Here is a 168,269-nt window from a genome sequence, read left to right on the forward strand (position 1 = left end):
TCTTTCCCGCCTTGACAAGCACCCCCGAACCGTCAGCACAATCAGCTTCGGGGTGCCCCCAACCCACCGGCTGCAATGTCGCCGCCAGGCGACGAGCCGCCCCCGCCCCAAGAAACACATGAAAACAATTCACCCCACCCCGCCAAACCCCCAGTGACATCCACCCGCGATATCACCCCTTATGGGGTATTCCTCCCCAACCGGATCTAGCTAACGCGCGCAAACGCTCCTAGCATGCCGACCATGGGGACCTTGCCGCCAAGGCGGGTAAATTGATTTCGCTGACCTTCCGGATCCTGGGGCCGCTGGAGGTCATCGCCGAGGGCAGGGCCGTACCGCTGGGCGGCCCGAAGCCCCGGCTGCTGCTGGCCGCACTGGCCCTCCAGCCGAACATCGTCGTCTCCACCGAAGCGCTGGTCGAAGTCCTCTGGCCGACCACCGCCCCGCGCTCCGCGGCCGCCAACATCCGCACCTACGTCCACTCCCTCCGCAGACGTCTGGCCGAAATCTCCCCGGACCTGGCCGACCGCATCACCAGCCGCGCCTCGGGCTACCTCCTCACCGTCCCGGAAGACGAACTGGACCATCTGGTCTTCACCCGCCTCGCCACCCAAGCCTGGGAAACCCAGGACGACCCCGAAACCGCACTGACCCTGCTGGACGAAGCCCACGCCCTCTGGCGCGGCGAAGTCCTCGAAGGCCTCCCCCACGACCCGACCTGGGGCCCCACAGTCGCCCGTCTCGACGAACTACGCCTGGCAGTACAAGAACAACGCCTACGCGCGCGGCTAACCCTGGGCCGCCACAACGAGGTCATCGCCGAACTTCGCGCTCTGGTCACCGAACACCCGTTGCGTGAAGAACTCTGGCACCACCTCATCACCGCGCTCCGCGACGCGGGCCGCACCACCGAAGCCGCGGAAGCCTACGAACTCGTCGAACAAACCCTCGCCGACGAACTTTCCGCTCGCCCCGGCGCAGCACTCCGCGAACTCCGCACCACCCTCGAAGTCCCCTGCGCCAAAGTCCCGCCCATCTGCCAGCTCCCCCTCGACCTGCCGGATTTCACCGGCCGCAGCGAGGTAATCAAGCGTCTGGTCACCAAGCTCCGCCAGCACGCTGAAGCAGAACGCCCGACGGTCGCCGTCCTGTCCGGCGCACCCGGCATCGGCAAATCCTCAATCGCCGTACGGGTAGCGCACGCAGTCCGCACCGTTTTCCCAGACGGACAGTTGCATGTGGACTTGGCCGGAACCTCGTCGTCCCCGCGCTCGCCCATGAGCGTCCTGGCCGAACTCCTGCGCGCCTTGGGCATTCCGGATTCCGGCCTCCCCCGGGACCTGGCAGAACGCGCCGCACTGCTGCGTTCCCAACTCGCCGAACGCCGGATGTGCGTCGTCCTCGACGATGCGGGCAGCGCCGCCCAAGTACGCCCGCTTCTCCCCGGTGCGGGCGCGTGCGCGGTGCTGGTCACCAGCCGGATCCGCCTGCCAGACCTGGCCGGCGCGGTCCCGGTGGACGTCGACCTGCTGCCCGAGCCGGAAGCCGCCCGGCTGCTGGAAGGAATCGTCGGCTACGAGCGAGTGGCCGCCGAACCCGAGGACGCCGCGGCGATCCTGCGCCAGTGCGGCCATCTGCCGCTGGCGATCCGCGTAGCCGGAGCCAAGCTCACCCACCGGCCGACCTGGTCGCTGCGCATCCTCGCCGACCGTCTCCACGACGAGCACCGCCGGCTGGACGAGCTGCGCGTCGGCGACCTGGCCGTCCGCGCGAGCGTGACCCTGAGCTACGACCTCCTGCCCATGTCCGCCGCCGCGGCCTTCCGCCGGCTGGGCACGCTGGGTCCGGTGCAGTTCCCGGCCTGGGCGGTCGCCGCCGTCCTTGGCCGCGCCTCCGCCGAAGACGTCCTTGACGTGCTCGTAGACGCACACCTGGTGGAACTAGTCGCCACCGACGTCGCGGGTCAACCGCGCTACCGCCTGCACGACCTCCTGCGCGTGTACGCCGCCGAACTGGCCGAGCCCGAAGAAACCCGCGCCGCGATCAGCCACGTCCTAGAGGGATATCTGGCGCTGGCGGTAGAAGCCGCCGAACGAATGCCGATCCACTTCTTCGGCCAGCACCACGACGACACCGGCCTGCCCCTGCCAGCGGAAGCGGACCGCCTGCTGACCGACCCGGCCGCCTGGTTCGCCGCCGAACGCGCCACCTGCGTCGCCGCTGTCGGGCTGGCCGCCGAACGCGGGTTCGACGACCTGACCTGGCGGCTCACCGTGGCCCTCACCCCGTACTTCGACCTCCGCGGCCACCAAGACGACTGGCACGCCACCCACTTGATCGCCCTGGAAGCAGCGCGCCGCGCAGGGGCGATCCGCGGCGAGGCGGTCGTCCAGCGCAACCTCGGCCAAGTCCTGCTGTACCAGGACAACGACGCGGACGCGATGGTCGCCTTCGAGGCCGCGCGGGAGCTGTACCAGCGCATCGGCGACCAGCAAGGCCTCGGCGAAGCACACGCCGGCCTCGGCACCGTGCTGCGGATGCAAGGCCAAACCGATCGCGCCCTCGAACCTTGCCACGAAGCACTACGGCTGTTCGGCGAAGCAGGCGACCCGCACGGCGAAGCGGTAATCCGGATCGCCATCGGCTCGATCTGGGTCGCGCGCAAGTGTTACGCGACGGCCCGCCGCTGGTACACCGACGCGCTGGAGCTGTCCTGCGAAATCGGCGACCGGCATCGGGAAGCCCATGCGCTGCAACGACTCGGACTCCTGCACCAGCGCGAGGGCAACCTCGCCGAAGCCCGCGAACACGTCACGCGCGCCATCGGCGTGTTCACCGATCTCGGAGACGACCACTGCGTCGGCTATGCGAACCAGAATCTCGGCGAGCTGTGCCTGGACAGCGGCGATCTCGCGCACGCGCAGCTGCTGCTGGTCAACTCGCTGAGCGTGCACCGCCGCAACGGCGACCGCCGTTCCGAAGCCCATGTCTCCCAGCTGCTCGGCGAACTGCACTCCGCGCTCAGCCAGCCCGAACGGTCCCGCAGCTACGTCGAGCGCGCCAGGGCCATCCGCCGGGAGCTGTCCGTTGACGCCCCGGTCGACGCCCGGCCGCGCAAAACCGGACCGCACCGGATCGTGTCCGCCTGACGCGCGGGCCCGGTTGCGCGGCCAATCCCGCGCGCCGGGCCACGATGCGCTGATGAACACCAGGAAAGCGGCTGGTCACGTCCTTCTGACCCTGGCAGTTATCGCTTTGTCGACTCCAATGCCCGCCTCGGCCACACCGATGCACGGCAGAAGAGTCCTGGAAAGACCGCTGACCTACCGCGTCTACGCGACCCGCGAAGGGCTCGTCGGAGGCACCACCTCGAGCGGGCACCGGATCACCGAACGAGACCACTTCGTGGCGCTCCCCTCCACGAAAACGGTTTCCTCTAAGGGAAAAGGGACCTTCACGGTCCGGGTGTGCCGCACCGACGGCACGCGCTGCGAGTACGCGCCAGTGTGGGATGTCGGGCCGTGGAACGAACACGACGACTACTGGAACCCCGCCGACCGTCGCGCGAAGTTCGGTTCGCTGCCGCAAGGCGTGCCGGAAGCGCAAGCGGCGTACCAAAACGGCTTCAACGGCGGCAAGGACGAGCGCGGCCGCACCGTGCGCAACCCCGCCGGTCTCGACCTGGCTGACGGCACGTTCTGGGACGGTCTCGGCCTTAAAGGCAACAGCTATGTGGACGTCACTTTTCTCTGGACCGGCAGCGCCCCGGCCAGCGGCATCGTGACCGGCGAGGCCCCGCTGGTGGTGCGCACGTCCGCGGACAACGACGCGCCGCCAGCCGGATTGGCCGCCGAGTCCGCTCAGGTGCCGATCGAGTGTTCCTTGCTGGGCGAACCGGTGGACGGCACCACGCGCTGGAACCGGATCGGCCCCGGACACTATGTGTCCGAGGCCTACCTCCGAGCCGATGCGGCCGTGCCGTCCTGCTGAACCTCAGTGCTGGTGGTGGGCATGCACCACGGCGTGCCCGCGACCGCGGCCGATCATCCACTTGTTGACCGGAACCGTGACCACGAAAGCGATCGCGAGCGACAACGCCAGCGACAGCCAGAACAAGCCGCTCGACAATCCGGCGTCCATCGCGCCCGGAATGGCCACGACGACAGTGTTGTCGATGATCTCCATGACCGCGATCGACACCGTGTCGGCGGCGAGCGCGACCTTGAAGGCGGCACCGAGCGCGAGGCCTGACTTGAGTACGCCGCGCATGGTGAGGGCGTAGCCGAAAACGAACGCCAGCGCGATGGACAGCACCACAGTGGCCGCGTTGTGCAGGCCGAGCGCGGTGCCGAGAACCATGCCGAGCACTTCGCCGATGGCACACCCGGTGAGGCAGTGCAGCGTCGCCTGGGCGGCGGTGGACCAAGACGCTCCGTGCTGGTGTTCGTTCATGCCGGCGACTATACCCCCAAGGGGTATAAATCGCGCAAGGTCGCCCGATGTGATGACGGTCGCCCGGAGCGCCCGGCGAATCGGTATAACCGGAAGGGTGGTGATCAACTCGGCGCGCCGGTGCGCCGCCGCCTTCGTCCTCGTTCTTCTCCTCGCAAGCTTTCTCAGCGCTCCAGCAGCCAGCGCGCAATCGTCGCCGCTCAAGTGGGCCGAATGCCCGGCCGGAACGCCGCGGCAGGTGTCGTGCGCGAGCCTGCGGGTGCCGCTCGACTACGCGAAACCGGACGGCGAGCAGATCACCCTCACCGTCTCCGGCATGGGCAGTCTCAGCTCGCCGCGCTTCCTGCTGGTGAACCCCGGCGGGCCGGGCGCGTCCGGACTCGGTACCGAGAAGCTCGTGTTCAGCCAGCTGCCGCAGGACGTCGCTCAGCAGTACGCGGTGTTCAGCTTCGATCCGCGCGGAATCGGTGCGAGCACACCGGTTTCGTGCGGCGACACCTCGAAACTCGCGCCGCATCCGGCGTCGCCGTACCACCCGGCCGACCGCCCGCAGGAGCGAAACCGCGAAGACCTGGCCCGGCAGATCGCGTCGCAGTGCGCGGCGAACGGGAAGGACCTGCTTCCGCACCTCACCACCGAGAACGCGGCGCGCGACATGGACCGCATCCGCGCAGCGCTCGGCAAAGACAAGATCGATTACCTCGGCTACTCCTACGGCACCAAACTCGGCGCGACATACGCGACGCTGTTCCCGGCGCACACCGGCCGGATGATCCTGGACAGCGTCGTCGACCCCACGGTCACCACGTATCAAACGCAGTTCCAGCAAAACGCCGCCCTGCAGGCGCGCGCCGAACAGCTCTTCGCCTGGACCGCGGAGCGCGACAGCACGTATCACCTCGGCACCACCGCGGCGGCAGTGAAAACTTCGTGGAACGAACTGCGCGAGAAGCTCGCGGCACAACCAGCGGGCGGCAAGACCGGAGTGTCCGAATTGGACGATCTGCTGGCGTCCGCGATGTACGGCGACTGGGCCTGGCCGTCGCTGATGCAGGCGGTCGCGAGCCACCTCGGCGGGGATTCCGCCGGGCTGAACGTCGCGGCCGGACAGGCCCAGTACGCGGTCGATCCGGGCCAGCTGGCCTACAACTGCGCCGACACCGGCTGGCCGCGCGACTGGGCGGCCTGGCACGCGGACACCGCGAAGTCGGCCACCGCCGCGCCGCTGTTCGCCTGGCTCAACAGCTGGTACAGCGCGCCGTGCGCGTTCTGGCGGGTCCCGCCGTCGCCGGAGGTCCGGATCGGCTCGGGTCCCGTGCCGCCGATCCTGCTGCTGCAAGGGAAAGACGACCCGGCGACGCCGCTGGCCGGCGCGCAGCGGATGCGCCGGGTGCTGCGCGGTTCGAGCCTGCTCGTCGACGGCGGCGGCAACCACGCCGCCTACCTCAACGAGCCCAACCCGTGCATCGACGACAAGGCCGCGCACTACCTGCTGACCGGCGAACTTCCGCCGGACGGAACGTGCCCAGCGGGCGGAAAGGGGACTGCGCCGTCCGGTGGTTGAACTCGCTTGCGTAACCGTTTGGTCGCGTTCGGTTGACCCCCTGCCGCCACTGGCCCTACCTTCGGCTGCCAGGTCACATAGCCGGGGAACGGTGGGGGATGCGAGGGCGGACCAAAACGCTCGTGCTGGGTGCGGCGCTCGTGGCGACCGCGGCGGCAGTGGCGGCCAGTTGCTCGCCAGTCCTGTCGGACTCGGCTCCGGAGCCGGCGAAGATCGCCTTCGTGCCGAAAATCGGCGGCATCCCGTACTTCGACGCGATGAACGCCGGCGGCATGCAGGCCGCCGAACGGCTCGGCGCGAAATGGTCCACCCGCGCCCCGGCGACGGTCGACCCAGCCGCGCAGACCGCGATCCTGCGCCAGCTCATCGCCGAACGCGTGGACGTCATCGCGGTGGCCCCGAACGATCCGGCGGAGCTGGCCCCGACGATCGCGGAGGCGCGGGCGAAGGGCATCCACGTGCTCACCACGGACACCGACGCCGCGGATTCGCAGCGCGAGGTCTTCGTCAACCAGACGACGGCCGACGGCATCGGCACCGCGCTGGTCGACTCGCTGATGAAGAAAACCGGCGGGGCCGGCGAGTACGCGATCGTCTCGTGCGGGCGCGCGGCGGCGAACCTCAACTCGTGGATCGAGGCCGAGAAAGCGTATGCGGCACAACGCTATCCACGAGCGAAGCTGGTCGAGACGGTGTACGCCGACGAGGACACCACCACCGCCACGAAGCTGGCGAAGGAGATCCTCAACCGGCATCCGAAGCTCACCGGGCTGATCGGCCAGTGCACGACGGCGACGCCGGGCATCGCCCGGGCGGTGCGTGATCAGCAGAAGATCGGCCAGGTCTTCACCGTCGGCACCGGCACGCCGCAGACGATGAAGCCGTACCTGGTCGACGGTTCCTGCTCCATGACGGTGCTGTGGAACGTCGAATCCCTCGGCTACCTCACCGCCTGGACCGCCGAGCAGCTCGCCACCGGCACCCCCCTGCGGCCCAGCAACAACGTGAGCCCGGAGCTTCCCGCGGTGCGCTACGACGCGGCCACCCAGACAGTGCTGCTCGGCGATCCCCTGCTGATCACGCAGAACAACGTGGATCAGTTCAAGTACTGACGGCCTCAGCGCACGTCAGCGCACATCAATGGTCACCGTCAGCGTGCGCGTCCGCGCCGGCAGCTTGGTCATGTCCACCTGCAGGTACTCGCCGTCGTCCTGACGACCGTTCGGCTGTGTCTTAGCGTGCAAGGTGTACGGAGCCGTCGAGTTCGCGACGCCGTCGATGCCGAAGTCGCTGTCGTTGCTGATCACGACGGTACGGCCGCCGTCGGTCGTCGCGACGCCCTCAACCTTGTCGTGGCCGAAGAAGCCACCGCTCGGGTCCAGTCCGGTCACCAGCCCGCCGACGTCGAGGAACAGCTTCTTAGACGCCGGCGTCACGCCGACCTTCGCCAGAGCAGCGGCAGCCTCCGCAGTGGTGGCCTTGCCGACGTACGCCTCGATGCTCTTCCCGCCGTCGACGAGCAGCCCGCCCTTGGCCGCGTCGTAGGTCGCGCCCGGCACCTTCGCCGCCGGGCCGAGGTCGGTCGCCTTGCTCAGGTCGACCTCGAACAGCTTCTTGTACGCGCCAGGCTCGGCCTTGCCGTCGCGCTCGTCCACGAGGAACCGGGTGGCCGACAGCGCGGTGATCTCGGAGACCGCGGTGCTGGTCTCGTCCGGGTTGTCGAGCAGGTAGGCGTACTCGTGCGTGGCGCGGGTCTTCAGGTCAACCGTCACGATCCGCAGCGCGGGGACCTTGCTGGGCTTCTTCGTGAGATCCGGCTGCTGCAACGCGGACTGCATGATGCCGACGAGCGTCCGGCCGTCCGGCGTGACCGCGAGTCCCTCCATGCCCTTGTTCGGCACGCGGTTCTTCAGCTCCTTCGGCAGCGAACCGTCGAACGGAGAGAGCCGCTCGATCGCGCGGCCGTCGGCGCGGAAGTGCGTGATGAACGGGCCGTACTCGTCCGACACCCAGAACGTCCCGTCGCGCTGGGCGACCAGCCCTTCGGAGTCGTAGCCGTTCGGCGACGCGGGCAGTTTCGCACCGCCCAGGTCCACAATGGTCTCGCCGGTGTCCGCCAAGGTGCTGACCTGGCCGTTGTACGGCGAACCGTCGCTGGCGCGCAGCGGAATGTTCCGCTCCAGCACGGCTTTCCCGCCCTTGAGCCGGAACTTGCCGATGGCGGGCGTGAACGACGGGATCGGCTCCGCTTTGGCCCCGTCCGGCGTGTCGACGTTCGGGCCGCGGTCGGTTAGGCCGTAGAACTCGTCGCGCGAACCCGGCACCGGAGTCAGCGCGGAACCGTAGGCGCCGCCGGTGATCTTGACGCCGCCGATGGTGTCGAGCGGCGGCAAATCCGTCGGGTACAGCCGGACGGCGTCGCTGACGGTGTAGGTGAACGTGTCGCGCCCGGTGAACCCGGCGGACGGCGTGTAGCGGAACGATCCGTCCGGGCCGATGGTCAGCGCGCCGTGCCCGGGGTCGGTGTGCCGCACCACCGCGCCGTTGCGCTGAGCGTCGCCGCGCACCTGCAGCGTGTGCCCGGCCCGCACCCGGTAATGGTCGTCCGGGCGCTGTCCCTTGGCCTCGGCCGGGCCCGCGGCGGCCAGCGGCAGCACTAGCGCCCCGGCGACCAGCCCGATCTTCACGCGTTTCATCGGCTTCTCCTCCTCTGGCGTCTCTCCGACGCCCGGGGGAGTCTCGACGGCCGAGTTGGACAACGTCCGTCATCGAGACGACTGCCGCGTTAACGAGCGCGCCGTGCACGAGCCGCTACAGCGCCTCCTCCGACGATCAGCAGGATCGCCGCGACGCCCCAGCGCCGCTGCTTTTTGACGTTGGTGCGCGCTCTGGTCCCATGTTTCTGGGGCGGCTTTTTGATTGCCTTCACCGGGGCGGCCCGCGATGGAGGCGGGGGTTGAGGCATCGGGATGGGCTGGATGATCTCGTCGCGTGGTTGAGACGGTGACGACGGGGGCGGAGTGGGCAGGACCGGATTCGGCTGGGTCGACGACGGCGTGGGCGACGGTGGCGTCGAGGACGGGGACGGCTGGGTTGAAGACGGCGTGGGGCCAGGGCTCGCCGAGGACGACGGCGTCGGGGAATGCGTCGGGGAGGGAGTGGGAGAAGGAGTGGGAGAAGGCGTCGGGGAAGCCGAGGACGACGGCGGTGCCGAAGTCGACGGCGGTGCCGAAGTCGACGGAGGCGGCGGGGGTGGAGGTGGAGGTGGCGGAGGGGGTTCCGCCAAACACCCCGCACCGTCGGACATCGCCAGCGGAGGCCCGGTGCTCACCTCGACCGCGGTCCCGCCGTCCAGCCGGTACGTCACGCTTCGCCCGTCGATCCAATTCGCTGTCGCGTAGAGCTTGTGGTCCGGCCCGAACACGACCGAACCGTAGGTCGCCTCCGGGAACTGCTCCCCCGGCACCCTCGCGACCTTGCCGCTCACCGGGTTCACCGTGACCACAGCACCCTCGCCAGTGGACGAAACCCCATACAGCAGACCGTCTTCCGGGTTGTACGCGAAATCGTCGACCCCCGAAGCGAGCCACCACGGGTGCAGCAGCACCGGCCCGGTCGCGGTGAGATAGCCGGAGCTGCGCGGGTCGACGTCCACTGTGTACAGACTGGTTCCCCGCTTCACGTACCAGGAATCGCCGGACATCGCCCCGGCCGTCGCGCCGGTCACCCAGCTCCACACGCCGTGGTGGGTGTCGCGGCCGACCGGGCCGAGGTCGGTCAGTTCGCCGTCTGAGTCGATCCGCACCGTGTGCCAGCCGTCGTGGAAGCGGCCGTCGGCGACGCCGTACGTCACGTCCTGGGCGGCCGAGTACGCGATGGCGTTCAGCGCGAAAGTACTGTGGTGCAACAGATGTCGCGCGCCGGAGGGCAAGGTCAACCGCACGATGTCGGACGACCACCCGTGGCGGCTTTCGACCTGCAGCACCCGGCAGGACGTCGCGGCCGCGCGCTGCCGGGCGGGGGCCAGCCAGCCGGTCGCGACGAGCAGCCCGGCGACCGCGGCCGCGGTCGCCGCCACAGTCAGGTACCGGGAACCTCGCACCGGTCAGCCGAGCCGCGAGATCGCCGTGGTGAACGCGTCCGGACGCACGTTCGCGCCTCCGGCATAAGGGTTCTGCAACTGGTAAATCGCATAGAGCAGCAGGACGATCGTGCCGGCCAGCGTCGACACGAGCACCAGGTGCGCGGCCATCCTGGTGCCGCCGAAGAGGTTCGGCAGCAGAATCGAGATCACGCTGCCGAGGATGAGCGCGAACCACATGACCGAGCCGATGCCGTCGGTTTCCGCGCCGGTGAGCCGGGTCTGGCGGGCCTGGTAGACCTGCCAGAGCTGGGCGGCGGCGTCTTTTTTCCGGTCGTTCGTCCAGTCGTCGATGGCCTGCGCGTCGGCGACCACTCGGCGCATCTGGTCGAGCTGGGTCCAGCCGGTGTCCGGCACCGGTCCGTCGTCGACGAGCCGGGGCCACTCCTGTTTCGACACCGTCGTCGCGTACGCGACGGCGAGCCGGCGCACCTGATCGCCGGTGTCCCCGGGCAGCGCCTGAGCCGACCAGGTGGCCGCGACCAGACCTTCGGCCTCGGTGTAGGAACCCTCGCGCGTGGCCGTGACGGCGTCGAAGAGCGAGATCAGCACGAACGCGACCAGCACCGCGTGCAGCCCGCCGACGATGGTGAACACCTGGCCCGCGGCGTCGTTGTTGTCGCGGCGGCCCTCGTCCCAGCCGAAGCGCCGGACGAGATAGCCGATCACCGCGGCCGCGATCGCCGCGCCGACGACCCAGAACACCCCGGTCACGTAGACGTTCATCCGGTTCCTTTCGCGCGGATAAATACGCTGGCCGACGCTATCCAGCCGATTCCGGAACGGACAACGGCAGAACGCGCGATTCAGCCGGGTGGCCGTCCGGCGCCGCCGCGGTTCGCCGGATCGGAGCAGCGGGCCAGATACGCGTTCCCCCTTTTGCCCTTGCTCCGCACAGTAAATGGCTCGGATATCGGTCACGCGCGCACGACCGGGTTACGACAGCAGACCCACGGTGACGCGTTCCTGGTTGTCGATCCGACAACAGCCCCGGCGGGGTCCACAAAGGATCTTCGGCAAACAGGTGAACCGGATTTCGGCTACCCGATCGAGTGATTGTCGGAGTGATCACACTTGCTATGTTGATGCGCGGCGCCGCTTTTCGATTCGCATTCCTTGCCCACTCCCGGAAAAACACTGTCTCTTCGTGTTCCCGGGTGTTTTCGACGTTAGGTGGTTTCGCAGTGACCGTCACCGACCCCGCCGCACTGTCCACTTCGGCCGCCGCGCCGCACCGGGAAGCGGTGGGACGATGACGACGGTCGACGCGCGCACCGGGCCCCGCTCCGTGGCCGAGGTGCTGGACTGGAGCCGGAGCCGGTGGGAGCCGGCGATGCGGGCGGCGGTGGACCGGCTGCCGGTGTCGATGCGCCGGATCGCCGGCTACCACCTCGGCTGGTGGGACGAGACGGGCGCGGCGACGAGCGCGTCCGGCGGCAAAGCGCTGCGCCCGGCGCTGGTGCTGCTGTGCGCGGAAGCCTGCGGCGGCGATCCGGAGGACGCGGTCCCGGCCGCGGTGGCCGTCGAACTGGCGCACAACTTCTCGCTGCTGCACGACGACGTGATGGACGGCGACCGCACTCGGCGGCACCGCCCCACCGCGTGGACCGTATTCGGCACCGGGCAAGCGGTGCTGGCCGGGGACTCCCTGCTGGCCCTCGCCTTCGACGTGCTGTCCGCGGACGGCCCGTCCGCGGCGCGACTGCTGAGCACCGCGGTGCTGGACCTGCTGCACGGCCAGCACGAGGACCTGGCGTTCGAACAGCGGACGAACGTCGAGGTGGCGGAATGCGTGCGGATGGCGCAAGGCAAAACGGCGGCGCTGCTGAGCGCGGCCTGCACGCTCGGAGTGCTGGTGGTCGGAGGCCGCGGCGAGCACGTCGAACGCTTCGGCCGCTTCGGCCGCTCACTGGGCTTGGCCTTCCAGCACGTCGACGACCTGCTCGGCATCTGGGGCGACCCGGCGGTCACCGGGAAGCCGGTGTACTCGGACCTGCGCAGCCGCAAGAAGTCGCTGCCGGTGGTCGCGGCGCTCACCTCAGGCACGTCGGCCGGACAGGAGCTGGCGATGCTGTACCGGCAAGCACTGCCGGACGACTGTCTCGCCAAAGCCGCGTCGCTGGTCGACGAAGCCGGTGGCCGGGCCTGGAGTCACGCCCAGGCGGACGAACTGCTCACCGACGCGTTGACCACGTTGACCGCCGCCAACCCCGCCCCGCGTCCGACGGCCGAGCTGACCGCACTGGCCCAGCTCATCACCCGCCGGGACCACTGACCACTGCCCCGGGCGATCGCCCTGGTACCGGTTTAAGACAGCTCCAGCCCCGGCCATCTCAGCGATCCGGGCAATCGCCCTGACACCGCACCGAACCTCCGCGGCATCCCGGGCGATCGCCCCAGACACCGTGCCGAACACACCGTCACCGCCCCGGACGACTCAGCCCTTCGTCCCCAGCCCCACGAGAAAGCACCACCTCGTCGGTATTCGCGAGCGCTTCCTTCCCGCGCTGCGTAGGCGATCCGGTCGTGAGGTCGCGCAACCGGATCGGCGGCCCGAGGTCGATCAGCGTCGGCACATACTCGGCCTTGTCCACCGCCCACTTCCTGCCAGCCCGGCTGAACCGGAACCGGGCCGCGACTCCTTCCTCAGTGGACCCGCGAGGTTCGTCGTGCCGCGCGACCTCATTGCCGAGCCCGAACGCGACCCACTTCCCGCCGACCTTCTGGAACGGCTGCACGACGTGCGCGTGATGCCCGACGATCAGGTCGAGATCCGGCGACGCCGTCAGCTTCTGCGCCAGCTGCTTCTGCTCAGCCGTCACGTCGTGCTTGTACTCGACGCCCCAGTGGAGGCTCGCGATCACGACCTCCGCCCCGGCCGCCTTCGCCGCGCGCGCCGCGGAGAGGATCTCGTCCGGGTCGATTTCGTTGGCCAGCCAAGGTTTCCCGGCCGGACGCTTGATCCCGTTGAACCCGAACGCGTACGACAGCTGCGCGACCTTCACCCCGTGCACGTCCAGGATCAGCGGTTTCCCCGCCTCCTCGGCCGAACGCGCGGAGCCGGTGTGCTTCAACCCGGTCTGATCGAGCTTGTCCAGCGTGCGCTGGACGCCCGCCGCGCCCTGGTCGAGCGTGTGGTTCGACGCGGTGGAGCAGGTGTCGTAACCGGTGTCCTTCAACGCGTCCGCGATCTCCGGCGGCGCGCTGAACGACGGATACCCGCTGTAGGGCCCGCCTTCCGGCGCGAGCGGCGTTTCGAGATGGCAGATCCCCAGATCCGCGCCGGACACGAGCGGTTTGACCCCGGCGAACAGCTGCCGGTAGTCGATCTTCCCGCCGCCGTCCGCCTCGGCCTGTTCGGTGAGCCGCGGGTGGATCAGCACGTCCCCGGTCGCCACCACGGTGAACGAATCCGGCGAAGCGGCCGCCGCTGACGACGACGGCCCGGCCGAGGACCGTTGCGGGGCGGCTTCGCTCCCACACGCCGTCAACATCAACGCGACCCCGGCGAGGGCGGCGGCGCGGCGCATGTTCGTCATCATCATCCCCTTTGCCCGACTGCCCGGCACATCCTTCCGCATCACTCTTGTGGGTTAACACCCGGTCGTGACCAGGCGAAATGCTCAGGCTAGGCAGTCGGCGGGCTGTCCGCGCGTCAGCGCCGGATCGGTCTGGTCGAACGTCCGTGCGACGCCTGGCCCCGACGTGCGCGTCTCGAACCGCACTGTCACCCGGCCGTGTCCCGCGCCCTGCACCCAGCCCGTGCCGTACTCGGCATGCACCACGTCATCGCCCGGACGCCATCCAGACGACGACACCGGTGCGCTCCCGCCCGGCGACGGCGCCGACGTGACCACCGGCTCCTCCGTCACCGCAGGCACGGTCAGGCTGAACAACGCGTCCTGATGCGGTACCGAAAGCCCGCTGAACGCAACGCCTGCCAGCCGTACCCCGCCGAACTCTTGCGGGTCGAGCAGCAGCCGTTCTGCCGTAGCCGCAAGCTGTTCGAGGTCATCGGTGGGCGACGCGGTGGTCTCAGAACGAGTCACCGTGCTCATGTCCGTATGCCGCAGCTTGATCACCACCGTGCGCGCGACGCGACCCGCTTTCACGAGCCGAGCATGCGCACTAGCCGCGATTTTCCTTACCTCCGCGCGCAACCGGACGAGATCGACCACATCGATGTCGAAGGTCGTCTCCGCGCTCACTTGCTTGGCTTCACCCCGTTCCGCGACCGGACGGTCGTCGAAACCGCTCGCCAGCCGTCGCAGGTCGCGGCCGACCACTCCGCCGAGCGTCGACACCGCGTCCGGTTCCGGCAACGCCGCCAGTTGCCCCAAGGTGAGAACGCCGATCGTGCGCAGTTTCGCTTCCGCCACCGGCCCGATCCCCCACAACGCGCGCACCGGCAGCGGGGCCAGGAATTCGCGTTCGGTCCCCGGCGGCACGACCAGCAAACCGTCCGGCTTCGCCCGGTCCGAACCGATTTTCGCGACCTGCTTGCCCGTCCCCGCACCGATCGACGCGGTCAGCCCGGTCTCTTCCCGGATCCGTGTCCTCAGTTTCTCGGCCCATCCGGTCACCTGCTCCACCGACGCACCCGCGAGCGCGGGCGGTTCGGCGAACGCTTCGTCGAGCGAAATCCGTTCCAGCACCGGCGCGACCTCGCTGACGACGTCGAAGACCTGCTTGCTCAGGATTTCGTACAACCGGAACCGCGGCGGCAGCACGACGCCGCCGGCCGGGAGCAGCCGGCGCGCCTGGGACATCGGCATCGCCGAACGCACGCCGTACTCGCGGGATTCGTAACTCGCCCCGGCGACGACGCCGCGGTGCCCGGTGCCGCCGACCACCACCGCGCGTCCGCGAAGCGTCGGCCGGGTGAGCTGTTCGGCAGAGGCGTAGAACGCGTCGAGGTCCAAGTGCACGACCCAGCGGGACATGTCAGGTTCCAGCGTCCAGGAGCCGTTGCAGCGCCTTGGTATAGGTCTCGAACGCCGCCCGGCCCTTGCTCGTGAGCCGCACCAGCGTGACCGGCGTGCGGTGCTCGTAGGCCTTGGTGATCTCGACGTACTCGGCGTCCTCGAGTTTGCGCAGATGCGTCGAGAGGTTGCCCGCGGTCATCTCCAGCAGCTGCTGGAGCCGGGGGAAGGTGATCTGGTCGTCCGAACGCAGCCCGGCGAGCGCGACCGTGACGCGCAGCCGCGCCTGGGCGTGGATGACGGGGTCGAGCTCCGGCAGCTCAGTCACGGGGCCGCACCACGTAGATCAGCGCCGCGACCGCGAATCCGCCGCCGCCCGCGAGCGAGAGGACGAGGAAGTTGCCCGGCACGCCGACCAGGACGCTCGCCCCGCTGCACACGATGATCCAGCCGCCGAGGAAATACTGCCTCAGGTCCTGCCACAGAGTCCCGCCGGCAAGGTAGAGCGCGCCGGTCAGCAGCAGCGACGTGCCAGTCCACAGCAGCGGCACGAGGTCCGAGCCCTCAGGGAGGAGCTTGGTGAACCTGATGTCGATCAGGCTCATCCCGGCGAACGAGATCATCCACGCCCAGCCGTACATCGCGCCGATCCGCTGTGACGGACCGCGGATTCCCCGGCCGCCTTTGCTGCCGTGCCAAGCGGAGTAAACGATCGCGCCCACCATGAGCACCGCGACGACGATTCCCGCGACCCAGCCGGGCAGCAGTGCCACCGACCGTTCATCGGAGAGGTAGACGAGCCCCCACCCGACCAGCCAGGCGAAGGCCCAGACGGCGAACAGCCGCGCCGGGCTGACTCGCAGTTCCCGGCGCGTCCGCTCGTTCTGCCGGGCGATGAGCTCAAGCGATTCCGCCACCGACAGCGGCTCGCCTTCGTCCTCGACGGGGTCCCCCGCGTCGTTGTTCACCCCGGACCGCCCTTCCCCCGTACTGACCCCGCATGCAGCACGGAAGCTAACACGTCACGCGACCTTCACCGGGCCCAGCCGGAACCGCCGCACCACCACGAGCGCGGGCACGATCAGCCACGCAGCCAGCACACCGACCGCGAGACCGAGGCCACCGGCGTGATCCACCGGAAGCGTGCCGACGCGGCCGAGCCAGTACGTCGGGAAGAAGTGCGCCAGCGTCGCCATCCATTCCGGCAAGATCGACAGCGGCAGCCACAACCCGCCGAACACACCGAGCGGCAGCATCAACGCACCGGTCATCGCCCCGACCGTGTCCCCCTTGCCGAACAACCCGAGCAGCAGCCCGAGCACCGCGAACGGCAGCGCGCCCAGCCACAACGCGAACCCGCTGAGCAGCCACTGCGCCGCGGTGAGCTGCACACCACGCAACGCACCGCCGATGAAGATCACCAGAACGACCGGAAGTGCCATCGCCATCGAGGATGCGATCTTGACCGCGAGGTAGCCGGGCCCGCGCATCGGTGTGAGCCGAAGCTGCCGCTGCCAGCCGTCAGTCCGCTCAGTCGCGACGCGGGTGCCGGTGAACAACGCGCCGCTCATCGCGCCGTACGCGCCCATGTTGATCATCGTCGTGACACTCGCCCGAATGCCGTTCGCACCGACCTGGTCGCCGTACAACCCGCCGAACAGCAGGAACATCCCGAGCGGGACCACGATGGTGAACAACGCGAACTGCGGGCTGCGCACGATGCGCAGGATCTCCAGCCGGAGGTAGACGAGGTTCATCGGAGCGCTCCCTGCGGCTCGTCGGAGGTGAGGGCAAGGAAGGCTTCCTCCAGCCCCGCGGAGGTGATCTCGATCGAGCTGGACTGTGGAAACGCCGTGAGCAACGCCCGGATCGCCAGGTCGGAGTCAGTACAGCCAAGTTCCGTACGATCGCCCTGTACGACTGCCCTGGCGACCCCGTCCAGCGCCGCCAGCGCTTCCTCCTGGGCGCCCTGTACGACTGCCCTGATCACTCGCCCGGACACATTCGCGCGCACCTCGTCGACTGCCCCGTCCGCGACGACCTTCCCGTGCCGCATCAACACGACGCGGTCCGCGTACTCCTCCGCCTCAGCGAGGTAATGCGTCGCGAAGAGGACAGTCCGGCCCGCCGCCGTGAACTCACGCATCGACGCCCAGAACTCACGCCGGGCGTCGACGTCCAGCGCCGCCGTCGGCTCGTCGAGGATCAGCAACTCCGGGTCGCCAGTCAGCGCGAGCGCGTACCGAACCCGCTGAAGCTGCCCGCCGGACAACTTGCCGCACCGCCGCTTCGCGAATTCCCCGATGCCAGCCCGGTCGTAAACCTCCTTGGCGGACAACGGATCCCGGAACATCGACCGATGCAACTCGACCAGCTCGGCCGGCGTGACGTCCCGCAGGAGGAACCCGTTCTGCACCATCGCCGCGAGCCGTCCGGAGTCGAGCGCCGCCCGAGGAGTCCCGCCGAACACCCGCACGCTCCCCTCATCCGGCGAGGTCAGCCCGAGCAGCATGTCGATCGTGGTCGATTTGCCCGCGCCGTTCGGCCCCAGCAGCGCGACGACCTCGCCGCGCCGCACAGTCACGGACACCCCGTCGACCGCGCGGACCTGCTTGAACTGCTTCACCAGGCTGGTCAGCCTGAACGCTTCTGTCATCTCGTCCCCCAGTGCTTCGCTGTCCTGAACTTTGTAACACAAAGTCCACTGGGATGGAAAGTAGTGGGCAATGCGGAGTTGTTCACTGCGGCAAGCAGCCCGGCCTAATCCGGTTGCTCCCCTCGACCAGCCGCACTACCGTCCCGTCCCATGACGATCTTCGCCCGCTGCCGCCTGTCCTGATCCCGGCACGACTTTCCGGGCCGCCCGCCACCGGGCGGCCCCGCTCCGCGTGCCGGACCGCTTCTCGTCCGGAAAGGACACTTCCGCCTCATGGGCAAGCACATCGTCATGGTCGGCTGTTCCGCGCCGAGCCACATCTATCCTTCGCTGGGGATCATCCGCGAACTGGTGCGCCGCGGGCACCGGGTCAGCTACGTCGTGGGCGAACCGCTCGCCGAGCTGGTCGAAGCGACCGGCGCGGACGTCGTCGCGCATCCGACGATCTTCCCGCTCGGCCCGGACGCCGAATGGCCGGAGGACCCGGCCGAAGCGATGCGCGTCTTCCTCGACGAAGCCGTCGCGATCCACCCGCGGCTGATCGAAACCTTCGACCAGGACCGGCCGGACCTGCTGCTTTACGACATCGGCGGGTTCAGCGCCCCGCTGCTCGGCCTCCGCTACGACGTGCCGGCGGTGCAGTTGTCCCCCACCTACGTCGCCTGGGACGGCTACGAGGAGGAACTCGCCGAGGTCCTCAAACCGATCCGCACCTCACCGTCCGGAGTGGACTACAACCGGGCGTTTACCGAGTGGCTGACGGAAAACGGCGTCGACGATGACGCCTGGACGTGGCTCGCGCGACCGGTGCCGACCCTGTCGCTGATCCCGCGCGCGATGCAGCCGAACGCCGACCGCGTGCCGGAGCGCGTGCAGTTCGTCGGCCCGTGCCTCGACCCAGCGCGCGAGGCCGAGCACTGGACTCCGCCGTCCGACGGAAAACCTGTGCTGCTCGTGTCGTTCGGCACGGCGTACAACGACCAGCTGGACGTCTACCGGTACTGCAGCACCGAATTCGAGGACTGGCACGTCGTGCTCTCGATCGGCAAGCACGTCTCGAAGGACGACCTCGGCCCGCTGCCGGAGTCGGTCGAGGCGCACGAAACAGTGCCGCAGCTGGCGATCCTCGACGTCGCGTCCGCCTTCATCACGCACGCCGGCATGGGCGGCTGCACGGAATCCCTCTGGTACGGCGTCCCGACGGTCTCCATTCCGCAGGCTGTCGACCAGTTCGGCAACGCCGCGCAGCTGGAAGCGTTGGGGGTGGGCAAGCATCTGCCCGCGGATCAGGTGACCGCCAAGTCGCTCCGCGAAGCCGTCGTGGAGGTCAGCAGTTCGCCGGACGTCGCGGCACGCCTCGCTGAGCTGCGCGCGGAAATCCGCGCCAACGGCGGGATTACCGCGGCCACGGACGCGGTGGAACGGTTCCTGAAATAAGCACGCGGCACCGCCCGGGCCTGGCAGCACCAAGCCCGGGCGGTACGGCTATCCGGCCCGGATCTCGTTGAGGTAGTTGTAAATCGTGTACCGGGTCACCTCGAGCTGCCCGGCCAGATGATCCACCGCGTCCTTGATCAGGAAGTATCCGGCCTCGTCCAGCTCCCGGACCACCGCCGACTTGTGCCGCTTCTTCATCAGCTCCACCGGAATCCCGGACTTCCCGATCGCCCGTCCGACGAGGAACCGCTGCAGGCTGTCGACGTCCGGCAGGAACGTTTCCTCCCGCCGTTCCTCAGACGTCTGCGCCGCCGCGGGCAGTTCGCTGTTCACGCACAGACACCCGATCGCCGTGCCCTCGGCGTCCCGCAGGAACAGCGTGGACGACCGGATCTCGCGGCCGTCCGGGCTGTGCGTGCGGTAGTTGGTCAGGTCCTGTGTCGTGCCGCGGCGGACGAGTCCGAGCAGCAGGTCCGTCATCGGCCCGCCGACCGAGCGGCCGGTGAGTTTCCCCGCGATCGCGACGATCGAGTCCGGCAGCCGCGAAAGGTCGTGCAGCAACACCTCGTTGCCCGGCCCGAGCATCGCCGCCAGCCCGTCCACCGCCGGAACCAGCGCGTTGAGCAGCTCATGCGTCGCGGTGCCCGAAGCCGACGCGACCGGCACCACCCGGCGAGGCCGCAGCAGCGTTTCCAACGCATCCCGCACCAGGTCCGCGGCCGCCGCCGGAGTCGACGCGTGCGGCGACAATCGGACATGTTCCGGACGCACTGTCGCCGCGATACCCGCCGCGGTCAACGCCGCCCCGACCTGCTCCGCCGGCTTGTCCGGCAACGAAAACGCGAGAATCCCCGCCCGCCGCTCAGTCGCCGACACGATCTCCGCGCCGAACGAGCGCAGCACTTCCTCCAGCTCGCCGACGCGTTCGCCGATCCGGCCCGCGATCGCCGCGACGCCGGTTTCCTCGACCAGTTCGAGCGCCGCCGCGAACGCACCGGACGTGACCGGGCTGAGGTTCGAGAGCGACCAGCTCGCCGCGGTCGGGTCGGCCGGGTGGATCTCGTTGTCGAACAGACCGGGGTCGCGCGCGCCGGTCCAGCCGGACAGGATCGGGTCCATCCGCGCCAGCGCCCGGTCGGACAGCACCGCGAACCCGGTGCCCCAGCCCGCCCGCAGCCACTTCTGCCCGCCGACCACGAGCACGTCGGCGACCTCCCACGGCGCTTCGACGACCCCGAAACCCTGGATCCCGTCGACCACCAGCAACCGGTCGCCCACCACCTCGCGCAACGCGGCGAGATCGGCCCGGTAACCAGTGCGGAAATCGACCGCGCTCACCGAAACGACAGCGGTTTCCGGCGTGAGCGCTTCGGCGAGCCGATCGGCGGTGACGTAACCGCCCTCCAGCCGCCGCATCCGCACCCTTCCGGCCTGTTCGGCGCGCGCCCACGGGTAGGTGTTGGCCGGGAACTCCGCGGCCGAAACGAGCACTTCGCCGTGGCTGTTGAACGCCGCCTGGAACAGGCCGAGACTGGTGTGCGGGAGCAGCACGGTGTGGTCGGTGTCGCTGCCGCAGAGCCGCGCGGCCGCCGCCTTCGCCCGGATCTCCTGCCGCATCAGCTCGTCCACAGTGGACGGACCGGCCTTGGTCGTCGCCTCCAGCAGCCGGGCGGTGGTGTCGAGCACGGCGTGCGACGGAGGCCCGAACCGCGCGAAGTCCAGGTAGCCCGCGGGCTCGTCGAACTGGAGCAGGTACCGGGGCGGGATCCGGGTCACGAGAGGACCCGCGCGAGGAACTGCCGCGTCCGCTCGTGTTCCGGAGTTTTCAGCACGCGTTCCGGCGGCCCGGTTTCGACCACCGCGCCGTCGGCGAGGAACACCACCTCGTCGGCGGCCTCCGCGGCGAAGGCCATCTCGTGCGTCACGACCACCATCGTCATCCCCTCCCGAGCCAACGTACCCATCACCGCGAGCACCTCCCCGACCAGTTCCGGGTCCAGCGCGGACGTCGGTTCGTCGAACAGCATGAGCTTCGGCTTCATCGCCAGCGACCGGGCGATCGCGACGCGCTGCTGCTGCCCGCCGGACAGTTGCCCTGGGTATGCGCCCGCCCGGTCCGCGAGCCCGACCCGGTCGAGCAGGTCCAGCGCCTCTTTCCGGGCTTTCGCCGGGTCGACGCCGAGCACCCGCACCGGCCCCTCGACCACGTTTTCCAGCGCGGTCCGGTGCCCGAACAGATTGAACCGCTGGAACACCATGCCGATGTCCCGGCGCTGCCGCGCGACGTCCTTCTCCCGCAGCTCGTAGAGCTTGCCGCCGCGAAGCTTGAACCCGATCGGCTCGCCGTCCACCCAGACCTGGCCGCCGTCGATCGTCTCGAGGTGGTTGAGGCAGCGCAGAAACGTGCTCTTCCCCGCCCCGGACGGCCCGAGCAGGCACACCACCTGTCCTTTGTGGACTTCCAGATCGATGCCCTTGAGCACCTCGGTGTGCCCGTAGTTCTTGCGGACCCCGACGGCTTTCAGCAACGGTTCAGACACGCGCACCCCTCACCAGCGGCATCCCCTTGAGCGCCTTCCCGACCCGCGCGGCCGGGCTCCGGTCGGCTGCCCCGAACGATCGTTCAAGGTAATGCTGGCCGACACCGGCCACGGTGACCACGACCATGTACCAGATCGCCGCTGCGATCAGCGTCTCCATCACCAGCAGGTTGTTGGACGAGATGTTGTTGGCCGCGTGGATCAGCTCGGTCACGCCGATCACCGACGCCATCGACGTGCCCTTGAGCATGTTGATGAAGTCGTTGCCGGTCGGCGGGATGATCACGCGCATCGCCTGCGGCAGCACGACCCGGCGCAGCGTCGCACCAGGCGTCATGCCGATGGATTTCGCGGCCTCGGTCTGCCCGGAGTCGACGCTCGTCAGCCCGGCGCGCACGATCTCCGCCATGTACGCGCTCTCGTTCAGCGCCAGCCCGAGCAGCGCCGCGGTGAACGCGCTGATCAGCACGTTCGTCGGCTCGTGCACGAGGTAGCCGCCGAAGGGCAGCGGGATCGAGACGGTCGGGAAGATCAGCGCCAGGTTGTACCAGATCAGGATCTGCAACAGCACCGGAAGCCCGCGGAACAGCCAGATGTAGGCCGCCGCGAACCATTTCGCGACCGGATTGGCGCTGAGCCGCAGCAACGCGATCAGGATGCCGAGCACGATCGCGATCGCCTGCGCGATCACCGCCAGCACGACGGTGTTGAGCAGCCCGAGCGCCATCACGCGGTAGAAGACGAAGTCGGGTACTGAGCCCCACTCGATCTGCGCCTGCGCGAGCGCGAAACCCAGCAGTACCAGCAGCGCGACGATCACCGCCGCGCTGACCCAGCGGCCCCAATGCCGCAACCGGACGATCGGCAGCGGTTCAGCTTCCGCCATTGACAGCCGCCTCCTTGATCGCGCCCTGCTCGACGCCCCAGGACTGCAGGATCTTGCCGTACGTCCCGTCGGCGACGAGCGACTGCAGCGCCTGCTTGACCGCGTCGCGCAGCTTCGAGTTGTTCTTCGCGAAACCCATCCCGTACGGCCCGCCCTCGATCGGCTGGCCGGGCACGACCTCGAAGAACTTGCCGTCGCCCGCGGTGCGCGAGATGTAGACCGCGCTCGGCAGGTCGTTGAGAATCGCCGCGACGCGACCGGTGCGCAGCTGATTCTGGTTCTGGTTGTCGCTGTCGGTCGCGGTGACCGTGATCGCCGGCTTGCCGGCCTGCGTGCACTTCGTGCTCTGCGCGGTCGCGAACTTCTGGTGACTGGTGCCCTGTACGACTGCCACGTTCTTGCCGCACAACGTGTCCGGCCCGGTGATGCCGTCCGGGTTGCCCTTGCGGATCATGATCGTGATGCCGGACGAGAAGTAGTCGACGAAGTCGATCTGCTGCTGGCGTTCCTTGGTGTCGTTCATCGCGGCCATGGTCAGATCGACGCGGCCGGACTGCAGGCTCGTGATCAGCGAACCGAACGCGAGATCCTGGTACGCGACGGTCACCCCGAGCTTCGCCCCGACCGCCTTGGCCAGATCGACCTCGTAGCCGATCGGCGTCTTGCCGTCCGCGGCGTAGAAATTGTTCGGCGCGGATTGAATGTTGGACGCCAGCCGCAACGTCTTGGCCTGCACGACAGCCGGCGGCAACGCTCCGGCGAGCTGCGGGTCGGCCTTGATCGCGCCGAGCAGCGCAGTGTTGTCCGGAATAGCGCTCGGCTTCTGCTGTTGCCCACCGCCGGCCCCGTCGGGACCTCCTCCGCAGGCGGTGGCGAACGCGAGCAGGCTGCCCAGCAGCACGGCCTGCCAGGCACGGGAACGAAGCGACGACATGCGGATCCTCCAGGACGTCGTTGGTTCCGCGGGACGCTACAACTGGTTGTTAAAGAGGTCAACAAGCAGTTGAATTTTTGTCTCGTCTAGCGTGCGGACATGACACTCGACGAGGGCTTCCGCCAGTTCTGGACCGAACGGCGGCTCGCGTCGCTCACGACGGTGCGCCCGAACGGAACGCCGCACGTGGTCGCGGTAGGCGTGACGGTCGACTTCGAACAGGGCATCGCCCGCGTGATCGCCTCCGGGACCTCGTACAAGGCCCGCCTCATCCGCGCAGCGGGAGACACCGGCCTAGCCGCCGCGGTGTGCCAGTTCGAGGGCCGGACCTGGTCCACGTTGGAAGGCAGAATCCGCCTCCTCGACGACGCCGCTTCAGTCCGCGACGCCGAAGAGCGCTACGCCCAGCGGTACCGGCAACCTCGGGAAAACCCGCAGCGAGTCGTCCTGGAACTCACTATCGGACGGGTGCTGGGCAACGCCTGAGGTTCCTGCTTGCGTCCCTGCCTGGATGGTTCTCAGTACGTCCGGATCTTCCCGATCACGTTATGGCAGCAGTGCTTCTCGCGGGCGGACGCTGCGCGGACGGCGGCCTATCGCTAGCACGTACCTGCCCGGTCCGACGCTCCACCGCAGCGCCCCTCCGCTCCGGCCTGCGCCGCACCCCGCGCCAAGCAGTGATCCTGACCGGCCGCCCTGATCAGTCGCCCCAGGCACACGCCCAGCCATCGTCTCGGTCGACTGCCCTGATCATCCGCCCCAGGCGATCGCCCTGGTCGCCCACCCCAACCGTCCCCGGTCGACTGTCCTAGACACCCGCCCCGGTCGATCGCCCCAGTCATCCGTCCCGGCCAATCGTCTCGGTCACCTGCCTCGGTCAGCCGCCCCGGTCGGGCACCCCGGCCACTAGCCACAGTCGGCTAACTTGGGCAGACGTCCCGGGCGATCGCCCGAACCAGAAGCCCGGTCAACCACCCACCTAGGCCGCTCGCCCAGCCCTCTCAGCCACTAGTCCCAGGCGCTCGCCCGGGCCATAGCCCCAGGCGGTAGTCCCGGCGTCTGCCCCAGACAGTCACCCCAGCCGACTGCCCTGGGCAGTCGCCCCGGCCACCTGACCTGGGCAATCGCCCCAGTCACACGAACTGCGCCAGCAACCCTTCCGCACTGCGGACCACAACCTGCGCCGCCGCCCGCTCCGCCAGCGCCCGGTCCGGCCGTTCCGCCTCATGCCGCCACCGCATCACCGCGTCAAGACCGGCCTCATACATCTCGCGCGGATCCGTACCCACCGCGAGCCCCAGCCGTTCCTCCGGCGCTGTCCCTTCCGCCCCCAGCAACTGCACAGCTTCCTCCGCCGCTTCCCCCGCCAACGCGGTACGTCCGCCGCGAATGTCCGCGATCAGCCGCAACTCGCGGAAGTCATGCGCACTGGCCGAAAATCGCTCAACCCGCGCCGCAAGCCGATCACTGTGCGGCCGAGGCTCCGCGTTTAACACGGTCTCCAACCGAATCAACGCCGTCCGCGCACGCAACGCGTCCGCACGCGCAGCGAAACAACCCGCGATAGTGTCGCGAAGCTCGCCAAGACCACTACGCCGCACCAGTTCCGTCGACAGCTTCACTCGGTCGTCACAGCCCGTACGGATCAACGTCAGCGCAAGCTTCACCCCGAACAACCCGAAGCGAACCACCAACGACCGTCGCGTCTCGACCGAAACTGGCCCCGGAAACGCCGGATCAGTAAATGAATCCACCGACAGCAGATACCGCTCCAACTCCTCACGAGGCACCGCTGCGAAGGCGGCAAGAAGCTCGAACTCGTCGTCGGTGAACGCGCGCGCCCCGTACGCAAGCTGCGCCGCCACGGCGATCACGCCTTGGAACCCGCTGCACAGCGGATCTTCGCGCCACGCGCGTCGCGCAATCTGCTTCGCGGTGAGCAGTGCGTCAATCCGTCCCGCGCCCGTCTCGTCCGCGCGCGCAAGCACAAGGATCGTGTCGACGGCCGTCTGCCGCGCGAACGCAGACGGAGAGGTCGGACGCAACGTCGCCAACTGGTCTGGCTCAAGATGACGCAAAAGCCGCACAGAGGCGTCAGTAAGCGTCGAGGGATGCGGCGCATCGAGAAACTCCAGATCGCGCAACGCCCGCGTCGGCCAATCCCCCAACGCCGCGGTCAACGTGGTCTTCCCAGTCCCCGCAGCTCCGCCGATGCTGACCCGAAGCGGCTCGTCGAGGTGGTCAAGCGCTTCCCTCAGCAACGCCGACGCCCTCGGACTGTCGCGGTAGTACGCACAAGCATCCGCCAGAAGAGCCCGAACGTCCTCAACCACGCGCGACACCACTCCTCACTCGACGCACACCACCCGGCACAACCCCGAACATCCTCGACTACCCGGCACTGCCCCGCTCACCGAATACCGAAGCCGACCCCCATCAACCCAGGCGACAGCTCTCCGGAACACCCTCAACCGCCCAAGAACGCCACATTCCCGACAACCGAACCTCCACGACGCAGCCGCATCTCCCGCTCAGCTCGCGCGACCGGAGAGATTCAACCCCGACGAACCACACCGCAACTCATCACCGACGCGGCTCTGCCAGGCAAACTCGTCCCAGCTCGCCAAACTGCCTGCGCCGCAGCAAAACGTCTCAACGCACCACAGGCCAACTCACTCCCACGATGCGGAACCCACTCCACAACCCCTGACGACGCACAGGCGTCCAGAAGCCGCGCCGCATCCCGTCAACACCCGCCCCACCGAAGGCTCAGCCAGTCCCGAAGAAAACCACCAGCACAACCAAGACGCTCCGCCGTCCCCAAAGAAGTCGCGCAAGCAATTCGTCGGGCGGCCGACCGACGTCCCCAGTGGTCCGCCTCGCCCGGCGAGCCAGCCAAAGTCGCGCAAGCAGTTACTCCGACCGCCGACCGGCCGACGTCCTCAACCCGCGGAAAGCCCGCAGTACCAGCAAAGTCCGCCGCTCAGCGAGTCTCAGCCAACGTCACGCAGGCAACTCCTTAGGCACCCGATTAGCCAGCATCCCCAGCTCCCCAGCCCGCTTGTGCAACCCCGCGAGCCGGTCGATCTCCCGCCGCAACGCTGCGCTGCGCCGCTCCCGCTCGGCCGACCCGGCGATGATCATCTCGCGTTCCCGCGTCAATTCGTCGGCAAGGCTGTCCGCGAGCTCAGTGAAGTGGTCCCGCAATCGTCGCTGCACATGACGGATCGCGTCGCGGCATTCCTTGCTGAACCGCAGGAACACGTCGTCGACATGCCGTTGCGCGGTCATCTTGGCCACCGCCTGCCGACGTTGCAGCCGCATGCCGCCCTCGTCGGCGATCGTCTTCGCCGCGAACGCGACGCCCGCCCCGATCGACACCGGGTTGATCAACGGCAACCCCGCCAATCCGGTCACCAGGCCGAACATCAGCACACCGCCGTACGAACCGCGCAACCCGGTGAACGCTTTCTGGCCGATCTTGAACCGCTCGATCCGCGGCTGCCGCACCTCGGCGATCCGGTCCGCACCGGAGTCGGTCAAGGCCAGTTCCGGCAGTTCGTACTGCGCGCCGAAACTCACCGCCACCGCTTGCGCGATCCACTCCGCGCGCTCGGCCGCGAACGTGTAGGTCGTCTCGACCGCTTCCGCGAGCGTGCTGTCCAGCCACGGTCCGAACTCGTCCCACACCTTCACCGGATCACCGCGGTCGAAGGTCTCATCGATCGTCTCGACGATCTTCCGGGTGCGTTCGCGCAGGTCGTACTCGGCATCGGACTGAAGGTCGGCGATCTCGTCCGACAGCAGGTTCTGCCACCGGCTGTTGCGGCGGCGCAGTTCCTCGGCGCGACGTTGGGAGCGTTGCAGCAACGTCGCCTGGTCGATGCCTGCTTCCTGCCCCGCTGCTTCGGCCCGCGCGCGCAAGGTCTCGACCAGCTCCGCTGCCGCCGCGCGCACGCTCACCGCGGCGAGCAACGCGGCCGTGCTCTCCGCCGGCCGCGAAACCTGCGTCGCGATCCAGGAAAGCAGCTCGGGGAATCCGGACCGCGCGTTGAGGTCTTGGTCTCCGCCCTTGGCCGCGGCGAAACGAACCGTCGCCGACACCGGCAGCACCGGCGAGTCGATCCCAGCCGCCGACAACGCGGTCCGGTTCTGCTCAGCAACCGTGCGCCATCCGGCGCTGACATCGATCTTGGTCAGCGCGACAACCACGTGCGGACACCACGTGCGGATGTGATGTGCCAGCGCCAGCTCGGCCTGGTCCAGCGGAGCGGCGGCGTCGGAAACAAGAATGACCGCGTCAGCGTCCGCGAGGACATCAAGAGCGGCAGCCGTGCGAGGCGACCTCGGATCGCCGATCGCCGGGGTGTCGATGAGTACCAAACCCGCGGACAGCAGATCGCGCGGGACCCCGACCTCGACCCGCCGCAGCGAGCCGGCCGGCCGGGCACCGACCTCGCCGGTCAGCTTCTCGATCTCGACCGGGACGCGTTCGTCAGCGCGCCCGACGAGCGTCGCACCGGGTTCGGCCGCGTACTTGACTTCGATCGGCACCGCGGGGGTCGCCGCGTCGCCGACCGGGCAGACCGGCGCGTTCAGCACCGCGTTGACCAGGTAACCCTTGCCTTGCTTAGGGAATCCGAGCACAGCGACCCGCGTGCCTCCCGGTGGCCGGTCCCGACGCCGGCGAAGGCGCTGGGCCAGATCCTCGCGGCCGTGCGTCCGGCAGGCATCCGAGGTCTCAGCGAGCACTTCGAGCCAAGCTGGAGCCGTCACGGCGAACAAGTGTCCCCCGTGTACGGGGAGTATCCGAACCGGGTGGTGGCTCCGCGGTCGCACCCAGACCGCAGAGCCACTCCCGGACTACCCTTGCTCAGAGGGAAATGTGCAGCTCACCGCCGCCGTGCGAGGTCTCCGCACCGGCGTGCAGGTCAAGGCCGAGGCCCTGGTGCCCGAGGTCGGAGACCGTCGAGACGGTGTCGTGCACCATGCCCACGCCAGCGTCGGTCCCGGTGTGCGCCTCGGTGGCGGCGTCGGAACGCTCCGTCTCGCCGTGCGAGATGAGCGAGTGCGCCTGCTGGGTCACGCCGTTCACAGCGTGGTTCAGGCCGTCGGCGCTGAGCGCGCTGCTCAGGCTGCCGACGTGCTCGGTGACGGACCCGACAGCGTCGCTGACGTGCCCGGCAACCCCGCCGCCGGCTTCGGTCGCGTGGGCAGCGACCTGTCCAGCGGAGTTCGCGACCGGCAGGTCGCTGACGTTGACCGGCGAAGCGGCCGCGAGCTCGCCGCCGACGTGCTGCACCTGCGAGATGGCACCGTCGGCCGCGGCGGCCGCCTGCCCGCTCGCCTGCGCGACGGCGCTGGAGTCCAGCCCGCTGGCCAGGTCGTTGCCCAGGGCGAGTGCACTGGTCGGGTTCTGCACCAGCGCGGTGACGGAGGCGGCAGCGTTCTGCACGTCGCCGACTCCCGGAACCGAGGGCAGCCCCGGAACGGCCGGGACAGCCGGAACCGACGGCAGCTCGCCGGCCGCCGGCAGCGCCGGAACCGCGCTGGCGACGTCACCGAGACCAGGCAGCGCGCCGACGCCCGGGAGAGCACCGGCACCCGGCAGCTCGCCGAGGCCGGGCACCGTCGGAAGGTCGCTGAGGCCCGGGAGCTCGCCGGCTGCCGGCAGCGCCGAAGCACCGGCCACGTCGCTGACGACGGGCAGTTCGCCGAGGCCAGGCAGGTCGCCGACGGCCGGAAGCGCGTCCGCGCCCGGCAGCTCGCCGAGACCGGGCAGGTCGCCCACGCCCGGCACCGCCGGCAGCTCGCCGAGGCCCGGAAGCTCCGGCGCGCCTGCGGACGCCGCCGCACCGCCGGCCGGAAGGCCGAGCGAGGCGGTGAGCGCCTGCAGCTGCTCGATCGCGCCCTGCGGGCCGTCGCTGAGCGCAGTGGTCAGGTCGCCCGCCTGGGGCAGGTGCCCAAGCGAGGCCAGGTGGTCCACCGGGACGTAGTCGAGCACCAGCGGCGCGACCTCGTTCACGTCGGCGGCGCTGATGTCGCCCAGCCCGGCAGCGGCCAGCGCGGCCTGCGGGTCCTGGCCGAAAGCGGCGAGCGCGGACGGGTCTTGGAGCAAGGTGAGCGTGAAGTCGTGCAGAGTCTGCACCGGGTCCATCGGGGATCTCCACTTGTCGTGATTACGGGGGATGCCCGGCCCTCCCCGGCCGGGCGTGGCGCTCAAGGTAGGGACGGGGCACCCCCGCTCACATCGGGGTTTACACCCAGTCGCGCCTCGCTCAGCCGTTAGGGGGTCGATATGAGATCGTTAGGGAGTTAGGGGATCGGACACGCGGAACCCGGTTGGGTTAAATCCCACCCCACTCTTGCCCGTCTGACCCGAACGGGTGAGGATGCGTATCCGTTCAGTAAGTTGCGCCCCTTGGCCGAACCCTGACTGCGACGAAGGGAGGAAGCGGCGGTGCCCTACGTGCTCGGCATCGACCTCGGCACTGTCCGGACCCACGCCGCGCTCCGTCTCGGGCAAGGCGACCGGTGGGACGATCCTGAGCCGTTGTGGCTGGGCGAGACCTCGCCGGCGACCGCGACCGCACTCTTCCTCGACGACGAGGGTTACCTGCTCACCGGCGACGCGGCCACCCAAGCCGGTGTCGCCGAACCGTCCCGGCTGGTCACCGGTTTTCACCGCCGCATCGGCGACGACGTGCCGGTCTTCATCGGCAGCGAACCCTTCACCCCGGAATCCCTGACGACAGTCTTCATCGAAGGCATCGCCGACGTCGCGGCCAGTCAGACCGGCGGACCACCACGCCAGCTCGTTGTCACCCACCCCGGCGACTGGGGCGGCTACCGACGCGAACTGCTGCGCCAGGCACTGGCGGAATCCGGTTTCACCGCGGTCACCCTCGTTCCTAGCGCAGTCGCCGCTCTCTACGCCCATCTCCCGGAGCCCGGTGCGGGAGACCGGACAGCCGCAGTATGCGAGTTCGGCCCGGACGGTGTCGCCGTCACTTTGGCGACCGCTTCCGGAGCCAGCGGCTGGATCGCCCGCAACAGCACCGAAGGCGTCGCCCCGGGTTCCGCGGTCAGCACCGCGTTCGGGCTCGCGCAGGCGGCCAACGTCGCCCCCGAGTCGCTGGCCGGCATCGTGTTCTGCGGCGACCCCGGGCCAGGCGCCCTGCCCGGACGTCTGCCCTGCCCGTTTTTCACCGGCCCGCAACCCGCGCACACGGCCGCCGTCGGTGCCGGGATTCTCGCCAGTCAGCGGACGAGGCCTCTCGCGCGACGGGAAGCCCCCGCCCCCGAAACCACCTTGCTGCCGAGAGTCGACCGCGAACCCGAACTTCCGGAGAGACCCGAGCGGCCGCCGGTGGAAATCACTCCATTCACGCTGCCGGAGCCCGAGGGCGCTGCCAAACTGTTGCGTCGATGGCGACCACTCGCCGCCGCGGCGGCAGTGCTGGCGATCAGCTCCTCGATCCTGATCGCGGTCCTCACGTCACACGAAGCGACCGCGGACAAGGAACCTGTTTCTCCCCGTCCCCCTGTCCTGAGCTCGTGCGCCCACCCAGCCACAGCTCCCTCCGGTGAAGGTCACTGTTGAACGCACTGCTGGCGAAAACCGGCAACGACGCCGTCCACCCCGCAGCCCGCCGCCTCCTCGAAGAACTCGCCGACAGCCCCGCAGCCCCGGTCCGGCTCGTCGTCGTAGCACCAGGCGGCTACGGCAAGACTGCATTGCTGGGCGCCCTCGACCGCAGCTACCGCGAAGCGGGAGTCGAGGCCACCGTCATCGACGACGCCGACCAGCTCGACGACGAAGACCTGACCAGGCTCACCATGCTCGCTGCCGCCAAAGAGGGACCGCTCGTGGTGGCACACCGCCCGCACCCTCGCGCGCAAGCATTGCGGACCCTCGGCGAAACACTGCTGCTGCCGCCGCTGACTGTCGAAGAAGTCGGCAAGCTCGCGAAACAACTCACCGGCCGCACTGCGGACGCCTCCGCTCTGCACGCCAGCACCGGCGGTGTTCCCCGTCTCGTGGAACGTGTCGTCACCGCCCGCCTCGCCGACTTCCGCGCCGAGCTAGCCGCACTCGACGACGACGTTCTCCGCTACCTCATCGCTGCCGAGGCCGGCGCGGCCCGCAACCTCGACTTGCTCTGCTCCTTGCTGGAGCGCACACCAGACGAACTGCCCGAAGTCGTCGACGGTGCCCGCGCTACCGGTCTCCTCGACGCTGAAGACGTTCTTCTTCCTGCCGCCGCCGAAGCAGTGCGCGCTTACGGGCCGCCCGCCCGCCGTCTGGCGGTGTTGCAACAACTCGTGGAAGCACAGCTGACCCGCGGTCTGCCCGTACTTGACCTCGCGACCTCTCTGCTCGATGCCGGCAGCTCCGGTGCCTCCGCAGCAACCGCATTCGCAACCGCAGCAAGCGAAGCACTCCCCACCGATCCGAAACACGCCGCTCGCCTCTTCGAAGCCGCGGCCGAAGCCGGGGCTCGCGACGCCGCAACCATTACTGGCTGGGCCCGCGCCGCCGCACTGTCCGGCGACCTGGACACCGCCCTCCGCCTAGGCGACGGCATGCTGTCCGGCGAAGACCCCGAAGCTCGAGCCGCTGGCGCCGAGATCGCCGCGACAGTCCTGGCCCACCGCGGCGAACTGGCCCGAACCGCAGAGCTGTACCGCTGGGCCGCAGCCACGGACAGCTGGTCCCGCCAGCACGCAGTCACTCCGGCGCCCGACGCCGGTGGACATGGTTCCACTACAGCAGGCAACGAAAGTCTCGCCGCCGCTGCAACGAGCCGCCAAGCCGCGATCCACCCCACGCCAGCCAGCTCGACAAGCTCTCAGGCTTCCCCGAACGCTGCCGGATCCCCCAGCGATCCTGCTACTGCGTACGTCTCCAACGGCAATCCCTCGTTCCCAACGTCGCCCCAACCAAATGGCGAAAGCTATCGCTGGGTAGGCCCGGGCGCGGTGGATGCGTTCGCCACGATCGCCCTCGTCGGAACCGGCCAGACCACCGACGGTCAAGTTGTCGCCACGGTCCCGATGCCGGGAGCCGCTCCAACGTTGTTCACCGGTGCCGCAGCGCGAACAGCGAACGGAATCGTGGAATCGGTCGTCGGTTGCGGAACAGAAGCGTTGCCGACGCTGGTAGGCGCCGCAGCAATGCTCGAACCAGCGGTCGGCGGCGCACCGCTTCCGGACAGTCCAGCCGCGCTCGCCGCACTTGCCGGGCTGCACGCTGGTGAACTGGCGCTCGCAGAATCGGTGCTGGAACGAGCACTGGCCAGCAGCGTCGGCGGCGACCTGCTCGCCACCCGGCACCGACTGCTGCTCGGCTGGGTCGCGATGACCGGCGGCCACCTCGCCGCCGCGACTGAGCATCGGGATGCCGTCGCTGGCACCAAACTCGAAGCCCGCGACGAGCTGTTCTTCGCGACACTAGAACTCGGCCTAGCGCGGCGGGCCAGCGATCTGGTCGGGCTGCAGCAGTCGTGGGAGCGGGCATATCAGGCGTCCATGCGCCAGCAAGTGGACTTGTTCACGCTGTTGCCGCTGGGCGAACTGGCAATCGCCGCCGCCCGGACCGGTGCGCACGCCAAGTTGTCCCGTCGGCTAGAGCGCGCCCACGCCATGCTCGACCGTCTCGGTAACCCTCCTTTGTGGACGGTCTCACTGTGCTGGCACGAACTGCACGCCGCGATCACCACGGAAGACCGCGCCACTGCCGAACGGCAACTGGCAGCACTCAACCGCTTCGCGGACTGCGGCCGTTATCCGGCCGCGCTCGCCCGCGCCGCTGGCTGCTGGCTCGCCGTGCTCAGCGGCACGTTCTATCCGGGCGAAATCTCCGCAGCAGCCGCGGAACTTCACGAACTGGACTTGTGCTGGGACGCTGCCCGGCTGGCTGGCCAAGCCGCGATCCGCACCTCGGACCGCAAGGCGATGGTCCAGCTCCTCGAGGCGGCTCGCCAGTTCCAAGGCACGACTGGACGTCTTGAGTCCGCCACACCGGCACCAGGCGCGACGACCGGTTTGAGCGCACTGAGCGAACGCGAACTGGAGGTCGCCCGCTTGGTTGTCGACGGCCTGACTTACAAACAAGCTGGCAGCAAGCTCTTCATCTCCGGCAAGACTGTCGAACACCACATGGCCCGCATCCGCGGCAAGCTCGGTGCCGCAGACCGCCGTGAACTGCTCGCGACGCTGCGCGAACTGCTCGCCAAACCGACCGTGCACTGAGTCGTGAACGACCTCAGTCCCGGCTGGGGCCAAAACGCTCGGTCCGGATCGACTGCGGCGAGTGTCCCAGCGCGAGCATGATGTCCGCGGCTGTTTCGACGAACCCGGTCGGCCCGCAAATGTACGTGGTGGCACCGAACTCAGCGGGCCACGCAGCGGTGTTCAACGTGCCGACGTCGATGCGCCGCGGAATGCCGGATCGCCCTTCTGGTAACTCTCGCGTGTAAACGTAGGTGATGTCCAAGCCCGCGTACGGCCGGCGAAGCTCCTCGGCGTAGTACAGCTCCGCCGGGGTACGCAGCGAATAGACAAGCCGGAACAAAACTTTGCTGCCAGCTTCGCGACGAGCCCGGATCATCGACATCAGCGGAACGATGCCTGCACCACCGGCGACGAGCAACACTGGGGCCGAATCGGTGGGACGCCATACGAACCAGCCGCCGATCGGGCCGCGGATCTCGACCGGGTCGCCGATCGCGTAAGGGCCAGTGAGGTGTTCGGACACTTCGCCGTCGGCTACCCGTTGCACGGTCAGTTCGATTCGGTCGCCGTTCGTCGGCGCGGCGAGCGAGTAGCTGCGTTGTGCGGTGTAGCCGTCAGCTGCAGTGAGGCGAACGTCGACGTGCTGCCCCGTGAGATGGCCCGGCCACCCTGGGATGTCGAAGACTAGCGTGCGCGCGGTCGGAGTTTCCTGCCGGATCTCCGCGAGCCGGGCGACGCGCCACGCTAGTCGCCCTGATACCGCTGTTCCCGCCATGGATCTCCGTAGTCGTGGTAGCCGGCCGTTTCCCAGAATCCCGGATCGTCCTTCGTGGAGAGCCGCAGTTCGCGCACCCACTTAGCGGACTTCCAGAGGTAGAGGTGCGGCACCAGCAGCCGGGCGGGGCCGCCGTGTTCCGGGGTGAGTGGTTTGCCGCCGTACTCGTAGGCGATCCACGCCTGCCCGCCGAGGAGGTCCGCGAGCGTAAGATTTGTGGTGTAGCCGCCATAGGAGTGCGCCATAACGTAATCAGCGGCTGTATCGAGATCTCCGACGAGTGCTTCTACGGGCACGCCGCGCCAACGAGTGTCCAGTTTGGACCATTGAGTGACGCAGTGGATGTCGACTGTGATCTTCTCGCTCGGCAAAGCCATCAGCTCCGGCCACGACCACGAGCGACGTTCGCCGCTCTCGGTCACCACCGCGAACTCCCATCGCTCGGTGCTCACCCGAGGGGTGGGCCCGGCCGAGAGGACCGGGAAATCCTCGGCGAGGTACTGCCCTGGCGGCAGCCGCGGGTCGGCACCACGGGCGCGTCCCGTGAAGCCAGGTGTGACGACTCCCATCGCGCTCCCTTCGGACGTATCCGACAGCTCAGGCTCTGGACGCGAGACTACCCGCGCACGTGCAACCCGAGCGACGTGACGAGTACCGCCGCCTGCTCCGGGGACACGATCGCGCCGGTCAGCGACGCACGAGTCAGATCGAGCGACGACAGGTCGCTTCCCCGCAGCTCAGCGCGCGTCACGTCGATGTCCTGCAGCTCCGCCCCGGACAGATCCACGTCGCTGAACACGGCTCCCGAGCACTTCGCCTTGGTGAGGTCCGCTTCCCGCATCCGGACCCCTTGGAACGTGACTCCACGCAGGTCGGCGCCGTTCAAGCCGACGAAAGACCAATCTCCGCCGGTCACGCGCAACGGTCGCAGGCCGCAGTCCTGGAATCGGCTGCCGACCAGCTTGCACCCGGTGAATTCGGCGTCGAAGAGGTTGCACCCCTTGAACACGCATCCGGTGAACGCCGAGTCTGTGTGCCAGGAAGCGTTGAACTGGACGTTTCCGAACACACAGTCCAGGAAGGTGACACCGCGCGTGACCGCCTCGGTGAGGTCGACCTGGTGGAACTCACAGCGCACGTATTGCCGCGCTGTGAACTCCTCCGCGTACCAGTCTTCCCGCCGGTAGACGCGGTCTTCGACCGTCTCGATGACCGGCGGCTCCTGGTCGTGTTCAGGCATTCGCCAAGCCTAGTTCGCTCCCCCGCCGACCGGGCACCGGAGCGACGTCAAGCGCCGCACGGGCTACGGGACTCTACCTGGAGGTGGCCAGGGTCACCGGGGACCGCCGCACGTGCCGCGCCGCCTGTTGCTCGTCGACTTGCGTGGTCGTCCTCTTCCGCTCCGTTACGCGGCTCATGCCATAGCGAGGAGCGGTCTCCTCAGGACAGCCATACGATGGCCGGATGAGCGATGGCCGATGGTTCGATGCCTGGGTGCCCTGGCCCGAACTATCGGGCTTGGCCGCCGCGGGCCGGGCACTGCTGCCCGCAGTGCCCGCGACCCCGGCCGCGCTCGCCCGGACCGTCACCGAGCAACTGGTGGGCCGTCGCCTTACGACAACGGTGCAAGGCCACGAAGTTGGCCTGACCCTCACTGAACTCGATTACCCGGCCGACTCATTGCGTCTGGCCACCGGTCGGGTGGGAGACGTCCGCATTGTCGCCGAAGATGTCGACTGGCCCGTTCCGAACAGTTCGGCGGCCCCCGCTCAGCACGACGCTGACAGCCCTGCCGACACTGCTGGTTCGTCTCGAAACGGAGCGGCCGCAACAGCGTCGAACGCGCGTGGCGAAACGAAGGACCCGACCACCTTGGGCCCATCCGACATGCCTGCGGAGAAGGGCACGCGACCTCCCGCCGACAAGATGAGCGAGACTGACCGTCCGCCGGACACGGCCGGTCTTGCGGCCGGCCGCATCGAGCAGTCCTCCGGCGGCCGAACTGACGCACCCCCGCTCGGTCCACAAGAGAACAAGGCATCGTCGGATTCTTTTCAGCCGCAACGTGATCGACGAAGCGCGGAAGCCGCACCAGGTGTCGCAGCCCGGCGACCGACCTCGACACCTGACGCAGCAAGCGCGGAACCGCACGAAGCTGAACGGCCGACTTCTCGACGCGACTCCGGACGGCCCTCGACCGGGCGCGAAGCCGGCTCTGCAACCCGGCCATCCGCCGAGACGCCTCCACAGCCAGACGTCGACCGCATTCCGCTGCGGCGCGTAACCGTGCTCGCCAAGGACGTACGGCTTCGAGGATTGCCTTCACCAGCGGTGCTTCCCGGATCTGTCGAACTCGAGATAGAAGTGAGCGGGACAGTGGTGCGGGATCGGGTCGCCGCGGCACGTCCGGACATGATCGCGACTCCGCACGCGGAGGGGTTCCGGGTGCGCTGGCGGAAGCATCCTCACTGGGGACATTTGACCCTCGTCGCGGACATCGAAGACGAAGCAATAGTGCTGACCCCGACCGCATTGCGCCTCGGACGGTGGACGAGACGTCCGCCGAAGCGGATCCGGCCGATCGCGCTTCCCCTCCCGGATCTGCCGAAAGGGATGCGCCTGACCGGAATCCGGCCGGGCGAAGACGAGCTCGCGCTGACGATCGCAGCCGACGAATGGCCCGGACGGCTCGCCCGGATTCCGTTGCCGGACATGCTGACCTGGCTGACGACAGCGGCAATGACACTGACACTTCCCGGATTCGGATCACGGTCCCTCCCCTGAACCGGCGGCGGCGCCCACCGGACCCCTTGTGGGCCCGAGCAATGGACGCGGTGCCGCCGTGATCCAGAGTGCTCGAACAATCGTTCGAAATCATCACTCGTTCGGGGATAGATCGAAAACCGTTGGCGCACAAGGAAAACTCGAAAACAGCCCAAAATCCTGTCGGTGCGGTCGGCTAACCTCGGAATCGAGCCGTCAGTTCGCTCCGAGGGGATACCGCCGATGACAGCCACCGCAGAACTTGCCCGAAGACCTCGGCCCCATGCCGGGTCTCCGCAGGCAAACGCACGTTCAGAGCGACGCTTGTTCCTCCACCGGGAGGCAGACTTCGAACCGGGTGTCGCCCGGCTTGGACGTCACCTTGATGTCGCCCGAGTGCCGTTCCACTACGATCCGCCACGAGATGTCCAGCCCGAGACCGGTCCCTTCGCCCACACCCTTGGTGGTGAAGAACGGCTCGAAGATGCGCTGGCGCACCTCTTCCGGGATTCCCGGCCCGGTATCGCCGATCTCGACGCGCACCTGCTTGCCGACCTGCCAGGTGCGCAAGGTCAGCGTTCCCTCGCCGCCCATGGCGCCGACGGCGTTGTCGATGATATTGGTCCACACCTGGTTCAGTTCCGCAGCGTAGGCAGGGACCCGGTCGATCGAGCAGTCGTATTCCTTGACCACACGGATTCCCTCGCCGAGCTTGCCCGACATCATCACCAGCGTGGAGTTGAGTCCTTCGTGGACGTCGATGAACTGGTGCGGGGCGCGATCCATTTGCGAGTACTGCTTCGCCGCGCCCACGAGCGTGGAAACCCGGCTGGTCGAGTCTTCGATCTCGCCCATCAGCATCTCGGTTTCGAGTGCGTACGCGAGCCAGCGGATCGCGCCGTCGAGCAGGCCTTCGCCCACCGACTCGAGTACGTGGTCGAGGTTCGTCGGGGTGAGCCCGGCAGCGACGAAAATGCTGGCGAGATCCCAGCCCTGGTCGATGCCGTGGTCGTCCAGCCAATCGCCGATCTCGTCCTCGCGATCGGCCTGTTGCATCGCGGAGAGCTTGGGCGCGTCGCCGACCTGCTTCACCAAGCGTTCCTGCACGTCGAGCAGCAACTCGAGCAGGTTCGGGTCGATGTCTTTCTTCGCCAGGATCGCCAGCTTGTGCCGCATGCCGGCAACTCGCTCCCGCAACGCGGCGGTGGCCCGCACCGCGGCCGCGGCCGGATTGTTGAGTTCGTGCATGAGCCCGGCGGACAGCTCGCCAAGGGCGACGAGCCTGCGGCGCGACGACACCAGCGCGTCGGTGTTGCGCCAGCCGAGATACATCCCTTCCAGCAGGTGCGCGGCCATCGGGAACCACTGCCGGAATTCGACGGCGAACTCCGCGGCGGGAAGCGTGAGGAAGGTCAGGTCGCTAACGGCGTAGATCGTCGCGCCGTAGGTGGCTTCGCTGTCCTGATAGGCGAGGAATTGCGTTGCGCCGCAATAGGAACCGCGCTGATCGGACCGCTTCATCTCGACCTCGGCACCGGCCACCACGCGGGTCATCCGCAGCGCACCGTTGAGCAGGACGTAGAAGCAGGTGGCCGGGTCGCCCTCGCGGATCACCACGGAGTCAGCCTTGAACTCCTCGCGCACCGCGTTCTGCTCGATCCAATCGAGCTGCGCGTCAGAGAGATGTTCGAACAAGAACAGACCGCGCAATTCCTCGCGCGACAAGGCGGGCTGAGTCACTGTTCCTCCAAGTAACGGTGGACCAGGGTCACGGCCATGGCGCCCTCGCCGACGGCGGACGCTACGCGTTTCACCGACTGCGAGCGCACGTCTCCGGCCACGAACACGCCGGGCACTGACGACTCCAGGTAATGCGGATCGCGGTCAAGGGTCCATCCCGGCGGCCTGCGCCCGTCCTCTACGAGGTCCGGGCCGGTCCGGACGAATCCGTGGGCGTCCCGGAGGACGCTCTTCCCCAGCCACTCCGTACGCGGAGCGGCTCCGATGAAGATGAAGAGGTGTTCCGTGTCGAGTTTCTCGGTCACGCCGTCTTTGCAGACCGTGATGGACTCGAGGTGATCGTCCCCATGAGCCTTCACCACCGTCGTATGCGTACGGACGTGGATGTTCTCGATCGCGGCGATCTGCTCGATGAGGTAGTGCGACATCGACGATTCCAGCGACGCGCCGCGCACCAGCAGCGTCACGTCAGTGGCGTGCTGAGCGAAGAACACCGCCGCCTGACCCGCGGAGTTCGCGCCGCCGACGATGTACACGTGGTCGTTCGAGCACTCAGGTGCTTCCGTCGCGGCGGAGCCGTAGTAGACGCCGCGGCCGGTCAGCTCCTCGATTCCCTCGGCTTCCAGCGCTCGGTAATTGACGCCGCTGGAAAGGATCACCGAGTGCGCCGCGATCTCGGATCCGTCGCCGAAGATCACGACCCGGCTGGACCCACGCGCTTCCAGACCCACGACGTCGCGTGCCGTAAGCACCTCGGCGCCAAACTTCTGCGCCTGGCGACGGGCTCTGTCCGTGAGCTGCGCGCCGGACACTCCGTCCGGGAAGCCCAGGTAGTTCTCGATCCGCGAACTGGTTCCGGCTTGCCCGCCAGTGGCCTTGCGCTCGACCAGCACGGTCCGCAGCCCCTCGGAAGCGCCGTACACCGCGGCACCCAGTCCGGCCGGGCCGCCACCGATCACCACCAGGTCGTAAAACTCCTGCGCGGGCTGGGTAGAAAGGCCCACCGCATCGGCGATCTCGCTTCCCGATGGCTGTTTCAGGACCGTGCCGCCCGGCGTCACGACGACCGGGATGTCGGTCTCACACGCGTCCGCGGCTTGGAGAATGCGGCCGGCTTCTTCGTCGTCGACCGAGTACCACCGGTACGGGACAGCGTTGCGAGCGAGGAAGTCACGCACCCGGAACGAAGGTGCGGAGTACCGGTGTCCGATCAGCTTCGTTTCTTCCACCGGACGATCGCCGACCGCGAGCCACGTCTCGACGAGCGAGTCGATGACCGGGTACAGCTTCTCCTCGGGCGGGTCCCATGGCTTGAGCAAGTAGTGGTCGACGTCGACCACGTTGATCGCCTGGATCGCGGCGTCGGTGTCGGCGTAGGCCGTGAGCAGCGCGCGCCGGGCGTTGGGGAAGAGATCCATCGCCTTCTCGAGGAAGACGATGCCGTCCATGTGCGGCATGCGGTAGTCGGCGAGGATCGCCGCGACGGCGTCGCCGCGCAGTTTGATCTCGCGAAGTGCGTCGAGGGCGTCGGCACCCGAATCGGCGCGGATGACGCGATAGTCCTTGCCGTAGCGGCGACGCAGGTCACGCGCCACCGACCGCGAAACGGCAGGGTCGTCGTCGACGGTCATCAGGATCGGCTGGCTCACACGGCACAGCCTACGGTGTTCCACCAGCCGCCGTGGCAAGCAACAGAACCAGGGACCGGGGCCCGTCGCGGCCGCCACCGCGGCGGGCACCGGTTGTCCAGGTGGCGGCTACGGGTAGCGCACCAAGTTCACCGGTTTCGTGCCCTCCGGGGTCGTCGCGCCGACGTCGTTGATCACGTGGGTGATCGTTCCCTGATGGTTGAGCGAAACCGTCACCATGTCGTGGAACCGCACGTCCGGCCCGACCGGGGCGGCGAAGGCGTGCGAGCAGGCCACCGAGGGGTTCGTGTTGAAGAAGCAGTAGCTGCCCAGACCCCAGGCTTCGTGGCTGGCCACGTCCGAGGCGACCTGGTAGGCGGGGTAGCCCGTCGTCTCGCCGTTCATCCAGCTGGCCTGGTCGGGGACGTCGTAGGGCATCTCGTTCTGGAAGAAGTAGGTGCGCCCGCCGTTCCCGTTCCAGACCACCTGCGTCTTCTGGAAGTGCTCGACGAACAACCCGTAGACGGTCACGTCGTTGCCGTTCACTACCAGGCCGGTGTCGGCGGTGTTGGCGCTCCAGCCGACCTGACTGTCGTCGGCTCCGTGGTCCGCCCGCCAGAGCCAAAGGTGGTCGCCGATCACGTCGTTGCTGTTGACGACGAGGCTGGTGCGTGCTTTGCCCGCGACGGCCCCGCCGACGCGGAAGAACACGTCGTGCAGCGACGTCGGGTTCGCCGAGTGGTCGGCATCCGCCTCTGGAGCACCGACTTGCATGAGCACGGGCGACGAGGTCGTTCCGGCGTCGATCAGCAGGCCGGCGATCTTCACCCCGTCCACGTCGTCGACATTGATCGCGGTGATCCCGCCGTCCGGCACCAAGGTCGCGATGCCAAGGCCGAGGACGACAGTGTCCGGACGGGACACGTGGAGCGACTGCTCAAGCTGGTACACGCCCGGGGTGATCAGGAGGTTCTTGCCCGCCGTCAGCGCCGCGTTCATCTCGGCCGCGGTAGCGCCGGGCTTCGCGACGAAGAACTGGTCGATCGGCAGCGAAACGCCTGGCGCGCTGTCGTGTTCCCAGGTGACTCCAGATGTCTGGGTTCGGAGCGCGGGCACGAAGACCCGGTAATGCCCGGCCTCGTCGATCTGGAGGCACGGCTTTTCGCGCACGAGCGGGGTCTGGTCGATCGTTGTGTAGGGTGGGTCGGGGAAAGTTCCGGCAGGCGCACCGTCCACTCCGACGAACACCATGTTCCAAGTGGACCCGTACCAGCTGCCGAACTGCGAATCGCGCGAGATCCATTGCTGCTGCGACCCGGAACGGACCTGGCCGTCGATCTTCGTGTCCGAGATCCAGCCGCCGCTCGACCAGCCGCCGCCGTCGTCGAGGCGGAGATCGCCGCGGACGTGCATCCGCCGGTACGGGCTCGCTTGCGAAACGGCCCACTGATCCGCGCCCCCGGCCGGGTTCACCGACAGGTTCTCCGCGCCGCGCCAGAAGTTCTGGGTCGCGTTGTTCGGGGGGAACCAGTCCGCCTCTACGTGCACCGCGCCGTTGATCGTCACCGCGTCGGGAGTGCTGCCCAGTCCGAGGATTTGGGTGTAGAAGCCGACGTTCACGTCGTTGGAGTACGTGCCCGGCTTGAACAGCACCGCATAGCGCTCGCTGCCGAACTGGTTCTTCTCCTGCTCCGCGAAGATCGCGTCCAGCTTGCGCTGGATGCGCGCGCTCGGCATCGACGGATCGAAAATGACGACGTTCGGCCCCAGGTCCACTTGTCCCGGCGGCGGAGAAGTAGTGCCACCCACGGAGATCAGTGTGAACGACTGGCCGGTGGCGGCCTGACGGCCGTGCTGCTGCGGCTTCGCGCGGTCGGCAGACAGCCCGGGCGAGCACGGTTCACCTTCTCGGCCGGCATCAAGATCGACAACCGCATCAGCCGGATGCGCTGGCCATTGCGGGTCAAGCTCGGCGGACGGGTGTCGCGGCGGGGCCGCGGCGCAGTGCGCTTCCGAGACTTCTTTGTGTTTCGGGAGAGGAGGCCAGGAGGGGCGGGTGGCCGTCTCCGCATCGCCCTCGTGGGTGAGTTGAAAGTGCCAATCGTGCGCGTTTGTTCCGGTGCTGATGTACGAGCGGGCCAGCGAGACGGATCTGGCGGGCCGATGAGCAGTGGTTTGCTGAGCGTTCGCCGCGATAGCTTCGCCGGGCCACGTTTCGGCGTTCGCTTCAGGGGAGTGATCGAGCGGCGCTCCGCCGTGCCGGGCCGGGAGGTGGCCAGCCGGGTTCGGAAGTGTCAGAGCCAGGGCAGCCACTCTCTGTGATTCGGGACCCATTGCCACCTCCTCGCCGAGACGGGACCGCCGGGGCGACCTCGGCCCGGGAGGCGGTCCGCCGCATCCAGGGGTCGGCTCGAAGTCGCGACTGCGGGAAAATGTAACCGCGGGCACATCGACACTCAACGCAAACCTGAAGAAAAGTCAGGAAGGGCAGTCGACCTGCACAAACATGCCAGAGCGGCCGGCAGTTGCCTGGGCCAGACCAGCTTGACCTGGCATCCGGGAGCGCCTGCGGCGCATAACCGACCCCCTGACGCGAGCCCTGAAGCCGGGGTGTACTGTATGTCCATACGAGATGCGGAGTTCACCTCTGCTTCGGGGCTATGGCGCAGCTGGTAGCGCACCTCACTGGCAGTGAGGGGGTCAGGGGTTCGAGTCCCCTTAGCTCCACCGTGACGAAACACCGCCCACCGGATCTAAAGGTCCAGGCAGGGCGGTTTTTTCGTATAGCAGCATCCTGAGATTTGCGATGCCGAACTCCAGCTACCGTTCAGTAGCTGGAGCAATCCTGGAGCAGGCCGCGACCCCGTTTGAATGTGGGCACCGGCGCTGCTCCAGAACAGCCGACCTATTGGGCGATATCGCAAAGGTTCTTCGGCGTATGAAGTCGCGGACGCTCAACTGAGCGAAAGCGATCTGCCGGGCCGCAGCACAGCGTTTCTGGGAGGGTAATGGGCTTCGACAGCCCTGTTCGACTCACCAATGATCATTTGGCTGACGCGCGGAGAGACACTGGCTGGCTGCCTGCAATTCTGGAATCTGCGCGCGCTCCGCCCCCTCCGTATGGCCTCGATGGTCGTGTAGTAGTCGATCAGGTTGCGGCTGGCCGGGTCGGCGGCGACCCAGTCCGCGGCTAGCGGGCTGCGGACCGCGGTGACGCGGCCGCCTTCGTCGTAGAGGTAGTCGTTGTTCTCCGCCCCGGGGTCTTCGATCCGGGCGAGCCGACCCTGGACGTACCATAATGCGGTGTCGGTGCCGTCCCAGTAGCTGATCCGGCAGAGCATCTGCGACGGCGGCAGCGCATCGGCTCCGGCCGGGACTTTGATGCTGCCGTAGCAGTCGTCGCCGGCGCGGTTGTAGTGCAGCGTGTGCGCGCGACCCCGACACCGGATCCTTGATCTGCACCAGCCGCGACGGGGCGCCGTTGTAGACGTTCTGCAGCGCAGCGGGTTTGCGCGAATCCAGCGCCGAGGCTTGAGTGTCGAGCTTGCCGTCGGCGCGGAAGGTGAACACGGTGCCACCCTCGTGCAGCGTGACCCGCCCGCCGGTGTCGAGTGCGAGGACGCCGTCTTCGCCCTCGGGCGGGGTGTAGCCGCCGGTGCTCTTCTTGGTCCAGGCGTGCTTGGCACCGGTGGCGTCGGTGAGGACGATGTTCTGGTCGGTGATCTTGGCCTCGGTGTAGCTGGCACCGTCGCCGTCCAGGTCGGCCGAAAGCGTCCAGCCCTGCGGCAGGGCTGGCAGGTCGTTGGTGAACAGCCAGTCCGCCGGGACGATCTGCGGCGCGACGGTCGTGTTGTCGGTGGTGCGGACGAACAGCCGCATCTTCGCCGCGCCGGTGGCTTCGGCGTTCTCGACCTTGATCGGCACCCGCTGCCCGGCGGTCAGCGTCACGTTGGTCGATTCGGTCCAGTTGACGTCGCTGGGGACGCCGACGTCGTAGACCTTCGCGCCGTTGACCCACACGACCGCGCCGTCGTCGTGCACCCCGGCGAACTGGTACGTGCCGGCGACCGGGGCCTGGAAGAAGCCTTCCCAGCGGGTGACGAACCAGTCCGCGGGCAATGCGGGCGGGAACGGCGACGCGGTGCCCCAGTCGACGTTGACCTGCGGTTCGGTCCGCACCAGCACCGGCTGCTGGGCGTCGCTGATCAGGCCGTTGTGCGAGAGGTCGACGAAGTAGGAAGCCTTGAGGCCCTTGGGTTCCCGCTGCTGGGAGTTGAAGGTGAAGCTCAGTCCGGCGTTGCCGCCGACGGTGGTGAATGTCGGGGTCTGCTGCGACAGCGACGCGTTGCCGTTGGCCAGGTTCACCGTCACCGGGCCCGCGTCGTCGGTCGGGGACGGACCGCGGTCGCCGATCCGCTGGTCGGCTTTCAGGTGCCCGACCCAGGTCGAGGTGATCGTGGTGGAGCCGCTGAACGTCATCGCCTGCCAGGTGTAGGCGACGCCGTCCTGCAGGACGCCGGGCGGGATCGTCCAGGTCGGGGCGGGCAGGCAGCCGGACGCGACGATTACGCCGGACTTCGCGTCCGAGCCGGTAGCGACGCGGAAGCAGTACTTCACCGCGTCGCCGTCCGGGTCGGTGACGGGCTTGACCGACAGGGTCGGGGTCAGCGTGGTGACCACCGAGTTGTCCGCCGGGGCGACCAAAGTGGTCGCTGAAGCGGGGCTTCCGGTGTCGACGGTGAGGGTGGCGTTGAGGTTCTTGTACGTCCAGGTGCCCGGGTTTTCCGCGCCGAGCATCATGAAGAACACCGAGCCGTCGCGGGCGTTGACGCGGTCGCGGATGAAGCTCGTGAGGCCTTCGCCGACGAAGCTGCCGACGTCGCCGACGAGTGCGCTGGTCATGTACCCGCCGACGCCGTTGAAGTTGAATCCCGAGGCGTGGTAAAGGTTCGCGTTCCAGGTCTTGAGCGACCCGACGACGCTGGTGTTGCGGGTCAGGTCCATCCGCGCACCGACGACGGTCTTGCCGAACAGCGGCGCGTAGTCCATGTGGAACACGCTGCGGTTGTAGGTGTCGCCCTTGGCCTGGCTGTTGCCGATCCGCAGCCCGCACGCGTCGCAGTTCGTCCCATCGGAACGATACGAGTGCGATTCGGTGACGCCGTAGGTGAACGTCGGGTCGATCGACACCGGGTAGACCCGCTTCGGGTCCTTCAACCAGTTCGCGTCGACCGAGACGGTCAGCCACCACTCGTCACCGGCCTGCTCGAGACCGTAGGCGCCGCCGGTCATCGCGGGCGCGGTCTCACCCTTGCCCGCCGAATCCCAGGTCTCCACCGGCGGCAGCACGATCTTCGCCCTGCCGTCCTTGTCCAGCAGCGAGACCGATCCGGCCTTGGCATCGAGTTTCGGCGTCAGGCCGCCGGTGGCAAGCTTGAACCGCCAGCTCGACCGGCCGTCCGCGGGCGGGCGCTTGAGCTTGATGGTCTCCTTCACCGCGCCCGGCGTGATCTCGTACGCCAGATCCGTGCTCGCAGCGACCTCGGGATAGGTCACCGAATCGCCCTTCACCGCAGCCTGCGCGGGAGCGGCCTGATCCAGCGCGAGACTCGCGGTGTGCCCGGCCGATTCCACCTGCAGCACCGCCGCATCATCCGCCTTGCCCGCCAAGGACGGGCTCAGCGGGTGCTGGTCGGCATCGGACCGCTTGGTCGCCGGGTCGGCTTTCAACGTGGTGTCGACCGGCTGCCACGCGCCCTTGTCGTCCTGGAAGTTCTGCGGCTGGTTCGACTGCCGCACCGAACGGGTGCCGTCCGGGTTCTCGTACTCCGTCGTGAACATCGACCGCGACACCGGCTTCGAGCGCTGCGGGTCGAAATGCGTCCCCGCGCCGCCGTCCAACCGGGACAGCCCGGAGAAATCCGCGCTCGACGGCTTCGCAAGCTGGGGCGTACTCGGCGGTGGCGACGGCAGGAACGGGACGTCGTGCGGATCGACCCTCGCCGGTGTCTCTGCCGGTCGTGCCGGAGCGGCGACCGCTTCGAATGTCCCTCCCCGCGACGCGAACTCCAGCTCGCGCCAACCCGAAAGCACGGCACCGGCAGCTCCGCACAACACCGGCCCGACGCGCTCATACCCGCTGGCCAGGGCACCCGGAAGATCTCGTTCCTCCAGGCTGCGAACCAGTAATCGCTTTGTCCGTATTGTTCCGTTACATCCAGAACAGAGAGCAAGGACACTCTTGTCCAGACCACCCCGGACGCGGTAAAAGCAGCAGGTCACACCGCAAAAACTCCGCCGTACGCGGCGGATGGGTTCGGCAAGCGGCCGACCGGGTGACGATCACTTCGCTAGGAGAGACCTTGACCGCGCTCGCTTCACCGCCCGCCGCGCTTCCTGCTGTCCGGAGATTCCGCGCCGGGGTCGTCGCGCTGGCTGTCTTCGCCGCCGTGCCCGCCGCGCTGGCGTTGTGGACCGCCTTGCGCGCGCCGCGCGGTCACGTCCTGCTCGACTACTGGCACGTGCTCGCGAAAATCACCGACGACCGCGGACATCTCTTGCTGGACCAGGTGTTCACCTACCACCTCGACCAGCCCTTCGTGATCCCCTCGCTGCTGTTCTACGCCGACGCCGCCTGGTTCGGCGGCGACAACCGCGTCCTCACCGTCCTCACCGTCGTCCTCGTCGGCGGGATCGGCGCGTGCCTGTACTCGATGCTGCCGGGTTCCCTTTCCCCGCAACGGAAAGCAGCACTGGCCGCTGGGATGTCGTGGCTGCTGTTCACCTCGCACCTGGCCGAGATCTGGCTGCAAGGCACCAACGGCATCAGCTGGATCCCCGCCGTCTTCTTCACCGTCCTCGCCGCCGCCCAAGCCCACCGCGGCCGCACCTGGACCGCCGCCGCAGCCGCCCTGCTGGCCAGTCTCAGCTTCGGAGCCGGACTCCCTGCCTTCTTCATCGTCGCCGCGATCTTCTTTCTCCGCAAAGAGAACCGGGGCAAAACGTTCGCGATGGCGGCCGCAGGAATGGTCGTCCTCGCCGGCTGGCTGCTCACCAAACCCAGCGGCGCCCAATCTCTGGCCACCACGGCGCTCGACCCCGACGGCCGCCTCTCCGTCGCCGCCGCCGCGCTCGGCAGCCTGTGGTCCGGCGACCAAGCCGTCATCGCAGTCCTCGCCGGAGCCCTCACCGCCGCACTTCTCGTCGCCTGCACCATCGCGGCGAAAAACGATGGGCGCGCCGCGGGATGGATCGGGATCGCCGGATACGCCGCCGCGCTAGCCGTGCTCGTCGCCCTCGGCCGCACCAGCAACCTCGCTCCCGGCGGGAACATCGGCCTCATCAGCCGTTACGCCATCGTCAGCACCCTCGCGCTCATCGCACTCCTCGCCCTCGCGACCATTGTCCGTCCACAGTGGCCGCTCACCGCCGTCGTCATCGGCATCTGCGCCATCTCACTGACCACCCACGCCCTCGGCGGCACCAAAGCCGACCTCACCCGCCGCGGCTACGCCCCGCTCGCCCTCGCCCCCATCGCCCTGCGCACCCAAGCCACCGACGTCCTCGACCAGCTCCACATCCAACGCCAAGTCATCCCCGCCGCCACCGCCCTCGGCGCCTATCCCTTCAACCCCCACTTCACCCTCGGCTGCCACGGCCCCGAACTCGGCACCACCATCAACCCCAACACCGCCACCGATCTGCCCGCCGCCCACGGGGTCGTCACCACCCCGCACCCCACCGGCGGCACCCTCATCACCGGATGGACCGATCTCCACCCCGACTGCGTCCTCGTCACCGACCCCACCGGTACCGTCACCGGCGGAGGCATCACCGGCCTGCCCTCCCCCGCCCCCGGCATCCCCGACGGCAACGCCTGGCAAGCAACCGCACGCCCCGGTGCCGAGCCAGTCACCGTCTACGCCGTAACCGGCGGCCGCCCCTATCGCCTCCACGAATCCGCCTCTAGTCCGAACTGAACATGAAAGCGATATCTTCTCGCCAGCGACGGCCAGCGACTGGCGCTGAAGCCCCATGGGTACAGCAGTCGACCATGGACACCGGTAGCCTGGCGCTCGCTTCAGCCGTAGCTGCGCAATTATTACTGGCTTGGTGTCCTTCTTGGACAGTCCAGAAGCAAGGGCTGCAGCGAACCAGCCCCAGTTCCCCCGTCTCGTGCCCAGTCGGGACAGGGGCACGCATGCGCGCATCGACGGTGGAGGGGTGCGGACGTATTCCTCTTCCGTCGAAGAGTGCCAGTCGAGGGGCCCAACGTCCGACGAACCAGTCCTGTGCCAGCACGGGCGCGAAGATCCGAGCACTACCCCCAGTCGTTGTTGACCTGCGGCTCGTTGCGCACCAGCACAGGATTCGTCCGGGGAGTCGGAGCGAGTCGAGTCGTTGAAGCACGACGCGCGCAGACCGGACGGGTCGGATTGCTGGGAGTTCCAAGCAAAAGTCAGCCCAACCGTGCCGCCGACGCCGCTTGTGTGAGTGAGCAGGCGGCGGGGGGCGGAGCTTCGGTGACGGCCGGAGCGCTCAGCCAGAACCCGGGCATATAGTCGCGGACGCGGCGATCAAGATCCATCTTGCCATCGGTCGCCAGCTGCTGGATCATCTAGCCGATCTTGAATACCGAGTCGGTGGTGGCCTCGACCCAAGTGCGCAGGCTCAGCACGCCGCAGCTTCGTTCTTGACCTTCTTGCAGGCCACTTCCCCGTACGTCGTGCTTCGCGATGAGCTCGCTCAGGCTCCATCCCACTCCGGCAGCCCAATGGCGAGCCCTTCCTTCACTCCGGGGACGGAGAAGACAGCTCGACGGGTTCACAACCAGCTTGCACAGTGCAGGACGAGGCATCGAGGGTGACGTCTGATCGCCGCCCAGGCGGACCACCGCCGATCACAAACGTGGCCAGTCCTCCACTCTCAACCGGGCACGGCCGTCGACGAACGAGAACTCGCTCCGCGCCGAACCCGGCAGACACGACTGTCGCAGTCCGGGCTTCATTCCGGCACCGGCACACCCTCATCCGTTCTCCGGCGGCCACGGTTTGCCACCTGGCGTCAGCACCCTGAGGCAACGCAACGGCCGGTGAGCCCGCAGCGCGAACTCGATAGCCTCTTCAACCGATTGTCCCAGTTCCCAAATCCACCCCAAGCCAGTCGCGACGACGTGCCCCGACTCGCCGACGAAGACGCTCGAGGAACTCAACCACTCGCCGAGCGGGTACCACACGTCGCCAAGCTCTCGGCTGAGTTCCTCAGCAAGAGCAAAGTGCCCGAAGCCCGCGAGAACAGGGTCAACGGTCAACGGCTCGTCGTTGCTGAAGTTCGGCCCGTCCACATTGATCGGGCCGAGAGTCAAACCGCCGAATGAACGGAGAACCTCAGCCGCGACATCGCTCACGCGATATCCCTCCGGCGCGAGCGCTGTCACCCAGGAAGAAATATCAACGTCCCGGCCGGGCGTCCAGCCTGAGGCGCGAAGTTCTTCAAGAACCTCGTGAGAAAACATCTTGCGAATCCTCAACTATTCCGATCCGATTCCGAGCCCGTCGAGCAACCGCCTGCATCTTCCGCAGGGATAGGCGGGTGTTCCCTGCTCCGCGGCTCGAGGAGACCGTGGATTTCGAACGTTGACTGTGCGCATGTCTCCACCAGAAATCGCACCTGGGCCCTCTGCTGCGTATGCCTGGATAAGGCAACCGACCTCAGCGCAGCCACCGTGATGTCCAGCTGAAGAAGCGGCGTCCTGAAGCTCGGGCATTTCTTGCAAATCGCCGTTCGTACCGTGCCGGTTCGTGCTGTAGTACCGATGTCCCGAAGGCGAGGTGTACTCCGATGCGAACTTTGTGCCCGGCACCTCCCGTTGGCTGGCAGCGTAGGTTTCGAGAGCATCGCCGCAGTTGTGGACGAGGACCGGAGTGTCCCCAGCGTAGACATAATACGCGTGCAGCTCATCGATCGTCAGGTCATACGTGACCTCCGTCGAGTGGTACGGCGTCACCTCCTCGACAGTCGCCTCGCCGCCGTCGGCCGTCTGCAAGCGGTCCCCCGCCTGCAGATCCACCGCCTCGACAAACGCGCCGCGCGTGACGTCGTAGAACGGGTGGTGATACGTCGTCGTCAACGTCGCCGGAGCCGCCGAAGCCGGAACCCCGCCGCCGGTCACCACGGCCGCCGCCAGCGCCAGGCCCGCTGCCGCACGGCTCACCGCGCGGCGGAGGCGGCTCGGTTTCACCTTCAGGTCCACGAAATCGTGATCCGTCTCCGTCACGATCACCCGGTCGACCGGGTGCGTCTCCAAGCCCGCCTTGCCCGGCTTCGAGTTCGCGATCCGATCCCCGACCTTAAGCGACGAAATCGGCTTGCTCGAACCGTCCGCCAGCAACACCTTCGTGCCGGCCAGGAAGCTGTGGCACTCCGCTGGCGCTTCCGCGGAACTGCGCCCGCGAGCCCGCAGACCGCCTGCCGCCCCGAACGCCGCGCCGCCAGCACCGCCTGCCAGCGCGCCGGAGCCGGCGGCCGCGAGCGCACCGCTCACCGAGCAGTTGCGACCGCAGTTCAATCCGTAACCGGCCAACGCCGTCACACCGCCGCTGACCGCACCGGAACCCGCGCCCACCAGGCCTTGCGTCGCGGCCTCCGGAAGGACACCGTTCAGCGCCTCCGACACCAGCTTGCCGCCCAGCGGGCCTGCCAGCCCGGCACCCAGCGCACCGCCCAGCGCACCGAGGCCGACCGCTTCGACCGCACCGCCGACCGAGCAGTTGTGTGCTTTCGAGCAGTCCATTCCGTACGACACCGCACCGCCGACCGCGCCGCCGATGGCCGCACAGCCAACCGCGCCGATGCCCAATGTCGCCGCCGTGCACGCTGCACCGACCACGACGCCCGCTGCTATGCCCGCGATCGTCGACGCGTGTTCCTTGACGAATGTGGCCACGTGCGAAGCCGCTGATGCTGCTGCGTGGCCTACTGCCACCGCCGCTTTCGCTACCGCGTGGCCGACCGTTTTCGCTGCCGACACCGCGGCATGCGCGACTGCTCTCGCCGCGTGCGCCACCGCGTGTGCCGCGGTTTTCACGACTTTCGCGACCGCGTGATAAGCGGTTTTCACCACGTGCACCGCCGCCCGATACACCTTCCGCACGACGCGCACCACGTGGTGGTAGACGGTCCGCACCACCCGCGCCGCGGCGTGGTAGACGTCCCGGACGGCGTGGTAGGTCGCCACCGCCGCGTGCACGACCGGCTGGACCACATACGTGTTCACGAAATGCGCGACCGGCTGGACGACGTTGTGGTAGACGAACGACGCGGCCGGTTTGACGAAGGTGTTGTTGAACCAGTCGAACAGCCCGTGCCCGGACGGGTCCGTGCCGGTCATCGGGTTGTCGTCGACGTAGGCGAACTTGTTGGCCTCCATCGGGTTCGGCACCGGGTTGTTGGACACCGTGTCGCGGTTCATGAACTGCCCGACCGCCGGGTTGTACCAGCGGGCCGCCATGTTCACGTTGCCGGTGGAGCGATCGGTCCAGCCCGATTGGTAACCCAGCTGTCCCTTCGGGTTCTGGGAAGCCAGCACGTTTCCGAACGGGTCGTAAGACGTCGAACCGTCCAGTGCGGACCCGTTGGCCGTGAACGTCCCGACGACGTCGGTGTGCTGGTCGACGAACGCGAACGCCCCGGTGCCGCCGGTGGCGACGCCGACGAGGCCGCCGCCAGGATCGCGGCTGTAGGTCGACGTGCCGTCCGACGCGACCGCGTTCCCCAGCCCCGAGAAGGAGAACGTCGCGACGGTTGCACCGGTGTCGGTCGTCGTGTCGGTCAGGTTCCGCGCCAGCGCGTCGTAGCCGAAGGACTGCGTCCCCTGCTCGGCCATCTGCCCGAACGCGTCCGAACGAGACATCAGCGTGCCGGTCGACGAGGCGCGCTCCTGCAGCGTTCCCCTTGCGCTGTAACGATAGGTGTTCGAACCGTCGGACGTCAGCTCGTCGCGCTCGTTGTAGGTGTAGGTCGAAGAGCCGACCTTCGTGCGGTTGCCCGCGGCGTCATAGCCGTAGTCCACCGTGCTCGTGCCGTTGTTCCACGACGCGAGCCGGTTGGCCAGGTCGTAGGTGTAGGTGTTGGCCGCCGACGCCGCGAAGCCCGCGGTGGTCTTCGAGGTGAGGTTGTCGTCGGCGTCGTACCCATAGGTCACCGAGGCGATAGCCGCTCCGCCGGCCGTCTTGAGTGCGTCGCCGGTCAGCCGGTGCAGGCCGTCGTAGCTGTAGGTCCGGGTGTTCCCGGTGCCGTATTTGACCCCGCTGATCTGGTTGAGCGCGTTGTAGCTCAATGTCTGGGCGCCGCCGGTGGCCGCGTCGCTGATGCTGGAAAGCCGGTCGGCGCTGTCGTAGCCGTACGACGTCGTGCCCGCAGCGTCCGTGCGGGCGCTCATCAGCCCGTCGGCGGTATAGGCGAACGACGACGAGCCTGCCGAACCGTTCGCGGTGAGCAGTGCGCCGCGGTCGTTGTAGGTGAAGGTTTCGCTGGTGGCCGCCTGGTGATCCGCGTGGCCGGCGGTGCCCGCTTCGGTGGTGGCCGCCGAAGTCATCCGCCCGGCCGGGTCGTACCCGAACGTCCGCGTCGCCGTGGCGGCGTCGGCTCCGCTGCCGGACTGGCTGGTGAGGTTGCCGTCGTCGTCGTAGCCCGCCGACACGATCACCCCACCCGGCTGCTTCTGCTGGACCTGGCGGCCCGCGGCGTCGTAGACCGCGGTGAAGGTCCGGTCCGCGTCGGCGGTGTAGATCGCCGTGGCCGGAACGAGCTGGGCCTCCGGGAGGTTCCACGGGTTGTAGCGGGTGATGGTCGCGTTGCCGCGGCCGTCGGTGAACCGGGTCCGGTTGCCCGCCGCGTCGTAGCCGAACGCGGTGGTGATCGACGAGGTCGCCGACACCGGCTGGATTTCGCTCGCCAGCCGGTTCGCCGCGTCGTAGGTGAACGTCCGCGACGTGCCGCGTCCGTCCACACTGGACGTCATCCGGCCGCCCGCGTCGTAGGCCGCGGACGTCTGCTGCAGCACCGCGCCGCTGGCGTCCTTGCGGGTCACCTGCACCGGACGGCTCGACTGGTCGTAGGCCGTCGCCGTCGAGGTGCCGTCAGCGGCGGTGACCGACGCCTTCTCGCCCAGATAGCTGTAGCCGTAGCGGGTGGTGTTCCCCGCGGCGTCGGTGATCGACGTCGTTTCGCCGAGCGCGTTGTAGCCGTAGGACGTCACCGCGCCCGCCGGCGTCGTGGTCGAAGCGAGGTTCGCGCCGCCCGGATTGCTGCCAGAGGCGGCGTAGGAGTTGGTCGTCGTGGCGGTCAACGTGCTCGGGTAGCGCTCGAGGACGGTGGCCGTCAGCGGCCGGGACAGGAAGTCGTACGTCGCCTCGGTACGGGCACCGTTCGCGTCGGTGATCGAGAGCCGTTCTCCGTTGGTGTCGAAAGTCGACACGGTCTTCGCACCGGATGGTTTGGTGACCTGGACGACATTGCCGAGCTGGTCGTAGTCCGCCTTCGTGACGTGGCCGAGCGGGTCCTTGTCGGAGACGACCTGCCCGAGTTTGTCGTAGGTGCGCACGGTGGTCGCCGTGATCGGCGCGCCGCCGCCGGGCGGGGTGTAGTTCGGGTTGGTGACCGAGACGGGCCGTCCCGACGCGTCATAGACGGTCGTGACCTGGTTCCCGTTGGGGTCGACGGCTTCAACCGGCTCGCCGAAGGTGTTGTAACCGGTCGTCGTGACCGGGTGCACCGCCGCCGGTGCTCCGCCGTTCGTTTCGGCGTTGACCGTCGGCGCTGTGGTGACGGCGGGCTTTCCGGCCTCATCGTAGGCGTAGGAAGTAGTGCTGCCGTTGGCGTCGGTCATCGAGGTCGGCAGACCCCGCTGGTCGACCGTCCACTTGGTCGTTTCAGCAGGCGACGACGCGACGGTCCCGCCGCTGCGCCCGCCGTTGTAGACGGTCGAGACCTCGGCCGCCGAGAGCGCCCGCGAGTAGGCCTGGACTCCGCTGACCTGGCCGGTGGCGTAGTTGCCGTTGGCGCCGTTGTACCAGCCGTGGCCGATCACCAGCGGCCCGTTGGCGGCGGCCGGCGTCGGGTCGGTAGCGCTGCCTGCCGCCGACCCGTTGACGTAGAGCGTCATCGCGCCGGTGCCGGAGTCGTAGACCCCGGTGAGCTGAGTCCACACGCCTGCTTGTGCGTCGGCGGCCGACTCGGCCCGGTAAAGCGTGGCGTTCGACGCGTCCGTGCCGAACCTCGAGAAGGACCACTTGTGCGTGCTCGGGTCGTATTCGAGGTAGAGGCCGCTCATCACGTTGGCCTTCTGGACCACGTAGGTCTGGAACCCCGCGCCGAACGCCGCCGGTTTGACCCAAGCGGACACGGTGTAACTCGCCGCGGTGTTCAGCACCGGCCCGCCGGTGGCGATCTGGGAGGTTGCTCCGTCGAGGTTCGCGGCGTCGCCGGACCACGTGACAGCCGTGGCGGTGGCAGTGTTGCCGCTCCCGGAAGAATCGACGACAGCGGTGCCCGAGGCTTGGTTCAGCTTCCACCAGCCGACCGGGTGCCCGGTGCCGTCCGCGGAGATCGAACGCGAGGTGAGCACGCCCATCGGGTCGTAAGTCGTGCTGACCGTGCGGCTGCGGCCCGATGGATCGGACTGCATGGTCGTCGCGACCTTGTCGTCCGGGGTGTAGGAGACCGACGTCGCGCGCGCGGCTCCGCCCGGGTCGTCGACGGTCCGCTCGACACGTCCCGCGGCGTCCACTGTGGACGCCGCGGTGTTCGCGCCGTTGCCGGTGACCTTGCCGACCAGATTGCCCGCGGCGTCATAGGTGTTGGATTCGGTGACGAACGACTGCTGCCCGCTCGGGTCCTTGCGCGTGACTGTCGCGGTGAGCCCGTTGTCGGTGTAGGTGTAGGCGGTGACGTTGCCCATCGAGTCCGTTTCCGACGCCAGGCGCCCGGCCGGGTCGTAGGCATTGGACTTCTGGGTCAGGAACGTCGCGGCCTTGGGGTCGACGGGGCTGCCGGTGTACCAGACGCCCTGGGACAGCAGGCGTCCTTCGCCGTCGTAGGCCCAGTCGGTTTCGGTGCCGTTGGCGTCGGTTTCGCTCTTCTTGTTGCCGTAGGCGTCGTAGGTGTAGGAGGTGACCGCGCCGTTCGCGTCCGTAGTGGACACGACCTGGTCTTTGTCGTTGTAGGTCGAGCTGGTGGTGCGGGCCGAGTCGGCGCCGGTGCTGTCGGAGACCGTCTGGGACACGAGGCTGCCGTCGGCGTTGTACACGCTGGAGGTGACGGCGGTGTGCACCGCGCCGGTGACCCGGTCGGTCACCGCCGGGTCGGTCTGCGAGACGACTTGGTCGTTTCCGTCGTAGGTGTAGGACGTGACCAGCCCCGCCGGGAAACTGTCGGAGACCGCTGTCTTCGTCAGCATCCGCCCGAGCGGATCGTAGGTGAAGCGGGTCACCAGGCCGTCGGCGTTGGTCGTGCTCGCGACGTCGCCGTTGCGCAGGTAAGCGATCTGGTTGACCGCCCCGCCGGGAGAGACGGTTTTCACCGGCAGGCCCGCGGGCACCGTGCCGGAATCGGCCGCCGGGAAGGCGGAGGTGCCGTCGCTGTAGGTGATCTTGGTGGTGCGCCCGTTCGGGAAGCCGGGCACCGGCGGCGTGGTGACCGTGGTGCGGTTGCCCGCCGTGTCGTAACCGAATGTCGTCAGATACGCGGGATCGGTCGCGTTCGCCGAACGCGGATCTCGCGAAGTCAGCATCAGGTCGTTGCGCGCGTCGGCCGTGGTCAGCTGCGGGGTGGTGTCGTCGGGGAAATAGGTCGAGTACGAGGTGGAGCACTTCTCCGCGGCCTGGTTCTGGCACGTGGTCTGCGAGACGACGTTGCCGCGCACGTCGTGGCCGACGGTGACGACGTTGCCGTTCGGGTCCGTGGTCGTGTGCAGAAAGCCCGAGGTGTCGTAGCCGTAGCTGGTGCGCTTGCCTCCGGTGTCGGTCTCGGAAACCTTGTGGTTGCCCGCGCCCGGGTCGTACTGCTGCACCGCGGTCTTGCCGCCGGGATCGGTGATCGTCGCCGTGGTGAGCGGCGCAAGCCCCTGGGAGTTGCCCGCGGCGAGGAAGTGCTGGGCGACTTCGGACGCGGACAGTGCCGACCGGTAGTAGGCGACCTCGCCGATCGAACCGGCGAAGTAGTTCCAGGTGTTCCCGGACGGCGCGGCGGGCCAGCCGTTGCTGTTGAAGACAGCGGCTCCGACGAAGTTCAGCGGGTCGTAGTTGCCGATCTGGCCGGACAGCGTGCCGATCTGTTTGCCGTCGAGGTAAAGCGCCTGAGAGGTGTTCGCTCCGGTCAGCACGACGTGATGCCACTTGCCGTCGTTGACCTTGGCGGCCGAGGCCATGCCTGCCACGGTGGTGTCCCAGAAGTGGCCGTGCAGTTTCCCGTCGGTTCCGACGTACAGCACCGGCATGGCTCCGCCGGACGGATTCGCTGTGCCGAGCGCGGAACTGCCGGTCGAGAAAAGCGCTCCGGCGGCGGTGGACGTCGTCGAGAACCACAACTCGACCGACGACGTGCTCGACGCGCTCACCAGGTGGTCCGGCAGCGTGACGCCGCCGACGGTGCCGGGGAACCTCGCCGCGGTCGAGTCGGTGAACCGGCCGGGGACGCCGAGGGTCGCGTTGGTGTAGACCGAAGGCCGGTAATTGACCTCGCCCGCGGGTGCCGCGGCACCCGGTGCGTCCGCCAGTCGCTGGTACAGCTCAGGTTGCGAACCGAGGACGGCGCCGCGGTAGACCTGGCTCGAACCGGTCGCGGTCAGCGGGGCGTACTTCCAGGTTCCGCCGTTTTCGTCGCCGATCTGAGCGACCGCTTGGGAAACCGGGTCGTAGGAGACGGTCGTGTGCACCGCTCCGGTGGGCCGGGTGATCGACGTGAGCAGGCTCTCCTGCTGTTTGCCCGACTGGTAGAGCGGCAGTTCCCGGGGTCCGGGGACAGACTTGTCCCAGATGCCGACGTCGGCGATCTGGCCGTTGAAGAACGTCGCGGTGCCCGGCTGGCCGGCGTGGGACTGGTCGGGCCATGCGTTGCCGAGGAACCCGGCGCCGATGTAGCGGTTCTGCGGGCCCATCGGCACGATCGCGCCGATCGACGAGCCGACGAACTGGCCGTCGAGGTACATGCCCTGGCTGGTCGAGGAATGCGTGAAAACGACGTGGTGCCAGGCGTTGTCGTTGACCGGATTGGCGGTGGCGATCGTCTTGGTCGTGTCTCCGGTCCAGTACTCGCCGATCAGCTTGCCGTCATTGCCGACGTAGAGCGCCGGGGTGTACTGCGAGGCCGGGCTCGTGGCCTCGGTCAGCGGCATGGTGCTGTAGGAGAACAAGACGCCGTTGGTGGCCGCGGTCTTGAACCACATCGAAACCGACATCGTGTTCGGTGCGTCCGCGTCCGCGCGCGGGAGCTGCAGGTACGACGAGGTGCCGTTGAACCCGGCGGCCGTCGCGCCGGATCCGGCGAGCGGACCGGGCTGTCCGAGAGCGACGTCGTGATAGGTGCCGGCGTCAGTGCCCTCGTTGGTCAGAACCGCGCTCGCGGCGGTGGTGCCGGTTGTCTCGGCCAGCGGCCAGAACGAATGGGGGCCGAGGTCGAGCACGCTGGTGCGGTAGGGCGAACCCGAGGTGTAGCCGTAGCGGGTGCAGCCGGTCGTCGTACCCGGCGGGCAGACGCTGGCGAGCTGGTCGCCGGTGTAGTTGTAGGTCCAGGTGAGCGGTTGGCCCGCGGTGAGGTCGTCGGTCGAAACCGCCGCCACGTGCGGGCTCGTCGCACCGGTCGGCGTGGTCCAGCTCAAGTGCAGCGCACGGCCGGAAACCGCGGACGTCAACGCCGTGACTTGGCCGCCCGACACCGTCAGGTTCACGGTGCGTCCGCTCGCGTCCGCGATCGACGAGAGCCGGTAGACGCCGGACCCGAGCGACTGCGTGAAGGTGTAGACGGTGTCGTTCTTGTCGGTGAGGCTGTACCCGCCGGTGATCGCCTTGAACGTGGCGAATCGGCCTGCTGGCGGGGAAAACGTGCCGTCGGCGTTCTTGCCGTACCCGACTTCGGATCCGTCGGGATAGGTCACGAGAACGCTCACGACCGCGCCGGAACCGTCAAAGTCGTACTGCTCGGCCGCGCGGGCGTCGAACACGCTCGACCAGCCCGCGCCGAACGCGCCGGTCGACCGCGGATCGCGGGAGTTGTAGTCGCGCACCACCGACAGCGCCGGGCCGACCGTGCGCACCTCGGCATCGGTCGCCGAAGTCGTGTAGTTGCCGATGCTCGGTTCGACGCCGTGCACGCCGGTGTTCTGCGACAGCGACGACGTCACCAGCGGCTGGTCCACCTGGACGGTGAGCGGGTTCCACGGCGGATCGGCCGAATAGGACGCGCCGTCGTAGGCCTGCACTGCCCAGTAGTAAGTCTGGTTGTACTTCAGCTTTCCGGCAGGCACCCGCCAGGTGCCTTCGTTGACCAGACCGGAATCGGCGATCGTCGCGCCCGTCGAATCCGCCACCTGGTAGCGGTACTTCACCGCGCCGGGAGAGGCGTCGATGTCGTGGGCGGTGGCGAACAGGAACGGCACCAGGCTGGTCGTCGTCCCGCCGGAACCCGGGTAGGCCGAGTCGACGACCGGCGGCACGTTCCCGCTCGTCGTCAGCGACAGCACCGGCTGATAACCGGCGTTCATCAGCCAGGAGTCGAACTGCTTCCAGTGCGACGCGTCATTGGTCGCCGCGTAGACCGCGAGTCCGTTGTCCGCAACGGATCCGTTGGCCCAGCCGGTGAACGTCGCCGTGGACAGCGGCACGCTGACCCAGTCGCCCTTGGTCCGGTCTGCCGCGCGGTTGGCGCACGCGGTGGGCACCGTCGGGGTGGCGTTGCCGATGCTCGCGCCGTAAGAAGGCCCGGGGTAGGCGGTCACGGTCGATGGCGTCCACGCCTGCGTCACTGGCGCTACGTCGAAGCGCGTGGGGGTGCACGTCGAAGCCCACGTGTCGAACAGCTTCAGAGTTGCCGCGCTGACCGTGACTTGCGAGCCGTCAAGGTCTTTGGGGAATTGCAGGAACGTGTTCGCCGAGTCGGGACCGGAGTTGTACGACCCGATCTTGACGACCTTCTCCATCGAGTGGTCCCCGGGCGCGCCGATCTCGGCGTAGGTCGACGCCGGTGCGTCGGTGAAGGTCGGGTCGACGGTCACCGGGAACACTCGCGCCGGATCGGCCAGCCACTTCGGGTCAAGCGTGACCTTCAGGGCGGGCTTGCCCGCGGCGGTCGTCAGCTCGTAGCCGACGGCATACGTTGTGGCAGGCTCGCCGGAAACCGGGTCGACGTGCGAGTCGAAGGCATAGCCGCGCGGGATTCGCTGCCGGATCGCCCCGGCGCCGTCGAGCAAACTCACCGAGCCGTCGGCTTCCAGCCGTGGCGTCAATCCGCCGAGCGTCAACGGGAACACCCACGTGTTCGCCGCGGTCGCCGAGTGCAGGACCAGCGATTCCTTCAGGCCAGTAGTGGTGGGTTCGAGCGCGAGGTCGGTTCCGGGCAACGCATCCGGATACGTCGCGGCGCGGCCATCGACGCGCGGTGCCACGGAACGGGCGCCGTCGAGGCCGTAGGAAATCGTGTGCCCGGAGTCGACCGTCAGCTTCGCCAGCGCCGGATCCGCTGCGTTGCCTGCGAAATCGACCGACAACGAGTTCGCGGCTTCGTGCCAGCGGCCGTCCTGGGCGCCGTGAACCGTCGTGTCGATCGGCTTCCATCCCCAGGGGCCGTCGGCGAAGTTGACCGGGCTGCGCGTGTAATCCCGCGTGACCGAACCGTCAGCGTTGACGAAGTAGTTCATCGTGGCGCTCGACTTCAGCGCGTCGCGCCGGCTCGTCGCCGCGTCGAATCCGCGGGTGGCGACACCGCTCGGCCCGGGCTTCACCTTCCGCGAATGGCCGCGATCCTCTGGCAGCTCACCGGGTCCGGTGCCGGGAGCGTCGCCCGTGCCGCCGCTCGCGCGGGTCGACGCCGTGCTCGCGTCGTGCGACTTGCCTTCGGCCGTACCGCCCGCTTGCCGCGGTGTCGCACCCCAGTGCGGGGAGCCGGACGGCGCGGAACCGGAGAACAGCGAACCGAGCCACGAGCCCAGTTCCGTGATCGGCCGCTGCCCCGCGGCCAGCTGGGCCCCGTCTGCCTGCCCGGTGCCCAGAGAAAGACCCAGGCCCAGAAGTATTGCGGCAGCACAGGATCTCGCGACGCCTCGGCGCACTGGTTCCCCCTCGATGAGGCCCGTCTCCGCGGGCGGCGAGAAAGTTCACCACACGGGCGACTGTCCAGAAAAGACTCCTAAACGACTAATCCTCGCGATACGCACCACTCGAAAAAACGGACAAATAATCCATAAATTGGATGAACGGGCACTAATTCCTCAGTGCCCGGCGGCGCGCGCCGCTGCCCGGACGGTTTCGGCCACGTCGCCGCGAACGTGATCGGTTGCCGGCACAACGGAAACATTGGCGCTCTCGCGACCGGAGCCGCCGACCGTGACGAAGCGGATGGCGGGACGCGCAGCGGCCTGCGCGAGCGCCGCCGACGTGCCCGGCTCCCCCACCGTGAGGACGACGTCGCATCGCCGTTGTGCCAGGGAATTCAGATATGGCAGGTAATTCGCTTCAGTAGCCGGCCCGGACGCGGCGAGGTAGGAGACCTTGATCCGGGTGTCACCCGAGACGTCCTGCAAGCCAGCCCAGACCGGACCGGCACCGGGACTCGCGAGACCTTGCCCGCCGGTCAGCAAGCAGGCCGAGAAGTCGGCATAGACCCGCGCCCGCGCGGGCGGCAGGTCCGGATCCTCGACGGAAGGCCACCACACCACCACGGCCACCGCACCGGCGACGACAATTCCCGCCGCCGCGACCAAACCCCAACGCCGCACGAGTCCCCCTCGTTCCGCGCCCGTCGCCGGACGTACTCGCGGTAGTGAGCCCTACCGCTTCGGGGACAGTACGGCGCCGCTTCGCTCCACGACAGTTCCCGGCGAGCGGCAGCTCGCACGGGCGGCCGGCATGCTGCCGACCGCGCGGATTCGGCTGGGGCACGCGTTCCGGATCCGGCTCACGACGCTCATCCGTTTCCCGCTCTTCTCGCGACGGCACCTCAGAGACCTCGACGGTCCAGGGTTTCCCCGCTCCGCTCCGGACTCCCGGCGACAGCGGTGTGGACAGATACCGGGTGGAGGTTCGCAGTGGGATGGTTTCGTACTGCGGTGAGCGCAGGCGCGGTCTCCGTTTTGCTCACGTGCGGATTGGCCGGGACACCGGCCACCGCGTCCGGAAGCCCGGCGGTCCCGAGCACGCCGAAGGCAAGCACACCCCCGCATCCGGGCTCGGACTACCTGGGCTCCACGATCGGCAAGGAGCCTGCCGCGACACCGAAAGCCACCCCGCGCACTGCCATGGCCGCGGGCGTCTCGACGCCAGGCATGGACGGTCCCACTACCAAGGCACAGTCGGCTGGGGCGCGGCAGCGGGCAACTGCGCGAAGTTCGCGTACATGAAAGCTACCGAGAGCACGACCTGCCCGACACCTCGAGCGGCGCGGCACAGGCGCAGTTCTTCCTCAACCACGGCGGCGAGCAGGTCGCCGACGGCAAAACCCTCCCGCCCGTGCTCGACATCGAGTACAACCCCTACAGCACTGCAGATTGGGCGGGGTGGTGCTACACCATGACCCCCGCCCAGATCCGCGTGGATCACCGACTTCACCACCACCGTCCACGACCGCACCAACCGGTGGCCGGTCATCTACACCACCAACGGCTGGTGGAACCACTGCACCGGCAACAACCTCGGCTTCGCCCACGATCCATTGTGGATCGCCAGCACCATCACCAGGCCCGCCAGCTGGACCGGCTACACCTTCGCCCAGACCGCGACCTCCGGCACCTGCCCCGGCGACCAAGACGTCTTCAACGGCAGCCTCACCGATCTGCAAACCCTCGCCGCCGGCACCGAACCGGACAAGATCAGCGAGCATTACATCGCCCTCGGCGGCGCGACGTCCTACCTCGGCACCCCGACCGGCAACCGCTATCCGGCCGCGGGCGGCTGGGCGCAGAACTACCAGTACGGGTCAGGGACGTGCCCCGGCCATACTGGCAGTGAGGGGGTCAGGGGTTCGAGTCCCTTTAGCTCCACAAGTTCACAAGAACCCTTCGATCGCACAGTTGTGCGGGTCGGAGGGTTCTTTGTATTTGTGCCATGAACCGGTGTGATCAGCCCGTCGGCGGCTGGGCGGCTTGAGCAGGTGCTTCCGGTTCGCGCCTGGCGACAGGGCTGGGTGGAGCCGTTGGCAGGGGTTTCAGCTAGCCGGGGCGTGGTCGTCGTCGAGTGGGCTGGCATCGGTCGCTGATGTGGTTCATGCGTCCACTCCTAGCGCAGTGGTGCCGCTTCACGGCGTCGTTCCGAAGTGGACGGCTGAAGCGCATGGACGCAGCTCTCGAACCGGCTACCTCACCCAACCGCCGTCCGGGGATTGGCTGACGACGGCTACTTGGGTGGTCTAGTCGGCAGCTCCCGTCATTCGCCGGGAAGGGAGAGCGGTCACTGACTGCGGAGATCAGGGGACGACGCGCGCAGGTCGCTGTTGTCCTGAAACGTCGTCGCGCGAGCGCTGAAGAGCGGGGGCGGCGAGTCCAGAGCGAACGACGGCCCTGGACGCCGAGGAGGGGCGGCTCCGCCGAAAGTACGGAAGTTCGCAAAATGCCGTTGTTACGGCGCGGCCGGGCAAAGCGGCGGATTGCACGCCGATGCAATAGAGGGATTCTGTCCCAGCAAGCGAGAAGCCAAGCGGGTCGTTCACGATGTCGAATGCCGCGGACAACTCTGGGGAACAACAGAAACACCCTGCGTCGCCAGCCCGCTAATAAATAACCATTCGCCGACCCTGCAGCAACGGGCAGAAATGTTGCCCGGAACTGCAAATAGAACTCGCCGCATGCCGGAAAATGCGGCACCGCCCGGCCGCGATAATTGATTCAACACCGTACCGGCGAGTACGACAAGGTATTCGCCGGAGAAGCGGCTCCTGGTGGAGGTAGCACCACTGTCCCTACTGGTGTCAGCACCACCATCGGGAGGTCGGGAGCAACAAATGGGGAACGGCCTTCCTATTGCCAGCGGGAAACTGTCGCGCATGACGCCAACTCATTACCCCAATCGGAGGTAGACCGACTTTTCAATGTCTGACATGCTCGGCTCGGCCGACAGCTCGGTGCGTGGGGTCACTTGAGACGGGCTATTTTTCCTCAGGGGTAGATATGGAAATTGAGCTATTGGGATCGGTGACCCTCAGGCAGGCCGGCCGGAGGCACGGAGTCGCTTCGCGAAAGGTGCGGACTGTGCTCGCGTTGCTGGCCTTGTCGCCGGGGGTGCCGTTGTCCTTGGACACGCTCGCGGACGAGCTGTGGGCCGACAAACCGGTCTCCAACGTGCGCAACGCCTTGCAGGCCAACATCGCGCGGTTGCGGAAACTCGTGTTCAACGTGACCGGCGAGCGCGAGGTGGTCCGCACGGTCAGCAGCGGCTACCTGATGACCGTGCCCGCCGAAGCGGTGGACGCGCATCGGTTCTCCGCTCTGGCACAGCGCGGCGGCGCGCTGCTCGGGCAGGATCCGCGCGCTGCCATCGCGGTTTTCGAGCAGGCGCTGCGGCTCTGGCGCGGGCCGGCGTTGCTCGACGTGGCCGATTGCACCCGTTGCCGGATGGCGGCCGAGCAGCTCAACGAGCATCGGCTGTCCGTACAGGAGGATCTGATCTCCGCGCGGCTTCAGGTCGGGGAGCATCACGGGCTTTCCCATGACTTGAAACAGCTTGTCGCGGAGAATCCTGCTCGTGAGCGGCTCAGCGAGTACCTGATGATCTCGCTTTACCGCGACGGCAGGCAGGGCGAGGCGGTGTCGGTGTTCCACAGCACCCGGCAGTGGCTGAGCGCCGAACTCGGGCTGGAGCCCGGGCCGGGGCTGCGCCGGTTGTACCAGTCCATCCTGATGCAGGACCGGGTTCTCGACTGAGCCGTCGTTCTCACTTCCACCGCGTCAGCTTGGCAGTCCGCGATGACTGCCTGCTGACACCGCACCGACAGGGCCGTCGCGTCAGGGCGCTGTCAGAAGGGTGTCACTGCTCGCCGCTAGTTTCGGGCCGATCCCCAGAAACGGTCCCTGACTACCGGGAGTACCCCATGACGACAGCCGTCTCCGAACGCATGCAGCAGATCCGCGAGATCGTCTGCACGCACCTCGAACTCGACGACGCGGAGCTCACCGAAACCAGCGATTTCGCCGACGACCACGAGGCCGATTCGCTGTCGCTGATGGACGTGCTGGCCGCACTGGAGAAGAAGTTCGGCGTCACGATCGACCAGGCCCAGTTCGCCAGGATGACCAACCTCCGCGCGGTGTACGAGGTCGTCTCGGAATCCGCGAGCTGGTAGAGACCATGTCTTCGCAGCCGACGAGTATCGGTGCCCGGGTGGTCATCACCGGATGCGGTGTCGTGTCGAGCATCGGCATCGGGGTCCGGGAGTTCACCGCCGCACTGCGGGCCGGGCGCAGCAACGTCCGGCCGATCTCGGTGTTCGACACCACCGGGTTCGCCCACGACAACGGCTGCGAGGTCACCGACTTCGAGCCGGAGCGGTGGATCCGCACGCTCGATCCCGGCGACCTCGGCCGGGCGAGCCGGTTCTCCACCGCGGCCGCTCGCCTCGCCGTCGAGGATTCGGGGCTGCCGCTGGAAACCTTGCGCGCCGCGCGCACGCTCGTCTCGGTGGGCAGCACCGACGGCGAGGCGCACGAACTCGACGGGCTGGTGACGCAGGAGCTGTCCGCGGGGCTGGCCGGTCTCGACCCGGGACTGGTGCGCCGCACCTCCGCGGGCCGGCTGGCGACGTCGATCGCGCGGGAGCTGGAGCTGACCGATGTCGAGACCGGGACCATCGCGACGGCCTGCTCCGCGGGCAACTACGCCATCGGCAACTCGCTCGACGCGATCCGGTGCGGGGACGCCGAGTTCGCGCTGTGCGGCGGCGCGGACGCGTTGTGCCGCAAGACCTTCACCTCGTTCTACCGGTTGCGCAGCATCGCCCCGGACTGCTGTCGTCCGTTCGATCGCAACCGGATGGGCATCCTCACCGGCGAGGGCGCGGGCATTCTCCTGCTGGAGAGCCTCGACTCCGCGCTCGCTCGCGGCGCCCGGATCTACGCGGAAGTGCTCGGATACGGCATGTCGTGCGACGCGCATCATCCGGTGGCTCCGCATCAGGCCGGGATCGCCCGCTGCATGGAGCTGGCGCTGGCCGACGCCGGGGTCAAACCCGCCGAGATCGACCTGATCTCCGCGCACGGCACCGGGACCAAAGCCAACGACATGACCGAATCCGCGGCGATCCGCGACCTCTTCGGGCCGAAGCCGCCGCGCACCGTGTCGATGAAATCGATGCTGGGGCACTCGATGGGCGCGGCCAGCGCACTGGCCGCGATCGGCTGTTCGATCGCGCTCACCGAGCAGTTCATCCCTCCCACCATCAACCACCGCGACACCGACCCGGACTGCCCGGTGGACTGCGTGCCCAACGAATCCGTCGACGCCGACCTCGACATCGTGCAGAACAACGGCTGGGCCTTCGGCGGCAACAACGCCGTGGTCCTGCTCGGCCGGTACGAGCGGCAACCCCGAGAAGAGGCCGTGCGATGACCGCACCTGCCCGCCGCCGTCCGGTCATCTCGGCCTGGACGGCCATCTCCCCCTTCGGCTACGGCCGGGAAGCGTTCGCCGACGGCGTTCGCGCCCGGCGCGAGCCGGCCATTGATCCTGGCGGCGAAGGTGATCCGGCGGCCGTCGTACCCGACTTCGACGTGCGTGAGCTGTTCGGCCGCAAGAAAACCCGGGCGATGAACCGGGTCAGCGGGCTCACCGTCGCGGCCGCGCAGCAGCTGCTCGCCGACATGGAACTGGCTCCGGACGGCGACCGCGAGCACATCGGTTTCGTGCTCGGCACCACGACCGGCAGCGCGCAGAGCATGATGGACCTGACCCGCGCGTCGATCACCGGCGAACAGCCGGACCACGTCGAGCCCGCGGCCGTTCCCGGCACGGTGATGAACTGCGCGGCCGGGCAGGCCGCGATCTGGCACGGTCTCAAGGGGCCGAACGCGACGATCGCGGCCGGGCGCACCACCGGGTTGCAGGCGTTGAACTACGCCCGCCGCCTGCTGATGACCGACCGCGCGGCGCAGGTCCTGTGCGGGGCGGCCGAGGAGCATTCCGACGCCCGGTCCTGGCTTGAGCACCATCGGCGCGGCGGGGCGGCGACGCTCGGCGAAGGCTGTGCGATGTTCCTGCTCGAACCGGCGGATTCGGCTGATCCGCGCAGCGTGCTGGCGACGTTGACCGGCATCGACTCGCGGATCTGTCTCGACGGCGACCTGGCCGGAACGTTGCACGCCACGGTGTCCTCGCTGCTGAAGCGGTCTGGCGTCGCGGCGGAACGGGTGTGGGCGGCTGTCGGCAGTGGCTTCCCCGCCGGGTCGGACCGCCCCGAGGACAGCACGCTGCGGCAGTTGTTCGGCGACGAAGTGACGGAGCGCGTGCCGCCAGTGGATCTCATCGGCGACACCTCGGCGGCGACCGCGCTGTTCGGTTTGGCGTCGGTGCTCAGCATCGCCGATGGGGTCGACCACGGCGAACAAGACCACATCGTCGTTACCGCTTGCGATGACGACGGTTCGGTGGCCTGTGCGCTGCTGCGGCTCGGCGGTGAGCCGCGATGAGCAGGACAGCGCTCGTCACCGGTGGTTCTCGCGGGATCGGCCGGGCGGTCGTACTTCGCCTGGCGCAGGACGGGTTCGACGTCGCCTTCTGTTATCACAGCAACCAAACCGCGGCCGACGTCCTCGTCAAGGAAGTCCTCGACCTGGGAGTGCGGGTCGAGGCCACACAGGTCGATGTGGCGGACGGCGAGGCGGTCACGGCGTGGGTGGAGCGCACGGCCGACGAGTTCGGTCCGCCGGACGCTCTGGTCACTTCGGCCGGGATCACCCGGGACGGTTCGCTCGCGCTGATGTCCGAACCGGACTGGTCGAGTGTGCTGCGCACGAACCTCGACGGCGTCTTCCACGCGTGCCGTCCCGCCGTGTTCCGGATGATCAAACGTCGTTCCGGAAGCGTGGTGACGCTTTCGTCGGTGTCCGGCGTGCACGGCAATCCGACCCAGACTAACTACTCCGCGGCTAAGAGCGGCGTCCTCGGCTTTACGAAAGCGCTGGCCAAGGAGGTCGGCCGATACGGGGTGCGGGTCAACTCCGTCGCGCCGGGCCTGATCGAGACCGACATGCTCGGCAAGCTGAGCGAGGCGACCCGCGAGAAGATGCTGCGGGCCGTCCCGCTGCGCCGGTTCGGCAGGCCGGAAGAGGTCGCGGACCTGGTGTCCTTCCTGGTTTCCGAACGCGCCTCCTACATCACCGGCAGCGTCTTCGAGGTGGACGGCGGCTTCGTCGTCTAGCCGGTCCTCCCCTTTCCCCGCGGCAGCGCAGGCAGCGCGTGCCGCGTCCTATCCGTGCGCTGGCGAAAGGACGTCATGAGCGCCGACAACGGTTTCATCCCGCGGCTCAAGACCGCGATCATGGGCACGGCCGAGCACCCGCTGGTATTCCTCGGCAATTTCGAGGTCGAAGAGCAGTGGGCGGTCGACGAACAGGGACTGCCCCGGGTTTCCGCCCCGGGCGGCATGGCGGTCGTCAACAGCATGGACGAGTTCGCGTTGCTGCTGGGCGGGAAGCGGGACCACGTCGTGCTCAAGCACGCGCCGGACCCCGGCTACCGCAGCTATCTGGAGGGGCTCGGTCTCGATCTGCCGCAGATCCACGTGGTCGCGGACCCGGATCCGGCGCGCACGGTCAGCCAGGACGCACTGCACGATCCGTGGCTGATCGCCGCGCTTTCCGCGTTGCGCACTGACGAAGCGCATCTGCTCGCCCACGGCGTCTCCGCGGTGGAGGAAGAGCTGTCCGCCGCGACCGGACTGCCGTTGGCCGCCCCGGACGCGGCCAGGTGCAAGGCGGTGAACAGCAAGATCTACAGCCGGCGCGTCGCGACTCAGCTCGGGTTGCGGCAGCCGAACGGCTGGGCGTGCGACACGCTCGAGCTGCTCGACGAGGCCGTCACCGCCGCTGGCGCCGTGCTCGCGACCGGCCGGAAGGTCGTCGTCAAGGAGGCGTTCGGGGTGTCCGGGAAGGGGATCTCGGTCGTCTCCGACGAACGCAGGCTCGACCGGTTGCGCCGGATGATCTCCGCGACCGCGCGCCGGAGGGGCCGGGACCGGATCGCGTTCGTCATCGAGGAGTGGGTCGACAAGCGAGCCGACCTCAACTACCAGTTCACCGTGAGCCGGGACGGTTCGGTGCGCTTCGACTTCGTCAAGGAGCTGATCACCGAGCACGGCGTCCACAAAGGACACCGAATCCCGCCGCGGCTGGACGATGCGCAGATCGAGAGCATCCGGTCCGCCGCGCAGGCGCTCGGCGGGCAGCTCGCCGCCGACGGCTACTACGGCGTCGTCGGGGTGGACGCGATCGTCGAACCGGACGGCGGGATCTTCCCCGTGCTGGAAATCAACGCCCGCAACAACATGTCCACCTATCAGGTGCCGATCCAGGAACGCTTCGTCACCGCGGGCGAGACCGCGATGGCCCGGCACTACTCGCTGCGGCTCGGCGCCAGCGTCGGTTTCGACCGGGTCCGCGACGTCCTCGGCGACCTGCTGTTCGACGGCGCGGGCAGCGGCCTGCTGGTGAACAACTTCGCCACCGTCAACGCCGGTGCGCAGACCGCCGCCGGTGCGCCGTTCGCCGGCCGCCTCTACGGCGTGCTCATCGGGGACTCGGTCGCCGAGGTCGACCGGATCGACGCGCGAGTCGAACGCGCGCTGGCCGTCTTGCAGCAGGACTGAGCACCAGTTTCCGCCCAGCCGAAGAATAAGGAAGTTCTGTGACCGAAACCGCTACCGTCCCGGAGTTCGCCGTCGTCTCCGGAGCGCAGGTGCACCACGTGCTCGACGGCGCCGAGAAGCAGCTCGTCGAACTGATCGAGGCGGCCTACCGGCTGCACGGGCAGCAGGCGACCGTCAACCCGCCCTCCTACTTCCTCCGGTTCCCGGACCGGCCGACCGCGCGCATCATCGCGCTGCCCGCCTCGGTCGGCGGGGAGGTCGCGGTCGACGGGGTCAAGTGGATCTCCAGCTTCCCGGAAAACGTCCGCACCGGGCTGCCGCGAGCCTCAGCCGTGTTGATCCTCAACGACCAGAAGACCGGGTACCCGCTGGCCTGCATGGAAAGCTCGATCATCAGCGCCACTCGCACCGCGGCGTCGGCGGCGCTCGCGGCCGACTGGCTCACCCGCCGCGGCGAACGGCCCCGCCGGATCGGGTTCGTCGGCACCGGGCTCATCGCGCGCTACGTGCACCGGTTCCTCGTCGGCACCGGCTGGGACTTCGACGAGACCGCGGTGTTCGACCTCTCCGCCGAGCACGCCGCGGGCTTCCGCGGCTACCTGGAGAGCACGGGAGCGAGCGGGATCTCCGTGCGCGAGAGCGCCGAGGAACTGATCCGCGGCAGCGACCTGGTCGTGTTCGCGACCGTGGCCGGCGAGCCGCACGTCCACGATCCGGCCTGGTTCGGCCACCGCCCGCTGGTGCTGAACGTTTCCCTGCGCGACCTGTCCACCGAGGTGATCCTGGCCTCGGCCAACGTGGTCGACGACGTCGAGCACTGCCTGAAGGCCAACACCTCGGTGCACCTCGCCGAAGAGGCCACCGGCGGACGCGATTTCCTCGACGGCACCCTCTTCGACGTGATGACCGGGGCACTCGCCCTGGACGCCGGCCGGCCGGTGGTGTTCTCGCCGTTCGGGCTCGGGGTACTGGACCTCGCGGTCGGCAAGCACGTCCTGGACGAACTGCGCCGCCGCGGCGAACTGCATTCGGTCGGCGACTTCTTCTTCGAACTCGACCGCTACGGCCAACGCTGATGCCGATCATCACCAGCCCGCACGAGTTCAACGTCGACGACCTGTTCGTCGACCTGAACGGGTGTACAGGGCGATCGCTCTACCTCAAATGCGAGGGCTTCAACTTCGCCGGTTCGATCAAGATCAAGGCCGCGACCGAGATGATCGACGCGGCCGAACTGGACGGCACGCTGACGCCCGGCGCGACGCTCGTGGAGAGTTCGTCGGGCAACCTCGGGGTGGCGTTGAGCCTGGTCGCCACCAGCCGGGGCTACCGGTTCATCTGCGTCACCGACTCACGCTGCACCCTCGGCGCCCGGCAGCTGATGCAGACGCTCGGCGCCGAGGTGCACGTGATCACCGAACCGCATCCGGAAGACGGGCTGCTCGGTGCGCGGATCGCGCACGTGCGGCGGTTGTGCGCCGAGGGCACCGACCGGGTGTGGCTCAACCAGTACGCGAACGCGGGCAACTGGCAGGCGCACTACCGCACCACCGGACCGCAGATCGCGAGTTCCTTCCCTGGCGCCGACGTGGCGTTCATCGGAGCGGGCACGACCGGCACGCTGATGGGGTGCGCGCGGTACCTGCGCGAACACTGTCCCGGAATGCGCGTGGTGGCCATCGACACCGTGGGTTCGGTGACCTTCGGAACCCCAGCGGCCCCGCGGATGATCCCCGGCCTGGGCACCGGGGTCCGGCCCGCGCTGCTGGACGAGTCCTATGTGGACGATGTGGTGCATGTGCCGGAACTCGACACCGTGCGCATGTGCCGCCGGCTCGTCCGGGCGGGCTTCCTGTTCGGCGGTTCGACCGGCACCGTCGTCGCCGGGGCGTTGAACTGGCTCGACCGGCACGCGCGCGGCCGGAGCTTCACCGCGGTGGCGGTGGCCCCCGATCTCGGCGACCGCTACCTGGACACGGTTTACCACGACCAGTGGGTGGCCGACCTCTACGGAGACGCGGCGCTCGCCCCGCCCGCCGCGCTCGGGAGCTAGTACCACTCGAAATCGAGGTGCCACGCCCAGTGTGCGCACGAACACGAGGAGCCATCCTTAGACCGTCCGGCTTGCCGCCTGCGCGGCGGGAGGCCTGAAGCGGCCCAAGGAGTGCGGCTTTGCGAACGCTACCTCTGCTCCGTCTCGCACGCTGGTGTGCCGGAGCACCCGGCCCGGTCGTGTCCGCGTGGCTGCTGTTCCTGTTCGTCGCGGCGAGCGAGGGCCTCGCCGCGGCGACCAGCGGCTCCGCGAAGGCGGGGTTCGTGTCGGCCCCGTCCGCGGGTTCCGTCCTCGCGGTCGGCTGCCTGCTCACCGCGCTGCTGTTGTTGCTGGTGCTGGGTTCGCTGCGGCTGGCCGCGATCGCGTTCGGGTATCTCGCGACGGTCGGGGTCAGCGCGCTCGGAGTGCTGATGGCGATCGCCGGGGCCGGTGCGGGTTCGTTCGGCAGCTGGAACCTCGTTCTGCTGCCGGGCATCACGAGCGCGGCCAACCATCTGCTGTTCGCGGTCCGCAGGCAGCAGGAGATGCCGCCGGGAAAGCACGACCCGTCCGACACCGCACAGATCGTCGCTTCGACGGCCGGGCGGACCGCGCTCGTCACCGGGCTGGCGATGCTCTCGGCGATGACCGGGCTCTATCTGACCGGCGAACCGCAAGTCATGCGGCTGGCCGCGGCCGTGGTCCTGATCGTGCTCGTCGAAGCCGCCGCGGCGCTGACTCTGCTCCCGGTCCTGCTGACCCGTATCGCGCTCCCGGTGCGGAGGTCGTTCCAATGGCACTGGCTGCCCCGGTTCGTTGCCCGCCTGCCAGCGACGTGGCGTTACCGCAGCGCAGCGGGACTCATCGGGGCGCTGGTGTGCACGGCAGCCGCTCTGGGTTACGTCGTCTACCGCTACCTCGAATCGCCGACCCTGCCGCCGTTGCCCTTGGCGCTGCTGATCGGACTGACTTCGCTCGCGGTGATTACGGCTTTCCGGCCGATGGTGGTCGCGTTGACGACTGCGGTGCTTTCGGTGCTGTCCGCGCTTTTCGCGCTGACCATGCTCACCTGCATGGCCCCGCCGACCCCGACGTGGCTGCCGGTGGCGTTGGTGGCCGTGCTCGCCGCGCCCACCACCGACATGCATGTCTGCCTGCTGCACCACTTCCGCGTCGAAGCGCTGACCGGGATGTCGCCCCAGCACGTGCTGGCGGAAGGCCTGCGTCGCGGCACCGTGGCGATCTCCAGCGCGAGCGTGGTGTCGATCGGCGTCTTCAGCGCTCTCGGGATCGCCGGCACCGGCGCGTTGAGCGAGTTCGGCTGGGCGGCCGCGGCGGCGCTGGCGGTGGACGTGCTGGTGATCCGGCTGGTGCTGCTGCCCTTGCTGCTCTCGCTAGCGGGCCCGGTCCGCTGGTGGCGGCGGACCGGGCCGGGGGCTGCGCGAAAGTGAACTTCGGGGTCACCCCGTGGTCGGGTGCCCGGTGAGGTCGAGGAAGGCTTCGTCAAGGGTCGGCCTGCGCAGCGCGAAGTCCGCCAGGGCGACGCCGCGTTCGTGCAACGCGTTCGCCGCCGCGGCGATGCCGCCGCTCTCGTCGAGCAGTTCGAGGGAGATGCTGCACCGTCGTTCGTCGACAACCGGGACGCCTACCGCGACCGGCGTCAGGGCCGCGACGGCGTCCGCGAGACCGTCGGGGTGCGCGACAGCGACCTCCAGCCGTTCCCGGCCGACCTTGCGCTTGAGTTCGTCCGCGGTCCCCTCGGCGACGCTGCGGCCCTTGTCGATGACCACGATCCGGTCGGCGAGGTAGTCGGCTTCCTCGAGGTACTGCGTGGTGAGCAGGACTGTGGCGCCTTCGCTGACCAGTTCGCGGACCATCGTCCACAACCCCATCCGGCTCGCCGGGTCCAAGCCGGTGGTCGGTTCGTCGAGGAACAGCACCGAGGGTCGCGCCACGAGGCAGGTCGCGAGGTCGAGGCGGCGACGCATCCCGCCCGAATATGTGCCGACCGAGCGGTCCGCCGCCTCGACCAGGTTGAACCGCTCCAGCAGTTCTCCCGCGCGGGCGCGCGCTCCTCGACGGCCGAGATGCAGAAGACGACCCAGCAGCACCAGGTTCTGCCTGCCGGTCAGCAGTTCGTCCACCGCCGCGTACTGGCCCGCGAGCGCGATGTGCCGCTGGACCTGCTTGCGTTCCCGCACGATGTCGTGCCCGGCGACCAGCGCGCGGCCGCCGTCCGGCGGGAGCAGCGTCGCGAGCATCCGGACGGTGGTGGTTTTGCCCGCGCCGTTCGGGCCGAGCAAGCCCAGCACCGTGCCCGGCGGCACGGCGAGGTCGACGCCGGCGAGCGCTTCGTGGTCGCCGTAGCGTTTGCGGAGCCCTTCGGCTTCGATCGCGAGTTCTCCGTGCGCGGTCATGTCAGCCTGCTTCCCGGACGTTATCGGGGGACAAATCGGTCCAGTGGCCGGAAATGTGCGCGAGGGCTTCTTCCCGGCTGGTCTCGCCGAGCGAAACCAGCCAGCCTGGCGGGATTTCCGCGAACGAGGGCCACAGGCTGTACTGCTGTGCCTCGTTGACCAGCACCAGGAACGAGCCGTTCTGGTCGTCGAAAGGGTTTGTCATCTCGTACTCCGGATCGGTTAGGCGAGGCGGTAACGGCGGAAGCTCAGCAGGGTCGCCGCGGCGAAGAGCACGACCAGCGTCACCGCGACGACGACGCCGGGATGCTGGGCGGGGAACGAACTGTCCTCGGGCACCGGCACGCCCCACAACTGGCGGCACAGCGTGGTGACGGAGCTGACCGGGTTCCATTCGGCGATCGGCCGGACCCAGGACGGCAGCTGGCTGACCGCCATGAAAGCGTTGGACAGGAAGGAAAGCCCGAGCGTCAGCACCGCGCCGACGCCGTCGATGGATTCGGGATTGCCCATCGACAGCCCGAGCAGGACGCCGACCCAGACCATCACGTAGAGGAAAAGGGCGAGCACGGTCAATCCGGCGAGCAGCGCGGGGAACCCGGCGTGCACGCGGCCGCCGACCGCCAGCCCGATCCCGGCGACGATCGCCAGCGCCACGAAGCCCACCAGCGCGTCGCCGATGGTGTGGCCGAACAGCACGGCGGGACGGGAGATCGGCAGCGAGCGGAACCGGTCGGTCAGGCCGCCTTTGAGGTCCATCGCCACCGCGATCGCGGTCGGCGCGATCCCGGCGAGGCCGACCTGCATCAGCGCGGCCGGGAACAGGAACTCCGGATAGCTGCCGCCGCCTTCCACGCTCACCGCGCCCTTGAACACGTAGCCGATCGCCAGCATGGTGATCAGCGAGTTCAGCGTGATGGCCAGCAGCCGTCCCGGGACTTTGCGGAGGTGGGTCAATCGGCGGCCGGCCAGTGCGAAGGTTTCGACGGCCGCTGCCATCGCCCGCGGCGGATCCGCGGGGGTAGTCATCGTGGTCATCGCGACTCCTCGTTGCTCGCCAGTGTTTCGGCCACCGCGGCGCCGATCTCCGCTTGCGGCCGCGGGTCCATCAGGTATTCGTGGCCGCAGTCGATCCGGTGCGCGCGCACCGGTCCGGCCACGTGCGGCACCCATCGGCCCGCTCGTTCGGCCACCTCCGCGTCGGTCAATCCCTCGGCGGCGACGAACAACTCGACCACGCCGGTGAACCTGGCCGGGCGGTACCGGTGGGCCAGGGACGCGTTGTTGTCCATCACCGCGAGGACCCGCGTCATGCGTTCCTCGCCGATGTCGGCCAGCCTGCTGTCCCCGCGCCGCAGCACGGCCACGACGTCGGCTGGGGTCAGCTCGCGGCTGGCGTCGGTGTCGTGGAAGCCCACGTGCTCCAGGAAATCGACGAGCAGTTCGTGCCGGGACGGCGCGGTTTCGGTGCCGTCCTGCGGGTAGCTGTCCAAGATGGACAGTGAGCCGACCGTTTCGCCTTGGGCTTCGAGGAGTACGGCGAGTTCGAAGGCCAGCAGACCGCCGTAGGACCAGCCGAGCAGGTGGTACGGGCCGCGCGGCTGGATCCGGCGGATGTGTTTCAGATAGTCCTCGGCGACTTGCTCGACGGAATCCGGGAACTGTTCCGTGCCGCTGATGCCCGGCGACTGCAGACCGTAGATCGGGCGGTCCGGCAGATGGGCCGCGAGGCCGAGGTACGGCAGGCTCAGGCCGAGTCCGGCGTGCAGGCAGAACAGCGGCGGTTTCGTCCCGGTCGGGCGGATCGGCAGCACCGGCGCGAACGGGTCCGGCAGGTCGGCGAGGTCGGGTTCGGCTCGTTCGGCGAGTGCGGCCAGGCGTTCGACGCTGCCGTGGGTCAGGACGTCGGCCACCGTCAGCCGCAGTCCGGCGCGCCGGGCGAGCGCGACCAGGCGGACGGACTGGAGGCTGTTGCCGCCCAGTTCGAAGAACCCGGTCTGGACGTCGATGTCGGCAAGGCCCAGGGTTTCCGCGAACGCGGTTCGCAGCAGTTCGACAGTTTCGCTGGTGTCCTGGCTGGTTTGTGCGGTGGGAGCGGGCAAAGCCGAGCGGTCCAGCGTGCCGTCCGGCGCGACGGGGATGGCGTCCAGTTCCGTGAACGCGGTCGGGATCAGGTAGTCGGGAAGTTCGGCGGCCAGTGCTTCCCGCAGGGTTAGCGGGTCGACGCCGCGTTCCCATTGCGGGACAACGTAGGCGAGCAGGACGTCGTCCTCGGCGATCACGGCGGCTGCCGCGACCGAGGGCTGGCGGTGCAGAGCCGCTTCGATCTGCCCGAGCGGGACCGCGAAGCCGCGTACCTGGACCTCGCGGATCACCTCCACGGTTCCGTCCAAGCGGAGGCGGGCGGGAAGGCCGGTGGGTGCGCCGGCCAAGTACAGCTCTCCTCGGCCACCGCGAGGCACTGGCTGCCCACTCTGGTCGAGGACATCGGCGCGGCTGTGCGCGAACGGGCGTCCGTTGACCAGCGAGAGCCAGCCGGACTCCGCGGTGCCCTCGCAGTTGAGTGCTCCGTCGAGAAATTCTTCGCCGAAGTTCAGCGACCGGGTACCCGGTCGCAACGCCAGCATCTTCGCGATGCTCGGGGTCAGTACCACGACGCTCGGGTCCACCGACGAGGCGAGTTCCGCGATCTCGGCGGCGGGCGCGACAGTCACCACCGCGCCGGCGTGCAACGCGGCGAGCACGACCGGCAAGGCGAACTCGGTGTCCGGCGCAAGAAGACGGTCGCTGGGCGTGAGCGGCAATTCGGTCAGCAAGGCGGCGATTGTCGCGGCAAGGGCATCTCGGCTGAAGACCGCGTCGCCGCGATACGCCAGCTCCGACCCCGACAGCGGCACCTTCAGGTCGGTGTCAGGGAATCCGGAGACGTCCGCGGGGATTGTGCAGCGAGACGGTCCGCTCGACGTCCAGGCCGCGCCGATGGCGAGGACGGCGAAGATCGCTGCCCAGCGGTCGCGGCCCGGTGGCAGGTCGGCGGTCACCGTCTCCCCCGGACCCGCGCCCTGGGCCTGCAAAGCCCGGGCCAGCCGGTTGGCTTGCTCGCGCAGACCGATGTCCCCCGGTACCAGCAAGCCATCGGGAGCCTCGGGAACCTCGGCAGCCGGGACGGCTGAGGGGGCTCGCTCGGCGGAAGTGCGCAGGTCGATCCGGCTCAGCGGCTGCCCGGGGTCCTCGGCGGCGGCGGTCAGGAGGAGCGTCAGCCGGTCGACGAGCAGCTGCGCGGTTTCGGCGGTGAACGCTTCGGCGTTGTATTCGAGCGTGCCTTCCAGTCCGCGCTCCCCCTTGTGCTGGCCCAGCTGGAAGGTCAGGTCGAACTTGAACTTCTTGTGCGTCGGGGCCAGCATTTCGGGACGCGCGGTCAGACTGCCGAGGCTGACTTCGTCGGGCGGGACGTCGTAGAAGGACAGCAGCACCCCGAACAACGGCTGCCGTGACATCGAACGGGCCGGTTGCGTCGCCTCCAACAGCCGTTCGAAGGGCAGCTCTTGGTGGGCGTAGGCGGTGAGGTCGGCGTCGCGGACTCGCGCGACCAGCTCGGCGAACTGCGGGTCGCCGCTGGTGTCGGTGCGCAGGACCAGCGTGTTGACGAAGAAGCCGACGAGGTCGTGCACGGCTTCGTCCGGTCGTCCGGCGACCAGGCTGCCGAGCGGGATGTCGGTTCCCGCGCCGAGCCGGGTGAGCAGCGTCGCCAGTGCGGCTTGGACGACCATGAACAGGCTCGCGCCTTGTTCGTGCGCGAGCCGCGCGAGGCTGCGGTGCACAGTGGACGGTACGGCGAATTCGATGGTCCCGCCGCAATATCCGGCTGAGGCTCGGCGCGGCAGATCGACCGGCAACGCCAGCTCGCCGGGCATTCCGGCGAGTGCATCACGCCAGTGTTTCAGCAGGCGGGCGGATTCGCCGTCCTTGGTGTCGTCCAGCAGGGAGTGTTGCCAGACTGAGTAATCCGCGTACTGCGCAGGCAGTTCAGTCCACTCTGGACTCTTTCCGGACAGCCGGGCTTCGTAGGCGGTGGCGAGGTCGCGGGCGAGCACATCGACCGACCAGGCGTCTCCGGCGATGTGGTGCAACACCAACAGCAGGACGTGGTCTCCGTTGTCATCAGGGCCGAACAGCTTGCTGCGCAACGGAAGATCTGCGGACAGATCGAAACCGCGAGCGATCTCCTCCTCCAGGGCCGCGGCAAGATTCCCGGGCATCGGTGCGGTGCGCAACGATTCGCCTGCAGCGAGAACGCGCTGGTACGGCACGCCATCGGTGTCAGGGAACACCGTACGCAGGATTTCGTGGCGCGCGGTCAGATCGTCGACAGCCGCGGCGAGTGCTGCTTGGTCCAGCTCTCCGGACAGCCGCACGGCGAGAGGGATGGTGTATCCGCCGTGTTCGCCTTCGAGCCGGTTGAGGAACCACATCCGCTGCTGGGCGAACGACAACGGCAGCGGGTCGGGGCGCTCCAGTTTGCGGAAGGCCGCGCGTGCCTGGCCGGCGGACGCGAGCCGTCCGGCCAGCGCGGCGACGGTGCGGGCCTCGAACAAGTCCCGCAGCGGCAGTTCGACGTTCAGTTCCGACCGGATCCGGCTGACCAGCGCGGTGGCCAGGAGGGAATGGCCGCCGAGTTCGAAGAAGTCGTCGTCGATCCCGGTTTCGGGGACGGCCAGCACCTCGGCGTAGAGACGGGTCAGTTGTTCCTCGACCGGGGTGCGGGGAGCGCGTTTTTCCTGCCCAGAAAGGTTCTCTGGCGCGGGAAGCGCTTTGCGGTCCACCTTGCCGTGCGCGGTCAGCGGGAGCCGGTCGAGTACGACGATCGCGCTGGGCACCATGTACGCGGGCAGCAGTTCGCCGAGCTGAGCCTGCAGGTCCTCGGGCCGGGCGGTTCCCGCGACGTAGCCGACCAGGTGCCGGTTGGCCGCGTCGGAGCCCTGCACGACAACCACCGCGTCGGTGACGGATTCCTGAGCGAGGAGACCGGCCTCGATCTCGCCGAGTTCGATGCGGTGACCGCGGATCTTGACCTGGAAGTCGCGGCGCTCCACGAACTCCAGTGCACCGTCGGCCCGGCGCACCACGCGGTCGCCAGTCCGGTACATCCGGGTGCCCGGTTCGCCGAACGGGTCCGCGACGAACACCGTACCCGTCTTGACTGGATCGCCGACGTAACCGCGGCCGACGACCAATCCGCCGACGTACAGCTCCCCTGGCGCGCCCGCCGGAACCGGACGCAGCTCATCGCTCAGCACATACAGCCGGGTGTTCCGCACCGGGAGGCCGATCGGCACCCGCAATCCCTGCGCATCGTCCACACTGGACAGAACCGCGTGGGTCACGTCGTCCGAACACTCTGTCGGGCCATAGGCGTTCACCAACGGGATGTCCGGGAAGTACCCGAACCACCGCACGCAGAGGTCCGGCGGCAATGCCTCGCCGGTGACTACCAGCCAGCGCAGGCCGTCCAGGTTCGGCGGGCTGCCCGCGTCCCAGAAGTCCAAAGCCGCCCGCAGCAACGACGGCACGACCTCCAACACCGACATGCCCAAGCCGAACAGCGCGTCCGGATCGGCCGCCGTTTCGCGGCTCACCGCCCGGACTTGGGCGCCGACCATCAGCGGGGCGAGCATCTGCCACACCGATACGTCGAACGTCAGCGGGGCGTTCTGCACCAGCACATCCGACGGTTTGAGGTCCAGATCCTCCACCTTCGCCAGCAGGTGGTTGACCATTCCCCGGCGGGAAACCATCGCTCCCTTGGGACGGCCGGTGGAACCCGACGTGAAGATCAGATACGCCACGTCGTCGTCCGCGCCGGTCACTGGCGCCAGCTCAGTGTCGACGGCGTCGTCGAGTTCGACGACCTCCACCGGCAGACTGGCTGCGATCTCCCGGAACTCCGGGGCCGCGATCACGCACGCCGCACCGCTGTCCTCCACCAGACCTCGCAGCCGGGCGAGTGGCACCGCCGGATCCAACGGCACGTAAGCACCACCTGCGCCGAGGACGCCGAGCACCGCCGAAACAAAGCCGATGCCGGGCCCGGCGAGCACGCCCGCTACCCGTCCGGGCGGCAACCGCCGAGACAGCGCCGAAGCCAAGCCCGCCAGCTCCGCATAACTCACCGACCCGGTGTCATCGACCACCGCGACCGCGTCCGGTGCCTGCGCGCGCACCCTCTCGACCACGCCCGCGCCAACCGGCCCGGTCTTGCCCAGCAGGAATTCCTGCTCCGGTTCGGCCACTACGTCGATCCGGCCGAGCAGGCGGTCCGGATCGCCGAGCACCGTGTCGAGCAAGGCCCGGAACTGCTGCGCCAATCCGCGGACGCGGTCGTCGCCGAACGCCTCGCGGAGGTAGTCGAAGCGGAAGACGAGAGAGCCACGCGGTTCGACCACGAGGCTGAGCGGGTAGTGCCGCGAATCGAGCGTCACCGCGTCGACCACGCGCACGTCCTCGCCGAGTTTCACCAGCGGGCCGCCGTCGCCGGCGGGCACGTTCTCGAACACCACCGCGGTGTCGAAGAGTTCCCCGCTGTCCGGGATGGCTCCGCTCAGCTGTGCTTGCCCGATGTGCTGGTAAGACACCATCGCGGCTTGCTGAGATCCCAGTTCGGCGAGCAGTTCGCGCACCGGTCGGGCCGGGTCGAGCCGGGCCCGGACCGGCACGGTGTTCACGAACATGCCGACCATCGTTTCGACGCCCGGAAGCTCCGCCGGACGCCCGGAAGCCACCGCGCCGAAGACGACGTCCTGCTGTCCGGCGAGCCTCCCGACCAGAATCGCCCAGCAAGCTTGCACAATCGTGCTGACTGTCAGCTCGTGTTCTCGTGCCCACGCGTAAAGATTCGCAGTGTCGCTTTCGGACAGTGCTAATTCGACAGTCGCGGGAAGGGACGCGGCGGCGGGCAGATCCGGCGCTACGCGGGTCGGGCCGGCCAGGCCGTCGAGCAGGTCCTGCCAGGCTTTCCGCCCGGCTTCCTGATCCTGCCGGGACAGCCAGGCGAGGTAGTCGCGGATGTGCGGCACGGCGGGCAGTTCGGTCGTCGCGCCGCCTGCGTAGAGCTGCGCCAGCTCGTCGATGAGGATGGGCACCGACCAGCCATCGGTGGTGATGTGGTGCGCGCTCCACAGGAACCGGTACCGCTCGGCGGCGACCCGGATCAGCGTGAAGCGGACCAGTGGCGGGCGGGCGAGATTGAAGCGGCGCAACCGGTCCTGCTCGACCAGCCGTTGCAGCTCCGCCTCACGACGGTCCTCCGGAAGCACGGTGAGATCGACCTCGGTCCACGGCAGCTCGACCGATTCCGCGACCAGCTGCACCGGTTCTCCGTTGCGGCGTCGCCGGAAGTATCCGCGCAGAGCGGCGTGCCGGGTCAGCAGTGTGGCGCAGGCATCCCGGACCGCGCCGGTGTCCAGCGGTCCTTCGAGGTCCGCGATCGCTTGCACGGCATAGAAATCCACGCCTTCGGCATCCAGTTCGGCGTGGAAGAGCATGCCCTGCTGCAACGGAGCCAGCGGAAGCACCTCCTCGACCGGCCCGTCCCGCAGCTCGTCGAGTTCTCCCGGTTCGAGTTCGACCAGCGCGGTGGCAGGCTCGGGTTCGGCCTCGTGCCCGACGGGTACCGCGTTCTCCGCGATCGCCGCCGGTGTCCGGGCTTCCAGCAGGTCGCGCGGGGTGATGATCAGCCCGGCCTTGCGCGCACGGCTGACCACCTGAATCGAGCTGACGCTGTCGCCGCCAAGGGCGAAGAAGTTGTCGTCGATGTAGACCTTCGGCACGGTCAGCACTTCGGCCAGGACATCGCACAGGATCGCCTCGACGGGATTGCGCGGGGCCCGGCCGACCGTCTCGGCGGCGAAATCGGGCTCGGGCAACGCGTCCCGGTCGACCTTGCCGTGCACGGTCAACGGCAGCGCGTCTAGCACGACCATCGCGGGCGGCACCAGGTAATCCGGCAGCCGCTGCTGCAGTTCGCTGCGCACCGACGGGACGTCGACCGGCTCCGTGCCGACCAGGTACGCGGCGAGCCGTTTGGTCCCGCCGTCGTCGCGCACCACCACGACGGCGTCCGCGATCTCGGGCAGCTCGCGCAGGGTGGCCTCGATCTCGCCGAGTTCGATGCGGTGGCCGCGGATCTTGACCTGGAAATCGCGCCGCTCGATGAACTCCAGCGCACCGTCCTCCCGGCGCACCACGCGGTCCCCGGTGCGGTACATCCGGGTCCCTGGCTCGCCGAACGGGTCCGCGACGAACACCGAACCCGTCTTGGCCGGGTCGCCCACATAACCGCGGCCGACAACCAAGCCACCGACGTACAGTTCTCCGGCCGCACCAGCCGGAACCGGGCGCAACTCGTCGCTCAACACGTACAGCCGGGTGTTCCGCACCGGGAGCCCGATCGGAGTCCGCAGCCCGCGCACATCGTCCACACTGGACAGAACCGCGTGCGTGACGTCGTCCGAGCATTCCGTCGGCCCGTAAGCGTTCACCAGCGGAATCTCCGGGAAATACCCGAACCACCGCACGCACAGGTCCGGCGGCAACGCCTCGCCGGTCACCACCAGCCAGCGCAACCCGGTCAGCTCCGGCGGACCACCGGCGTCCCAGAAATCCACCGCCGCCCGCAGCAACGACGGCACCACTTCCAGCACCGACATGCCCAAACCGAACAACGCGTCCGGATCACCCGCCGTCTCCCGGCTCACCGCCCGGACCTGACCGCCGACCACCAGCGGGGCGAGCATCTGCCACACCGACACGTCGAATGTCAGCGGCGCGTTCTGCACCACCACATCCGACGACGTGAGGGACAGGTCCGCCACCTTCGCCAGCAGATGGTTCATCATCCCGAGCCGGGAAACCATCGCGCCCTTCGGACGACCGGTCGAACCCGACGTGAAGATCACGTACGCCACATCGTCGTCCGCGCCGACGACCGGTGCCAGCTCGGTGTCGACCGCGCCGTCCAGCTCCACGACGTCCACCGGCAGCTCCGCGGCGACCTCCCGGAACTCCGGTGCCGCAAGCACACAAGCCGCGCCGCTGTCCGCCACCAAGTCGCGCAACCGCGCCAGGGGAAGCGTCGGATCAAGCGGCACGTAAGCGCCACCCGCGCCCAGCACGCCGAGAACCGCTGAAATAAAGCCACTCCCCGGCCCGGCGAGCACCCCGGCTACGCGCCCCGCAGGCAACCGCCGAGACAACGCCGAAGCCATCCCCACCAGGTCCGCGTAACTCACCGACCCGGCAGCATCGACCACGGCGACCGCATCCGGATCCTGCGCGCGCACCCGCTCCACCACGCCCGCACCCACCGGGCCGGTCTCGCCCAACCCGGCCGCGAGCAGCGCCGCTCGCTCGCGTTCATCGGCGACGTCCACGTGCGCGAGCGGCGCGTCAGGTTCGGCGCGCGCGAAGCGGTCCAGGAACCCGGCGAACCGGTGCAGGTGAGTGTCCACTCCGGACTCGTCGTAGAGGTCGGGGTTCCCGTTGAGGTGCAGTTCGATCCCGCCGTCGGGCTCGTCGAGGACGGTGATCGACAGGTCGTTGGTGATCCCGGTGGACAGGTTCCGCACTCGCGTCACGCAGTCGCCCAGCCGCAGCCCGGGGTCCGCGGGCAGCACGTTGACGAACGGACCGCCGAACGGCCGCCGCTCGTCGCTGCGCACACCGATGTCGCGCCGGATCTGGTTGACGTGGTACCGCTGGTGCTTGAGCGTGCGGGCGAGTTCCCGTGAAGCCTGCTTCAGCAGCAGTCGCGGGGTCATCGCGGGCGTCACCTGCATTTTCAACGGCAGGTAGTTCGCCATCATCCCCGGGATCGTCCGGGTCCGGACGCCGGCGCGGGCCGCCACCGGGACGGTCAGCATCAGGTCTTGGATGCCGGAAAGGCGTTCGGTGTAGGCGGCCATCGCGGCGAGCAGGAAGGTCGGCAGGGTCACCCCGGCTTGCGCCACCGCCTTCCGTGCCGCGGCGGCCGCGTCGGCGGGGAGGGCGAGCGTACGGCGGAGGAACCCGCGAGCCGGGGCGGGTTCCTTGCCGGACAGGCTGATCAGGTCCGGGACCGTGCTGAAGTGGCTGCTCCAGAACTCGCGGTCGCGGCCGAGGTGGGACGAGCTGTGGTAGGCGAGTTCGGACTCCAGCAGGTCCCGGAACGGCGGCAGCGGACGGCCCTCGGGCTCCGCGCCGGTCAGCACGGCCGTGTACAGCTCGCCCATCCGGCGGTGGCAGATCGCCGCGCTGAACCCGTCGCCCACCAGATGGTGGGTGGTGAGATACCAGAAGCGCCGGCGCGGTCCGAGGGTGAGCAGCGCGCAGCGGAACAGCGGGAAATCGGCGACGGAGAAGGGCCGGGCCAAGTCCTCGTGCATCCAGCCGAGCGCGGCCGCCTCGGGATCCGGTTCGCCGGAGAAGTCCAGGAAGCTGACCGGCAGCTCGGTCAGCGGCTCGACCACCTGGCGCGGTTCGCCGTCGACCTCGAAGAAGCGGGCGCGGAAGCATTCGGCCTCGTCGGTGAGCAGGCGGAACGCCTCGAGGAAGACCGGCACGTCGAGGTCGCCGGAGATGTCCAGGTAGTCGGCCATCGCGTAGGCCAGCCCGCCTCCGGACAGCTGCTCGTCGAACCAGACGTCGGTCTGGGCGGTGGACAGGGGCAGGCTGGTCTCGACAGCGGTCATCGCGGCACCTCGGAAAGTCGGTCGGTGGTCTGCGGCCCGGGCACCCGGCCGAACGCGTCGGCGGCCCATTGGTCCCGGTAGACCGTCTCCAGGTAGTGGTCGCCCAGATCCGGGGAGATGGCCACGGCGGTCAGTTCGCGGTCCTCGCGGGCGAGCCACGACAGCGCGCCGGCGACGACGGTGCCGGTCGAGCCGCCGAACAGGAATCCGTGCCGCACCAGCGTCCGGCACATCTCCACGGTTTCGGTTTCCTCGACGTGCACCACATCGTCCACTAAGGACTCGTCGAGCAGGGCAGGGCGGATCGCGGAGCCGAGCCCGGGAATGCGCCTCGGCCCTGGCGCGCCGCCGAAGCTCACCGAGCCGACGCTGTCCACCGCGACCACGCGGATCGACCGGCGCGCCTCGCGCAGGTACCGCGCGCAGCCCATCAGCGTCCCGGCCGTGCCGGTGCCGACGAACAGCACGTCGAGACCGGGGAACATGCGCAGGATCTCCGGGCCGGTGCTCCGGTAGTGCGCGGTCCAGTTGCCCGGGTTGGTGTGCTGGTCGAGCCACACGTAGTGCTCGTTCTCCGCGCAGAGGCGCTCCACCAGCCGCTGCCGCGCGCCGACCAGGCCGTCCACCGGATGCGGTTCGGTCAGCACCCGGACCTCGGCGCCGTAGTTCTGCATCAGCTGCCGCGCGGACAGCGTGCAGTGGTCGTCGGTGACGCAGATGAACCGGTAGCCCCGGCTGGCCGCGACCATCGCCAGCGCGACGCCGATGTTCCCGGACGAACTCTCGACGATCGTGTGGCCGGGGCGCAGCCTGCCGTCCCGCTCGGCCTGTTCGACGATCTCCAGCGCGGCCTTGAGCTTGATCGACCCGGCGAAGTTGAACCCCTCGCATTTGACGAACAGGTCGCGGCCGACGAACCGGCGCAGGTCGACGTAAAGATCCGGGACGGTGAACTCCTGAGGGGCGGATATCACCCGCACGGCAAACCTCCGGTGCGCGAAGGGGCGCTCAGCACCGGGAACGACTCGCCCCGGCCGACTTTTCCGGCGAGCAGCCCGGTGAAGACGATGAGTTTCTGGATGTTCGCGGCGCCCTCCATGAATTCGACGCCGCGCGCGTCGCGAATCAGCTTGTCCAGCAACGGATGCGCCCAGCGCGCGCCCGGCCCGAAGAACCGGCAGGCCGCTCTGGTCGCGTCCTCGGCGAGCCGGCTCGCCTCGGCTTTCGCGGACGAGGCGAGGTGTCCGCCCCGGCTCCCGCCCGCGTCCACCTCCATCGCCGCGAGGTGCACCAGGTTCCGGACGCTCTCGATCCGGTATCCCAGCTGGTCCCATTCCGCCGCCGCACCGCCGGTGAGCAGGCCGCCCTCGGCGCGGACGTACTCGTGCGCGGCCCGCGCGATGCCGACCGCGATGGCCGCGACGCCGGGCCGGAGCCGGTTGAACGTCAGCGTGGCGGCCCACATCCCGCGCCGGGCCGGGGAAAGATGGCAGCCCAGCACGCGGTTCGCGGGAATCCGCACATTGTCGAACTCCAGGGCGCAGAACCGCGCGCCGCGCAACCCGAGCATTCCCAAGGGTTCGGCGCGGAAACCGGGGGAAGCGGTGTCCAGCAACACTGCTCGCACGCCGAGCGGGCCGGGTGCGGTGCGGGCGAAGACCACTCCCATGCCAGCGCGGGAAGCGTTGCCGACGTACCGTTTCCGGCCGTTGAGCACGAAATCGCCGTCCGGCCCCGGCGTCAGTCTGGTGGTCAGCGCGTTCGCGTCGGAGCCCGCGCCGGGTTCGGTGAGCGCGAAGAATGTCCAAGTAGGACGGTCGAGCAACCTGCCGTAGAACCAGGCTTTCTGTTCGTCATCCCCGAGCACGTCGAGCAGGACACCGGACATCGACGCGCCCGGTGCGGCGAGCGTCGCGCCCGCGTCGCCCTGGGCGAACTCCTCCAGCAGCACCGTCCGTTCCAGCGCGGTCATCCCGTGGAACCGGTGTTCCCCGACCCTGATGCCTTCCGCGCCGTACTCCGCCGGGACGAGCAACTGCGCCATACAGCGCATCGCGGGCAGATCGGCGAACTGGTCGGTTGCTTCGGGATCGCGGTCGAGCACAGCACCGGCGGTGCGGAGGCCGGTCGCCCATTCCGCGGCGAGATCGCGCAGGGCCAGCAGCGGTTCGGTCAGCACAGTGCCCGTCACGTCATCCCCTCGGCCATTTCGTGCACACTCCCGAGCAACTCCGAGACGTCGGCGACCTCGCCCGGCCCGCCGGACAGGAACCCGTGAGCCCCTAATAATCCGAGCAGCTTCCGGTCCACATCGGACAACTGACGGTGCAGATACCGCATCCGCGCTGGAGCCACCGCACCGTCGCTCGCGAGCAAATCGGCTTCGACAGCCAGCTGCCCGTTGAGTGCGGTCGCGAGGCAATCCTGGATCATCTGCTTGCGCAGCAACGATTCCTCCCCCGAACGCCGCTCTCCCAGATACCGGAGGCATTCGTCGAGCAGCCACTGCGAAAGCCCCAGCCGCACCCACAACAGGTCCGGCCCCGCGGGTGCGTCCGGCAGACCCCGGGCGAACACGACAGCGCCGCCGGGAAGGTCGGCTTCCCGCAAGATCTTCGCCCCGGCAGGCAGTTCTCCCGCCGGGACAGCCACGATCGCGCCGTCCCGCGAGACCCGGCACCTCGCGCTCAGCAGTTTGAGCGCGGGCGCGACGCCCTGCTCCCGGGCGACGCGCCGGCACTCCTGCCGCCGCGCCGGGTCAAGCACGGATTTCCGCGATGACGAACGCGGCGAGCGAACGCACCGATTCGAAATGCTGCATCTCCAGGTTCTCGGTGTCGAACTCGATGCCGAACGTGTCCTCGAGCTGCATCAGCAGTTCCAGCACGCCGGTCGAGTCGAGGCCGGCGTCGGACAGCCGGGTGTCCTCGGACAGGTCGGCGACGTCCCGTTCGAGCACCGTGCCCAGCGCGCCGGTGATGCCTTCGACGACCCGGTCCTCGGTCAGGGTCTGCGTTGTCTCAGTCATGGCTCTCCTTCTCCTTACACAGGGTTCAGCGCGCCATCGGAGCGAATCCGCGGGCGTCGCGGCGGGCCTGGCCGCGGGAGATCCGCAGCGGATCCCAGTCGTGGCCGCGTTCGGGCAACAGGGCGCGGTCGGCGAAGACCGCGCCGTCATACGCTTCGGCCAGTACCGGCCGGTCGAGAATCGCCTCGGCGCACTGCGCACCGCCGACCGCGGCGCCGACGACTCCCCCGCCGTGGATGTCCTGTCCGGCGACGAACAGTCCTTCGACCTCGGTGCGCACGTCCGGCCGCCGTCCGTGCGGGCCCCAGGACTGCAGTCCGTACGCGGCTCCGCCGGTGGCCAGGGTGTAGCGCTCCTGCGTGAGCGGGGTGGCCGATTCGAGGTGGACGATGCGGTCCCGGAACGGACCCAGCACCTCTTCGGCCCGGTCGAGCAGGCAGGCGGCGAGTTTTTCCTTGGCCGCGCGGTATTCGGCCACGCGCCGGTACCGGAGCCCGGACGCCGGCCCGTCGGCCACGCCCCACTGCGCGTAGCCGGGCGGGCACGCGGTCATGATCTGGAGGTTCGTGTAACCGGGCGGGCAGACCGCGGGGTTCCCGGGGTCCTTGTGCGAGGCGGACGAGATAAACACGAACGGCACCTCGTCGAACTGGCCCGCTTCCGTTCGGGCGTAAGCACTTTCGACGTCGCCGCTTGGCCAGTACCAGATGTTGGCGTCGGACGCTTCGGACAGCTCGGTGTCCACCACTGCATAGCTGGTGACCAGCGGCAGCCGCATGACCGCGTCTTCAGTACGCCGGACCACACCCTCAGGGAGATTTTCCCGCCCACCGCAGAGTTCCAGGACCGTACGCCGATAGTCCGCATTGGACACCACCAGCGGCGCGCGCAGCACGGCGCCGTCGGTCAACTCGACTCCGACCACGCGTGCGTGCTCGATCAGGACCCGGGCGGCGCGCGCCTTGGTGCGCAGCTGACCGCCGTGCGTTTCAAGCTGCTCGACCAGTGCTGCGGCCAGCATCTGGCCGCCGCCCTCCGGGTAGTACGCGCCGCCGGTCAGATAGTCGTCAAGCATGCGAATGTGCGCTGCGACAACAGTGTTCGCTGGCGAGGACGCGTAGTTCCCGGACTGCGCGGCCAGCACGGTACGAGCGACCGTCGACAGTCCACAATGGTCAAACAGACGGCTCAGGCTGCGTCGGCTCCAGCGCACCACAGCGGCCGAACTGCCCAGCACGGACCGAGGCTGGCTGCTCGCCGAATACCGCGCCGACGCGGCGATCTCGCCGCAGATCGCGAGATACTCCCGGAGTCCCGCAGCCTCCGCCGGGAAGGTTTCGAGAAGCCGGTCCCCGTACCGGGACCAGCTCTCCGGGACGTCGAAGCGCACGCCCGGCAGCACGATCCGGTCGAAGCCGTCCGGGTCGAGGCGGCGGAACCGCACCCGGTCGCCGACGCCGAGCCCGGCCAGCAGCGACGGCAGCAGCCCGCCGGGCCCGCAGTCGCCGAGGTAGTGCACACCGATGTCGAACTCGTACGCCCGCCGCCGCCGGAACATATGGCAGTTGCCGCCCGCCACGTCGTGCTGTTCCAGCACCAGCACCCGGCGGCCGAAGGCGGCGAGGTACCCGGCGCAGACGAGGCCGCCGATCCCGGACCCGATCACGATCGCGTCCCAGGAAGGGCTTCCCGCCTCGTTCGGACTCATGCCGCTGACGCTACGGCGGGGCGGTGACCCCGGGCTGACCGCGCGCTGACAGCTGGGGGCAGTCAGCAGCTGGCGGAGCCCAGGGTCACCTATTCAGGAGAGAGCATGGCGATCGAGGTCTTGCCGCGGACCGCGAGCCACGTCGGGAAGAGCGTGGCGACCATGCTTACCACGACCGCGAGCAGGACCACCACCGCATAAATCCACAATGGACCGTAAGGCAGCCAGCTGTCCGACACCGCCTGGCTGAACGGAACCAGCATCGCGAGCGCGACCGCGGTGCCGAGGACCACTCCGATGACCGCGACGACCATCCCCTCCACGGCCATCACTCCCAGCACCTGGCCCCGGCTGGACCCGGCGAGCCGCTGCAGGCCGAACTCTCGCCGCCGGTGCGCGGTCGAGAGCACGAGGGTGTTGACCACCGAGATCGCCGCGTAGAGCAGGATCATGCCGACGACGAGGTAGTTCACCCAGGCGTTCGCTTCCTGTTCCTGCACGAACTTGGCGGTGAGCGTGTCCCGGTTCGCGACCTGCACTCCGGGCGCGGACTGCGCCAGGCCGTCGAGCGTGCTCATCAGCTGCGGCACGCTCGTGCCCGCCGCCGCGGTGACGAGCACCTGCGACGAAATGCCGCCGGTGGTGTGCGGAGCCAGCGTGCCCGCGGGCATCAGCGCGGTCGCGAAAGCCGGCGCGGACCGCAGCGTCGCCACTACCCGCAGACGCACCTGCGCACCGTCGCCGAGCCGCAGCCCGATCTCGTCGCCTACCTTGGCGTGCAGCCGGTCCGCATGGTCGAGCGGAAGGGCGATGGTGTTGCCCTGCAACGCCTCCAGCGAGCCGGACGCGACCTCCGCGGCCCGGGTTTTCGCGACCGCGTCGCCAGTGACCCCGGTCAGCGCGAGCCCGTCCTCGTCCTGGCCCGGGTCCGACGGCTTCTCGTTGTACCCCTTGCTCGTCACGTAAGCCGAAGCGGTGCCGACGCCGGGCAGCGACCGGACCCGGTCCAGCAACCCCGTGCCGACGTCGCCGGTGGACGAAGTGACCACCGCGTCCGCCGACAGGTTCGACGCGTACTTCTGCTTGGCCGATTCCACCTGCGTGGTCTGGAAGTAGAGCATGAACACGGCCAGCGTCGTGGCGAGCATGACCGGTACGACGGCACCGGACATCGGCAGCCAGCGCACCCGGGCGTTGGCCATCGCGAGATAGCCGGACAGCCCGCTCACCGCCCGCACCGGAACCCGCAGCACCGCGACCATCGCGCGGGTGATCCCCGGCGCGAAAAGCGCGACCGCGGCCGCGACGAGCGTGACCGCCGGACCCGCCGTGCTGGCCGCGAGCGGTCCGTCCATCACCGTGATCGTCAGGTAGGCCAGCGCCACGCCGCCGATCAGGCTGCCGATGCCCCACCAGAGCCGGAACGACGTCAGCCAGCGCTTCGGCGAGACCAGTTCCTGCATCGCCTCCACCGGACGGGTCCGCCCGGCGTACCGCGCCGCGACGAACCCCGCGCCCCACGCCGACAGCAGGCCGACGAGAACGCCCGCGGCGGTCGGAATCCAGTCCTGGTGATAGGCCAGCACCGGTTCGAACACCCCGAACCCGGACAGCCGGTCGAACAGCCAGTTCCCCAGCAACTCCCCGGGGAACGCGGCCAGCACCGTCGCGAGCACGCCGATCACCATCGACTCCGCGGTGATCATGCGGCTGACCTGCTTCGGCGTCGCGCCGACCGCGCGCAGCAGCGCGACCTCGCGCCGACGCTGCTGTACCGACAGCCCCAGCGTGCTGGCCACCACGAACAACGCGACCTGCACAGCCAGCCCGCCGAACACCGCGGCCAGGATCACCAGGATTTCCCCGCCGTCGCTCGCCTGCGCGAACTCGGCCGACCCGCGCGCCACTCCGGTCAACGCGACCGCGTGCTGGTCCCGCACCGCGTTCGCGATCTGGGTGCTCAGCGCGGCCGGATCCGTGCCGGGAGCGGGAAGCACGCCGAACGCGTCGACCTGCCCGGGCGCGGGCGTCAGCGCGAGAGCGTCTTCGTGGGAGAAGAACACCGCGTCGGAGGCCATTTTTCCGCTCGCCACAGCAACACCGACGACCTGGAAGGACCGGACCCCGCCGCGCACGGCGATCGGCACCGAACTACCCGGGGCCGCTCCGGTGGCGGCCGCCGTCGACTGGTCGAGCACGACCTCGCCGCTGCGCTGCGGAGCCCGTCCTCCGGTGAGCGAGTACGGGGCCAGCTCAGCCGTCGCCCAGTCGTGCCCCAACGCGGTGCCGCGCACCAGTTTCACGTCGGGGTCCGCGGGCAGGCTCGCGGGGATCGGCACGTCGGGCACGACCTTCGCGACGCCGGGGACGGCCGCGATCGCGGCGCCGAGCGACGCGTCCAGCCGCACCCGCTCGGGCAGCGTCGCGGATTCGTGGTCCTCGTCCTCGGTGCCCGGATTCGTCGGCGGCAGGTTGTAGTGCTGATCGCCCGCGACCACGATCGGAGCTTCGGCCAGCCGCTGCGGCGGCACCCGGGGCGAGATCCCGGTCTGCATGAGCCCGCCGCACGCCATCACGATCGCGGTGCCGACGAGCAAGGCGACGAACGTCGCGGTGAATCCGGCTTTGCGGAACCGGAGGGTGCTCAGTGCAAGGCGAAGCATCAGCGCACCGTCCCGACCGCGTTCCGGCCGTCACGGCCGAGCCGCGTCGTACGCGCGCTCAACGCGGTCAGCCCGCGTGCGACCTCGTCCACGGTCGGTTCGTGCAACTCGCCGGCGAACTGCCCGTCGGCGAGGAACAACACCCGGTCGGCGTAGGATGCGGCGACCGGATCGTGCGTCACCATCACGATGGTCTGCCGTTCGGACCGCACCGCGGTGCGCAGCAAATCGAGGATCTCGCTCGCCGAGGTGGTGTCCAGCGCGCCGGTCGGCTCGTCGGCGAAGGTCACGTGCGGACGGCTGACCAGCGCGCGGGCGATCGCCACGCGCTGCTGTTGGCCGCCAGACAATTCACCGGGGCGGTGCCCGCGCCGCCCGCCGAGCCCGACCTGCTCGATGATCCGGTTCACCAGCGCCGGATCGGCCCGTTTGCCCGCCAGCCGCAGCGGCAGCGTGACGTTGTCGACCACGTCCAGCGACGGCAGCAGGTTGAACTGCTGGAAGATGAATCCGATGTGGTCGCGGCGCATCCGGGTCAGCTGCGTTTCGTCGAGCCTGCCGAGGTCCTGTCCGGCCAGCACGACCGTGCCCGAATCCGGCTGGTCGAGCCCCGCCGCGCAGTGCAGCAGCGTGCTCTTGCCCGAACCGGACGGCCCCATCACCGCGGTGAAACTGCCGCGGGCGAACGAAACGGAGATCCCGTCGAGTGCGACGACGCGGGCCCGGTTCCCTCCGTAGAATTTGGTGACGGACCGGAGCGTCACCGCTTCCGTGTCTGACTGTCCGGACTGGTACATCGGTCACTCTCCCAGGCGCGTCGGGCTACAGGACGAACCTACGAGCGGCGGGACCGGATTCCGATGGTGCTAACTCTTCGATCCGGACTGGTCCTAGCACCCCTGCCGGGAAAGCCCGGAACAGCACATAATCGGGATATGCCCTCCACCGATGCCCGCGAGCCGGCGGCGCCGAAGCCCTGGTTCGCGCGGGGCGGTCTCGCCGTGCTGCACAGCACCGCGCTGGGCCTGCTCGCTCCGGTCGAAGTGGTGCTTTTCGCGCTGCTGGCCTGCGCCGCTTCGCTGCTGGGCGTGGGCGTCGGGGTGTTCCTGATCCCGCCGGTGGTCTACGCCGTCCGCGCGGTGGCCAATCTGCAGCGGAAACTGCACGGCTCCTGGACCGGACGCCCGGTGCCGGAACCGTATCTCCCGTTGCCCGAGGGCACGCGTTTCTTCCAGGTGTTCGCGCGGTTGCTGGCCGACCGTGCCACCTGGCGGGACACCGCCTGGCTGCTGGTCGACTGCACCATCGGCTGCCTGCTCACCCTCGCACCGCTGGCCATCGTGGTCGACGGCGTGCGCGGGTTGCTGATGCCGCTGCTCTATCCGGTTCTGGACGATCTGTGGCTCGGCGACTGGTATGTCGCGCTGCCGGTGGAAAACCCGGCTGTCGCCTGGATCGCCGTCGTGCTCGGCCTGCTGCATTTCCCGCTCGCGCTCTGGGCCGCCCCGCATCTGCTGAAGCTGCACGCGGCGCTGGCGGCCAAATTCCTTTCCCCGTCCGAAAGCACTGTCCTCGCCCAGCGCGTCCAGCACCTCACCACCACCCGCGACGACGCCGTGGGCCACCAAGCCCTCGAGCTGCGCCGGATCGAACGCAATCTGCACGACGGCGCGCAAGCCCGGCTGGTAGCGATGGGAATGACGCTCGACGCGGCGGCCAAACTCGCCGAACGACAGCCGGAAGCCGCGAAGAGCCTGCTGGAAGAGGCCAAGGCGAGTTCGGTGAAAGCACTGCAGGAACTGCGTGATCTGGTCCGCGGGATCCAGCCGCCGGTGCTGGTCGACCGCGGTCTGGCCGACGCGGTCCGCGAACTCGGGATGGAAGCGACGCTGGAGATGGAAACCACCGTCGACCTTCCCTATCGGTTCGCCCCGGCCGTCGAGACCGCCGCGTACTTCACCGTTTCCGAGGTGCTCAACAACGCGATGAAGCATTCCGGCGCGGATTCCGGGAAAATCGACGTGCACCATTCCGGCGGACGGCTGTCCATCACGGTCACCGACTACGGCAAGGGCGGCGCGGACCCGGCCAAGGGCACCGGCCTGCGGGAACTGGAACGCAGGCTCGCCCCGCTGGACGGGTTCCTCACCGTGCTCAGCCCGCTCGGCGGGCCGACCTCGGTGGTCATCGAAATCCCCTGCCAGCCGCTGGGCAGTTGTCCGTGAAGGGCTCCTTGAGGGAATCTGATTCCCTCAAGGAGCCCTTCACGGACTTGAGCCGGCCGGGACGAAGCCTCAGCGGCGCAGGTAGGCCAGCACCGCCTGCACCCGGCGGTTGCTGTCCTCGGACACCGGCAGCTGCAGTTTCGCCAGGATGTTGTTGATGTGCTTGGACACCGCCTTTTCGGTGACGAACAGCTCGGCGGCGATGTTGCTGTTGGACCGGCCCTCGGCGATCAGCCGGAGCACGTCGTTCTCCCTCGGGGTGAGGCTTTCCAGCGCGACGTCGCGCGTGTTGTGCGTGAACAGCCTCGACACCACTTCGGGGTCCATCATCGTGTTGCCCGCCGCGACCCCGCGCAGCACGTCGACGAAATGGTCGCCGTCGAGCACCCGGTCCTTGAGCTGGTAGCCGACCGCGCCCGCGCCGTCGGCCAGCAATTCGTTGACGTACAAGCGTTCGACGTACTGCGACAGCACCAGTACCGGAAGCCCCGGCACCTGGCGGCGCGCCTCGATCGCCGCGCGCAGACCCTCGTCGGTGAACGACGGCGGCAGCCGGATGTCGACCACGCCGATGTCCGGTTTCTCCTTGACCAGCGCGTTCAGCAGATCCGGCCCGTTGTCCAGCGCCGCGACGATCGTCATCCCGTGCGCTTCGAGCAACCGGACCAGCCCGTCGCGGAGCAGGAACTGGTCTTCGCCGATGACCACGCGCACAGAGCTTCACCTTTTCTTCGCCGCGGCAGTTCCGCGCCCATTATAGGGGCGCGGACGGCTCTCTTTCCCGGGCGAAGGCGCAAATTCCCAGAGTTCCGCGAATCGGGTCGTAATCGGCGAGCACCTTGGGCGGCGCTGTCGGCTCGGCCCACAAGGCGGTGGCGGAGCGTCCCGCGACGACCGGTTCGCCGGCCAGTCCTGGTCCGTAGCGGTCCGCTGGGGCGAGCCGATCGGTCTCGGCCCTGGCGTCGGCTGGGTCGATCCCGGGCAGCACCGCGACCCGGGTGCTGCCCGTTCCGGCTTCGAACAGCAGCGCGGCCGCCGCGTCCACTGGCGGGCGCTCCCCGGCGTACGGCATTCCCCGCTGCTCCATGACGAGGATCAGGACGCGGTGCATCGGCTTGCGCCGCACGTATCCGGCGGCTACGCGCAAGGCAAGGAAACCGGCGAGGGGACCTTGTCCGGAAACCGAGTACGTCATCGGACCGCCTGGCAGCACCGCGGTCAGGTTGACCGGAGCCGACAACCGAGGGTCGAAATCGGGAGCGTCGTGCGCGACGACGGCCAGGTCGATCGGCTGGTCCTCGCTGAGCTGGCCGTCGAGCACTTCCCTGGCCAGCGAGATGAACGTGTTTCCTTGCGCGTTGGCGACCAGCTCCGGCGAGTAGCCGACCTCGTGTCCGGCGGCCAGATCGGTGAAGTACCGCGCCATGATCGGACCGTCGAGCCGATCAGAACCGGACTCGAAACGCCGGTACAGCAAGGTTTTCAACCCCATTGGCAGCACGGCGAACGGCGAGGTGCGCGTGGCCGCTTCGGGAGCACCAGCACTGAACACGTGCTCAGCCCTCCACAGCGGGAACCGGCAGCCGGTGCAAATGCTGACGTCGCAGCAGGTCCTCCGGCTGGTCTCGCTCACTGATCACATAGGACTGTCCATCATGGACCAACACCTCGGCGGGATAGCCGTGGCTGAGGAACAGCACCGGCGACGCGCTCGGGCCGTAAGCACCGGAGCGTTCCACGCCGATCAGGTCGCCCGGACGGACCGGCGGCAGCGGGATCTTCTTGCCCAGCACGTCGTTCGGCGTGCACAGCGGACCGGTGATCTGCCAGGTTTCGGTGGCCGGTTCGTCGATCCGGTTGAGCAGCCGCATCGGGAAATCGCGTTTGACGTAGGAGCCGATCCCGACCGCGGCCATATGGTGGTTGGTGCCGCCGTCGGCGACCGCGAAGTTCTGCCCCAGCGAGGTTTTGACGTAGCGGACGCGCACGACGTAGGTGCCGCTCATCGCGGTGAGGTAGCGGCCCAGTTCCATCACCAGCCGGGTGTCCGGATGCCGGGTGGCGAATTCGTCGATCACCGGGTTGAGCCGCGAGGTCAGCAGATCGAGGTCGAGGTCTTGTTCCCCGCCGAAATAGGCCACGCCCAATCCGCCGCCGACGTCGACCAGGTCGAGCCCGAATCCCAGCCGCGCGGACAGCTGCTCGGCCAGCGCGAAGATGCGCGTGGTGTTCTCCACCACCGATTCCTCGCTGAGAATGCGCGTGCCCATGTACACCTGGACGCCCATGATCTTCACGTTCGCGTGCCGGGAGACGAGGTCCTCGGCGGCGAACAGCTGTTCCTCGTCGATGCCGAACTGACGGGGTTTTCCGCCCATCGTCAGCCCGGAACCCTTGACCGCGAAGCTCGGATTGACCCGCAACGCCACCCGCGCCCGCACCCCGCGCTCGGCGGCGAGCCGGTCGATCAACGCCAGCTCCCCGAAGGATTCGCAGACGATCGCCGCGATGTCCTCGTCCAGACAGGCTTCCAGTTCCGCCTGGCTCTTGCCCGGGCCGAGGAAAATGATGTCGCGCGGCTCGACCCCGGCGCGACGCGCGGTGCGCAGTTCGGCGAGACTCGACACCTCGGCGCGGGCCCCGTTGTCGTGCAGCACAGCGAGAATCGACACGTTCGGATTCGACTTCAGCGAGAAGAAGACCTCCATGCTCTCGTGCAACCCTCGCCGCAGCCGGGACATCCGGCCGGCCAGCTCGCCGCCGTCGTAAACGAAAAGCGGGGTGCCGTAGCGGTCCGCCAGCTCGCTGATTCCGACGCCCTCGATTTCGAGTTCCGTACTCATCAGGTTCTGCTCCTAGTGTTCGAAGACCATCGCGGAAAACGTCGAGCCGAGGCCGACCGAAACCATCAGGTAGCGCTCGCCCGGGTTCAACAGCCCGAGCCGGGTCGCGGTGTGGTAGTTGAGAAACGGGTCCGCGCAGAAGCAATGCCCGGTGCGCGGGACATTGCCGAGGAAGATCCGTTTCCGCGGCACGTCCATCGCCTCCGCCGCGCGGATCCAGGAAACTTTGTTGACGTTGTGCGGCAAAACGAGCGCGAGATCGCTCGCCGAGCACCCGGCGGCTTCGAGCGCGGCGCGGGTGACGTCGCCCAGCGCGTCCGGATAAATCTGCCGGAAAACCTTGTTCTGCTCCTCGTTCGTGATGACTTCGCCGCCGGGACCGCCGAGCGTCGTCGTCGCGTAGCCGAGCAGCCGGTCGCGCCGCCCGCCCGGTGCGACCAGCACCGCGGCGGTCCCCTCGCCCATCACCGCGACGTCCGGGATGATCTGCGCGGCCGGGGTAAACGCCTTCTCCCCAGCGAGAATCAACGCCAGCGCGTCCGGGTCGCCGTCCTGTTCGAGCAGCGCCCCAGCGAGGTCGAGGGCGAGCAGCCCGGACGCGCACGCGTGGTCGGTGACGGTGAAACACAGCGCGTTCCGCAGTCCCAGCCGCTGCTGCACTTCGGCCAGCGGATCGAACGGATACGGCGACGCCGCGGGCACTGTCTTCGGCCGCAGCACGTAGCGGACGCGCTCCTCCACCCCGGCGAACCCGTCGAGTTTCGCGACCGCGCCGAGCAGCATCTCGGCCTCGGACTCGGGCGACCGGCAGACCTCGGACAGCCCGTAGATGCGGTGCAGCCTGCGCAACTGGGCGTCGGTGAGGTCGAGGTCGTCCTGCAGCGTCGCGATCGGCACCGCGGCGGGCAGGTAACTGGACACTGACATCAGGCACGTCACCCCGACAGCGTCCCAACCAGCGCTGACGTGACGCTGACGCGCGGCTTTCCGGCGAGGAGCCCAGCCAGCCTCACCACAGCGCGACAGCGGTCGCGACATGAACTGCGGCCACCACGGAACTGCCCGCGATCATCCCCGGTTCCCGGCGAAACACGCCAATGGCAACGTCGGCCACCTGCGCGACCGCAGCCGCGATCAGCACCACCGCACAGACTGGTCCAGACCACAGCAGCGGCACGATCGCGGCGGCACCGCCCAGCGGCACCGCTCTGGCCGCGTACATCAAGCTGTAGAACTTCTCCCCGCTCGCCGGATTCTCGCTGTGGCTCAACGCAGCCGGTCGCACCGCCGCCACCACAGCGAACACGACACTCACAACCGCGACCACGGCGTTCGCCGCCACCAAGACAGTCATCTCATCTCCAACCGTGAACTGTTTACAAGTTGAACTGTTCACGGATGGTACACTCGAAAAGTGAACACCGACGGCGGCCGCCCGTTACACGAGACCTCGGCTTTCAAGCTCATGGTGCTCGGCACCGACCTGGCAGCAGATTTCGCCGAGCACTTCCGCGAAGCGGAGCTGACCCCGAAGCATCTCGGGACGCTCGCCATGGTCGACCAGGGACTGGCGCGGACCCAGGACGACATCGCGAGGCTCATGCGGGTGAGCCCCAGCCTGGTCGTCCGGATGGCGGACCACCTGGAGCAGCGCGGTCTCCTCGAACGGAGCCGCGATCCGGCCAACCGGCGCAAGCACATCTTGTCCGTCACCGCGGCCGGGAAGTCGGTGCTCGGCGAGGCCGCTTCGTACGCGTCCGCCGTCGACAACGAACTGGAACCCCGGCTCGGCCGTCAGCTGAACAAGATCCTCACGCACCTGATGGGCAAGCTCGTGAAGAGCCGTCAGCAGCCATAGCGAGCCGATTTCGCCTTGTTCACCTTGCCGAGGCGGAGGTTCTGCGGATCACCGCCCGCCCGGCTACCGTCGAAACCATGCGCGTACTGGTCGCCGGAGCCTCCGGGTTCGTCGGCAGGCGGTTGTGCCCGGCACTGGAAGAGGCCGGGCACGACGTGCTCGCCATGACCCGCCGTCCCGCGGAATACCGCGGCGCGGGCGAACCGGTCCACGGCGACGTCGCCGACGTCGGTTCCCTGCGGGACGCGCTCAAGAACGTCGAAGCCGCCTACTACCTGGTGCATTCCCTCGACAGCACCGATTTCCAGCAGCTCGACGCCGACGCCGCCCGCGCGTTCGCCCGCGCCGCCGCGGAGGCGGGGGTGCGCCGGATCGTCTACCTCGGCGGGCTCGGGGACGACGGCGACTCGCTGTCGGAGCATCTGGCCAGCAGGCGCGAGGTCGAACGGCTGCTGGCGGAGACCGGGGTGCCGGTCACCGTGCTCCGCGCGGGCATCGTGATCGGGCACGGCGGCACGTCGTGGGAGCTGACCCGCCAGCTCGTCGAGCACCTGCCGGCGATGATCACCCCGCGCTGGGTCGGCACGCGCACCCAGCCGATCGCGCTCGCCGACGTCGTCCGCTACCTGACCGGGGTGCTGGAGCATCCGGAGACCGAAGGCCGGACGTTCGACATCGGCGGCCCGGAAGTGCTGACCTACCGGGAGATGTTGCAGCGCGTCGCGACGATCGAGGGCAGGATGCTGGTGATCGTGCCGGTTCCGCTCCTCTCGCCCCGGCTATCGTCCTACTGGCTTTCGCTGGTCACCGACATCGACGCCACGACCGGACGCGCGCTGATCGACTCGATGGGCAACGAGGTGGTCGTCCGCGACGACGCGATCCGCCGGATCGTCGAGTTCGAGCCGATGAGCTACGACGACGCCGTGCTGCAAGCGCTGGGCGAACGAGCGAGACAACGGCGGACCAGGTGAAGGCGTTCCTGACGGCGGTGACCGCGGCCGGTTCCGGGCTGCTGGGCGCGTCGCTGGCCAGCAAACCGGGGTCGCGGCGGTTCCACGTGCTGACCGCGTCGGTCGCGGCGACCTGGTTCGCCGGTGCGCGGGCGGCCGGACCGGTGCCACGGGGCCGTCCGGAGGTCGTGCAGCCGGTGCTGGCCGGCGCGGGCGCGTTCGGCGTCTTTTACGGCTGTGCGCTGGTCGCCCGCCGGATTCCGTTGCTGCGCCGCGCGATCACCGGCGTGCTCGGCCACGCCCACCACGGCTCGACGCCGACCGTGGTGACGACTGCCCTGGTAACCGGTGCCGCGGAAGAGGTTTTCTTCCGCGGCGCGCTCTACGACGCGTTCGGCGCGCGAGGCTCGACAGCGGTGTACGTGCTGTCGACGACGGCGACGCGAAATCCGGCGTTGGTCCTGGCGTCGGCGGTCATGGGGACGCTTTTCACCCTGGAACGCCGCTGGGGCGGCGGAGTGCGGGCACCGGTGCTGACGCACGTGACCTGGTCCGCTCTGATGATCGGCTTCCTGCCCAGGCTTTTCCCGCCTCAGGATTCCAGCACCGCCGAGTCCAGCCGGGGCGGAGTGGGTCCGTAGGCGTTGGAGCGGGCGGCGCGAGCCCGAGCACCGGGGATAGCGGTGAGCAGGCGCAGCAGCCGATACGGCGGAGCGGCAGGACGACCGCGCTCCCGAGCACGAGCCGCACGCTGTTCGAGCCGGACTTGCTGTGCCTGCACCTGCTGGATCGCGGGCTCGCGTTCGGCTTGAATCCGTGCGAGGGCACTGTCCGGGTCGGGCCAATTCCGCACGAGGTGATTGGCCGCGGCGACGGCGTCCTGTACCGCCATGAGGATTCCGTTGCCGCCGACCGGCGAGATGACGTGCGCGGCGTCCCCGATGAGCAGCAGACCCGGCCGCCACCAGCGCTCCACCCGGGAGATGTCGACCGACAGCAGCGTCGTCTGACCGAAGTCGGCGAGCTGATCGGCACGGTCGGCCAGCCACGGGACGTGGTCGGCGAGGAACGTCCGGATCGGGCCGACCCCGCGTTCGCGGGCCTCGGCGTAGCCGCCTTTGGGCAGGCTGTAGCCCACCTGCCAGCCGCTTGTCCCGGCGAGCAGGCCGACGTAATGGTGCTTCCCGAAGAAGAGGTCCACGTCGGCGTCCGGCGGGTCCTCGGGACGGTGCGGAAGCCGGAACCACAGCAGGTCGGTCGTGGCGCCGAGGGAACGAGCCGGAGCGTCGGCCAGGCGGCGGATCCGGGAAAACCGGCCGTCCGCGCCGACCACCAGCGCGGCGGGCAGGTCGTGGGTTCCGGTGTCGTCGCGGTAGCGGACGCCGGTGATCCGGCCGTCGTCGCGGTTCAGCTCGACGACCTTGGCTCCGGTGCGCACGCTCGCGCTGGGCAGCGCGGCGGTTTCGGCGGCGAGGAAGTCGAGGAACTGCGCCTGCGGCATCAGGGCGACGTAGTTGTACGGCGAGGAGAGCTTGCCGTAGTCGGCGGTGGTGATCGAGCCGGCCGGGGTGTGGAAACGGAAGAAGCGGGCTTTGTGGTGCGGCAGGGCGAGGAGCCGGTCGGCCAGGCCGAGGCTGTCGAGCAGTTCGAGGGTGTAGGGGTGCAGCGAATCGCCGCGGAAGTCGCGGTCGAAGTCGCGGTGCGCTTCCAGCAGCGTGACGGGGATTCCGGCCCGGCCGAGCAAGTAGGCGAGCACCATCCCGCCGGGGCCGCCGCCGACGATGACCACAGGCAGCTGGGTCATGCCGAACCCGCTTCCGGCACGAGACGGAACACGGCGAGGGTGTCCAGGTGCGCGGCGATCTCGGTCTCAGCCGCGTCCGGACCGACCGGAAACGCCGCGAGCGCCCAGGGAGCCTGCACTGCGGCTAAATAGGCCGAGATCACCGGAACAGCCTCGGCACCGTCCGCTGGCCGCGCGTGGACGCTTTCCTCGACCGATCCCGCACGGACACGGCAGGCCGGGTTCGCGCGGAGATTGCGCACCCAGTCGCGATTCGCGTCCGGCGACACCAGGTAGCGGTCGCCGTGGAGCAGGAGCACCCCCAGCGGCGTTTGGCGGGTCCGGCCGCTGCGGCGTCCGGTCGTCTCGAGCACGCGCAGCCCGTAGCCGCCCTCCGGCAGCGGGCCCGGGTCGGTGTCGAGCAGCTTCCGCACCATTTCGGCATTGATCTCGGCAACTTCGCTAGATTTTCTAGCCATACCGGACACTGTACCTCGTCGCTAGAAGTTCTAGCTACTATTCCGGCGTGGCGGACAAGCGAGCGGCGCGAGACGTTTCCCTGGCGGTGCGGCGGCTCCTGCAAGCGGGCCGGGGCATGCAGGCGGCTCTGGCGCGCAGGTTGTCGCTGCGAGTGACCGACGTGCAAGCCCTCGACCACGTGGTCTCCAGCTCAGAGCCGATCGGGCCGGGCGAACTGGGCGCCCGGCTCGGCATCACCTCGGCGTCGGCGACAGTGCTGGTCGACCGGCTCGCCGCGGCGGGGCATCTGGCCCGCCACGCCGATCCGGCCGACCGGCGGCGCGTCCACCTCCAGGCCACCGAGCACGCCCGCGCGGACGTCCGGACCGCGCTTGACCCGTTGCTCGCCGAGATCGAGGCCATCACGGACCGGCTCGAACCGGAGCACGTCTCGGTCGTCCTGTCCTTCCTGGACGACGTCGCGGCGGCGATGCGCGCCTACGACCGCAAGCCCTGAGCAGTCTTTTCGCCCCGCCGCTTGGTCAGCAGAGTCCACCCGATGAGGCCAGCGAACGCGACGATCATCAACGCCTGCGAGAAAGCCGCCGCTGTGTCGAACGGCAGCGTGTACACACCGACAATGCGAAGCACGGAATCGGCGATCAGCCCGACGCCCCACACCAGCGAGATCTGGTACCAGCGCCGCCGCAGCGTCGTGTCGTGCGCGGTGGCCTCGAATTCACGCTGCTGGTCGCCGCCCGCTGACTGCGCGAAGCGTCGTGCCGCGTAGTACGCCAGAGGACGGTTGAGCACGCAGCTGCCGACTAGGGCCACGCCAGCGCAGAAGGTGGTCACCGACTCCTTCGCCAGCAGCAGACGCGGGTCGCCGGTCAAGAAGCTCAACCCGAGCCCTAGTCCGAATAGCAGCATGAGGAACGACGAGAACAGGTCGATCCGGCGCTTCGACACCGCGACCCAGACGGTCCGCAACCCCGCGGCGACCGTGCCGGCCAGCAGCGACACGTAAGCACTCGCGCCAAGCAGGTTGGCCCCGTAGTAGACGACGACCGGCAAGCCGACGTCCAGGAACATCGTGGTGATCATCGTGCGGGCGATCGCAGGCATGCCGTACTCCCCGATTTTGGCTTGGCTGATGGGATTTCGGGAAGAACGCTACGGCCGCGGCACGCCGCCGTCTTGCCTCTCCGGCGGTATCCCGGGTGGAGAAATACCAGGCCCGGGTGGAGGGATTTCTCCACCCGGGGATACCCCGCGCACCGCACGACTTCGAGGCCGTTCCTCCGTAGTTTTCTCGGCATCGGAACGAATTCGGAAGGCAGGAACAACTCATGAGCGGACCCGTGGAGATCGTCCTGATCGTGGCGGCGGTCGGCTATCTGATGGTGCGGCGGATGATCGGCGAACCCGCGCAGGCCAAGCAGATGCTCATCCTGCCCGCGGTGCTGTCCGTCGTCGGCCTCAGCACGCTGTCGGGCGAGGTGAAGACCCCGGCCTCGCTGGTCTTCCTCGCCGGGACCGCGGTGATCAGCGTCGTCCTCGGCGTCCTGCGCGGAGCGACGGTGCGGATTTCCCGGCGCGACGGCGTCGCCTTCGTCCGCTACACCGGGGTGACCGTCGGGCTGTGGGTGGCGAACATCGTGGTCAAGGTCGGCGTGAACCTGGCGCTCGACGCGTTCGACCCGCAGGACTCCGGCGGCGTCTCCAACAGCCTGCTGTTCACCCTCGGCGTCGGCATCCTCGCCGAAGGACTGGTCGTGCTCTACCGCGCGCTGCGCGCCGGGCACCAGGTCATGTGGGCCCAGGGCAAGGACGGCGCGCCCGCGCAGAGCTCGCCGCTGCTGGACAACATCCAGCGCAATCTCAGCAGCCGTCCGGCCGAGTGGAACACTCAGTCGTCGCACGACGCCGGGACGACGAGGAGGAACCTGGTCCGATGAGGACGCTGGAGCGGGCGCCCGCCCTTCTCGGGCAGTACCGGGACGAGCTGATCCAGCCCGCCCTTGTCCTCACCTCGATCGCCTGCACCGCGGTTCAGTGGCCGGACGCGCAGATCGCGTACCGGCCATTGGCCTTGCCGCTGTTCATTCTCACCTCGATCGCCGCGCTCGTCTCGCTGCTGCCGTGGCCCCGGTATGCCGGGAAATGGCAAATCGCATTGATGGCCGTCTACATGGTGTTCGGTGCGGTGCTCATGCCGCTGGCGCACTCGACGTTCGCGCCGATGTTCCCGTTCGTCGCCGCGTCCGCGTCGGGGATCAAGCTCGCGTCCCGCCGGGCCGCGGTGGCCATCGCGTGCTCCGGAGCCGTGGTCGCGGCGGGGGCGACCTGGGTGGTCAGCCTGCTGTCGCCGGACCTCGTGCAGTGGCCGGTGTGGCTGACGCTGACGGTGCCCCTGCCGGTCGCTCTCGGCATCTCGCACCGCGACCGGCTCGACTCCATCCGCAACGCGCACCTCGCCGCCGAGTCGGCCCAGCGCGCCCGTGAGTCCGAGGCTCGCGAGGCCGCGCTCGTCGAACGAGGACGGATCGCGCGCGAGATCCACGACGTACTCGGTCATTCGCTCTCCGGGATCGCGCTGCAACTCGACATGGCCGATGCCCTGCGCGACAGCGGCCGCGACGACGAAGCAGCCGCCGCGGTGCGCAAAGCACGCGCCATCGCTGTCGACTCGATCAGCGAGACCCGCCGTGCGGTGCACGCACTGCGCGAGGACACCTTGCCGCTGTCTGAGACGTTGTGCCACCTTGCCGAGCAGTCCTCGGCCGAGTTCTCGATCGAAGGCGAGGCCGGGACGGTCGGCCCGGAGACCACGCACACCATGGTCCGGGCGGCGCAGGAGGCGATGACGAACGCGGCCAAATACGCGCCGGGCTCGACCCGCGACCTCCGGCTGGCCTTCACCGCCGATCGTGTCAGGCTGACCGTGCACAACGGGCCCGCGACCGAACCGCTCCGCGCCGAACTGGCCGGCGGCTCCGGGGTCGGGCTCGTCGGCATGCACGAACGGGCCGCCCTGCTCGGCGGCACCCTGCGAGCAGGCCCGGCCGACGGCGGCTGGACCGTGGAACTGGAGCTGCCTCGATGACCGACCGCCCGATCAGCCTCCTTGTCGTCGACGACCAGGCGACTGTCCGCGAAGCGCTCGCGGTGATGCTCGACCTCGCCGAGGACGTCAATGTCGTCGCGACCGCGACCAACGGAGCCGAAGCCGTCGAGGCGGCGCAGCAGCACCGCCCGGACGTCGTCCTCATGGACCTCAACATGCCGGTGCTCGACGGGGTCGGGGCCACCGGGCGCATCCGCGAAACCCAGCCGGGCACCACGGTTCTCGTGCTCACCACGTTCGACGACGACGAATCGATCCTGGCCGCGCTGCAGGCGGGTGCGAGCGGCTATCTGACCAAAGAGGCCGACCGCACCACGATCCTGCACGCCGTGCGCACCGCGGCGCAGGGCCAGACCGTGCTGTCGCCCGAGGTGCAGCGGCGGTTGCTCGCGCTGGCCGCCAAACCGGCCCCGCCCGCGGAACCGGATCTCTCGCTGACCGCGCGCGAACAGGAAATCCTGGGCCTGATCGGCGACGGTCTGCGCAATCCGGAAATCGCGGCCAAATTAGTCATCAGCGAAGCCACCGTGAAAACTCACATCAACAACTTGTTCGCCAAAGCGGGATTCCACTCGCGTGCCGACGCGGTCCGCTACGCACTCAAGCACCAGAACGGCCAGCGCTAGCAATAACTCAATAACGGCAGGCGTTTTTCGCGGTTTCCGCGATGACGCATCGATGCCGCATCCGCGACGCCGCGACCGGACAGCATGGTTCGCGAGGCGCACCGTCCGAGGTGCCGCCCAGGCGCAAAGGAATATTCACCATGGTTCGATTCACCGGCCCGGGTTCTCTTTCCGAAAGAGCGGCGAAGCCGTTCATCGCGATCGCCTTGACGATCGCCGCCTTGTTCGCGGGCGCGAGCGTCGCCGCCGCGGACCCGGCTGCCGCACCGCAAACCGGAATTCTCAGCTCAGCGGGCGCGGTCGCCGCGCCGAACACCACTCCTCCGGTGTTCAACTGCAGCTATTTCTCCCGCATCCCGTTCCACGACGTCGCCGTCAGCTGCGCGGTCCACGTCGGCGTGATGCGGGTTTACCTCATCTGCTCGAACAATGCCCGGATCAACGGCCCTGTCATGTTCGCGGGCACCACTTACCGTTTCATCCTCTCGTGCCCCGGCGTCCCATTGCGGTCGATTAACTGGGAAGCGCTGTCCTGACCCGGAGATCCGGCTCGGGGCGGCCATCCGGCGGGCCGTCCCGGGCCGGTTTCCCGGTCCGCTTGGCCGAAACTGCTCGGCCGTAGCGCCGCAGATCCGCCTCGGCGGTTGCCCGCCGCGCGCAAAGGCCGCTAGACACGACACGTCTTGGTCCGGCGACCGGCTGACGGGTGGTCACGATGACGGTACGATTCCGTCTGCTCGGCCCTGTTGGCGTGACGGTGGACGACCGCGCGATCGCCATGGGCCATCAGCAATTGCGTTGTATGGCGGCGGTTTTGCTGATCGAGGCCAACCAGACGGTCGCGATGGACGAACTCATCGACCGGGTCTGGCCGGAAGGCGCGCTGCCCCGGCAGCCGCGCCGGGCGGTGCAGCACAACATTCCGTTGCTGCGCAAGGCTCTCGCTCCGGTTCCGGAGGTCGACCTCACCCGCAGCGGCTGCGGTTACCGGCTTTCGGTCGCACCGGACGCGATCGATCTGCATCGTTTCCACGCCCTGCTCGCCGAGGCCCGGACCGCGCAGCACCGAGAGCCGGACGCCCGCGCCGCGATCGCACTGGAAGAGGCGTTGTCCCTGTGGCAGGGCAAGCCTTTCTCCGATCTCGCCGCCGCGGCCGACATCCCCTGGCTGTGCGCGCTGCGCGCCGCGCTGACCGCCCGGCAGCGGACCGCCCGCCTCGACCTGACCGACATCCGGCTGCGCCAGGGCAGACACGCCGAACTGCTCGCCGAACTGGCCGCCGACACCGCGAGCCACCCGTTCGACGAACGCTTGGCCGGGCAGTATCTGCTGGCGCTCTACCGAAGCCGTCGCCAGGCCGAGGCCTTGCAGCATTACCATCGCCTGCAACGGGTTCTGGCCGACGAACTCGGCACCGACCCCAGCCCGTCGCTCCAGCGGCTGCACGAGCAGATCCTGGCCGCCGACCCCGCGCTGGCCGCGCCCGCCCCGGAACCCGCGACCCGGCCCCCGGTCCCGCGCCAGCTGCCGTGCCCGCCCCGGCTTTTCACCGGCCGCGGCGCCGAACTCGCCCTGCTGGACCGGCACCTGGACGTGGCGGGCGCGGTGGCGATCGGCGGCACCGGCGGGATCGGCAAAACCTGGCTGGCGCTGCACTGGGCGCACCGGCGGCTCCACCGGTACCCCGACGGCCAGCTGCACGTCGACCTGCACGGTTTCGATCCCACCGGACAGCCGGTGGCCGCCGCCGAGGCGGTGCGCGGATTCCTGGACGCCCTCGGCGTGGCCCCCTCCGCCGTCCCGGTCAGCCCGGAAGCGCGCATCGGGCTGTACCGCAGCCTGCTCGCCGGGAAGCGGACGCTGATCGTGCTGGACAACGCCCGCGACATCGACCAGGTCGCGCCCCTGCTGCCGGGCAACCCCGCCTGCCCGGTCCTGATCACCAGCCGCCGCCAGCTGGTCGGCCTCGCCGCGCTGTACGGCGTCCGCCTGCTCGACCTGGACGTGCTCCCCGACTCCGCCGCCCGGGAACTTCTCGCCGGGCACCTCGGCCCGGGCCGGCTGGCCGCCGAACCCCGCACGGTCGACGACCTGCTCGCCCTGTGCGCCGGGTTGCCGCTGGCAGTGCGGATCGTCGCCGCGCGCGCCCAGCACCATCCGACGTTCCCGTTGGCAGCACTCGCCGAGGAACTGCACGACGCCTCCGCCCGGCTGGACGGGTTGAACGCCGGGGGCCGGCGAGTGAATCTGCGAGCGGTGCTGTCCTGGTCGGTCTGCGCACTCAGCCAGCGGGCGGCGCGGCTGTTCGGCCTGCTGGGCGTCGCGCCCGGCCCGGACATCAGCCTGGCCGCCGCCGAGGCGCTGGCGGCACTCCCGGCCGCCCAGCTGCGCACAGTGTTGCGAGAGCTGGAGATCGCCTCCCTGATCCAGCAACACGTGCCGGGCCGGTACCGGATGCACGACCTGATCCGGCTGTACGCCAGCGACCTCGCCCTGCACACCCTCACCGAAGACGCCCGGGACGCGGCGCTGCGGCGGATCCTGCACTTCTACACGCACACCGCCCACGCCGCCGACCGGCTCCTGAACCCGCGGCAGGACTCGGTCCCGCTCGATCCGCCCGCACCGGACGTCCTCCCCCATCCGCTTCCGGACGCGCTGGCAGCGCTGGCCTGGTGCAACACCGAGCACGCTTGCCTGATCGCCGCGCAGGACACCGCGTCGACGCTCGGGAAGAATCCCGCCGGATGGCAGCTGGCCCGTGCGCTGGAGACCTTCCACGCCCGGCTGTCGCGGCTCTACGACCGGCTCGCCCGATGGCAGGCTCCGGCGGATCCTCGCTACGGCTCCTCGCCGAGGTAGCGCGTCTGATCCTTCTGCCGGTTGACCTCCGTCGCGTAGTACTCGTCCGCCAGCTGATGCGCGCGACGCTCGATGAGGTTCAGCTGGGTCGCCAGCTCCTGCCCCGCCTCGGCCCGGTGCGCGGCGAACCACCGCGGCAGATTGAGATACGTCTGGACCGACAACGGCAGATCCGTCCGTGCCAGCACCAGCACCCGGTGCTGCAGATCCGGGTTCGCCGCCAGCCGGCGAGGGTCGGAGAGCAGATCGGACAGCATCTCCGCCACCCGGCGCACAGCGTCCACAGTGTCCACAGCGGACTCCGGAAGCCGGCCGGACGCTGTGCGCACCAAAGCGTCCAGTGACGAACGCACCTCGGCCGCTTCCACCGACGGGTCCACGACCAGCCGTACTTTCTCCGGCGGGCCGAGCAGCGCGCCCGCGGCGTAAAGCACGGCAAGGACCACGAACATCAGCCACAGCGGGCCGATCACGCCCACCGCGTACAACAGCAGTCCGGCCAGTGCGCCGACGCAGCCGAAGATGTTCTTGGTGGAACCGAACCAGCGCCTCATTGGTACCCGCGGATCTCCTGGAACACGCTGGCGAGCCGCACGTTCCTTGCGTCGAAGACCTTGCCGCCGGTCAGCGCGGCGACCTGGCCGAGTTCGTCGCCGCTGCCCTCGCCGAACAGGACCGTGAACACCGGGATCTGCCGCATCGCGGGCGGCAGCGATCCGAACGCTGCCTTGAACGCGCCGAGGTCCGAACCGCTCTCGTTCTCGCCGTCGGTCATCAGCACGATCGAGTTGAAGCGGTCCGGGTCCTTCGCCACCAACGGCTCAAGCACCTGGTACCCGTGCTGAAGGGTGTCGTAGATGGCGGTGCCGCCGCCCGCGGTCAAGCCGCCGACGTAATCCTTGATCTTCGCCAGCTCCGGTTGCGGGTTCTGTTCGGGCACGGTGAACGTCGCCGGCATCCCGGGCTGGGTGTTGAACGGCAGCATGGTGACCTCTTCCCGGCTGCGGAACTGCCGGTAGCGGCCGACCAGCGAACTGTCCGCGCCGGTGAGGCCGGACAACGCCGAACGCAGCGCCTCGATCCGGCCGTCCCGCATCGAGCCCGACGTGTCCAGCAGGTACAGCGTCCGCGACGGACGGCGGATCTTGCTGAAGTACGCCGAAAGCAACGCGTCCACCGCTTGCTGCGTCGCCGGGAACGGCAGCTCCACCAAGTCGTGCGAAGCGAACTGCTGGCCGAGCTGCACTCCGGGGATGGCCGGTCGACGTTGCGTAGCGGTCATGATCCGGCGCTGCACATCAGGTGTGCGCAGGTAGTCCGAAAGCTTCTGGTGCGCCGTGCGGGCGGCGTCGCTCGCGCCGGTAAGCAAGGTGAGCGGGTAATCGGCGGTGACAACGCCGTCCGCCGGATAGATCAGCGTCAACGGCTGCGGCAGCTTGCCCGAGGCGTTCAACGACAGCAGAACCGACTCGTAGTTGACCAGCCCGTCGACTTTCTGCCCCGGGTCCTGGCCGGTCGCCCGCCGTTGGAAGGCTTCGGACAGCCAGCCCGACGAACCCGCCGACATCTGCTGCGCGCTGAAGAACTGCGTAAGCTGCGGCGTGACCGCTCCGATCTGCTTCGCGTCGATCGCCGCCCCCGCCCCGGCGAGCGCCGACGCGACCCCGACGAGCGCGGAGAACCCGGAGTTCGACGCCGACGGGTCGGTCATCCCGTAGCTGAACTCCTTTTTCCCCGCCGCCACCGCGATGTCGCCCCACGTCGGGGCTTTCTTGTCCCAGCCCAGCCGCTGCGCGACCGGAGCCGAGAGCCCCAGCACCACTGGCGAACGCATGATCTTCGCCTGATTGCCCAGGCGTTTGCTCGCCTCGGGAATGCCTGCCGGATAACGGTTCGAGGAGAACCACACCGCGTCGTACTTCCCGTCGACGCCGCCCTTCGCGAGCGCCTCCGCTCCCTCCAGCGTGCCGGTGAAGGTGAACTTGACCCGCACCCCGGTCGCCTTCGCGGCCTCGTCGAGCACCGGTTGCAGGTCAGCCAGCTCGCTGCCCGCGAACACCCGCAACGTGTCCGCCGAGGGCTGGTCCGGATCGGTCGATTCCGCTGTCGAACAACCAGTCGCCAGCAGCGCGGCGGCCAGCGCCAGTACGCCGAGTTTCCTCACAGCTCCCCCTCGTGCGAACGACGCAGCCGGTCTTCCGCGCGCCGCAGCTCCCCGGACAGAGATTCCACAGTGGACGCCATGCGCGAAACAGCCTCGGCCTTGAACCCGTCGATCGCGTCGAACGCCGCGTAGATCCGGTCGAACGACTCGCGCACCGTGTCGACCGCGATGGCCGGATCGCTCGAAGCCTTCCGGATTTCCTCGCTCTGCGACTGCAACAGCTCCGCATTCGCCCGCAGCAAACCGTTCGTGGTCGCCTGCAACGCGTTGATCTCGTCGAGCACGTCTCGCTGGTTGGCCAGCGCGGCACTCACCAGCATCGCCACGCGCAGCGCGGAAACCGTCGTGGTCGCCGCCCGTTCCACGCCGCGGATCAGCTCGTCATTGGTCCGCCGCACCAGATCCAGCGCGAGATACCCCTGCGCGCTCACCGCCAGCTGAGTCAGCACATCCTGATGCCGCTGGCGGATCGGGTACAGCAGATCGGCACGCAAGGCATTGGCGTGCGAGGGATCCGTGAGGTCGAAGACGCCCGCCTGCCGATCTATCGCCGCGTCGACCGCCTCGGCGAACGCGGCGGCTTCGGCCAGTTTGCCGAGCGTCGCCCAGAGCCGCTCTCGTTCGCCCTTGATCGCCGCGTTGTCTCGCCGAAGGACGTCTTGGCGCATCCGAAGCTCGCGGACCAGCGCGTTCACCGGCTCATTCGCCGCCCGGTAGCGATCGAGCGCGCGCTTCGCGCTGGCCGCGGCGGGGAAGATCCCCAGCAGTTTGCGTCCGGTGATCGGCAGCTTCGCCGGATCGAGTTCCGCGACCGTGCGCCGCAACTCGGTCAGGCTCGTCGTCACTTCCTGCTGTGGCGACCGTGCGGCGTCGAGCGCGGTGGCCGACCGGTCGAGCATGGTCCCCGCGACCGTCGCCGCCGTGCGCATATCCGCTTCGCCGATCGCGAGGATTTCGTCGAGAAGCGCCGTGAACTCGGGCGATTTCACGTCGAGTGCTTCCAGCCGCGCGGCGAATTCGTCGGCCCGCTGGGAGATCTCGGCCCGGGTGTCGCCGCCCAGCGTGACAAACCCGGCCGCGCGTTCCGCGGGGAACGCCGCCACCGGCTCCGGCGGGGTGAGGGTGAAGTCGTCCATCAGTACTGTTTCTGGATCGAGTCGAGCATTCGTTCCAGAGTTTCGAAACTCGGCGGCTCGACGGCGTCGACAACGTCACCGGGAACCTTGGCCTGCGCGGCGACCTCACGGAACAACTGCGGATTCGTCGTACGGAACCCGAAGGCGGCGGCGAGCCTGCCCAGTTCCGGATCCGTCGACAGCAACTGGCCGACCTTGTTTCCGTTGGCGGAGAAGGGAACCAGCGTATGCTTCGAATACACCGTCGGCGCCGGGTACAGCATCCGCATGTCCGGGCGGATCGAGCCGTCCTTCCGCACCAGCCGGTCGACGTACTGCGACTCGTAGATCAGCGCGAGCGGCGTCTTGCCCATCCCCGCCGACAGATAGTCCTCGAACGGGCCCTCGGTGCTGTTCTGCGTGTACCCCTGGTCCAGGAACAGCTTCGCGACCCGCGGCAGGACTTTCCCTTCCTGGTCCGGACCGGAAACGACGTTGTTGCCGTTGGCCACGAACGAAACGATCGACAGGTACATCGCCGCGGAATTGGACTCGCGCGGGTCGGTCGTGGTCACGAGGACGTTCTTGCGCACCGGATAGACCGTGTTGTTCGGCAGCTGATCCCACCGGGTGCCCGCGAGCTGCAAGTACTTCGCGATGTCGAGCACCTGGTAGTCGCCCGCGCCCTTGTGCACCACGCCGGTGCCGCTCAGCAGCTGCACGATCGGCTCGAACGTCGCGACCGCCATCGGCGACTGGAACGGCGTATAGACTCCGGTGATCTTCTTGTCGCGTTGGATCTTCTGCGCCGCCGGCGAGGACGACGGGAAGGCGAACTCGTACTTCGCGAGGTCGACCGCAGTCGCGATCTGCCGCGATCCCGCGGTGTCGACCTCGACCTTCAAGCCCTGCCTGGCAAACGCGTCCACCACGCGCTGATCGGTGAAAAAGGCCTGCTTCTCCGATCCGATCACCCCGCGGACGACAGTCAGCCCGCCGCCGTCCGCGCGGTCGTCGCCGGACTTCCCCCAGAGGACCACGCCCACCACCGCGAGCACCAGAACCACAGCCAGCCCGATCGACAACCGGCGCTTCACGAACCCACCCTCCGCACGTCCCCCGACGCGTCACCTCGAATCCTTCATCTTTTGACGCCCGGCACGGGAGTTTCGGCGTGAACGGTCGATGAACAACCGGGGTTCCGGTGGCGTGCTGGCGGAATCACTGCGGTGGCGGGGATTTTCTTACGCGGGAAGGTCGTCCGGGCTGAGCCGGGGCCAGTCGTCCAGGTCCCGTTGTGCCCCCTCCGGCCACACCGCCGGGTAATGCCATTCCTCCGTCAGGCCAGCCGAAAATTGGACCAGCCCGTTCCAGCCCACTGGAGCCGCGCCGCCGTCACGGCACCGGAGACGGCTGGCGTATCCGACGGTGCAGCCGCCGCCGGACGTCGCGTGCTGGTTGGTGGTCGGCGGGCGGGGCGAATGGCGGCCGAAAGGGCTGGCCCGCAACAGCCGACCACACCGCGACAAGCTCCCCGAGCAGCCCCGATCGACTCCGAAATCCGTACCTCACCCCGCTGCGGCGGCCCGATTCGCGCGCGATGCCGCACGCGCACCGTCGGCAGCGCCAAAACCGTCTCCTAGCATGCCGCGCTCCTCCGCTCCCACTCGCCCGCCGGGGCCGACGTCCGCCCGCTCCCCCGCTTTTCCCCGATCGGAACCCCCGGCCGGATCGCAGACCACCACCATCCCGGCCTGCCGCGAATCCAGCACCACCGCACCCGCCGAGGTCTCCGCGCACACCCGCCGGTCCGCCGCCGCGGCCAGCCGGACCTCCGCCCCCGGCACCAGCCCCGCGACCCGCAGCGCACGAAGAAACCCGACGTCGTCCTGGATCCGCTCGCTGATCCGATACACCCGGGCCGAAGACTGCCCCGCCCGTATCGCCTCGGTCAGCACCCTCGTCCCGCCCGGAACCGGGACCGGCTCGGCGGCGATCCCGAATTCGGCGAGACCGGGAATCGGCGTCCCGTACGGGCAAAGCCGCGGGCCGCCGCACACCTCGAACACGCGCCGGGCCACGGTCTCCGACATCACGTGCTCCCACCGGCAAGCTTCGGCGTGCACCTGTTCCCAGTCCAGCCCGATCACCTGATACAGCAGCACTTCCGCGAGCCGGTGCTTGCACATCACCCGGACCGCGAGCCGCCGGCCTTCCGGGGACAGCACGAGCTGCCGGTCCTCGTTGACCTCGAGGAATCCGTCCCGCTCCAGCCGCGCGACCGTCTGGCTCACCGTGGGCGCGGTCTGCCCCAGCCGGTCCGCGATCCGCGCCCGCCGCGGGACGACGCCGTCCTCTTCCAGCTCGTACGCCGCCTTGAGGTACATCTCAGTGGTGTTGATCAGGCCCTGGGCAGTCACGCGAACCAGCCTGACAGCTCAACTCGGGTTGAGGTCAAGGAGAACGGCTCGAGACTGGAGATAAGCCGGAGATATCGTCCGTGTATCGGAAACCGCATACGTGCTGGCAACATCCGCCTGCCTTGACTGGCAGGCATGACCTACCGCGAACCGGCACGCGCCACCTCGCTGGTCTCCTCGCCGGTCGCGGCAACCGGGATCACGATCTACGGCTGCGGGCCCGACGAAGCCGCCTTGGTCCGGGAGGCGGTGTCCCGTTTGGGGGTGACACCGACTGTCACCTCGGCGGCGCTTTCCGAAGCCAACGCCGGACTCGCCGCCGGGAACCGGTGCGTCAGCGTCAGCCATAAAACCCGCGTCACCAACGCCGCTTTGCGCGCGCTCAGCGACGTCGGCGTCCGGTATCTCTCCACGCGAAGCATCGGGTGCAATCATCTCGACCTCGCCTACGCCGAGAAAATCGGGATCTCGGTGGAAAACGTCGCGTACTCGCCCGACAGCGTCGCCGACTACACGCTGATGTTGATGCTGATGGCGATTCGCAACGCGAAAGCCCTCGTCCGCCGGACGGATGCGCACGATTACCGGTTGAGCGATCTGCCGGGCAAAGAACTGCGCGACCTGACCGTGGGCGTCATCGGAACCGGGCGGATCGGCGCGGCGGTGATCGACCGGCTGTGGGGGTTCGGCGGACAGAAACTGGCTTACGACCTTCGTCCCCAAACCTCGGCCGATTACGTTTCCCTCGACGATTTGCTGCGGCAGAGCGACATCGTCACCCTGCACACCCCGCTCACCCCGGAAACCCGCCATTTGCTGGACCGGCACCGGATCGAGCAGATGAAGCCCGGCGCGATCGTCGTCAACACCGGCCGCGGCGGGCTGATCGACACCGAAGCTCTCCTGTCCGCGGTGGAAAGCGGCAGGCTGGGCGGCGCGGCATTGGACGTCCTCGAAGGGGAAGAGGGGATGTTCTATGCCGACTGCCGCCGCAAACCGATCGAAAACACGCTTTTGGCGCGCCTGCAGAAGCTGCCGAACGTGCTGATCAGCCCGCACACCGCCTATTACACCGACCACGCACTGCGCGACGCGGTGGAAAACAGTCTCCTCAACTGCCTGAATTTCGAAAGCTGGACAAACCATGGCTAAGCTCAAGATCGGCATCCTCTTCGGAGGCATCTCCGAGGAACATCCCGTCTCGGTCAAATCCGCGCGCGAGGTCGAGAAGAACCTCGATCCGGAGAAGTACGAACCGTACTGGATCGGGATCACCAAGAGCGGTGCGTGGAAGCTGTGCGACGGCCCGGGCCGAGCGTGGGAGGACGGCCGCCCGGCGATGCTCTCGCCGGACCGGAGCGTCCACGGGCTGCTGGTCGAGGAACAGGGCAAGTACGAACCGGTCCGGCTGGACGTGGTGCTGCCGGTGCTGCACGGCAAACTCGGCGAGGACGGCGCGATGCAGGGCCTCCTGGAGCTGTCCGGAATCCCGTACGCGGGCTGTGACGTGCAGAGTTCCGCTCTGTGCATGGACAAATCCCTGGCCTATCTGGTCGTCGGCAACGCGGGCGTCGCCACGCCGAATTTCTGGGCCGGCACCGCGGGCGAAGACGTCGACGCGAGCAAATTCGCCTACCCCGTCTTCGTGAAACCGGCCCGGTCCGGTTCTTCGTTCGGCGTCACCAAGGTTTCGCGCGAGGAGGATCTGCCAGGAGCGATCGCGGAGGCGGCGCGATTCGATTCCAAGGTGCTGATCGAAGAGGCGGTCGAAGGCAGCGAGGTGGGGTGCGCGGTCTTGGGCAACGGCGCGGAGCTGGTCGTCGGCGAACCGGACCAGATCCGGCTGTCGCACGGTTTCTTCAAGATCCACCAGGAGGACAACCCGGAAAGCGGCTCGGAGAACTCGACCATCCTCGTTCCCGCCGACATTTCGGCGGAGTCGCGCGCACGCGTCCAGGCGACCGCGCAGACGATCTACCGCGCGCTGGGCTGCAAGGGGCTCGCCCGGGTAGACCTCTTCCTGCTGGAAGACGGCACCGCCATGCTCAACGAGGTCAACACCTTCCCTGGCCTCACTTCCTACAGCCGGTACCCGCGGATGATGGCGGCGGCCGGGCTGCCGTTCTCCGAAATGCTCGACCGGATGGTGTCGCTCGCGTTGGCCGGGACGCCCCGATGAAGCACGGTTTCGCCTTCCTGGACGAGGCCGCCCCCGGGATCCGCTGGGACGCCAAGTACGCCACCTGGGACAACTTCACCGGCAAACCGGTCGACGGTTACCTGGCGAACCGCATCGTCGGCACCCACGCCCTGTGCACCGCATTGCAAAGCGCGCAAGACAAAGCCGCGACGCTGGGGTTCGGCCTGCTGATCTGGGACGGCTACCGGCCGCAGCGCGCCGTCGACTGCTTCCTGCGCTGGGCGAAGCAGCCGGAAGACGGCTGCAAGAAACTCCAGCACTACCCCAACATCAGCCGCGCGGAAATGTTCGAGAACGGCTATGTGGCAACGAAATCCGGCCACACCCGGGGCAGCACAGTGGATTTGACGCTGTATCGCCTGGACACCGGCGAGCTTCTTCCCATGGGCGGGGGCTTCGACCTGATGGACGTCGTCTCGCACCACGGCGCGCCGGGGATCACCGCGACCGAGGCAGCGAACCGGCAGCACCTCCGTTCCGTCATGGAGGACTGCGGTTTCGCCGCCTATGAAGCCGAGTGGTGGCACTACACGCTGAAGGACGAGCCTTACCCCGACACGTACTTCGATTTCCTCGTCGCCTAGATGAACACCACAGGACCACGCGTCGTGGTCGCCGGAGGCCATTCGGCCGGGCACATCGAACCCGCGATGAACTTCGCCGACGCGCTACTGCGGCTGGCGCCCGCCGCCGAGGTCACCGCGCTCGGCACCGTCCGCGGCCTCGACACGACGCTCATCCCCGCTCGCGGCTACCCGCTGGAACTCATCCCGCCGGTCCCGCTGCCTCGCAAGATGTCCCGGGCCGTGCTGCGGACGCCGTCCCGGCTGCGCGATTCGGTCCGGGCCGCCGGGACGGTGCTGGACCAGGTCCGGGCAGACGTGGTGGTGGGCTTCGGCGGCTACGTCGCCGCCCCGGCCTACCTCGCCGCGCGCCAGCGGCGGCTGCCCATCGTCATCCACGAGGCGAACGTCCGGCCAGGCGCGGCGAACCGGCTGGCCGCCCGGCTGACAACGCACGTCTACACCGCCTCCCCCGATGTCCGGCTGAAATACGGCACCGCGATCGGCATCCCGCTGCGTCCGGCGATCACCGGACTCGACCGTCTCGCGACCCGCGAAGCAGCTCGCCGACGATTCGGCCTGTACCCCGACGGCCCGGTGCTGCTGGTCACCGGCGGCTCGCAGGGCGCCAAGACGATCAACGCCGCCGTATCCGGTGCAGCTGAGCGATTGAGCGCGGCCGGAGTACAAGTCCTGCACATCACCGGCCCGCAGCACGCCGTCGAGGTCCCCGCGGGCGACCCGCCGTATGTCGTCCTGCCGTTTGTCGACGAAATGCAGTACGCCTACGCCGCAGCCGATTTCGCGATCTGCCGCTCAGGCGCGATGACCTGCGCCGAGTTAGCCGCCGTCGGACTGCCGGCCGCGTTCGCCCCGCTGCCGGAACGCGGCGGCGAGCAACGCCTGAACGCCGGACCGGTCGTCGCGGCCGGTGGCGCACTGCTCGTCAACGACGCCGAACTCACCCCAGCCTGGATCGAAACCGCCCTTCTCCCGATCCTCACCGACCCAGCGCGAATCGCCGCAATGTCCGCCCACGCCACCGCAACCGGAACACCCAACGCCGACACCGTCCTAGCGCGACACGTCCTGACGATCGCCGAGCGACATCGACCCGCCAGGTAACCGCACCGTCACCCGAAGCCCGCCAGCAGCACCCGGCGCCAGGGAAAGAGCCCCGTCGTGCGCTTGCGTAATGCTCTTCACGATCGCCAACCCAAGCCCAACCCCGACGTGATCACGACGGACCCGCTCAGTACCACGCTGGAACGGCTCGGTGAACGTCCAGATCCGCTCCGGGCTGACTTCTTCCCCGGTGTTTTCCACCGTGAGCGTGCTCGACGTCGCGGACGCAGTGGCACGAAGCTGCACGGTCCCGCCTTCCGGCAGGTTGTGGACGATGGCGTTGTGCAGCAGGTTCGTCGTCAACTGCAGCAGCAGCGCCCGAGACCCGCGCACAGCCGTGATGTCGCCCGTGGTCTCGATGGTCACGCCGTGCTTCTCGGCCAGCGGGAGAAGCGTCTCGGCGGCTTCCTCCGCGAGCAGGGACAGGTCGACGGGTTCCCGCGTGAACGAACGCTGATCCGCGCGGCTGAGCAGCAGCAAGGCTTCGGTGAGTTCGATCGCCCGGCCGTTGACGACGCGGAGGCGTTCGTGGAGTTCGCCGCGGTCGTGGTCCGGGTCGTTGCGGGCGACTTCCAGCAGGCTCTGCGTGATCGCCAGCGGAGTGCGCAGCTCGTGGGAGGCGTTCGCGGCGAATCTCCGTTGTTCTGCGACGTGCGCGTCGAGGCGGGCGAGCATGGCGTCGAAGCTGTCGGCGAGTTCGCGGAACTCGTCGTCGCGGCCCTCCAGTTCGATCCGGTGCGCGAGCGAGCCGGTCGAAGCCTGCCGGGTCGCGGCGGTGATCCGGGTCAGCGGGGCGAGCATGCGGCCGGCCAGCACCCAGCCGCCCAGCAGGCCGAAGATCAGCAGGAGCAGCATCACGACGGCCGCGTAGGGCGCGAAATCCTTGATCAGGTCGCGGCCGGACGGAGCCATCACCACCGGCATGATCTCCAGTGCCCGGTCCTGGTAGTTCAGCAGGAACGCCCCCACCGCGCCGAGCAGCAGCGTCCCGGCCAGCATGAGGAATCCGGCGTAGCTGAGGGTCAGTTTGAGCCGGACGCTCATCCCCGGCTCCCGGATCACCCGCGGTCCGATCCGTCGTCGATCCGGTAGCCGACCCCGGGAACGGTCGCGACCAGCCACGGTTCGCCGAGCCGTTTGCGCAGCGCCGAGACGGTGATGCGCACGGCGTTGGTGAACGGGTCCGCGTTCTCGTCCCAGGCCCGTTCGAGAAGTTCTTCGGCGCTGACCACCCCGCCCTCGGCCGCGACGAGCACCTCGAGGACGGCGAACTGCTTCCGGGTGAGCGCGACGTACCGGCCGTCCCGGTAGACCTCGCGGCGGAACGGGTCCAGCCGCAGCCCCGCGATTTCCCGCACCGGCGGCCGGTTGTGCGCGCGCCTGCGGTCGAGCGCGCGCAGCCGCAGCACGAGTTCGCGCAGCTCGAACGGCTTGGTGAGGTAATCGTCGGCGCCGAGTTCGAAACCGGAGACCTTGTCGTCGAGCCGGTCGGCGGCGGTGAGCATCAGGATCGGCATGCCGCTGCCGGACGCGACGACGCGTTTCGCGATCTCGTCGCCCGACGGGCCGGGGATGTCCCGGTCGAGCACCGCCATGTCGTACGCGTTGACGCTCAGCATTTCCAGCGCGGTGTCCCCGTCCCCGGCGAGGTCGGCGGCGATCGCTTCCAGGCGCAGCCCGTCCCGGATGGCCTCGGCCAGGTAGGGCTCGTCCTCGACGATCAGCACACGCATGTCCTCGATGCTACGAGCAGGCGCGTATCGCTGGCATATCCGAAACCGCGTACGTGCTGGCAACACCGTTTCGCCTTGGCTGACCGCTATGACCCGCAGCGAATCAGCACGACGCCCGGCTCTCGCTGTTTTCCGGAGAACCGTCCGCCGGGTGCTTCGCCGTCGCGGCGCGCTCACCGAGGCCGACGGAATCGTCCCGCACGGCACGACGGTGTTCGCCGAAATCCCGGCCGTGGCCAATCTCGACCCGGCTTTCCTCGACGCGCTGCGCCGAGCGGCGAAGGACGCCGCGAACGACGGCGTCGAGTTTCGCGTCAACAGCGGCTGGCGTTCCCCGGCGTACCAGAATCAGCTTCGGCGCAGGGCGATCGCCAAATACGGTTCGGAGGAGGAAGCCGCCCGCTGGGTAGCCACCGCCGACCGGTCCGCGCACGTACTGGGGAACGCGATCGACCTCGGCCCTTTCGAAGCCACGGCCTGGCTGTCGGAAAACGGTGCCGCGTATGGACTTTGCCAGATTTACCGCAATGAACCGTGGCACTACGAACTTCGCCCCGAAGCCATCCTCCATGGCTGCCCGCCGATGTACGCGGACCCGTCGCAGGATCCGCGGTTGCGACGTTAAGCCGGAAAATCCCGTGCCATTCGTGATCGTCTTCGTGACAATCGCTGGTCATGGAGGAAGTCGAAGTCGTCGTCGCCCACCACGAACGCGCGACCCTGCGCGTCGGCGACGTGTTCCTGAAGGTCGACACCGACCAGGCGCGCGCCGACGCCGAGGTCTCCGCGATGGCGCTGGCCCCGATCCCGACGCCGGAGATCCTGTGGCGGAAACCGCCGGTGCTCGCGCTCGCCGCCCTGCCCGGACGGGAACTCGGCCGCCCCGGCAAACCGTCGACCGCGTCGCCGGCAGCCTGGGCCGCCGCGGGTGCCGCCGCCCGGAAACTGCACGACGCGCCGCTGCCGCCTTCTCCCGGTTTACACCCCGACGAACTCGCCGAGGACCTCGACCGGGAATGCGCGGAGCTGATCGCGAATGATGTCCTCCCCGCCGACCTGGTCACCCGCAACCACCAGATCGCCAAGGCGGCACTCCGGCCGTGGACCCCGGTGTTCACGCACGGCGATTTGCAGGTCGCGCACATCTTCGTCGAGGGCGACGAGGTCACCGGCGTCCTCGACTGGTCCGAAGCGGCGCAGGGCGACGCCCTGTTCGACCTCGCCGCCTTGACGCTCGCCCACCAGGAACACCTGGCCGACGTCGTGGCCGGTTACGGAGGCGATGTCGACCTCGACGCACTCCGCGCGTGGTGGTCGCTGCGCAGCCTGCGGGTGGTCCACTGGCTGATCGGACACGGCTTCGACCCGGCACCGGAGGTCGCGGTCTTGGAAGCCCAGCTATTCTAGTACTAGAATAGCTGGCGTGCCCGCACTCACCGACGCCGAACTGACCGTCCTCGGCCTGCTCGTCGAGCAACCCCGGCACGGCTACGACCTGGAGCGGGTGATCGAGGAGCGTGGCATCCGCGCCTGGACCGCGCTCGGTTTCTCGTCGATCTATTACGTCCTCGACAAACTGGCCAAGCGCGGCCTGATCGAAGCCACCGGCGCTCCGCGCTCCGGGAAATCGCGCGCGACCTTCCAAGCCACCCCGTCCGGCGTCGAACTGTGCGCGGACGCCACCCGCGAAGCCCTCACCACCCTCACCCCGGTCCACGCTCGCGTCCTCATCGCGATGGCCAACAGCCCCGGCCTGCCGGACGCCGACGTTCGTTCCGGATTGACCGCACGAGTCACCGCTGTACGCGAACAACTCGCCGAAGTCCGGGCGACGCGCGCCCGGCAAGAACCACTACCGGACGCCGCGGCGGCGATCTTCGACTACAGCGAAGCGATGCTCGCAGCCGACCTCGCCTGGACCGAGAGCGTCCTCACCAAGGAGACCGCGATGGAGAAGTACGACATCAAGAAGGCCCACCGTGCGTTGTATTCGCCGTCGGCCAAAGACTTCACCGTCGTGGAGGTGCCCGCGCTCCAGTACCTCGCCGCGGACGGCCACGGCGACCCGAACACCGCGCCGGAGTACACGAACGCTGTCGAAGCGCTGTACGGAATCGCGTACTCGGTGAAGTTCGCCAGCAAGAAAACCCTCGGCCGAGACTTCGTCGTCGGACCTCTCGAGGGCCTGTGGCAAGCCGACGACCCCAGCGTTTTCCTGACGCGGGACAAGGAAAAGTGGGACTGGACGATGCTGATCAGCCTGCCGGACTGGATCACCGAGGAGATGGTGCGGGAAGCCGCCGAAAGCGTCGCGAAGAAGAAGGACAACCCCGCGGTCGCCGGAGTTCAGCTACGCACGTTGAATGAAGGCACGAGCGTCCAGATCCTGCACATCGGCTCGTACGACGACGAAACGCCCACGCTGCACCGGCTCCACGAGGAATACCTGCCCGAGCACGGCCTGACATTCAACGGCGACCACCACGAGGTCTACCTGAGCGACCCGCGCCGCACCGAACCCGGCAAGCTCAAGACGGTGCTGCGCCAGCCGGTCAAGCCTCTTGGAACACGATCTGCTCCGGCGGAGTCGTGAGCATCAACGTCTGCCGCCGGACGGACAGGAGCGTGCTGAGTTCTGTCGCGTGGCCGTCGGGAATGGTGAAAAGCCGGTCGTTCCGGGTGTCGACGTAGTCCGCGAACCCGGCGAGCGAGACACCGCCAGTTTCGTCCAAGCTCAAATAATCAGCCAAACGGCGGAACAGTTTCGGCAAAAGGACCACATTGTCGCGCAATTGGGTGCGACTGGTCAGCCGGAACCCGCTGGTGGTCACGTCGTGTTCCCACACGCCCTTGCCCGCGGTGCGCGCCGCTACGGACGCGTCCGCCATCGCCTGCCGGAGATCGGGGTACAGCTTGGAGTAGAACGTCGGGTACGCCAGCCCGGTTTCGAGCAGATGGAAATTCGCCGACGCTTTCAGTGTTTTCGGGTCGAGGTGCACGCTTCCGCCGTCCGTGGAGCGCCCCGCGCGCTGGCCGGGAAACGCGAACGCGACCGCACGGCCGTACTTGTCGGCGAACCGGGTCAGGATGTGCCCGCTCGTCTCCCCCGGCGTACTGGTGGAAACGCGACCGCCTTCGTCGCGCTCGACCTTCGTGAAACCGAGGTAGCGCAACAGTTCCGCCCCGGCCGCGTCAGCCAGCTCTTTCGGCTGGTACCACATCTCGGCCCCGGCGACCCTCGGGCGGTAATGCGTCTCGAGCGCGTCGATCCCGTCGAGGCGCAACTGCACCCCGCCCCGGGAATTGGTCCGCACTTTGAGACCGGCGGCGGAAAATGCATCGGCCCGATCGGGATAGAACCGGACGGAATCCCCGTCCGGGGAGGCCCCGACGACCCGGAACTGACCTTTGATCAATGTCAACGGCACGAGAACGACGGTAACTGCCGGACCGGCCGGCAGTTACCGTGTTTCCCGAGCCGTCACCTACCAGCCACTCGGGTTGTTACCAGTTGTCACGCAACGGATTCTTCCGTGCGTGCGGAGTTACTGGCAGGCTTCGCAATCCGGGTCGTCGATCCGGCAGGCGGCTCCGTCGACGAGCGGAAAATCGAAGTCGTCCAGAACGGGGACGGCCGGTGCGGTTTCTTCGGGCGTGGTGGGAGCAGACATATCCGTTGTAGCGCTCAAGATCGCCGAACATTCCGTGACGCCCGCCACAGCTCAGGCCACCCAGTCCGGAAGAATCTTGTCCCCGTCGGCCGTCGCGCAGGCGGGCACTACGCCGGTCCGATACACCCGCGTGCCGCCCGGCGCGCACACGATCGCCGTCATGCCGCTCCGCGCGTCGGCCCGCACCTGCCTCTCCTCGTCCGCAGGCAGCACCACCGTCTCCCCCTTGGCGAGGGACTCGACGACGCCGCCCAGCGTGACCTCCGCCCCGCCGTCGAGAATCGTCCACACCTGCTCCGTGTCGAACGCGTGCACCGGCCCGGCCGCGCCGGGCGCCATCTCCACTCTCCACACCGCCTGCTGACTGCCGCCTTGAGTCGGCGACGCCAGCGTCGTCATCACCGCGTTCGGAGTTTCCGTCCGGCGGCTCTCCCGGATGACTGTCATGCGCTCATCTCCTTGGGTTAAAGTAGACAACCAGGTTGCCCATATAGTCAATGAGGTTGTCTACCTATGTCAAGCGATCCGCCCGGATACGAGCTGCCGCTGCGCCTGTTGTTCGGCTTCCGCAGCCTGATCGACGCCCTGCACGCCGAACTGGCGAAGCAGGGCCACCCCGACGTACGGCCGATGCACGGCTTCGTCTTCCAGGCGATCGGCCCCGCGGGTACGACCGCCGTCGAACTGGGCCGCACGCTCGGGGTGACCAAGCAGGCCGCGGGCAAAACGATCGACAGCCTGGAACGGCTCGGCTACGTCCACCGGGAACGCGACCCCGGCGACGGTCGCCGAATGCTGGTGCGGCTGACCGACCGGGGGCTCGACTGCCTGGCCAAGTCAGCGCGGATCTTCGACCGGCTGCGCTCGGAGTGGTCGGAGACCTTGGGCCCCGACCGGCTGCGCGCGCTGGAGGAGGATCTGCGGAAGGTCGCTTCGCCGGAGTCCGCGCGGCTGGATTTGCCGGGGTGGTTCTCCGGCCACTGAGCGGCCGATCAGGCGTCGCAGGTATCGAGAGCCAGCTTCTCCAGGGGCGAGACGTAGATGCCGTGCTCCGCGAGGGCCGTTTGGTCCGGCGGCGCTCCGGCCCCGAGGCTGGTTAACTTCCGCTGAATCGACGGGTGCGCCTGCTCAGCGACCTGCCGACGTTCACCGCTGGTCCGGCACGCGATGATCCGGCCGGTACCGCTCGACGGCTTCCAGACCGACCAAAATGGACAGTTCGCGCGCCGCGCTGACCGGGTCGTCCGGACTGTGCAGCGCGAACGTCCACACCTCCGTCATCAACGAAGGCTGATCGGCGGAACCGTCGCCCCTCGCAACGCCAGCGCGTCGATCGTCACCGGCCGGTACCGCAGCGCCGACAGCCGCTCCACCATCGTCTCCAACGGCGCTTCCACATCCGTACCGAAGAAAAACGCCCACTCATGCTCCGGCGAGCCGAAGTAAACCGGCGTCGGGAAGACTTCCTCGAACCGGTGCCAGCACTTCACCAACGTCGAGTTCCGCCACAACGTCGGGCACCCGCCCTGGTACGCCACCACCCCGCCCGGCGTCAGCAACGACCGGCACTTCGCCAAGAATTCCTTGCCGTACAACCGGTTGTGCTGAGCGTCCGTATCGTCCTGCTCGTCCGGAAGATCCACCAGCACCACGTCGTACTTCTCCGCGCAAGTGTGGACGTACTCCCACCCGTCGGCGTAATGCACCCGAACCGGCCCCTCGCCGCGCTCCGCCCGGGCCAGCTCAGCCGACGAGTACCCGTACGGAAGATGCTCCGCGCACAACCGAACCGCCTCGGCGTCGATGTCCACGTGATCGACCGAAGCCCCCGCCTCGGCCGCGATCTGGCACACCACGCCTTCGCTGGAACCGACCACCAGCACCCGGTCCACAGTGGACGCCAGCAGCAGTGCCGGAACCAGCAACGCCTCGTGGTACACGAGCTGGCTGAACTCGGTGCTCTGCCGCTCGTCGTCGCAGAACAGCGAAATCCCCTGCGCCGTTTTGCCGATCACCAGGTGCTGGTAGGCGGTCCGCGTGTCGACCAGCACGTCCGAAACGTGCCACTGCCTGGTCAATCCCGCACCGACCGGTTCCTCGATGTTCAACTGTCTTCCTGTCCTCTGTGGATAGTGGTGACCCGCGAAACGCTCGCGCCGAGCAAGTCCCGCAGCAACTGAACGGCCAGTTCCGGATCCGCCTTGCGCCCGCACGTGAACACATCCACGAACGCCGAGCCGCGCTCCGGGTACGTGTGGATCGAGGCGTGCGACTCCGACAGCAACGCCATCGCCGTCACCCCGTGCGGTTCGAACTGTTTGTGCGTCACTTCGCACACTGTCGCGCCGGCCTTGTCCAGCGCACGTTCCAAGCTCTCGCACAGAAACGCCGGGTCGTCGAGCAATTCCGCGGACACCCCGGAAAACTCGGCCAGCACATGCCGTCCGGCGAACTCCCCCACCCCACCGGATTCCCCGCCGATGAAGTACGACCGCAGCGGGGGGAAACCGTTGAACGACACCGAAGAGTAGCTTTGCGTGTACGCCCCTGCTCCCGGAATGTCGACGTGATCCCCGGCCCGCAACGCCATCGGGAGCCGATACGGCGTGCGCTGATAAAGCACGTCGTCCCCGTCGCAAGTCGGCCCGGCAACAACGACCGGCCCGTCCGGACCGCCGTCGTGCGCAGTGACCAATCGGTACGCGATCGCCTCGTTCTCCGTCTCGGCGAGCCCGCCGTACCGGCCGATGTCGAGGTACACCCAACGCCGCTCGTCCGCCGAGGACTTGCGCGACACCAGCACCACCTCGCTGCGAATCACCCCCGCCGAGGCCACCACCGCCCGCCCCGGTTCGAACGACAACACTGGCGCTACCGCGAAATGCCGCCCCACCGCCTCGCGAATAACCGCCGCGTACTCCGCCAACGGCGGCGGCTCAGTCAGATAACCGACCGGAAACCCGCCGCCGATGTTCAATCCCCGCAACGAAACCCCGCGCTCCGCGACCGCGCGAGTCACCTCGGCCGCAGCAGCGATCCCGGCTTCCCAAGCCCGCGGATCGACATGCTGAGACCCGACGTGGAACGCGACCCCCTCCGGATCGAGCCCCAGCTCAGCCGCCCGAACCAGCAGGTCGGCCGCCATCTCGGCACTGCACCCGAACTTCCGCCCGAACGGCGTCAACGCCCCGGGACTGTCCACCAGAATCCGGCACGAAACCGTCGCCCCCGGCGCGAACTCGGCGAGATTTTCAAGATCCGCAAGGCTGTCAAAGGTAAACCGCCGCACCCCCACGCGGTGCGCGAACGCGATGTCGCGCGCTTTCTTCACCGTGTTGCCATAGGACAACGACTCAGGCCGCACCCCTTGCGCGAGACACAGTTCGATCTCCTCGCGCCCAGCAACGTCAAACCCCGCCCCCGCTTGCCGAAGGACCCGCAGCACCTCCGGAGCCGGATTCGCCTTGACCGCGTAGTACATCCGCGCTTCCGGCAGCACCTGCTGGAGCCGCTCGCAGTTCCCGCGCACCACGTCAAGGTCCATCACCAGACACGGCGTCGGCGGCTGCCGTTCCTCCAGGAACGCCTGGCAACGCTCCAGCACCTGCGAGAACCCTTCAGTCACAACGCCCGAGTATAGGTTCCGCCAGCTCCGTCAGCCGCACCGCAGCAACTCCCCGAGCCTCCGCCGGGCAAACCCTACGAACGGTACACAGTCCATTACTTGACAGTCCGCAGCGCCGATCTTCCCCCGCCGCACGCCGCCGGTCTCCTCGAATTCCGCCCCGACCTGAGGAAAGAAGCGCCCGTTGTCGCCGGTCCGCACCCACACCCGCTCCCCGTCCACAAGGTACGGAAACCGCCGAACCTTACGCCGATGACGCGGCACCAGAGATTCCGCGTAGTGCAAGAACGAGTTCCGATCATGCCCTACGCCGAGCAGCAAGATCTGTGCCCGCTCCCGATACAGCCACTCGAACGGCGACCCCGGCCCCACCGCATACGCGAGCGGCTGCCGACGCGTCCCCCGCACCCACGTACTCCACTTTCCCCAACGCAGACAACGACGAATGCACAATCACCGCCCCGCCACTCGCCACCCCCAGCTCCCGCACCCCCGCACACACCACATCCGCGTCCACCACAACCGCCACACTCCCTCCCAACCCACCCAAGACGACCACCCCGCCCCAGCCCCTAGCCCCCCGCCGCAGTTAGCAATGGCTCGGCGCTGTCGAGAGCGCCGAGCCAGTGCTAAACAATCAACCGCGAGGGAGTCACCCCACTTCACCAAGCAACGGGAAGCTTCTGCACCCCATAAATATTCTGAAACTCAGGCCGCAGCGAAACCTCGCCCGCCACCCGCAACCCCGGAAACCGCCGCGCCAGCGCGGGCAGCGCCACAGTCATCTCCACCCGAGCCAGCTGCTGCCCCAGGCACTGGTGAATCCCGTGCCCGAACCCCACGTGCCCGGTCGCGACCCGCCGCACGTCCAGCTCGTCCGGCCGCTCGAACTTCACCGGATCCCGGTTGGCCGCCTGCACCGACACCACCACAGACTCCCCGGCCCGGATCACCTGCCCGCCGATCTCCACGTCCTCCAGCGCGGCCCGCACCCCGGTGTGCGCGATCGACAGATACCGCATCAGCTCCTCGACCGCCGCGCCCGCGGCCTCCGGCTCGTCCCGGACCACCGCCCACTGCTCCGGATTGCTCAGCAGCGCGTACGTCCCCAGCGCCAGCATGTTCGCCGTGGTGTCCAGCCCAGCGGCCAGCAGGAACGTCCCCAGTCCCGCCAGTTCTTCGTCCGTCAGATCGCTGCTGGTCAAATCGCTGAACAAATCGTCGGTCGGAGAAGCCCGCTTCGCCGGGACCAGCGAGCCGACGTACTCCTGCAGCCCGGCGTAAGCCGCCATCCGCTCTTCCTCGGCGAGCTCCACATCGTTGATCGCCGCGGCGTCCCCCAGGAACGACGCCCGATCCGAATAAGGCACCCCGAGCAATTCGCAAATCATCACCGCGGGCACCGGATGCGCGTAGGCCTCGAGCAGATCGACCCCGGGCCCGGCCTGCTCCATCGCATCCAGGTACTCGCCGGAGACCTCGGCGACCCGGTCGCTGAGCAACCGCATCCGCCGGACGGTGAACTTCCCCGTCAGCAGCTTCCGGAACCGGGTGTGCTCCGGAGCGTCGATCCCGGTCATGTCCCCGACCGGAGCCGGCGGCAATTCGGTGAACTGCTCCATGCCGGGAAACGGGTAGTGCCACAATTCGTACCGGTTGCTGAACCGCTGGTCCCCCAGAATCGCCCGGACCTCCGCGTGCCCGGTGGCCAGCCATCCGAGGTGCCCGTCCGGGAACGCCATCCGCGTCAGCGGAGCCCGGTCCCGCACCGCGGTCAGCGACGGCGGCGGATCGAACGGGCATCCCTTCGCCCGCCCCATCGGAACCCCTTGCACGATCTCTTCGCCGGTCATCCCCCATACCCCTTTCAGTGGGCGTATTCGCGATTGAAAAGCTTCTTGGACCAGAGATAGCCGCCGATGCCCATCACGGCGCACCAGCCGAGGGCGAACCACAGGTGGTTGCCGAGCGGTTTGTCGAGCAGCAGCGCGCGCAGGGTCTCGATGATCGGGGTGAACGGCTGGTATTCGGCGAACCACCGCAGCGCGCCGGGCATCGAATCGGTCGGCACGAACCCGCTGCCGAGGAAAGGCAGGAGCAGCAACGGCATCGGCGTGTTGCTGGCCGATTCGACGCTCTTGCTCACCTGTCCGAGCGCGACGCACAGCCACACCAGCGCGAGCGCCACCACCACGAGGAACCCGACCGCGGCGAGCCACGAACCGACCCCGGCGGCGGGCCGGAACCCGACCAGCAACGCGACCCCGGTGACCACCACGAGCCCGAACAACGCTTGCAGCACACTGCCGAGCACGTGCCCGGTCAGCACCGAAACCCGGGCGATGTGCATGGTCCGGAACCGGGCGATGACGCCTTCGGTCAGGTCCATCGCCACCGAAATCGCCGTTCCCTGCACCGTGGCGGTGATGGTCATCAGCAAGATCGTCGGCGCCACGAAGTTGGCGTATTCGGCTCTGCCGCCCGAAGGCCCGCCGAGCCCGGCGCCGAGCGTCCCGCCGAAGACGTAAACGAACAGCAGCAGGAACACGACCGGCATGCCGACGAGCATGATCGTCAGCGACGGATAGCGGAGCATGTGCTTGAGGTTCCGGCGCAGCATGGTCATCGAGTCGCGCACCGGATGGAACCGCAGGTCCGGTCCGGCGAGAACGGGCGCAGTCATCGGGAAGTCACCTTTTCGTCAGTGGGATTGCCGGTGAGGGCAAGGAAAACGTCATCGAGATCGGGCGTGTGCACGGAAAGTTCGTCGACCTTCACCGACAAGGCGTCGAGCCGGTCGATCAACGCCTTGAGCGAGTGCAGGCTGCCGTCGCTGGGCACGCGCAGTATCAGCGCGTCGTTCTGCCGCGACGCCTCGCTCAGCGCGCGCTGCGCGTGCTCGAGGTCGGCTTCTTCTTCGAAGCGCAGCTGGACGTGCCCGCCGGGGATCTGGCGCTTCAGCTCTTCCGCGGTGCCCTCGGCGACAATCCGCCCGCGGTCGAGCACCGCGATCCGGTCGGCCAGCTCGTCGGCCTCGTCGAGGTATTGCGTGGTAAGGAAAATCGTGACGCCGCCGGCCACCAGTTTGCGCACGATCTCCCACATCGCCCGGCGGCTGCGCGGGTCCAAGCCGGTGGTCGGCTCGTCCAGGAAGATCACCTGCGGGCTGCCGACGAGCGTCAGCGCCAGGTCGAGCCTGCGCCGCATGCCGCCGGAGTAGGTCGACACCGGTTTCTTGGCCGCTTCGACCAGGTCGAACTGTTCGAGCAGCTCGGCCGTGCGCTGACGGCGCGCGGCCCGGTCGAGGTGGTTCAGATCCGCCATCAGCAGCAGGTTTTCCTCGCCGGTGAGCAGATTGTCGACCGCCGAGAACTGCCCGGTGACGCCGATCGAGGCGCGCACCCCGTCCGCTTCCGAGGCGAGGTCGTACCCGGCGATCTGCGCCGCACCGGCATCGGCGTTGATCAAAGTGGACAGAATTTTCACCGTGGTGGTCTTGCCCGCGCCGTTGGCGCCGAGCAGCGAGAAGACCGTGCCGCGGGCGACGGTGAGGTCGATGCCGTCGAGCACGACGTGGTCGCCGAAGGACTTGCGCAGTCCGGTGGCGGCGATCGCCGGCCGGGAATGATTGCTGGGCATAGCTTTTTCTCCAAAGCTGGGATCAGGAACGGTGGATGACGATCTCGCCGAACGCGGTGTGCCCGCGGACCTCGACGGTCTCCTTGGACTCGCCCGCGCTGGCCGAGGTCTCCAGCTGGTTGCGCACCTGGCCGAAGTTGGTCTTCACGTCGAGCCAGGCCGCGGTGCCCTCGGCGATGCCGATCCGCAGATCGCCGATCGCGCTTTCGAGCACGACCGAACCGCGGACGACCTCGCCCAGCCGGATGGCCCCGTTGGACGTTTTCGCGTCGACCCCCGCACCGGCGTGCTCGAGCACGATGTCGCCGTTGGCCGCGCGCACCCGGACGTCTCCGCCTGCGGACTCGATCGCGGTGTCGCCGTTGGAGTTCTTGACCACCACGGTCCCGTCGACCGGGCCGAGCCGGATCTTCCCGGACGCGGTGGAAACCTCGGCGTCGCCCGCGACGCCTTCGACCGTGACGTGGCCGACCGAGGTGTCGAGCCGCAGCGGGCCGGTGCGGTCGAGGCTGACGTTCCCGGCGGCGGTCTTGAGCCGGGCCTGCCCGAGCTGCCCGGTCCCGTGGAAGGCTCCTGCCTGCACCTCGGCGGAAACCCGCGAGCCAGTGGGCAGTTCGACCGTCACGTCGACCGAACGGGTCTTGCGGGAGAAGTCGAACGCCCGCATTTTCGGGCCGGTGATGTGCAGCGTGCCGTTGCTGTACTCGACGCGGATCTGCTTCGCGGTCTTGACGTCGGAGTCGTCCATCTCGTCGGACGGACGGACCTCGACGACCGTGTCGGTGCGGTCGCTCGCGGCGAACCGGACGTGGCCGACGCCGAGGTCGACGGTGACGGAAATCGGTTCGGGAGTGTCGAATTTAGGCATGGTTGTCCCCACATTTCGGATAGGTGTGCCGTCTCCGCAGGTCAGAGACGGGTGAAGGGTGTGGTGAAGAAGAGAGCTAGCGGACCCAGCCGGTGAAGCTCTGCTTGGAGAAACCGCCGCCGGGCGGCTCGAACCGCTGTTCGCGCTCGGGTCGCTGCTGCAGCGCGGCGGTCGCGGCCCGGACGAGCCAGGCGTTCACCGAACGGCCTTCCTTGGCGGCGGCCTCTTCGACCGCGGCCTTGAGCTGTTCGGGCAGCCGCACGTTGATCCGCGCGGACGGGCCGTCCTCGGAGAACAGCGGTTCGGCCTCCGGCACCGGATCGGCCGCGGCCGCGGGTGCGGCGGGCTGAGCGGGTTCGGCGGGCGGCGCGGTCACGACGAAGTTCGGGTCGCGGCCGCGCAGGCGCAGTTCGACCGAGCCGGGCGCGAGGTCCCGGGTGATCTCGTCGACGGCGCCGGACAGGGTGTCCAGGAGGGTCATCCGGATCGCCGATTCGAGCGATCCGGTCAGCCGCTCGACCAGCGCGCGTCCCTCTTCGCCGCCGGCCTCGGCCAGCGTCGCGAATTCCCGCCCGAGGTTGCTTACGTACGTGGTCAAGTCCATGGCACCACTATGGCACACGCTTGGCACCACCACAAGCCATCGTGGCTCAGTTTGGCACCACTTCGGCACACGAGATGGCAAAAGACCAGGTCAACACGTGGTGCCACGCAGAAAAATTCAGCTACCTGGCCGCCTTCGCGACCGGCAGATCGATCCCAGCGCGGAAGGTAGGGCACTCGTCCAGGGCACCGTCGTGCCCGCAGGTCATGAGGTGATGCAGGTACGCCTGAGCGTCGAGCAGCCGTGTCACCTGCTCCTGGATCGCCTCGATCCGGGCGGTGACCGTGCTCCGCCAGTCGTCAGGTTTGCCGTCGACGCCGAGCAGCGCCGCGATGTCGTCCAGGCTGAGGTGGCCGGTTTCCCGCCAGATGCGGATCAGCGCGATCCGGTAGAGCTGGTCCTGGTCGTAGAACCGCCAGCCGGAGCGGCGGTGCGGCTCGATCAGTCCGCAGCTCTCCCAGTAGTGCAGCGTCGACACCGGCACGTCGAAGCGCGCCGACACCTCGCCGATCGAGTACAGGTCCATGCCCTATTGCACCGCACTGAGCCACTCGGAAGCAAGGTTAGGCTAAGCAAACATTTCACTGGCCCCGCGGACTCGGAGCCAGGATTCCGGCCGGGAGGCCCCTAGTCAGCGGCCACGATCCGCTCGACCGCGGCGGCGATCAATTGCTCCCGCTCCGCTTCGGAGAAGACGTCCGGCAACGTCAACTGTTCGACGATCAGCCAGTTCAACGCGAGAATCAGCAGTTTGACCGCCGTGGCGTCACCAGGCAGCCCGGACGCTTCGTGGTGCGCGACGTTCGCCTCGACATCAGCCCGGACGCGCTCCGTCAGCACCCGGCGCAACTCCGGCCGTCGAGTGGCTTCGAGCCGCAGTTCCAGCAACGCGAGATACCCGGGGCGGAACGCGGCGATCCGGCTGACCAGTTCCCGCATCAACTGGGCATACGACTCCCGGTCCGCGCGCCCGGGCGGGATCGAGTCGTCGTCCGGCTGCAGCCGTTCGTACACCCGAGCCCCGGCCTGCGTGAAAAGCTCGTCCCGATTGGCGAAGTAGTTCGACGCGGTCCCCGCGGGAACGCCGGCCTCCCCGTCGACCGCCCGGAACGTCAGCCCGCGCGCCCCCTCCCGCGCCAGCACCTCGATCGCCGCGTCGACGAGAGCGGCCCGTCGCTGGTCGTTCCTCCGCACCATTTGACACCACTCCAGTTGTAGTTGTACGGTTCAAACCACTTCAACCATAGTACTACAGATGGAGTTACCAGATGCGAAAGCTCGTGTACTACATCGCGGTCACCCTCGACGGCCGCATCGCCGGACCCGGAGGCGAATTCGACTTCTTCCCGCAAGGCGATGTACAGCAGACCGCCGCCTACATGGGGTTCATGACCACGCTGTACCCGGAAACCGTCCCGACCGCCTTCCGCGCCGGCGCCGGAGTCGAGGACGTCCCGAACCGCCGGTTCGACACCGTCCTGATGGGCCGCGCGACGCACCAGCTCGACCCGGCCGTCCCGAGCCCCTACGCACACCTGCGGCAATACGTCGTGTCGAGCACCCTGAAACCGGACGTCGACCCAGCCGTGACTGTGGTTCCCGGCGATCCGGTCGGCCTGGTGAGAGACCTGAAGAAGGAGGAAACCGGAAAGGACATCTGGCTGTGCGGCGGCGGCAAGCTGGCCGGGGCGCTGCTGCCGGAGATCGACGAGATCGTGCTGAAGAGCTACCCCGTGGTGGCCGGTGCGGGCATCCCGATGGTGGACGGCGGGTTCGACCCGACGGTGTTTTCCGTGGCCGAACGGACAGCCTTCCCGAACGGGGTCACGGCTACCCGGCTGGTGCGGAGCTAGGGGCGCGAAAGCCGCGTTGAGTGCCCGCATAGCACCCAACGCGACGAACGGTGACGGCCCGGTTTCCGTTGCGCGGCAACGATTACTCAGTTGAGCTGATCCGGGTCAGGACCGGTGCGCAGGCCGCGGTCGGCGGCGGCGATCGCGGCGAGGTCGCCGTCGGTCAGCTCGAAGTCGAAGACGTCGAGGTTCTGCCGGATCCGGGCGGGCGTCACCGATTTCGGGATCACGATGTTGCCCAGCTGCAGATGCCAGCGCAGCACCACCTGTGCCGCGGATTTCCCGGTGCGCTCGGCGATTTCGGTGATCGCCGGGTCGGTCAGGACCGCGCCCTGGGCGAGCGGGCTCCACGCCTCGGTCGCGATGCCGTGCTCGGCGTGGAAGGCGCGCAGCCCGGCCTGCTGGAGGCCGGGGTGCAATTCGATCTGGTTGACCGCGGGCACCAGGTCGCTGTTGTCGAGCAGGCGGCGCAGGTGCGCGGGCTGGAAGTTGGACACGCCGACGGCGCGGATCCGGCCGTCCTTGGCGAGGTGTTCGAGGGCGCGCCAGGTGTCGAGGTAGCGGTCGCGGGCGGGGGTCGGCCAGTGGATCAGGTACAGGTCGGCGTAGTCGAGACCGAGTTTGGCGAGGCTGGCGTCGAAAGCGCGCAGGGTGGAGTCGTAGCCCTGGTCGTCGTTCCACAGTTTGGTGGTGACGAAGAGGTCTTCGCGCGAGATCCCGGACTCGGCGATGGCGCGGCCGACGCCTGCTTCGTTGCCGTAGATCGCGGCGGTGTCGATGCTGCGGTAACCGGCTTCGAGAGCGCTGGTCACCGCGGCGGCGGTCTGGTCGTCCGGGACCTGGAAGACGCCGAAGCCGAGCTGCGGGATTTCGACGCCGTTGTTGAGACGTACCTTCATCGGAATTGCCTTTCTCAGTGCTGGACAAGGGGTTCGGCCACCGCGGCGCGCGGACGGCGCTCGAGAGCGGCCGACCAGATCGCGAGGCCGAGCGCGGAAGCGGCGAGCGCGGCCCCGACCCAGTTCGGCGCGGTGTAGCCGAATCCGGCGGAAATCACGATGCCGCCGAGCCACGCGGACAGCGCGTTGCCGAGGTTGAACGCGCCGATGTTGACGACGGAGGCGAGCGTCGGCGCCCCGTGCGCCTGGTCGAGAACGCGCTTCTGCAGCGGCGGCACGGTGGCGAACCCGAGCGCGCCGATCAGCAGAATCGTTGCCGCGGCGAGGATTTTGCTGTGCGCGGTGACGGTGAACAGCGCCAGGACGATCGCAAGACCGCTGAGGCTGATGTACAGCAACGGCATGAGCTTGCGGTCGGCGAACCGGCCGCCGGTCAGGTTGCCGAGGAACATGCCGATGCCGAACAGCACCATCAGCCAGGTCACCGCGCCTGCCGGATACCCGGCGACCTCGGTCACCATCGGGGCGATGTAGGTGATCGCGGCGAAGACGCCGCCGAAGCCGAGAACCGTCATCGCCATCGCGAGGACCACCTGGATGTTCCGGAACGCGGCCAGCTCCTTGCGCAGCCGCGCCCCTTCCGGCCGGGGCAGGTCCGGCACCAGCTTCGCGACCCCGGCCAGCCCGACGACGCCAAGCGCCGCGACGATCCCGAAAGTGACCCGCCAGCCGGCCGCCTGCCCGACGAACGTGCCGAGCGGCACGCCGACGATGTTGGCGACAGTGAGCCCGGTGAACATGAGCGCGATCGCGCCCGCCCGCTTGTCCGGTGCGACCAGCTCCGCCGCGACGACCGAGCCGATCCCGAAGAACGCCCCGTGCGCGAGCGCCGCGACAATCCGCCCGGCGAGCATGACCCCGAACACCGGCGCGACCGCCGACAGCAGGTTCCCGGCGATGAACAGGCCCATCAGCAGCATGAGCATGGTTTTGCGGTTGATCTTCGTGCCGAGCATCGTCATCACCGGGGCACCGGCGACGACCCCGAGCGCATACCCGGTCACGAGGAAGCCCGCGGACGGGATGGACACCCCGAAGGCGGCGGCGATCTCGGGGAGCAGGCCCATGACCACGAACTCGGTCGTGCCGATTCCGAAGGCCCCGATGGCCAGCGCTACCAGTGCTAATGGCATGAGCCCGCGCCTCCTTGGTCTGCGTGTTGGTGCCGCTTGTCGGCTTCAGCAATAGTTGCATACGCGTCTTGTTGTTGGCGCTTGTTGTTGATGAGGGTCACAGTTGGGGCGGGTTGGGGCCGAGCTGGGGCGGGATGGTGCGCCGCGAACCCAGGCCGGGATGGACCGGGCGGGCCGGGGCGGACCAAGCCGGGCCGGAGCAAGGCAAGGCAGGCAGCAAGACCAGGCCAGACTTGAACGGGGCGGGTCAGCCCGGGACAGGGCGCGGCGGGCTGGGCACGGCGGGGCGAGCCGAGTGGGGCGCGGCGGGCGGGCCGGGCGGGGCAAAGCCGGAGCAGGTCAGGCCGGACCGGGGCAGGTCAGCAAGCCAGGCGGGCCAGGGCAGGGCGGGGCAGGCCGGGGACGGCCCCGACCGGCAGAGGAAACCTCGGCAGCGATCCACGCACGGGCGGTATCCGCGGGGTTTGTCGACTGCTCGCAGACAGCAAGTCGACGGCATGCAATCGACCGGCATACCTGCGGCAAGTCGACCAGCGGACGGGATCCCGGCGACTGCTTCCAGGACACCGCCCGGCGGGAGCCATCGGGCCGAGCCGACAGGTGGTGCCAATGAACGAGAGCAGCAGCCGAAGTCAATGAGCAGAGGCCAGCCAGTCGGGTGCCGAGCACACCTCGACGCTCTCGGCACCACGCCAGCGATATCAATCAGCGCGCGGAGTCCGTCTACTGTGGACGCATCTCGGCCCGCGCACCACAGGCAACCGGCGTTCCATCCGGATGGAACAGACCAATCCCGCGGGACTCAGTCCGCCAGATGGTCGAGCGCTTGCTTGAGCTGCGGAACCCACCCTTCATGCTCCGGCTTCATCAACACCGACCGGAGAATCGTGACCGTCTCGGCATCGCGTTCGACCTCCGGGTGCAGCGCGGCGAAAGCATCCCCATCAACCCGCAAAGTCGACAGATACAGCGGATTCTCCTTGTCCGCCATACCCTTCTGAAGGATGACATTGGCAGCTTCGGTGATCTCGCTCATCCGGGCCCGCCGGGGCCAGTACGTGACAATGTCCAAAGCAGGCTCAAGATGCAACGAGAACCGGTCAGATTCCTTGAGCATCCCGGCAAAATCGTTCGCCGCCCTCCGGCAAGCAGCCAGCAGCCTTCCCAACCCCCGGTCTCGCTCCAGCGGAAATGCCTGCAAGGTAAGCCAAAGCGCACCAGCAGCGGCACCCGCGCGGGAGCATTCCAGAGAGATCTCACCGAGGTGCAACTCGTCGGAAGTGAAGTAAGTATAGGGAGAATCGTGTTTATAGAACCGGCCGACCGCCGGATCGGCGAACAGCACTGCACCGCAGCCGTACGGTTGAAGCCCGTGCTTGTGCGGGTCAACGACGACGGAATCGCACGAGCCGATCGCCCGATACGCCTCGTATTCGTCAAGCAGGGTGTAGAACCCGCCGTACGCGCCGTCGACATGCAGGCGGACGCCGTAACGTTCCTTCAGCGCAAGGGCTTGCTGGATGTCGTCGACCGCTCCCAGCCCAGTAGTTCCAGGAGTCAGGACTACCGTGCCAACCCCGCCCCCGCGGACTTCAGCTTCGACAGCTGACATATCAACGCGTCCGTCTGGAAGTGCCTGCACCGCACGGGATTCCACGCCGAGGACCTGGCACATGCGTCCGTGCGTGTAGTGCGCGTCCCGCGAATGGACGACCGCCTTGCCCGGGGCCAGTTCGCGGGCGACCCACAGGGCTTCGAGGTTCGCGATCGTCCCGCTGGAGGTGAGGTGGCCGAGCGACGGTTCGGCGAACCCGAACATCCGCGCCAGATCCGCGATGACCTCGACCTCCATCGGCGAGGTGGCCTGCGAGGCGTCGAGCGCGTGGTTGTTCGGGTTGACCACCATCGCGGCGAGATAGGCCGCGACCGCGACCGGATGCGGCGGTTTGAGCATCTGGCCTGCGTAGCGAGGATGGAAGAAAGGGAAGGACGCGTCCATCCGGGCGGCGTAGGAGTCGAGCAGCGCGGGAAGGTCGACGTCCGGCTGGCTGGCCGGGGACGGGGTGAAGGGACCCCATTTCCGTTCCCAGGCCTCGACTCCACGGAGAGCCTGGTCGATCAGTTCGCGCCGGTCCATGCGTCACCTCGTCGGTCGCTTGTGGCTGCCTCGTGCGCACCCTACCGACCAGCGGGCAATGGATTGGGCTTCTCGCGCTGGCGATCTAAGGTGTGACGACGTTTCGTTCGCGCGGTGAGGAGCTTTCCGATGACTGACGGCCCGGCGTCCGAATCCACTCCGCAGGGAGCGCCGATGCCCGGTCCTGCGCAGCAATCAGCACCGTGGGCACCGGGCGCAGCGCAGCCAGGACCGGCGACCGGACAACCGCCGCACTGGCCGCAACAGCCGAACGTCCAGCAGTACCCGGGCTACTCGCCCTATCCCCAGCCGTGGGCCGCGCCTGCTCCGGCGAACGGCGTCTGGCTGGGAGTGGCGGCGCTGGTCCTGGGCGTCCTCGGCTGTGTGGTCCCGCTGCTGCCGATCGACCTGAGTGGCATCCGCGCGTACCTCGCGCTCCCCTTCGGGGTCGCCGGGCTGACCTTCGGACTCGTCGGCGTCATCGGGCGGCGGACGGGAAAGCCGGTGTCGGTGGTCGGCATCGCGGTGTCGGCGATCGCGCTGGTGCTCGGCGTGATCATGCTCGCCAATCAAGTCGCGGGATGACCGCCGGCGTTCTGCCCTGAGCGGAACCGCTGTCCCTCCGGGCCCGGCGGATGCCAGGCTGGGCCTATGGCGGACATCCTTCCTTTCCACCAGCGCCGCGCCCCCGCCCGGGACGACGAGGCGGAACCGCTGTGGCGCGAGGTCCTCGGCCGCAGCCTCCGCGCCGCCCGGGAAGAACAGGGCGAGCGGCTCGTCGACGTCGCCGAGCGGGCCGGGATCTCGCCGCAGTACCTGTCCGAGATCGAGCGCGGCCGGAAGGAACCGTCGAGCGAGATGATCGCCGCGGTGACGGGTGCGCTCGGGGTGAACCTGACGGGTCTGCTGAGCGGGATCCTCGGCGACATCCGGCAGATCAGCGTGGTGGGACCGCGGCCGGCTCGCCGTCCGGCCGGGCCCGTGCTGATGGCTGCCTGAACCAGGCACGCCGCAGGCCGGAACCCCAGGCCGGCCTGCGAGCGCCGCCTCACGGACGAGCCGCGATCACCTGGTCGGCCAGCCCGTACTCCACCGCCCCGGCCGCGTCGAACACCCGGTCCCGGTCGGTGTCGTGCCGCAGTTCCGCCACGTCGTGCCCGGTGTGTTTCGAGACGATCTCCTCCAGCTGCGTCCGCACCCGGATCACCTCGTCCGCCTGCAGGATCAGGTCCGGGATCGTCCCCCGCCCCTGCGCGGCGGGCTGGTGCAGCACCACCCGCGCGTGCGGCAGCACCGACCTCCGGCCGGCCGCGCCAGCGGCGAGCAGGACCGCACCAGTCGCCACGGCCTGGCCGACGCAGGTCGTCGCCACCGGGGCCTTGATGAAGCGCATCGTGTCGTACAGCGCCAGCATCGCGGCCGGGTCGCCGCCCTCGGAATTGATGTACAGGTTGATTTCCTGCTCCGGGTTGTCCGACTCCAGGAACAGCAGCTGCGCGATCAGCGCGTTCGCGACGCCCGAGTCGATCGCCGTGCCCAGGTACACGATCCGTTCGGACAGCAGATGCGAGTAGACGTCCATGATCCGCTCGCCGCCGGGACTGCGGGTCACGACGTTCGGGATGGTGTAGGTGCTCATGCGCGTACCCCCAGGCCCATCGCGTGCGTGCGCACCGGCACGACCTGCTCCAGGCGGTCGACGATCTGGTCGATGAAGCCGTAGTCCTTCGCCTCCGGCGCGGTGTACCACCGGTCGTGCAGCGAATCGGCGAAAATGCGGTCGAAGGGCTGTCCGGTGTCCTGCGCGGTGAGCCCCAGGACGGTGTCGCGGGTGTAGCGCAGGTCGTCGGCCTGTACCTCGACCTCCACGGCCGAGCCGCCGATTCCCGCGGATCCTTGGTGCATCAGGATTCGCGCGTGCGGCAAGGCGAATCGTTTCCCGGGAGTGCCCGCGGACAGCAGGAACTGCCCGGCGCTGCACGCCAGCCCGAGAGCGAGCGTCGACACGTCGCACGGCACCAGCCGCATCACGTCGCGGATCGCGAGCATCGACGGGACCGAACCGCCGGGCGAGTGGATCCACAGCGCGATGTCCTTGACCGGGTCTTCGCCGGCGAGGGACAGCATCTGGGTCGCGAGGACCGTCCCGTTGTCGTCGTCGAGAACGCCGTCCAGTACGAGGACCCGCTGGCTCAGGAACCGTTCCCGAAGCCGCTGGTCGAACATCGGCGGAGTCGATTCGTTGGTCATGCCCCGACTGTGCCGTCGCGGACCCCGCCGCGTCCTCCTTCTCTGCTCCCGGCAGATCTGCTGTGAGCAGCGCGGAAACTCAGCCGGTCTTGCGGACCAGATTCGTATACCCCGCCAACGCCAACGTCGCCAACCCCCACACCGCCACCTGCACCCCCCAAATCGCCGCCGTGAACACCTGCCCCGGCACACTGGCCGTATCCAGATCACACCGGCTCCGCAAACCAGTCGGCGCGATCGGCAGCCCACGATCAAGCCCCAGCCCGATCAACTCCACCGGCGAACACGCAGCGCCATTCGCCACCCGCTCCGCCGCGTGATGCCCAGGCCGGGTTTCCGTTGCCCCAGCCCACAAACCGAGCACGCCCGCGGCGACGAGTGCGAGCAGCAACGCCGCCGCGGTGCGCCGCGCGCGGTAGCCGTATCCGGCCAGTGCGCCCCAGATCCAGTGGAACAGCCGCGACATTCGCCCGCCGAGGGCTTCCGGCGAGCGGCGGCGCAGGTCGTCCTGCTGCGCGATCAGGATGGCGCGCGCGTTGCCGTCGTGGCCCGCGGTCCGTTCGACCGCCGCCAGCTTTTGGTAGCCGGTGGCGTCGTAGTACTCGGTGTGGCAGCGGAGCAGATGCAGCCACCGCCGCCAGCCGAAAGCCGGATCGATTGCGGCGTAAGTGAATCCGTCCAGCCACGCCAGTTCGGAATGACGGCATTCGGAACCCGTGCTGCCGTCGGGGCACACGAGATCGCTTCGCATGAAGACCGTGGTGGCTTTCGCGTCGGAGAGGCCGAGCAGCCGATGCTCAGGCGAGGTGACGCGTGTGGTCGCGGAGAATTCGAGCTGGCCGCCGATCTGCGCGCCCTGCAACCGCACCGCGCCGAGTTCGCCGCTGCCGTTCAGTTCCGAATCCCGGATCAGCATGCTGCGGCCGACCGTCAGGGTGTCCGCCTCGATGGCCGGTCCGGTGTCGTTGGAGACCTGGATGCTTTGACACTCCAGCGGGCCGCCGATGCGCGCGCCATTGAGGTGGATCGCGCCGTCGGCCGACGAGCCGGTGATCCGGGTTCCCTGGTGCAGGTACAGGCCGCTGCCGAGCTCCGCGGAACTCGCTTCCAGCGCGAGCCCGTTCGGATTCGAGATCTCCGCTTCCCGGCACAGCAGGCTCCCGCTGATGCGCGCGCCGATCAGCCGGATCGCTCCCTCCGAGCCCGACCCGGTGATCTGCACGCCGTCGGACAGGTGCAGGTCGCCCTCGATCCGCACGCGCGACGCTTGAAGGCCGGGCATGCGCCCGCCGATCAGGTACAGATGCGGCAGCGTCGCCTGGCGCGCGAGCACCGGATGGTCGAAGACGCAGGTCATCAGCATCAGCCCGGCGGTCGCGGTGGCGCCGTCGAGATTCAGTTCGCCGGTGACGCGGACGCGAACCAGGACTACCCCGCGCGGGTCGAGGTCGCCGTGCCTGCCGAGCAGCAGATCGCGCAGCACCTCGGCGCGCACGAGATGGTCCGGGTTTTCGGTTTCGGCGAGATCGTTAACGTCGATCTGCTCGCCGCCGAACAGCGTGCCTTCCCTCGCCGCGTTGACCACAAGACGTTCGAAGTCGCTGAGATCGGTCACCCGGGGCGCAGTCACGCCCGAGATCATGCCTGGTCCGGCGCTCAGCCGCGACGAGGCACGCGCGCGAGCTGGTCGGCGAGGTCCGCGAGTCCGTCTGCCTGCAGGTCGAAGCGATCAGCGGGACCCGGCGGGTCACCGACCGGACGGCCTACGTACGCGGTCCGGAACCCGGCTGCCTGCGCGCCGCGAAGGTCCCAAGCGTGCGCCGCGACCATCAGCAGCCGTTCCGGTGCGCGGCCCGCGACGTCGATGGCGAGCCGGTAGACGTCCGGAGCTGGCTTGTAGGTGCGGGCGTTCTCGGCGGAAAGCACGGTGTGCCAGCGCAGTCCGGCGTGCGCGCACAGGTCGAACAGCGACGTCCGGCTCGCGTTGGACAGTCCGATCAGCGGGAAACGCTCGGCAAGGCGGGCGAGCCCGGCGACAGTGTCCGGCCACGGCGGCAGTTGCCTTGCCGCGAGCGCCAAATCGGCCGCGTCGCCAGCGCCGACCGCGTCGGCGACGGCTTGCGCGGCTTCCCGGTCGATGACGTCGCTCGCGGCGTACGGCCGTTCCCCGGCGACAATGCGAGCCTGCTCCCGCTCAACATGCTTCTGCCACACCGAAAGCAGCTGTCCAACTTCCGGCTCGGCGAGCGACGGCGCGAATTTCCGGATCCCCGCGCGGATTCCGGCCGGTTCGTCGACAAGGGTGCCGAGCACGTCGAACACGAGCACATCGATGTCCATGATCGCAACCTAGCCGGACGCCCGCTCCCGGGGCAACGTCCGCAACGCCTCGCGCAGCCAACGTCCGTATTCCGCCGCGGACCAGCCGTGGACCCGGCGCAGATGCACCATCGTGTCCGCACACAGCAACGCATCCATGGTGCACGCGAGCTGCACGACGTCCACAGTGGACTCAAGCAGGCCGTCGTCCGCCGCGCGGGACCAGAATTCCTTGCACAGTCGCGCCGTTTCCCGCCGCCCCGATTGGGCTGCCTCGGCGATTTCCGGCTCCGCCCCCTCGGCTTGCGCCGCCACCTCAAGCAAGGCTCCCGCGCGATCCGCGATTCCTACCGTGACGTCAGCGAGTGCGTTCAGCCGTTCGGCCAAGGTTCCAGCGGTCATCGCGTCCTGCGCCCGCGGCCTGTGCGCGACATCGACCGGCTCCGCGTCCCCCACGAGCGCTTCGTCGATGACCCGCCGGAACAACGCGGCTTTGGTGCCGAAGCGGACGTACACAGTCCTCGGCGCGACCCCGGCTCGGCGCGCGACCTGCGTGAGCGCGGTGGCCGCGTAGCCGTGTTCCAGGAACAGCTCCCGCGCCGCAGCGACGACGAGCGCCTCGGTCCGCGCGATCCGTGCGGCCCCGAACTCGGCCCGAGCATCAGCCTTGACCTGGTCGTTCATCAGATGCATCATAACTGCATTGCAGTCTTACTGCATCAGTGGAGGTCAACGATGATTCCCACCCTCGACGGAGTGCATCATCTGAAGCTGCCGGTGGCCGATCTGGACCGGTCGTCGGCCTGGTACGCCGACCGGCTCGGCTACGCGGTCGCCCTCGAATTCCGGCAGCACGGCCGCCGGACCGGCGTCACGATGACGCATCCGCGCGGTGGTCCGGACCTCGGCCTCGTGCTCAACCCCGAGTTAGCGCGCTCTGCGGCCGGGTTCGACTACTTCTCCATCGGCGTCCCGGACCGGGCCAGCATCACCGAACTCGCCGACGACCTCACGCGCCGCGGCGAACAGCACGCCGGCGTCCATTTCGCGACTCTCGGCTGGATCCTGCCCGGACTGCACGACCCGGACGGCCACGAAGTCCGCTTCTACACCACCGAATCCCACACCACGCTCGACCCGGCAGCACCGCTCGTGGTCAACGACGCGATCGCGTCCTCCCAAGCTGCCGAAAAAGCCTGGCTGAGCCAGCATTAGTCCACTGTGGAGGCTTTCCGCAGCGCGAAGAACGCCGCCACCACCACCGCGAGCCCGATCACGTACGCGAGCACCAGCAACCCGACGCGCCCGCTGAAATTGCCACCGACCGGCGGAAGCACGACAGAAAACACCGCGACGAGAGTGATCATCACCGACCGCAAACGTCCGGCGGGCAACGACGCGGCCAGCGGGACCACGGCCCACAGCAGGTACCACGGCTGCACGACGGGCCCGAAAATCACGACCACGCTCAACATCAGCCCGAGCGAGCGGACCGCGTCGATCCGGCCGGTCCACTGACGCTGCAGCACGACGACGATCCCGGCCGCGGTGAGCACGTAGCCGATGATCTTCCCGACGCCGATCATCGTCTGCGTGATGTGCGCGCCGAACAGCGAACCGACGCCGCCGACGAGGAAGCCGAACCAGTTCGTGGGCGCCATCCAGCTGTTGACCTCCCCCGAGGTCGTCAGCGCCGAGACCCAGCTGAAGCCGATCCCCGTCGCCAGCGAAACCGCCGCGGACACCGCCACGAAAACGACGACCATCGCGGCCCCAGCGAGCAGGAACTCGCCGATCCGCCCGCGGCGACGGGCGATGGCCGTCCCGACCGCGGCCAATGCGACCAGCGCGGGCACCTTCACCTCCGCGCCGAACGCGATGAGCAGCACCCCGCAGGCGAGCGGCCACCAGCGGATCCGGTCGCCCACCGCTTCCAGCGCGACCGCCGCGCCCGCGACCATCAGGCCGACCATCAGGGAATCGTTGTGCATCCCGGCGACCACGTGCCACAGCACGAGCGGGTTCAGCACACCCAGCCATAGCGCGACCCGCGGCGACACTCCCGCCGCGGCCGCCAGTCGCGGAACCGCCCACGCGATCAGCACAAGCCCGGCCACCTCGATCAGCCGGTGCAGCGCGACACCGACGATCGGATTCCCGCCGGACACCTGCGCGATGATCCTCTCGACCGCGCCGAACAACGGCCCGTACGGCGAAGGCGTCTCTCGCCAGTAAACGCTGACCCGGCCGACGATGTCCGACGCCGTCCCCAGCGCCTGCTGCGGCCCGACGACGTTGAGGTCGAACCCGTGCGCGGCGACCGCGCCCTGCGCGAGATAGCTGAAGACGTCCCCGCTGAACAACGGCGGCACGACGAGCAACGGCCCGCACCACAACGCGAGCGTCCACTTCAGCCAGCGCGCGCCGGGGGCGTCCGAGGCGAGGACGCGTCCGCCGAGCAGCGCCCACGCGAGCACCACCAGCCCGACCCCGGCGATCCCGCCCGCGAACGGCAGGACTCCGGACATCCCGGCGGCCCCGGCGTACACCGAGGCGGCCAGCAGCAGCACCCCGCCGAAGCCGGTCCAGCGAAGACTTGCCGCGGACGCGAAACCGAAGAACCGCACGGGCCGCGAGAGCGTGACCGGCTGACTACTCATCGAAGACCTGCACACGACATGCGGAGATCGTAGTAGCCGCCGACTCCGCCGAGCCCCGCGCCACCGCCACCGGTCCGTGAGGGGAACCCTGAGGGAATCTGATTCCCTCAGGGTTCCCCTCACGGACTACAGCCGGGGTGGAGTCCACAAAGGACGCGACGCCGGGTCAGTTCTGGTCGCGCTCGATCACACCGCAGGCGAACCGGGAACCAGCGTCGCCGGTCGCCTTGGTTTTCTCGTCCGGCACCGGCGCGTTGGGGTCGTTGCGAACGCTGTAGCGGTCGGCCGGGATGTTCGCGAAATTGTCGGACTTAGCATGCACGATCAGCGAGGTCCCGTTAGGACCGAACAGCTGGTCCAAGGTGAAGGTGTCCAGCACGAACTTCGTGTACCCGCGGCCGTTGGACTGCACGAGCACCGAGGGCAGCTGCCCGATCGGCAGTCCGGTGTGGTGGTCCATCGGCATCAGATGTCCGCCTGCCGCGGTGAACGGGTTTTTCGGGTCGCCGACAGTGCAGTTTCCCTTTTCGTGGACGTGCATGCCGTGGAAACCGGGCGTGAACTGACTCGTCAGGTACACCTCGACCCACACGTTGTGCGACCGGCTGTCGGCGGTGAACCACGCTGAGCCGACCTTGTTGCCCTTAGCGTCCTTAAGCGTGGCGGAGGCGGAGTCGCCGTCGCGGTAAGCCGCACCGGCCGGCTGCCGGGCGGTGTCCGGCAACTGCTGGCCGACGTAGCTGCTGGCCGCTGGCGCTACGCCAATGACCAGTGCGCAGGCACCCAACGCGCCTGCCACCAACTTCTTTCTGCGCACGGTATCTCCCTGAGGGCACTGGTGATCTATGACTGGTCCAGAATCGGGCCTCGCCTTCCCCGTGGCCAGGGGCCAGATGGAACTAAAAGGGTCCTGCGCGCGGCGGAACGTCCACCTTTCGCGACAGCGAAGTCAGGACGCGTATTCGGCGACCAGCTGTTTTACCGTCGCATACACCGGTTTCGGGGAATAGTCGTCCCGCAGCAGCCCGAACCGATTCTCCCGCGGACCGCTCGACAACCCGTCCCGCAGCCCGAAAATCTCATAGGTGTCCAACCCGACCTCGTCGGCCAGCCCGAACACTGTGCGTGCGACGGATTCCATCACCAGCACCTGTTGTTCCTCCGAATTCTCCGGTCCGGTCGGCCAGCCCGTTTCGGTAATGTGGATCGGCACGCTGTCCGGAATTCCGATCTCGGCCGCGGATTCGCGAAACGACCGCACGACGTAGGTCACCGCATCCGCCAGATCGCCGAAGGGCACCGGACGGAAGACGTCCGGAAAGAAGTCCAAGCCGAGGAAGTCGACCCCGGCCAGCACCTCCGGATCCACTGCCGAGCGCACCGCGGCCCAGAACGGATCGCCGGGCAGCGCGACCGCGGCGTTGAACCCGATCGCCACGTCGACCCCCAGCCGCGTCCGCTCGTCCAGTGCCGCGGCCAATCCGGCGGCGAGTGCGTCGTAACAGCCGGGACTGCCGCCGTCGAGCGGCGCGGCCACGTTGACCTCCTCGCAGACCTGCAGTTTCCCTCCGCCCAGCTCGGCCACCTCGCGAACCGCGGCACGCACCGCGTCCGCGAACCCGTCCGGATCCGCCTCCGGACTGCTGTAGCCGAGCACGTAGTCGACCACTCGCCCGTCGCCGAGGTACGGCACCGGGTCCGGCGGCGTCGGCTGGTGCGGGCCCCGGTAGCCGCGATAGCACCGCACGTAGAACCGTTCCGTGCCCTTCGCGAAGTCCCGCAACGCTTCCGCGGTCCGCTCGACGTCTTCCGGCGGCGCGTCCACGAAGGTTTCCAGCCGCACCAGATCCGTGCTGACCACGCCGGGCCACACGCCAAAGGTGATCATGACCATCCCTCTCCAGTAGTCGTATACGAGCAATGTACTCGTATACGACTAGCGTGCGCTACCCTGGTCCGGTGCCGACGAACGCTCTCGACAACCCGCTCGTGCTGCCGATGCTCGGCCTGCTCGTGGAAACCCCGCGCCACCAGTACGCGCTCCTGCGCGAACTCCGCACGCGCTACCCGTTCCTGAACCCGAAGACGTCGACCGTGTACACGCTGGTCGGCACGCTGACCCGGCACGGGCTCGTCGCGCCGGACGGCGAGGGCGACCCGCAGCCGGTGCGGCTGACCGAGGCGGGTCTCGCCGATTTCCGCGAACGCATCGAACGGCAGCTGCGCGACGCCGACCCCAACCTCGACTCCCGGTTCCTGATCGCGCTGGCCTACGTCGGCGCGCTGCCGCCGGCGCGCGCGGTGACCCTGCTGCGGGACCGGGCGGACCGGGTCCGCGGCCAGCACCGCGAGCTGTCCGCCACGCTCGGCCACGTCGATGTGCCGGAAATGCAGATGATCGAGGTGCATTTCCTGGTTTCCCGGCTCCAGCACGACGCCGCGTGGCTCGACCGCACCGCCGCCCGGATCGAAAGCGGAGACCTCGTCCCGCCCCGGTGATCACAGTTTTCATCGTGATTTCATCGCCGCCCCTTACCGTGCGCGAGTGCCTGGCGACAGCTGGCCGGGCAGAGGCGAAGGTGGGGGGGCATGACCGGCGAATCCGGATCAGTGATCGACGCCGCGTCGGCCGGGGTGGAGAACCTGGCGGACTCGGCACTCGCGGGACTCGACAAGGCGGGACCGGTCGGCGACCTGGTCCGGCCGGTGGTGTCCGCGCTGCGCAACGTGTGGGAGGGCTACTTCGGAGCCCCGGTCCCGCCCGGCAGCACCAACTGGAACGCCTACACGCACCAGCAGCTGTACCAGATGCTGTGGGAGAAGGCCGACGTCGGCGACGTCAGCACGGTCGCGGCGGAATGGCAGCGGCACGGCTCGGAAATGCGTTCGCACGCCGACTCGCTCAAAACGCAGCAGGGGACGCTGCACGAGAACTGGAGCGGAGAGGCCGCCGAACGCGCGTCCGGACGGCTGGGTTCGCTGGGCGAGCGCGCGTCCGGGATCGGCGATCGCGCCGGGACCGTCGGCGGCGCGGCCCAGAACGCGGGCGATTCGCTCGCCGTCGCGCGCAACACCATGCCGAAGCCGCCAGGCGACCCGACTGGGGGCGCAGTCGCCGCCGCGGCGGCCGGAGCGGGTGCGGGCGCGGTCATCGGCGGGATTCTCGGAGCGGGCGCGGGCGGCATCGGAGCCGGTCCGGGTGCGTTGATGGGCGCGGCGATCGGTGCCGTCGCGGGCGGCGGGGCCAGTCTGTTCGCGTCGAATGTCGCTGCGGCGGAACAGAAGGCCGAAGCGGTGCACGTGATGCAGCGCTACGAAGCCAGCCTGCACAAGAGTTCCCGCGCCATCAATCCGCCGCCCGCCGGGGCGACGACCGCGGATTCCTACGGCGCGGACGAATCGACCAGCGCGTCGAGCTACGTCGGCCCGCTCGGCGGTGCCGGTTCCGGAGTGGGCAGCGGCATGCCGTGGAGCGCGCTGACCACCGCCGCGCCGGTCGAATCGGGTCTGTCCGTCGGACTTCGCTCCGCGCTCGGCATGGAGGGCGCGATGCTCGCCCGCAACGCCGCGATGGCGGAGATGGCCGCCGCGCGCGCGGCCAGCGGCAACGGCATGATGCCCGGCCGCGGCGCGGGCGCCTCGCAGGAAGAGGAGGAAGAGCACAAGAACAAGATGCCGGTGCTCGACCAGCCGCTCCTGCACCCCGAAGACAAGACCATCAGCCCGGTGATCGGGCTGTGACGGACAAGCTGAACAGGAGTTTCCGATGACCGGGCACGAGGTCGCCCCGAACGCGTTGGACCGGCAGGTCGCCGCGCTCGGCAGGCTCGGCGAGCAGACCGGGGAGCTCGCCGGTTCGGCGGGACGGCTCGCCGACCGGCTCCCGCAACTCGGCACCGCGCCGCCCGCGTTGCACCTCGCCCAGCGGCTGCGCGAAGCCGCCGGGCACGCCGGGCTCACCGGAGAACTGGGTGCGGCCGGCACCGAGCTGACCGGATTCCACGAGGCGCTGCGGGCCGGCATCCGGCGTTATCAGGAACACGAATCCGGGGTGCGGGAAGCGTTCCAGCGGCTCGAACGGCAAGCCGAATGACCGCCGTGCTGCCCCGTACCGGCGACGAGACTGTCCACATCGGACTCGTGGAGGCCGACCTGCTGGCCGCGCACGCCGGGGCGAGCTGGCCGTTTCCGTTGCGGGTGCCGTCTTACGGCCGGATCGAGGGCGAACGCGAGATCCTGTTCGCCACCGCCGGGCAGGCGCTCAAGGCGCGCGGCCTCGCGGACGACTCCGGCCCGGACGGTCTCGCCGCGGAAGCCGTGACCGCGCTGCGGGAGCGCCGTGGCGTTGTCGATTTGGTGGTGGCGGACGCCGAGGGGGCGACCGCCGTCACCGCACTCGTCTACGGAACCTCGGCGCTGATCTGCCGTCAGCGGCTCGAGGCCGACACCCTGTCGGTGCGCCGGGTCGACGAAACCGCGCTGGCGGACGCGATGATCGCGGAAATCCCTCAGGTGGAGGCGGCCCGGACGATGCCGGTCACGCTGCCCGCGCACGCGGTCAAGGAGGCAGTCGAGGGGGCACTGCCGCTCACCGACGACGAGGACGACGTCTCCCGCGCCCACCGGCTGCGCGACCTCGTCCGCGACAGCGGCGGCGACCCGGCGGCGCTCGACAGTCTCGTCGGCCTGGTCGTCCCGCTGACCGGCAGCGGCCAGCTCGGCGTGACCCGCGACGGGCGCACCAGGGAAGGCCGCGAACTGTCCTGGCTGGACGGGCCGCGCGGCCGCGTCCGGGTCAACCCCGCGCGCGACGGCTGGCTCAGCGTGAACTCGCTGCGCCCGGCCGACCTGCGCTTCGCACTCGGCGAGATGGCCACCGCCGCGCGGCGGTGGCGATGACCGCACCGAAAACGACCGGAGGATCTTCCGTGCCGATCCAAGATTCGGCGGCCTGGCTCGCCGACTACCAGAAAAACCTGTCCCGGATGCGGGCGAACGCCGAGGCCGCGAGCGCGAGCCTCAGCCGCGTCGGCGGCCGGGCCGCTTCCCCGCGCGGCGAGGTCGAGGTCGAGGTGGGCCCGAGCGGCGCGCTGACCGGCCTGCGGCTGAGCCCCGCCGCCCGCGCGCTGGAAGCCGACGCGCTCGCCCGGCTCATCCTCGCCACCGTGCACGACGCGCACCGCCAAGCCGGCGCGCAGGTCGTGGACATCATGACCGACTATGTCGGCGACGGCCCAGCGCTCCAGCTCGTCCGCGAAAACCTGCCGGTCGAAGCGGCTCCCCCCGCTCCGCGCGAGGACGACTACTTCGCGAACCCGGGGATCATCTCGTGACCGCCGGCTTCGAGGTCGACCCCGCGCAACTGCGCCGGCACGCGGCCACCGTCGGCGATCTGGCCGACCGGCTCGGCAATGTCGCCCGCAGCGCCCCCTCCGGGCTCGGCGACCAGGCGCTCGGCGTCTTCGTGCAGTTCCTCACCGCCGGCCTGCAGTCGGCGGTCGCCAAGACCAACGACGCCGTCTCACACGCTTCGTCCACTGTGGACAAAGTGAGCGCGAACCTGACCCAGGCCGCGGAAAGCTACGAGCGCCGCGACCAGGGCAACGCGGCTTCGCTGCCCGGGAAGGACCTGCCGTGACCGACTCCGGCCAGCTGCTGGCAGACCTGAAAACGACCACGCAGGCGGTCGAAAACCACGACTGGGTGTCCGCGGGCCTCGGCGGCGCCACCACCGCGCTCGACCTGCTCGGCGCGACACAGGACCCGCTCGCCGCGCTGACGTCGGCCGGGTTCGGGATGATCACCGAACTGGTGCGGTTCCTGGAAGAGCCGCTGAAACAGTTGCAGGGCAACCCGGATTCGGTGTCGTCGCACTCGCAGGGCATGGAGGGCGGCGGCCAGCAGGTGTCGTCCGTCGCGGACGATTACCGGCAGTCCGCGGGCCCGGAAACGTCGGGGTGGAGCGGTTCTTCGGCGTCGAGCTACCGCGACAACAGCTCGCAGCACGCGGACTGCGTCGAGGCGGTCGGCCAGGCGGGCATCGCGATGGCCAAGGCGGCTACCGGCGCCGGGAAGGTTGTCGCGAAGGCACAGCAGGAAGTCGGCGGGCTGATTTCGGAGGCTGTCGGCCAGATCATCCAGCTGATGACCCAGGCTTTCGCCGCGGCGCAGGCGACGTTCGGCGCGAGCATCGCGGCGGCGATCCCGCAGGCGGTGGCGATCGCGACCCAGTACGGCGGGCAGATCGCGCAGAAGCTCGGGGTTTTGCTGTCGGATTCGGACAATCTGCTGCAGCTGATCACTTCGGTGACCCAGGGGCTGGAGGCCGCGACGCAGCTGATGACGAAGCTCAGTGAGGCTTCCAAGAGCAGCTCTGGCGAGGAGTCCGGTTCGACTGCTTCGCAGGCGTCGTCGCGTTATCCGTCGTCTTCGGATTCGCCGTACTCGACGGGGACGGACTCGCGGTACTCGGACTCGGATTCTTCGGACTCGTCGGATTCGCAGTACCCGGGGCAGCAGCGCCCGCGCACTCCGGTCAGCACCGTCCAGCAGAGCTAGCCCGCCGCGACGAGTTCGACCTCGAAGCCGTCGTCGTTCTCCAAGTACGCGGCATAGTGCTCCACGCCGCCCGCATGGGGATGTTTCTCCGGGAACATCAGCTGCCACCCGTGCCGGGCGGCGTCGGCGGCCAGCTGCTCGACCGTCGCGGCGTCCTTGACGTGAAAAGCCAAGTGATTCAAGCCCGGCCGGCAACGGTCGTGCCGGTCGGCGGTCAGCGCCGGGGACTGTTCGACCACGAGATACGTCGGCCCGAGCCGCCAGCTGCGTCCGGCCTCCCAGTCCTGGAACTGCTGATATCCCAGCTCTTCCAGCAGCCATCCGAGCGACGCGACCGCGCGGCCGAGGTCCGGCACCCACAACTCGACATGGTGCAGGGTCCCGTGTCCGCTCACGAGGGACCCCGATCCGAGCTGAGCACCACCCGCAGCTCCCGGTCCAGCTCCGCCCCCGGCTCCACGTCCAGATCCGTCCGCAGCCGTTCCCGCATCCGCCGATGCACCGCCAGCGCGTCCGCCCGGCGGCCGCCGCCGTGCAGTGCCCGCATCAGCAACACCGCCAGCGGTTCCCGGTGCGGATGCACGGCCAGCAACGCCGACAGCTCGTGCACCACCTCGTCGGTCCGCCCCAACTTCAGCTGCAGCACGGCCTTCTCCTGCACCAACGTCAGCCGCCGTTCGGTCAGGCGCACGCGCTCCCCCTCGACGAACGGGCCCGGCAACCCCGCCAACGGCTCGCCGTGGAACAGGGCCAGCGCACCGGCGTAAGCGTCGACCGCAGCCGCCGGATCGCCGCGGTGGGTGGCGGTCGCGGCTTCGGAAATCCGGTCGGTCAGCTCGGTGACGTCCAGCCGCGCCCGCTCCCCCGCGAAGCGGTATCCGCCGCGATCGCTGCCAATCACCGAGTCTTCCGTCCGCTCCCCCGCGCCACGCAGGCATTTCCGCAGCCGATGCACGTACACCGGCACCACCCGGCCACCGGTTCCGGGCGGTTCCAGCCCCCACACGCCGTCCAGCAGCTCCCCCGGGCTGACCGTCTCGCCGGGCCGCAGGACCAGCGCCGCCAGCAGCGCCTGTTGCCGCACCGGGCCCAGGTCCAGCAGGTTCGGCCCCCGCCACGCCTGCAACGGGCCGAGGACGCTGAACCGCAACGAGTCCGGACCAACCGGGGCGGGGGCCGAGCCGGGCGTGACCAGCCCGTGGTCGAAGGCGTAGACGATGGCCGCCGCCCGGTCGCGGAGGCGGAGTTTCGCGCACACCCGCTCGAAATGCGCCTCGACTGTGCTCGCGGAAACAGCCAGGGTTCCGGCGATCTCCGCGTCCGTCAGCCCGCGGGCCACCGCGGTGAGCACGTCCAGCTCGCGCGGCGTCAACAACCCGGACGGCATCACCGGACGGCCAGAAGCTGCCGCGCGGTAGGTCGTGAGCACGCGCCCGGTGACTGCCGGATCGAGCCACGCCTCGCCCATCGCGACGGCTCGCACCGCGCGGATCAAGTCCTCCGCGGGCGAATCCTTCAGCACATACCCGACCGCACCCGCGCGCAGCACCCCGGCGAGCAGTTCATCGTCGTCGAACGTAGTCAGCGCGAGGACCGGCGGACGCAAGCCGGCCGCACGCAACCGCCGCGTCGCCTCGATGCCGTCGACGCGCTTCATCCGCAGATCCATCACCACGACATCGACCCCGCCGGCGGCTTCGAGCGCGGCCGGGACCTCGTCGCCGTCCGCGCACTCCCCCGCGATCACGAACCCGTCGCGGCGGCGCAGGATCAACCGCAGCCCGGACCGCACCAGCTCCTGATCGTCGACGAGCAAGACCCGCGTTTCCCCGGAAGCAGCGATCACGACGCGGCCCCGCGCGCCAGCGGCACCGTCACGTCGACTACCCACTCGCCGCCCTCGGGTCCGGCAGTCAGCCGCGCGCCAAGCTGATCCGCGCGCGCCGCCATGCCCGCCAGCCCCGAGCCGCCCGAGTTGCGCGCGGCACCCGTATGTCCATTGCGGACAGTCAGATGCGCATCATCGGCACTGATCTCCAGCCGTACCAAAGCTTTCTCCGCCGGAGCATGTTTGACCACGTTCGCCAGCGACTCCTGGACGATCCGGTAGAGCCCGAGCCCCACCGTAGTGTCGACCGCGGTCACGTCGCCCTCCAGTTCGTAGTCCGCGACCAGCCCGGCCGCGCACGTCTCGGCCACCAGGTCCGCGATGTCGCCCGCACCGGGCAACGGCCGCGTTCCCGACGACTCCTGCGCGAGCAATCCAACCGTGCGCCGGATATCGGCCATCGCCGCCCGTCCGATCCGCTCCGCCTCGGTGAGCGCCGCCACGGCTTCGTCGATGTCGCGATCCGTGCGCAGCCCGTGCCGCGCGCCCGTGACGTGCAGCAATGTGATGCTCAGCGAATGCGCGACGACGTCGTGCACCTCGCGCGCGATCCGCTGCCGCTCGCCGAGCCGCGCCTGTTCGCGCACGGCTTCCTGCTTGCCGCGCTCGGCGTCCAGCGCGCGCACGTACCAGCGCAGCACGAACCCGGCGGCCATCCCGACCAGCACCGCGAGCATGTAGACGGGAAACCCGACCAGCCCGACGGTCCACGCGGCCGCCCCGAGCAGCGCGACCGCACCGCCGGTGGCGGCGAACGCGACCCGCGCCGACGCGATGGACCCCAGTTCGCCGGCGAGCACGACCAACGGCATCGGCGCGAAATCCGGCACCACTGGGCAGGTCAGCAGCAACCCGATCCCGGCGAGCATCCCGAGCGCCTTGAGCCACGACTGCGCGAGCCGTCCGGTGATCACCCACAGCAGCATCGACGAGGTGGCCAGCAGAAACCCCGCGATCGCCACCGGCAGCGCGGGCCCGACCCGCTGCCCCACCGCGACGACCAGCCCGACCACCGTGAAGGCGGTCGTTCCCAGCGGGACCCACCAGGGCAGCGTCAGGCCGGACCGGGCCAAGCCGTCGGCCAGGCGGCCCCGCAACCGGTCCCTCGCTGTTTCCCACACGGGGTCCAGCCTAGAAAACCGCAGCGGAAGCCGTCTCGGGAATCGGCGATAGCATGCCGCGTGCGCATAGCTCGGCTCCTCCTCGTGCTGGCACTGCTGCCCCTCACCGCGTGCGCGACCGGGAAGGACGCGGTCGGCCGGCCGGACACGTTCGAATTCGTCTCGCCGGGCGGGCAGACGACCATCCACTATCCCGTGCCGCAGCGCCGGAAGGCAGCGAACCTCAAGGGCCAGAGCCTCCGCGAACCCGGCAAGGACATCTCGCTGGCCGATTACTCCGGCAACGTCGTCCTGCTCAACCTGTGGGGCGCCTGGTGCGGGCCGTGCCGCGCCGAAGCGCGCACCCTTCAGGCCATCGCCGACTCCGGCCGGGGCCGCGGGATCCGGGTGCTCGGCCTCAATGTCCGCGACAACCCGAAGTACGCCGCCGACTTCGTCAAGGACCTCGGACTCGGCTACGAATCGATCTTCGACCCGTCCGGCCGCGTCGCCCTCCAGCTGCGCGGCCTTCCGCTGTCCGCGGTGCCGATCTCGCTGATCGTGGACAAGCAGCAGCGGGTCGCGGCGGTCTACCTCGGCGCGGTCCTGCGCACCGACGTCCAGCCCACCCTGGACAGCGTGCTCGCCGAGTGACCCCAGTCCGGCCAAGGTCCAGACCCCTTCGACCGGATACGCCTACCATGGGCGGATGACCGCGAGTGGCTACAACCGCCGGGAACGTCCCGCCAAGCCCGCGCTGAGCCGCGAAGGCATCGTCGCGGCCGCTCTCGACATCGTGCGCCGCGAAGGGGCCGAGCGCGTCACCATGCGGCGGCTCGCGAAGGAACTCGACACCGGTCCGGCCTCGCTCTACGTCTACGTCCGCGACACCGACGAACTCCACGCCGCGGTCCTCGACGAACTCCTCGGCGAGGTCCCCACCGCCAGCTCCGCCGACGGCGACTGGCGGAGTCGCTTGTGGACAGTCGTGTCCACCTACCGCGACGTCCTCTACGCCCACCCCGGGCTCGCCCGCGTCGCACTCGTGACGCCGTTGAACGGGCCGAACTACCTCGCCATTGTCGACACCGTGCTCGGCCTGCTCGCCGAAGCCGGGGTGCCGTCCGGCCCCGCCGCGTGGACGGTCGACCTGCTGCTGCTCGTCGCCACCGCCAGCGCGGTCGAGCACAGCACCCGCAAGGACCGCCCGGAAGCGGAACGGCAGCACGACAAGCTCGCCGAAACCGTCCGCGGCCTCACGCCGGAAACGCATCCGAACATCGTCGCGGCGAGCGAGAACCTGTTCTCCGGCAACGGAGACGCGCGTTCCCGATGGGCGATCGACACTCTCCTCAACGGCGCGCGGACCACCCCGCTGCCCGACTGAGTCCCCGCTGTCCGTGAGGGGAACCCTGAGGGAATCTGATTCCCTCAGGGTTCCCCTCACGGACGCACCTTCCCCAAGGTCCATAATGGACCGATACGCCGGAATAGCGACGTTAACGGGCACGATGTCCGCTTGATCGATTCGCCCCATTTCCGCGGTTGATGTGCTCCCTCCTTTCGTAGGTTCCCGGAAAATTTCCGTCGATCTACCTTTGCAGTGGTCGGATCCACCATCTCCCCACCCTTTCCGGTTTATTTCTGCATGCCCAAAGGAGTCCCAGGATGCAGATCAGAAAAACGTCCGCACTCGTTTCCCTGCTCGCCGCGGCCGGCCTGGCCGCGGCACTGGGCGCGACCCCTGCCACCGCGGCCGTCGCCCAGCACCCGGCGCACCTGAAGCACGGCCTCGGGCTCAACGTCGCCGGGCTTAAGGCCGCGAAGGCGACCAAGCACGCCCACGCGAACTCCGCGCTCCCGGTGCACCCGCGCACCACAGCCGAACTGCCGTCCAGCGGCGACCTCACCCAGTACGCCAACACCCCCGGCGACCAGGGCCAGGTCGGCTCGTGCGTCACCTGGGCGACCGGCTACACCGGCTACGGCGTGCTGATGCACGAGCAGGGCATCAGCGGCGGACCGATGGCCCCGATGTTCATTTACAGCCAGATCGCCAAGGGCAACGACCAGGGCACCTGGGCGAGCGTCGCGCTGCCGATGGAACAGAAGCAGGGCATCGACACCAAATCCGACTACTGGCAGGGCGATTTCGACTACACCACTCAGCCCGACCAGAACGAAAGGGCGAATGCGGCGCACTACAAGCTTTCCGGCTACACCGAATTGTCGACGAGCGGCGACGCGGCGAGGTCCGGCATCGAGAACGCCATTTCCCAGGGCGAACCGGTCGCGATCGGCTTCACCGTGCACCAGAGCTTCATGAACCTGGATTCCTCGACCGCGAGCGACTACTCGTACCTGCCCGGCGACTCGAACAGCGACCCGGTCGTCGGCGGCCACGAGGTGACCATCGTCGCCTACAACGAGCAGGGCGTGAAGATCGAGAACAGCTGGGGATCCGGCTGGGGCGACAGCGGTTTCGTGACCGTGCCGTGGTCGTTCTTCAACACCGGCGACGTCGACGAGGTCAACGCGATGGGCAAGCTCGTGCAGAGCTGACCCTCACCCGCCGAAAGCCGTGAAGGGCCCCTTGAGGGAATCTGATTCCCTCAAGGGGCCCTTCACGGACTCCAGGCGTTCAGGGGAGAACTCAGACCAGGTCGTACCGGTCGTTGTTCATGACCTTGTGCCACGCGGCGACGAAGTCGCGGACGAACTTCTCCTTGGCGTCGTCGCTGCCGTACACCTCGGCGACGGCGCGCAGTTCGGAGTTCGAACCGAACACCAGGTCGTTGCGGGTGCCGGTCCACTTGAGCTCGCCGGTGGCGAGATCGCGGCCCTCGAAGGACTCCGCGTTCGAGCCCTCGCCGTCGGCCGGCTTCCACTCCGTGCCCATGTCGAGCAGGTTGACGAAGAAGTCGTTCGTCAGCGTGCCCGGCCGGTCGGTGAACACGCCGTGCGCCGAGTTCTGGTAGTTCGCGCCCAGCACGCGCAGGCCGCCGACCAGAACGGTCATCTCCGGCGCGCTCAGGTTGAGCAGGTTCGCCTTGTCCACCAGCAGGTACTCCGACGGCAGCGGGTTGGCCTTGCCGCGGTAGTTGCGGAACCCGTCGGCCTTCGGCTCGAGCGGCGCGAACGAGTCCGCGTCGGTCTGCTCCTGCGAAGCGTCGGTGCGGCCCGGCGTGAACGGAACGGTGATGTCGACGCCGCCGTCCTTTGCCGCCTTCTCCACGCCCGCGACGCCGGCCAGCACGATCAGGTCGGCGAGCGAGATCTTCTTGCCGCCGGTCTGCGCGCTGTTGAACGCTTCCTGGATGCCCTCGAGCGTGCGCAGCACCTGCGCCAGCTCGTCGGGCTCGTTGACCTCCCAGCCGCGCTGCGGCTCGAGGCGGATGCGGGCGCCGTTCGCGCCGCCGCGCTTGTCGCTGTGCCGGTAGGTCGACGCCGACGCCCACGCGGTGGACACCAGCTGCGAGACCGAAAGACCCGACTCGAGGAGCTTCGCCTTCAGGTCCGCCACGTCCGCGTCGTCGACCAGCTCGTGGTCGACGGCCGGGATCGGGTCCTGCCAGATCAGCTCTTCCTGCGGCACCAGCGGGCCGAGGTAGCGCTGGATCGGGCCCATGTCGCGGTGGGTGAGCTTGTACCAGGCGCGGGCGAAGGCGTCCGCGAACTGGTCCGGGTTCTCGTAGAACCGGCGCGAAATGGGCTCGTAGATCGGGTCGAAGCGCAGCGCCAGGTCCGAGGTCAGCATGCTCGGCGCGCGGTTCAGCTCACCGGTTTCCGGGTCCGGCACGGTGCCCTGCGCGGCGTTGTTCTTCGGCTTCCACTGGTGCGCACCGGCGGGGCTCTTGGTCAGCTCCCACTCGTAGGTGAACAGGTTGTGGAAGAACCAGTTGCTCCACTGCGTCGGGGTCGGGGTCCAGGTGACCTCGAGCCCGCTGCCGATCTGGTCGCGGCCCTTGCCGCTGCCGAAGCTGTTCTTCCAGCCGAGGCCCATCTGCTCGATCGGGGCGGCCTCCGGCACCGGGCCGACGTTCGCGTTCGGGTCGCCCGCGCCGTGCGTCTTGCCGAAGGTGTGGCCGCCGGCGATGAGGGCGACGGTCTCCTCGTCGTTCATCGCCATCCGGGCGAACGTCTCGCGGATGTCGCGCGCCGAGGCGATCGGGTCCGGGTTGCCGTTCGGGCCTTCCGGGTTCACGTAGATGAGGCCCATCTGGACCGCGGCGAGCGGGTTGTCCAGCTGGCGGTCGCCTTGGTAGCGCTCGTCGCCGAGCCAGGTGCGCTCCGGGCCCCAGTAGATGTCCTCGTCCGGCTCCCACACGTCGGCGCGGCCGCCGGCGTAGCCGAAGGTCTTGAAGCCCATGGTCTCGAGCGCGCGGTTGCCCGCGAAGACCATCAGGTCGGCCCACGAGATCTTCTTGCCGTACTTCTTCTTGACCGGCCACAGCAGACGCCGCGCCTTGTCCAGGCCGACGTTGTCCGGCCAGCTGTTCAGCGGCGCGAACCGCTGCTGGCCGCCGCCCGCCCCGCCGCGGCCGTCGTCGATCCGGTAGGTGCCAGCGCTGTGCCAGGCCATCCGGATGAACAGCGGGCCGTAGTTGCCGAAGTCGGCGGGCCAGAACTCCTGCGGGGTGGTGAGCAGAGCGTCGACGTCGCGGGTCAGCTCGTCGAGGTCGAGACTCTTGAATTCCTTGGCGTAGTCGAAGTCCCCGCCCATCGGGTCCGCCGCGGGGGCGTGCTTCCGGAGGATCTTCAGGTTGAGCTGGTTCGGCCACCAGTCGCGGTTCGCGGCGCCCTGGGAGGGGTAGCCCATGCGGCCGCCCGTGACCGGGCACCCCGCCGTGCGGTCGTCGGCAACGGAGTCAAGCGATTCGGACAACAGAAATCCTTCCGGGAATCATGGTCTTGCTCAGGAACTCAATACGGCGGAACAGCCGGGGCAGCGCCCCCAGTAGACGACCTCGGCCTCTTCGATGACGAAACCGTGCGTCTGCGAAGCGGTCAGGCAGGGAGCCTCGCCGACCGCGCAGTCGACGTCCTCGATGGCACCGCACGAGCGGCACACGACGTGGTGGTGGTTGTCCCCTACCCGGGCCTCGTACCGCGCGACCGAACCGGGCGGCTGGATGCGCCGCAGCAGGCCCGCGTCGGTCAGCGCGCGCAGCACGTCGTAGACGGCCTGGTGGGAAACCTCGCCGAGATCCGCGCGCACCATGCCGATGACGGATTCGGTGTCCGCGTGCGCGTTGGCGTGCACCGCGGAGAGCACGGCCAGCCGGGGGCGCGTGATCCGCAACTGCACTCCGCGCAGCATCTCCTCGAAGTCCGTGGTCGTCGGCATGCCCCGGAGTCTGCCGCATTTTCTGGAATGAATCAAGAATCTGTCACCCACTCCGGTTGTCCTCCTCCTGGCGGTCGCTTGACAGCCCGGAAGGTCTACGGTGAGTAGACCAAAGAGACGTCCGACACATCCGAGGTGACGCCAGAAATGACCGAGGCAGTCGAATCGCCCAGTTCGCACCCGGTCGGGGTCGATATCACGCGAGCGAGCATTGCCCGGGTGTACGACGCCGCGCTGAACGGCACGAACAACTACGAGATCGACCGCAGGGTGCTCGACCAGGTCAGGACCGTGGCCCCCGAGGTCAACGACCTCGCCTGGGCCAACCGGAACTTCCTCATCCGCGCCTGCCGGTTCCTCGCCACTCAGGGCAGGATCACCCAGTACCTCGACTGCGGTTCCGGCCTGCCCACCGCGGAGAACACGCACCAGGTCGTGCAGCGGATCAACCCGGAAGCCCGCGTGCTGTACGTGGACAACGACCCGGTGGTCCTCGCGCACGGGCGCGCGCTGCTCGAGGAGAACGAGAACACCCGCTTCATCGAGGCGGACATCTTCAAGCCCGACCAGATCCTGCGGAACGAGACCGCGCGCGAGTTCCTCGACTGGACCAAGCCGATCGCGTTGCTGCACAACGGAACCCTGCACCACTACCTCGGCGACGACTACGAGGAGATGATGCGCACCTACGTGGACGCGCTGCCGTCGGGGTCGTTCGTGGTGGTCGCGCACTTCCTCGACCCGCAGACGGAGGCACACAGCGCGATCGCCCGCCGGATGGAGGAGAAGTTCACGCACAGCCCGATGGGCAGCGGCCTCTTCCGCACGTGGGACGAGATCAGGCGGATGTTCGGCGGGACCGAACTGGTCGACCCGGGCCTGGTGCTGTGCGAGGACTGGTGGCCGGACGGCCCGCGCTACCAGCCGCTGAACCAGGTCCAGGAGTGCATCGCCGGCGGAGTCGGCCGGAAAGCCTGACGCCAGCTGTCCGTGAAGGGCCCCTTGAGGGAATCTGATTCCCTCAAGGGGCCCTTCACGGACGGTCGAGGACGCGGAAATCCAGTTCGGACAACGGCGAATCCGGGTTGAGCGCCACGCCGACCGTGCGCAGGGTGTCGTCGAGGATCGACCAGACCCAGCGGGCGAGCAGTTCGCGCAGATCGTCGCGGCCGATGCCGCGCGGGACGTCGAGCCAGTGCGCGGTGCTGGATTCGACCAGCCCGACCAGTCCGTACGCGATGGTCTCGCCGACCCGCTGATCCGCGCCGAACAAACCGAGGTAGTACTCGAACAGCACGGTCAACTGCCGGGCGATCGCGGTTTTCACGTCCGCGACGACGTCCCGCGGCCCGGTCACCGACTGCCGCATCAGATATTGATAAAGCGCGCGATGTTCGGAAAGCCATTCGATATGCGCGCCGATCGTCGCGTGCACCATCTCGCGCGGCGTACCGGAAATCCCCCACAGCGGAGAGAATTGCGCGCCGATCATTTCCGCCGCGCGCAACGCGATAGCGCGTTGCAGATCCGCGGTGTCGGAGAAATGCTTGTAAATACGCGTGCGAGCGACGCCGGCCTCGTCGGCGATCTGCTCGGTGGACACCTCCGGCCCGTACCGGGCGATCGCGCGCATCCCGGCTTCCACGAACTCCCGGCGCCGGCGTTCCCGCTGCCCTGCCCACCGGGTGGCCCGCCCATCGGGCGGAGTACCTGAGGACGTCATCCGCGCGAGTGTATCGCCGGGTCACATACCGGATACGGCGCTGTACCTGTTACTTTTCGTATAGAGGGATGACTGTCAGTGGTCGGGATTGCTTCGATGTGGCCCAGATCATGGACCGGGAGTGCGTCATCGACGCGCGGGGAGCGAGTCGCGTCGATGAAGCGAGCGTCGCCCACAGGGGTGGCGTGCAGGGAGGAACACATGGACGGCGAACAGCACCGGCCGGAACTGTCGACCGGACACCGGGTCACCTACCTGGTCGGCCAGCGCACCGGACGGCGGCAACTGTGCCGGCGCGGGGTGGTCACCGGGGCCCCGGTGATCGACGACGCCACCGCGGTCACCTGGGTCCCGGTCCAGGTGGACGGCCAGGCGAGAGACGCGGACCCGCAATGGATCGCGGCCGACGCGATCATCGACGTGGTGAGCGCGTCATGAGCGCCGAACAGGGCGTGGCCACCCCGATTTTCGACGGCGTGGTCGCCGAGGCCGGAGTGGACTGGTCCGAAGAGGACGTTCCGCCCGGCGGCAAGAACGGCAAGAGCGGGGCGGACGAGGGCAAGAAGGCGGGCTCGGGGAAGTAATCGGCACCGGACTCGGCTCGACGGCACGACCCGACTGCATGGCACGGCCTGACCCGGCTCCATGGCGCGGCTAAACGGCACTGTCAGCCCGACCCGGCTCCACGACACAGCCCGACCCGGCGCTACGGCGCGGCCCGACCCGGCTCCACGGCACTGCCCAGCCCGACCCGGCGCCGCGGCTCGGCAGCCCAGCCTCGGCTGAATGTCGCGGTGCTGGCACGTCCGCGACCGGGCCACCCGGACGGCGGGATTAGGCCAGTTCGGTATTACCGGTCCGCGCGACCAATACTGCACTCGTCCGGGTGAACTGCGCGACGCCGAATGGCGGTGAATGCTGCCCTATTCACCCCTCGCCAGAAACCCTCGGCACCACGCCCAGACCGCTCCGGATCGGCTCACTCAGCGCCGCCCGCGCCCGCGCCGATCACCTCAGCCCACTCGCCGACAAATCCCCACCAATTCCCCAGGAAGCACGCAAAGGATCAACGCCGCGCTTCCTCCAAATACCGCAGCACCGCCGTGACCCGCCGATCAGCGCTGTCGTCCGGGGCCAAATCCAGTTTCGCGAAAATGCTGCGAATATGTTTGTGCACCGCGCCGTCCGTCACCACCAGCCGTTCGGCGATCGCGCTATTCCCCAATCCTTCCGCCATGAGCGCCAGCACCTCCCGTTCCCGCGGGCTGAGCCGTTCCAGTCCGGAATCCGCGCGCGTCCGGGTCAGCAGCTGCGCGACCACTTCGGGATCGATCGCCGTCCCGCCGTCGGCCACCCGGTTCAGTGCCTCCATGAACTCGGTGACCCGGCCGACGCGTTCCTTCAGCAGATACCCGAGCCGCGCGCTGCCGCTGCCCAGCAAATCCGTCGCGAAGGCCTGCTCGACATACGCCGACAGCACCAGCACCGCCAGCCCCGGCTGCCGGCGCCGGGCTTCGACGGCCGCGACGATGCCTTCGTCGGTGTGCGTTGGCGGCATCCGGACGTCCACGACCGCGGTGTCCGGCTCGTGTTTGTCCACTGCGGCAAGGAAATCGGCCGGGTTGTCGGTGGTCGCGACGACGTCAAGACCTTCCGCGCGCAACAGCAGCGCGAGACCTTCGCGCAGCAACGGGTCGTCCTCGGCGATCACAATCCGCATGGCAGGCTCACAGTCAGCGTGGTCGGTCCGCCGGCGGGGCTCGCCAGCGCGAAAATTCCGTCGAGCGCCTCGACCCGGCGACGCATCCCGCCCAGCCCCGAGCCGCCGGTTTCAGCCGCGCCACCGCGGCCGTCGTCGGTGATCCGCAGATGAAGCACGTCGTCCTCCCGGCGCAGCACCACCTCGACCCGGTGAGCGCCGCTGTGCTTGGCGACGTTCGTAAGTGCCTCCGCGACCACGAAATACACCGACGCCTCCACCGACACGGCATACCGGCCGGGCAGGTCGGCGTCGATCGTGCACGGCACCGGACAGTCCGCGGCGAGCGCGGTCAACGCGTCGGCGAGGCTTCGGTCGGCCAGCACCGGCGGCAGGATGCTGCGCACCACTGCCCGCAATTCGGCCAGCGCGGTCTCAGTGGCGTCTTGCGCGCGGCCGAGGATTTCGTCGACGTCCGCCGAACCCCGTGCGGCTGCCCGGCGGGCCGCGCCGACCAGGACGTTCACCGCGACCAGCCGGTTTTGCGTCCCGTCGTGCAACGCACGCTCGATGCGGCGCAGTTCGGTGGAGTGTGCGTCGAGCGCGGCGGCGCGGGTGGCGGTGAGGTGAGCGATCCGCAGCGCGACGTCAGCGTCCGAGCCCGCGGGCAGCAGCCGTCGCCCGGGCAGCGCCTGCAGCCGCGCCATCGCGGGCAGCAGCGCGACCGACAGGAACGCCCACGCGACGCCGAGCAACGACACCGGCAGCGCTTCGGCCAGGCTGTTCACCTGCCAGCCGAGTGACGCCGTGGCCTCGTCCGGCGGCAGCAAGTACCAGTAGAGCGGGAAAAGCCCGTCCCGCGCGGTGTTGAGCACGATCGTCAGCGCGATGAAGCCGAGCAGAAAACCCGCCACGGCGTGTACCGCGATCCACAGCAATTCGCGTTGCACGGCCCGGTCGCGCAGGGCCGCGCCGAGCCGCTCGGGTCCGGGCCCCGGGCTGATGATGTCCGGTTTCATCGCGGTGAGCCGGATCCGCTCCCGGTCGGCGACCGCGTGCACGACCCGCAGCATCGGCCGCGCCAGCACCAGTCCGACGCCCACGAGGCACAGCACCGCGACCGCGACCGCGCCGAGCAGCACCAGCAGCGCCAGCACCGAGGTGCCGATCCCGCCGACGAGGTGTTCCAGCGCGTCGAGAGCAACCCGGACGCGCACGGTCCACGGACGCGGCTGGGGTTCGCCTGCGGTTGCCATCGCACCTCCTACGCCGCCGAACCCTAGCCGAGGAATCCGTCCCGGCACCGCCGCTGAGAGAAGGAGTACAGCCTGCTGTACCTCGATCCTCCCGCGCACGGGATCGTCCTGGCGAGCCCCGATTCGTAGCGTTCGGGGCATGACGAAATCACCTCCCCGGGCAGGTGCCCGGGCCTTGCTGTGGGGCGTGCTGGTGCTGAGCGCCGCGGCCAACGCCATTACGTCGGCTCTCGGCGTCAATCTGTTGCTGAGCACCGTTTTCGGCGTCGTCACGCTCGCGGCGGGCGTCGCGCTCATCGCGAACTACCGCACTCGCCGCTGAACCCGACCGTCCACAGTGGACCTCGAAGAGCGGCCGTTCAGTAGTAGATCTGCCCAGGGACTCCGCCGCCGACCGCGATGGCGTCCCCGTTGATCGCGACGCTGCGCGGGGACGCCAGGAACGCCACCACGTCCGCCACCTCAGCCGCCGTCACCAACCGCCCGTTGCTCACGCCCGCGGTGAGGCTCTTTTCCAGCTCCGCCACCGAAATCCCCCGCGCAGCGGCGATCTCGGCGAATTTGTCCGGCGTCCGCTCGGTAACCGTGTACCCCGGGTGCACGACCGTCACGGTGATGCCCTGCGGCCCCAGTTCGTCGGCGAGATTCTTGGTCATCGCCGCGACCGCGACGTTGCGAATCGAACCGAACGTCGAACCGGCCAGCCGCGCGTTGAGTCCGCTGACGTTCACGATCCGGCCCCAGCCGCGCTCCCGCATCCCCGGCGCGAGCGCGCGGGCGCAACGCAGGTAACCGAGCACCTTGGTCTCGATCTCAATGCGCAAGTCCTCGTCACGCAGGTCGTCGAGCGGCGTCCGCACCCCGCTCGACGCCGGGGCCGCGCAGTTGACCAGTACGTCCGCCGCACCGAATTCCGTCTTGACCCGCTCCGCCATCGCCACGACCGCAGCGTCGTCAGTGGTGTCCGTCGGCACCGCGATGACCTTGGTGCCGTGCTTGCCGACGCTCTCCACCGCCGCGGCGAGCGCCACGACGTCCCGGCCGACAAGCGCCAGGTCAGCGCCCTCCTCCGCGAGCACCCCAGCAACCGCCAGCCCAATACCGCGGCTGGCTCCCGTGACGACCGCGCACTTGCCCTTCAGACCGAGATCCACAGCAGCTCCCTGAATGTCAACGACGCCGACGAGGCTTGCCACGCCCACCGGTCTTGGGCACGTTCCGCCGACGAGCTTGTTCACGCTGCGGCTGCGGTTTCTTCTTGGCCGGTGCCGCCTTGCCCGTCTTCGCCTGCGTTTCCTGCTGCCCGCGGGTGCTGTTCACCGTGCGCCCGCGGACGATGCCGATGAACTGCTCGACCAGGTCGCTGGTCTCGCCTTCCGGCCACGACAACGCGACGCGCGACTGCGGCGCGTCGGCGACCGGACGGTAAGTAAGGTCGCGCCGATGGTGCAGCCGAGCGAGCGACTGCGGCACCAGCAAGACGCCGACGCCCGCGGCCACCAGCTCGATCGCGTCACCAGTCGTCTCCGGCCGCTCAAGCGCAGGCTTGCCGGGCAGCTCGTCCCAGCCGAGCGAGTCGTCGAGCGGATGCAGCACGAGTTCGTCCGCGAGGTCCGCAATGGACACCTCGTCGGCCGCCGCGACCAGGTGCTCTTTGGGGACGATGACCACCGTGGTCTCGGTGTAGAGCGGAATCGCGTGCAGCCCCTCACGGTCCTCGGACAGCCGCAGCAGCGCCGCGTCCGCCCCGCCGTCGCGAACCACGCCAGCAGCCTCGGCGGCGGTGACCGCGACCAGGTCAAGCGGCACTTCGGGATTGCGTTCGCCCCAGATCCGGACCCACTTCGCGGGGGTCGCACCCGGCACGTAGGCAAGCCGGAACGCCCGGGGCTGGTCGGCTCCTGTCACGTGGCAAGGCTACCGGCGCGGGGACGCCGGTTACGCTGGTGGGCATGACGGCGCAGAAGACCCCCCAGACCATGAAGCCGGCGACGGCAGCGAAGAAGCTGGGCGTCTACCTCGAAGCCACCCCCGCAGAGTTCCGCGCGGGCGCCGTCTCGCGCGACGAACTGAACGCCCTGCAGACCGACCCGCCAGAATGGCTGCGCGAACTTCGCCGCAACGGCCCGCACCCGCGCCCAGTAGTCGCGGCGAAACTGGGAATCTCCATCGGCGGCCTGGCCCGGGGCGGCATCACCGAAGCCCTGACGACGGACCAAATCGAGGCCCTGAAAACCGAGAACCCCGCCTGGCTGCAACACGAACGCGAAACCCAAGCCGAAGTCCGCCGCGAAGCCGCCCGCCTGCGCGCGGAACAGGCCGACAACTAGTCCACTTCGGACGTTCGCACGCTTGAGTTCTGTGAGGGACCCTTCACGGGCTGGTGGGTTGCGAGGGGAACTCTAGGGAACCAGGTGCCGTGAAGGCGGCCCCGCGGACCGTGGATTACGAGGCGATCCCCTAGGGAATCAACGTCCGTGAAGGACCCCTTCACGAACTGGTGCGGGTTGCGAGAGGAACCCTGGGGAAATCAGGCGCCGCGTAAGCGGCCCCCCTCGGACCGTCGATTGCGAGGCGAGCCCCCAGGGAACCAGTGTCCGTGAGGGGCCCCTTGAGGGAATC

General features: G+C 68.7%; 147 protein-coding genes, 1 tRNA gene and 1 pseudogene. 59 read left to right on the forward strand and 90 right to left on the reverse strand.

The features are described 5' to 3' along the window. Positions 1 to 272 precede the first annotated feature (272 nt). Positions 273 to 3,149: an AfsR/SARP family transcriptional regulator gene (locus ACWGIC_RS08000; protein ID WP_452075156.1), complete on the forward strand. Its 2,877-nt coding sequence runs from the start codon at positions 273 to 275 to the stop codon at positions 3,147 to 3,149. 139 nt (positions 3,150 to 3,288) lie between these two features. Beyond that, complete coding sequence (locus ACWGIC_RS08005) at positions 3,289 to 3,990, forward strand: hypothetical protein (RefSeq protein WP_452075157.1); 702 nt, start codon at positions 3,289 to 3,291, stop codon at positions 3,988 to 3,990. Between the two features lie 3 nt (positions 3,991 to 3,993). Here ACWGIC_RS08005 and ACWGIC_RS08010 read toward each other — a convergent pair whose 3' ends face one another. Further along, the gene (locus ACWGIC_RS08010) at positions 3,994 to 4,452 is read right to left on the reverse strand and encodes a DUF4396 domain-containing protein (protein ID WP_452075158.1); all 459 of its coding nucleotides are present in this window, start codon (positions 4,450 to 4,452) and stop codon (positions 3,994 to 3,996) included. Positions 4,453 to 4,549: 97 nt separating this feature from the next. Between ACWGIC_RS08010 and ACWGIC_RS08015 the strand changes: the two genes are divergently transcribed. Then, positions 4,550 to 6,016 (forward strand): alpha/beta hydrolase, encoded by a 1,467-nt coding sequence (locus ACWGIC_RS08015; RefSeq protein ID WP_452075159.1) that lies wholly within the window; start codon positions 4,550 to 4,552, stop codon positions 6,014 to 6,016. A gap of 98 nt (positions 6,017 to 6,114) precedes the next feature. Then, on the forward strand, positions 6,115 to 7,128 hold the full coding sequence (locus tag ACWGIC_RS08020) for an autoinducer 2 ABC transporter substrate-binding protein (RefSeq protein ID WP_452075160.1): 1,014 nt from the start codon (positions 6,115 to 6,117) through the stop codon (positions 7,126 to 7,128). A gap of 15 nt (positions 7,129 to 7,143) precedes the next feature. Here ACWGIC_RS08020 and ACWGIC_RS08025 read toward each other — a convergent pair whose 3' ends face one another. The 3 genes from ACWGIC_RS08025 to ACWGIC_RS08035 all read right to left on the reverse strand — a co-directional run bounded on the left by ACWGIC_RS08025 (position 7,144) and on the right by ACWGIC_RS08035 (position 10,883). Continuing rightward, the gene (locus tag ACWGIC_RS08025) at positions 7,144 to 8,712 is read right to left on the reverse strand and encodes an esterase-like activity of phytase family protein (protein ID WP_452075161.1); all 1,569 of its coding nucleotides are present in this window, start codon (positions 8,710 to 8,712) and stop codon (positions 7,144 to 7,146) included. Between the two features lie 89 nt (positions 8,713 to 8,801). After that, positions 8,802 to 10,118, reverse strand: coding sequence for a DUF6923 family protein (locus ACWGIC_RS08030; RefSeq protein WP_452075162.1), 1,317 nt, complete (start codon positions 10,116 to 10,118; stop codon positions 8,802 to 8,804). Positions 10,119 to 10,121: 3 nt separating this feature from the next. Continuing rightward, positions 10,122 to 10,883: a bestrophin-like domain gene (locus ACWGIC_RS08035; RefSeq protein WP_452075163.1), complete on the reverse strand. Its 762-nt coding sequence runs from the start codon at positions 10,881 to 10,883 to the stop codon at positions 10,122 to 10,124. Between the two features lie 526 nt (positions 10,884 to 11,409). On the opposite strand from ACWGIC_RS08035, the gene ACWGIC_RS08040 reads away from it, so the two are divergent. Continuing rightward, entirely contained in the window at positions 11,410 to 12,432 is a 1,023-nt protein-coding gene (locus ACWGIC_RS08040) for a family 2 encapsulin nanocompartment cargo protein polyprenyl transferase (protein ID WP_452075164.1), read from the forward strand. 145 nt (positions 12,433 to 12,577) lie between these two features. Here the strand turns inward: ACWGIC_RS08040 and ACWGIC_RS08045 are convergent, their stop codons facing one another. From ACWGIC_RS08045 to ACWGIC_RS08070, 6 genes are all read right to left on the reverse strand, one after another. Beyond that, on the reverse strand, positions 12,578 to 13,702 hold the full coding sequence (locus ACWGIC_RS08045; RefSeq protein WP_452075165.1) for a CapA family protein: 1,125 nt from the start codon (positions 13,700 to 13,702) through the stop codon (positions 12,578 to 12,580). 78 nt (positions 13,703 to 13,780) lie between these two features. Next, on the reverse strand, positions 13,781 to 15,100 hold the full coding sequence (locus ACWGIC_RS08050; protein ID WP_452075166.1) for a DNA polymerase IV: 1,320 nt from the start codon (positions 15,098 to 15,100) through the stop codon (positions 13,781 to 13,783). 1 nt (position 15,101) lies between these two features. Further along, a complete protein-coding gene (locus tag ACWGIC_RS08055; protein WP_452075167.1) occupies positions 15,102 to 15,407 on the reverse strand; it encodes a winged helix-turn-helix domain-containing protein in 306 nt (101 codons plus the stop codon). Then, entirely contained in the window at positions 15,400 to 16,047 is a 648-nt protein-coding gene (locus ACWGIC_RS08060) for a hypothetical protein (protein ID WP_452075168.1), read from the reverse strand. Before ACWGIC_RS08060 ends, ACWGIC_RS08055 begins: the two co-directional genes overlap by 8 nt. Positions 16,048 to 16,101: 54 nt before the next feature. Then, positions 16,102 to 16,836 carry an ABC transporter permease gene (locus ACWGIC_RS08065; RefSeq protein ID WP_452075169.1) on the reverse strand — a complete coding sequence of 245 codons (735 nt, stop codon included), beginning with the start codon at positions 16,834 to 16,836 and terminating at the stop codon, positions 16,102 to 16,104. Further along, positions 16,833 to 17,735, reverse strand: a complete 903-nt coding sequence (locus tag ACWGIC_RS08070; protein ID WP_452075170.1) for an ABC transporter ATP-binding protein — start codon at positions 17,733 to 17,735, stop codon at positions 16,833 to 16,835. Before ACWGIC_RS08070 ends, ACWGIC_RS08065 begins: the two co-directional genes overlap by 4 nt. A gap of 273 nt (positions 17,736 to 18,008) precedes the next feature. On the opposite strand from ACWGIC_RS08070, the gene ACWGIC_RS08075 reads away from it, so the two are divergent. Further along, on the forward strand, positions 18,009 to 19,172 hold the full coding sequence (locus ACWGIC_RS08075; protein ID WP_452075171.1) for a macrolide family glycosyltransferase: 1,164 nt from the start codon (positions 18,009 to 18,011) through the stop codon (positions 19,170 to 19,172). Positions 19,173 to 19,220: 48 nt separating this feature from the next. Here the strand turns inward: ACWGIC_RS08075 and ACWGIC_RS08080 are convergent, their stop codons facing one another. From ACWGIC_RS08080 to ACWGIC_RS08095, 4 genes are read right to left on the reverse strand one after another with little or no spacing between them, the layout of a single operon-like run. Next, complete coding sequence (locus ACWGIC_RS08080) at positions 19,221 to 20,948, reverse strand: aminotransferase class V-fold PLP-dependent enzyme (RefSeq protein WP_452075172.1); 1,728 nt, start codon at positions 20,946 to 20,948, stop codon at positions 19,221 to 19,223. Then, entirely contained in the window at positions 20,945 to 21,712 is a 768-nt protein-coding gene (locus tag ACWGIC_RS08085) for an amino acid ABC transporter ATP-binding protein (RefSeq protein ID WP_452075173.1), read from the reverse strand. Before ACWGIC_RS08085 ends, ACWGIC_RS08080 begins: the two co-directional genes overlap by 4 nt. Then, positions 21,705 to 22,598 (reverse strand): amino acid ABC transporter permease, encoded by an 894-nt coding sequence (locus ACWGIC_RS08090; protein WP_452075174.1) that lies wholly within the window; start codon positions 22,596 to 22,598, stop codon positions 21,705 to 21,707. Before ACWGIC_RS08090 ends, ACWGIC_RS08085 begins: the two co-directional genes overlap by 8 nt. Next, positions 22,585 to 23,532 (reverse strand): ABC transporter substrate-binding protein, encoded by a 948-nt coding sequence (locus ACWGIC_RS08095; protein ID WP_452075175.1) that lies wholly within the window; start codon positions 23,530 to 23,532, stop codon positions 22,585 to 22,587. The genes ACWGIC_RS08090 and ACWGIC_RS08095 overlap by 14 nt, the downstream gene beginning before the upstream one ends. Before the next feature lie 99 nt (positions 23,533 to 23,631). Here ACWGIC_RS08095 and ACWGIC_RS08100 point away from each other — a divergent pair, with 99 nt between their 5' ends. Continuing rightward, positions 23,632 to 24,018: a pyridoxamine 5'-phosphate oxidase family protein gene (locus ACWGIC_RS08100; protein WP_378310477.1), complete on the forward strand. Its 387-nt coding sequence runs from the start codon at positions 23,632 to 23,634 to the stop codon at positions 24,016 to 24,018. 647 nt (positions 24,019 to 24,665) lie between these two features. Here the strand turns inward: ACWGIC_RS08100 and ACWGIC_RS08105 are convergent. The 3 genes from ACWGIC_RS08105 to ACWGIC_RS08115 all read right to left on the reverse strand — a co-directional run bounded on the left by ACWGIC_RS08105 (position 24,666) and on the right by ACWGIC_RS08115 (position 29,689). Then, positions 24,666 to 25,865 carry a GTPase gene (locus ACWGIC_RS08105; protein WP_452075176.1) on the reverse strand — a complete coding sequence of 400 codons (1,200 nt, stop codon included), beginning with the start codon at positions 25,863 to 25,865 and terminating at the stop codon, positions 24,666 to 24,668. 670 nt (positions 25,866 to 26,535) lie between these two features. Continuing rightward, complete coding sequence (locus ACWGIC_RS08110; RefSeq protein ID WP_452075177.1) at positions 26,536 to 28,308, reverse strand: dynamin family protein; 1,773 nt, start codon at positions 28,306 to 28,308, stop codon at positions 26,536 to 26,538. A 97-nt stretch (positions 28,309 to 28,405) separates the two neighbouring features. Further along, on the reverse strand, positions 28,406 to 29,689 hold the full coding sequence (locus ACWGIC_RS08115) for an IniB N-terminal domain-containing protein (protein ID WP_452075178.1): 1,284 nt from the start codon (positions 29,687 to 29,689) through the stop codon (positions 28,406 to 28,408). Positions 29,690 to 29,992: 303 nt separating this feature from the next. Between ACWGIC_RS08115 and ACWGIC_RS08120 the strand changes: the two genes are divergently transcribed. After that, positions 29,993 to 31,135, forward strand: coding sequence for a molecular chaperone DnaK (locus ACWGIC_RS08120; protein WP_452075179.1), 1,143 nt, complete (start codon positions 29,993 to 29,995; stop codon positions 31,133 to 31,135). After that, entirely contained in the window at positions 31,132 to 33,786 is a 2,655-nt protein-coding gene (locus ACWGIC_RS08125) for a LuxR C-terminal-related transcriptional regulator (protein ID WP_452075180.1), read from the forward strand. Before ACWGIC_RS08120 ends, ACWGIC_RS08125 begins: the two co-directional genes overlap by 4 nt. Before the next feature lie 13 nt (positions 33,787 to 33,799). Here ACWGIC_RS08125 and ACWGIC_RS08130 read toward each other — a convergent pair whose 3' ends face one another. Genes ACWGIC_RS08130 through ACWGIC_RS08140 form a run of 3 tightly spaced genes read right to left on the reverse strand, consistent with a single transcriptional unit; the run spans position 33,800 to position 35,783 of the window. Beyond that, positions 33,800 to 34,543: a ferredoxin reductase gene (locus ACWGIC_RS08130; RefSeq protein ID WP_452075181.1), complete on the reverse strand. Its 744-nt coding sequence runs from the start codon at positions 34,541 to 34,543 to the stop codon at positions 33,800 to 33,802. Further along, positions 34,513 to 35,112, reverse strand: coding sequence for a sulfite oxidase-like oxidoreductase (locus tag ACWGIC_RS08135; RefSeq protein WP_452075182.1), 600 nt, complete (start codon positions 35,110 to 35,112; stop codon positions 34,513 to 34,515). Before ACWGIC_RS08135 ends, ACWGIC_RS08130 begins: the two co-directional genes overlap by 31 nt. 47 nt (positions 35,113 to 35,159) lie before the next feature. Next, on the reverse strand, positions 35,160 to 35,783 hold the full coding sequence (locus tag ACWGIC_RS08140; RefSeq protein WP_452075183.1) for a pentapeptide repeat-containing protein: 624 nt from the start codon (positions 35,781 to 35,783) through the stop codon (positions 35,160 to 35,162). A 224-nt stretch (positions 35,784 to 36,007) separates the two neighbouring features. Here ACWGIC_RS08140 and ACWGIC_RS08145 point away from each other — a divergent pair, with 224 nt between their 5' ends. Continuing rightward, positions 36,008 to 37,327: a hypothetical protein gene (locus tag ACWGIC_RS08145; RefSeq protein WP_452075184.1), complete on the forward strand. Its 1,320-nt coding sequence runs from the start codon at positions 36,008 to 36,010 to the stop codon at positions 37,325 to 37,327. 291 nt (positions 37,328 to 37,618) lie between these two features. Here ACWGIC_RS08145 and ACWGIC_RS08150 read toward each other — a convergent pair whose 3' ends face one another. The 3 genes from ACWGIC_RS08150 to ACWGIC_RS08160 form a co-directional block, all read right to left on the reverse strand. Continuing rightward, a complete protein-coding gene (locus ACWGIC_RS08150; protein WP_452075185.1) occupies positions 37,619 to 39,046 on the reverse strand; it encodes an ATP-binding protein in 1,428 nt (475 codons plus the stop codon). Further along, positions 39,043 to 40,695: an FAD-dependent oxidoreductase gene (locus ACWGIC_RS08155; RefSeq protein WP_452075186.1), complete on the reverse strand. Its 1,653-nt coding sequence runs from the start codon at positions 40,693 to 40,695 to the stop codon at positions 39,043 to 39,045. The genes ACWGIC_RS08150 and ACWGIC_RS08155 overlap by 4 nt, the downstream gene beginning before the upstream one ends. 108 nt (positions 40,696 to 40,803) lie before the next feature. Continuing rightward, positions 40,804 to 42,411 (reverse strand): coagulation factor 5/8 type domain-containing protein, encoded by a 1,608-nt coding sequence (locus ACWGIC_RS08160; protein WP_452075297.1) that lies wholly within the window; start codon positions 42,409 to 42,411, stop codon positions 40,804 to 40,806. Between the two features lie 917 nt (positions 42,412 to 43,328). Between ACWGIC_RS08160 and ACWGIC_RS08165 the strand changes: the two genes are divergently transcribed. Then, positions 43,329 to 43,401 (forward strand) — tRNA-Ala (locus tag ACWGIC_RS08165). 306 nt (positions 43,402 to 43,707) lie between these two features. Here ACWGIC_RS08165 and ACWGIC_RS08170 read toward each other — a convergent pair. Then, complete coding sequence (locus ACWGIC_RS08170) at positions 43,708 to 46,767, reverse strand: PA14 domain-containing protein (RefSeq protein ID WP_452075187.1); 3,060 nt, start codon at positions 46,765 to 46,767, stop codon at positions 43,708 to 43,710. Positions 46,768 to 47,036: 269 nt separating this feature from the next. On the opposite strand from ACWGIC_RS08170, the gene ACWGIC_RS08175 reads away from it, so the two are divergent. Next, positions 47,037 to 48,653 (forward strand): DUF2079 domain-containing protein, encoded by a 1,617-nt coding sequence (locus tag ACWGIC_RS08175; RefSeq protein WP_452075188.1) that lies wholly within the window; start codon positions 47,037 to 47,039, stop codon positions 48,651 to 48,653. Positions 48,654 to 49,132: 479 nt separating this feature from the next. Here ACWGIC_RS08175 and ACWGIC_RS08180 read toward each other — a convergent pair whose 3' ends face one another. The 4 genes from ACWGIC_RS08180 to ACWGIC_RS08195 all read right to left on the reverse strand — a co-directional run bounded on the left by ACWGIC_RS08180 (position 49,133) and on the right by ACWGIC_RS08195 (position 61,660). Beyond that, entirely contained in the window at positions 49,133 to 49,291 is a 159-nt protein-coding gene (locus ACWGIC_RS08180) for a hypothetical protein (RefSeq protein WP_452075189.1), read from the reverse strand. 408 nt (positions 49,292 to 49,699) lie between these two features. After that, positions 49,700 to 50,188, reverse strand: a complete 489-nt coding sequence (locus tag ACWGIC_RS08185) for an SUKH-3 domain-containing protein (protein WP_452075190.1) — start codon at positions 50,186 to 50,188, stop codon at positions 49,700 to 49,702. Between the two features lie 15 nt (positions 50,189 to 50,203). Next, complete coding sequence (locus ACWGIC_RS08190; protein WP_452075191.1) at positions 50,204 to 60,994, reverse strand: LamG-like jellyroll fold domain-containing protein; 10,791 nt, start codon at positions 60,992 to 60,994, stop codon at positions 50,204 to 50,206. A gap of 159 nt (positions 60,995 to 61,153) precedes the next feature. After that, a complete protein-coding gene (locus ACWGIC_RS08195; protein ID WP_452075192.1) occupies positions 61,154 to 61,660 on the reverse strand; it encodes a hypothetical protein in 507 nt (168 codons plus the stop codon). A gap of 866 nt (positions 61,661 to 62,526) precedes the next feature. Between ACWGIC_RS08195 and ACWGIC_RS08200 the strand changes: the two genes are divergently transcribed. The 10 genes from ACWGIC_RS08200 to ACWGIC_RS08245 all read left to right on the forward strand — a co-directional run bounded on the left by ACWGIC_RS08200 (position 62,527) and on the right by ACWGIC_RS08245 (position 73,212). Next, positions 62,527 to 62,988: a hypothetical protein gene (locus ACWGIC_RS08200; protein WP_452075298.1), complete on the forward strand. Its 462-nt coding sequence runs from the start codon at positions 62,527 to 62,529 to the stop codon at positions 62,986 to 62,988. A 1,054-nt stretch (positions 62,989 to 64,042) separates the two neighbouring features. Then, the gene (locus ACWGIC_RS08205) at positions 64,043 to 64,795 is read left to right on the forward strand and encodes an AfsR/SARP family transcriptional regulator (protein WP_452075193.1); all 753 of its coding nucleotides are present in this window, start codon (positions 64,043 to 64,045) and stop codon (positions 64,793 to 64,795) included. 167 nt (positions 64,796 to 64,962) lie between these two features. Beyond that, entirely contained in the window at positions 64,963 to 65,214 is a 252-nt protein-coding gene (locus ACWGIC_RS08210; protein ID WP_037812007.1) for an acyl carrier protein, read from the forward strand. A gap of 5 nt (positions 65,215 to 65,219) precedes the next feature. Next, positions 65,220 to 66,476 carry a beta-ketoacyl-[acyl-carrier-protein] synthase family protein gene (locus ACWGIC_RS08215; protein ID WP_452075194.1) on the forward strand — a complete coding sequence of 419 codons (1,257 nt, stop codon included), beginning with the start codon at positions 65,220 to 65,222 and terminating at the stop codon, positions 66,474 to 66,476. Continuing rightward, entirely contained in the window at positions 66,473 to 67,552 is a 1,080-nt protein-coding gene (locus tag ACWGIC_RS08220; protein ID WP_452075195.1) for a beta-ketoacyl synthase N-terminal-like domain-containing protein, read from the forward strand. The genes ACWGIC_RS08215 and ACWGIC_RS08220 overlap by 4 nt, the downstream gene beginning before the upstream one ends. Beyond that, the gene (gene fabG / locus ACWGIC_RS08225; protein ID WP_452075196.1) at positions 67,549 to 68,283 is read left to right on the forward strand and encodes a 3-oxoacyl-[acyl-carrier-protein] reductase; all 735 of its coding nucleotides are present in this window, start codon (positions 67,549 to 67,551) and stop codon (positions 68,281 to 68,283) included. Before ACWGIC_RS08220 ends, fabG begins: the two co-directional genes overlap by 4 nt. Before the next feature lie 75 nt (positions 68,284 to 68,358). Continuing rightward, a complete protein-coding gene (locus tag ACWGIC_RS08230; RefSeq protein WP_452075197.1) occupies positions 68,359 to 69,729 on the forward strand; it encodes a preATP grasp domain-containing protein in 1,371 nt (456 codons plus the stop codon). Between the two features lie 38 nt (positions 69,730 to 69,767). Continuing rightward, positions 69,768 to 70,805, forward strand: a complete 1,038-nt coding sequence (gene sbnB, locus ACWGIC_RS08235) for a 2,3-diaminopropionate biosynthesis protein SbnB (RefSeq protein WP_452075198.1) — start codon at positions 69,768 to 69,770, stop codon at positions 70,803 to 70,805. After that, complete coding sequence (gene sbnA / locus ACWGIC_RS08240) at positions 70,805 to 71,782, forward strand: 2,3-diaminopropionate biosynthesis protein SbnA (protein ID WP_452075199.1); 978 nt, start codon at positions 70,805 to 70,807, stop codon at positions 71,780 to 71,782. Before sbnB ends, sbnA (ACWGIC_RS08240) begins: the two co-directional genes overlap by 1 nt. Positions 71,783 to 71,901: 119 nt before the next feature. After that, entirely contained in the window at positions 71,902 to 73,212 is a 1,311-nt protein-coding gene (locus tag ACWGIC_RS08245) for an MMPL family transporter (RefSeq protein WP_452075200.1), read from the forward strand. 9 nt (positions 73,213 to 73,221) lie between these two features. Here the strand turns inward: ACWGIC_RS08245 and ACWGIC_RS08250 are convergent, their stop codons facing one another. The 11 genes from ACWGIC_RS08250 to ACWGIC_RS08300 all read right to left on the reverse strand — a co-directional run bounded on the left by ACWGIC_RS08250 (position 73,222) and on the right by ACWGIC_RS08300 (position 93,098). Next, the gene (locus ACWGIC_RS08250) at positions 73,222 to 74,178 is read right to left on the reverse strand and encodes an ATP-binding cassette domain-containing protein (RefSeq protein WP_452075201.1); all 957 of its coding nucleotides are present in this window, start codon (positions 74,176 to 74,178) and stop codon (positions 73,222 to 73,224) included. Position 74,179: 1 nt separating this feature from the next. Further along, positions 74,180 to 74,383, reverse strand: a complete 204-nt coding sequence (locus ACWGIC_RS08255; RefSeq protein WP_452075202.1) for an MbtH family protein — start codon at positions 74,381 to 74,383, stop codon at positions 74,180 to 74,182. 17 nt (positions 74,384 to 74,400) lie between these two features. Beyond that, positions 74,401 to 75,216: an ABC transporter permease gene (locus ACWGIC_RS08260; RefSeq protein ID WP_452075203.1), complete on the reverse strand. Its 816-nt coding sequence runs from the start codon at positions 75,214 to 75,216 to the stop codon at positions 74,401 to 74,403. Further along, entirely contained in the window at positions 75,213 to 84,902 is a 9,690-nt protein-coding gene (locus ACWGIC_RS08265) for an amino acid adenylation domain-containing protein (protein ID WP_452075204.1), read from the reverse strand. The genes ACWGIC_RS08260 and ACWGIC_RS08265 overlap by 4 nt, the downstream gene beginning before the upstream one ends. After that, a complete protein-coding gene (sbnA, locus tag ACWGIC_RS08270; protein WP_452075205.1) occupies positions 84,899 to 85,882 on the reverse strand; it encodes a 2,3-diaminopropionate biosynthesis protein SbnA in 984 nt (327 codons plus the stop codon). Before sbnA (ACWGIC_RS08270) ends, ACWGIC_RS08265 begins: the two co-directional genes overlap by 4 nt. Beyond that, on the reverse strand, positions 85,873 to 87,093 hold the full coding sequence (locus tag ACWGIC_RS08275) for an acyl-CoA dehydrogenase family protein (protein ID WP_452075206.1): 1,221 nt from the start codon (positions 87,091 to 87,093) through the stop codon (positions 85,873 to 85,875). Before ACWGIC_RS08275 ends, sbnA (ACWGIC_RS08270) begins: the two co-directional genes overlap by 10 nt. Beyond that, positions 87,090 to 87,668, reverse strand: a complete 579-nt coding sequence (locus ACWGIC_RS08280; RefSeq protein ID WP_452075207.1) for a DUF2786 domain-containing protein — start codon at positions 87,666 to 87,668, stop codon at positions 87,090 to 87,092. The genes ACWGIC_RS08275 and ACWGIC_RS08280 overlap by 4 nt, the downstream gene beginning before the upstream one ends. After that, complete coding sequence (locus ACWGIC_RS08285) at positions 87,661 to 87,930, reverse strand: acyl carrier protein (protein ID WP_451997454.1); 270 nt, start codon at positions 87,928 to 87,930, stop codon at positions 87,661 to 87,663. The genes ACWGIC_RS08280 and ACWGIC_RS08285 overlap by 8 nt, the downstream gene beginning before the upstream one ends. Before the next feature lie 25 nt (positions 87,931 to 87,955). Next, positions 87,956 to 89,638: a phytoene desaturase family protein gene (locus tag ACWGIC_RS08290; protein ID WP_452075208.1), complete on the reverse strand. Its 1,683-nt coding sequence runs from the start codon at positions 89,636 to 89,638 to the stop codon at positions 87,956 to 87,958. A gap of 89 nt (positions 89,639 to 89,727) precedes the next feature. After that, complete coding sequence (locus tag ACWGIC_RS08295; RefSeq protein WP_452075209.1) at positions 89,728 to 92,301, reverse strand: ABC transporter permease; 2,574 nt, start codon at positions 92,299 to 92,301, stop codon at positions 89,728 to 89,730. Then, a complete protein-coding gene (locus ACWGIC_RS08300; protein WP_452075210.1) occupies positions 92,301 to 93,098 on the reverse strand; it encodes an ABC transporter ATP-binding protein in 798 nt (265 codons plus the stop codon). The genes ACWGIC_RS08295 and ACWGIC_RS08300 overlap by 1 nt, the downstream gene beginning before the upstream one ends. 138 nt (positions 93,099 to 93,236) lie before the next feature. On the opposite strand from ACWGIC_RS08300, the gene ACWGIC_RS08305 reads away from it, so the two are divergent. Beyond that, a complete protein-coding gene (locus ACWGIC_RS08305) occupies positions 93,237 to 94,526 on the forward strand; it encodes a sensor histidine kinase (RefSeq protein ID WP_452075211.1) in 1,290 nt (429 codons plus the stop codon). Positions 94,527 to 94,595: 69 nt separating this feature from the next. Here ACWGIC_RS08305 and ACWGIC_RS08310 read toward each other — a convergent pair whose 3' ends face one another. From ACWGIC_RS08310 to ACWGIC_RS08330, 5 genes are all read right to left on the reverse strand, one after another. Further along, complete coding sequence (locus tag ACWGIC_RS08310; protein ID WP_452075212.1) at positions 94,596 to 95,240, reverse strand: LuxR C-terminal-related transcriptional regulator; 645 nt, start codon at positions 95,238 to 95,240, stop codon at positions 94,596 to 94,598. A 40-nt stretch (positions 95,241 to 95,280) separates the two neighbouring features. Further along, positions 95,281 to 96,078, reverse strand: coding sequence for a hypothetical protein (locus tag ACWGIC_RS08315; protein WP_452075213.1), 798 nt, complete (start codon positions 96,076 to 96,078; stop codon positions 95,281 to 95,283). A gap of 4 nt (positions 96,079 to 96,082) precedes the next feature. Next, complete coding sequence (locus ACWGIC_RS08320) at positions 96,083 to 97,369, reverse strand: type III PLP-dependent enzyme (protein ID WP_452075214.1); 1,287 nt, start codon at positions 97,367 to 97,369, stop codon at positions 96,083 to 96,085. A gap of 12 nt (positions 97,370 to 97,381) precedes the next feature. Then, positions 97,382 to 98,296 (reverse strand): 3-oxoacyl-[acyl-carrier-protein] synthase III C-terminal domain-containing protein, encoded by a 915-nt coding sequence (locus ACWGIC_RS08325; protein ID WP_452075215.1) that lies wholly within the window; start codon positions 98,294 to 98,296, stop codon positions 97,382 to 97,384. Between the two features lie 82 nt (positions 98,297 to 98,378). Further along, positions 98,379 to 98,723, reverse strand: coding sequence for a hypothetical protein (locus ACWGIC_RS08330; protein ID WP_452075216.1), 345 nt, complete (start codon positions 98,721 to 98,723; stop codon positions 98,379 to 98,381). Between the two features lie 60 nt (positions 98,724 to 98,783). Here ACWGIC_RS08330 and ACWGIC_RS08335 point away from each other — a divergent pair, with 60 nt between their 5' ends. The 3 genes from ACWGIC_RS08335 (at position 98,784) to ACWGIC_RS08345 (ending at position 100,821) form a co-directional block, all read left to right on the forward strand. Continuing rightward, positions 98,784 to 99,227, forward strand: coding sequence for a MarR family winged helix-turn-helix transcriptional regulator (locus ACWGIC_RS08335; protein WP_452075217.1), 444 nt, complete (start codon positions 98,784 to 98,786; stop codon positions 99,225 to 99,227). 77 nt (positions 99,228 to 99,304) lie between these two features. Further along, positions 99,305 to 100,201 carry an NAD(P)H-binding protein gene (locus ACWGIC_RS08340; RefSeq protein WP_452075218.1) on the forward strand — a complete coding sequence of 299 codons (897 nt, stop codon included), beginning with the start codon at positions 99,305 to 99,307 and terminating at the stop codon, positions 100,199 to 100,201. Next, complete coding sequence (locus ACWGIC_RS08345; RefSeq protein WP_452075219.1) at positions 100,198 to 100,821, forward strand: CPBP family intramembrane glutamic endopeptidase; 624 nt, start codon at positions 100,198 to 100,200, stop codon at positions 100,819 to 100,821. The genes ACWGIC_RS08340 and ACWGIC_RS08345 overlap by 4 nt, the downstream gene beginning before the upstream one ends. Here the strand turns inward: ACWGIC_RS08345 and ACWGIC_RS08350 are convergent. Both ACWGIC_RS08350 and ACWGIC_RS08355 read right to left on the reverse strand, forming a co-directional pair. Continuing rightward, positions 100,773 to 101,984, reverse strand: coding sequence for an FAD-dependent oxidoreductase (locus ACWGIC_RS08350; RefSeq protein WP_452075220.1), 1,212 nt, complete (start codon positions 101,982 to 101,984; stop codon positions 100,773 to 100,775). The two genes, ACWGIC_RS08345 and ACWGIC_RS08350, sit on opposite strands and share 49 nt — an antisense overlap. Further along, a complete protein-coding gene (locus tag ACWGIC_RS08355; protein ID WP_452075221.1) occupies positions 101,981 to 102,442 on the reverse strand; it encodes a nitroreductase family deazaflavin-dependent oxidoreductase in 462 nt (153 codons plus the stop codon). The genes ACWGIC_RS08350 and ACWGIC_RS08355 overlap by 4 nt, the downstream gene beginning before the upstream one ends. Positions 102,443 to 102,489: 47 nt before the next feature. On the opposite strand from ACWGIC_RS08355, the gene ACWGIC_RS08360 reads away from it, so the two are divergent. Next, positions 102,490 to 102,939, forward strand: a complete 450-nt coding sequence (locus ACWGIC_RS08360; protein ID WP_452075222.1) for a MarR family winged helix-turn-helix transcriptional regulator — start codon at positions 102,490 to 102,492, stop codon at positions 102,937 to 102,939. On the opposite strand, the gene ACWGIC_RS08365 is transcribed toward ACWGIC_RS08360, so the two are convergent. Further along, the gene (locus ACWGIC_RS08365; RefSeq protein WP_452075223.1) at positions 102,921 to 103,547 is read right to left on the reverse strand and encodes a VC0807 family protein; all 627 of its coding nucleotides are present in this window, start codon (positions 103,545 to 103,547) and stop codon (positions 102,921 to 102,923) included. The two genes, ACWGIC_RS08360 and ACWGIC_RS08365, sit on opposite strands and share 19 nt — an antisense overlap. 224 nt (positions 103,548 to 103,771) lie before the next feature. On the opposite strand from ACWGIC_RS08365, the gene ACWGIC_RS08370 reads away from it, so the two are divergent. The 5 genes from ACWGIC_RS08370 (at position 103,772) to ACWGIC_RS08390 (ending at position 109,038) form a co-directional block, all read left to right on the forward strand. Beyond that, positions 103,772 to 104,380, forward strand: a complete 609-nt coding sequence (locus tag ACWGIC_RS08370) for a DUF1453 domain-containing protein (RefSeq protein ID WP_452075224.1) — start codon at positions 103,772 to 103,774, stop codon at positions 104,378 to 104,380. Continuing rightward, positions 104,377 to 105,528, forward strand: a complete 1,152-nt coding sequence (locus tag ACWGIC_RS08375; protein ID WP_452075225.1) for a sensor histidine kinase — start codon at positions 104,377 to 104,379, stop codon at positions 105,526 to 105,528. Before ACWGIC_RS08370 ends, ACWGIC_RS08375 begins: the two co-directional genes overlap by 4 nt. Continuing rightward, a complete protein-coding gene (locus ACWGIC_RS08380; RefSeq protein WP_452075226.1) occupies positions 105,525 to 106,175 on the forward strand; it encodes a response regulator in 651 nt (216 codons plus the stop codon). Before ACWGIC_RS08375 ends, ACWGIC_RS08380 begins: the two co-directional genes overlap by 4 nt. Positions 106,176 to 106,315: 140 nt before the next feature. Then, a complete protein-coding gene (locus ACWGIC_RS08385; protein WP_452075227.1) occupies positions 106,316 to 106,711 on the forward strand; it encodes a hypothetical protein in 396 nt (131 codons plus the stop codon). Positions 106,712 to 106,890: 179 nt separating this feature from the next. Then, on the forward strand, positions 106,891 to 109,038 hold the full coding sequence (locus ACWGIC_RS08390) for a BTAD domain-containing putative transcriptional regulator (protein WP_452075228.1): 2,148 nt from the start codon (positions 106,891 to 106,893) through the stop codon (positions 109,036 to 109,038). Here the strand turns inward: ACWGIC_RS08390 and ACWGIC_RS08395 are convergent. From ACWGIC_RS08395 to ACWGIC_RS08420, 6 genes are all read right to left on the reverse strand, one after another. Then, complete coding sequence (locus ACWGIC_RS08395; RefSeq protein WP_452075229.1) at positions 109,017 to 109,592, reverse strand: hypothetical protein; 576 nt, start codon at positions 109,590 to 109,592, stop codon at positions 109,017 to 109,019. The genes ACWGIC_RS08390 and ACWGIC_RS08395 overlap by 22 nt on opposite strands. After that, a complete protein-coding gene (locus ACWGIC_RS08400) occupies positions 109,589 to 111,202 on the reverse strand; it encodes a substrate-binding domain-containing protein (protein ID WP_452075230.1) in 1,614 nt (537 codons plus the stop codon). The genes ACWGIC_RS08395 and ACWGIC_RS08400 overlap by 4 nt, the downstream gene beginning before the upstream one ends. After that, a complete protein-coding gene (locus ACWGIC_RS08405; protein ID WP_452075231.1) occupies positions 111,199 to 112,338 on the reverse strand; it encodes a toxic anion resistance protein in 1,140 nt (379 codons plus the stop codon). The genes ACWGIC_RS08400 and ACWGIC_RS08405 overlap by 4 nt, the downstream gene beginning before the upstream one ends. Then, complete coding sequence (locus ACWGIC_RS08410) at positions 112,338 to 113,414, reverse strand: hypothetical protein (RefSeq protein ID WP_452075232.1); 1,077 nt, start codon at positions 113,412 to 113,414, stop codon at positions 112,338 to 112,340. Before ACWGIC_RS08410 ends, ACWGIC_RS08405 begins: the two co-directional genes overlap by 1 nt. A gap of 147 nt (positions 113,415 to 113,561) precedes the next feature. After that, the gene (locus ACWGIC_RS08415) at positions 113,562 to 113,825 is read right to left on the reverse strand and encodes a hypothetical protein (RefSeq protein ID WP_452075233.1); all 264 of its coding nucleotides are present in this window, start codon (positions 113,823 to 113,825) and stop codon (positions 113,562 to 113,564) included. Between the two features lie 60 nt (positions 113,826 to 113,885). Next, positions 113,886 to 114,737, reverse strand: coding sequence for a metal-dependent transcriptional regulator (locus ACWGIC_RS08420; protein ID WP_452075234.1), 852 nt, complete (start codon positions 114,735 to 114,737; stop codon positions 113,886 to 113,888). 135 nt (positions 114,738 to 114,872) lie between these two features. On the opposite strand from ACWGIC_RS08420, the gene ACWGIC_RS08425 reads away from it, so the two are divergent. The 4 genes from ACWGIC_RS08425 to ACWGIC_RS08440 are packed head-to-tail and all read left to right on the forward strand — an operon-like array spanning position 114,873 to position 118,625. Beyond that, complete coding sequence (locus ACWGIC_RS08425; RefSeq protein ID WP_452075235.1) at positions 114,873 to 115,889, forward strand: D-isomer specific 2-hydroxyacid dehydrogenase family protein; 1,017 nt, start codon at positions 114,873 to 114,875, stop codon at positions 115,887 to 115,889. Next, on the forward strand, positions 115,882 to 116,916 hold the full coding sequence (gene vanA / locus ACWGIC_RS08430; RefSeq protein ID WP_452075236.1) for a D-alanine--(R)-lactate ligase: 1,035 nt from the start codon (positions 115,882 to 115,884) through the stop codon (positions 116,914 to 116,916). The genes ACWGIC_RS08425 and vanA overlap by 8 nt, the downstream gene beginning before the upstream one ends. Beyond that, on the forward strand, positions 116,913 to 117,521 hold the full coding sequence (vanX, locus tag ACWGIC_RS08435) for a D-Ala-D-Ala dipeptidase VanX (RefSeq protein ID WP_452075237.1): 609 nt from the start codon (positions 116,913 to 116,915) through the stop codon (positions 117,519 to 117,521). Before vanA ends, vanX begins: the two co-directional genes overlap by 4 nt. Next, positions 117,522 to 118,625 carry a UDP-N-acetylglucosamine--N-acetylmuramyl-(pentapeptide) pyrophosphoryl-undecaprenol N-acetylglucosamine transferase gene (locus ACWGIC_RS08440; RefSeq protein ID WP_452075238.1) on the forward strand — a complete coding sequence of 368 codons (1,104 nt, stop codon included), beginning with the start codon at positions 117,522 to 117,524 and terminating at the stop codon, positions 118,623 to 118,625. It begins immediately after the preceding gene. Here ACWGIC_RS08440 and ACWGIC_RS08445 read toward each other — a convergent pair. Both ACWGIC_RS08445 and ACWGIC_RS08450 read right to left on the reverse strand, forming a co-directional pair. Then, a complete protein-coding gene (locus tag ACWGIC_RS08445) occupies positions 118,575 to 119,669 on the reverse strand; it encodes a sensor histidine kinase (RefSeq protein ID WP_452075239.1) in 1,095 nt (364 codons plus the stop codon). The genes ACWGIC_RS08440 and ACWGIC_RS08445 overlap by 51 nt on opposite strands. Before the next feature lie 14 nt (positions 119,670 to 119,683). Next, the gene (locus ACWGIC_RS08450) at positions 119,684 to 120,358 is read right to left on the reverse strand and encodes a response regulator transcription factor (RefSeq protein ID WP_452075240.1); all 675 of its coding nucleotides are present in this window, start codon (positions 120,356 to 120,358) and stop codon (positions 119,684 to 119,686) included. A gap of 151 nt (positions 120,359 to 120,509) precedes the next feature. Between ACWGIC_RS08450 and ACWGIC_RS08455 the strand changes: the two genes are divergently transcribed. The 3 genes from ACWGIC_RS08455 to ACWGIC_RS08465 are packed head-to-tail and all read left to right on the forward strand — an operon-like array spanning position 120,510 to position 122,951. Next, positions 120,510 to 120,983 (forward strand): M15 family metallopeptidase, encoded by a 474-nt coding sequence (locus tag ACWGIC_RS08455; RefSeq protein WP_452075241.1) that lies wholly within the window; start codon positions 120,510 to 120,512, stop codon positions 120,981 to 120,983. A gap of 50 nt (positions 120,984 to 121,033) precedes the next feature. Beyond that, positions 121,034 to 121,765, forward strand: a complete 732-nt coding sequence (locus ACWGIC_RS08460; RefSeq protein ID WP_452075242.1) for a phosphotransferase family protein — start codon at positions 121,034 to 121,036, stop codon at positions 121,763 to 121,765. A gap of 16 nt (positions 121,766 to 121,781) precedes the next feature. Next, a complete protein-coding gene (locus ACWGIC_RS08465; protein WP_452075243.1) occupies positions 121,782 to 122,951 on the forward strand; it encodes a GyrI-like domain-containing protein in 1,170 nt (389 codons plus the stop codon). On the opposite strand, the gene ACWGIC_RS08470 is transcribed toward ACWGIC_RS08465, so the two are convergent. Together ACWGIC_RS08470 and ACWGIC_RS08475 are read right to left on the reverse strand one after the other, a co-directional pair. Then, a complete protein-coding gene (locus tag ACWGIC_RS08470) occupies positions 122,911 to 123,786 on the reverse strand; it encodes a nuclease (RefSeq protein WP_452075244.1) in 876 nt (291 codons plus the stop codon). The genes ACWGIC_RS08465 and ACWGIC_RS08470 overlap by 41 nt on opposite strands. Positions 123,787 to 124,080: 294 nt before the next feature. Next, a complete protein-coding gene (locus ACWGIC_RS08475) occupies positions 124,081 to 124,476 on the reverse strand; it encodes a cupin domain-containing protein (RefSeq protein WP_452075245.1) in 396 nt (131 codons plus the stop codon). Between the two features lie 66 nt (positions 124,477 to 124,542). Here ACWGIC_RS08475 and ACWGIC_RS08480 point away from each other — a divergent pair, with 66 nt between their 5' ends. Continuing rightward, complete coding sequence (locus tag ACWGIC_RS08480) at positions 124,543 to 125,013, forward strand: MarR family winged helix-turn-helix transcriptional regulator (RefSeq protein ID WP_452075246.1); 471 nt, start codon at positions 124,543 to 124,545, stop codon at positions 125,011 to 125,013. Between the two features lie 162 nt (positions 125,014 to 125,175). Here the strand turns inward: ACWGIC_RS08480 and ACWGIC_RS08485 are convergent, their stop codons facing one another. From ACWGIC_RS08485 to ACWGIC_RS08540, 12 genes and pseudogenes are all read right to left on the reverse strand, one after another. Further along, positions 125,176 to 125,310, reverse strand: coding sequence for a hypothetical protein (locus ACWGIC_RS08485; RefSeq protein ID WP_452075247.1), 135 nt, complete (start codon positions 125,308 to 125,310; stop codon positions 125,176 to 125,178). Next, the gene (locus ACWGIC_RS08490; protein WP_452075248.1) at positions 125,310 to 126,137 is read right to left on the reverse strand and encodes a spermidine synthase; all 828 of its coding nucleotides are present in this window, start codon (positions 126,135 to 126,137) and stop codon (positions 125,310 to 125,312) included. The genes ACWGIC_RS08485 and ACWGIC_RS08490 overlap by 1 nt, the downstream gene beginning before the upstream one ends. Further along, positions 126,134 to 126,511, reverse strand: a complete 378-nt coding sequence (speD, locus tag ACWGIC_RS08495; protein ID WP_452075299.1) for an adenosylmethionine decarboxylase — start codon at positions 126,509 to 126,511, stop codon at positions 126,134 to 126,136. Before speD ends, ACWGIC_RS08490 begins: the two co-directional genes overlap by 4 nt. Positions 126,512 to 126,586: 75 nt before the next feature. After that, a pseudogene (locus ACWGIC_RS08500) lies at positions 126,587 to 127,573 on the reverse strand (type III PLP-dependent enzyme); the annotation flags it as partial. Between the two features lie 111 nt (positions 127,574 to 127,684). Further along, positions 127,685 to 128,107 carry an AAC(3) family N-acetyltransferase gene (locus tag ACWGIC_RS08505; RefSeq protein ID WP_452075249.1) on the reverse strand — a complete coding sequence of 141 codons (423 nt, stop codon included), beginning with the start codon at positions 128,105 to 128,107 and terminating at the stop codon, positions 127,685 to 127,687. Positions 128,108 to 128,316: 209 nt separating this feature from the next. Next, a complete protein-coding gene (locus ACWGIC_RS08510; protein ID WP_452075250.1) occupies positions 128,317 to 129,507 on the reverse strand; it encodes a cytochrome P450 in 1,191 nt (396 codons plus the stop codon). A 14-nt stretch (positions 129,508 to 129,521) separates the two neighbouring features. After that, entirely contained in the window at positions 129,522 to 130,337 is an 816-nt protein-coding gene (locus ACWGIC_RS08515; RefSeq protein ID WP_452075251.1) for an ABC transporter permease, read from the reverse strand. Beyond that, positions 130,334 to 131,293: an ATP-binding cassette domain-containing protein gene (locus tag ACWGIC_RS08520; protein WP_452075252.1), complete on the reverse strand. Its 960-nt coding sequence runs from the start codon at positions 131,291 to 131,293 to the stop codon at positions 130,334 to 130,336. Before ACWGIC_RS08520 ends, ACWGIC_RS08515 begins: the two co-directional genes overlap by 4 nt. A 22-nt stretch (positions 131,294 to 131,315) precedes the next feature. Beyond that, positions 131,316 to 132,161 carry a DUF4097 family beta strand repeat-containing protein gene (locus tag ACWGIC_RS08525; protein WP_452075253.1) on the reverse strand — a complete coding sequence of 282 codons (846 nt, stop codon included), beginning with the start codon at positions 132,159 to 132,161 and terminating at the stop codon, positions 131,316 to 131,318. Between the two features lie 76 nt (positions 132,162 to 132,237). After that, positions 132,238 to 132,765, reverse strand: a complete 528-nt coding sequence (locus tag ACWGIC_RS08530; protein ID WP_452075254.1) for a YlcI/YnfO family protein — start codon at positions 132,763 to 132,765, stop codon at positions 132,238 to 132,240. A gap of 121 nt (positions 132,766 to 132,886) precedes the next feature. Further along, complete coding sequence (locus tag ACWGIC_RS08535; RefSeq protein WP_452075255.1) at positions 132,887 to 133,291, reverse strand: MerR family transcriptional regulator; 405 nt, start codon at positions 133,289 to 133,291, stop codon at positions 132,887 to 132,889. Between the two features lie 101 nt (positions 133,292 to 133,392). Continuing rightward, complete coding sequence (locus tag ACWGIC_RS08540; RefSeq protein ID WP_452075256.1) at positions 133,393 to 133,962, reverse strand: TetR/AcrR family transcriptional regulator; 570 nt, start codon at positions 133,960 to 133,962, stop codon at positions 133,393 to 133,395. Positions 133,963 to 134,033: 71 nt separating this feature from the next. Between ACWGIC_RS08540 and ACWGIC_RS08545 the strand changes: the two genes are divergently transcribed. Next, positions 134,034 to 134,618 (forward strand): dihydrofolate reductase family protein, encoded by a 585-nt coding sequence (locus ACWGIC_RS08545; protein ID WP_452075257.1) that lies wholly within the window; start codon positions 134,034 to 134,036, stop codon positions 134,616 to 134,618. Between the two features lie 86 nt (positions 134,619 to 134,704). Here the strand turns inward: ACWGIC_RS08545 and ACWGIC_RS08550 are convergent, their stop codons facing one another. The 3 genes from ACWGIC_RS08550 to ACWGIC_RS08560 all read right to left on the reverse strand — a co-directional run bounded on the left by ACWGIC_RS08550 (position 134,705) and on the right by ACWGIC_RS08560 (position 138,709). After that, on the reverse strand, positions 134,705 to 135,517 hold the full coding sequence (locus ACWGIC_RS08550) for an aldo/keto reductase (RefSeq protein ID WP_452075258.1): 813 nt from the start codon (positions 135,515 to 135,517) through the stop codon (positions 134,705 to 134,707). A 14-nt stretch (positions 135,518 to 135,531) separates the two neighbouring features. Beyond that, positions 135,532 to 136,710 carry an MFS transporter gene (locus ACWGIC_RS08555; RefSeq protein WP_452075259.1) on the reverse strand — a complete coding sequence of 393 codons (1,179 nt, stop codon included), beginning with the start codon at positions 136,708 to 136,710 and terminating at the stop codon, positions 135,532 to 135,534. An 802-nt stretch (positions 136,711 to 137,512) separates the two neighbouring features. Further along, complete coding sequence (locus ACWGIC_RS08560) at positions 137,513 to 138,709, reverse strand: pyridoxal phosphate-dependent decarboxylase family protein (RefSeq protein ID WP_452075260.1); 1,197 nt, start codon at positions 138,707 to 138,709, stop codon at positions 137,513 to 137,515. A gap of 267 nt (positions 138,710 to 138,976) precedes the next feature. Here ACWGIC_RS08560 and ACWGIC_RS08565 point away from each other — a divergent pair, with 267 nt between their 5' ends. Next, complete coding sequence (locus ACWGIC_RS08565) at positions 138,977 to 139,432, forward strand: hypothetical protein (RefSeq protein WP_452075261.1); 456 nt, start codon at positions 138,977 to 138,979, stop codon at positions 139,430 to 139,432. 66 nt (positions 139,433 to 139,498) lie between these two features. Then, positions 139,499 to 139,846 carry a helix-turn-helix domain-containing protein gene (locus ACWGIC_RS08570; RefSeq protein WP_452075262.1) on the forward strand — a complete coding sequence of 116 codons (348 nt, stop codon included), beginning with the start codon at positions 139,499 to 139,501 and terminating at the stop codon, positions 139,844 to 139,846. A gap of 49 nt (positions 139,847 to 139,895) precedes the next feature. Here ACWGIC_RS08570 and ACWGIC_RS08575 read toward each other — a convergent pair whose 3' ends face one another. The 5 genes from ACWGIC_RS08575 to ACWGIC_RS08595 all read right to left on the reverse strand — a co-directional run bounded on the left by ACWGIC_RS08575 (position 139,896) and on the right by ACWGIC_RS08595 (position 144,100). Next, a complete protein-coding gene (locus tag ACWGIC_RS08575) occupies positions 139,896 to 140,486 on the reverse strand; it encodes a ClpP family protease (RefSeq protein WP_452075263.1) in 591 nt (196 codons plus the stop codon). Then, positions 140,483 to 141,097: a ClpP family protease gene (locus ACWGIC_RS08580; RefSeq protein ID WP_452075264.1), complete on the reverse strand. Its 615-nt coding sequence runs from the start codon at positions 141,095 to 141,097 to the stop codon at positions 140,483 to 140,485. Before ACWGIC_RS08580 ends, ACWGIC_RS08575 begins: the two co-directional genes overlap by 4 nt. Before the next feature lie 79 nt (positions 141,098 to 141,176). After that, the gene (locus ACWGIC_RS08585) at positions 141,177 to 142,727 is read right to left on the reverse strand and encodes a hypothetical protein (protein ID WP_452075265.1); all 1,551 of its coding nucleotides are present in this window, start codon (positions 142,725 to 142,727) and stop codon (positions 141,177 to 141,179) included. Positions 142,728 to 142,753: 26 nt separating this feature from the next. Continuing rightward, on the reverse strand, positions 142,754 to 143,437 hold the full coding sequence (locus ACWGIC_RS08590; protein ID WP_452075266.1) for a haloacid dehalogenase type II: 684 nt from the start codon (positions 143,435 to 143,437) through the stop codon (positions 142,754 to 142,756). Between the two features lie 9 nt (positions 143,438 to 143,446). Further along, a complete protein-coding gene (locus tag ACWGIC_RS08595) occupies positions 143,447 to 144,100 on the reverse strand; it encodes a TetR/AcrR family transcriptional regulator (protein WP_452075267.1) in 654 nt (217 codons plus the stop codon). Between the two features lie 51 nt (positions 144,101 to 144,151). Here ACWGIC_RS08595 and ACWGIC_RS08600 point away from each other — a divergent pair, with 51 nt between their 5' ends. Next, entirely contained in the window at positions 144,152 to 144,631 is a 480-nt protein-coding gene (locus ACWGIC_RS08600) for a VOC family protein (protein ID WP_452075268.1), read from the forward strand. Here ACWGIC_RS08600 and mptB read toward each other — a convergent pair. The 3 genes from mptB to ACWGIC_RS08615 form a co-directional block, all read right to left on the reverse strand. Beyond that, positions 144,628 to 146,076: a polyprenol phosphomannose-dependent alpha 1,6 mannosyltransferase MptB gene (gene mptB / locus ACWGIC_RS08605; RefSeq protein ID WP_452075269.1), complete on the reverse strand. Its 1,449-nt coding sequence runs from the start codon at positions 146,074 to 146,076 to the stop codon at positions 144,628 to 144,630. The genes ACWGIC_RS08600 and mptB overlap by 4 nt on opposite strands. A 166-nt stretch (positions 146,077 to 146,242) precedes the next feature. Next, a complete protein-coding gene (locus ACWGIC_RS08610) occupies positions 146,243 to 146,893 on the reverse strand; it encodes a superoxide dismutase family protein (RefSeq protein WP_452075270.1) in 651 nt (216 codons plus the stop codon). A 132-nt stretch (positions 146,894 to 147,025) separates the two neighbouring features. Further along, on the reverse strand, positions 147,026 to 147,964 hold the full coding sequence (locus ACWGIC_RS08615) for a hypothetical protein (RefSeq protein WP_452075271.1): 939 nt from the start codon (positions 147,962 to 147,964) through the stop codon (positions 147,026 to 147,028). A 71-nt stretch (positions 147,965 to 148,035) separates the two neighbouring features. On the opposite strand from ACWGIC_RS08615, the gene ACWGIC_RS08620 reads away from it, so the two are divergent. The 7 genes from ACWGIC_RS08620 to ACWGIC_RS08650 all read left to right on the forward strand — a co-directional run bounded on the left by ACWGIC_RS08620 (position 148,036) and on the right by ACWGIC_RS08650 (position 152,634). After that, on the forward strand, positions 148,036 to 148,575 hold the full coding sequence (locus tag ACWGIC_RS08620; protein WP_452075272.1) for a PadR family transcriptional regulator: 540 nt from the start codon (positions 148,036 to 148,038) through the stop codon (positions 148,573 to 148,575). A gap of 90 nt (positions 148,576 to 148,665) precedes the next feature. Further along, positions 148,666 to 149,817 (forward strand): WXG100 family type VII secretion target, encoded by a 1,152-nt coding sequence (locus ACWGIC_RS08625; RefSeq protein ID WP_452075273.1) that lies wholly within the window; start codon positions 148,666 to 148,668, stop codon positions 149,815 to 149,817. Positions 149,818 to 149,842: 25 nt separating this feature from the next. Next, positions 149,843 to 150,169 carry a hypothetical protein gene (locus tag ACWGIC_RS08630; RefSeq protein ID WP_452075274.1) on the forward strand — a complete coding sequence of 109 codons (327 nt, stop codon included), beginning with the start codon at positions 149,843 to 149,845 and terminating at the stop codon, positions 150,167 to 150,169. Then, positions 150,166 to 150,975: an ESX secretion-associated protein EspG gene (locus ACWGIC_RS08635; RefSeq protein ID WP_452075275.1), complete on the forward strand. Its 810-nt coding sequence runs from the start codon at positions 150,166 to 150,168 to the stop codon at positions 150,973 to 150,975. The genes ACWGIC_RS08630 and ACWGIC_RS08635 overlap by 4 nt, the downstream gene beginning before the upstream one ends. A gap of 29 nt (positions 150,976 to 151,004) precedes the next feature. Then, positions 151,005 to 151,409, forward strand: coding sequence for a YbaB/EbfC family nucleoid-associated protein (locus ACWGIC_RS08640; protein ID WP_452075276.1), 405 nt, complete (start codon positions 151,005 to 151,007; stop codon positions 151,407 to 151,409). Next, positions 151,406 to 151,714 carry a type VII secretion target gene (locus ACWGIC_RS08645; RefSeq protein WP_452075277.1) on the forward strand — a complete coding sequence of 103 codons (309 nt, stop codon included), beginning with the start codon at positions 151,406 to 151,408 and terminating at the stop codon, positions 151,712 to 151,714. Before ACWGIC_RS08640 ends, ACWGIC_RS08645 begins: the two co-directional genes overlap by 4 nt. Continuing rightward, entirely contained in the window at positions 151,711 to 152,634 is a 924-nt protein-coding gene (locus tag ACWGIC_RS08650; protein WP_452075278.1) for a hypothetical protein, read from the forward strand. The genes ACWGIC_RS08645 and ACWGIC_RS08650 overlap by 4 nt, the downstream gene beginning before the upstream one ends. On the opposite strand, the gene ACWGIC_RS08655 is transcribed toward ACWGIC_RS08650, so the two are convergent. The 3 genes from ACWGIC_RS08655 to ACWGIC_RS08665 are packed head-to-tail and all read right to left on the reverse strand — an operon-like array spanning position 152,631 to position 155,643. Next, entirely contained in the window at positions 152,631 to 153,029 is a 399-nt protein-coding gene (locus ACWGIC_RS08655) for a VOC family protein (RefSeq protein ID WP_452075279.1), read from the reverse strand. The genes ACWGIC_RS08650 and ACWGIC_RS08655 overlap by 4 nt on opposite strands. Beyond that, positions 153,026 to 154,480, reverse strand: a complete 1,455-nt coding sequence (locus ACWGIC_RS08660) for a BTAD domain-containing putative transcriptional regulator (RefSeq protein ID WP_452075280.1) — start codon at positions 154,478 to 154,480, stop codon at positions 153,026 to 153,028. The genes ACWGIC_RS08655 and ACWGIC_RS08660 overlap by 4 nt, the downstream gene beginning before the upstream one ends. Beyond that, positions 154,477 to 155,643 (reverse strand): sensor histidine kinase, encoded by a 1,167-nt coding sequence (locus ACWGIC_RS08665; protein ID WP_452075281.1) that lies wholly within the window; start codon positions 155,641 to 155,643, stop codon positions 154,477 to 154,479. The genes ACWGIC_RS08660 and ACWGIC_RS08665 overlap by 4 nt, the downstream gene beginning before the upstream one ends. A gap of 84 nt (positions 155,644 to 155,727) precedes the next feature. Here ACWGIC_RS08665 and ACWGIC_RS08670 point away from each other — a divergent pair, with 84 nt between their 5' ends. The 3 genes from ACWGIC_RS08670 (at position 155,728) to ACWGIC_RS08680 (ending at position 158,184) form a co-directional block, all read left to right on the forward strand. After that, positions 155,728 to 156,276 carry a TlpA family protein disulfide reductase gene (locus tag ACWGIC_RS08670; protein WP_452075282.1) on the forward strand — a complete coding sequence of 183 codons (549 nt, stop codon included), beginning with the start codon at positions 155,728 to 155,730 and terminating at the stop codon, positions 156,274 to 156,276. Positions 156,277 to 156,331: 55 nt separating this feature from the next. Beyond that, on the forward strand, positions 156,332 to 157,009 hold the full coding sequence (locus ACWGIC_RS08675) for a TetR/AcrR family transcriptional regulator (protein WP_452075283.1): 678 nt from the start codon (positions 156,332 to 156,334) through the stop codon (positions 157,007 to 157,009). A gap of 281 nt (positions 157,010 to 157,290) precedes the next feature. Continuing rightward, positions 157,291 to 158,184: a C1 family peptidase gene (locus tag ACWGIC_RS08680; protein ID WP_452075284.1), complete on the forward strand. Its 894-nt coding sequence runs from the start codon at positions 157,291 to 157,293 to the stop codon at positions 158,182 to 158,184. Positions 158,185 to 158,275: 91 nt separating this feature from the next. On the opposite strand, the gene katG is transcribed toward ACWGIC_RS08680, so the two are convergent. Together katG and ACWGIC_RS08690 are read right to left on the reverse strand one after the other, a co-directional pair. Beyond that, positions 158,276 to 160,507, reverse strand: coding sequence for a catalase/peroxidase HPI (gene katG, locus ACWGIC_RS08685; protein WP_452075285.1), 2,232 nt, complete (start codon positions 160,505 to 160,507; stop codon positions 158,276 to 158,278). Positions 160,508 to 160,537: 30 nt separating this feature from the next. Next, a complete protein-coding gene (locus tag ACWGIC_RS08690; RefSeq protein ID WP_452075286.1) occupies positions 160,538 to 160,969 on the reverse strand; it encodes a Fur family transcriptional regulator in 432 nt (143 codons plus the stop codon). 147 nt (positions 160,970 to 161,116) lie between these two features. Here ACWGIC_RS08690 and ACWGIC_RS08695 point away from each other — a divergent pair, with 147 nt between their 5' ends. Further along, on the forward strand, positions 161,117 to 161,947 hold the full coding sequence (locus tag ACWGIC_RS08695) for an SAM-dependent methyltransferase (RefSeq protein WP_452075287.1): 831 nt from the start codon (positions 161,117 to 161,119) through the stop codon (positions 161,945 to 161,947). 55 nt (positions 161,948 to 162,002) lie between these two features. On the opposite strand, the gene ACWGIC_RS08700 is transcribed toward ACWGIC_RS08695, so the two are convergent. Further along, entirely contained in the window at positions 162,003 to 162,692 is a 690-nt protein-coding gene (locus tag ACWGIC_RS08700) for a TetR/AcrR family transcriptional regulator (RefSeq protein WP_452075288.1), read from the reverse strand. 201 nt (positions 162,693 to 162,893) lie between these two features. Here ACWGIC_RS08700 and ACWGIC_RS08705 point away from each other — a divergent pair, with 201 nt between their 5' ends. Further along, positions 162,894 to 163,130 (forward strand): hypothetical protein, encoded by a 237-nt coding sequence (locus ACWGIC_RS08705; protein WP_452075289.1) that lies wholly within the window; start codon positions 162,894 to 162,896, stop codon positions 163,128 to 163,130. Beyond that, on the forward strand, positions 163,127 to 163,276 hold the full coding sequence (locus ACWGIC_RS08710; protein ID WP_452075290.1) for a hypothetical protein: 150 nt from the start codon (positions 163,127 to 163,129) through the stop codon (positions 163,274 to 163,276). Before ACWGIC_RS08705 ends, ACWGIC_RS08710 begins: the two co-directional genes overlap by 4 nt. A gap of 482 nt (positions 163,277 to 163,758) precedes the next feature. Here the strand turns inward: ACWGIC_RS08710 and ACWGIC_RS08715 are convergent, their stop codons facing one another. Beyond that, entirely contained in the window at positions 163,759 to 164,412 is a 654-nt protein-coding gene (locus ACWGIC_RS08715) for a response regulator (protein WP_452075291.1), read from the reverse strand. Next, positions 164,400 to 165,647 (reverse strand): sensor histidine kinase, encoded by a 1,248-nt coding sequence (locus ACWGIC_RS08720; RefSeq protein WP_452075292.1) that lies wholly within the window; start codon positions 165,645 to 165,647, stop codon positions 164,400 to 164,402. Before ACWGIC_RS08720 ends, ACWGIC_RS08715 begins: the two co-directional genes overlap by 13 nt. A 139-nt stretch (positions 165,648 to 165,786) precedes the next feature. Here ACWGIC_RS08720 and ACWGIC_RS08725 point away from each other — a divergent pair, with 139 nt between their 5' ends. Continuing rightward, positions 165,787 to 165,969 (forward strand): hypothetical protein, encoded by a 183-nt coding sequence (locus ACWGIC_RS08725; protein WP_452075293.1) that lies wholly within the window; start codon positions 165,787 to 165,789, stop codon positions 165,967 to 165,969. Positions 165,970 to 166,006: 37 nt separating this feature from the next. Here ACWGIC_RS08725 and ACWGIC_RS08730 read toward each other — a convergent pair whose 3' ends face one another. Beyond that, a complete protein-coding gene (locus ACWGIC_RS08730) occupies positions 166,007 to 166,801 on the reverse strand; it encodes an SDR family NAD(P)-dependent oxidoreductase (protein WP_452075294.1) in 795 nt (264 codons plus the stop codon). A gap of 16 nt (positions 166,802 to 166,817) precedes the next feature. Then, positions 166,818 to 167,555 (reverse strand): LysR family substrate-binding domain-containing protein, encoded by a 738-nt coding sequence (locus ACWGIC_RS08735; RefSeq protein WP_452075295.1) that lies wholly within the window; start codon positions 167,553 to 167,555, stop codon positions 166,818 to 166,820. Between the two features lie 44 nt (positions 167,556 to 167,599). Here ACWGIC_RS08735 and ACWGIC_RS08740 point away from each other — a divergent pair, with 44 nt between their 5' ends. After that, positions 167,600 to 167,977 carry a DUF5997 family protein gene (locus ACWGIC_RS08740; protein ID WP_452075296.1) on the forward strand — a complete coding sequence of 126 codons (378 nt, stop codon included), beginning with the start codon at positions 167,600 to 167,602 and terminating at the stop codon, positions 167,975 to 167,977. Positions 167,978 to 168,269: the final 292 nt, after the last annotated feature.

Source organism: Amycolatopsis sp. NPDC054798 (genome assembly GCF_053611505.1).

Coding starts and splice junctions, on each gene's coding strand:
- ACWGIC_RS08005 (WP_452075157.1), top strand. CDS start 3,289: ATGCACGGCAGAAGAGTCCTGGAAAGACCGCTGACCTACCGCGTCTAC.
- ACWGIC_RS08010 (WP_452075158.1), bottom strand. CDS start 4,452: ATGAACGAACACCAGCACGGAGCGTCTTGGTCCACCGCCGCCCAGGCG.
- ACWGIC_RS08020 (WP_452075160.1), top strand. CDS start 6,115: ATGCGAGGGCGGACCAAAACGCTCGTGCTGGGTGCGGCGCTCGTGGCG.
- ACWGIC_RS08025 (WP_452075161.1), bottom strand. CDS start 8,712: ATGAAACGCGTGAAGATCGGGCTGGTCGCCGGGGCGCTAGTGCTGCCG.
- ACWGIC_RS08035 (WP_452075163.1), bottom strand. CDS start 10,883: ATGAACGTCTACGTGACCGGGGTGTTCTGGGTCGTCGGCGCGGCGATC.
- ACWGIC_RS08040 (WP_452075164.1), top strand. CDS start 11,410: ATGACGACGGTCGACGCGCGCACCGGGCCCCGCTCCGTGGCCGAGGTG.
- ACWGIC_RS08045 (WP_452075165.1), bottom strand. CDS start 13,702: ATGATGATGACGAACATGCGCCGCGCCGCCGCCCTCGCCGGGGTCGCG.
- ACWGIC_RS08050 (WP_452075166.1), bottom strand. CDS start 15,100: ATGTCCCGCTGGGTCGTGCACTTGGACCTCGACGCGTTCTACGCCTCT.
- ACWGIC_RS08065 (WP_452075169.1), bottom strand. CDS start 16,836: ATGAACCTCGTCTACCTCCGGCTGGAGATCCTGCGCATCGTGCGCAGC.
- ACWGIC_RS08070 (WP_452075170.1), bottom strand. CDS start 17,735: ATGACAGAAGCGTTCAGGCTGACCAGCCTGGTGAAGCAGTTCAAGCAG.
- ACWGIC_RS08075 (WP_452075171.1), top strand. CDS start 18,009: ATGGGCAAGCACATCGTCATGGTCGGCTGTTCCGCGCCGAGCCACATC.
- ACWGIC_RS08090 (WP_452075174.1), bottom strand. CDS start 22,598: ATGGCGGAAGCTGAACCGCTGCCGATCGTCCGGTTGCGGCATTGGGGC.
- ACWGIC_RS08095 (WP_452075175.1), bottom strand. CDS start 23,532: ATGTCGTCGCTTCGTTCCCGTGCCTGGCAGGCCGTGCTGCTGGGCAGC.
- ACWGIC_RS08100 (WP_378310477.1), top strand. CDS start 23,632: ATGACACTCGACGAGGGCTTCCGCCAGTTCTGGACCGAACGGCGGCTC.
- ACWGIC_RS08115 (WP_452075178.1), bottom strand. CDS start 29,689: ATGGACCCGGTGCAGACTCTGCACGACTTCACGCTCACCTTGCTCCAA.
- ACWGIC_RS08130 (WP_452075181.1), bottom strand. CDS start 34,543: ATGGCGGGAACAGCGGTATCAGGGCGACTAGCGTGGCGCGTCGCCCGG.
- ACWGIC_RS08135 (WP_452075182.1), bottom strand. CDS start 35,112: ATGGGAGTCGTCACACCTGGCTTCACGGGACGCGCCCGTGGTGCCGAC.
- ACWGIC_RS08140 (WP_452075183.1), bottom strand. CDS start 35,783: ATGCCTGAACACGACCAGGAGCCGCCGGTCATCGAGACGGTCGAAGAC.
- ACWGIC_RS08145 (WP_452075184.1), top strand. CDS start 36,008: ATGAGCGATGGCCGATGGTTCGATGCCTGGGTGCCCTGGCCCGAACTA.
- ACWGIC_RS08160 (WP_452075297.1), bottom strand. CDS start 42,411: ATGCCGAGCGCGCGCATCCAGCGCAAGCTGGACGCGATCTTCGCGGAG.
- ACWGIC_RS08180 (WP_452075189.1), bottom strand. CDS start 49,291: ATGATCCAGCAGCTGGCGACCGATGGCAAGATGGATCTTGATCGCCGC.
- ACWGIC_RS08185 (WP_452075190.1), bottom strand. CDS start 50,188: ATGTTTTCTCACGAGGTTCTTGAAGAACTTCGCGCCTCAGGCTGGACG.
- ACWGIC_RS08205 (WP_452075193.1), top strand. CDS start 64,043: ATGGAAATTGAGCTATTGGGATCGGTGACCCTCAGGCAGGCCGGCCGG.
- ACWGIC_RS08210 (WP_037812007.1), top strand. CDS start 64,963: ATGACGACAGCCGTCTCCGAACGCATGCAGCAGATCCGCGAGATCGTC.
- ACWGIC_RS08215 (WP_452075194.1), top strand. CDS start 65,220: ATGTCTTCGCAGCCGACGAGTATCGGTGCCCGGGTGGTCATCACCGGA.
- ACWGIC_RS08220 (WP_452075195.1), top strand. CDS start 66,473: ATGACCGCACCTGCCCGCCGCCGTCCGGTCATCTCGGCCTGGACGGCC.
- fabG (WP_452075196.1), top strand. CDS start 67,549: ATGAGCAGGACAGCGCTCGTCACCGGTGGTTCTCGCGGGATCGGCCGG.
- ACWGIC_RS08230 (WP_452075197.1), top strand. CDS start 68,359: ATGAGCGCCGACAACGGTTTCATCCCGCGGCTCAAGACCGCGATCATG.
- sbnA (WP_452075199.1), top strand. CDS start 70,805: ATGCCGATCATCACCAGCCCGCACGAGTTCAACGTCGACGACCTGTTC.
- ACWGIC_RS08250 (WP_452075201.1), bottom strand. CDS start 74,178: ATGACCGCGCACGGAGAACTCGCGATCGAAGCCGAAGGGCTCCGCAAA.
- ACWGIC_RS08255 (WP_452075202.1), bottom strand. CDS start 74,383: ATGACAAACCCTTTCGACGACCAGAACGGCTCGTTCCTGGTGCTGGTC.
- ACWGIC_RS08260 (WP_452075203.1), bottom strand. CDS start 75,216: ATGACCACGATGACTACCCCCGCGGATCCGCCGCGGGCGATGGCAGCG.
- ACWGIC_RS08265 (WP_452075204.1), bottom strand. CDS start 84,902: ATGACCGCTGTCGAGACCAGCCTGCCCCTGTCCACCGCCCAGACCGAC.
- ACWGIC_RS08285 (WP_451997454.1), bottom strand. CDS start 87,930: ATGACTGAGACAACGCAGACCCTGACCGAGGACCGGGTCGTCGAAGGC.
- ACWGIC_RS08290 (WP_452075208.1), bottom strand. CDS start 89,638: ATGAGTCCGAACGAGGCGGGAAGCCCTTCCTGGGACGCGATCGTGATC.
- ACWGIC_RS08295 (WP_452075209.1), bottom strand. CDS start 92,301: ATGCTTCGCCTTGCACTGAGCACCCTCCGGTTCCGCAAAGCCGGATTC.
- ACWGIC_RS08300 (WP_452075210.1), bottom strand. CDS start 93,098: ATGTACCAGTCCGGACAGTCAGACACGGAAGCGGTGACGCTCCGGTCC.
- ACWGIC_RS08305 (WP_452075211.1), top strand. CDS start 93,237: ATGCCCTCCACCGATGCCCGCGAGCCGGCGGCGCCGAAGCCCTGGTTC.
- ACWGIC_RS08320 (WP_452075214.1), bottom strand. CDS start 97,369: ATGAGTACGGAACTCGAAATCGAGGGCGTCGGAATCAGCGAGCTGGCG.
- ACWGIC_RS08325 (WP_452075215.1), bottom strand. CDS start 98,296: ATGTCAGTGTCCAGTTACCTGCCCGCCGCGGTGCCGATCGCGACGCTG.
- ACWGIC_RS08330 (WP_452075216.1), bottom strand. CDS start 98,723: ATGACTGTCTTGGTGGCGGCGAACGCCGTGGTCGCGGTTGTGAGTGTC.
- ACWGIC_RS08340 (WP_452075218.1), top strand. CDS start 99,305: ATGCGCGTACTGGTCGCCGGAGCCTCCGGGTTCGTCGGCAGGCGGTTG.
- ACWGIC_RS08350 (WP_452075220.1), bottom strand. CDS start 101,984: ATGACCCAGCTGCCTGTGGTCATCGTCGGCGGCGGCCCCGGCGGGATG.
- ACWGIC_RS08355 (WP_452075221.1), bottom strand. CDS start 102,442: ATGGCTAGAAAATCTAGCGAAGTTGCCGAGATCAATGCCGAAATGGTG.
- ACWGIC_RS08365 (WP_452075223.1), bottom strand. CDS start 103,547: ATGCCTGCGATCGCCCGCACGATGATCACCACGATGTTCCTGGACGTC.
- ACWGIC_RS08370 (WP_452075224.1), top strand. CDS start 103,772: ATGAGCGGACCCGTGGAGATCGTCCTGATCGTGGCGGCGGTCGGCTAT.
- ACWGIC_RS08375 (WP_452075225.1), top strand. CDS start 104,377: ATGAGGACGCTGGAGCGGGCGCCCGCCCTTCTCGGGCAGTACCGGGAC.
- ACWGIC_RS08380 (WP_452075226.1), top strand. CDS start 105,525: ATGACCGACCGCCCGATCAGCCTCCTTGTCGTCGACGACCAGGCGACT.
- ACWGIC_RS08385 (WP_452075227.1), top strand. CDS start 106,316: ATGGTTCGATTCACCGGCCCGGGTTCTCTTTCCGAAAGAGCGGCGAAG.
- ACWGIC_RS08390 (WP_452075228.1), top strand. CDS start 106,891: ATGACGGTACGATTCCGTCTGCTCGGCCCTGTTGGCGTGACGGTGGAC.
- ACWGIC_RS08395 (WP_452075229.1), bottom strand. CDS start 109,592: ATGAGGCGCTGGTTCGGTTCCACCAAGAACATCTTCGGCTGCGTCGGC.
- ACWGIC_RS08405 (WP_452075231.1), bottom strand. CDS start 112,338: ATGGACGACTTCACCCTCACCCCGCCGGAGCCGGTGGCGGCGTTCCCC.
- ACWGIC_RS08425 (WP_452075235.1), top strand. CDS start 114,873: ATGACCTACCGCGAACCGGCACGCGCCACCTCGCTGGTCTCCTCGCCG.
- vanA (WP_452075236.1), top strand. CDS start 115,882: ATGGCTAAGCTCAAGATCGGCATCCTCTTCGGAGGCATCTCCGAGGAA.
- vanX (WP_452075237.1), top strand. CDS start 116,913: ATGAAGCACGGTTTCGCCTTCCTGGACGAGGCCGCCCCCGGGATCCGC.
- ACWGIC_RS08440 (WP_452075238.1), top strand. CDS start 117,522: ATGAACACCACAGGACCACGCGTCGTGGTCGCCGGAGGCCATTCGGCC.
- ACWGIC_RS08445 (WP_452075239.1), bottom strand. CDS start 119,669: ATGAGCGTCCGGCTCAAACTGACCCTCAGCTACGCCGGATTCCTCATG.
- ACWGIC_RS08450 (WP_452075240.1), bottom strand. CDS start 120,358: ATGCGTGTGCTGATCGTCGAGGACGAGCCCTACCTGGCCGAGGCCATC.
- ACWGIC_RS08460 (WP_452075242.1), top strand. CDS start 121,034: ATGGAGGAAGTCGAAGTCGTCGTCGCCCACCACGAACGCGCGACCCTG.
- ACWGIC_RS08475 (WP_452075245.1), bottom strand. CDS start 124,476: ATGACAGTCATCCGGGAGAGCCGCCGGACGGAAACTCCGAACGCGGTG.
- ACWGIC_RS08480 (WP_452075246.1), top strand. CDS start 124,543: ATGTCAAGCGATCCGCCCGGATACGAGCTGCCGCTGCGCCTGTTGTTC.
- ACWGIC_RS08485 (WP_452075247.1), bottom strand. CDS start 125,310: ATGACGGAGGTGTGGACGTTCGCGCTGCACAGTCCGGACGACCCGGTC.
- ACWGIC_RS08510 (WP_452075250.1), bottom strand. CDS start 129,507: ATGACCGGCGAAGAGATCGTGCAAGGGGTTCCGATGGGGCGGGCGAAG.
- ACWGIC_RS08515 (WP_452075251.1), bottom strand. CDS start 130,337: ATGACTGCGCCCGTTCTCGCCGGACCGGACCTGCGGTTCCATCCGGTG.
- ACWGIC_RS08520 (WP_452075252.1), bottom strand. CDS start 131,293: ATGCCCAGCAATCATTCCCGGCCGGCGATCGCCGCCACCGGACTGCGC.
- ACWGIC_RS08525 (WP_452075253.1), bottom strand. CDS start 132,161: ATGCCTAAATTCGACACTCCCGAACCGATTTCCGTCACCGTCGACCTC.
- ACWGIC_RS08530 (WP_452075254.1), bottom strand. CDS start 132,765: ATGGACTTGACCACGTACGTAAGCAACCTCGGGCGGGAATTCGCGACG.
- ACWGIC_RS08535 (WP_452075255.1), bottom strand. CDS start 133,291: ATGGACCTGTACTCGATCGGCGAGGTGTCGGCGCGCTTCGACGTGCCG.
- ACWGIC_RS08540 (WP_452075256.1), bottom strand. CDS start 133,962: ATGGTGCGGAGGAACGACCAGCGACGGGCCGCTCTCGTCGACGCGGCG.
- ACWGIC_RS08545 (WP_452075257.1), top strand. CDS start 134,034: ATGCGAAAGCTCGTGTACTACATCGCGGTCACCCTCGACGGCCGCATC.
- ACWGIC_RS08550 (WP_452075258.1), bottom strand. CDS start 135,517: ATGAAGGTACGTCTCAACAACGGCGTCGAAATCCCGCAGCTCGGCTTC.
- ACWGIC_RS08555 (WP_452075259.1), bottom strand. CDS start 136,710: ATGCCATTAGCACTGGTAGCGCTGGCCATCGGGGCCTTCGGAATCGGC.
- ACWGIC_RS08560 (WP_452075260.1), bottom strand. CDS start 138,709: ATGGACGCGTCCTTCCCTTTCTTCCATCCTCGCTACGCAGGCCAGATG.
- ACWGIC_RS08565 (WP_452075261.1), top strand. CDS start 138,977: ATGACTGACGGCCCGGCGTCCGAATCCACTCCGCAGGGAGCGCCGATG.
- ACWGIC_RS08570 (WP_452075262.1), top strand. CDS start 139,499: ATGGCGGACATCCTTCCTTTCCACCAGCGCCGCGCCCCCGCCCGGGAC.
- ACWGIC_RS08575 (WP_452075263.1), bottom strand. CDS start 140,486: ATGAGCACCTACACCATCCCGAACGTCGTGACCCGCAGTCCCGGCGGC.
- ACWGIC_RS08580 (WP_452075264.1), bottom strand. CDS start 141,097: ATGACCAACGAATCGACTCCGCCGATGTTCGACCAGCGGCTTCGGGAA.
- ACWGIC_RS08590 (WP_452075266.1), bottom strand. CDS start 143,437: ATGGACATCGATGTGCTCGTGTTCGACGTGCTCGGCACCCTTGTCGAC.
- ACWGIC_RS08595 (WP_452075267.1), bottom strand. CDS start 144,100: ATGAACGACCAGGTCAAGGCTGATGCTCGGGCCGAGTTCGGGGCCGCA.
- ACWGIC_RS08600 (WP_452075268.1), top strand. CDS start 144,152: ATGATTCCCACCCTCGACGGAGTGCATCATCTGAAGCTGCCGGTGGCC.
- mptB (WP_452075269.1), bottom strand. CDS start 146,076: ATGAGTAGTCAGCCGGTCACGCTCTCGCGGCCCGTGCGGTTCTTCGGT.
- ACWGIC_RS08615 (WP_452075271.1), bottom strand. CDS start 147,964: ATGATCACCTTTGGCGTGTGGCCCGGCGTGGTCAGCACGGATCTGGTG.
- ACWGIC_RS08625 (WP_452075273.1), top strand. CDS start 148,666: ATGACCGGCGAATCCGGATCAGTGATCGACGCCGCGTCGGCCGGGGTG.
- ACWGIC_RS08630 (WP_452075274.1), top strand. CDS start 149,843: ATGACCGGGCACGAGGTCGCCCCGAACGCGTTGGACCGGCAGGTCGCC.
- ACWGIC_RS08635 (WP_452075275.1), top strand. CDS start 150,166: ATGACCGCCGTGCTGCCCCGTACCGGCGACGAGACTGTCCACATCGGA.
- ACWGIC_RS08675 (WP_452075283.1), top strand. CDS start 156,332: ATGACCGCGAGTGGCTACAACCGCCGGGAACGTCCCGCCAAGCCCGCG.
- ACWGIC_RS08680 (WP_452075284.1), top strand. CDS start 157,291: ATGCAGATCAGAAAAACGTCCGCACTCGTTTCCCTGCTCGCCGCGGCC.
- ACWGIC_RS08690 (WP_452075286.1), bottom strand. CDS start 160,969: ATGCCGACGACCACGGACTTCGAGGAGATGCTGCGCGGAGTGCAGTTG.
- ACWGIC_RS08695 (WP_452075287.1), top strand. CDS start 161,117: ATGACCGAGGCAGTCGAATCGCCCAGTTCGCACCCGGTCGGGGTCGAT.
- ACWGIC_RS08700 (WP_452075288.1), bottom strand. CDS start 162,692: ATGACGTCCTCAGGTACTCCGCCCGATGGGCGGGCCACCCGGTGGGCA.
- ACWGIC_RS08705 (WP_452075289.1), top strand. CDS start 162,894: ATGGACGGCGAACAGCACCGGCCGGAACTGTCGACCGGACACCGGGTC.
- ACWGIC_RS08710 (WP_452075290.1), top strand. CDS start 163,127: ATGAGCGCCGAACAGGGCGTGGCCACCCCGATTTTCGACGGCGTGGTC.
- ACWGIC_RS08715 (WP_452075291.1), bottom strand. CDS start 164,412: ATGCGGATTGTGATCGCCGAGGACGACCCGTTGCTGCGCGAAGGTCTC.
- ACWGIC_RS08720 (WP_452075292.1), bottom strand. CDS start 165,647: ATGGCAACCGCAGGCGAACCCCAGCCGCGTCCGTGGACCGTGCGCGTC.
- ACWGIC_RS08725 (WP_452075293.1), top strand. CDS start 165,787: ATGACGAAATCACCTCCCCGGGCAGGTGCCCGGGCCTTGCTGTGGGGC.
- ACWGIC_RS08740 (WP_452075296.1), top strand. CDS start 167,600: ATGACGGCGCAGAAGACCCCCCAGACCATGAAGCCGGCGACGGCAGCG.